A 182,890-nucleotide genomic window follows, 5' to 3' on the forward strand; every position below is an offset into this window, starting at 1 on the left:
TGATCCGGCGCAATGTGGGGCGCCGGAGGACAGAAGCCGGCCCGTCCGTGGCAAAATCAGAACTCGACGAATAGATCGGCCGAGCATCCCGCCTGGCCGGTCTTGATCCCGCCCGCGCTCTCGTCCATAAGCGCGCCGTCGTAGACTTTCGCCTCGCGCGGTTTCCAGCCGCACGATTGGCTCCGAAAAGTCCGCAACTTTTCGGAATCACGCTTATACGGCCCTCCACAAGCCATGAGGAAAACCATGTCCGCCTTCAAGCCACTCGTCTTCTCCGGTGTTCAGCCGACCGGCAATCTGCATCTCGGCAACTATCTCGGCGCTATCAAGAAATTCGTCGCCCTGCAGGATACGTCCGACTGCATCTATTGCGTTGTCGACCTGCATTCGCTGACCGCCCAGCTTGTCCATGACGACCTTGCCGACCAGACGCGGTCGATCACCGCGGCGTTCCTCGCCTCCGGCATCGACCCGAAGAAGCACATCGTCTTCAACCAGTCGCGGGTGATGCAGCACGCGGAGCTCGCCTGGATCTTCAATTGCGTGGCGCGCATAGGCTGGATGAACAAGATGACGCAGTTCAAGGACAAGGCCGGCAAGGACCGCGAGAACGCCTCGCTGGGCCTGCTTGCCTATCCCTCGCTGATGGCGGCCGACATCCTGCTTTATCGCGCCACCCATGTGCCGGTGGGCGAGGACCAGAAGCAGCACCTGGAACTGACACGCGACATCGCGCAGAAATTCAACAACGATTTCTCCGACCGCATCGCCGGTCTTGGCGTCGGCGTCGAGATGAGGATAGGCGAGGAGACGGTGAACGGCTATTTCCCGCTGACCGAGCCGGTCATCGGCGGGCCGGCAGCGCGCATCATGTCGCTGCGTGACGGCTCCAAGAAGATGTCGAAGTCGGACCCGTCGGACCTGTCGCGCATCAACCTGACCGACGATGCCGACGCCATCTCGAAGAAGATCCGCAAGGCCAAGACCGACCCGGAGGCCTTGCCGAGCGAGGTCGACGGGCTGGAAAGCCGGCCCGAGGCGGAGAACCTGGTCGGCATCTATGCCGGTCTCGCCGAGATGTCGAAGGCCGATGTGCTTAAGGAATTCGGCGGCCAGCAGTTCTCTGTGTTCAAGCCGGCGCTGGCCGATCTCGCGGTGGAGAGGCTGGCGCCGATCGCCACCGAGATGCGCCGCATCCAGGGCGACCGCGCCTATGTCGACGCCGTGCTGCGGGATGGCGGCGAACGCGCCGGCGTGCTCGCCGAAACGACGATGAAGACGGTGCGCGACATTATCGGGCTGCTGCAGGGCTGATCGCGGCGCCGTGCACTGCACAACACTGGCACAAGGCCGGCGGCTTGCCGCCGGTCAGCGGCGGTGGCAGATTGCGGCCGAAAAGACACCGAGTAGATAGACATGGTCTCCAAACGCCTCAGCCGCGAAGCCGGTCACCGCAGGAAATTCCTGACGATCATCGACGACACGCCGGAATGCGAGCGCGCCGTCGCCTACGCCTCGAAGCGGGCGCAGAGCACCAGCGGCACGCTGGTGCTGCTCTATGTCATCGTACCGGACGACTTCCAGCACTGGCTGGGGGTCGAGAAGATCATGCGCGAGGAGGCGAACGCCACGGCGCGCGCGGCGCTGGACGGCTACGCCAACAAGGTGCGGCAGAAGCTCGGCATCGAACCGGAGATGGTGGTGCGTGAGGGCAAACCGACGGAAGAGATCCACAAGCTGATCGAGGAAGACCAGGACATCGCCATCCTCGTGCTGGCGGCCGGCGCCGGCAAGGAAGGTCCAGGACCGCTGGTCGGCGCCGTGGCCGGCAAAGGCGCTGCCTTTCCGATCCCGGTGACCGTGGTGCCACAGAATTTGTCGGATGAGGAGATCGACAGCCTCGCCTGAAATGTATCGAGATTCGGGTGATGCCGGCCTGCAAATGGCGGCTTCCGGTGCTTCCGGTGCTCACGTACTTCAAGTACGCTCCGCTCCGGTTCTCGGAAACCATCATTTTCGACTCGGCCTGACCCGAATCTCGACGCACTTCACAGTGCTTGGCATGAGTCGCAAAAACATTCCGCCAGCCAGCCGTTCCGGCGATGCGTTTCGCTTGAATGTCCCGCCGATAGAGCCTATTTAGAACTATTCCAAACTAGTTGCCCAAACGGGCATGGAGACGGCCATGTTCATCCAGACCGAGTCGACGCCCAATCCGGCGACGCTGAAATTCCTGCCCGGCAAGGAAGTGCTCCTAGAAGGCACCGCCGATTTCCGCGATGCCGACAGTGCGGCCATTGCCTCGCCGCTGGCTGGGCGGCTGTTCGAAATTCCCGGCGTCACCGGCGTGTTCTTCGGCTACGATTTCATCACCGTGTCCAAGGACGGCCCGGACTGGCAGCATCTGAAGCCGGCGATCCTCGGTGCGATCATGGAGCATTTCATGTCCGGTGCGCCTGTCATGGCCAAGGCCGGCCCCGCCGCCGAGACCAGCCAGACCGGCGAATTCTACGACAAGGCCGACGAGGAACTCGTCATCACCATCAAGGAGCTGCTCGACACGCGGGTGCGCCCGGCGGTGGCGCAGGACGGCGGCGACATCACCTTCCGCGGCTTCGAGAACGGCACCGTGTTCCTGCACATGAAAGGCGCCTGCGCCGGTTGCCCGTCTTCGACGGCGACGCTGAAGCACGGCATCCAGAACCTGCTTCGCCATTTCGTGCCGGAAGTGCAGCAGGTCGAGCAGGTCTCTTAGACGGCAATTTCCCACCCATGGACAACAAAAAACCGGGCCGAATTGCCCGGTTTTCTGTTTGGGACGTCCGTTGTTGCCTAGACGGTCCGCGTATGAAAGGCGACTTCCAGTTTAACCACGATCTGCCGGAAAAGCGGACAGGCTTTCCGGGATCATGGTCTAAAGAACGATGACCTTGGCGCCGACCTCGGCGCGATTGTAGAGGTCGATGACGTCCTGGTTCATCAGCCGGATGCAGCCCGACGACATGGCCTTGCCGATCGAGTTCCATTCCGGGCTGCCGTGCAGGCGGTAGCCCATGTCACCGCCCTTGTTGAACAGGTACATAGCGCGCGCGCCGAGCGGGTTCTTCAGGCCCGGATCCATGCCGCCGGCGAACTTGGCGAGTTCGGGCTGGCGCTTGATCATCTGCGAAGGCGGCGTCCAGGTCGGCCATTCGCGCTTGATGGCGATATGGGCGGTGCCGTGCCATTCGAAGCCCTCGCGGCCGACGCCGATACCGTAGCGGATTGCCCGGCCATCGCCCTCGATGAAGTACAGGAACTTGTTCTGCGTATCGACGATGATGGTGCCGGGCTTTTCCTTGGAGTCGTAACTCACTTCCTGGCGATGGTACTTCGAGGGCACCTTCTCGATCGGGATACGTGGCAGCTGGTAACCGGCATCGGTCACCGCGCCATAGTCGTTGGAGAACATCTGCCCGCCGATGGTGCTGCAACCGGCAATAGCAGTGGACAGCGCCAATGCGGCGATTATTGCAAGCGACTTCATGCGCATGTGGTGATCCGGTGCCCCGCCCAAACTAGAGCGGCACGAGTCGGCCGCTTTCTCGCCATCATTCATGCTGGCATTTGCTTTGCTTGCCAAGCACACGATGCCTATATGCGGGGACTTACGTGCTGGTATGCGTATCACTATGGCATTTCGGCAACATACTTCACCGGATTGTGAAGGAAATTCAATGGGCCTGAATCGCAGGCCCGCGAAACTCGAGGATCCGTCATGAATGTCGGCGACGCCGCTCACCGCTCAGGCCTGCCGGCCAAGACCATCCGCTACTATGAGGAGATCGGCCTGATCGCGCCCGCGCGCGCCGCCAATGGCTATCGCGATTATACGAGTGACGATATCCACCGGCTGGCCTTCCTGCGCCGCGCGCGCAATCTCGGCTTTTCGATAGACGATTGTCGCCAGCTGATGGCGCTCTACAAGGATCGCGGTCGCGCCAGCCACGACGTGCGCGCAATCGCCGCCGCCCACGTCACCGCCATCGAGGAGAAGGTGCGCGAGCTGCAATCGATGCGCTCGACGCTGCAGAAGCTCGTTCACGCCTGCCATGGCGACGAGCGGCCGGACTGCCCGATTCTGGATGACATGGCGGGGGCGGCGTTGGCCGGCGGCAAACCCAACCGCGGGAGCGATAGACCACCTGTTGAAGACGGTGGCCTGGGCGAAGGCGGCGTTAGCCGCCTTGCCACGCGTTCGTGAAAGCCGCCAGCGTTGGTTCGTGTGGTATATTGCACGCTCTGATATGAGCGTAGGGTAAAAGCACTGCCGCTGGTCGCCGGCCGGCGACCCCAATGACCGGAGAGAGCGCATGACTCGCGACCAGATGCTCGCCCACCTTCGCGCCGCCGATGCGGTCGCCCGCGAGGCTGCCGCGCACGGCCACCATCCGTTCGGCGCGATGCTGGTCGGCTCCGACGACGCAATCCTCATGCGCCAAGGCAATATCGACACCATGCATCACGCCGAGACCGAACTTGCTCGGCGCGCGGCGGCAGCCTATCCGCCGGAGTTTCTCTGGACATGCACGCTGGTTTCGACCGGCGAGCCCTGCGCGATGTGCACCGGAACGCTCTACTGGGCGAATATCGGCCAGCTGGTCTATGGCTTCGAGGAGACCGAGCTTCTCGCGCTGACCGGCGACCATCCCGAAAATCCGACGATGAGCCTTTCCGCGCGAATTGTGCTCGGCTCTGGACAGAAGAAGATCGAGGTCCACGGCCCCTTCCCCGAAATTGAGGATGAACTTGTATCGGTGCACCGGGGGTTCTGGCAGCGGTAATGGTTCCCCACGTCCCGGGAAAGGTCAGAAAGAGCGAACCGAACACAGGCGCAATGTGGCCACTGCTACATGGACTCGAGCGGAAACGCCGCCCTTCGTTCGAATGACGCCAACCGGTCAACCCTGCGATATCCTGGTCAAAGCTGACGGCGAACTCCCAAATCCCCAAATTTGCCGCCGCCAGTCAGGCTCGGCGGTTTTGCCCGTATTGATGTCCCCCAAACCGCCGAGCCGCCCCGGTCAGCCGGCAAACTCCCTCCAGGTCTGTCAAATACATAATCGCCGTTAAAAACCGGGTTCAAACCGTGAACAAAATCTGGCATGGTGCCTGGCATGCCAATCATCTCGCCGATTCCCCTGAACCCTCTGATCGACGGTCGCCAGTCCGAGCGCGCCATGCTGGTGCGGCGGGGCGTGCAGCGGTTGCTGATGCAGATGGGCGCGCATGTGCTGCCCGAGTTGTCGCTGGCCACCGGCCGGCGCGCCGATCTCGTGGCGCTGACGCGGCAGGGCGATATCTGGATTATCGAGATCAAATCCTCGATCGAGGATTTTCGCGTCGACCGCAAATGGCCCGATTACCGGCTGCATTCCGACCGCTTTTTTTTCGCCACACATCCCGGCGTGCCGGCCGAAATCTTTCCCGAGGAATGCGGCTTCATTCTCTCCGACGGCTATGGCGCCGAGATTTTACGAGATGCGCCCGAGCACCGCATGGCGGCGGCGACGCGCAAGGCGCTGATGCTGCGCATCGCGCGCGCCGGCGCGGCGCGGCTGCTGGCGGCGGAACTGGCGGGTGTCGCGGTGCCGGTGCTGGAGGGGGAGAGCGAGTAATCGCAGCCCTGAAATTGACGCCCGCCAGATGCTCCAGCCCGGAACGGCTACTCCGCTTCTTCCTCGCCACCCACAGCCGGCGCCATCAGCAGCACCGCGGCGCCAAGAAGCGCGGCGATGAAGGAACCGGCAAGGATGCCGACCTTGACCGCGTCCTGTAGCGCCACGTCGTTGGCGAAGGCGAGCAGGCCGATGAACAGGCTCATGGTGAAGCCAATGCCGCACAGGAGCGAAATGCCGATCATGTGCCGCCAGCCGGCGTTGGCCGGCAGGTCGGCGAGGCCGAAGCGGATGGCGAGCGCGGAGGAGCCGAAGACGCCGACCAGCTTGCCGACGACGAGACCGGCTGCGACGCCCAGCGTGAGCGGCTCGATCAGGGCGCTAAAACTCAGGCCGGTGAGCGAAACGCCGGCATTGGCAAAGCCGAAGATAGGGATGACGATAAACGCCACCAGCTTGTGCAGGCCGTGCTCGAGCCGGTGCAGCGGCGAATGGTCAAGGTCGTGGCCGATGCCGGCCGAGCGTTCGAGCGGAATGGTCAGCGCAAGTGCCACGCCGGCCAGCGTGGCATGGACGCCGGACTTCAGCACCAGTACCCACAGGATGGCGCCAAGCACGAGATAGGGCACAAGGTTCATCACCCGCATACGGTTGAGCAGGACGAGCACGGCAATCACGGCGAAGGCCGCGCCGAGATAGGCCAGCGACAGGCCGCTGGTGTAGAATATGGCGATGATGATGACGGCGCCGAGGTCGTCGATGATGGCAAGCGCGGTCAGGAAGACCTTCAGCGAGGCCGGCACGCGGCTGCCGAGCAGCGACAGGACGCCGAGCGCGAAGGCGATGTCGGTGGCGGTCGGGATCGCCCAGCCGGACAGTGCGGCCGAATTGTTGCTGTTGACGGCGACATAGACCAGCGCCGGCACCACCATGCCGCCGGCCGCCGCGATGCCGGGCAGCACCCGGCGTGGCCAGGTCGAGAGCTGGCCGTCCAGCATCTCGCGCTTGATCTCCAGCCCGACGAGCAGGAAGAACACCGCCATCAGCCCGTCATTGACCCAGTGCGAGACGCTGAGCGGGCCGAGATAGGCGTGGAGAACCGAGAAGTAGGTCCCGGCGAGCGGCGAGTTGGCGACGATCAGGGCAAGGGCGGCGGCCACCATCAGGATGATGCCGCCGGCCGCCTCGCTGTCCAGGAACTCGCGGAAAACGGAAACCGGCCGTCGCTTCAAATCCTGCATGTCGCCTCCGTCATGCCGCCTGCCGGCGTGCGTCATTTGCAATGATGCGCAAAGTCCGGCCGCCGGGCAAGCATGGAACCCTTTTCAGCGCCTCGGAGACTGTTTCGAAGTTCGCTCTGACGAGTCATTCGACGGTGGTTTCGAGAACCGCGGCGAAGCGGACATTCGTCCGTGGGCAACGGAAGCGCAGAAAACGCCGCCAGATGGCCGCCAGAGCAGAATTTCCAAACAGTCTCTCAGCGCGGCGCGCGCTTGGCCAGGATCCGCTGCAGCGTGCGGCGATGCATGTTGAGCCGGCGTGCGGTCTCTGAAACGTTGCGCTCGCACATTTCGTAGACGCGCTGGATATGCTCCCAGCGCACGCGGTCGGCCGACATCGGGTTTTCCGGCGGCGCGGCGCGCTCGCCGGTGGTGCGGGTCAATGCCGCAAAGACATCGTCGGCGTCGGCGGGTTTCGACAGATAGTCGACGGCGCCGAGCTTCACCGCCGTCACCGCGGTGGCGATGTTGCCGTAACCGGTCAGGATGATGGTGCGGGAGTCCTCACGCTTCTCGCGGATGGCGGCGACGACATCGAGGCCGTTGCCGTCGCCCAGCCGCATGTCGACCACCGCATAGGCGGGCGGATTGGCGCGCGCCTTGCCCACGGCCTCCTCGACGCTCTCCGCCGTCTCGACCACGAAACCCCTGGTTTCCATGGCACGGGCCAGACGGGTCAGGAACGGCTTGTCGTCATCGACGATCAGAAGCGAGGTGTCCTCGCCTTCAACTATAGGCCCACTGTTCTCATCGCCTGTCATCGTCTCGAAAATTCCTGCTGCCTTATTTTTACGCAGATATAGTTTTGCGGGGCCATTGTCCAATTTACGCAGTGTCAAACATGGTGGCTGGGGCCGATTCCGGGTTCAGGAAGACGCTTCTCGGCCACGAAATCCGCACCACGGCCCCTTCGCCGAGGCCGCTCGAATTGCGAAAATCGAGCGTGGCGCCCGAACGTTCGAGCAATGTCTTGGCGATAAACAGGCCGAGCCCGAGGCCGCCTCCGGCTTCCGTGCCCTGGCGTGTCGACATGTAGGGTTCACCGATGCGGTCGATGATCTCGGGCGGGAAACCCGGGCCGTCATCGGTGATCGAGAAGGAGACCGTCGCCTCGTCCCAGCTCCAGCGCACGGTGACGCTCTTGCGGGCGAAATCGACCGCGTTCTCGACCAGATTGCCGAGACCATAGATGACGCCGGGATTGCGGCGCCCGACCGGCTCCGGCCCGGTCCGCTCGCCAGGGCGAAGCTTGATCGAGATGCCGAAGTCGCGATGCGGCGCCGTCACCTCCTCGACCAGCGAGGTCAGTGGCAGGCGGGACAGATGTGCCTCGCCCTCCGACGACAGGCTGGTCAGGCGCTTGAGGATTTCACGGCAGCGCTCGCTCTGAGAGCGCAGCAGCTTCACATCTTCCCCGTATTTCGGATCGCTGCCGAGCAACTTTTCCATCTCCTTGGCGACGAGCGTGATCGTGGCGAGCGGGGTGCCGAGTTCGTGCGCCGCCGCCGCCGCCAGCCCGTCGAGCGCGGAAAGGTGCTGTTCGCGCTGCAGCACCAGTTCCGTGGCGGCGAGCGCGTTGGCCAATAGCCGGGCTTCGGCGGCCACCCGGAAGGCGTACATGGCGGTGAAGGCGATGGAGGACAGCACCGCCATCCACATGCCGGCGACATAGATGAAGGGCATCACAAGGGGCGCGCCTTCGTACCAGGGCAGCGGCAGATGGCGAAAGACCAGCAAGGTCGCCGCGATCATCACCAGCCCGCCGAGGATGGCGGTGAGGCGAAGGGGCAGCGACGTCGCCGAAATGACGACGGGCACGGTCATCAGCAGCGAGAACGGATTGGTCAGGCCGCCGGTCATGTAGAGCAGGCCGGCAAGCTGCAGGCTATCGAAGACCAGGATGCCGAAGGCGGCGAACGGGGTGAGCCGGTGCGCGGCCGGAAAGCGAAAGGCCAGAAACAGGTTCATCCAGGCCGAACAGGCGATGAGGGCAAAACACAGACTGACCGGCAGCGGAAACTTCAGGCCGTAGGCGACGACGAGCACGGTCACGCTCTGGCCGACAATGGCCAGCCAGCGCAGCCGGATCAGCGTGTTGAGGCGCAGTCGCTGGCTTTGCTGGAAGTCGGGCGTGTTCAGGATGTTGATCATGGCCATGGATTACAGCCGCAAACCAGCAAAGGCTAGGTCCCGCGCGGCTTGGCGCGGGCGGTGGCGGCGGCGAGCAATGGGTTTTCCGGCCAGACATGCTTGGGATAGCGGCCGCGCATGTCGGCGCGCACATCGGTCCAGGAGCCGCGCCAGAAGCCAGGCAGGTCTCGCGTCGTCTGGATCGGCCGGTGCGCCGGCGACAACAGTTCAAGCGTCAAGGGGACGGTGCCGTTGGCGATCGACGGATGGCGGTCGAGGCCGAACAATTCTTGCACGCGCACCGCCAGAACCGGCCATTCGCCGTCATAGCGGATCGGCACATGGCTGCCCGACGGGGCATCGAAATGAGTCGGCGCCAGTGCTTCGATCTTGCGTTGCAGGTCATGCGGCACGAGCGACGCCAGCCCGGCCGCGACAGTTCCGGGATCGATGGCGGCCAGGGAGGCCGCACCGGACAGAAAAGGCAGCAGCCAGTCGTCGAGGCGCGCGATGAGCGCTTCATCCGACATGTCGGGCCAGGGCTCGCCCAAGCCCTTGTGCAGCCAGGACAGCCGGTGGCGCAGCGTCTGCGCCTCCTTGCTCCAGGTCAGAAGGGAAAGCCCATGCTCGCGCAGGGCCTCGATGATGGCGCGGTCGGCATCGGCGCCGGCCGGCGGCGGCAACATGCGTTCGGCGAGCGTGATGGCGCCAAGGCGCACGGTTTCGCGCACCCGCACGGCGCGCCTGTCGCGATCGAAACTCGTCTGCCGGCGCGTTTCGATCCTGCCGCCAAGTGCTGCCCGGATGTCCTCCTCACTGCTTGCCGCAGCCGCCGTAATGCGGGCATTCTGCGCCTTGCCCTGCAGGTCCGCGACGACCAGAAACGGCTCGCCCGCCAGCGGGTCGCCGGCGTCGAGCATGGCGCCGGAACCGTTGGCCAGCACGAAACGGCCGCGCTCGCCGCGCGCCTTGGCGACGCGATCCGGCCAGGCGTGGATGAGCAGGGTTCCGGCTGGAACAGCTCCGCTGGTCTTCGCACCGCCTACATGCCTGGCCAGGCGCTCGGCAAGCTGGCGCGCCGACGTGGCACGCGGCGATCTTTCCGTGCGAAAGCGCATCAGTCGCCGTTCGAGGTCGGCACCGTCACCGCCAAGGCCACGCTCGGTCAGCAGCACGGCAAGCATGGCCGCCTCACCACCATGACCGCTGCTGGCCGCCTCGGCGACCATATGCGCCAGCCGGACCGGCAGAGCGAGCTTGCGCATCGCAGCGCCGGCGTCCGTCAGCCGCCCTGCTTCATCGATGGCCCCAAGCGCCCGCAACAGCGCCCGTGCTTCATTGAGCGCGGGAGCCGGCGGCGGATCGAGGAAAGCAAGACTGACTGGATCAGCGACACCGAAGGCGGCGCAGTCGAGCAGCAGACCCGACAGGTCCGCCTCGAGGATTTCCGGGGGTGTGAAGGCGGGAAGTGCCGCCGTCTGCTCGGCACGCCATAGCCGGATAGCGACGCCCGCCTGCGTGCGGCCGGCGCGGCCGGCGCGCTGATCGGCGGAGGCCTTGCTGACGCGCACGGTTTCCAATCTGGTCAGTCCGCTGGCCGGCTCATAGCGCGGCAGCCGCGACAGGCCGGAATCGATGACGACGCGCACGCCGTCGATGGTGATGGAGGTCTCGGCGATGGAGGTCGCCAGCACCACCTTGCGGCGGCCTGGCGGCGCCGGCTTGATCGCCGCGTCCTGCGCCTTGCCGTCGAGCTGGCCATAGAGCGGCACGATATCGGTGTCGGCGCCGACCTTGCCGGCCAGCCGCTCGGCGGTGCGCTCGATCTCGCGCTGGCCGGGCAGGAAGGCAAGCACGCTGCCGCTCTCCTCGGCAAGGGCGGCGCGGATCGCCTTGGCCATGGCGTCCTCGATCGGGATGCCGGCCGGCCGCTCGTCGTATCTGACATCGACGGGGAAGGCGCGGCCCTCGCTTTCGATCACCGGCGCGCCCGACAGGAGTTTCGCGACCCGTGCGCCGTCGAGCGTTGCCGACATCACCAGCAGACGCAGATCCGGCCGCAGCGCGCCTTGCACATCGAGGGCAAGAGCGAGACCGAAATCGCCGTCGAGCGAGCGCTCGTGGAATTCGTCGAAGATGACCGCCGAAACGCCGGGCAGTTCAGGGTCGTCGAGGATCATGCGCGCCAGCACGCCCTCGGTGACGACCAGGATTTTCGTCCGCGCCGAGGTGCGGTTTTCCATGCGCATGGCGTAGCCGATGGTGGCGCCAGGCTCTTCCCCCAGCAACTCGGCCATGCGGCGCGCGGCGGCGCGGGCGGCGAGCCGGCGCGGTTCGAGCAAGACGATCTTGCCCGTGCCCAGCCAGGGCGCATCGAGCAGCGCCAACGGCACCAGCGTGGTCTTGCCGGCACCGGGTGGCGCGACCAGCACGGCGCTGTTGCCAGAGCCGAGCGCCTCGCTCAGCGCCGGCAGCACGGCGGATACCGGAAGTTCCGGCAAGGGTTTGGTCGTCATTACGCCCGCATATCAGCGGTCGCGGGCGCCGTGCAACTTTATCGCACCAGGCCTGGTTAGAGCCGTGCGCGGGAAAACGGATTCCAGCGCACCGTGCCCAGCCGCACTTCCTCGCGCACCATGGTCAGCAGGCCCGATCCGCCGACGACGGCGAGGCCGACAAGCGACAGCCAGTCCGGATATTCCTGGAAGAACAGCGCGCCGAGGATGACTGCCCAGACGATCTGCGAATAATGCGTCGGCGCAATCCGGTTGGCCGGAGCGTATTTGGCGGCCAGCAACTGCAGCAATTGTCCACAGGCGGTGAAGGCGCCCGCCATCACCAGCCATGCCAGCTGTTTTCCATCCGGGACGGTGAAGGAGGTCGCGGCGGCACCGATGCCGTTGAACAGCAGCCCATAGCCGATCAGCACGCCGAGCATGGTCGTGCGTTTTTCCTGCTGCGCCAGCGACCGCATCAGGATGACGTTGGTGGCGGCGAGGAAAGCGATGGTGAAAGCGGCAAGGTGACCAAGGTGCAGCTCGCGAAAGCCCGGCCTGACAACCAGCATGACGCCGGCAAAGCCGGCGACCACCGCCAGCCAGCGCCAGGGCCCGACCTTTTCCTTGAGGATCACGGTGGACAGAATGGTGACGCAGAGCGGCGCCAGAAAGATGAGCGCATAGGTCTCGGCCAGCGGAATGGTGGTGAAAGCATAGACGCTGAGCACGCCCGACGCGATGCCGGCCCAGGCCCGCGCCTGCACCGCCCAGGGACGTTTGGCACGCCAGAAATCACGCCAGCGCTCGTTGGCCGGCCGGCTGAAGAAGAGGAAGCAGCCGGCAAACAATGTCGAGAAGAAGCCGATCTCGAACACCGTGAATTGGCCGCCCAGGCTCTTGATAACGGCATCGCTGCCCGAATAGCTTGCATAGGCGATCAGGGCGAGCAGGATTCCGTTCGGCACGTTTTTCATTTCCGGGAGAGAAAGTTGAAAATACTGGCGCTCGGTGCCCATCCAGACGACATCGAGATCTTCATGTTCGGTACGATGGCCGCCTATGCCGCGCAAGGTGCAGAACTCACTTTTGCCGTGGCTACCGATGGTGCCAGGGGCGGCAACAGCGATCCCGCTGTGCTGGCTCGTGTCCGGCGCGAGGAGGCAATGGCCGCGGCCGCGCTGCTCGGGGCGGCAGCCCGCTTCCTCGACTTTCCCGATGGCGGGCTGGTGGCCGACGCCGCGCTGATCGATGCACTGAAAACACTGATCAGCGAGATCGGGCCGGACCTGGCGATCACGCACGCGCCCAACGACTATCATGCCGACCACCGCGCGCTGTCGGACGGCGTGCGCATCGCTGCTTCGTTCGGGGTTCCGGTGCTGCATGCCGATACGATGGGCGGCACCGGATTCTCGCCGACGCACTATGTCGATATTTCCGCCCATGCCGACATCAAGACCGAAGCGATCCGCATGCACCAGTCGCAGGACCCGGACCGCTTCGTTGACATTGCACTGACGCAGAACCTTTTTCGCTCGGGCCAGTGCAACGGCGCGCAAGGTTCGCTGGCCGAAGCTTTCCGCTTCGAGCCGACATTCCCCTTCGGCGACATCCGCGCGCTGCTGCCGCCGGCGCCACCGATCCGGACGGTGATGGTGAGCACCAAACGGGTCGACTGAACCCGCGGACGATCGGCCAGGGGTATCGCATTCCGCGCTCGTCCGCCTGATGCCCGGCGCTTTTCCCAACATTTTCAGAGACCGGCTTCAGCATGTTGCGGCGCAGCAACGAATTCGCTTGCCTTGTTTAGTAAAAATTGCATCACTAAACAAATTACTAAACATCCGCGACGCGACGACGCCGCCATGTTTGGGCCTCTGAGGAGAGAGGTTGAGGGATCTTGAGACCGTCATCCGGACGTGTTTCGCAAATGGGAGGAAGGCATGAAATCGAGCTTGAAACTGGCGTTGGGACTGACCTCGGCGATCGCAGCGTCGACAGCCGTCTCGAGTGCCGCGCACGCTGAAGACCTGACGCTATGCTGGGCCGCCTGGGACCCGGCCAACGCGCTGGTCGAACTGTCCAAGGATTTCACCAAGGAAACCGGCATCGGCATGAAATTCGAGTTCGTGCCGTGGACCAACTACGCCGATCGTTTCCTCAATGAGTTGAACTCGCATGGCAAGCTCTGCGACCTGATCATCGGCGACAGCCAATGGATCGGCGGCGCGGCCGAGAACGGCCATTACGTCAAGCTGAACGACTTCTTCGACAAGGAGAAGATCAGCATGGACGACTTCGTGCCGGCGACCGTCGTCGGCTATTCGGAATGGCCGAAGAACACGCCCAACTACTGGGCGCTGCCGGCCATGGGCGACGTCGTCGGCTGGACCTACCGCAAGGACTGGTTCTCCAAGCCCGAACTGCAGAAGGAATTCAAGGAGAAGTATGGCTGGGACCTCGGCCCGCCGGCCACTTTCGACCAGTTGAAGCAGATCGCCGAATTCTTCCAGAAGCGGCAGGTCGACGGCAAGACGGTCTATGGCGCCTCGATCTACACCGAGCGCGGCTCGGAAGGCATCACCATGGGCGCCATGGACGTGCTCTACAGCTATGGCTTCCAATACGAGAACCCGAAGAAGCCCTACGAGATGGAAGGCTTCGTCAATTCGCCAGACGCCGTCAAAGGCCTGGAATTCTACAAGGCGCTCTACGATTGCTGCACCCCTCCGGGCGCCTCGAACAGCTACATGGGCGAAGGCGTCGATGCCTTCAAATCCGGCCAGGTGGCGATGCACATGAACTTCGCCTTCACATGGCCGGGCCTGCAGAAGGACGAGAATGTCGGCGGCGACAAGATCGGCTATTTCGTCAATCCCAAGGGTCCCGGCGGCGCCCAGTTCGCCCAGCTCGGCGGCCAGGGTATCTCCGTGGTGTCCTATTCCGACAAGCAGGAATCGGCGCTGAAATACATCAAGTGGTTCGCCAACAAGGACGTCCAGGCCAAATGGTGGTCGCTCGGCGGTTATTCCTGCCTCAACGCGGTGGTCAAGGACCCGAAATTCCCGGCCAGCCAGCCCTATGCGCAAACCTTCCTCGACTCGATGGCGATCGTGAAGGACTTCTGGGCCGAGCCGAGCTACGCACCACTGCTGCAAGCCTCGCAGAAGCGCTTCCATGACTATGTCGTCGCCGGCCAGGGTTCGGCCAAGGATGCTCTCGACGGCCTGGTCAAGGACTGGACGCAGGTCTTCCAGGACGACGGCAAGATGTAGCCGCGACAACCGCAAGGCTCCTCCCGAGCCATGACGCCGCGTCCCGTGCCGCCCTTGGCACGGGACGCGGTTCAGATAAATTCCATGACAGAGACGAACGAAGTGACCGAAGCAGGACTGACCATGCTCAATCGGACCGCGGAGACCGTTGCCCGGGCGACCCCGGAACCGTTGGCCCGCAAGGTCCGGGGCATCAGCGACAAGGGCCTCGCCTGGCTGTTCATCTCGCCGACGATCCTGTTGCTGCTCGCCATCAACATCTTCCCGCTGTTCTGGGCGATCTACCTGTCGTTCACCAATTTTCGCGCGAACCGGCCAAACGAGGTGGTGAAGAACCTCGGCTTCGCCAATTACCAGCGCATCCTTGGCGACCAGGACATCTGGATCGCCATGCAGACGACGGCGCATTTCGTGTTCTGGACCATCCTCTTGCAGACGCTGATCGGCTTCACGCTGGCCTGGCTGATCGACCGCAAGTTTCGCGGCCACGCTTTCTGGACGACGCTGATCCTGGTGCCGATGATGCTGTCGCCGGCGGTGGTCGGTAATTTCTGGCGCTTCCTCTACGAGCCGCAGATCGGCCTGTTTTCCTATGTCATCTCGTTCGTGTCGGGCATTCCGCCGACAAGCATCCAGATGCTTTCCAACGTCTCGCTGGCGCCGTGGTCGATCATCATCGTCGATACCTGGATGTGGACGCCCTACGTGATGCTGATCTGCCTCGCGGGCCTGCGCTCGATCCCCGAATATATTTATGAAGCGGCCGAGGTCGACCGCGCCTCCAACTGGCGGCAGTTCTGGTCGATCACGCTGCCGATGGCGCTGCCCTTCATCATGCTGGCGGTGCTGTTTCGCGGCATCGAGAACTTCAAGATGTTCGACATGGTCAACCTGCTCACCGGCGGCGGGCCGGGCTCGACCACCGAAGTCGCCTCGATCACGCTGAAACGGCAGGCCTTCGAGAGCTGGCGTACCGGCTATTCCTCTGCCTTCGCCATCATCCTGTTCGTCGCGGTGTTCGGTCTCGCCAACATCTACGTCAAGGCGCTCAACAAGGTGAAGCAGAGATGAGCCTGACCACAGCCCATTCGGTCGTCGCGCCCTCGTCGAATTCGAAGCGCATCGCCGGCGCCATCATCATCGCCTACGCGTTGATCTCGATCGTGCCGCTCTTGTGGATCTTCGCCACCAGCTTCAAGACGCCGCCGGATTCGATCGCCTATCCGCCCAAGATCGTGTTCCAGCCGAGCATCGAGGGCTACTGCAACCTGTTCACGACGCGCACCAGGCAGACGCCTGAATATATCAACTCGCTCGGACCGGCGACGGGCTTCTGCGACGAGACCGTGCGCAAGCGCAACATGGTGATCGCCGGACCATCCAACTTCCTGCCGCGCTTCATCAATTCGCTGATCATCGCCTTCGGCTCGACCTTCTGCGCCGTCTTTCTCGGCACATTGTCGGCCTACGGCTTCTCGCGCTTCAAGGTGCCGCTCGCCGACGACCTTCTGTTCTTCATCCTGTCGACACGCTTCATGCCGCCGATCGCGGTCGCCATTCCCATCTACCTGATGTACCGCGAGCTTGGCCTGTCGGACACCGCCCTCGGCATGATCCTGCTCTACACGGCCGTCAACGTGTCGCTGGCGGTGTGGCTGCTCAAAGGCTTCATCGACGAGATCCCGCGCGAATATGAGGAGGCGGCGATGATCGACGGCTACACGCGACTGCAGGCCTTCTGGCGCACCGTGCTGCCGCAGGCGACCACCGGCATTGCCGCGACGGCGATTTTCTGCCTGATCTTCGCCTGGAACGAATACGCCTTCGCCGCCCTGCTGACTTCCGGCACGGCACAAACAGCGCCGCCCTTCATCCCGACCATCATAGGCGAAGGCGGCCAGGACTGGCCGGCCGTGGCGGCCGGCACGACGATCTTCCTGGTACCGATCCTGGTCTTCACCATCCTGCTCCGCAAGCAATTGCTGCGCGGCATCACCTTCGGTGCGGTGCGCAAATGATTAGTGTGGGAGTAAGTCGACCCCCACTCCGTCGAGCTTCGCTCGACACCTCTCTCCCGATCGGCGGGGTAGAGGAAGGGCGCGAACTTGATTCAGCCAGGCTCCCTTCCTCTCCCTCCGGAGGGGCGAGAGGTGGCGCGGCGGAGCAGCGACGGAGTGGGGGAACCACCGGGCAACCATCTCTCCCTTTGAACGGGGAAAAGGGAGGAAGCTACGCATGACGCGCCCCGCCATCTCCAGGAAATCGCGCTGGCCCCGCTGGGCCAGGCGCGGGCTGATGGAAAACATTGCCACGGCGCTGATCGCCATCGGCTTCCTGATGCTGTTCCAGCCCTTCGCGCTGTCGCTCTATACCTATTCCTTCATCACCATGCTCGCCGGCACCGTGATGTTCATCATCGTCTCGAAGTTCCCGGAATAATCATGGCCGAAATTCGCGTCCAACATCTGAGAAAGGCCTTCGGCGATTTCGTCGCCGTCCAGGATTCCAACTTCGTCGTCGAGGACGGCGAGTTCTTCGTCATGCTGGGGCCATCGGGCTGCGGCAAGACGACGACACTGAGAATGATCGCCGGGCTCGAACTGCCGACCGGCGGCCAGATCCTGCTCGGCGGCGACGACGTCACCATGCTCAGGGCCCGCGAGCGCGACATCGCCTTCGTCTTCCAGCTGTTCGCGCTCTATCCGCACATGAATGTGCGCAAAAACATCGGTTTTCCGCTCTTGGCGCAAGGCATGCCCTCGGCCGAGATCCGCACCCGCGTCGAGGAAACGGCGAAGCTTCTGCGCATCGACCATCTGCTCAACAAATCCGTATCCGGTCTTGCCGGCGGCGACCGCCAGCGCGTCGCGCTCGGCCGCGCCATCGTGAGGCGGCCGAAATGCTTCCTGATGGACGAGCCACTCGGCACGCTCGACACTGAATTCCGTGACCTAATGGTCCATGAGCTGCGCGAACTGCACAACCGCATCCACGCGACGACCGTGTACGTCACACATGACCAGATGGAAGCGATGTCGATGGCCGACAAGATCGCGGTGATGAACCACGGCGTCATCGAGCAGTTCGGCACGCCCCGCGAGATCTACGACCGCCCCGCTACCATGTTCGTGGCCGACTTCATCGGCTCGCCGCCGATGAATTTTTTGAAATTTGGCGGTGGACTCACAAAAGGCGCTAAGGAGGTGGTCGTCCAAGGGGCGACAGTGGCAGTGCCAGAGGTGCGCGAGGACGTAGCACCTGCCGACATGGCGCTCGGCATTCGCCCCGAACACATCCGCTTCGACGATGCATCCAAGCTGCGCGGCGCCATCTACGGCACCGAATATCTCGGCACCACCCAGATCGTCGCGGTGGAAACGGCGGACGGCATCATCAAGGCGCGGGTGCCGGCCGAAATCCGGCTCAATGCTGGCGACCATGTCGGCCTCACACTGAACGGCGCGCGGCTGTCGCTGTTCGAAAAAGGCTCCGGGCGCGCGGTGAGAACGGCAATCCACGACACAGCGTCGTTGGGGAGAGCGCAGCATGGCTGACGTGCACATCAAAGGCGTGACCAAAAGCTTCGGCGACCATGTCGCCGTCAGCGGGCTCGACCTGCATATATCGGACGGCGAATTCGTCGTGCTCTTGGGGCCGACCGGCGCCGGCAAGACGACCACACTGCGGCTGATTGCAGGGCTGGAACGGCCGGATGCAGGTACGATCGAGATCGGCGGCCACAATGCCACGACCCTGTCACCGGCCGAGCGCGACACAGCCTTCGTCTTCCAGCAATATTCGCTCTATCCGCATCTGTCGGTGTTCGACAATCTCGCCTTCCCACTGCGCTCGCCGGCGCGGAAAATACCGGAAGACCAAATCCGCCGCCGGGTCGAGGAGGTCGCGAAGATGGTGCGCATCCATCACAAGCTTTCCAACCGTTCGACCAAATTGTCGGGCGGCGAAATGCAGCGTGTCGCCATCGGCCGCGCGCTGGTGCGCAAGCCTTCCATCTACCTGATGGACGAGCCGCTGTCGTCGCTCGACGCCAAGCTGCGCGCGGATCTCAGGCTCGAATTGAAGCGCATCCAGTCCGAGCTCGGTGCCACCATGCTCTACGTCACGCACGACCAGATCGAGGCGATGACCATGGCCGATCGCATCGGCATCCTCGCCGACGGCGTGCTGGTACAGATCGGTTCACCACGAACCATTTATTCGGAACCGGCAAATCTGCATGTCGCTGCAAGGCTCGGCCAGCCGGCGATCAATCTTTTGCCGACGGGGCTACTTCCCGATGGCGGCGCGCCGGCCGGCACCAGGACAATCGGCGCGCGCACCGAGCACCTGGCGATCGAGAAGGCCGTGAATGGCCATGCTGATGGCGTCGTCGACTGGGTCGAGCATCTCGGCGACCAGAACCATCTGCACGTGACGGTGGGGCCGAAGAAGCTGGTGACGCTGACCGACCCCGACACCGATCTGGCGCAAGGCGACAAGGTGGTGATCCGCTACCGCTCGCCGCTCTATTTCGGCGCCGACGGACAACGATTGATGTGAGCGGCTTCGGCGCCCCCGCCAAGGCGACGCCGGCTTCCGATTGAGATTGCGAATACGGGACGAATTCGATGAAGCACTTTTTCAACCGCAGGGAAACGATCGTCACCGAGGCCCTGGACGGCCTGTTGCGCACCATTGGCTCAGGCGACCTCGCGCGCCTCGACGGGTATCCCGAGATCAAGGTCGTGCTGCGCGCCGATTGGGACAAGTCCAAGGTTGCCGTCGTCTCCGGCGGCGGCGCCGGGCACGAGCCGTCGCATGCCGGCTTCGTCGGCAAAGGCATGCTGACGGCGGCGGTCTCGGGCGAGATCTTCGCCTCGCCGAGCGTCGAAGCGGTGCTGGCGGCCATTCGCGCGGTCACCGGACCAGCCGGTTGCCTGCTGATCGTCAAGAACTACACCGGCGACCGGCTCAATTTCGGCCTCGCTGCCGAGAAGGCGCGCGCCGAAGGTTTTGCCGTCGAGATGGTGATCGTCGCCGACGACATCGCGCTGCCCGACATCGCCCAGCCGCGCGGCGTTGCCGGCACATTATTCGTGCACAAGATATCAGGCCACCTGTCGGAAGCCGGCAAGGACCTGGTATCCGTCGCGGCGGCCGCGCGTGCGGCGGCAAAGGATATCATCTCGCTCGGAATGTCGTTGTCGTCCTGCTCCATTCCCGGCCAGCCGCACGAGGACAGGTTTGGCGAAAACGATGGCGAGCTCGGCCTCGGCATCCACGGTGAGCCGGGCGTCGAGCGCATCGCGGTGCAGAGTGCCGACAAGCTGGTGGCTGTCATGGCGGAGCGCCTCGCGGGGCGGCTCGACACGAAGGCCGATCATGCCTTGCTGATCAACAATCTCGGCTCCGTGCCGCCGCTCGAAATGTCGCTGGTTGCCAATGCGGTGCTTGCCTCACCGCTGGCAAAGACAGTGAAGTTCACAACCGGTCCCGGATCGTTGATGACGGCACTCAACATGAACGGGTTCTCGCTGTCGCTGATCCGGCTCGATGCGGCACGCGAGGCCGCCTTGCTGGCGCCGGTCGCCCCGCACGCCTGGATGCCCGCCAAGCCGCTCGTTGCGCCCGCTGTCGTACCGATGGCGAAAGCAGCCGGACAAAGCGCGGCACACAGGGCCAGCCAGGATGCCGGCACCAGGCGCTTGATCGTCACGGTCTGCGAGAAGCTGATTTCGCTCGAAGCGGCATTGAACGGACTGGACGCCAAGGCGGGCGACGGCGACACCGGCTCGACGGTGGCGACCGGCGCACGAAGCGTTCTTGATCGGCTCGACACGCTGCCGCTTGCCGACCCCGCGGCGACCCTAGGTGCAGTGGGCGACATATTGAGCGCATCGATGGGCGGCTCCAGCGGGGTGCTGCTGTCGATCTTTTTCACGGCGGCCGGACGGGCCCTGGACGCTGGCGCCAGTGTGCCCAAGGCCCTGCTCGCCGGGCTTGAACGCATGACCTTCTACGGTGGCGCCAAACCCGGCGATCGCACCATGGTCGATGCGCTGGAGCCGGCCTTGAAGGCCCTCGACGGCAACGGCCTTGGCGACGCGGCGACAGCAGCCCGGCGCGGTGCGGAGGCCACCGCGGCCATGGAGAAGGCAAAAGCCGGGCGGTCCGCCTATGTCGGTGCCGGATTGCAGGGCGTGGTCGATCCGGGTGCTCATGCCGTGGCAGAGGTGTTCGCGGCCGCCGCCACACTGCTTGTCACGGCCTGACGCATGCACCAGTTGTCGAACGACCGCTCTTTCGCTACTGCCGGCAAGGTGCAAACCGGGAATTCGGGCGACATGACGGCGCTGGACCTTTCGAGGCTTATCACGGCCGCCGCGGATGCGATTGCCGCGCACGCCGAGGAACTGACCGCGCTCGACCAGGCGATCGGCGACGGCGACCACGGGCTGAACATGAAGCGCGGCTTCGACGCCGTACGGGCCGAGGCCGACGTGTTCGCCGCGAAGCCGTTGCCGGACGCCCTGAAGGCAATTGGCACCAAGCTGGTGATGACGGTGGGCGGCGCTTCCGGCCCGTTGTTCGGCACGCTGTTCATGGCGCTCGGCAAGGAGATTTCGGTTGAACCCGACCGCGCCGATCTGACGGCTGCCTTCGGCAAGGCGATCGAAGCGGTGGCCGCGCGCGGCAAGTCGCAGGTAGGACAAAAAACCATGCTCGATGTGCTGCGGCCGGTGCATGACGCCTTGGCCGGGGAAAGGACGGCGGCTGAAATAGCCAACGTCGCCGACGCCGCGGCCGAAGCCACCGTGCCTATGAAGGCACTGCGCGGCCGCGCCTCGTTCCTCGGAGACCGCTCGATCGGCCATATGGATGCCGGCGCGCGCTCGACCGCGCTGCTGGTGCGCACGCTGGCGCAAATCATCGGGGGCAAAGCATGAGCAATGTCGGGATTGTGATCGTGTCGCATTCGCCGCTGGTCGCCGAGGGCACGGCCGACATGGTACGCCAAATGGTCGGCGACGAGGTGCCGCTTGCATGGTGCGGCGGAAACGGCCATGGCGGGCTCGGCACCAATGTCGAGGCGATCATGGGCGCCATCGACAAGGCCTGGTCGGACGCCGGCGTCGCCATTCTTGTCGATCTCGGCGGCGCCGAGACCAATTCGGAAATGGCGGTGGAATTGATCGGCGAGCCGCGTGCGCACAAAATCATCGTCTGCAACGCGCCGATCGTCGAGGGCGCGGTGATGGCGGCGACCGAGGCATCCGGCGGCGCCTCGCTCCGGGAAGTGGTGGCGACGGCGCACGAATTGTCGCCGTCGTGAGCGAATGGGATTTTTGAACACATGTCCGCAACCGCCGAAGCGACCGTCCTGATCACCCACGATGTGGGCCTGCACGCGCGTCCTTCGGTGAAGTTCACCAAGCTCGCCAAGAGCTTTGCCGCCGAGGTGGAGATTGCACTCGCCGCCAACGGCCCATGGTTCGATGCAAAAAGCATCGTCAAGGTGATGGCGGCCAAGGCGCCGAAGGGCACGGTGCTGCACATCAGGGCCAATGGCGATGGTGCCGATGATGCTATCCGGGCGCTGGTCGAACTGGTGCAGCGCGATTTCGACGAGGACGCCGGCCATGTCCGCTCGGCTTGAGGCCGATCCGCGCCTGCGCTCACCCGCTGGGAACGCGTGCCATGCGTATTGAGGGTGTTCCTGCCTCGGCCGGCTATGCCGAGGGACCTCTGTTCGACCTCGGCCAGCCCGCGGGCATTTACGTTAGCAAGGCAAGCTCCGTCGAGGAGAGGACGTCCCTGCAGGCCGCGATCGGCAAGGCGGTGAACCGGCTCGTGGCCATGGTCGGAACCGCCGAGAAAGATGCGGCCGACATACTCGAATTCCACATCGCCATGCTGGAAGACGACGCGCTGAGCGGGCCGGCCTTCGCATCGATCGCTTCCGGAACACCCGCCGACACGGCCTGGCGGCAGGCGCTCGATGCCGAGATCGCCGGCTACGAGGCTTCGGACCAGGATTATTTCCGCGCCCGCGCCACGGACCTTCGGGATATCAGGGACCAGGTGCTGCGTGCCCTGACCGAGGACAGTGACCAAGCCGCGCCGTCCGGCGCCATCCTCTACGGCGAGGACATCGCGCCGACGCGCTTTCTCGAAACCGACTGGAGCCATGGCGGCGGCATCGCGCTGACGGCAGGCAGCACCGCCAGCCATGTCGCCATGCTGGCGCGCTCGCGTGGCGTGCCGATGGTCGTGGGCCTGCGCGAGCCGCTCACCGCCGTTGCCGACATGGCACTGCTCGACGCGGAGCACGGCAATATCGTCCTGGCGCCCTCGCCGGCCGAGATCGGCTCGTTCCGGCAGTCATCCTCTTCCTTCACCGCCGGCCAAGGTAAGGCACGGACTTTTCTGGCGCGGCCGGCCGTGACAAAAACCGGCACGACGGTGCGCGTACAGGTCAACATCGCCGACCCTAGGGATGTCGATGCCATCGACATCGCGACCTGCGACGGTGTCGGCCTGATGCGCACCGAATTCCTGTTCGGCAAGACGCTGCCGGATGAGGAGACGCAGTATCGTGCCTATCGCAAGGTGCTGGAATGGGCAGGCGAAAAGCCGGTGACGATCCGTACCGTCGATGCCGGCGGCGACAAGCCGGTGCCGGGCTTCACCGTCGAGGAAGGCAATCCATTTCTTGGCCTGCGCGGCATCAGGCTGTCGCTGGCCAGGCCCGAAATATTCCGGATTCAAATCAGGGCATTGCTGCGCGCCGCGCCACACGGCAATCTCAAAATCATGTTTCCGATGATCGCCACGTCAGCAGAGTACGAGAGCGCCGCCGCCCTGTTCGCCGAGGAGCGAGTAGCCCTTGCCGCGCGCGGCATCACGCAAAAAGTGCCGCCGCTCGGCATCATGGTCGAAGTGCCTTCGGTGGCCATCGCGCCGGAGGCGTTTACCGGCGTCGCCTTCCTGTCGATCGGTTCCAACGATCTGACGCAATATGTGATGGCGGCCGCGCGCGACAATGCCGCTGTGGCACACCTGAACTCAGTCCGTCATCCTGCGGTGTTGAGGCTGATCGCTTCGGTCGCGGCCTTTGGACGGGAGACCGGGATCGCCGTCAGCCTGTGCGGCGATGCCGGCGGCGACCCCGCCTCGATTCCCTCTCTGCTGGAAGCCGGTCTGCGCGATCTTTCCGTGGCGCCGGCGCAACTCGCCATGGCCAAGGCGGCCATAGCCGACGTTCCGGTCTAGGCATGGCCGACATCAAACCCGAACCCGGTTCCGAAGAAGCGATCCGCGCCTACAAGACGATCCTGTCGCAGGTTATCGACCAGCGGCCGTCCGGCATGCGCCAGCGGCTCGCCGATGCGCTTGGCAAGCACCGCAGCTTCGTCACGCAGATTTCGAGCCCGAGCTACTCGATTCCCATTCCGTCGAAACATCTGCCGGCCATCTTTTCCGTCTGCCATTTCAGCCAGGCCGAGCGGGACCAGTTTCTTGCCGCCTATCACCAGGCACATCCCGGGAAGATCTCGGTCGCCTCGGGCGCGCGCAAGACAAGGCACGTTTCGCTCATTGTGCCCGATTTCGGCGACGACAAGCAGAACGCGGCGCTCGACCGAGCGATCAACGAATTCATCCAGAAGGTCACCAGCATCACCGGCAAGAGCGGCTGAACGACCCTTGATGCTGGCTATTTCGGGAGGAGACGGCCGTGAAGAAATTCATGAACTCGGTGGACACGGTACTGACCGAGAGCCTTGACGGTTTCGCGGCCGCCCATGCCGACATCCTTGTGCTTGGCGAGGAGCACAAATTCATCCGCCGCAAGATACTCAAGCCGGGCAAGGTGGCGCTGATCTCCGGCGGCGGCTCCGGCCACGAGCCGCTGCATGGCGGCTTTGTCGGCCGTGGCATGCTGGACGCCGCCTGTCCCGGCCAGGTGTTCACCTCGCCGACACCGGATCAGATGCTGGCGGCCGCGCAAGCCGTCGACACCGGCGCCGGCTGCCTGTTCATCGTCAAGAACTACGAAGGCGACGTGATGAACTTCGAGATGGCGGCGGAGATGTCCGATGGCGTGCTGCAGGTCGTCACCAATGACGACGTCGCCGTCGAGAATTCGTCCTACACAACCGGGCGGCGCGGCGTGGCGGGCACGCTGGTGGTGGAAAAGATCGTTGGCGCCGCCGCCGAGCACGGGGTGGCGTTGCCGGCGTTGAAGGCGCTGGGTGACCGCGTCAACGACGCCACCCGCTCGATGGGCGTGGCATTGACCAGCGGCACCGTGCCGGCTGCCGGCAAACCGACCTTCGACATCGGCGAAGGCGAGATGGAATTCGGCGTCGGCATCCATGGCGAGCCCGGCCGCCGGCGCGACAGGCTGAAAAGCGCCGATGCAATTGTCGAAGAAATCTGCGCTGCGATCCTGGGCGATCTCGACGACAGGGCGAAAGGACCCGCGCTGCTGTTCGTCAACGGCTTCGGCGGCACGCCGCTGATGGAGCTCTATCTGATGTACAACAGCGCCCGCCGGATTTTCGAGCAACATGGCGTGACGGTTACCCGGTCGCTGGTCGGCACCTATGTCACCTCGCTCGACATGGCCGGCTGCTCGATCACGCTGAGCCTGCTCGACGACGAACTGACGGAATGGTGGGACGCACCTGTCCACACCGCCGCGCTGCGCTGGGGCGTGTAAGGCTGGCTTCAGCCGTGCTTTTCTGCGACCATTCCGGACAATCCACATAACGATGGATTTGTCCGGATCGATGCTGCCGTCTCTTACTCCAGCTGAAGAAAAACTGCTGCTGCGCTTCGCCGATCCGGAGGCTGTGGCGGTCGGGGAGAATTTATCGGCGAAGGCCCTGTCTGCCCTGCTCGACAATGTCGAATTCCACGGCGTCCTCCCGATCATGCTGCGCAAGCTTGGGGAGCGTGGCGATGCGCACCTGCCGTCGGATACTGGTTTGCGAGACAAACTCGACGACCTGCGCCAGAGGGCGACGATCGCCACCGGCCAGTCGATGCTGCTTCAGTACCATGGCGACCGCATCATGAAGGGAATGGCGGCGGAAGGCATTCCGGCGCGGATCGTCAAGGGGCCGGTCTTCGCACGAAAACTCTACCGCAATGTATCCGACCGGCCTTTCACCGACATCGACATCCTGGTCGAGCCCGCCGACCTTGCGCGGGCAAACCGGGTGATTGCGGCATGCGGCTTCGAGCTTGCCAGCAACGAGGCCGAATCTTACCGGCTGCAGGAATTCAAATGGCTGGAAAAGGAGAATTCCAGCCTGCTGGTCGAGTTGCATGGCGACCTTGTGCACGACACCGGCATGCGGCGGCGCCTGTCGCTGGGTTTTCGCGAGCTTGGCATCATCGATGGCGGCGCGACGGATACGCCGGCCGCCCTTCTGACGATCGCCATCGTGCATGCCGCCGGCGGCCACAAATTCCACCGTCTGCAGCTTTGCGTCGACGTGCTGCAAGGTGTGAGGGCGCTGCAATCCCCGGTTTCGGAAACCCGCCTGCTTGACGCCGCGCGCATGACCGGCATCGAACTCGAACTTGCGATCGTGCTCAACGTAACCGGGCGGCTGTTCGACGAACCGCATGCGCTGGCACTCGCCGGGCGAATAAAGCCCGACCTGTCGATCCGACTGGCCAAGAAGCTGATCACGACCAACACGCTGCTCAGGGTCAATTCCCGGGAGAAGATCGGCTCGCGGCTACGCCGCGATGCCTTTCGCTGGATCCAGCGGCTGGCCAAGGCCAGGCCATACGCCGCTTGAGCGGACCGTCAGTCCAGTGATGCCAACCTAGCGCTTATCAGCGCCGCCGCATCGGCCGGACGCACGCCTACTTCCAGGGTAAAGGTCGGCACCGACGACACCAGTCCGCGGATCGCCGCCAACCTGCGCTTCTGCAGCGGCAGCAGACCGGTCGCGCCGGTGCGGACATTGTCCATCGCCAGCGCCACCATCGCGTCGGTCCGGGTCATGGGCGCGAGCCGGGTCTCTTCGTCGCCGGATCGCGCAAGATGCAGGAGCGCTGCGACCGGACGGGCGGTCGGACTTTCGATTTTTACGATCCCACTCAGCTTTTCCAGCGAAACAGCCTGTTCGCCATTGCGGTCCCATGACAGACCGAGGCATGGCGCCATAAGCGGGATCATCCGCGCGGTCTTCTCATGGATCTTGACATGGCGCGGCAAACCCCAGGCGGCAGGCGTGGGGGAAGCGAGATTCAGGATCATGGCGTCGTCGGAGCACAGGCCGAATCCTTGCGTTGCCAAGGCCAGCGATGTGGTGGTCTTGCCGGTGCCGCTCGGGGCATGGACCAGCACGACGGCGTCGCGGCCCGGCAGCGTCAGCCCGGCCGTGTGCAGCATATGCTGGCCGCCTGCGTCCAGTGCTGCGTCCAACACCAGCATCGATGGCGTCCAGGCGGCCTTCGCACCAGGGCGAACCCGGAGTTCGGCCCAACCCTCCTCGTCATTGACGACAAGGGCCTGGCGTTCGGGAAAGACGAGATGGACCGTGCCGCCATCCGCGATCATCCGGCAGTAGCCGTCCTCCGGTATCTCGCCCTCGAAGACGAGCGATCCGCTGGGCGCTTCGTCCAGAACGTCCGCCTCTTTGATCTCGAGGCGAAAATCCGGCTCGACGGGACCTGTGACACGCAAGGTGCCCAGCATCCCGTCGAAATCCTGCCACAGGCCGGGGCGCTCGGCCGATATGCCGAGGATCTGGCCATTGAGGTCATAGAATACTGAAGGTCTGGTCAAGCGGAACGCACCTTCGTGGCGGCGGTGGCGGGGTGACGGTAGATCTCGACCATGCCGGGAAGGCTGTCACTGACCACCGGCTTGCCGTCCAGGCACACCCAGCAATGCGCCGCCAGCCGCGACGCTTGCAGCGACTTCGGATCGACGCCGAAACGCAGCTGCGGATCGAAACCGGCAAGGCGCAGGAAGCGATGGCCGAGCAAGCCCTCCCGCAAGCATCTGCGGTCACGCATCAGCCAGGGATGACGCACGGCACGGTTGACGCGGGCGACAATGTAGGGGGCAGGCAGGCCGCGATAGGGCGCCGGCGAGGCGAGCGGCGCCCATTTCAGCACGTCCTCGAAGCTGCGATTGGCAATGAGAATTGGCATCAGCCGCGCGCTTGCCCAGAGATGACAGCGGAACAAGGCGCGCAGGAGAGGACCGTCCACCATCAAGCGGTGCCTTCAGCCATCAAGCCTGGAGCAGCGAGAATGCCTTCCGAGACCAGATCGCTGGCCAGCGCCGCCATGTCCTCGTCAAGCGTGCCCTTGTCGATTTCGAACTCCTCGCAAAGCAGGCCGACGATCTGGCCGAGGCTGCGCGCGCCATCCACCTTGTCGAGAAAGGCTTCGGTCGTCCCGTTGCAGGTATAAAGCTGGCCGCTGCGCGCCAAAAGCACCACCGCGCCGTCGCCGACATGCTGAACCGAGGCATCGTCCGCCAGTCGCAGAACCGTTCCAGAGGCAATTTCCATAACGAACCCCAAAAGCCATGCAAAACCCGGAAATGAGATAGCGCGGTGGTGGGGCGCTGTCTATTGGCCGGCCGGGATGGCTCGCGTGGCTTTATTTTGCGGACATGCTCTCGTGAGGCCGCAACATCCATCCAGAGTCGAAAATCGTCCCAGAAATAGTCGCCGGAATGGCGCGCCAGGCAAGCATGCTGACCGGCGGCACCGTTGCTTTTCTTCCCTGAGGTAAGGTAAGAACTCCCCGGGTCTCGGGGAGATAGCGTATGCGTTACAATTGGGAGCGGGCTCCGACGACTTTCGAACGTCATCGAAAAGCTCTGGCGACAGCCATTTTGATCTTCGGCGGCGTCGGTCTCATGCTGGTGGCCTTGCCGATCTAGCGCGTCGACATTCGCCCAACGAATCCGGCTTGTTAGACGGCAACCGGCGGATTGTTCGGCGGGTTGTCCGGTCACCGCTATGAAGCGGCGATCGCACCCTTAAAAAAGCCCTGGCTGAAGCGCTGCACCAGCACGACGATCACCGCCGGCTTGCCGGCCGGTGTTCACGGGATCCGACAGGCTGTAGGAGGTCGGACGGTTCCTCGAGCCTGGCCTCGATCGACCATTGATGGCGCATGCGCTCACATCCTCCCGCTCGATATCGTTTCGACAGCGGGCATCTCGGTCAGGACAAGACCGGTTCAAGCGAAAATCAGGGAAGACAGCGCCGGAAAAAACAGCATAGGCTGTTTGCAAAGACGGCAAATGGTTTCCGGGAGAGTACGGATGGCTTCACGCTATCACGAGATCTATGACGGCTGGAAACGCGACCCGGAAAAATTCTGGGCCGACGCGGCCGGCGCCATCGACTGGTATTCGCCCTGGAACAGGGTGTTCGATGCCTCCGCCGGCGTCTACGGCCGCTGGTTCACTGGTGCGACCTGCAACACCTGCTACAATGCCCTTGACCGGCATGTCGCCGGCGGGCGGGCGGACCAGATCGCGCTGATTTACGACAGCGCCATCACCGGCACGGTGAAAAAGTTCACCTATGCCGAACTGAAGCGCGAGGTGGTGGCGCTGACCTCGGTTTTAAAGAACCGCGGCGTCGGCAAGGGTGACCGCGTCATCATCTACATGCCGATGGTGGCGGAAGCGGCCATCGCCATGCTCGCCTGCGCCCGCATCGGCGCAGTGCATTCGGTCGTGTTCGGCGGCTTTGCCTCGCATGAGCTTGCCACCCGCATTGACGACGCAAAACCGAAACTGATCATCTCGGCCTCGTGCGGCCTGGAGCCGGGGCGGGTCGTCGCCTACAAGCCGCTGCTCGACAAGGCGATCGAGATGTCCCGGCACAAGCCGGACGCCTGCCTGATCCTGCAGCGCGATCAGCTGCGCTGCGATTTGAAGGACCATTTCGACATCGACTATGCCGACGCCGTCGCTCGTGAGCGCGCAGCCGGCGCCAATGTCGACTGCGTGCCGGTGCTGGCCACCGACCCACTCTACATCATCTACACGTCAGGCACGACGGGCCAGCCCAAGGGCATCGTGCGGGACAATGGCGGCCACATGGTCGCGCTGAAATGGACGATGGAAAACGAGTTCGGCGTGAAGCCCGGGGAAGTGTTCTGGGCGGCGTCCGATGTCGGTTGGGTGGTCGGCCATTCCTACATCGTCTACGGCCCGCTGCTGCATGGCTGCACCAGCATCCTGTTCGAAGGCAAGCCGATCGGCACGCCCGACGCCGGCACCTACTGGCGCGTTATCGCGGAACATGGCGTGGTTGCGTTGTTCACCGCGCCGACTGCCTTCCGCGCCATCAAGGGGCAGGATCCCAAAGGCGAGTTCGTGCCGAAATACGATCTGTCGAAATTCCGCACCCTGTTCCTGGCCGGCGAACGCGCCGACCCCGAAACCATCAAATGGGCGGAGCAGAAGGTGAACGTGCCGGTGGTCGATCATTGGTGGCAGACCGAGACCGGATCGCCGATGACGATCAACCCCGCTGGGCTCGGCCTGTTGCCGGTGAAGTACGGCTCGCCCGGGGTACCGATGCCCGGCTACGATATCCGCGTGCTCGACGATGCCGGCCATGAGGTGCCGCGCGGCACGCTCGGCAATGTCGTGGTCAAGCTGCCGCTGCCCGCGGGCTGCCTGCCGACCCTGTGGAACGCCGATGCCCGCTTCCGCCAGGCCTATCTCGATGAGTTCCCCGGCTTCTACAAGACGGCCGATGCCGGCATGATCGACGAGGACGGGTATCTCTACGTGATGGCCCGCACCGACGATATCATCAACGTTGCCGGCCACCGATTGTCGACGGGCGCCATGGAAGAGGTGCTGGCCGCCCATCCCGATGTCGCCGAATGCGCCGTCGTCGGCATCGCCGATGCGATGAAGGGCCAGATTCCGCTCGGCTTCGTGGTGCTGAACGCCGGTGTCGCGCGCGACGGCGCCGCCATCGAGAAGGAGGTCGTCGCGCTGGTGCGCGAGCGCATCGGCCCGGTGGCCGCCTTCAAGACCGTGGTGACGATTAAGCGCCTGCCCAAGACGCGCTCGGGCAAGATCCTGCGCGGCACCATGCAGAAGATCGCCGACAAGGAAGCGTGGATGATGCCTGCAACCATCGACGACCCCGCCATCCTCGATGAGATCACCGCTGCCCTGACGGAGCGCGGAATCGGCGTCTAAGGAGCACTGCCGGGACCTGACTGGAGCTACCGTTGCGCGATGTTGCGACGCGGCGAACTTTGTGATGACCGCTGGGCGCAATCGTAGATTGTGCGATGCAACATTCCGCCCTACAGTTCCCGCGGGGGGCCATTCGATTGGATCGCATGGCTCAGAAAAAAATAACCTTTGGCGGTATCGACATCCTGCGGTTTCTCGCCGCCGTGCTGGTCATGGTCTATCACTACGGCTTCTGGGTGTGGGCCTATCCCGACGGCATCTCGGCGCAAGCGACTGGTGGCGTTCCGGCGCAGCCTGGGGTCGGCGCCTGGGTCGGGTCTGGCTGGGTCGGCGTCGAGATCTTCTTCGTCATCAGCGGTTTCGTCATTGCCTTCAGCGCCGAGAATTCGACGCCGCTGCGGTTTTTCGAGGCAAGGGTCAAAAGGCTGGCGCCGGCGGTCTGGATTTGTGCCCCGATCACCACGGCGCTGTTGCTGCTGATCGGCTTGAGCTGGCCGACCGATGCGGTGGTTCGGCTCGTGCGCACCGGCCTGTTCGCGCCTTATGGTCCCTGGGTGGACAGCGTCTACTGGACGCTCGGCATCGAAATCGCCTTCTACGCTATCGTCTGGATCCTGCTGCGGCTCGGCCGTTTCAACCTGATGGAAAGGGTTGCCATCGTCATCGGCATGGTCAGCACGCTGTTCTGGTGCCTTTATTATCCGCTCGGCTGGTCCGCCTTCGCCGAGACGCGGTGGCTGCAGCTCGTGCTGGTGCATCATGGCTCATTCTTCGCGGTCGGCGTGCTCATCTGGCTGATGCGGTTCAAGGCGGTGACGGCGTCTCGCCTTGGCTTCTGCCTGCTGTTCCTCGGCGGTGGGGTGCTGCAGATCGCCAGCTCCGTCGACGTCCATAGCATCAAAGTCGGAGCCGTGATGCCGTACGGGCCGCCAATCTTGATCTTCCTCGCGGCCATCGCGCTGATGGCGTGGTCGCTCACGCTTGATCTCAGATGGAGCGGCTGGCGCCGGATCGGCCTGATGACCTATCCGCTCTATCTGATCCACGACGTCATCGGCGCGGCGATGCTCGGCGCCATGGTGCGCTCCGGGCTGCCTTATCTCCTGTCGATGGCAATGGTCGGCGCGACCATGATCGCGGCAAGCTGGCTGGTGGCAACCGAGGCCGAACCGCGCATCCGGCTGCTGCTCGACCACACGCTTTTCCGTTACCGGCTGAAGGCGGCATAGCCTCGAGCTATACGCCGCTCCGCCTCATGTCCGGCCGCATGAACGGCGGCCGGACGGTGCGCAGGTTCAAGACATGATGGCAACGGCCTTATCTCAGACCGCCGCCTTCGAACGCACTTCCGACTTGTCGAGATAATAGCTCGAGTACTTGTCGAAGAATTTCTCCGACGCGCCGAACGACCCGTATTTGGCGAGCTTCTTCAGATCGACCTTGTTCAGCACCGCGCCGACGATCTTGTTGGCGACATAGGGTTCGGATTCCAGCATCGAACGCACCATGGCGCGCGGCGTGCGGCCCCATTCGGTGACGAGCACGAAGCCGTCGACCAGCGGCGCGAAGGCCTTGGCGTCGACCACCGGGCCAAGCGGCGGCAGATCGACGACGATGTATTCGAAGGTCTCCTTGGCGTTCTCGATGAAACGCCGCATGCCGGCCGAGGAGAGAAGCTCGCTGGTGTGCGAGAAATGCCCGCGCAGCACAGCCGGGATGATCGCCAGCTTGGTCTGCCTGTCGATCTTGCCGACGGACTGCCAGGTCTGGCCGCTCACCACCGCTTCCATCAAGCCTTGCTCGGCTTCCATGCCGAGGCTGCGGCTAAGGCCCGGATTGCGCAGATCGCCGTCGATGAGCAGCGTCCTGGAGCCATTGGCGGCGAGCAGCCCGGCGAGATTGGCCGCGACCGTCGACTTGCCTTCGCCGGGCAGGACCGAGATCACGCCGATGACGCGGCTGCCTTGCCCTTCCATCACCACATCGAAGGCGATCTTGGCGCTGCGCAGCGTTTCGGAGAACATTGATGCCGGAGCGTCGATGCTCACCCGCATCCGTGCGCGCCTTTCGATGGCGGCCGGCGATCTGGCGACCTTGAGATCGGGTTCGGCTGGCTTGTCTTCCTTGCTCGGTTTGCTGCCGATGGTCGGCAGGTAACCGAGGAATTTGAGGCCGACGCGGTCGCGGACCTCCTCGCCGGTCCTGAAGAACCGCTCGTTGAACTCGTTGAGGCCGCCGAAGCCGGCGCCCATCAGAACCCCGAGCACCAGCGAAAGGCCGAGCACGATGACGGTGCGCGGGCTCGAGGCGGCAAGCGGCGTCGACGCATCCGAGATGATGCGGATCTTGCCGACCGGGAAGGATTGCTGCTGCGCGGCTTCCTCGTAGCGTCCGAGGAACGTCTGGTAGAGCGTGGAGAGTGCCGTCGCCTTCTGATCGAGATCACGCAATTGGACCTGCGACTGGTTGTCGATCGAACTCTTGCCCTGCGCGGCGGCGACATTGGCCCTGAGCGCGGTCTCGCGCGCCAACGCCACCTCATACTCGTTGCGGTAGCTTTCGGTGAGCTGCTTCAGTTCGCCGAAGATTTGCGTCGAGATATCGGCCTTCTCCTTGGCGAGCGCCACCGCCTGCGGATGCTGCGGGCCGAAATTCGCCTCGACATCCTGCTGCCGTTTGGCGACCGTGAGGTAGCGGGTCTTCAACGCCGCAATGACCGAGCTGGCTGGCTGGTCGCTGGATATGGCGGCATCCTTGAAAGCGTTGTCCGAGCCGCTGTCGACGATCGACTTGTATTGCTGGTAACGGGCGCTGGCACGCGCGGTGTCGGCCTGCGCGACGATGAGCTGGGCGTTCAGGTCGGCGAGCTGCTTGTCGCTCATCAGCTGGCCGTCGCTGTTGGCGGACAGGCCGTGTTCGGCCCTGAATTTCTCGACCGCCAGGGATGCCTGCTGCGAGCTCTCGCGCAGCTCCGTCAACCGGCCCTGCAGCCAGACCGCCGCGCGCTCGGTGGCGTCGAAGCTGGCGTCGAGCTGGTCGGCGAGATAAGCGTCTGCATAGGCCTTGGTGATGGCCTTCGCCAATGCCGGATCCGTCGCCTGGTAGCCAAGCGCGATAACGTAGCTTCGCCCGACGCGATCCGCCCTGATCTCGTTCTGCAGCTTGAGGATGGCGTAGTCGCGGCGCGACGTGGCGATCAGCGCATCGCGCGCGGCGGGGTCGAGCTTGGTGATGTCGCCGACACCCGGCATGACCGGGCTGCTCGGACGAACATACTGGATCAGACCGCGGACCAGGCCAACGCCCTGGGCAAGGGCCGACTGGGGCGGGTTCATGAACGTGTCGTTCTGGTCGAGCTTGAGCTTGTCGACGACCACGGCGGCAAGCCGCGTCGAGGTCAGGATCTCGATCTGGCTCAGAATCGCGGAATCGGTCTGCATCGTCGTCGATGCCGCCGAGATGTCGTCGACGATCTTGTTCAGACCTTCATCGATCAACACGCTGGAAACCGACACGAATTTTGGCGGCGTGGTCTGCAGATAGAGCATGCCCAGGAAAAGGCCGATGATGGCGCACACGCCAACCACCTTGGCCTGCCGTGCGGCCATGCCAAGCAGCCGCTCGATGTCGATGAAGTCGTCGCCGTCTCCTGCTTCCGAATTCGGCAATGGCATCCTCTTGTCGAGAGGAAAATTGGCATAGTTCATCTTCGGTCCAATTCTGGCTTGTCTCGCTCGCAGGCCCCGGAGAGATCGGGAGCATTGGCAGGCGCGACACACGCTTGGTGCCGGACAGCGCGGAGCCGGCCGGCGCCTCCGCCGTCAGCCACCCGACAATACTCCCGAAAGATGGGCATTATGCGGCTTCTTCCTGGCGTTCATGCGTCCGGACGAACTCCCGGAGCATCTCGAAAACCGGACCCTTCATGTCGTCGCGCGCCAGCGCGAAGGCGATATTGGCCTGGATGAACCCTTCCTTGGACCCGCAGTCGAACATGCGCCCCTTGAAAGGCTGGGCAAAGAATGGCTGCTCCTGCGACAGGCGAACCATGGCGTCGGTCAGCTGGATCTCGTTGCCGGCGCCGCGCTGCTGGTTGCCCAGAAGCTGGAATATCTCGGGCTGCAGGATATAACGGCCATTGATGTAGAAATTCGACGGTGCGTTGGCCGGCGCCGGCTTTTCGATCATGGCCGTCACCTCGAAACCGCCGCCAATGTCGGCGCCACGGCCGACAATGCCATATTTGTTGGTCTCGGTGGGATCGCAACGCTCGACGGCGATGACGTTGCCGCCGGTCTGTGCATAGAGGTCGGTGATCTCGGCCAGGCATCCGCGCCCGCCGAAGGAGACCATGTCAGGCAAAAGCAGGGCAAAGGGCTCGTTGCCGATGACCTCGCGGGCGCACCAGACGGCATGGCCGAGGCCTTGCGGCGACTGCTGGCGGATGAAGGAGGTGGCGCCGGCCACCGGCAGCATGCTTTCGAGCGTCTCCAGCTGAGTCTTCTTGCCAGTTTGCTCCAGGGTTCCGATCAATTCCGGATGCAGGTCGAAATAGTCCTCTATGACCGCCTTGTTGCGGCCGGTGACGAAGACGATGTGCTCGATGCCGGCCTCGAAGGCCTCGTCCACCGCATATTGCACGACGGGCCTGTCGACGACGGGAAGCATTTCCTTCGGCATCGACTTGGTCGCCGGTAGGAACCGTGTTCCAAGCCCCGCCACCGGTATCACGGCCTTCCTGATTTTCTTCATCGCAAATTCCTTCTGAGGAGATCGACTACAGTCCATTCACAGGCCACGAAAAATCCCTCCATGTGCCTGCATCTTCACCTCCCCGCCCCGACGGCAAACTGTGCCGCTACTCTTCGCAACCGCACGGCGATCGGCATGCCCATATGCCTGACCGCCGCCGGGTCGCTGAGCGCCGTCCGGATCGCCTTGAGCGGGGACCGCGCCTTGATGTGCTGGACCATCGCCAGGAACGAGGCCGCCTTGCGCAGGCTGCGGCCGCGCCGGGCGAATGCCGCCTGCGCGGCCACGTCCATCGAATGGGTTTGAGCGAAAATCTCGTCGGCCTTGCGCATCGCCTCGACGTGATGAGGCTCGAGCACGCGCGAGATGGAGCCGCTGCGGATATGATAGGCATAGCCGATTTCAGGCTCCACCACGCATCTGCCGCCCATGGCCAGGGCTTCGGCAAACAGGATGTAGTCCTCGCCGATCCTCAGCTTCTCGTCATAGCGAAGCCGGTTTTCGTCAAGGAACCGGCGCAGGAAGATCGGCTTGAGATAGCCGAGATTGAACTTCGATTCGAAGACGATGTTGCCGGCGATGTAGGTCGCCAGCGAAATCTCGCGCAGGCCTTCCAGATACCGGCGCGGGAACATCGCGTCCTCGACCACGCCGTCCTCACGGACGACCTGGAGATTGTCGACGGCGATCTCGGCGCCCGCCTTTTCGGCGCGGCCGATCATGGCGGCGACGCGTCCGGGCAAGACGGCGTCGTCGGCATCGAGAACCGCTATCCACCTGCCGCGGGCGGCGTCGAGCCCGGCATTCCTGGCCCCTCCGGGGCCCCTGTTCTTTTCCAGCGCCACGACACGCACGACATGCTCGGGATAGGCCCTCGCCACATCGAGCGTGGCATCACGCGACTTGTCGTCGACGACGATGATCTCGAGGCTGACGCCCTTCTGGGCGATGGCGCTGGCGACCGCCCTATCAAGGGTTGCCTCGGCATTGTAGGCGGCGATCACAAAGGAAACATCGGGCACGGAGGAAATGTCAGGCTGCACGCTTGCCTCCTTCCCCTGGTGAAGGCTGGCCATAGAGGCGCAGTTCGCGGACACCGACAAGACCGCTGACAACGCCGACATGCATGATGCCGCGCAAGACACTGCGGTTCCTGCGTACCGGACTGGCTGCAACCGGAAGTGCTGCGGCGAAGCAAAAAGCGGCCTTTGCCGCGGCAAGGCCGGCCTGCTTTACTCGCGCGATGCCGCTGGCGCCGCGGCCCAGGAGATGGCCGTGAGTCTGGCCAACCCGGAAGCGGCGGCGGCTGAGCCAGTCGAATGCGGCCCTGGCCCTCGGCACCGCCTCGTCCACCCATGCCTCCGGCGCAAAGGCGATCCGGCCGCCTGCCTTGTGCATCTGGTCGAAGAATTCGGTGTCCTCGCCGCCGGTCTGGCCGCGCGCCAGGCTGAAGCGGCGGCCGCGCAAGCTGTCGGATGCCATGCGCAGCAGGACGTTGCAGGTGTAGCCGGTGCGGATTTCGCCGTGCACGCGGACCGGCAAGGTGGAATGGAAATCGCCGCGGCGCATCCATTCCGGCGCATCCGGACGATAGAGCGCGCGCACCGGGCCGAGAACCGCGGCGGCGCCGCTTTTGTCGGCCGTTGCCACCAGTTCGGCGAGCCAGTGGGCCGTAGCGGTCTCATCGTCGTCGATGAAGGCCAGGAAATCGGCCTCGCTGGCCTCGAGACAAGCGTTGCGAGCGATCGAGATGTTGCGGGCCGGGCAATGCCGGTAGCGGACCGGCAACTTCAATTCCTGCGACAGCACCGTCACCAGGTCCCTGGCGCTCGGCGTGTCGTCATTGTCGGCGACGATGACGCCGATCTCGAAGCCGTCAGGCATGGCCAGGGCGGCGAGCGAGCGCAGCGTGTCGGCCAGTTCCGGCCGCCGGAATGTGCACACGCCGATGTCGATGCTGCGATGCTTGACCTCAACCGCCATCACGCCGCCCTCCGCCGCGTGCCGAGGCCGAGAAGCTGCAGCCAGAAGCCGACGGACCAGCCGAAATGCATGACCATCGCCGAGACGCCGGCAAGCGCGATATCGGCATTGCGCTGGCTGATGGCCGCCACCAGGCCGTAGCCTAGGCACACCGCCACCCACAGCACCAGAGGCAGCGCCGCGATCCAGTGCAGGAAGGAGAAGGCCGCCAGCAGAACCACCGGGAAGACCGCCAGCGGCACCATCTGCCTGACCTTCGGGATCACACGATGTTTCAGCACATTCTTGGCGCGGCCGCGGCCATAGCCGAGATACTGGACATAAAGGCCGCGCAGCGAGGTCCGCGGATAATAGACCATCTGCGTCCTGCCGCTCATCCAGATCCTGTAGCCTGCCCGCCTCAGCCGATAGTCGAGTTCCGCATCCTCATTGTGACTGAACGTCTCGTCATAGCCGCCGACGGCCTGGAAGGCCGATATCCGCATCAGTGCGTGATGGCCGTGGTCGACCCACTCCCCGGCGGAGAGATGGCGATGCTTGGAGCCGCCGGTGCCGAGCTTGGAGTTCTGCGCCGCCGCCGCCGCTTTCTGCACCGTGCCGCTGCCGCTGGTCAGCATCGACACCACGACCGAATCCGCGCCGGTCGCCAACGCCTCCTCGACCAGTCGGTCGCAATAGTCGTCGGGATAGCCGCCATGGGCGTCGATGCGGATCAGATAGTGCGCACCCTCGCCGAATTTGGCCACCGCCAGGTTGATCGCGGCGCTCTGGATGCGCTTTTCGTTGTGAAGCAGGATGATGCGAGGGTCGTTCCTCTGGCGCTCGCCGACAATGGCCAGCGTGCCGTCGGTGCTGCCGCCATCGGCAACGACGATCCGCGCGCCAAGCCGTTCCGCCGCCGGGCAAAGCTGGTCGAGCAGCGCACCGATATGAGTCGCCTCGTCGAGACACGGGATCACGATCAGGGTGGAGGCAAGCGCTTGCGTCATCGGGCGATGTCCATCCTATGCCAGGGCCTCGGTCGCGAGCGGCCCGCGCACAGTGGTCAGGCCGCGCAGTTTTTCGACCAGGGCGCCGCAGTCGCTGCGATCGTAGCTCCACATCCTCGGATTGTGGGCCAGCACGCGCGCCTTCAGCCTGCCGAAGCGGTACTGTTCCATCCCGCCAAGCGCGGTTTCGAGCGCTTCGGGCGTGGCCTGCGGCAGCAAAACGCCGATCTCGCGCTGCCGCAGGAACCGTCCGGTCTCGGTGTTGTCCATCGAGATCGGCACCGCGCCGAAGCGGCAGCCTTCATAAAGGCGGTTGGGCAGCAGCCATTCGGAGTTCTGTCCCTCCTCGAAGAAATCGATCGCCCAGGAGAAATGGACGTCGTGATAGATCGCCGCCATGTCCTCCGGGTTGCGGTACGGCCCGCGAAACGACATGTAAGGTTCGGCATCGACGAAGGCATGGAAATCCGGGAACTCGGAAAGTGCCGGGCGGCCGCGCAGCACGATTTCGAACCGGCCTTCCATGTGACGCGTGAAACCGGCCAGCAGTTCGAGCGAGCGGCGGCACCGGAGCGCCCCGAACCAGCCGATCCGCCACGGCGGAGCGAGAGGTCCTTCCACCGCCTCGCGCTCGGCGGGCAGAATCGCCGCCGCCTCGAAATATTTGTTCTCGACCAGTTCCACCGGCGCCGCGACCTGGCGGAAAGGCTTGAAATAGTTGGCGATGAAGGCGGGCGAACTGGTCACCAGCAGCCGCACATCCCGCGCCAGATGACGCTCGGTGGCGCGCAGCGCCTTGCCCAGGACATCGTCGCGAAGCACCAGGCGGTGAATGTCGAGACATTCGTAGACGATCGGGACAGCGGCGCCGAAAGCCGACCGGGCGCGGCGGGCCAGCGCCAGCATCTCCAGGTTACGCGCGATGATGATGTCGGGCTTCGGCACGTCCCTGAGCTTCGAACCTATCGAAACCGCTGTTTTTGCCACCGCCGCCAGGCGCTGGGCGAATCGCCCGTCGCGCGTCGCGCCAAGGTCGATTGGCCGCAAGCCTTCGATGTCGGCAATCGGAGTGGCGGCGCGGCGGAAGCCCGCCAGGGTAACCCGGGCGCCACCTGTCCTGAGCATCGTGATCCGCCGGCGAACCGCCGGGTCGGAAACATCATGTACCAGGTACAAGACATGCAGCATGAAAACTCGACCGCTGTTTGACCCACCCAGGGGAAGCCTAGTACAGCTCTTGCTGCATCGCAACATTTTTGGCGCACCGTTCCACGTTTTCTGTTGCACTGCAAAATTATTGCCGTAGTTTGTGGTCGGCGGCGGTTGTGGATTTCGGGGCCCCGGAATCCGCGCAAAGATCAGGAATCCTGAATTTGGAAGCCAATCCATTCGATCCGCCGGAAGGCTCCCTGCGCAAATCGGTCGGCCGCGGTGCCGTCGTGACCGCAATGGCGCAATCGGTGCGGGTCGCCACGCAGATCATTTCCGTCATCGTGCTGTCGCGACTCCTGTCGCCGCAGGATTTCGGCGTCGTGGCCATGTGCGCGCCTGTGCTCGCCTTCATCGCCCTGTTCCAGGATTTCGGCCTGACCCAGGCGACCATCCAGAAATCGGGCATCCGGCATGAGGAGGTGAACTACCTCTTCTGGATCAATGTCGCCGTCAGCGCGGTCCTCGCCTGCGTGCTCGCGGGCGCGGCACCCCTGGTCGCAGCCTTCTATGGCGAGCCGCGCGTCGCCGGTCTGGTGGCGGCACTGGGATTGCAGATCCTGGCTTATGGCCTGGGAGCCCAGCATCTGGCGCTGCTGACCCGTCGCATGCAGTTCGGCCGCCTGGCAATCATCGACGTCGCCGGGGCCGTCGCGGGGCTGGCCGTCTCGATCGCCTGGACTTTCATCGACCGTTCCTACTGGGCGCTGTTTGCCGGCACGCTAACCGGCGCGGTGCTGCCGACGCTGTGCTACTGGGCCAGCTCGCGCTGGCGCCCAGGCATGCCGCGCAAGGTCGCCGGGATCAGCGAGCTGATCAATTTCGGTGCCGGGATCACCGGTTTCAATTTCGCCAATTTCTTCGCCCGCAATCTCGACAACGTGTTGATCGGCAAATACTGGGGCGAGGCCCAGCTCGGGCTCTACGACCGCGCCTACAAGCTGCTCCTGTTCCCGCTCAGCCAGATCACCAATCCGCTGTCGAAGGTGATGGTGCCGGCGCTGTCGCGGCTGAAGGACGAGCCGGACCGCTATCGCAGCGCCTATTTGCGCGTCATGCCGCTGATCCTTCTGGTGGCGCTGCCCGGCGTCGCCTTCGCCACCGCGATGTCGGATGTGCTGATCCCCTTCGTGCTCGGCGAGCAGTGGCGCGCCAGCGCCTCGATCTTCCTGGCGCTCGGCTTTGCCGGCCTGCTGCAGCCGCTCAACAATCCGGCTGGTTGGCTTTTCGTCAGCCAGGGCCGCTCCGGCGACTTCATGCGCTGGGGCATCATCACGGCGGCGACCTCGGTGCTTGCCTTCGCGCTCGGCCTGCCCTACGGCGCGCTCGGCGTGGCGGTCGCCTATGCGGTCAGCGAGTATCTGCGCACGCCCTTCCTATGGCTCTATGTCGGCAAGAGCGGACCGCTGCGAGCCACCCATGTGCTGCGCACGGCAACGCCGTTCGTACTTGGCGCGCATCTGGCGCTTGGGGCGGTCTGGCTGGTCAAGCCGATGCTGCCGCAGCAGCATGTCGTCGCCCTGGCAAGCGGCGCCATCCTGGCCTACACGATCACCATCGTCGTCGCGCTGGCCTTCGCCGTCGGCCGCGAAGCCTTGCGGGAGGCCTTGAAAATGCTGCCGGCAAGGGCGCCGGCGGCGACGCCGCGCGAGGCGCAATAATTTCGGCGCCTTTGTCGTCTATTCCATATCCCACCCAAGCATCAGGCCTGATCCATGCACTACCGATCGATCTCCGACATGAACGACGCCATCGTGAGCAACCTTCACCGGCTGCCACGCGATATCGACCTGGTGGTCGGCGTTCCCAGAAGCGGTGTGCTGGCGGCGACGCTGGTCAGTCTTGCCGCCAACATTCCGATGACCGACCTGGACTCCTTCCTCGAAGGCAGGGTCTACACGTCAGGCATCACCAAGCGCCGCGCGGCCCTTGACCGCAAGGTCTCGGACATGCGCAAGGTGCTGGTGATCGACGACAGCGTCGCCGGCGGCAATGCCATGCGCGACGCCCGTGCCCGCATCAAGGGCGCCGGTATCGAGGCTGACTACACCTTTGCCGCCGTCTTCGGCCTGGAGCCGGAGCACCAGGAGACCGATCTGGTGTTCGAGGTCGTGCCGCATCCGCGCATGTTCCAGTGGAACTTCATGCATCACAAATTCCTGGCGCAATGCTGTGTCGACATTGACGGGGTGCTGTGTCTCGATCCGACCGAGGCCGAGAACGACGACGGGCCGGCCTATGAAAAATTCCTCAGCGAGGCGCGGCCGCTTCATGCCGTGACCCACAAGATCGGCTGGCTGGTCACCAGCCGGCTCGAGAAATACCGTGCGTTGACGGAGGCGTGGCTGGCCAAGCACGAGATCAAGTACGACAAGCTGATCATGCTCGATCTGCCGAGCAAGGCGGAGCGCCAGCGGCTTGGCGCGCATGGCAGTTTCAAGGCCGATTTCTATCGCAAATCCGACGCCATCCTGTTCATCGAAAGCGAACATGCCCAGGCGCTGAGGATTGCCAAACTGTCGGGGAAACCGGTCCTGTGCGTCGAAACGCATATGGTCAGTTTTCCCGATGCGCTGTCGCTGCCAGCACTTGGCCAGGCCGCGCGAAACCTGCCGGCGAGGCTGCGCCAGGTCAACTCGCAGGAGGGCCGCAAGAGCGCCGCCAAGACCATTGCCCGCGCCCTGCTCGGTGCACGCGGCTATGAAACGCTGAAGAACAGGGTCAAGCGCCCAGCCTGATGCAGAACCGATCGGGTCGCTGCTTGGCTACGCGGCCTGGCGTGCGCGCTGCTGCACCGCTCTGTCCAGTATCGAGAAGAAGGTGACGAACTGACGGTCGGGGTCGAGTTCCGGCCGGCCGGCGAAGCCGCGCGCGAGGGCCGAGACCCGCTGATATTCCTTGTTGTCGTTCCACAAGAGCCTGACGGCCGCGACCCATTCGGCGAGCGGGGCATCATAGTCGAGCACCGTGCCGCCAGGGCCGACCGCTTCCGGCAAGCCACCGCGGCGCGAACCGACGACCGGAATGCCGCTGCAATGGGCTTCCGAGGCAACCCGCCCCCAGGCCTCCTCCCATTTGCTGGGCGCCAGCAGGATCCGGGTGCGGCCATAGACCGTCTTCATGTCACTGGTGCGGTTCTCCAGCGTGACATTGCCGAGCGGCGTGATCGTCTGTTCGATGCGTGCCCGGTGATCGTCCGCCAGCTTCCAGCTTTCGACGAACAGGAACGGGATTTCGGGGCACGCGGCGGCGATCCGCACCGCAAGCTCGAAGCCCTTTTCCTCATAAGGGTTGATCAGGGTGACGAACTGGCCTGAAGTCGGCGTGCTGTAGTGGGCCGGATTGATGGTCGGAGGGATCACCGCCGCCTCGATGCCGAACTCCCTGGCGTAGGTACGCGCGGTGAATTCGGAATTGGCGATATAAAGCGCCGAATGCAGGTCGCGCAGGTCGCCCCCAAGCTCGTGAAACTCGACGTTGCGGAGGTAGACGACCAGCGGCACGCCCCCGGCCTGCAACGCCTTGCCGAGTGGAACCGACTTGTGACACTGAACCACCGCCACATCCGGCTTGACCCTGTTGACGGCGAAGGCCGCCGCCTCCCACGGAAACCACGCCCGAATCACTGGGTAGCCGGGAAAACTGTCGACGACCGCCGGCTGGCGCAAAAGCTTCATCTTGGCACGCGCCTTGAAGCCGAAGACACCATCGCCAAACAGCGCGGCGAGCACCGCGGCCTCATGCCCATGCTCGATCAACTGCTCGGCCAGATGATGAGTGCTCGACTGGACGCCGCCGCTGAACTCCGGTGGGTAGCCATTGCCGCCTGCAAAGAGAACTTTCATGGTCCTGGCTCCTCGTCTATCGCGTTTCAATGCCCACGGCCGATGAACGGCAGCGTCAAGTGCAGCCTCACGCAGTCTTTGGCGGATCAAGCGTCGCGAACGGATTTGTGCATGGCTGCCATCCGGTGAACCGGATGGGATCACTAGGCGAACTGCGCGAGGCGTAGTCCGTCAACATGTGAAATTCGGCCACGACCCAGCGGTCGAAATGCCGGAGGTCGCGCTGCTTCCGCTTTGGCAACAACTTGCGTGCCTGGCCGAGCTTCACCGTCTCGAGCAAAGTGACGGCGTCGCCCAGTTTTTCGCTGGGAAACAGCCACGGATTGCGGTTGCGGAACTCCAGCACGAACTGCTGCAGGTGCTCGATGCGCATGTTCAACCCGCCGAGGTATTTTTCGAGCGTGACGCGAACCAGGTCCTCGTCCGAAAACGAAGACACCGCCGCGAAGGCCACGCCAGTCGATGCAACTCCACCAGCCATGATGGCCAAGACCGAGCGCCGTGAGATTTCCATCATGGGTTACCTCCTTCCCTTCCCGTCACGCCATCCGGCTCGCCGCGCGCAGGGACAAAGCTGCCGCGGTCAGGCTCGGGTTGGCGCAGGAGCAGCTTGGATAGGTGCTGGTGCCGACGACGACCAAGTTTCTCAACCGGTGATGGATCATGTTGCTGTCGATCACCGAATCAGCCGGGCCGGTGCCCATCCGCAATGTGCCCTGGACGTGCGATTCCGTTGGCCGGATGCCGCGGTCGAAGAGCCGTTCGACAGGCAACGGGGCAAGCAGTCCGGGCAATTTGTCCAGCGCCCGGGCCATGCCTTTGACGGCATAGTCCGACGGCGCCTTGAAGGAGACGAAGGCGTTGTCATCCTCGTCGAGGGTGACGAAATTCTCGTGATCGAGCAGGTTCTCGGTGACCACGACCAGCGGCAGCGCCTGGCGCAGCCGGCCCTTCTCTGCGCGCATCCCGTGCTGCCAGCGGTTCTCGAAATAGACGAGGGCCGCCGCGTGCTCGGACCGGTGCGGACCGTCATAGAGGCCGAAATTCAGGCCGGTGGTGATGGTGCTGCCGTCGAAATTGTCGACGCCGTCGAGATAGACCTCGAAATTCCAGCCATAGGATTCATGCAGGCCGCGCCCGACGAATTCATCGCCCAGGCCCGAGCGCAGCATGATCGCCGCGCTCTGGATGGCATTGGCGCCGAGAACGAAGAGGTCGCCGCTGACCTGATATTCCCTGCCCTCATGCACGAAGGCGACCGAACGGACCGTGCCGCCGACATGGTCGAGCCGCCGCACTTCGGAGCCGAGGCAGACCGAAACGTCGGGATGCTCGAAGACATGCATAAGGCCGTTATTGGCGGTGAACTTGGCATCGACCGGGCACAGCCAGCAGCGCAGATTGGCGCAGCAGGAGCTGCGTTGCGCGGTCGGCACGCGCGCCCGTGCCGTCGGCATGACGAAATGCTGTTCGGGCTGGGCCGCCTTCATCATCCTGTCCGGCGTCGACATGCGATGCGGTGGCTGCGGAAAGGGCTTCGAGCGCGGCAGCATCGCCGCCATGTCGGGATCGCCGGAGATCGACATGATGTCTTCGGCGTCGCAATAGAACGGCTCGACATCGTCGTAGCTGATCGGCCAGTCGTTGCCGACGCCGTAGGTGCTTTTCAGCCTGAAATCATTGGGGTGGAATCTTGGCGTCTGCGCGAACCAGCAATTGGTCCCGCCACCCAGCCCGATCGTGTAATTCCACGGCTTGTCGGAATTGGTGCTGTAGGTCGTCTCGTCGTCTATGTCGGTGTTGACGTTCTGGTCAAGCTGCCATTCATGCGTGTTGTGGCGACCCCACTCCAGAACCAGGATGCGCGCCTTACGCCGCCTGGCGAATTCATGCAGGAAGAAAGCCGAACCGAAGCCGGAACCGATCGCGACAACATCGAAATGATCTTTGGTGACTTGCTCGGGCTTTACGTCCAGCACCATCAGCTACAATTCCTTCTACGCCGGGCGTTTGGCCCGATCCTGCTTTCGGCTCTCCGCGCCCGATCTCATGCCGCCATTCTGCCGATCGAGTGATATTCGATGCCGTGGCGCGCCACGACCTTGGGATCGTAAAGGTTGCGGCCATCGAAGATGACCGGCGTGGTCAGCGCATCCTTCAGCGCATCGAAGGACGGTGCGCGAAAACTCTTCCATTCGGTGGCGATCAGCAGCGCATCGGCGCCGCGCAGGGCCGCCTCCTTGGTTCCACACAACAGCAGGTCGTCGCGCAGCCCGTAGATGGCCTGGCATTCCTGCATGGCCTCGGGGTCATAGGCCTGCACGGCCGCGCCGGCGTTCCAGAGCGCCTCCATCAGCACGCGCGCGGGCGCCTCGCGCATGTCGTCGGTGTTGGGCTTGAAGGCCAGGCCCCACAGCGCGAAGGTCTTGCCCTTGAGGTTACCCTTGAAATAGCGGTGCACCTTGTCGAACAGAACGGATTTCTGGTCATTGTTGCGCTCCTCGACGGCGCGCAGCAGCTTGGCGTCGTACTTGACGCCCTCGGCGGTCTTGATCAGGGCACGAACGTCCTTGGGAAAGCACGAGCCGCCATAGCCGAGACCCGGATAGATGAAGTGATAGCCGATGCGCGGGTCGCTGCCGATGCCCTGGCGCACTTCCTCGATGTCGGCGCCGAGTTGCTCGGCGAGGTTGGCCATCTCGTTCATGAAGCTGATCTTGGTCGCCAGCATGCAATTGGCGGCGTATTTCGTGAATTCGGCGCTGCGCACGTCCATCACGATCATCTTCTCGTGGTTGCGGTTGAAGGGCGCGTAGAGTTCGCGCATCACGGCCTCGGTGTCCTCGCTCGACGTGCCGACGATGATGCGGTCGGGCTTCATGCAGTCGGCGACCGCGGAGCCCTCCTTGAGGAATTCGGGATTGGAGGCGACGTCGAAGCTCAGATCCTCGCGGCCCCGCTTCTTCAGCGTCTCGGCGATCCTGGCCTTCACCTTTTCGCAGGTGCCGACCGGCACGGTCGACTTGCCGACGACGATCTTGGCGGTATCCATCTCGCGGCCGATGGTCTCGGCGACCGCCAGCACATATTTGAGGTCGGCCGAACCATCTTCGCCGGGCGGCGTGCCGACCGCGATCATCTGGATTTCGCCGTGCCTGACGGCTGCCGCCGCATCGGTGGTGAACTTGATGCGGCCGGCGGCGTGATTCTCCCTGACGATGGTTTCAAGACCCGGCTCGAAGATCGGAACGAGGCCCTGATTGAGCCGCTCCACCTTGTTTGCGTCGATATCGACGCAAACAACCTGGTGGCCAACCTCGGCAAGCACCGCCGCCTGCACCAAGCCGACATAGCCAATTCCAAACACCGTCAAGTTCATTCGGTTTCATTCCCATCCAGGGCAGCGGACCGCTTCTCGGCCCTGCCGGTTCAATTCGTCTTTCCCAGCTCTTTTACACTACACACCAGCGATTCCGGAAATTGGCAGGGCTGACCCAGCGCGGTGAACGCGACCCGCTCGACCTGCAGCGAAAGCTTGCGGCCCGGGTCCGCAAACGCTCCCATCCAGCCCTTCATGGTGTCGCTACCCCAAAGGCTGAAGAAGATCTTCTGCGCATGGCTGGGCAGCTTCGCGGGATCGGTGATGGTGTTCACCAGCTGGCCGTTGAGATACCAGCGCAGGCTATCTTTCTCCCAGACGAAGGCATAGTCGTTGAAGGCACTGTCGGTGCCGCCCGGCACGTCGACCAGCTTCTCGTTCTTGCCCTTGCCGGCGATATAGGCGTTGACCTGCACCTTGGAGGTGTCCTTGGTCAGGATCTCGAAGTCGATCTCGTCCCAGGGCTGCTTGTCGGATGGGCCGATATAGGAGAAGAACGCCGCGTTGAGGCCAGGGCCTGTGTCAGTCTTCATCCGCGCCTCATAGGTACCATAGCCGAAACGCTGCTTGGTCTGGATCTCGCCGCAGGCAAACTCGCGATCCTTGGTCTTCTGCTTCGCGAATCCGAGCGAAAGAACGCCATCGGAAAGCTTGACCAAGCCTTTCGACCAGGTGCAATTCTGATGGCTGCCGTTCGTCCAGCCGTCTGAAACGTACCAGCGCTCGTGGTCGAAATTCTTGAAATCGTCGACGAAAGAGGGCGCGGACTGGATATCCTGCGCATGAGACGGGGTTGCCGGCAGGCTGCCAAGAGCGACCAGCAGCAAAGCGACCGCCAGACCAGACCGCCGCCAGAAATGCAGGGCTGAAGGGGCGTCTATTGCTGTCGTGGACATGGTCTTTGGATCCGAATTCATGAGTGACTCACCTTTGCGCTGTGTCCCCAACCCAAAGTCGACGTTCGAACCGCTTCCAAACGGGCCAACCTTGACCTTTTCAATCACCCTCCCGACGTCCAGCCTTGCATCACCTTCGCCGTAACGGTCCCGCGCCGCCGCCTTCAATTTCGGCCGGCTCCCGCCTGCCTGGCGGGGTCGACCGCCGCCGGATCGGTGCTCGTATTCTCGTCGAAGACCACGTCCAGCGAATGACGGAGCTCGCGCATCCTACCGCCCTGGCGCGACAGCGCAGCGATGCGGCGCTCGCTGTTCAGGATCGACTGCGTCAACGCGCTGACTTCGGACGAGCGGCGATCGGAGGCGGAGCCGTTTTCCATGGCTTCGACCAGAAAGGCCGCGTTGGTCGCCTCCTTGCGGTAGCGGCTCTCCAAGCCGGTTTTCTCCGCCTCGATCTCGGCGGCGATCTGCTCGAACAGCTTCGCCAGCCGGTCCAGGCGCGCAACGTCGGTCTGCCTGTCGCGGGCCGGATCCCTTGATCTGAAGCCGAATATCGAGGCCATGAACTTAAATTCCCGTCATCGCCGGCTTCCTGGACCGGCTTTCAGGCCAGGCCACTGGCCGATCCCCGCAACCGGGGCTGAAAAGTCGTAACCGCGTCGCCCAACTCCTCTGACGAAGAGAGACTTCGCACCAGTCCGATCGGGGGCCAGTTCGGCTGGTTGTTTAATTTGTTGCACCGCAACATAGACTGCCATCCCCAGAGCCGCGAGGCAACCACCCAATTCGTAAACTCATAAATCCGATGGAAATGGTTGCGTGGCGGCCTCGCGGTCGGCAGGTAACACCGCGCCTTACCGTCCTTTGCCGGTACTGGTTCCAGCCATCAGGAAACGGAGCGGCGGCACGTGCTTGTTCCTGGAGACCAGGCCAACACTGCGAAACAGCGCCTCGATCTTGTCGGACGCCACGCCCTGGACGATGGGGACGAGGTTGGATTGGCTTGCGAAGGCGTAGGCCGCGGCAGAAGCCAGGCCCCGCTCGGCCTTCACGTCGAGGAAATTGCGCAGCCGGTATTTGTCGCGCACATGCCGCTCGTGCCGCCGTAGCACTGCTTTCGACCCTTCCGGCAGGCTGTCGATCGCCAGCAGCGCCAGATCGGCATCGGCCAGCCGCTTCAGATCCTGCGTCTTGTGGCGGCCGCTGAGTGAATCGGCGCGGACGATGGCGCCGTAGCCGCAGGAACGGATGACCTTGAACCGTGCCCCGTGGGCGACCGCTCGCGCGTAAAGCTCGTAGTCCTCGCCTAGCCGCAGGCTCTCGTCGTAGCGCAACCCGTGGCGGTCGAGAAAGGCACGGCTGATCACCGGCTTCAAGAAGCCGAGTTCGCCTCTTTGGACGCGGCGCCTGGAGATGTTGCCTTCCACGAATCCTTCGAAATCGAGGAATTCCGGATCGGCGGCAAAATCCGGGGCGACGATTTTGGTTGCATCGCCAGCCGCGTCATCCCTGATGAGCATGATGTTGTCGGCGGCGAAATCCCAATCGGCGCCGACAAACAGGTTGCGAAACCGGCCCTCGAGGAAGAAATCGTCGGCGTCCAGAATGCTGATGAACGGGGCTCGTGAACCGGCGATCGCCGCATTGCGGGCAAAAGAAGGGCCGCGATTGACGTCGAGGCGCATCACCGCAAGCCGGCCGCTGCCATCGTCGGCGGAGCGTGCGACCTCGGCCGTATTGTCCGTGGAGCCATCGTCGACGACGACGACCTCCCCGACTTCCGGTTCGCGCAACGCGGACGCGATGGCGACGGCGATCGTTCGCGCCGCGTTTTTGGCCGCGATGATCACGCAGACTTGGGATTTCGTCATCGACATGGAATTGCCTCTTGCACAGGTTCCGATCTGCCCTCGCCCTGTACGCGTTCGATATTCGCCGCCTTCACGGGCCGGCTGGCCGTTCGAAGATGCGGCGGCTGATGTCCGCCGACGCCGCCCAACCGGCCTCGGAAAGGTAACGGACCGGAGCCCGGCCGCACAATTCCCACAACACCGTGCGTCGCTGCGGCCAGCGCAGCGACGACAGCCATGGCGCGATGACCATGTTGAGCAGGTCTTCATTGCCGATGCGCGACAGGATCGGCTTGGCCCGCTCCGACAGAAGCGTGCCGGTGCCGCCGAGCAGCACATCGGCGGAACGCAGGCCGAGCAGCAGCGTGTCCTCCAGCCCCTGGCTCACCGCCGCATCGAGCACACGCTGCTGATCGGCGTGGCCGAGACGGCTGGCGCTGGCCCTGATATCGCAGACGTAGCCGGCGCAAGGCTCCCGGTTGAACAGTGCCTTGGCGACGCTGATGCAGGCCAGCATCAGCGTGTCGGCAGCCGACGTGAACGGGACTTCGGCGCCGGTGATCTCGACCAGCCGCTTTCGCCGCAGGAACCCGTCGGCATCGCGCGGACTGGGCGAGCCGGGCTGCTGAAGCCGGTAATGAAGGTCGACAGTGGATGATTTCGACCCATTGCCACGGATCATGTGCTGTTCGCCGAGGAAGCGGACCCACCAGACCGAACGCGACTTGCCCGATACTTCGTAGCCGATCGAGCGTAACGCTTCGCGTGCCTTCAAGAACCCGGCAGGCGAAACCAGAATATCGATATCGCCCGAGGGTTTCATGAAATGATCGTCGTAAAGCAGATGCTGCTGGAACGGCCCTTTCAGGAACACAAAATCAATCCGCCTGTCGAGCAGCGCCTCGTGAATGGCGATCGAATCCATCAGGCAGGCGGCGTTCATCGACACCGTCCTCCTGCGATAGGTTTCGAGCCACTGGAACAGTTCGGCCGGCCTCTCATGCGCCGGCGTACGCGACAGCGCCTTCAAGACGAAGGTACCGACCTTGTTCAACCTAGCGATATCAGTGACGACAGCGTCGGAAAGGCCCGGCGTCCACGTTTCACCGGCCGAGGCGGCCGGCCCCGCGAAATATAACCGTAAGCAGGCCCGCACATAAGCGATCTCGTCGGCGCAGTCGGTGGCGCGCAGTCTTTCATAGGAGCTTTCCGGCAAGGCCATTGAGCGCACAGTCTCCAAAAAGCGGTTTGCGCGAAGCGTATGCTGCAGCTGCTAAGCAAAGCATCGTCAAAAACGGCGGCGCCGTAAAGCCTTTCCTTTCGCAGTGCGAAATTTTACAACCATAGCGTTTGCCGGCTTCGCGGAAGGGGATGAGATGTATGGACGAATTCCTACCCTAGCGCAGCGCTTCGGCCGGGCCTTCGATGGATCAGCTGAAAGTTGAGTATCTTTCGGCGTTGTCCAATGGCAATGGCCAAGCATTGGCTTCCTCTTGTTTATGCAAAATCAATGGTTTACGGAATCTCCTGTGACGAGGGGCAATCACACCCGGCTTCATCTCGAAAGAGGTGGATTTCTTACACGCGGGGTGACGTCCGCAACCCATAATTGATTAACGACCGGTAAATCAGGCTTGACTCATAAATGTTGCTGTGCAGCTATTGCGATGCAGCATGAAAGTGCTGACGGCAATCGACAGGCCGTTTCCAGTCCTTATGGAGAGTAAAATGGAACAGAATGTTGAAAAGCATGAGTACGAAACGCCAAACCTGACAGTACATGGTTCAATCGAAACCATTACCCAAGGCGGTGGTGGCAGCACGGCAATCGACGCGTCGTTTCCCGCGCACACCCCGATTGGCGACCTGACGTTCTCCTGAGACCAGCCTGATTCTGGAGGAATGACGTTGGGCCTCCGGGATCGAAGACAATGAAATGGAGCCGGGGATGAAAATCCCCGACTTTCCATTGAACCTGATGACGCGTAGACCGTGTGTTGCAAACGAGGTTTTAGGATGAACTGGAACCCATCCGAGCACGATTGCGTAAAGGCCACCAAGGACGCCGTTGCTTGCGAATTCGGCGATGGCCTCGCGCTTCTCAACCTGAAGTCCAATATCTATTACAGCCTCAACGGTGTCGGCGCTTTCATCTGGGAATTGATCCAGGAACCCAAGCCGATCGCGGACATCCGCAGCGCCGTCCTCGCTCGCTACAATGTCGACGCCGAACGCTGCAAGGCCGACGTCGACGCATTGCTGAAAGGCCTGGCGGAAAACGGGCTTGCGAGGCTTGAGCGTGAGGCACTCGTCTAGGCAGGTGTCGCAGAAGGCCATGGTTGCGCGGCAAAGAGCCGTGACGCAGAGAAATCCCCGGCCGATGAAGCAGCGGCCTGGCAGGCGCAGCCTGGCCAGGATTTTGTCCTTGAGCGGCTCGGAAGCGCTTTTCCTGTGCCGGTGCCTGCTGGTGGTCACGACCGTCCGGCTCGGGCTGACATTGTTCTCCTACAACCGCGTCCGCGGGATGGTGACGCGGCTCAACGCGCACCAGTGTGCCAGCATGGGCGAGTTGCGGCTTGTCGCCTGGGGGGTTGCGGCCGCCGCACGGTTCGTTCCGGGCGCCACCTGCCTGACCCAGGCGCTGTCGGGCCAATACCTCCTCGCGCGCCAGGGCAATGCGTCGAACATCCGCATCGGCATCGAGCGCGGCACGGGCGAGCAATTGAAGGCGCATGCCTGGCTGGTCAGCGATGACCACATCGTGCTTGGCGGATCCGTCGATGGTTTCGCCCACCTGATCGACCACGGCAGCCGATGAGCGGCGTAGCCGGAATCCTGCTGCGACAAGGCCCCGCGCCGGCTGAAGCGGCGAGCGACATCCAGCAGATGCTGGCGCGCATACGCCATCGTGGTCCCGACGGAACCTCGTGGTGGCAGGACAGCGGCGTCGCGCTTGGCCATGCCTGGCTCAACACCACCGACGAAGCCGGCCCCGGCCCGCTGACCATGGCCGGCGGCAAGCTGGCCATCACCGCCGATTGCCGGCTCGATAACCGCGACGAGCTGCTCGCAAGGCTCGGCATCAGGGACAATTCAGTCGCCGATGCGGCGTTGCTGATGCGGGCCTATCTGCGCTGGGGTGAAACGTGCCCCGTGCATCTGCAAGGCGACTTCGCCTTCGCCATCTGGGATGCCGAGCGGCAGCTTTTGTTTTGCGCGCGAGACCATTTCGGGGTCAAGCCTTTCTACTACCACGCAGCGGAACGCCGCTTTGCCTTTGCCTCCGAGATCGGGCCAATGCTCGGCCTCGACGGGGTCGGTGCGCGCCTCAGCGAGCACCGGATTTCGGGGTTCCTGGCCGGGCTGCCCGATGACCCGCAGTCCACGCCCTACAGCGACATCTTCGCCCTGCCGGCGCGTCACAGCCTCACCGTCACCGCGCAACGTCTGGTGCTGCGCCGGTACTGGCAGATCGAACCATCGCAGCGAGCACCGCGGCCTGATGCCGCGGAGGAATTCGCCCATCTGTTCGCGCAATCGGTCCGCAACCGCATGCGAGGAAGTCCGTCGATCGGCGCGATGCTGAGCGGCGGCCTCGATTCATCCTCGATTGCCTGCGTGGCGGGATTGCAAAATGCGGCCGAGCGCAAGCCGAGGCTACCGACCTTCTCGCTCGTGTTCGAAAAGGGTTCGTCGATGGACGAGCGCCCGTTCATCGATGCCGTGCTCGATCAGCAGAAGGCCGATCCCACGTTCATCCCAGTCGGCAATTATGCACCCTTCGCTGAATTCGAACGGGTGCTGGAGGAACAGGAAGGCACGTTCCTGGCGCCGGGCCTGACGCTGACCCGCGGTATCTATCGGGCGGCTGGCGCCAAGGGCATCAAAGTGCTCCTCGACGGCCATGGCGGCGACGAGGTCGTTTCACAGGGACATGGCCATCTGCACGAGCTTGCCAATGGCGGCAGGTGGCTGGACCTTTGGCGCGAGGTCCGAAGCGCCTCCAACACCTATGGCGACAGCACGCTCGGCCTGTATTTCCAGTTCCTGACCATCTACGGGCCGGCCTGGCGGATCGCCAGGCTGAGACAGCTGGGGAACCGAGCCCTGAACAGGATGCGCAGGCCTGCCCGATCGAAGCGTGGCCGCAGCTGGCGCGACCTGATCAATCCGGACCTTGCCAGGCGAACCGAGCTCATCGACCGGTTCCATCGGGCTGGCTACATGCCGCCCGGCGTCCAAGCCAGCGACGCGCTCAGCCACCGCTGGATCCTGTCCAACGGCTATGTTCCGCACTCTTTCGAAGTTTTGGACAAGGCCGCCGCCAATTTCGGCGTCGAGCCGCGGTATCCCTTCTGGGACAAGCCGCTGGTGGAATTCTGCCTGGGGCTGCCGGGCGAGGAGAAGCTCCGTCATGGGTTTGGCCGCTACGTGCTGCGCCGGGCCATGGAAGGCATCCTGCCGGCGGCGGTACAGTGGCGGCGCGACAAGATCGATTTCACCGCCAATCTGGTCAACGGCATGGTGCGCAACCATCGCGACCTGCTGGAGCAGTTGCTGGTCGGCGATGCGGGTCGCATCGCACCCTATGTCAACCTGCCGGAAGTAAACGCCGCCTATGCGCGGCTGCTGCGCCAGCCGGACCAGGCGGCACCGCTCGATGTCCAGTATGTCTGGCGCTCGGCGTCGCTGTCGCTGTGGCTGCGGCAGGTCCAGCATGGCGGGAGCCCCGCATGATGTCTCGCCATGAGCCGTTCGCCGGCGATCTCGACCGTCTTCCCAACCGCGACAGGACAGCGGGAGAACGAAGTTACTACCGCGCCTACGGCCTGCTCATCGCGTCCGACGTGTGGCTGCCCGAACTGGAGCCGGCGGACCCGGCAACGGCCGACATCGAGATCGTCATCGGCCCGATCGATATGCCCGAGCCTTCGGCGAAGGCAGCGACCGTCTTCCGTTTCGAGCCTGGCCGGCAGTATCTGGCCTGGGAGGCCGTCGGCGCATTCCTGATCAGCGACGCCCGCCGCATCGATGTCCAGCCGGCGCCCGGCGTCGACGACGCCTTGCTTGCCTTCCCGTTGCTGGGGCCGGTGCTGGCGCTGCTGCTGCACCAGCGCGGCCTGCTGGTGCTGCATGCCAGCGCCATCGCGGTGGCCGGCAGGGGCGCCATCTTCATGGGCGACAAGGGCGCCGGCAAGTCGACGACGGCAAGCGCGCTGATCCGGGCCGGACACGACCTGCTCACCGATGACGTCGTGGCGCTCGATCTCACCAACCCGGACGAACCGATGATCGTTCCGGGATTTCCGCAGATCAAGCTTGCCGCCGATGCCGCGGCGGCAATCTCGCTTGGGCAAGCGCAAGTGCGACCGCAAGTGCATCCGGCAATCGAGAAGATGCAGCATCGCCTGCACGGCGCCTTCTCCGGCAACAGGGTGCCGGCGGCCAGGATTTACATCCTCGAGCGCGGCGAAGGGGCCGGGATCACCCTCCTGCCTCAAATCGCCGCCTTGCCAGCTATCATCAAATTCTCCTACGTGACGCGGTTTGGCCGCGCGGCGCTCTCCGGCGATTTCGCGGCGATGCATCTTCGCCACTGTTCAGCGATCGCTAACCATGTCGGCGTGTGCCGGCTGGACGTTCCGACGGGCATCGACAGGATCGGCGAGGCTGTGGCGCTGATCGAAAAGGAATTGGCTGGAGATGCCTAGGTCATCGGTCTTCAGCCTGTCGCTGTTTCGCGATGTCGCGGCATTCGGCGCGGTCATTGCCCGGATCGGCGGACGACGAACCTGGACGGCGCTGCTGTTCCTGATCCTCGGCAGCCTGACGGAAGGCGTTTCCATCCTGCTGCTGGTGCCGTTGCTGCACCTGGTCGGCCGTGCCGACCAGGATTTCGCGGTAAGGCTGCCCAATATCGAGTTTGTGCACTGGCTGGTGCCCGGCGGAACGCTGCAGCTGACGACGGTGCTTTGCGCGCTGGTCGGGCTTGTTGCCGTGCAGGCAGCCTTCAACCGCTTCAAGTCGGTGTACATGGCAAGGCTGCTCTTCGATTTCATCAACCGCTTGCGCATGAACCTGTTCGAGAGCATCGGCAAGGCGCGCTGGGGCGTGTTCACGCGCATGCGCGGCTCCGATCTCGACCATGCCCTGACCGGCGACATAGACCGTGTCCAAGGGGCGGCTTTTGCCCTGCTGATGCTGGTGCAGATCGCGGTGCTGCTGGCGGGCTATCTGGTGATTTCCATGTTCATCTCGCCGGTCATGACGGCGTTTGCCGTCGTCATCGGCATCGTCATGTTCATAGCGCTGCAGCCATTTCGCTCGCGAGCCACCGCCTTCGGCCGGATCCTGACGACCAATCGCCAGGACCAGTACCGCACGGTCTCGGAATTTCTCGGCGGCATCAAGGTGGCCAAGAGCCTGAACGTCGAGGCCAGCTATTTCGCGCAGCTGCAGGTCACGCTCGAAAAGATGAAGGCCGACAATATCGCCTATGTCCGCAACTCTTCGATCGGCACCGCCGTGTTCCAGGTGGCGAGCGTCGTGGGCTTGAGCGTCTTCATCTATGTGGCGTTGGTCCGCTTCCACCTGTCGCTGGCCGAGATCGTCGTGCTGCTCCTGGTCTTCATGCGCATCGCGCCGCGCTTCATGGACATGCAGACGCAGGCCCAGCAGGTGCTGATCAACCTGCCCGCCTATACGGCAATGCGCAACCTGCAGGCGCGTTTCGACGCCGAACGGGAGCCTGGCCACGTCGAATCCACGGATGCCCGCAAGCTGACCCTCGATACGGGGCTGAACATTCGCGACGTCTCCTTTGTCTATGACGACGGCGCCGGCAAGGCAGTGGTGAGCGACATCACCTTCGGCCTTCCGGCCGGCAAGGTCACGGCGCTCATCGGCCCGTCCGGGTCAGGCAAGAGCACGATCGCCGACATGCTGCTCGGGCTGCTCGAGCCGACCACCGGCAAGATCCTCGTCGACGGCGTCGAGCTCGATGCCGGCAATCGCCGCCGCTGGCGCGATCAGGTGGCCTATGTGCCGCAGGACGTGTTCCTGCTGCATGACACGATCGCGGCGAACCTGCGCCTTGCCGCGCCCCAGGCCAGCGAGGACGACTTGTGGAAGGCACTGCGCGCCGCTCACGCCGGCGATTTCGTGGACCGACTGGACCTGAGGCTGAATACCGTGGTCGGCGACCGCGGCGTGCGCCTCTCGGGTGGCGAGCGCCAGCGCATCGCGCTGGCACGCGCGTTGCTGCGCAAGCCGTCACTGCTCATCCTGGACGAGGCGACAAGCGCGCTCGACTGGCAGAACCAGTCGCTTATCGCCCGGTCGATCGACGGCCTGCGCGGCGCAATGACGATCCTGACCATCGCGCACCGGCCGTCGATGATCGCCTTCGCCGACTGGGTGGTGGCGATGGAGGATGGTCGTGTGGTGGAGGTCGGGCAATATCAGCGGTTGAAGGCGAAGCCGGGGAGCCGGCTATCCCGGATGCTGTCGGGAGAACAGTCGGAGACCGAACCCGCTGATGTGGCCTGAGGACGATGATGTCCCCGTGGATCTAATGCAGCCCCCGCCGGACGCTGCCCAGCTTCTCGCCCTCGGGCACTTCGGTGGAGTTTTGCTTTCTCTCGGCTTCGCGCAGCCTGTCGGCCGGCGTTGGCGCGCTCCTGGCGATCATGGCATAGACGACCGCGAAATAACCGGCCTGGATGACCACCGCGCAGATGATGACACGCAGCAGTGTCGTGCCAAGCGAAGCTCCACCCAGCCAGGACCAGGCGACGACGATCGCGAGCGCGAACAGCATCCCAACGATGAATTTTGGAAGCGACATACCCAACAGCCCATAAACCGGCTCGGGTATATCCAACGATAGCCCCACCCGAGCGCCGTCCCTTGTGATGCGGGCTTGTTAAACCACCCGCTCTCGACCGGTTGCTTCCGGCCTTTCAACCTGTCGCCACCGTGACAGGTATAATTTGCAATTCTATTAAGGCGAGCAGAAGGCGGCAAGGGCAACCGCACATATTTTTGATTGAGCTTACGCGTTCGACTCTGCCATGCTGCAACGCACCCGGCCGCATTTCACTCAACCTGCAGCCATTGTAAATCTGGAGTACAACCCGTAATATTAGATGGTATTTTAGGTGAATAGTCCAGAATATAGCATCGTCATTAAGGACTCGTATGCTCCGGATCCCGACAATGGGAACGCGCCGCCCACAAAACGCCCCAAAAACGTCTGAATTTTTTTATGCTTGCCCATTTATTGTCACAAATGTGCTAAACATTTCGAAATTTGTGCAGCGCGAGCTTATTATTTAGTCAATTCACGACGCGACTATTTCAGCGGCGTGGGAAATTGTGTGTTGCGCTGCAGCATTTTTTTGGTATCGTGCGGTAAACCATTCGTTCAACGCATGGAGTTTCCGTATGAGGGATATTGCCAAGTCGGCCACGGCGGGGTTTTCGCAGGCCGACACCGACTTTCCGCCGCCGATCGGCGGCCTCATCAAGCGGAGTTTCGACATCGTCGGTTCGCTGGCTGGACTGATCGCGCTCAGCCCGCTGTTCATCATGATAGCGCTGCTCGTCAAATTCTCCGATGGCGGATCGGTTTTCTATGGTCACCGCCGAATCGGGCGCGGCGGACGGCTCTTCTCCTGCCTCAAGTTCCGCACCATGGTTCCGGACGGCGACAAGGTGCTGGCAGCCTATCTCGCCACCAATCCAGAGGCCAATGCGGAATGGATAGCGACCCGCAAGCTGAAGAACGATCCACGCGTCACCCGCGTCGGAACGGTGCTGCGCAAGCTGAGCCTCGATGAATTGCCGCAGATCATCAACATCCTCCAGGGCGACATGAGCCTTGTCGGGCCTCGCCCGGTGGTCCGGGACGAACTGGAAATCTATGGCAGCGCGGCTGTCTATTATCTGAAGTCCCGGCCCGGCCTGACCGGCCTATGGCAGGTCAGCGGCCGCAACGACGTTTCCTATGACAGCCGCGTCGCGTTCGACCGCCACTATGTCGAGAACTGGTCGCTGTTCGAGGACGTTCGCATCATCATCAGAACAGTGCCGGCCGTCTGGATGTCGCGCGGCTCTTACTGATCGGCCGGCAGGATCAAGGTATCCGGCGGCAAGCTCATCGGGCGATGGGGCTAAAACGGATCGGAACGCTCAGTTGAAGATAGACATTTTCGAAGCCTTTGGCAGCGGCCCGTTTTCCGGCCGCTCGCGGCTCGTGGCGACCTGCCTTGCGATGTCGCTTGCTTTTCCCCAGATGGCCGCCGCCGACGATTACCGTCTGGGCTCCCAGGACAAGCTCACCATCCGCATCGCCGAATGGCAGACCGTCGAAAGCACGTTCCGCGACTGGTCGTCGGTCAATGGCCAATATACGATCGGCCCGGCAGGCACGCTGTCGGTGCCTTTCGTCGGCGAGTTGCCGGCGGCCGGCAAGACCACGGCGGAGGTCGCCGCGGCGATCGGCGAGGCGCTGCAGCACAAGCTCGCTTTATCGGACAAGCCTGAAGCCTCGGTCGAAATGGCGCAGTTCCGGCCCTTCTACATTTCGGGCGAGGTGCAGAATCCCGGGCAATTTCCCTTTGTGCCCGATCTTACGGTGCTGAAAGCGATCAGCGTCGCCGGAGGCATCAGGCGCAACGCCGACTACGGTCCCCAGCTCGGCAAGGACCTGGTCACCGCCAAGGGCAATTTCGATATCTCCGACGACCAGCGCGTTCGGCTGATCGTCAGGCGCGCCCGCATCGACGCCGATATGGCCGGCAAGACGAGTTTTGAGGCACCCAAGGAGGTCGAAGGCGATCCGCGGCTGCCGACCATCGTCGCCGACGAGATGACAATCCTTACCGCCGACCAGAAGGCGCTGAAGCTCAAGCTCGAGGCGCTCGACGATCTCAAGGGTGTGCTGCAGGCCGAAATCGAATCGCTGCAGAAGAAGATCGTCAACCAGCAGAAGCAGGTCGACCTAGCCCAGCAACAGCTGGCCAGCATCGGTCCGCTGGCCCAGAAGGGCCTGGTGGCCAATGCCCGGCTTCTGGATTCGCAGCAGTCCGTCACCGACCTGCAGGGCAAGATCCTGGACTACGAGACAGCCATCCTGACCGCCAAGCAGGCGATCAGCAAGGCGACGCAGGACGCCATCGACGCCCAGAACACCTTGAGTTCGAGCCTTGCCGCCGATCGCCAGCAGACCGAAGCCGACCTGAACGAGGCCGCGCTGAAGGTGAATATGCAAAAAGGCCTGATAGCCCAGGCCACGGATCCGGCGACGACGGCCGCCATCACCAACGACCAGCAACCTACCTTGCTCTATTCGCTGGTGCGCAATGTCGACGGCAAGACCAGCGAAATCGCCGCCAAGGAAGACACACCGGTACTGCCTGGCGATGTGATCAAGATCAAGCTGGCGCCGCTGGCCAGCCAGTAGAAACGCGGAAGATCGCGGGCTCGCCGCGTTCTATCCACAGCGCAAGACTTTGAGCCTCAGCCAAGCCTGCTTGGCGGAGGTTTTTGCTGATAGATTTTCAGCACCGGAAAATCAGAATGGCTGTTGACGCAATCCCGAACGGAACCGCTACGCGGTTTTCCCGCGATGGCTTTAGACTAGCGGACTCTCATCATTACTCGGCTGCCGCGGGACGGTGAGGCCAGGCTGCCTGTCCGGCCTTGGCATCCGCCGGCTCGAAAGCCGGTGACCATCGCGTGCGGGTGACCGGCAGCCTCGCCAGCTTGAAGAAGCTGAAATACATCAGGAATGAACCCATGATGTAGGGGTTGAGTATCTCGACCTCGACGAAGGAGCGGATGAGCAGCAGCACCATCACGCCGATCAGAACCACCGATTCGGCCTGCCATGTCTTGAAGACCACCGCGGCGATGTGGCCGAGGAGCGTGCGCAGCATGATCAGCGATATCAGCACCGCCCCGGTGAAGCCGAGTTCGACAAGGGCTTCGACATAGGTGTTGTGGAAATGGAAGCCGGTGCGGGTACTGATGTAGAATTCGTTCCACAGCCGCTCCGCCTCGGCAAAGCCCTGCACCCAATAGGCGGCATAGCCGACGCCAAGGATCGGCGATCGCATCGCGGCGTTCCAGCCCTGCTCCCACAGATAAGTCCGCCCGGTGAGCGTCGAATCCTTGCCGAAGATGCCAAGCACGAAGTCCATGAGCCCGAGATTGAGGGCGACGATGGCCACCACGACGATCATGCCGGCGCCGACCAGGAAGATCACCCGGCGGTAGCGTCGCGACAAAAGCTTGCTCATCGCAAGAAGCGCCACCAGCGCCAGAACCGCCGGTATCGAGGCCATCGAGGTGGCGGAATGCGAGACGACCAGCACATAGGCCGACAACAGCACGACCGGCACGGTCAACATGAAACTCAGCCGGCCACGCCGAAGGAAAGCAAGGAACACGACCGAGAAATAGATGCCGAGCGAGCCGACGAAGCCGATCTGGTTCTTGGAGGCGAAGGCGCCGACGAAATTATAGGTGCCGTCGAGGACGTCCTCGGAATAGGCGCCGACTTTCAGCGAATAGAGCAGGACGAAGAATATGCCGACCAGGGCGCCTATCGTCAGGGTGCGCACGCTGACGGTGCGTGCGGCGACATAGGCGCAGGCGATATGGGACAAGTACTGGACCGCCGTTCTGGCGGTGACGCCGGGCGCCTGCGACCAGAATATGGAAAAGCAGACATAGGCCGCGAAGAGCAGCGGCAGCCAGGCGCTGGACAGTTGCCGCAGGAAACGACGGTAGTCGACCAGGATAAGCGGAAGCCAGACGGCATAATAGGCCAGGATCAGCACCTGGCCGAAAATGACGGAATAGGAGAACGCCCAGATCGAAACGGCAACGGCAAAGCTGCCATAGACCGAATTCTTCTCGGGATCGACGAGCAGGGATTTGGGAATTTTCATCTCACGGTCCCGTCGACACGACCCAGGACCGGCAGGCCGCAAACCAGTCGGCATATCCGCAAACAGGGTCGTACAAGAAACGGGTCTCCATTGTGCAGTGCAATATAACCTATCGCACCCCGTGCTCAATGGCAAATCCGGTCACCTTGTCTTACAGCGCGGCGATCGCCGAGAGATCTCGGCCGTGGACGGGCCAATCGGTCATGTGCTCCGACTGCCCATCAGGAACGAGGCGCGTCCCTTGAGGTTTCCTTAGTCCATGCGCATGCCTATATCGGCCTCGCCGTGGTGGGTATGGTGGAAGCGCTGCGCGACCAACTCGAATGAACGGCGCCATAATCCGGCCGATTGGCCCAGACGATCCGGCCGCATGCCGGCTTGAACTCGGTCGGCGGTCACCTCACAGTCCCAGGACCGGCCAGCACGCGGGGCGCCTTCAGCCAACATGAACAGGGGGAACACATGCCAATGAATTTCGCGGGGCGCTTCTCAGGCCGGTCGGCGGTCATCACCGGGGGCGCCTCGGGCATCGGACTGGCGGTCGCGCAGAGGATCGTCGACGAAGGCGGGCGCGTCTGCGTCTGGGATCGCGATCCCGCACAGATCGAACAGGCGAAAGCCATTGTTCCCGGCCTGCGTGGAGTGACGTTGGACGTTGCGGATGCGGCAAGTGTGGAGGTCGCCGCACGATCGACGATCGACGCCTTCGGCGCGGTCGACATACTGGTCACCAGTGCGGCCATCACCGGCCCCAACATGACCACCTGGTCCTATTCGGTCGAGGACTGGCGTGGAGTCATCGACATCAACATCAACGGCGTCTTCTACTGCAACAAGGCGCTGGTGCCACACATGCTCGAGCGCAACTATGGCCGCATCGTCAACATTGCCTCGATCGCCGGCAAGGAAGGCAATCCCAACGCTTCCGCCTACAGCACCTCGAAGGCGGCGGTGATCGGCCTGACCAAGTCGCTCGGCAAGGAACTCGCCAAAACCAAGGTGACGGTCAATTGCGTGACGCCAGCCGCCGTGCGCACCGCGATCTTCAAGCAGATGAAGCAGGAGCACATCGATTTCATGCTCTCCAAGATACCGATGGCGCGGTTCGGCGAGGTCGAGGAAGTGGCGGCGCTGATCTCATGGATCGCCTCGGAGGAATGCTCGTTCACCACGGCCGCTGTGTTCGACGTCTCGGGCGGCCGCGCCACCTACTGATGCACTACAAATCCGCGTGAGCAGGCAACGATATGCCATCGCCGACGTATAGTCGGTGATGGAAGGTGTGGAAACGGCAAATATTTCAGACAGTTCCACGGGTGTGACCTTTCGCTGCGATCTCGGCGTTCAGGGAGAGGAATTCCCCCACTTCTGGGAACATACGGTCGGCAGCGGCCACGCGACGCTCGCCCTGCGCGCGGACTGGCAGGCACAGATGCGCCGGGCGCATGACGAACTCGGCTTTCGCCATGTCCGTTTTCACGGGCTGCTCGATGACGACATGGGCACGCTCATCGACCAGGACGACAAGCCGCTCTATTCGTTCTTCAATGCCGATCAGATCTTCGATTTCCTGCTGTCGATCGGCATGCGCCCCTTCGTCGAGCTGAGTTTCACGCCGACGATGCTGTCGTCGTCCGGAAAGATCGTCTTCCGTTATCGCGCCAATGTCAGCGCGCCGAAGGACTACGACCAGTGGTCGACGCTGATTTCGAAACTCGTCGCTCACTGGGTTGATCGCTACGGCCTCGACGAGGTGCGGCAATGGTTCTTCGAGGTCTGGAATGAACCCAATCTCGAGGCGTTCGGCAGCGGCAAACAGGAGGATTATTTCAAGCTGTATGCCTACACGGCAAGAGCAATCAAATCCGTTGACACGCATTTGAAGGTCGGCGGACCAGCCACAGCCGACAATGCCTGGATCGATGAGTTCATCGCTTACTGTGGCCAGAACGGCCTTCCCGCGGACTTCGTCAGCACGCACCATTATCCGACCGATGCCTTCGGCCAGCCTGGCGACGACACCGAAGCCCAGCTCTCGAAAAGCACGCGAAGCGTCCTGCGCGAGGAAGCGCGCACCGCGCGACGGCAGGCAGGCGACCGTCCGCTCTACTACACCGAATGGTGCACATCGTCGAACCCGCGCGATCCCATGCACGACGAGCCCTATGCCGCCGCCTTCATCGTCAAGACGATCATGGAGGCGAGAGGGCTGGTTCAGGGCTACAGCTACTGGACCTTTTCGGATATTTTCGAAGAGAATTATTTTCCATCCCTACCCTTTCATGGTGGTTTCGGCCTGATGAACCTTCACGGCGTAGCCAAACCGGCTTACCGTGCCTTCGAAATGCTGCATGGCCTTGGAACCGAAATCCTGTCGACTCAAGGCAATCATCCCACCGTCGACAGTTGGTGTGTGCGCGACGGAAATTCGTTGACCGTGCTGATTTCCAACTTCGCCTTGCCGCGGCATCCGGTCGCGAACGAGACCGTGCAGATTCAACTTGAGAATGCACGGCGGCCCGACATGGTAACCATCCGACGCGTCGATGCGGCAAATGCCAACCCCAAGGCGCTATGGGCGACGATGGGAAGTCCCGATTACCTGAGCCGAGCAATGGTAGAGCATTTGCATGCGGCCTCGGCGATGCCGAAACAGCCGCAAGCGATCGCCTTCAACGGTCATACCCTTCTGTTCGATGTCACCGTACCTGCGCAGGGCGTTGCTGCCATCAGGCTGGAGTTTTTATCGATTGCTTAGAGCAGATCCCGCCGCGCTGGCCGATGACGAACTGCTGGACCGCTGTCAACGCGCCGCGTTCGGCTATTTCCTGGAGAACGTGAACCCCGACAACGGGCTGGTCGCCGACACGTCGCGGCCCAATTCGCCGTGCAGCATCGCCGTCGTCGGTTTTGCTCTGTCCTGCTATCCGATCGGCGTCGAACGTGGCTGGATAACGCGTGATGCGGCCGCCTGCCTGACCCTTGCGGCGCTACGCTTTTTCCAGACCAGCACGCAAGGCAGCGGTCACGCTGTCACCGGTCACAAGGGTTTTTACTACCACTTTCTCGACATGCGGAGCGGCTTGCGCGTTTGGCGCTGCGAACTGTCGATGGTGGATACCGCCCTGCTGATCGCCGGCATGCTGGTGGCGAGCGCGTATTTTTCCGGCGACAATGACGACGAAGCCGAAATCCGCCTCCTGGCCGAGGCGCTCTACAGGCGCGTCGACTGGCGATGGGCGCAAGGCAGCAGCCCGACGCTCCGCCAGGGCTGGAAGCCGAGGAGCGGCTTTCTGCATTATGGCTGGGAAGGCTATAACGAGGCGACGATCCTCTATGTGCTGTCGATGGCTTCTCCGGACCGCCCGACCTCGGACGACAGCTACGAGGCCTGGACGGCGACCTATCAATGGGAAAACATCTACGGCCACGACGTGCTCTATGGCGGGCCGCTGTTCATGCACCAGTTCTCGCATGCCTGGATCGATTTCGCCGGCATCCGCGACGCTTTCATGCGGGAGAAGAATTCGGACTATTTCGAAAACAGCCGCCGCTCGACATACCTTCACCGCGACTACGCCCGGCACAACCCTTACGGATTTGACGGCTATGGCGAGAATTTGTGGGGCCTTTCGGCCGGAGACGGACCGGGCGGCTTCCGCGCCAGCGTGGAGCGGCGGACCCACCGGTTTTCCGGCTATGCCGCGCGCGGCGCGCCTTTCGGACCGGATGACGGGACAATCGCACCATGGTCCTATCCGGCGTCGCTGCCTTTCGCGCCGGACATTTGCCTGGCGGCGCTGCGTCACCTCGTCGATCGTTATCCGGAGGTTCTCGACGATTTCCGCCTGCCGAGCGGTTTCAACCCGACATTGGCCAACCGCCGCAAATTCGGCCGCAACGGCTGGGTCTCGGAAGGCCATTACGGGCTCGACCAGGGCATCGCGGTGATGATGATCGAAAACCACCGTTCCGGACTGATCTGGGGGCTGATGCGTTCCAATCCCCATATCCGTCGCGGCCTGGGCAAGGCGGGTTTCACCGGCGGATGGCTGTCGCGGCCGGTACCCGGAGGGCGCGATGTCGCGTGAACCGACGAGAGCCGCCGTCTTCCCTGTCGACAGCAACGACGTCGAACTGATCAGGGGCGCGCATCCCGCGCACTGGAAGAACCCGACCCCGAACGGCCCCTACAATCTCGTCGTCATCGGCGCCGGGCCGGCCGGGCTGACCGCCGCGCGTGACGCCGCGAGCCTTGGCGCGAAAGTCGCGCTAATCGAACGCGGGCTGATCGGTGGTGCCTGTGTCAATGTCGGCGGCATCCCGTCGAAGTCGATTATCCGCACGGCCAGGCTCTATGCCGATATGCGCGATGCCGAGAGCTTTGGCGGCGACCCGCCAGACCACCTTCGTGTCGACTTTCAACGGGCGATGACACGGATGCGGCAGATACGGCAGCGGATCAGCCGTGCCAATTCGTCCGTTTCCGTCGCAGCCGAGGGCATCGACCTCTATTTCGGCGAAGCGCGCTTCGCCGGACCGGACACCGTCGTGGTCGCGGACAGGACCCTGCATTTCAAGAAGGCATTGGTCGCGACGGGCGCGCATGCGAGCGGGCCCGCGATTCCGGGGCTTGCCGAGGCCGGTTATCTCGACAACGAGACCATGTACGACCTTACGCAATGCCCGCCGCGGCTCCTCGTCATCGGCGGCGGGCCGCTCGGCTGCGAGACGGCGCAGGCTTTCTGCCTGCTCGGCGCCAAGGTCATCCTGGCGCAGAGCGATCCGATGTTCCTGCCCGGCGAGGAGCGCGACGCCGCGCAGATCCTTTCGGATGCGCTGGCGCGCGAGGGGATCGAGGTGCGGCTGAACACCGAAGTGGTGGCGGTGCGGATGGAGGGCGAGAAGAAGGCCGCCGACCTGATGCGGGATGGCGACACGACGACGATTACGGTCGATGAGATCATCACTGGCGTCGGCCGTTCACCCAACGTCGATGGCCTGGGCCTCGATGAAGCCGGCGTGGCCTATGACGCCAGCGGCATCAAGGTCGACGATTATCTGCGATCCACCAACCCAAATGTCTACGCGGCGGGCGACGTCTGCCTCGAATACAAGTTCACCCACACCGCCGAGGCAACAGCGCGCATCGTCGTGCGCAATGCCCTGTTTCGCGGCCGCGAAAGGCTCAGCGAACTCGTTATCCCCTGGTGCACCTATACCGATCCGGAGATCGCCCATGTCGGTCTCTATCCCCTGGAGGCGCGGCGCAACGGCATTCCGGTCAAGACCTATACGGTCCTGATGCACGATGTCGCCCGCGCCGTGATGGACGGCGAAGAGGAAGGGTTCGTCAAGATCCACGTCAGGGAGGGATCCGACCGCATCCTGGGGGCGACGGTCGTCGCCAGCCATGCCGGCGAGATGATCAATGCCGTGACCCTCGCTATCCGTTCGGGCATGGGATTGCATGCGTTGGCCGATGTCATCCATCCCTTCCCGACACAGGCGCAAGGCATCAAGATGGCGGGCGACGCCTACCGACGGACACGGTTCACTTCATTGCGCAGGCGCCTGGCGGCCCGCTGGCTGGCCTGGTCCAGGCGATAAGCCTTTGCGCTCGGTCCCAGCCGGATCCGCATTGCGACCGATCCGCAAGGCAAGCGCGCCGGGCATCAGACTGTGATCCAGCGCTTGACGAAAGCACGGTTCGGCTAAACAAGTCGAAGCTGATTTCTGTGGCTGCGGGGGCCTCGTTAATGTCGTCCGAGAAAGAGCTTGCGCAACTCCTGGCGCGAAGCGTCGGGCGTCCGCCTTGAGCGCGCGGCCCGATGTCGACATGCCGGCGCGCGGCAGCGGGCGACGCGTGCTGATCGTGTGCCATGAGCCGGCGTTTCCGCCGACTTCCGGCGCGGATCTGCGCAACTATCGCAATGCCGTGGCGGCGGCCGCGTTCGGACCGGTCTGCCTGGCCTCGGTGCGGCCCAGGGCCATCGCCATGACCGCGCCCAATCCGCTGATCCGCACCGAGGCGCTGTCGATCGAGGGAGAGCCCCGGACGGCTTCCATCGGATGGTGGCGTATAAGGGAGGAGCATCGCGTTTCGCGCGCGGCCCTGGCGCGGCTGGAAGCACTGATCCTCGAATTCCGCCCTGACACCGTGGTGGTCGAGAGCATCGGCCTGTTCAAGCTGCTGCGGCCTTTGCGATCGCTGGCAAAGCAGCTCATCCTCGACATGCACAATGTCGAGTCCGACTTGTCCGCGCAGATGAAACGCGCCGAAGCGACCGCATCGCGCCTTTCCGTTGCCGCATCGGTGCCTGGCATCAGGCATCTCGAAAGAAAGGCGCTCGCCCTTGTCGACAGGGTCTGGGTCTGCTCGAACGAGGATCGCGAGAAGCTGATGCGCTTTGGCGGGCGCGCGATGCCCATCGATGTCGTTCCCAATGGGATTCCCAACGTCGAGGCGATTCCCGATGTGCTGCCCCCGGAACCGTCGGCCAATAGCGGCTTTCCGGTGATCCTTTTCATCGGTCATCTCGGCTATCCTCCAAACGTCGACGCCGCCGTGCGATTGGCCCGGACCATATTGCCCCGCATCCGCCAGGCCTTGCCCGACGCGAAGCTGGTTCTCGCCGGACGCGGCCCGGAACCGGCCGTGCTGGCCCTGCGCGGGTTGCCCGATGTCGAGCTCGTCGAAGATCCCGAAAGCGTGGGGCCGCTCCTGTCCAGCGCGCATCTCAGCATCATCCCGCTCAGGGCGGGCGGGGGCACGCGCATCAAGATTCTGGAGGCGATGGCTTGGGGGGTGCCGGTGATCGCGACACCGCTCGCGGCCGAGGGCCTGGGCCTGGTCGAGAACGACGAGGTGCTGCTGTCGGCCAGCGACGAAGGCCTGGCCGCCATGGCCGTCCAACTTTCACGCGACGCCGGGCGCCGGGCAAGGCAGCGCGTGCGCGCCAACCAGGCCGTATGGGCAAGGTTTGGCCCGCAGGCGATCCGCGATGCCGTCCGTGCCGGGCTTGTCCTGGACAATGACGGCGATGACGACCAACCATCTCCGATCACCCGATGAGCCGCCGATTATCCCACCGATCCACCAGACGTGGAAGACGGACAGCGTTCCCGAACGCTTCCAGCCTATGCCGAGAGCTGGAAGGGCCTTGGGGCCGCAATGTCCTACCGGTCCGTTCGCACACGCCACGCGGAGCCCGGTTGCCAGGGTCAGTCGTGCAGATCCCGCGCAATCGGCGGACCGACCGAAAATCCGGAGAACGTGACTTCGAAACCTTCACGCTGCGGCGAACAGCACATCAACCCGACATCGACCATCTTCGAGGTCGGGAAATAGGCGAGCCGCACCGGCTTCCAATGGCCGTCGGAAGCGTCCAAATACTGGACACGGACCGCCTCGCCGTGGCGGGTCAGGCGGATCCTGACGCCGTCAGGGCCGGCGGCAATGGCCACCAGCGACCAGTCAGAGGTGTCGTTGGTGACGACGACGGAGAAATAGGCAAGGCCATCGGTGTATTCGATGCCGGCCTTGATCCAGTGCGTTTCGCTCAGCCGGACCATCAGGCCGGCCTGATCGTAAAGCACCTCGTAGTCGCCCTTGACGGTCACTTCGGCGGTGAAATCGCCCTCGACCCGCCGATACAGGAAGTGGCCGTTGTCGCGCCAGAAGCCATAGAAGGTCTCACGCCAGAAATCGGTCTCCTTGCCGGTGCGCACGCGCACGCCATCACCTTCGATGGCATGATGCGGCGGCGGGTTGAGCCAGGTCAGGTCCTGCAATGTCATCCCTTTGCACCGGTCCGTTTCCAGAGGAGGCGACGGTCCGCCGGCGGTCGGCCGGCGCGCCAGGTTATCCCGCGAACGTATAGGCGGTCTTTACCGTGGTGTAGAACTCCATGGCATAGCGGCCCTGTTCGCGCGGACCGAAGCTCGAACCCTTGCGACCACCGAAAGGAACGTGGAAATCGACGCCCGCCGTCGGTAGGTTGACCATCACCATGCCGGCTTCGGAGTTGCGCTTGAAATGCGTGGCGTGCTTGAGGCTCGTGGTGCAGATGCCCGAGGTCAGGCCGAACGGCGTGTCGTTGGCAACGGCAAGCGCCTCGTCATAATCCTGGACGCGGATGACACTGGCGACGGGGCCGAAAATCTCCTCGCGCGAACTGCGCATGGCGTTGGTGGCCTCGGTCAGCAGCGCCGGCTTGAGATAGAAGCCCGGCGTCTTGCGGTCGAGCCGTTCGCCGCCGAAAGCGAGCGTGGCGCCTTCACTGACGCCGATGGCGATATAGTCCTCGTCCTGCTTGAGCTGGGTGGCGTCGACGACCGGGCCGATCTGTGTCTGCGCGTCGAGCGCGTCGCCGATCACCAGCTTCTCCATGCGCTCCTTGAGCGCGTCGACGAAACGGTCGTGGATGCCTTCGGTGACGATCAAACGCGACGAGGCCGTGCAGCGCTGGCCGGTCGAGAAGAAGGCGCCGTTCAGCGCGCAATCGACAGCCACCGCGAGATCGGCATCGTCGAGCACGACCAGCGGATTCTTGCCGCCCATTTCAAGCTGGAACTTGCGCATGTGCTCGACGCTTGCCGCCGCGACGCGCTTGCCGGTTCCCACCGAGCCTGTGAAGGAGATGGCGTTGACGTCGGGGCTGTCGAGCATCGCCTGGCCGACCACCGAGCCCTTGCCCATGACGAGGTTGAGCACGCCCTTGGGCAGGCCGGCGCGATGCAGGATGTCAACGATGGACCAGGCGCTTTCGGGAACGAGCTCGGCCGGTTTGAAGACGATGGTATTGCCGTGGGCCAGCGCTGGAGCGATCTTCCAGGCGGGGATGGCAATGGGGAAATTCCACGGTGTGATGATGCCGACCACGCCGACCGCTTCGCGCGTGATCTCGACGCCGACGCCCGGCCGCACGCTTGGCACCACCTCTCCCGACAGGCGCAATGTTTCGCCGGCAAAGAAATCGAATATCTGGGCGGCGCGGATGGTCTCGCCAATGCCCTCGGCCAGCGTCTTGCCTTCCTCACGCGCCAGATTGCGGCCGAGTTCGTCCTTGCGCGCCATGATCTCGTCGGCCGCCTTTTTCAGCACCGCATGGCGCGCCAGCGGACCGGAGCGGGACCACGCCGGAAACGCCGCCTTGGCCGCAGCTATCGCCTGGCCCGCCTGTTCGACCCCCGCCGAAGCATATTCGCCCACGACGTCGCCGGTATCCGAGGGGTTGATGTTGCGGGAGCCGGCATCGCCGACCCATTCACCATCGATGAGGTTCTTTCGAAACGCTGTCATGTCCTTGCCTTCCTGGCTGTTGGCCGCGCGGCGGCATCTGTCTGAAGTGGTATTTGCCAGACAATTGCCTTGCGGGAAAGCACGCACTGGGCCTGGAGACCGCGACAAAAATCCCCGGGCCTGCACTCACGCCTTCGCGGCAGCGGCGACGGAGCCGCATCGCCGAGCAATCCGGCTAACATGGGCGGGCAGCGCTCCGGGTCAAGGCCGGATCGCCTGTACAGGCATGTCCACAATCTTGATTTGCCTGGTGTGGCGTGTCATGCGTCGTCACGATGGCAGCAATCGAAACGACGATCCAGCGCGCCGGCGCCACCGGCAACGTCAAGGCTACCCGCGAAGACTGGCTGAAGCTGGCGCTTGAAACCCTGATCTCGGACGGCGTCGAACGCGTCCGTGTGCTGACGCTTGGCCAGCAACTCGATGTCTCGCGCTCGAGCTTCTACTGGTATTTCAAGAGCCGGCAGGATCTGCTCGACCAATTGCTGGACCACTGGCGGCAGACCAATACCCGATTCATCGTCGAGCGTGCCGCACGCCCTTCCACGACTGTCATTCGCGGGGTGATGAGCATTTTCGAATGCTGGGTGGACGAAAAGCTGTTCGATCCCCGGCTGGATTTCGCCATCCGGGCATGGGCTCGCCGCTCCCCCACCATCCGGCGTGCGCTCGACGAGGCCGACGAAGAACGCGTCACAGCCATCCGCGGCATGTTCTTGCGTCATGGCTATGAGGAGGAAGACGCGTTCGTTCGCGCTCGCGTGCTCTATTTCATGCAGATCGGCTACTATTCGCTCGAACTCAACGAGCCGATGAGCAGTCGCCTGCCGCATGTTGCCGCGTATCTGCGCAGCTTCACCGGCCAGGAGCCTTCGGCTGCGGATGTCGAGGATTTTTCGCGCTACGTCGCGAAAGCGGTCTCCGGCGGCCAATAGCCGAAGACTCCGAACTCGTGATCCCAATAGCGCTTCGACATGGAACGAGGAACAGGCGGCGATAGGATGGTAGGTTCCGGCTAAAGCGTAAACGACCAGAACAGGCAGGCCAGCGTGGCGGCGGCAAAGATCACGAAGAACAGGCTGCGCAGCAGCACGTTGCGGCGCAACTCGTTCATGACGAAGTGGCAACCGACGACCGCCACGGCAAACAGGAACCGCCAGTTCAACAACGCCAGAAGAGCGCTGCCCTGACCGAAGGCCCATCGGGCGAGCAGGCCGCCGACGATGGTGGCGAACAGCACGATGACAGTCCAGAAGATCGCATCGGCGGCATGGAGGAGGACGATACTGGCCGCGCGGATCGGCAGGATCATCATCAACAGCGCGCTGAAGAAAAAAATTGCCGCAAGCGGAATGAACGTTCCGGCGTCGGCGATGCCGTCGAGACGCTTGACGCCGATCGCCCCATAGGGATAGCCGTGACGGGCCACCGCAAGGCTCAGCGCCATGAGCAAGGCGGTCAAGACGGAGACGAGTGCGAAGGTCGTGAGGGCTTTGCTCATGGTGTTCCTGTCCCGAACGAATCAGACAGGAACCGGTGTAACCGATGGTCGTAAATTGCGCGTAAGCTTTCACCCGCCGCCGGCATCCGGAAGGGGATAACCGTCAGGGCAAAGCCACTCGGCGACGACCAGGTCGACCGCAGCCCGCGCCGCCCGCCTCCGGCAGATCAGCTCCAGGCGTGCAGCGGCGGATTCTCGCCGTTGAGGAAATATTTGCCGAGGATCGAATATTTCCAGCGCACCGGATCGTGCAGCGTGTGCGTGCGGGCGTTGCGCCAATGGCGATCGAGATTGTGCTCGGCCAGCGTCGAGCGCGTGCCGGCCAGTTCGAACAGCTTGTTCGTTGCCGCGATGGCGATTTCGGTCGACAGGATTTTTGCTTCCGCGGTAACGATCTGGGCATGCGCGACGGTTTCGGCTGTCGGCTCGGCCACCGCCTTGTCGATGGCATGGCCGGCCTTTTCCAGCAGCGCCTGCGCCGCGTGCAGGCGCAGCGTGAGGTCGCCGACAGCCTGGATGGTGTAGGGATCGTCCCAGGCATTGTCGAAGCCGCTGTCGATCCAGGCGCGGCTCCTGGTCCTGACAAAATGAACCGTCTCGTCGATCGCCGCCTGGGCGATCCCGGTGTCCACCGCCACCTGGATGATCTGGAAGATGGCGCCGTCGGCGGTCGGCTTGTCGTAGCCCTTGTAGCCCGGCACCAGATACGTCTTCGGCACCTTGACGTTGTCGATGATGACGGTGCCGGAGAGCGTCGTGCGCTGGCCGAAGCTCGACCAGTCGTCGATAACGGTCAGGCCGGGCGCGCCACGGTCGGCGATGGCATACCAGGCGCGACCTTCGTCATCGAGCGCCACGATCGGCACCAGATGGGCAAGCAGCGCGCCGGACGAATAGAATTTGCGGCCGTTGACGACGACATGGTCGCCGGCGTCGGTGAAGCGGGTCTCGAAATCGGCGGCGCGCTTCGAACCGAACTCGGAAAAGGCGTTGCCGAACCGGGTGCCCTTCAGCGCCTCGGTGAACAGCAGCTTCTGCTGTTCCACATCCGACACGGTGCGGATGGCCGCGATGACGCCGAGATGGTTCTGCGCGACCTGGCCGATTGAGGAATCGGCCGCCGAGATGATCTCGATCACCTTGACCAGCGTCGCATAGGACAGTTCCGGCCCGCCGAATTCCTTCGGCACATTGATCGACCACAGGCCGCTTTGGGAGAAGGCGTCGAGCTCGGCAACCGGCCAGATACGCTCGCGGTCGCGCGTGGACGCCCCCTTGACGAATTCGGCGGCGAGCGCATGGGCGATGGCGATCGCCTCCGCATCGTCCCTGATGATGTGTGCTGGTGCCGAGGGCCTTGCGACCGGCGGTACGGCGGCGGAAGCATGGTCTGTCTTGACGGTCGAGACGGTCATTTCATTGCTCCTTCAAATTTCGGTTCAGGCAACGGCGTGGAGACGGGATGGCTTGGCGGCGGGCGACGGCTGCTGGCCGAGATAGAGCGCCCTGATATCCTCGCGCTGGCGAAGATCGGCGGCCGCGCCGGACAGGACCGAGACGCCGTTTTCGAGCACAGTGGCGTGGTCGGCATAGCCAAGCGCGACCGCCGAGTTCTGCTCGGCGACCAGGATCGACAGACCGGTCTCGCGGTTGAGTTTTTTCAGCGTCTGAAAGATGTCTTGCACGATGAGCGGGGCAAGCCCCATCGAGGGCTCGTCGAGAACCAGCAGGCGCGGCCGCGACATCAGCGCGCGGCCGATGGCAGTCATCTGCTGTTCGCCACCGGAGGTGAGGCCGGACAATGTCCGGCGCTTTTCCCTGAGACGCGGAAAATAGGAATAAACCCGTTCGAGATCCGCGTTGATTTCGGCTCGGCGGCCGCTGCGGCCGATGCCGCCGGCGACCAGGTTTTCCTCGACGGTGAGGCTCTTGAAACAGTGACGGCCCTCCAGCACCTGGACCAGCCCGGCGCGTACGAGATCGCCCGGCTTGCGGCGCGAGACATCCGAGCCATCATAGCGGATGGAGCCGGCGTTGACCTGGCCGCGCTCTGCCGGCAGCAGGTTGGAGACGGCCTTCAACGTCGTGGTCTTGCCGGCGCCGTTGGCACCGAGCAGCGCCAGAATCCCACCCCGCCTGATCTCGAAGCTGACGCCATGCAGCGCCGTGATGGCGTTGATATAGGTGGCGTGGACCGCGTCCACGGCCAGGATGATGTCGTCGTTCGGCATGGCTGTTTCCGTGCTTTGCGGATGGGCCGGGCGCCGCGGATGGTGTCCACGGCACCCGGCCCGGAGATCAGTTGGTGGTCACGGCGTTGGCATCGTCGGCGGTGCGCAGCTTGATGCCCTTCTCGGCGGCATAGGCCGCGGCCGACTTCTCGATGATCGGCCGCAGCAGCGCCCAATCCGGCGCGATCCAGTCGGAAACGACGTTCCACTTCTTGCCGTCCCACTGCTGGAAGGTCACGTAGCCCTCGCCCTCGTGGTTATCCCAACTGACATTGATCGAGTGGAACAGGTCCTTGGCGCCGAGCGTCTCGACCTTGGCCGGGTCGAGCTTGAGGTGTTCGAAGCCCCAGCGGACTTCGTCGCCGGTCAGCGTGCGATGGCCGAACTTCTCCTGCGCGACGCGGATCGCCTCGACATTCAGGATGCCGTTGACGATGCCGAGATTGTGGTAGACAGAGCCGATGCGCGACTTGTCTTCGAGATTGCCCTTGCCGGCGCCGTAGACGGTCTTCACGATCTCCTGCACCACCGGATAGGTGTTGCCCGAGGCCTGGGTGGTGATGGCGGTGTAGCCCTTGGCGGCATCGCCGGCGGGGATGACGTCCTCTTCCGAATTCGACCAGACATTGCCGACGATGTGGTCGACGGGATAGCCGACCTTGACCGCCGTCTTCAGCGCCACCGGGTTCATCACGCCCCAGCCGCGCAGGACGACGAAATCAGGCTTGGCGCGGCGGATGGTCAGCCATTGCGACTGCTGTTCGTTGCCGGGATGCGGGACCTCGATCTGCTGCACGGTGAAGCCATATTTCTGCGCCAGCAAATCATATATCGGGATGGTCTCCTTGCCGTAGGGCGAGCCGTGATAGAGCACGACGATCTTCTTGCCCTTGAGCTTGTCGATGCCGCCTTCCTTGGCGGCGATATAGTTCACGATCCCTGACGTCTCGCTGTAGGGGTTGAGCAGCAGCGGGAAGACGTAAGGGAAGACGCGCCCGTCGGTGGAGTCGGTGCGGCCATGGTTGACCGTGATCAGCGGCACTTTGTCGGCGGTGATACGGTCGATCATCGCATAGGCGATGCCCACTGAGAGCGGGTTCCAGGCAGCGGCACCCGCATGGCTCTTCTGCCGCTCGTAGCATTCGACGCCGCGCTCGACCTCATACTGGGTCTCACACTCGTCCCAGGTCAGCTTGACGCCGTTGACGCCGCCGTCGCGGATGTTGATGAGGTTGAGATAATCGATGAAGCCGCCGAAGAAGCCGGTGCCGCCGGCCGCGTAGGGTCCGACGCGATAGCTCTGCAGCGGGAAATATTGTTCGTCGGCATGAGCTGATGGCAAGGCCACCGACACAATCATCGCCGCGGACAAAGCCGCCGCCTTGATGGTGCTGAGGAAGGTCATGGCTAGGTACTCCCGGTATGGGCCGTCTTTGGTCCGGCCTCTGGTTCATCTTCGAATAGGATTCTGGAGTGCGAGGGCTCAGGTCGATTGCCAAGCGAACAGGAGCCGTCTTCGGATCCTGTCCCACAGGGCCACCAGCCCGTCGGGTTCGAGGATCAGAAACAGGATGATGAGGACGCCGAGCACGATGCGCTGGCTCATGTCGAGCACGCCCGAATCGAAGACATCGCCAGGCAGGAAGCCGCCGAGGCGCGACAGTGCGAGCGGAAAGACCACGATCAGGGCGGCGCCGAAGAATGCGCCGCGGATCGAGGCGAGGCCGCCGATGATGATGATGAACATTATCTGGAACGAGCGGTCGAGATCGAAGCCATCCGGCTCGACGGTCCTGAGATAAGCGAACGCCCAGATGACACCGGCGACGCCTATGACGAAGGACGAGATGGCAAAGGCCAGAAGCTTGGTCTTCAAGACCGGGATGCCGATGATGCGGGCGGCGGTCTCGTTGTCGCGGATGGCGATGAAGTTTCGTCCCGTCTGCGACGATACCAGCCGATAGGCGAAGAAGGTCAGGATGACGACGATGGTCAGCGCAAAGAAATAGCGGCCGACGGGGCCATCGAGTGTGAAGCCTGAAAACGACAGCCTGGGCGCGTCGATGACGCCGGATGCAGAGTTGTTGGAAAACCAGCTGAACTTGGTCAGCGCCCATTGCACGAAGAACTGCGCGGCAAGCGTCGAAACCGCCAGATAAAAACCTTTCAGCCGCAGGCTCGGCAAGCCGAAGACGATGCCGATCGCGGCGGCCACGATGCCGGCGAGGAAAATGCTGCCGATCAGTGGCAGGCCTTCGACGCGCAGGTTGAAATTATAGGCGGCAAAGACGCCTGCCGCCATGAAAGCAGCGCTACCCAGCGAAACCTGGCCGGCATAGCCGGTCAGGATGTTGAGGCCGACACCGGCGAGGCTGAGTGCCAGGAACGGCAGCAGGATGGCCTCGAACAGGTAGCTCGAGCCGATCAGCGGCACGACGCCATAGGCGAAGGCGAGCAGGAGTACGGGGGCCACCCATTTCGGCAGCACCGTCACGGCGGAAAAGTCGCTTGCAATCGCGGCCATGGCTCAGACCCTTTCGACGAGCTTTTGGCCGAACAGGCCGGAAGGACGGATCAGGAGGAAGACAAGCGCGACGACATAGGCGAACCAGCTCTCGATGCCGCCGCCGAAATAATCGCCGATATAGACCTCGGCGAGCTTCTCGCTGGCGCCGATCAGGAGCCCGCCGACAATGGCGCCAAGAATGGAATCGAAGCCGCCAAGCACCAGCACCGGCAGCGCCTTGAGCACCACCAGCGACAGCGAGAACTGCACCCCTAGGCGGGCGCCCCAGAGCAGCCCGGCGACCAGCGCGACCAGGCCGGCCGCCGCCCAGACGGTGGCCCAGATCAGTGGCAGACGCAGGCCAACCGCGAGTGCGGCGAACTGGTCGTCGGCGACGGCGCGGAAGGCGAGGCCGATGCGGGTGTAGCGGAAGAACAGCGACAGCAGGAGAACCATGCCGGCCGCGACCACCGCCGCAAAAATATCGAACTGGCTGATCAGCACGCCGCCGACTTCCAGCGGCACATCCTCGATGCCGAGGTCAAGACCATGGACCTGCGTGCCCCAGATCAGTTGGGCGGCGCCCTCGATGATGTAGGACAGTCCAAGCGTCGCCATGAACAGGGTGATCGGCGGCTTGTTGGTTAGCGGCCTCAGCACCGTGCGCTCGATGGCGATGCCGATCGCCACCATGATGGCGAATGTTGCCACCAAGGCCAGTGCAAACGGAACACCGCGTTCGACAAGGCTGACGAAGGTAAGGGCGGCGAACAGCAGCATCGCGCCTTGGGCGAAGTTGAGCACGCCCGAGGTCTTGTAGATCAGCACGAAGCCGATCGCGACCAGCGAATACATGACGCCGGAGAGCAGCCCGCCGACGAGCACCTCGATGAAGAACTGATAGTCGAAGTCGGCGATCATATGCCCGCCCCGTCCTCATTGTCTGAGGCGACGCCCAGATAGGCATCGATGACGCGCTGGTCGTTGCGGACCTCGTCGGGTGTGCCGTCGGCGATCTTGCGGCCATGGTCGAGAACGGCGACCCGGTCGGACAGGCCCATGACGACGCCGACATCGTGTTCGATCAGGACGACGGTGGTGGCAAAGCGGTCACGCGCGGCGCGCACGAAAGCAGCCATTTCGCTTTTCTCACCTGATGTCATGCCGGCCATCGGTTCGTCGAGCAGCAGCAGGCGCGGCTCCGCGACCAGCGCCCGGGCGAGTTCGACCCGCTTCCGCAGCCCGTAGGGCAGCGTGCCGGCAAGACGATCGCGCACGGCGGTGAGGTCGAGAAATTCGAGAATCTGATCGGCGCGGCTGCGTGTCTCACGTCGCTCGCCGCGCGATCGTCCGATGCCGAGCACCTGGCCGGCGAAGTTGGAACGGACCTTGTAGGCAAGGCCGGTGGCGACATTGTCGAGGACGCTCAGTCCCTTGAACAAAGCAAGGTTCTGGAAAGTCCGGGCGACGCCGAGATGCGCCAGCCGCTGCGTCGGCACCTGCGCATAGTCGATTCCGGCAAGCTGGACCTGGCCGCGATCCGGCCGGTAGACACCGCTGATGACATTGATCAGCGAGCTCTTGCCGGCGCCGTTCGGGCCGATAATGGCGCGGATTTCACCTGATCGAACAGACAGATCGATGTCGGCCAGCGCGACGACGCCGCCGAACGACAGGCCGATGGCCTGGAGTGAAAGCATCGGAGATGTGGCCACCGCAGTGCCTGTTACCGGTGCGGTATGACCTTCGGACGGCTGCAGCGCCGAGGGCAGGCCGCGCGCGAAAACTTCCGGCGCATAGACCGAGGCTTCCATCACGCCTATGGCATAGCTGGGCAACGGCATTCCAATCGTCCTCGATTTCGCCCGCAGGCGCACGAATTCTCGATGCCGCCCGAAAAGATCGAGCGCGCTTGAAAACCTTCATTCGGGTGCTGGCCGGATTACCCGGCCAGCCTTGGAGAGATGACTATTCCGCTGCCAGCGAAGCCGCCTGCCCGGCATCCTCCAGCTCGCGAACGAGCGGGATGACATGCTTGCCGAAATACTCGACCTCTTCCTGGAAATGCAGGAAGCCGAGCAGGATGAGATCGGCGCCGGCGCTCTTCAAATCGACGATGCGCTCGGCAACCTGTCTCGGTGTGCCGATCAGGTTGGAGCGAAAACCGTCATTGTACTGGACGAGGTCGTCGAAGGAGGACTTCGCCCAATTGCCCTCGCCTTCCGGCGAGGCCTTGCCGGCGTTCTTGACCTCGTGGCCGAAGGCGTTGACCGCTTCCGGATTGGCCCTGGCGATGATCTCGGCAAGCACCGCCTTGGCCTCGTGCTCGGTCTCGCGCACAATGGCGAAGGCGTTGACGCCGACCTTGACGGAATGATTGCTGGCCTTTGCCTTGGTCTTGAGATCATCGACCTGTTTGGCGATTTCGGCCGGCGTGTTGCCGTTGGTGAAATACCAGTCGGAGACGCGTGATGCCATGTCGCGTGCCGCGCGCGACGAGCCGCCCTGGAATATCTCGGGCAGCGGCCGCGGCGGCTTCGGTTTCAGCGAGTATTCGTTGAAGCGGTAGAAGTCGCCTCGGAAGGTGAAGCTGTCTTCAGTCCATATACCGCGCAGCGCACGGATGAATTCCTCGGAGCGACGGTAGCGCTCATCATGGTCGAGCCAATGCTCACCGATGGCGTGGAATTCGCCACGGAACCAGCCGGAGACGAGATTGATGGCGACACGGCCGTTGGTCAGGTAGCTGATGGTGGCAATCTGCTTGGCCGCCAGCGCGGGATTCCAAGGGCCGGGCAGGATCGCGGCGATCACCTTCAGCGTCGTGGTGGCGGCCAGCAGGTCATGGCTGAATGCCACCGATTCATGCTGCTCGTCGGCGCCGTAGCCGGCGGTGAAACGGATCTGGCTCAGCGCGTAGTCGAAACCGGCCTTTTCGGCGATCTGTGCCAGCTTGCGGTTGTACTCGGCTGAATGGCTGGTGCGCTGCTCGATGTCGGAGATCACCAGGCCGCCCGAAACATTGGGCACCCAGTAGGCGAATTTGACCGCTTCGGTTCCTGCATGTGCCATGAATTGTCTCCCAGTCAGGCTGTTGATCGGTCCAGCCGCAGCCAGATGTCGGTATTTATTATGTTTATGGAATTTATATACAAAGGAGGATTTTCCGTTTTTGGCGCACTTGCGGGACGGAAATACCAATTTTGCCCAGCCATGCCGGCTTGCGGTTGTCAGCCCGCGACCGCAACGCCCCCGGCATTGGGGCCAACCGCTCCGCCTGAAGAAGATGTGTCGAGCAGCCCCGCGATCTCGGCCGAGACCCTTTGGGCATGCCGAGCGACCTCCGGCAGGCCCATGAGTTCGCCAAAGGTGCCTCGCGCCAGCGGACCGGCGACGAAAAGCCCGGCAACCGCCTTGTCATCGCCACCGACGGCGCGACTATCGAGGCCGGTCTCGATACCGAGCCCGTATGCGTCCGCCCTGATCAGACTGGCCTCAGTCAGGGAACGCAGCGCCGGATTTGACTGGAGCGCCTGCCCATGGGCCGGCCCTGTCGTGTTGATGACGGCATCGAAGCTTGCCGTCTCGATGTGCGTCTGTCCGCGCCGTTGGAAGCTGACCGCGAGGCTGTCGCCCTCGTCGTTCGACGCGACAAGCCGGGCTGCAATGGTGTCGAATGTGCCGGCGGTCTGGCGGCGGTCGAGCACGGAAGCCACCTGCGGTGCGATCCTGAAGCGATGCACGTCCCAAAACACGCGCAGCTGGCGGACCAGCCTTGCCCGCTCTGGCGGAGCGAGGGCGGACCACAGCACCGGCCCTTGCATGCGCAATTGGTCAAAGACCGACTGCCAGTTGACGTTGGCGGCTCGCGCCGCGGCCAGCGTGGCGCGAATGTTCTTCAGCAGGCCAAGTGCGGATGTGGCCGGCACCGACGCAAAGTCGCCGAAGGGCTCATGTCTGATATCCGGGTGGCCGCGCGAACGCAGTCCGCGGCGCGACAGCGCCAGGATGCGGCCGCGATGACCCCGGCGGTCAAGCTCGGCCACCATGTCGGCCGAGGTCAGTCCGGAGCCGACGATCAGGACCGACGCCTCCGGCCCGATCCCAGCGAGTGCCGACGGCGCGTAGGGATCGGCGACGAAGCCAGGTGCTCCAGCCAACAGGGCAAGTGCTGCCGGGATGGCCGGCAGAGGATGAGTCGCGGCGAGCACGACGATGTCGGCCGCGACAGGTCCCGCTAAGGTCTGTACGGTCCAGCCCGCCCTGTTGGCTCGAACTACCCGGGTGGCCTGAGCTTCGACATGACGGATAGCGCCCGAGTCGAGCCAAGGTGCGAGCTGCGCGGCGACATAGCGACCGAACACCCGCCGGCGCGGAAATACGTCGCCGTTCTTCCACAGCGCATCCGGGTCCCGCTCGATTTCGCCGCTGCCGGCCAGCCAGCGCGCAAAATGCTGCTGGTCTTCGGGAACCATGCTCATCCGGACGGCCGGGACGTTGACGCGGTGCGACGGCTCTTCGCTGGAATAGGCAAGACCGCCGCCGAGCGCGGAACGCGGTTCGATCACCGAGATCGACAGGCGCTCCGGCCCATGCGCCCGCGCAAGATGCCAAGCGACCGCCGCGCCGGAAAAACCACCGCCGATTATGGCGACGCGCGATCGGCGGACCGGAGGCAGCGCGTTCACGAGGCGCTGGCGAGCGACTTCGGCCGATGGTCACCGGCAATGGTCTCGCCGAACGGCCCGGTATTGACCGACGACCCGGCCGACTTGACCGGATGATCGGTCGGCAGTTTCGGCAGTACCAGTTCGCCGAAGCGATAGGCTTCCTCCAGATGCGGATAGCCGGACAGGATGAAGGTGTCGATGCCGAGGCGACGGTATTCATCGATGCGCTCGGCAATCGTATCCGGGTCGCCGACCAGTGCCGTTCCCGCACCGCCGCGCACCAGGCCGACGCCGGCCCATAGATTGGGCGCGATCTCGAGCTTGTCACGGTTGCCGCCATGCAGCGCGCTCATGCGCGCTTGGCCGACCGAATCCATGCGGCCGAACACTTTCTGCGCCGAAGCGATCGTCGCGTCGTCGAGCCGACTGATCAGGCTGTCGGCGGCGGCCCAGGCCCGTTCAGTGGTTTCACGGGCGATGACATGCAGACGAATGCCGAAGGAGAGTTTGCGGCCGGCCTTGTCGGCCAGTTCGCGCACGGCATCGAGCTTGCGTCCGACGTCGGCCGGGGGTTCGCCCCAGGTCAGATATTTGTCGATTTCCTGCGCCGCGACTGCCGATCCAGCATCCGATGAGCCACCGAAATAGAGCGGCGGATAGGGCGCCTGCACCGGCGGGAACAGCAACCTTCCGTCCTCGATGCGGAAATGCTTGCCCTGGTGCTCGACCGTCTCACCGCTCAGCACCCGTTTGTAGATCCGGAGGAATTCCTGCGTCACCTCATAGCGCTCGGCATGCGAGAGAAAGATCCCATCGCCCTTGTTTTCCAGCGGATCGCCGCCGGTGACGACATTGATCAGCAGGCGGCCGTTGGAGATGCGGTCGAGCGTGGCTGTCATGCGCGCGGCAAGCGTCGGCGACTGCAAGCCGGGCCGCACGGCGACGAGGAAACGCAGCCGCTCTGTCAGGGGCGCCAGCGCCGACGCAATCACCCAGGAATCCTCGCAGGCCCGGCCGGTCGGCAACAGCACGCCGTAATAGCCAAGTGTGTCGGCCGCTTTCGCCACTTGCGACAGATAGGGCAGATCGACGGCCCTGCCGCCCTCGGTCGTGCCGAGATAACGGCTGTCGCCATGCGTCGGCAGGAACCAGAGAACCTTGATGCGGTCAGGGACATCTTGGGTCATGCCTTGCCTCCTGTGGTTCGGTGGTAGCGGCCCGGCTCCGGCACGGTTGAGAGTAAACGCGGAAACGCTGGCATGGCGTGGTCCTGTGCAGGAAACAGATCGCCCATGCAGATTGCTTATTCTATAAATTCTGTAGAGTTTGTTTATTCTAAATCCGCGCACGCAATTGGAAATTCTTCCTCATGCCCGCCGCCTGCGAGCGGAGAGGGCCGGCTCGACCGCGTTGACGTTGTCCTTGCGCCGCCTTGGAAAGGGTTGGCGGCCTCCTTCCAGGCGTCGAGTGAATTGGCCACCCCCTCCATTGTCGACAGGGACGCCTCCGCATTGGGTGCATTCCAATTTACGTTCCAATATACTCCGATCATTTCTGGTGAACGAACGCTACGGATTTGCCATGGACCTTGACCCTTCGACCCTCAATCGGGCTTTGCCGTTGCGCGATCAGATCTATCAGAAGATCCGCAACCTGATCGTCGTCGGACAGATGAAGCCGGGGGAAGTGATCAACGAGGTGGCCATCGCCGAAGCGCTCGGCGTTTCGCGCACCCCGGTGCGGGAAGCGGTGAAGCGCATCAGCGACGAAGGCCTGGTCCATATCCTGGCGCAGACCGGCACCTATGTCGCGCCGATCAGCCGCGCCGACCTCGAGGAGGCCTACGTCATCCGGCGGGCGCTGGAAATGGAGAGCGCCAGGCGCGCGGCCGTCAAGCTCACGCCGGCATCCGCCGAATTGCTGGAGGACAATATGGCGGCGCACAAGCTCGCCATCGCGCGCGGCCGATATGCCACCGCGATCCAACTCGACGATGTCTTTCATCGCACCATCGCCGAAATCTGCGGCCTGCCGATGATCTGGCGAGCGGTCGACATCTCCAAGGCGCAGATGGACCGCGGCCGCTATCTCGCCATTCCAAAGCCCGGCTATGGCGAACAGACGATCGAGCAGCACGAGGCCATTCTCAAGGCCCTGAGGCGGCACGATGCCGAGGGCGCCGCACAAGCGATGGAACACCACCTCGAGACGTCGTTCCGCAACACGCTCGAAGTCGCCGCGGACCTTCTCGGCTGAAGCCTTCTCGGCGTCTGGCAGCGCTGCTGCTCCCGGGGACGCCTGACGGTCGATGCTCTTGGCCTTCCACGCAGGCGCAGTCGTTTGCCAAGCCCGCGCATGAAGCGTAAGATCAGCCATCGGCCGCCGTTTGTCCGGATGCAGCCGACAGTAAGAGGGTACATGCTCTTGCCCGATAGGGAGAAGAGCCATGCCTCAATCCACCTTTCGCAACCATGTTCTGAAAACCCTCACGCCTGAGGATTTCGGGCTTTTACGGCCGTCGATGCATCACGTCGAACTGGCCATCAAAGCCCGGCTGGAGATCGCGCATCAGCCGATCGAGCATGTCTATTTTCCCGAAACCGGTATCGCGTCGGTGGTCGCCGCCATGACCGGAGGGCGGCAAAGCGAAGTCGGCATCATCGGCCGCGACGGCATGACCGGGGTAGCGGTCGTTCTCGGCCAGGACCGATCTCCCAATGAAACCTATATTCAAGTCGCCAGCAACGGCTGGTGTCTGCCGGTTGAACGTCTGCGCATTGCGATTGCCGAGAGCCAGACCCTTCGCCCGTCGCTGCTTCGCTACGCCCACGCATTCCTGGTCCAGTCGTCGCGAACGGCGCTGGTCAATGGCCATTCGAAAATCGAGGAACGGCTCGCCCGCTGGTTGCTGATGGTCAACGATCGCGCTGAAGGAGATATCATCTACCTGACGCATGAATTTCTGGCGACCATGCTTGGCTCCAGGCGCCCGGGCGTTACCACCGCCCTCCAAATGCTCGAATATCGGGGGCTGGTTCATGCCAAGCGCGGCGAGATCACGATCGTCGACCGTACCGGAATGATAAAACTCACGGATGGTGCCTATGGCGAGGAGGAGCAACATCACTTCAGCGCAGGGGCTGACTGATTGTCTGGAACCGGACATAGGCTTGAAGACCACCGAAGTCCTGCCGTAAACCATGTTGGTCAGGGTTCAGGGAGGAATTCTCGATGACCAACTCTTTTCACTCCATCACGGTTGAAAGAGCCGCCGAAGCCTATGTTCTTTCCAGGGGCAAGGCACGCTTTCTCTCCGTTGCGCAGGCAATACGCGCCATCCGAACACTCATGCCCGCATGCAGGGCTACCGACCGCGAGTTGGAGGAGTTGCTGGCGACCGCATCCCTCGTTCACGGCGTACCCGTGGCCTTCGACACAAACCCAGCCGATGGCGTAGCGCCGCAGCTCCATTCGTAGGGGCGGAGATGCCTGCGCTCGCGCAGACCCCTACCCTGTCGGACGTTCGCCAAGCGATTGTCCGCTGCCTGATCGACACCGTCGACCGGCCGTGCATTTCGATATCCGAGGTGAGCCACGAGGTGAGGAGAATGTTCCCGCTTTGCGAACTCACGGATTGGGAACTTGGCGATCTCATTGCGCGAAGCGCGATCGACGCGGGATTTGCCGTCGAGTTCGGCGCTGACGTTCCGTGATCGCGCAAATCAGGGATCGCCAATGGTTGAACAGGTCGGAGATGTCCCGCCGAAACAAAGCGTTTCCTTGCCCTGGAAGGTAACTGGTGGAGCCAATCGGGATCGAACCGACGACCTCTTGAATGCCATTCAAGCGCTCTCCCAACTGAGCTATGGCCCCACTCCCGGCAGTCAGCCGGCGCCGTTTCCGGCGAGAGATCGGCGCGGGTTGGAAGACCGCGCCGTTAGTGCAGGCGGCTTCTAACCCCGCCATTCCCAGATATCAAGCCTTCATCGGCGGCTTTTTCTTCACAGGGCGTGAAAGCCGGCAAACGCTCACGTTCGAAGCCTTTGTCAGACTTCGTCGTCGTCGTCGCCGACGCCGATCATGTCGGAAACGTCGTCGTCTTCTTCCTCTTCGTCGGCAAGGAAGGTGTCATCCTCGTCGTCGCCGAGGTCGACGTCATCCTCGTCGTCACCGAGATCGGGAAGATCGTCGCTCTTGGCGTCGTCTTCCGCCTCTTCGAGCGAGACGACCTCGACGCCCTCTTCCTCCTCGGCGTCCACTTCCTTCTCGGCCACTTCCTCTTCCTCCTCGATGGCGGCGATCTTGCCTTCCTCGAAATAGGAGCGCGGATAGGTCTTGCCCGTATAGGGCGAGACGATCGGGTCTTTGTTCAGGTCGTAGAATTTCCGGCCCGTTTCCGGGTCGATGCGTTTTGTGCCAAGTTCGGTTTTTGCCACGGCAAGCCTCGTCGATAAAAGAGTGGTCCCCTTAACCACAGTTTGCAGCGCTGTCAAAGCGAAAAGCCGGCGTCACAAAACCAAGCACTGAAAGGCCTCGCGCCAAGTGACGAGCATGGGGATGACCATTTCGTCCCGCCGTGATACGAGACCGCCGCAACAAATGAAAAGCGTCGGCACGCCGGCAATCCGTCCAGGGAAATTCCATGTCTCACGCCGCCGCTGCCAAGCCGGCCACTGCCCGCAAGTCACCAGCCCTTTCCGGCACGGCCCGCGTGCCGGGCGACAAGTCGATCTCGCACCGCTCGTTCATGTTCGGCGGGCTCGCCTCCGGCGAAACTCGCATCACCGGCCTGCTCGAGGGCGAGGATGTGATGCGCACGGGCGCGGCCATGAAGGCGATGGGCGCGCATATCGAGAAACGCGGTGCCGAGTGGGTGATCCGCGGCACCGGCAACGGCGCGCTGCTGCAGCCGGAAGGTCCGCTCGATTTCGGCAATGCCGGCACTGGCTCGCGGCTGACCATGGGGCTCGTCGGCACCTACGACATGGAGACGACCTTCATCGGTGACGCCTCGCTGTCGGGCCGGCCGATGGGTCGCGTGCTCGAACCGCTGCGCCAGATGGGCGTGCAGGTGCTCAAAGCCACGCCCGGCGACCGCATGCCGATCACGCTGCATGGGCCGAAGCACGCCGCCCCGATCACCTACCGCGTGCCGATGGCCTCGGCGCAGGTGAAGTCGGCGGTGCTGCTGGCCGGGTTGAACACGCCAGGCATCACCACCGTCATCGAACCTGTCATGACGCGCGACCACACGGAAAAGATGCTCAAGGGATTTGGCGCCAACCTGTCGGTCGAGACCGACGAGCGCGGCGTGCGCCACATCTTCATCGAAGGCCAGGGCAAGCTGACCGGCCAGACCATCGCCGTGCCGGGCGACCCGTCCTCGGCCGGCTTCCCGCTGGTGGCGGCGCTGATCGTGCCGGGTTCGGACATCACGATCGAAAACGTGCTGATGAACCCGACCCGCACCGGGTTGCTTCTCACGCTGCAGGAAATGGGCGGCCAGATCGACATCTTGAACCCGCGCAATGCCGGCGGCGAGGATGTCGCGGACTTGCGCGTTCGTTACTCCGAGCTGAAAGGCGTCGCCGTGCCGCCCGAGCGGGCGCCGTCGATGATCGACGAATACCCGGTGCTGGCCGTTGCCGCCAGCTTCGCCGAGGGCGAGACGCTGATGCAGGGGCTGGAGGAACTGCGGGTGAAGGAATCCGACCGGCTGTCGGCGGTCGCCAACGGGCTGAAGCTCAACGGCGTCGACTGCACCGAGGGCGAAGCTTCGCTTGCCGTGCGCGGCAAACCAGGCGGCAGGGGATTGGGCGGCCACCCCAACGGCCGGGATACGACGGTGCAGACCCATCTCGACCACCGCATCGCCATGAGCTTTCTGGTGATGGGCCTGGCGACGGAAAAGCCTGTCACCATCGACGACCAGGCGATGATCGCGACGAGCTTTCCGGAGTTCATGGAACTGATGACGGGGCTGGGCGCGGAAATCGAGTGATAGTGGCAATCGCAAACCTTGGGGATTGGCTGGCGACATCCCGTGCTTCGTCATCCTGGGGCGAAGCAAGGAGCGCAGCGACGCGGCGCAGACCCCAGGATCCATGCCATGACCTCAACGCCCCGCAACGTTGCAAAATTCTGATCCGCAGCGTTCTTTGGCTGACGTCACGGCATGGATCCCAGGGTCTTCGCTCCGCTTCGCGTTCGCTACGCCCTAGGATGACGAAGTCGCGGGGGCCTATTTCCATGCGTGAGGCGTCTGCCCGCCAATGACCCACCCCTTCACCATCGCCATCGACGGACCGGCCGGCGCGGGCAAAGGCACGCTCGCCCGCCGTCTCGCCGATCACTACCGCCTCAACCTGCTCGACACCGGCCTGACCTATCGCGCCGTCGCCCATGCGCTGCTGCGGCTCGGCCTACCGCTCGACAATGTCTCGGCGGCAGAAACCGCCGCCCGCCAGGTCGATCTGGCAAAGCTCGACCGTGCGGTGCTGTCGGCGCATGCGGTTGGGGAGGCCGCCTCGAAGGTCGCGGTTTTCCCTACGGTGCGGCGCATCCTGGTCGAAAAGCAGCGCGACTTCGCAAGGACGCCGCCGGGCGCGGTGCTGGACGGGCGCGACATCGGCACGGTCGTGTGCCCCGACGCCGACATAAAACTCTATGTGACGGCAAGTGCCGAGGTGCGCGCGAAGCGCAGGCTGGCCGAGATCGAAAGCATCGGCGGCACCGCCGATTTCGCCGAAATCCTTGCCGATATCCAGCGTCGCGACGAGCGCGACATGGGCCGGGCGGACTCGCCGCTGAAGCCGGCGGCCGACGCGCACTTGCTTGATACCAGCGAAATGGCTATAGAAGCCGCGTTTCTCGCGGCCATGTCCGTCATCGACGACGTGCTGGCCAAGAGAAACAAGGCCTGATCCGGGTTTCATGCTGCTTCCGGTTGCCGGAGGCGAAGAAAATACCCATATCGGGCACGAACCAGCCTGCCAGCATTCTTCATGCGCCGGAATTGCCGCTTGAAAAGCGGCCCAGGGCTTTTGCAGCCCGGAACGCCGGCAGGCCAACGCAACGCTAACCCACGGCGCCCGCCCCGCGAAAGATGCGGGGTACTCCAGGAGAAACAATGTCTGCTGCAAATCCCACTCGCGATGATTTCGCGAGCCTGCTCGAAGAATCATTTACCACCGGTCATTCCGGCGAAGGCCAAGTCGTCAAGGGCACGATTCTGGCGATCGAAAAAGACATGGCCATCATCGATGTCGGCCTCAAGGTCGAAGGCCGTGTGCCGCTGAAGGAATTCGGCGTCAAGGGCAAGGACTCGACGCTCAAGGTCGGCGATACGGTCGAAGTCATGGTCGAGCGCATCGAAAATGCGCTGGGCGAGGCCGTGCTGTCGCGCGACAAGGCGCGCCGCGAGGAGAGCTGGGTCAAGCTCGAAGAGAAGTTCACCAAGGGCGAGCGCGTCGAAGGCGTCATCTTCAACCAGGTCAAGGGCGGCTTCACCGTCGACCTCGACGGCGCCGTGGCCTTCCTGCCGCGCAGCCAGGTCGATATTCGCCCGATCCGCGACGTCTCCCCGCTGATGCACAACCCGCAGCCCTTCGAGATCCTCAAGATGGATCGCCGCCGCGGCAACATCGTCGTGTCGCGCCGTACCGTGCTTGAGGAGAGCCGCGCCGAACAGCGTTCGGAAATCGTGCAGAACCTCGAGGAAGGCCAGGTTGTCGAAGGCGTCGTCAAGAACATCACCGATTACGGTGCGTTCGTCGACCTCGGCGGCATCGACGGCCTGCTGCATGTCACCGACATGGCATGGCGCCGCGTCAACCATCCGACCGAAATCCTCAACATCGGTCAGACGGTCAAGGTGCAGATCATCCGCATCAACCAGGAAACCCACCGCATCTCGCTCGGCATGAAGCAGCTCGAGAGCGATCCGTGGTCCGAGATCGGCACCAAGTTCCCGATCGGCAAGAAGATCAAGGGCACCGTCACCAACATCACCGACTACGGCGCGTTCGTCGAGCTGGAGCCGGGCATCGAGGGCCTCATCCACGTTTCTGAGATGTCGTGGACCAAGAAGAACGTGCATCCCGGCAAGATCCTGTCGACGACGCAGGAAGTCGACGTGGTGGTGCTGGAAGTCGATCCGGCCAAGCGCCGCATCTCGCTCGGCCTCAAGCAGACGCTCGAGAATCCGTGGCAGGCTTTCGCCTCGAGCCATCCGGTCGGCAGCCAGGTCGAGGGCGAGGTCAAGAACAAGACCGAGTTCGGCCTGTTCATCGGCCTCGAAGGCGACGTGGACGGCATGGTGCACCTGTCCGACCTCGACTGGACCCGTCCGGGCGAGCAGGTCATCGAAGAGTACAATCGCGGTGACATGGTCAAGGCGCAGGTGCTCGACGTCGACATCGACAAGGAGCGCATCTCACTCGGCATCAAGCAGCTGGCCAAGGACACGGTCGGCGAAGCCGCGACGTCAGGCGAACTGCGCAAGAACGCCGTCGTTACCTGCGAAGTCATCGGCGTCAAGGATGGCGGTCTGGAAGTGCGGCTGGTCGACAGCGGCATCGAGACCTTCATCAAGCGCTCCGACCTCAGCCGCGATCGCGACGAGCAGCGCCCCGAGCGCTTCACCGTCGGCCAGAAGGTCGACGCCCGCGTCATCGCCTTCGACAAGAAGACCCGCAAGCTGCAGGTCTCGATCAAGGCGCTGGAAATCGCCGAAGAGAAGGAAGCCGTCGCACAGTACGGCTCGACCGACTCCGGCGCTTCGCTGGGCGACATCCTGGGTGCCGCGCTGAAGAAGCAGGGCAACTAAGGATTAACCGCTTGCCGCACGATTTTCGTGCGGCTTGAACAAAGACCCCGCCGGAGCGATCCGGCGGGGTCTTTCTTTACGGCAAGATAAACTTCCTCGCGTATTTGGCAGTCATCCCGGGGAAGCTTTCCATGAGCAATGACGACGACAGGGCCGCAGCGCAATCTTCGTGGCTGCCGCGTCTTTATATGAGCGCACCGGCCCTTTTCTGCTTCAGCGGCATGGTGACGGTGATGATCGTCCTCTGGTCCCTGGGCTTCCGGCTCAATGCCGATGCGGACGACCTTCTCAAAATACACGAGATCCGCACCTTGCTCGTGACCGGGAATATCTTCGACCGGACAATGCCCGGCATTGCCCAGCCCGAGCCCTACATCTCGCACTGGCCATGGATCGTGGACCTGCCCTATGCCGCCTTTGCATGGCTGCTCGCGCCGTTCGCCGGTTTCGAGCCGGCGCTGATGGCAGCAAGCTTTGTCGTGCCGCTGCTCCTGTTTGTACCCGCGCTCTACTTCTACAACCGGCTGATTGTCGCGATGGGCTTTGCCTATCCGGCCATTGCATTGCCGTTGGCCTTGATCTTCGCCGCGCGCACCTTCTTCGAATACGCTCCGGGGCGGATCGACTATCACAATCTGCAGATATTGCTTCTGCTTGCCGCCCTGGTCCTGTTGCTGTCGCGGAATCGCCTTTCGCCCTTCGTCAACGGCTTGCTGACAGCCCTGGCAATCGCGATCAGCGCCGAGTTCGCACCGTTCTTCGCCCTGGTGATGGCCGTCTACGCCTTCGACTGGATCGCCGGCCGCGACGAGAGTGCGACAGGGATCACCGGCTTTGGAGTGGCCCTGGCGATCGGCGCGATCGGCCTGTTCGCCGCTACCGTCGCGCCCTCGGCCTATGCCGCGGTCAAATGCGATACCTATTCCGCGCCGCATTTGCTGGCGCTGACCGCCGCCGGGCTCTCATTCGCCGTCGTACCTCGGCTTGTCGGCACGCGTGGCGGCTGGGCAATGCGGGCCGCGCTTCTGCTGGTGTTCGCCGCCATCAGCCTGGTGGCGCTGGTGAAACTGTTTCCGCAATGCCTGGACGGCCCTTACGCGTCGATGGACGCCTATGTCCGCGACAACATGCTCAACAGAATTCTTCAGGAATTGAGCCTGTTTCGGCGCCCCGATTTCGTCCTGTCGTCCGGCTTTCCCAGCATGTTGCTGCTGTTCGCCGGCGCGCTCGCGCCGGTCGGCATCTGCACCGGGTCGCATGGCCGCAGCCGGCCTCTGGTCATACTGGCCCTGTTTTCGCTGCTCGGATTGGTGCTGGCGATCGACTATCTCCGCTACTTCCGCTATCTCCCGATTTTCTCCGGCATCGGCCTGATCTTCGTGCTGGAGAGCCTGCTGCCGCAAGGTTCGGGGCTGCGGCGCTACTTGAAATCTCCCGTGCCGGCGCCATCGCGCAAATACGCATTGATCCTGCCCGGTCTGGTTTTGTCCGGGGCCATGGCGCTGTACCATATGGCGGTCAGACCCTCCCAAGCGGCGATACCCGCCGCCGAATTCGCCGACAGTTGCGACCTCGATCATTTCGGAGCGCAACGGGGTTGGCCGTCGGGCGCCATCGTCCTTTCGCCACCGCTCATCGGATCGCATTTCGTCGCGCTGGCCGACGGCCCCAAGGTGGTGACGATCCCAAACCACCCTTCGGCCAAGGGCATCGAACGGAGCTACCGCTTTCTCGACCCCATGACCGCCGACCCGCGTGCGATTCTCGACGCGTCGAAGGCGACACATGTCGCGATCTGTGCCTGGCGAGGCGCGCCGTCGCCAGGTCTCGAAGCCGCCTACCCTTTCGCGGCGGCCCTGATGGAAGGCAAGCCGCCGGCTTGGTTGAGGGAGTGTCCCACGGACGCTTCATCGCCGCTGCGTATCTACAGCTACCGCAACGCCGATGGATCCGACGCCGGCTGCCCGGCTTCGACGCTCTCCGCTCAGGCCCTGCCGTAGAGCGGCACCAGCGTTCCGCTCATTGCCTGATTGGCCGGCGAGGCGAGATAGGCGATTGCCTCGGCCGCTGCTTCGAGGCTGACCCATTTGGTGAAATCGGCATCCGGCATGTCGGCGCGGTTGGCCGGCGTGTCGAGCGTCGATGGGGCCACCGCGTTGACCAGGATGCCCTGGGCCTTCAATTCTTCCGCCATCGCCACCGTCATGGCAGCGACCGCCGCCTTGCTGGCCGTATAGGCGACCATGCCGGCGCCGCGGCGCGGGTCGAGCCCGGCGCGTGCCGTGACATTGACGATGCGACCGGCGGTATCCGACGCCAGCATCGAGCGGATGGCGGCGCGGCTGCACAGGAAGGCGGTGCGGGCGTTGGTGTCCATCATCTCGGCAAACGACGCCGATTCGATCTTCTCCACCGGCGCCATGGCAAAGCCGCCGGCCAGATGGATCGATCCCCACAAGGCAGGAACCTGGCTATAGAACGCCTCGACCTTGGCGGGGTCCGAGAGATCGACATTGTGCGCCAGTTTGACATTGTCGTGCGTGGTGAAGGGGAAGTGCTGAGGTGCCGCGGCATGCGCGTTCGGCACGTGGCAGATCGCGCCCTGTTCCAGCAGTCTGCCGACCACCGCCCCACCGAGCGCGCCGGTTCCACCGGTCACAACGATGTGCCTGCCTTCAAGTGTTTCCGTCATCCTGGACCGCTCCTGTCATTTTTATGACTTTTGTCGTTGGTTTGCCGCGCCGACGCGAAGCGTCGCCCCTTTCAGTCGATCACTCAACCGATATCTCGACATGGCAGCCGTCACGTCTTTGCATGCGTCAGGGCATCGCCGAATAACGAAGCCGCCCGGAAGCGGATCAGGTCTTGCAAAAACCAAGCCGGCAAATGGTCCGCTTCCTGTCGGCAAGGACGGCCCGGATGTTTCAGACGACCGTGACTTCGATGACGCGCGGCAGCCCCGTTGCCCGGGCGTGCCTGAGCGCCTGTGGCAAGGCGTAGATGTCGGCCAGCCTTTCGGCACCAATGCCATAGGCTTCGGCAAGCTTGCAGAAATCCGGCGGCGCCGGCGACACGCCGACAGGTTCCACGCCGACATCGAGCATCGAGGTCTCGATCTCGCGATAGCCTCTGTTGTTCCAGACCACGAAGATGACGGGCGCTCCAGAATCGAGCGCCACCGCTATCTCCGGCAAGGTGAACTGGAAGCCCCCGTCGCCGGTCAGGCAGACAACCGGCGCATCGGGCACGGCAAGTGCCGCACCGATCGCCGCCGGCGGACCGTAGCCAAGCGCGCCAAAGCCGGTCGCGGCATTGAACCAGCCGCCGGGCCGGTCGTGGTCGTAATAGAGGTTGGCGGCGTAAATCGGCTGGGTCGAGTCGCCAACGATGATGGCACCGGGCAAAGCGTCGCGGATCATTTCCACGGCACGCACCTGCGCCGCATAGGCCGGACTCAACTCGGCAAAAGCGGCCTTTCGCGCCGCCGCGGCGCGGCCATGGCCATCTTCGCCAGCGCTGTGGGCGGGATCGATCGCCGCAAGCAGCGCCTCGATCGCCTCGGCGCAATCGGCCTGGATGGCGACCGTCACCGGACGCCGCGCAAGCTGGTCGGCGCCGATGTCGATACGGATCAGGTTCGAAGGCAGTACGAAGCCGCCGTCGCCATAGCCGTCATAGTCGGTCGGGCCGAATTCGGTACCGGCGGCGATCACCAGATCAGCCCCGGCCATGAGCGCGCGAACCGCCTTGAGGCTTGGGCTTGCCGGCACGCAAAGCGGATGGCCATGCATGAGACCGCGCGCGTTGGTGGTCTCGACAACCGGCGCGCCCAGCCTTTCGGCAAGGCGCCGCAGCGCCGCATCGGCTTTCTTGGCGCCGCCGCCTGCAAGGATGAGCGGGCGGCGTGCGGTGGCGACGAGTTCGGCAGCCCTGGCAATGGCGGCACGCTCTGGCGCCGGCGGCCCGGCATTGCTCAAGGCTGCCGACAATCCGTCCGCCGGCTTGACCATGATATCGGTCGGGATCTCTATATGCACAGGGCCGGGCCGAGACGAGGAAAACAGGGCGAAAGCCCGCGCCAGCGCACCGGGCAATTCGCTGGCCCCGGTCACGCGTAGCGACAACAGCGCTACCTTCTCCATCATGCCGCGCTGATCGGGCAATTCGTGCAGGAAGCCGAGCCCCTTGCCGAGCGTGTCGGTGGCGTTGACGCCGGAGATCACCAGCATCGGCACCGAATCGGCGCGCGCCTGGCCCATGGCGGTGATGGTGTTGGTCAGCCCCGGCCCGGTGATGACGAAGGCGACGCCCGGCCTGCCGCCGGCGCGCGCATAGCCGTCGGCCATGAAGCCGGCGCCCTGTTCGTGGCGCGGCGTGATGTGGCGAATCTTCGAGCGCGCAAGACCGCGATAGAGTTCGACCGTGTGGACGCCGGGAATGCCGAACACGGTGTCGACGCCATGCGCCTCGAGCAGCGAAATGAGCGCTTCGCCCACAGTGGTCATTGGTTTTCTCCCCTATCTCTTTGTTTCTACGCAATTCCCAAGGGGAAGCGCTGCGCGCTTTTCCCGGGAAAACCGCTTCTCATTTTTCCAGGAATTGCTCCAGCGGCGCGAGGCCGAGTTCGGACTCGACAGCCTTGATGCCAATCGCCGCCAATTCGCCGGGCGAGAACATCTCGCCGGCCAGGCAGCCTTCGATCCAGAGCCCGTCGATGATCGCGTTGATCGCGATGGCATGGTGGCGCAACTGGGTTGCGTCCGGCTTGTGCTGTTCGGCGGCGAGCACGTCGGCCACAACTGCTTCCACCTCGTTGCGAAAGCCAAGGTAGCCTTCGCGGTGGGCACGGGCCAGGGCGGGATCCGCACTGGCGCGGCCGATGAAGGTTGCCCAGAGCGAAAACACCCGCGCGTCGATGATCGGCGCATTGAGATTGGCGGTGATGAAAGCCGCAAGACGCTGGCGCGGCGAGGCATCATCCATGACCAATGCCGCCTTCGCCTGCTCGGTCATGCGGTCGACCAGCGCCGTATAGGCTTCCTGCAGCAATTCTTCCTTGCCCGGGAAATAATGCCGGATCAGCCCGGCGGTGACGCCGGCACGCAATGCGATGGTGCGCAGGCTGGCGCCTTGAAGGCCGTATTCCGCCACGCTGTCCAGAGTCGCCTCGATCAGATCCTGCCGCCGCCGCTCCTCGCCCTCGCGACGGAACTTACGGCGCCCATTCATTGGCGCAGGATCGGTCGCGTCAGGCATGTCGGCCCGCCTTCGCAGGCGATGCAGAGCGCGTCCGCCTCGAAGATCTCAACCGTGCATCCGGCGGCTTCCATGGCGGCCTTTGTCCTGGGAAAGCCCGCGACGGCAATGACCTTGAGCGGGCTGGTCGGCAGTACGTTGAGGCTGAGGCCGTTGGAAGCCGCGAACTCCTCGGCGTCGCCTTCGACCAGCCGGATGCCGCGTGCCTTCAGCGTCTGATAGAAAGGGGCCGGTAAAAGCGGTGAATAGACCAGCGCTAGGTCGTCGGCCAGCGGGCTGATAACCGACATCAGGTGCAGGCACGCCTCTTCGCCCTGCCACAGCGGCAGATCAAAGCCGTAGACGGAAATCCCCAGCGGCGACAGCAGGTTGGAAACCTGCTGGATGCCTTCCTGGTTGGAACGGACACCGCGCCCGATCGCCAGCGTGCGGGCGTCAACCCATACACAGTCGCCACCTTCGACCTGGCCAGGAGCCTCGACGCGACCAAGGATCGGAATGCCCAGCCTTCTGTAGGTTTCTTCATGCAGCGAAGGCTCCCTGGCGCGCAGCGGCTTGCCCATGGACAGGATCAGCGCACCGCGGTCGGTCATCAGCGAAGGGTCGTGCGTGAACACCGAATCCGAAAGTCCGTCGGCCTTGTCCTCGATCCATTCGATCTCGGCGCCGGACGCCGCCACCAGTTCAGCCAGGACTGCGTGCTGCGAGGCCGCTTTCGCCGGGTTGAATCCCGGACCATAGTGCCAGGCAGCCCGGTCGGCGTCGCGCATGGCGTTGGCCGCCGACCGCATCAGCACGCGCCGCAGCGGCGCCGCCATGGACTGAGATCCGAAAGCGCTCATCGATGCCCTTTTTTAAGCTGAAAAAAACCGAGAAAATTTCATGAGAGGTTATTTATACACTTGCACAACAAGGCCGCAAGTGCCGTAATGAGCGGGATTGACGGGCTCGCTCTGTTGGGTCCATGCTTGAGGTCTGGAGCGAGGCAGTACAGCGTATGTTGATTAGCCGGATAGACGTTCGACGAACCGCCGGCGGCGATATGGAGGTCATTTGGTGAGCGCTGTGGCAGCTGCCAAAGTCCCATCCGGCGAGGCGCAGGACGGCGCCGCAGAAGCCATCCATGTCGAGAACCTGCACAAGAAATTCGGTCAACTGCATGTGCTGAAGGGCGTATCGCTGTCGGCGCGCGACGGCGAGGTCATCGCCATCATCGGCGGCTCGGGCTCAGGCAAATCGACGCTGCTGCGCTGCATCAACTGCCTGGAAAACCCGACCAGCGGCATCATCCGGGTCAATGGCGAGGAGATCAAGCTCAAGGCGGACAGCCATGGCCATACGATTCCGGCCGACCGCAGGCAGATCGAACGCATCCGCTCCAAGCTCGGCATGGTGTTCCAGAACTTCAACCTGTGGAGCCATATGACGCTGATCGAAAACGTCATCGAGGTTCCCGTTCATGTGCTGGGCGTCAAGCGCGACCAGGCTGTCGCCCAGGCCGAAAAGCTGCTGGTGCGCGTCGGTCTGGCCGAGAAGCGCGACGTCTATCCGGCCTATCTCTCCGGCGGCCAGCAGCAGCGCGCCGCGATCGCTCGCGCCTTGGCCATCAATCCGCGCGTCATGCTGTTCGACGAACCGACCTCGGCGCTCGATCCCGAACTGGTCGGCGAAGTGCTGAAGGTGATTGGCGATCTGGCCCGTGAAGGCCGCACCATGGTGCTGGTCACCCACGAAATGAAATTCGCCCGCGAGGTCGCGACCCACGTCGTCTACCTCTACAACGGGTTGGTCGAGGAGGAAGGCCCGCCGGAGCAGATCTTCGGCGCGCCCAAGTCCGAAAGGCTAAAGCAGTTCATCCGCAACATCGGCTAGGGACAGGCCGGGACGGAAGAAAACCGGGAACCAACAACAAACTGGGAGTTCTGAAATGAAGACTGTTCTGAAGACATTCGCCGCGGCGCTGCTGCTCGGCGTCGCCGCCATGGGCGTGGCCAAGGCCGATCCGGTCAAGATCGGCGTCGCCGCCGAACCCTACGCGCCCTTCACCTCGCCAGATGCTTCGGGCAAATGGGTCGGCTGGGAGATCGACTTCATCGACGCCGTCTGCGCCGAAGAGAAGCTCGACTGCGTCATCACCCCTGTCGCCTGGGACGGCATCATCCCGGCACTGACTACCAAGAAGATCGACCTCATTGTCTCGTCGATGTCGATCACCGACGAACGCAAGAAGACCATCGACTTCTCCGACAAGTACTATAACACCCCGACCGCGATCATCGGCCCCAAGGACCAGAAGTTCGGCGCCACGCCCGACGATCTCAAGGGCAAGGTCCTCGGCGTCCAGGTGTCGACGGTGCATGCCGTCTACGCCAAGAAGCATTTCGGCCCCACCGCATCCGAGATCAAGGAATACCAGACGCAGGACGAAGCCAACAACGACCTCGCCGCGGGCCGCCTCGACGCGGTGCAGGCCGATTCCATCGCGCTCAAGGAGTTCCTCAAGACCGACCAGGGCAAGGCCTGCTGCGATCTCAAGGGCATGGTGGCCCCTGACGACGAGGTGCTCGGACCGGGCGTCGGCGCCGGCGTGCGCAAGGAAGACACCGCCCTGAAAGAGAAGATCAACGCCGGCATCAAGGCGATCCGCGCCAACGGCAAATATGACGAGATCTCGAAGAAATATTTCGATTTCGACATTTACGGCGGCGCCACGCAGTCGAACTGAGACCCTCGAATCGGCTGGAGGACAGGGCGCTGACGCCCTCGTCCTCCAGCCGGCCTGTCCACGCATGCTTGCCGCCGGCTGCTGGTGCCGGCGGACAGAGCCAGCAATCCGGGGGCGAAGCTGATCGAATCCTTTCTTCCGGCCTCCGCGGCCGGCATCGTCGAACTGCTCTCGCCGGCTCCCGTCGGCTGGGGCGGGACGCTCTTGCTCGGGCTCCTTCATTCGCTTGAGATCGCCGTCGGCGCCACCATCGTCGGCCTGCTGATTGGAACCTGCGGTGCCTATGGCAAGCTTTACGGCGGACCCGTGGTGCGCGACCTGTTCGCGGTCTACACCACCGTGGTGCGCGCCGTGCCGGAACTGGTGCTGATCCTGCTGCTCTACTATGCCGGCACCGACCTGATAAACCAGGTGCTGACGGCGATGGGTTACCAGCGTGTCGACATCAGCGGGCTGGTGGCCGGCATCGCCGTGCTCGGCTTCGTCCAGGGCGCCTATTCGACGGAAGTCATCCGCGGCGCGATCCTCGCTATCCCGCAGGGCCAGATCGAAGCCGCCCGCGCCTTCGGCATGTCTCCCGGCCTTCTGTTGCGGCGCATCACGCTGCCGGCGATGCTGCCTTTCGCCATTCCGGGCCTCGCCAATCTGTGGTTGATCGCCACCAAGGACACCGCGCTGCTGGCTGTCGTCGGCTTCTTCGAACTGACGCTGGCGACACGACAGGCGGCGGGTGTCACCAAGGCCTATCTGGTTTTCTTCCTCGCCGCCGGCGTGCTCTATCTCTGCGTGACGCTGGTTTCGAACCTCCTGCTCGGCCGCGCGGAGAAATGGGCGCGGCGCGGCATGCCTTCGATCAAGGAGGCACGCTGATGACCAGCGAAACGGTCATCATCGACACGGCGGCGCGCGCATCGCTCTGGCTGCAGCCGCATCGCATCGTGCTGATCCTGATTGCGCTGGGGCTGGTGGCGTCAGCCGCCTTCTTCATGCGCTGGGACTGGCTGCCGCAATATTGGGAAATGGGCCTGATGGGGATCTGGCGTGCCCTGTGGATCCTGGCCGTCACCTGTACGCTCGGCTTCATGATCGCCGTGCCCGTCGGGCTGGCGCAGGCGGCCGGCTCGATCTGGGTCGCGGCACCTGCGAAAGTCTTCTGCACCATCATCCGCGGCACGCCGCTGCTTCTGCAGCTATGGCTGCTCTATTACGGGCTGGGCTCGCTTTTCCCGCAATATCCATGGATCCGCGAATCCTGGATGTGGCCCTATCTCAGGCAGGCCTGGCCGTACGGCGTGCTGGCGCTGACCTTGTCCTTCGCCGGCTACGAGGGCGAAGTGATGCGCGGCGCCTTTGCCGGCGTGCCCAAGGGGCAGCTGGAAGCCGCCCGCGCCTTCGGCATGAGCCGATGGAAGATCTTCCGCCGGATCTGGCTGCCGCAAGCCTTCTACCGGGCGCTGCCGACGCTGACCGGCGAGACCGTGCTGCAGCTGAAATCGACGCCGCTGGTGGCAACCATCAGCGTGATCGACATCTTCGCCGTCTCGTCCAAGGTGCGGCAGGACACCTATCTCACCTACGAGCCCTTGCTGCTCCTGGCGTTGATCTATATGGCGATCACCGGCATTCTGGTCTTCGCCTTCAGCCGGATCGAGGCACGAATCCCGGTCAAGATCGGTTAGGTCCAAGTGGGTGGTGGGTAGGGATTGGTAAGTAGGAAGTGGCTGCCGCGCACTCCACAACTCACCACTCACCAACCCCTACTCACTACTCACTAAGGGCAATCGCCATGCAACTCAGTCTCGACCAGGCAAAAGGGCTGTGCCGGATGGCGGCACTTGGCGCCGGCGCCAACGAGGAAGCAGCGCAATCGCTCACCGCCTCGATCATCGCGGCCGAGGCAGAGGGACTTGCAGCCGTCGGGCTCACACATTTCATCGACTACCTCGAAGCGCTCGAGGCCGGACGCATCGACGGCAATGCCGATCCGGTGATCACCCGGCCGGCGCTGGCCATCTATCTCTCGGACGCACGCGGCGGGCTGGCGCATACCGGCTTCGACCGCACCATCGACGACCTCGCCAAGGCGGCAAGACTGTTCGGCGTCGCCATCTTCTCGCAGAAGAACGCCTACACCTGCGGGGCGCTCGGCTACTTCACCGGCCGGCTGGCCGCGCAGGGGCTGGTGTCCTTCGCCGCAACCAACGGTCCGGCCGTCCTGGCCGGCTCAGGCTCGGTCAAGCCGGTCTTTTGCACCAACCCGATGTCTTTCGCCGCCCCCGCCGCCGACGGCGCGCCGCTGGTCATCGACCAGTCGTCGAGCGCCACCGCCTTCGTCAACATCCGCAAGGCCGCCGAGGACGGCAAGAAGATCCCCGAAGGCTGGGCGCTGGACGCCAGCGGCAACCCGACCACCGATCCGGCGGCGGCCATGAAGGGCGCCATGCTCGCCTTCGGCGGCCAGCGCGGCGCCAACATCGCGCTGATGGTCGAAGTGCTGGCGGCCGGCCTGTCGGGCGCCAACTGGTCACTCGACGCGCCGTGGTTCAGCGGCGGCCCGGACAGCCCCGGGACCGGCCTGTTCGTGCTTGCCGTCGAGCCCAAGCTGCTCGACCCGGGTTTCGAGCAGCGCATGAAAGACCAGCTTGACCGGCTGCGGCGGCGCTTCGGCGTTCATGTGCCCGGCCGCGCCCGCGCCGAAGCGGCCGAAAAGGCGCAGGCGCGCGGCATCACCGCACCCAAGGCAGTGATCCAGCGCATCTCCGAATTCGCCGAACGCTACTCGGCCTGATTTCTTCTCCTTTCTTTGCAGACAGTTACTTGGCCGCCCCCGCCTGACACGCGGTTGTGCGCGTTTTTTTTCGCGCGCGTCCTGAACCTTTTTGAGCGCCCGGGCGACCAACGTTTGTCCAGGGCAAGGTGAGCTTGCCCGATCCAGACCGGGGAATAGCAAAATCAAATCGAAAGTCTGCTTCGCGTGAAAGGCATCGCCCTTCGCGTCCCGGAAACCCAACCTCAAATCAAGGGAAATTATCATGACCAACACCAAGACCACCATGCTGACCGCCGTCCTCCTGCTCGGTCCTTCATGGGCGCCACGCAGGCTGCCAATTTGAAGGCCGCACCGGTCAAGCCGGCCAACCCGGGCGTCATTACCGCGCCGGGTGGCGGCGCCACCGAGGACCACTACTGCAAGAACGGCCATGCGAAATTCGCCAACTGCAGCGCCGATTTCGTCGCCGCCTGCAAGAAGGTTGGTGGCACCATGTCGGATGTTCAGGGCTGGGGTGGGCGTACTTGCTTCACGCCCTCCTGATACCGTCTCAGGTCAGGCCGCTCGTCGGCCCCTGACACCTCATGGATGTCATCCGGGAAACCCCGCTTCGGCGGGGTTTCCTGCGTCTGTCGCTCGCAGGGCCAAGACATGATTGATGCGCTTGTCGCAGGAATACCGGGCCTTGCTTTTTCTTGGAATCGCGCGAAAAACAAGGATGACGCGACGACGCGTCACCCTTTGCCTTTGGCGCAAAACGGACTATGAAACGGCTCAGCCAAGCCATCTGGAACGCGCGCCGGAGCCCGCCATGACCGAAATCCTGCAGACCCCAAAGCTCGTCGTCGTCTTTGGCGGGTCAGGCTTTGTCGGCCGTCATGTCGTGCGGGCGCTGGCCAAGCGCGGTTATCGCATCAGGGTCGCCTGCCGGCGGCCCGACCTTGCCGGCCATTTGCAGCCGCTCGGCAATGTCGGCCAGATCCAGCCGGTGCAGGCCAATGTGCGCGTGCGCTGGTCGGTCGACCGCGCCGTGCAAGGTGCCGACCATGTCGTCAATCTCGTCGCCATCCTGCATGAGAGCGGCCGGCAGAAATTCTCCGCCGTGCACGAATTCGGTGCTCGCGCCATCGCCGAGGCGGCGCGCTCCGTCGGCGCCGGGCTCACCCATATTTCGGCGCTCGGCGCCGATCCGGATTCCGAATCGGATTATGCGCGCACCAAGGCGCTCGGTGAAAAGGCCGTGCTGGACACGATCGCCGATGCCGTGATCTTGCGGCCGTCGATCAATTTCGGGCCGGAGGACAGCTTCTTCAACCGGTTCGCGAATATGGCGCGTTATTCGCCGGTGCTGCCGCTGATCGGCGGCGGCCAGACCAAGTTCCAGCCGGTCTATGTCGGTGACGTGGCGGAGGCTGTCGCGCGTTCGGTCGACGGCAAGATCGATGGCGGCCAGGTTTACGAGCTCGGCGGCCCCAACGTGCTCACCTTCAAGGAGTGCATGCAGGAACTGCTCACGGTTATCGAGCGCAAGCGCCTGCTGGTGCCGGTGCCGTGGTGGATGGCAAACATCCAGGCCTCGATCCTCGGCCTGTTGCCCAATCCGCTGCTGACCAAGGACCAGGTGATGCAGTTGCGCGAGCACAACATCGTTTCGGACGAAGCCGCCAGGGCCAACCGGACACTGGCGGGACTCGGCATCCAGCCGCAATCGATCGCGACGATCCTGCCGAGCTACCTCTGGCGCTTCCGCGCCGCCGGCCAGTTCCAGCAGCGTAAGCCCGCGGTATAAGAAGCGTCGGCCCTCAGCGAGGGCGAGGCGTGACCCGCATCGGCAGACCGCCTTGCGGCTGCGTGGTCAATTTCTGCACCGGCCAGGGTTTTGTTTCAGCGGTCGCGTCGAAGCGGAAGCGTGACAAGAGGATGGCGAGCGCGATGATCGCCTCCTGCATGGCGAAGCTGGCGCCGATGCAGACGCGCGGGCCGGCGCCGAAGGGCAGATATTGGAAGCGGTCGATCTTTTCACGGTTTCCCGGATGGAAGCGTTCGGGCAGGAAGGCGTCGGGCCGGTCCCACAGCTTCCTGTGGCGGTGAACGACCCATGGCATCACCAGCACGGCGGCGTGCTTGGGGATATAAAGATCCTTCCACATTTCCGGAACGATCGGCTCGCGATTGATCGATGGCGCCGGCGGGTAGAGCCGAAGCGCCTCGTCGAAAGCGGCGCGTGTCAGCGGCATGGCGTCGAGCCACTTCGCCGGATCGGGCTCGCGCGCCAGCACCCGGTCGATCTCCTGTTCGACCCGGTCGCGCTCCCAGGGCGATTCGGCCAGGCAATAGAGCGTCCAGCCGAGCGCGCGCGCCGTGGTCTCGTGGCCGGCGCCGATGAAGGTGATGATGTTGTCCTCGACTTCCGGGCGCGTCAGTCCGTCGGGGCCTTCGGCCTTGAGCAGCAGCGTCAGGAAATCCTGCGGCACGGCATCGGGGTCGCGCCTGACCTTCTCTTCGCGCATCTTGACCGTGTCGGTCACGATCTTGCGGAAATAGGCCATGGTCTTGCGGCCGCGGATACGGGTCAGCCGCGGCAGCCAGTCGGGCGCGCGCAGCAGGTCGAGCGGATCCACGCGGCCCATGGTTTCGAACAGGCGGTCGATCTCGTTGGCGAAACTGCCGGGCTCGCCCGCGATCTCGCCGGAAAACAGCGTCTCGGCCAGGATGTCATAGGTGAGCAGCGTCATGTCATGGGCGATATCGGACGTGCCGCTGGCCTCGTAACGGGTGACGAACTCCAGCGTCCGTTTCAGCATCGGCTGGGCGAAGCCGAAAATGTGGCGTGGCGTGAACACCGGCGCCATTGCCTTGCGCGACCGCTTCCACACCTCGCCCTCGGCCGTCAGCAGGCCGTCGCGCAGGATCGGCCTCAGTATCTTCTGGCGCACCGTCGCCATCTTGTAGTTCTTGGCGTTGTCGACCAGCACATGGCGGATTAGGCCCGGATCATTGGCGATGACCAGCGGCCCACCAGCGCCCTTGGCAGAAATCCAGGGTTCGTTGTAGGTCGGCTCGCCCCAGAGTTCGAGCGGGTTGCGATAGACGATGCGGATCATTTCCAGCGTCGAAGGCGGCGACGTGCGCGGCTTCGGGGCGGGAGGAACGAATGGGGCGGGCTGCGTGTCCATGAAGTGCTCCGCTGTTCCCATCAATGTAGTGGCTGCCACCTCGGGCGTCCATGTCACCGAACGGCAACCGGACCCATGACGGCGGGAACGCCAGGGCGGACGGTCTGTTCATCCGATCGTGACCGTTCCTTCAGGATCCAACCTTGCCTGCTGGAACGCTCTGCCGTAGTGGCAGTCACCAACAGATACTGCCTGACAAAGGAGCCTGCCTTGAAGCACCAGTTGAACATCATCATCGGCAGCACGCGGCCCGGCCGCGCTGGCCCGGTTTTCGCCGAATGGCTGGAGACGTTCGTACGCGAACACGGAAAATTCGAGCCAGTGCTGACCGACATAGCCGCGTTCAACCTGCCGGTCCTGGATGAACCCCATCATCCAAGGCTCGGCAATTATCAGAACGACCACACCAAGGCCTGGTCGAAGGCGATGGATGCCGCTGACGCCTTCGTGTTCGTGGCGCCGGAATACAATTACTTCGCCGCACCCGCGATCATCAACGCGATCGACTATCTCGCCCGCGAATGGAAATACAAGCCCGCTGCGATCTTCAGTTATGGGGGTGTCTCCGGCGGCCTGCGCGCGGCACAGGCGCTGAAGCCGCTGCTGACCTCGGTCGGGATCATGCCTATCCCGGAAGGTGTCGCGCTGCCGCTGTACCAGAAACTGCTCGACGAGAACGGCGCCTTCGATGCCAGCGAGCAAGTGCGGGGCGGGACCAAGACCATGCTGGACGAACTGTTGCGCTGGAGCGAGGCGTTGAAACCGATGCGCGCCGCCTGAGAGAGCCGCCTCAGCGCGGCTTGCTTGCGCCATAAAGAGGTGGAATGGTCGGCAAACGACTGAGCCGGGGGGCGGTTCGACTGCGTTTGCTGTTTACCATGCTGCTGATGCTTGCGACCACCGCTATCGCGGCGGCCGAGCGGCACGTGGCCATTGGTCATGGCCAATGACGACTACCGGCTGGTCCGGCCGCTTGCCAACCCCGCCCAAGGCGGCGAAGCGATGGAAGCGGCGCTGAGGAAACTTGGTTTCGCTGGAGCTCGACCAGACGGGCCGGCTGGCGCCCAGGGACAAATCCACGGTCAAATATTTGCGCGGCCTCCTGGCTAAATTCAACGCCCGAAAAAAATAGCCGGCTGCCGGCTCGGCATTCGCGCCGGAAATGCCTGCAAACCTTGGAAAAACCGCCTTTAGCGCCTATATCTACCCCATATCAGAAGCGCGATTCGGGGCCGATTTTTCGCGCTGTAAAAGCGGCATCTAGACAACAGGTTTTCATGAGCGACCAGACCGAGAACACAAACGGCGCTGAAGCCGAATACGGCGCCGATTCCATCAAGGTTTTGAAGGGGTTGGACGCCGTCCGCAAGCGGCCGGGCATGTATATCGGCGATACCGATGACGGCTCGGGCCTGCATCACATGGTCTACGAAGTGGTCGACAACGCCATCGACGAGGCGCTGGCCGGCCATGCCGACCTGGTTTCGGTGACGCTCAATCCCGACGGTTCGGTGACGGTTATCGACAATGGCCGTGGCATTCCAACCGACATTCACCCCAGCGAAGGCATTTCGGCGGCCGAAGTGATCATGACGCAGCTGCATGCCGGCGGAAAGTTCGACCAGAACTCCTACAAGGTGTCTGGCGGTCTGCATGGCGTCGGCGTCTCGGTGGTCAACGCGCTGTCGGCCTGGCTGAAGCTCAAGATCCGCCGCAACGGCCAGGTCTTCGAGATGAGCTTTACCCACGGCAATGCCGATGCGCCGCTGAAGGCGATCGGCAGCTACGAGCAGGACAAGCGCCCAGGCACCAATGAGGGCCGCAGCGGCACCGAGGTCACCTTCTTTCCGTCGTCCGAGACCTTTACCATGGTCGAATTCGATTTCGGCACGCTGGAGCACCGGCTGCGCGAACTCGCCTTCCTGAACTCCGGCGTGCGCATCGTTCTGACAGACGCCCGTCATGCCGACGTCGTGAAGCATGAACTGCACTATGATGGCGGCCTGGAAGAGTTCGTCAAATATCTCGACCGGGTCAAGAAACCGCTGATCGGAAAGCCCATCTCCATCAGGGCCGAGCGTGACGGCATCACCGTGGAAGTGGCGATGTGGTGGAACGACAGTTACCACGAGAATGTGCTGGCCTTCACCAATAACATCCCGCAGCGCGATGGCGGCACCCATCTGGCCGGTTTTCGCGGCGCACTGACCCGCCAGATCACCGGCTATGGCGAATCTTCGGGGCTGACCAAGAAGGAAAAGGTCTCGCTGATCGGCGACGATTGCCGCGAGGGCCTGACGGCGGTGCTGTCGGTTAAGGTTCCCGATCCGAAATTCTCGTCGCAGACCAAGGACAAGCTGGTCTCGTCGGAGGTTCGTCCCGTGGTCGAGGGACTGGTCAACGAAGCGCTCGGCACGTGGCTCGAAGAGCATCCGACCGAGGGCAAGGTGGTCGTCGACAAGGTGATCCAGGCCGCGGCGGCGCGTGAAGCGGCGCGCAAGGCTCGCGACATCACCCGCAAGACCTCGCTGGGCGTCACCTCGCTGCCCGGCAAGCTGGCCGATTGCCAGGAACGCGATCCGGCGAAGTCCGAAATCTTCATCGTCGAGGGTGACTCGGCCGGCGGCTCCGCGAAGGGCGGCCGTTCGCGCCAAAACCAGGCAATCCTTCCCCTGCGCGGCAAGATCCTCAATGTCGAGCGGGCCCGCTTCGACCGCATGCTCTCTTCCGACATGATCGGCACGCTGATCACCGCGCTCGGCACCTCGATCGGCAAGGACGAATTCAACGCCGACAAGCTGCGCTACCACAAGATCATCCTGATGACCGACGCGGACGTCGACGGCGCCCATATCAGGACCTTGCTGCTCACTTTCTTCTTCCGGCAGATGCCCGAGCTGATCGAGCGCGGCCACCTCTACATCGCCCAGCCGCCGCTCTACAAGGTGACGCGCGGCAAGAGCTCGCAATACATCAAGAATGAGAGCGCCTTCGAAGAATTCCTGATCGATTCGGGGTTGGAGGAAGCGTCCCTTACGCTCGGCTCAGAGGAAGTGCGGACCGGACAGGATCTGCACGGCGCCGTCGCCGATGCGCTTGCCGTGCGCCAGCTCATCAACGGCTTGCACACGCGCTATAACCGCGACGTCGTCGAGCAGGCTGCGATCGCCGGCGGGCTCAATCCCGAAATCTTCGCCGATCTTGGCCGCGCCAACGCGATGGCGGAGCGGATCGCGCAACGCCTCGACATCATTGCCGAGGACACCGAGCGCGGCTGGACCGGCCGCATGTCGACCTCGAACGAGGGCATCGGCGGCTATGTCTTCGAACGCACCGTGCGCAGCGTCAAGGAATACGCCCATCTCGACATGGCGTTGATCAATTCCGCCGACGCACGCCAGCTCGATCGCTACGCGCAGCGCCTCAGCGAAGTCTACGGGACGCCGCCGGTGCTGCGCCGCAAGGAGGTGTCCGAAACAGTCTCGGGACCGCTGGCGCTGCTCAACGCGGTCTTTGCGACCGGCCGCAAGGGGCTGACCATGCAGCGCTACAAGGGTCTCGGCGAAATGAATGCCGAGCAGCTCTGGGAAACCACGCTCGACCCGAACGTGCGTTCGCTGCTGCAGGTCAAGGTCAACGATGCGACCGATGCCGACAGCCTGTTCTCGCGGCTGATGGGTGACGAGGTGGAGCCGCGGCGCGAGTTCATCCAGGACAATGCACTGTCGGTCGCCAACCTGGATATTTGAGGTTTCGCCAGCCTTTTTGACAGATTGGCATAGCTCGTGCCCGCGCCAATAATGAGGATGCGCCGGAACAGAAGGCCTTCGAAGACATTGTGACAGTGTCCATCACAATTTCTTTCAGGAGGCTTTTCATGGGACGCGGCATTCTACTCTGGTTGCTCGGCATTCCGATTCCGATCATCATCCTCATCATGCTGTTCGTACGGTAGGGGGCGTCGATGCAGTCCACCCTATCGGCTGTCGACGTATCCGCTTCCACGGAATCGTCCTCCACCGCCGTCAGCTGGGGACCGATCATCGCCGGCGCTTTCGCGGCCTCGACGTTGACCTTCATCCTCATGTTGCTCGGCTCAGGCCTTGGGCTCAGCATGGTTTCACCATGGTCGGGCTCTGGCGCGTCGATCACCACCTTCGCGGTTTCCACCGCCGTCTGGCTGGTGATCGTACAGTGGCTGTCCGCCGGTGTAGGCGGCTACCTTGCGGGCCGGTTGCGGACCAAATGGGTCGGCATCCACACCGACGAAGTGTATTTCCGTGACACCGCGCACGGCTTTCTCGCCTGGGCGCTGGCCACCTTGCTGGTCGCCGGCGTGCTTGGCTCGGCACTTTCCGCCGCGATTGGTTCAGGTGTACAGGCCGCGTCCACCGTGGCCTCGGGAGCCGCCATGGGTGCGTCGGCCGGGGCCTCGGCGAATGCCAGCGGTGCATCGACCGACAATGCGACCTCCTATCTGGTGGATTCCCTGTTCCGCCCGGCCGATCCGGCCAAGCTGGCCACCGCCAATCCTGCCGACGAAGCCGCCGCGGCCGGGCAGGCCTCGCGGATCCTGATCGCCGGCGCCGTCGCCGGCGAGGTTTCGGCGGAAGACAAGACCTATCTTGCGCAATTGGTCGCCGCGCGCACCGGCCTTTCCGAGGCTGATGCCAAGACGCGTGTCGACACGGTGCTGGCGAAGGCGCAGGACGCAAAGGTCAAGGCGAAGCAGGCGGCCGACACGGCAAGGAAAGCAAGCGCCACTTTCGCGCTTCTCGGCGCCTTGTCGCTGGTCATCGGCGCCTTCATCGCCAGTGCGGCCGCAGCGCTCGGCGGCAGGCAGCGCGATGAAGAGGAAGCGGTGTTCCTGACCAACGGCTGAAGGCAGCATCACGCCAAAATTACAGAGCCCGGCATCGACCGGGCTCTTTCTATTCGACGATCAAGACCGACCGGTCAGTGATCCATCGCCTTGACGATTTCCTCGGTCATCTTCTTGGCGTCGCCGAGCAGCATCATGGTGCCGTCCTTGTAGAACAGCGTGTTGTCGATGCCGGCATAGCCGGACCCGAGCGAGCGCTTGACGAACAGGCAGGTGCGGGCCTTGTCGACGTCGAGGATCGGCATGCCGTAGATGGGCGACGACTTGTCGTCGCGCGCGGACGGGTTGGTGACGTCGTTGGCGCCGATGACATAGGCGACGTCGGCCTGCGCGAATTCCGAGTTGATGTCCTCGAGCTCGAACACTTCGTCGTAAGGCACGTTGGCTTCGGCGAGCAGCACATTCATGTGGCCGGGCATGCGGCCCGCGACGGGGTGGATGGCGTATTTGACGTCGACGCCATTGGCCTTGAGCTTGTCGGCCATTTCACGCAGCGCGTGCTGCGCCTGGGCGACCGCCATGCCGTAACCCGGCACGATGATGACCTTCTGCGCGTTCATCATGAGGTAGGCGGCATCGTCGGCCGAACCCTGCTTGACGGTGCGCTCGATGCCGTCATCGGCCGCAGCGGCGGTTTCGCCGCCGAAGCCGCCGAGGATGACCGAGACGAAGCTCCGGTTCATGCCCTTGCACATGATGTAGGACAGGATCGCGCCGGACGAGCCGACCAGCGCGCCGGTGATGATCAGCGCCAGATTGCCGAGCGTGAAGCCAAGGGCGGCGGCCGCCCAGCCGGAATAGGAATTCAGCATCGAGACGACGACCGGCATGTCGGCGCCACCGATCGGGATGATCAGGAGCACGCCGAGCACCAGCGAGGCGGCAACGATCAGCCAGAACACGAGTTTCGATTCCGTGGTGACCAGCAGCACGATCAGCACGATCAGGGCCACGCCAAGGGCAGCGTTGATGACGTGACGGCCGCCGATCATGATCGGCTTGCCCGACATGCGGCCGTCGAGCTTCAGGAAGGCAATGACTGAGCCGGTGAAGGTGATGGCGCCGATGGCGACGCCAAGGCTCATCTCGACCAGCGCCTGGGCATGGATGTCGCCATCCGTGCCTATGCCGAAGCTTTCCGGCGCATAGATGGCCGCCGCCGCCACCATGACGGCGGCAAGGCCGACCAACGAATGGAAGGCGGCGACCAGCTGCGGCATCGAGGTCATGGCAATGCGCCTGGCCGTGACGGCGCCGACGCCACCGCCGATGGCGAGACCAAGCACGATCAGGCCGAAGCGGCCGGCGGACGGGGTTGCCAGCGCCAGCGTGGTGGCAATGGCGATGCCCATGCCGACCATGCCGTAGAGATTGCCCTGCCGGCTGGTGGTCGGATGCGAGAGGCCGCGCAACGCCATGATGAACAGGACGCCGGATACCAGATAGAGGAAGGAGGCGAGATTGACGGTCACGTCACTTGTCCTTCTTCTTGTACATGGCCAGCATGCGCTGGGTGACGAGGAAGCCGCCGAATATGTTGACCGAGACCAGCATCAGCGCGACGAAACCGAAGCCGGCGGCGACGCCGGAGGCCGCGATGCCGACGGCGAGCAGCGCACCGACGACGATGACCGACGAGATGGCGTTGGTGACGGCCATCAGCGGCGTGTGCAGTGCCGGGGTCACCGACCAGACGACGTAATAGCCGACGAAGATCGCCAGGATGAAGATGGCGAAACGGAAGACGAAGGGATCGATGGCCCCGCCCGAGAGCGCATGCGCGGCATCACCGGCCGCCTCTGCACCGCCTGGGGCATTGGCCAGGTTCTGCACCGCGAGCCGAACGGCAGCGCTTGCCTGGTCGAGCTGATCCAAGGCTTTCTGCAAGGTCTGGTCCATCACGCGGTCCCTTTCGGCTTCGGCGAGGGTGACTTGGATGCGGCGGTCTTCCCGGGCGCGGCCTTCCTGGGCGCGGCCGTGGCATCGGCGATCATGGTCGTGGCCGGGATCGCGGCCGGCTCGACATAAGGCTGCTGGTCGGCCTTGGCGAAGGCCGGATGAACGACCTTGCCGCCGTCGGTCAGCATGGTTGCCTTGACCAGATCGTCGTCGCGATTGATGGCAAGCGTCTTGGTCGTCTTGTCGACGAGCGTCTCGACGAAGGCGAACAGGTTCCTGGCATAAAGCAGCGAGGCGGATGCAGCGATGCGACCTGGCACGTTGAGATGACCGACGATCTTCACATTGTTGGCCGTGGTGACGATCTTGCCGGCCTCGGCGCCCTCGACATTGCCGCCACGCTCGACCGCGAGATCGACGAGCACCGAGCCCGGCTTCATCGAAGCGACCATCGCCGCCGACACCAGCTTCGGCGCCGGACGGCCGGGGATCAGCGCCGTGGTGATGACGATGTCCTGCTTGGCAATGTGTTCGGCGGTGAGCGCCGCCTGCTTGGCCTGGTACTCCTTAGACATTTCCTTGGCATAGCCGCCGGCGGTCTCGGCCGCCTTGAACTCCTCGTCCTCGACGGCGAGGAACTTCGCGCCGAGCGAGGCGACTTGTTCCTTGGCGGCGGGCCGAACGTCGGTGGCGGTGACGACGGCACCAAGACGGCGCGCGGTGGCGATCGCCTGCAGGCCGGCAACGCCGACGCCCATGATGAAAACCTTGGCGGCCGGCACCGTGCCAGCCGCTGTCATCATCATCGGCAGCGCCCGGTCGTATTCGGCGGCTCCGTCGATCACCGCCTGGTAGCCGGCAAGATTGGCCTGACTGGACAGGACGTCCATCGATTGCGCGCGGGTGATGCGCGGCATGAACTCCATCGAGAAGGCGGTGACGCCGGCTTTGGCCAAGGCCGCGACAGCCGCATCGTTGCCGTAGGGATCCATGATGGCGATCACCGCGGCGCCGGATTTGTAACTCTTCAGCTCGGCATCCGTTGGCCGGCGAACCTTCAGCACGACATCGGCATTGGCGACATCCGAGGCCTTGCCGATGACAGCACCCGTCTTGGCAAACTCTTCGTCGGGGATACGCGAGCGGGTGCCGGCTCCGGCTTCGACGATCACGTCGAAACCCAAGGCCGTCAGCCGCTTCACCGTATCGGGCGAAGCCGCGACACGCGGCTCGTTCGCGTCGAGCTCACGAGGGATGAAAACCGTCTGTCCCACCGCATGATCCTTTCGGACGGAACCTGTCTGCGCGAAGTGTCGACCGGGATATCCGGCGACGTCAACCGCAAGAGCGTTTTGGAAGGTCTATCGCAGAATGAAGGCGCCGACTGCCAGAATAAGCACGAACAGGATCAGCGCAGAGAAGAAGCCGCCCGCGAAGAAGCCGAAAGCCATCGCCAGGAGAAGCGCGCCGCAGAAGAGCGAGCCATATTTGGCCAGCGCCAGGAAGCCCGCATAGGTGCGGTCATGCTCGGCATAGTCCATCTTCGCGCCCAGTTCTACAGGACCGCTCGGCGTGTGCTCAGCCATAGGAATACCCCTTCGAAGACATCTTTCAGGCACATACCGAAAAGCTGGGCGCAGGGCAATGGCGCTATTGCCGCATCGCAGCCGACAACTCCCTCAAGGGAAAATTGAAACTGGCGGCCGATGCCCGCGGGATGGCTTTTGAGCGAGCCCCTGCCCAGCGTCTCAGCCAGCAAGGTGAGGAAAAAGCCCGAGCAGCCCAACGACAATCAGATAGAGCGCGACGATGTAGTTCAGGAGCCGCGGCATGATCAGGATCAGCACGCCGGCGATCAGCGAGATAAGCGGTGTGAGCGCGAGCGAGTGGATGGTCATGACCGTATTCCTTCCCACGAACAATGCGGCAGAAGCCCGGGGCGAAATGCCCGTTGGGCAGGATCGCGGCGACACTCGATGGCGATGCCGCTACCTATAACGGCGAAGCCGCGGGAAGGTTCAGATGCAAGGACGACGCCCGTTCAGGCAGCATCGCGGTAGTATTTCGCCGTCGGCACAATGGACAGCGGCGTCAGCCGGTTGATGGCCGGATTGGCGAACATCATTCGCTGTTCCACGGCTGTCGACTTAAAGAACGGGAACCGTTCGAGTGTCTGGCGCAAGTTTTCGCCGCACGGGATTTCGAACAGAGCGATCGGCGCGAGGACACCCGGAAACACCTTGCCCTCTGTCCTCTGAACGGCGTGGAAGATACGAGCATAGTAGGCGGAATGCTCGATCTTGATCGGCGTAAGCACTGCGGTGAGCCCAAAGTAAGAGGCGGCCACCATGCCAAGCCTGAGCGTCAGAAAAGGCAGCACTCCGGGCGCGGGCGCACTGTCGGCATCGGTTGCGAAACGAGTCCCGTCGATGAACGTCTCTCCGCGGGCAAGCCGCTCGGCCAATATTTCGGGATAGGCATCAACGGACGGCGAATGAGGGTGCTCTCTGGAAATGTAGTGAAGCCGTAACGTGCTGACCAGGTGTCCATCGAAATAGACGCCGAACCGATAGGAATTCGGCAGATTGTCCCAGCGATCCTCGAACATCCCGCTGGCGATCGGGCCGCACATGCCCGATTGCAGGTAGGATTGATAGCGAAGGCGGTAGATCGCCTCCAGATCCTCGCCTCCAGTGATGAGACGGTAGTCGACATGCTCCAGCAATTGCATGATCGACTGGTTCAGCGCCGACCCAGCATTGGAGCTGGCGCCAGCCCGCGCATCGTTCCTCGCAGCATCCATTCTCAAGTCCTCGTATCCGCCGTGAACAGGCTATTCGAGTTGAAATGAGACACAAGCCGAAAATTGGATCCCACTGGTTTACCACTTGTTAACCTTAACAGCTAGAAATCTATGGCTGCGGAGTGGTTGCTGAAGGGGCAGCCTGGACGTTCTAATCCAAGCCTTCATTCCTATGAAAGGCGCTGCAAACTCGGGCGCGAAAAGCACTGGAGCGTTCCGCTTTGACAGATGCGCCGATCCGGTCAAACCTTTTCGCTTCTTCAAAATCGGCCAAAACTACTGCGCGTCTTGGTTGGATTTGTTCGCCGCCGATAAAAATATTCTGGTTCGCACCAACCGCACGACCCAAGCACGCGCTTTATCAACTTCGATTGGCAGAATTTGCGACGAAAGCTAGCCGACTGTGCGCTTGGCGGCGAGACGCAGATCCGCGGCAAACGGCCAGGTGACGTTCGACATCGTCTCGATGCCCGACGCGCTGAGCGCCGCGCCGAACAGGAAGCCTTGGACAAGATCCGGCTTCACCGAATGCATGAGGACCTTAAGCTGCTCGAATGTTTCCACGCCTTCGATGGTGACGGTGAGCCCCAGGACACGGGTCAGGTCGACGACGCCCTTCAACAGCTCGAGCGAGCGCGGATTGTGGGTGACGTCCATCACGAACGACCGGTCGATCTTGATCTTGTCGAGCGGAAGCTTGTGGAGATAGCTCAGGCTTGAATAGCCGGTGCCGAAATCGTCGAGGGCGATGCGGACGCCAAGCTGCTTCAGTTCCTCGATATACTGGCGGGTCAGGGATTTGTCGTCGAGCAGCGCGGTTTCCGTGACTTCGATCTCCAGGCGGCTAGCATCGAGGCCGGAGTTAGCCAACGCATCGCGCACCTTTTGGATGACGTCGCGGCTGCGGAAATCCCTGGCCGAGAGATTGACCGAGACGCTGGTCTGGTCAGGCCATTTGGCGCATTCGGTGCAAGCTGCATGCAGCACAAAGGTGCTGATCTCGGAAATGATGCCCATCTCCTCGGCCAGCGGAATGAAGATGCCGGGCGAAATCGGTCCGAGATCGGGATGGTCCCAACGGCAGAGCGCCTCGCAGCTGGCGATGCGCATGGTGTTCATCGCCACGATGGGCTGGTAGACGACCCGCAGTTCCCTGCCTTCCACGGCACTGCGAAGATCCGCCTTCATCAGCTGGCGATTGCGGAATGCGGCATCCATCGCCGCCTCGAACAGCCGCCATCCGTTCTTGCCGAGTTCCTTGGCCTTGTAGAGCGCCAGGTCCGCCTTGACGATCATGGCGTCGACATCGGTTCCGCCGACCTTGGACAGTACCGCGCCGGCGCTGGCCTGGATCCGCAACCCGTGGCCCGCCACGTCGACCTCTCCCTGCAGCTCGGCGAAAATCTGGTCGAGCAGGCTCTCCAGATGGCTCTCGTCATCGATGCGGTCGAAGAACAGCATGAACTCGTCGCCACCGAAGCGGCTGACGGTAAGGCCTTGCCCGGCGATGGCCGCCAGCCGGTCGGCCACGGCGTAGATCAGCCCGTCGCCGACGGGATGGCCGAGCGTGTCGTTGACGCTCTTGAAATCGTCGAGGTCGATCACGGCGAGGCCGCACAGGCGATCGCGGTCGCCGGAGGCCATCAGCTCGCCGACCAGTTCATGGAAGTAGGCGCGGTTGGGGAGGCCGGTGAGATTGTCGTAGCGCGCCATGAAGCGGATCTTTTCCTCCGCTTCGACGCGCGCCGTGACATCCTCGAAGGTGATCACGCCGAGTTCCTGGCTGCCTTCGCGCGCGGAGAATTCGTAATGCTGGCCGTTGGCGAGCGAAACAAGAACCTTGCGGTCCCTGCCCTCGCGCAGCGCGCGCGTCAACTGCGCCTCGACGTAGCGGCAGTCCTTCGGCGCCAGCATGCCGCCGGCGACGCCGCGCATCAGAAGCCCGTGGATGGAGCGCCCGAGCAGCGCGTCGGCCGATTTCAGCGACATCAGGTGGGCGGCCTCGGCATTGGCGACCGCGACGCGCCCATCAGGGCCGAGCATGACCAGGCCGTGCGACATGGTGTTGAGCGCGCGGTCGAACTTGCGCGTTATGCTTTTCGCCTGCTTGTGGCCGATGACCGCCGAAAACAGCACATTGCGAACATGGTCGGCGCTGTTGATGGTAATGAACGTCATCGGGAAGATCATCAGACCGAGGACGACGGACGGGGCATCCAAACGCAGCAGGAGCGCTAGCGCCGCCGGACCGATGAAGGTTACAGAAAAAATCCGCACCATGCGCGGAGACCCGTAATTACGGGCGACAACCGTGACCAAGGTCGCCAGGGTCAGCGACATTGCCGCCAGTTCGGCGAATGGGTCGGGATACACATAGATCGACACGAAGCAAAGCGCACCCAATCCGAGGCCCTGCAAGCAGCCCTTGAGGATGTAACTGCGCTCCAATCGGTGTGCGTGTTCGACGTCGGCAATCACGCCGCCCGTCTTCAGGAAGCTGCGAATACCGAAATAACGCAGAAGGCTGATCGGCAGTAGAATAAAAGAAAAGGCCAGAAACAACGGATTTTGCGTGCGCAGATAAATCATGAATCCGAGGATCCAGTAGCACGCGCCACCGATCACCAACATGTGCGCGTTGTCGAACAACGACCGCACAAATTGGATATAGACATCCGCGGGGATGCTTTCGGTCTTTGTTTTGCCCATATGATCGGCCCAACGCTAAGCCTTGTCATGCCACAACCGCCTTAAGAAAGGCTTAGACAGAGGGCTTAAGCTACGGCTTCGGCCGACCCGCCTCGGCAAGAGGAACCTTGCAGCAGGCTTCAGGCATGGGTGGAGAAATCACTCAGCGGCACTGAGAACCGGTACCGGCATGGTTTGGGTCAGTCGCTGGAGCAGTCTGGAGCGCTCGCCCGCCGCCTTTTCGGCGCTTGCCTGCCGGACGTGGCCATAGCCGCGGATCAGCCCCGGGACCGAGACCAGGGCTACCGCGGCCTCGATCTTGCCCGGCGCCAGCGAACTGGCCACGAGCTGTAGATCGGCCTCGTACTGCGCCAGCAATTGCCGCTCCATGCGCCGCTCGGCGGTGTAGCCGAACAGGTCGAAGGCCGTGCCGCGCAGGCCCTTCATCGCGGCCAGCAGGCGAAAGCCTTTCATCATCCACGGGCCGAAGCTCGATTTCCTGGGTTTGCCGTCATTGCCGCGACGTCCCATGATCGGCGGGGCGAGATGGAATTCAAGTTTCTCGTAGCTCTGGAACTGCTTGCCAAGCGCGGCGGCGAAGGAGCCGTCGGTATAAAGCCGCGCAACCTCGTATTCGTCCTTGATCGCCATCAGCTTGAACAGGCTTTTGGCGGCGGCCTCGGTCACGGCGGTCGAACCCGGCACGGCCTTCGTTTCTGACCCTCGCAGCGTCGATATCCTGTCGGCGTAGCGCTTAGCGTAAGCAGCGTTCTGATAGGCCGTGAGGAAGGCGGCACGGCGGGCGATGATATCGTCGAGTGTCTCGGCGGCCGGAGCAGCCTTCCCGGCGATCGTCGGGCCGGGCTGGGCGATGAGGCCGCGCACGAAATCCGGCTGATGCGCGGCGCGGCGGCCCCAGCGGAAAGCAGCGATGTTCATCGCCACCGCTTCGCCATTCAATTCGATGGCCTTTTCGACGGCTTCGGCCGAGAGCGGCAGACCGCCGTACTGGAAGGCAAAGCCGAGCATGAACATGTTGGCGCCGAGCGAATTGCCGAACAGGGCTGTGGCGGTGCGGGTGGCGTCGAAGAAATGCGCCTTGTCGTCACCGGCCGCTGAGCGGATCGCCTTCTTCAGGCGCTCGATCGGCAGCGAGAAATCGGCCGATCGAGCAAATTCTCCCGGCATGATCTCGGCGGTGTTAGCGAGGAAGATTGTATGCCCCTCGCGCACCGCCGTCAGCACCTTCTTGGCGCCTGACACGACCAGATCGCAGCCGAGCACGAGGTCGGCCTTCCCCGCCGAAACGCGGATGGCATTGATGTCTTCCGGTGTGCGGGCGATGCGGACATGGGTGAACACCGAGCCACCCTTCTGGGCCAGGCCGGCCATGTCGATCATGCCGCAACCCTTGTTCTCCAGATGCGCCGCCATGCCGAGCACGGCACCGACGGTGACGACGCCGGTGCCGCCGACGCCGTCGATGATCGCCGCCCAGCCCTCGACGCCGAGCGGGAATTCGGCTGGCATCGGCACGCCTTCAAGCGGGTCGGTCCCGCCGGCCAGGCCCTCGGCCTTGCGGATCTTGGCACCGTGCACGGTGACGAAGGACGGGCAGAAACCGTTGACGCAGGAGAAATCCTTGTTGCAGCTCGACTGGTCGATCTTGCGCTTGCGGCCGAATTCGGTCTCGACCGGCTGGATCGAGACGCAGTTCGATTGCACGCCGCAATCGCCGCAGCCTTCGCAGACCAGTTCGTTGATAAATACCCGCTTGTCGGGATCGGGAAAGGTGCCGCGCTTGCGACGACGGCGCTTTTCGGCGGCGCAGGTCTGGTCGTAGAGCAGGATCGATACGCCCTTGACGTCGCGCAACTCGCGCTGGACGAGGTCGAGGTCGTCGCGGTGGTGGATAGTGGCGCCGGCCGGGAATTCGGCCTTCCCGGCATATTTGTCGGGTTCGTCGGTGACGATGGCGATGCGGTCGACGCCCTCTGCCCGCACCTGCCTGGCAATCATGTCCACCGTCAGCCCGCCCTCATGCGGCTGGCCCCCAGTCATGGCGACGGCGTCGTTGTAGAGGATCTTGTAGGTGATGTTGGCCTCGCTCGAGAGGGCGAAGCGGATCGCCAGCGTGCCGGAATGGTTGTAGGTGCCGTCGCCGAGATTCTGGAAGATGTGGTCGCGCCTGGAGAACGGCGCCTGGCCGACCCATTGCGCCCCCTCGCCGCCCATGGCGGTAAAGCCAACGGTGTTGCGATCCATCCACAGCGCCATGAAGTGACAGCCGATGCCGGCGGCGGCGATCGAGCCGTCCGGCACCTTGGTCGAGGAATTGTGCGGACAGCCCGAACAGAAGAAGGGTGTGCGCGAGCCGATGTCGGTGGCATCGGCCAGCATCGCCTGGAACTGAAGTAGCTTCGCGACCTTGGCCGAAATCTCTTCGGACGGGCCGATGGTCTTGAGGATTCTTTCGCCGAGCGCAATGGCGATCTCGTTGGGGTCGAGCGCCCCCTTGGCCGGAAACAGCCAGTCGCCGCGCTCGTCCTTCTTGCCGACGATGACCGGCTGCGAGGCCGTGCCATAAAGGCTTTCGCGCAGTTGCACCTCGATCAGCGAGCGTTTCTCCTCGACGACGACGATGGTGTCGAGACCGCGCGCGAAGTCGGCGATGTGCTGCAGGTCGAGCGGCCAGGGGCAGCCGACCTTGAACAGCCGCACGCCGATGCGGTTGGCGGCCGCCTCGTCGATGCCGATATCCTCCAGCGCCTGGCGGACATCGAGATAGCTCTTGCCCAGCGTGATGATGCCGAGTTTCGGATTGCGGCCGCCCGAATAGACGAGCCTGTTCAGCCCATTGGCATGGATGAAGGCGGAGGCCGCGGCACGCTTGTGTTCATGCAGCCGTTCTTCCTGGCCGAGCATGTCGATCTCGTGGCGGATGTTGAGGCCGCCCGGCGGCATGTCGAAATCCGGGACGACGATGTTCAACCGTTCGAGCGAGGCGTCGACCGAGGCCGTCGATTCGATGTTGTCCTTGACGCATTTGATCGCCGCCCAGGTGCCGGCGAAGCGCGACATGGCAAAGCCGTACAGGCCGTAGTCGATGATCTCCTGGACACCGGCCGGGTTGAGGATCGGCACCATGGTGTCGACGAAGAGGAATTCCGTGGCGTGCGCATTGGTCGAGGATTCGGCCATGTGGTCGTCACCCATGAGCGCAAGGACGCCGCCATGTCTGGACGAGCCGGCGAGATTGGCGTGGCGGAACACGTCGCCCGAACGATCGACGCCCGGCCCCTTGCCGTACCAGACCGAAAAGACGCCATCATGGGTGCCCTCGCCCGCCAGTTCCGTCTGCTGCGAGCCCCAGCAGGCGGTGGCGGCCAGCTCTTCGTTGAGGCCGGGCTGGAAAACGATGTCGGCCCCGGCGAGCTGCTTTTTCGCCTTCCACAGCTGCATGTCGAGGCCACCGAGCGGCGAGCCGCGATAGCCAGAGACGAAGCCTGCCGTGTTCAGGCCGGCGCGGCGGTCGCGCTCGCGCTGCATCAGGAGCATGCGAATGACCGCCTGCGCGCCGGACAGGAAGATGCGCTCCTTTCCAAGATCGAACTTGTCGTCGAGCGCGACATCATGCAGCGTCATCAGGCATTTCCTCTGCGAAGGCGGCGCGGGGCAGCAGCCAACGTCGGGATCGGATGACGCATCCTTTCTCCCCTTGCAAGACAGGTCAAACAAAATCGAAAGGACCGGCCAACGCGCGACAAACTGTTCGGCGGGCGCTGGACCACGCATCAAACGGTGCGTCACCAAGCGCGATGGCACACGAAAATTCAGCGGAAATCGAGGCCGTCGGAAGGTGTCAGCCGGCTTTCGAGCAGTCCGGCTTCGGCTCGCCCGGCAGCTTGCCGTCGGGATGGCCGGCGAGGTCGGGGTTGGCCGTGTAGAGCTGGTCGATGACCAGCGGCCGATCGGGCAGGATGGACTGGTCTTCCGTCGACATCAGCGTGGTGTCGATCTCCTGCAGGACCGCGCCATCGGCGCCCTTGATGCTGATGGCGATGGCATAGGGCTTGTTCCTGACGACGCAGGTCAGCGCCGGGCTTTCCAGGCTCACCTTATCGAGCTTCGGCCAGATCTTCTGCTCGACCACGAAGGGATCGCCACCGGCGGGGTTCTGGAAACTGGCAACCGCCACCTGACCCCCGCCCATCGGCCGCAAGGGTCTCAGCGTCACGACATAGGTCGCCCTGGCGAGGCGGTAGTTGAAGACGAATATCTTGCCGGAAACTTCGAACAGCTTGCCTCCACCGCCAGTATCCCGGCAAGCGGCAAGCGTCATCGCCGCAATCAGCGCCGCGCCAACAAGCGTCGAGCGGGAAAGAATTCTAGGCATTCCCGACCTCATTGGCCGCCATGCGGCGGCGATAGTGACGGCTTGCCTTCTGCCTGTTGCCGCACACCGCCATGTCGCACCAAAGGCGGCTGGAATTGCGGCTTCTGTCGACGAACAGCCAGGTGCAATTGGGACAGATCCTGAGCCTCGCGACGGTGTCGTCACGCAGCAGGGAAAGCGCCGAAACCGCCAGTGCCGCCTCGAAGGCGATCGGCGTCGCCGGATCGCCGAACGGCCGTCCCTGCGCCCCGATCTCGGTCCCGCTGGCGGCCAGGCCGTCGGCGCAGGACCGCAGGAATTCGGGCAAATCGGCGGTGGCGACCGCGCCTTTCGACACCGCGCCTCGAAACAGCTTATCGGTCGTCTCGCGGATCGACAGCACGACAGGCGCGATTGCCGCCGGCGAGGACACCGCCAGCCGCCTGTCGCCAAGCTCGGCGGCGCGAAAGCCGCTGGCCGCGTCGGCGAAGCGGGCGATTTCGGCCGGATCGTCGAAGCGGTCGAACGTGCGCTCCGGATCGCCGCGCAGCACGACGGTGTTCGCCGTGTCGAGCGCGAGCAGACCGCCGGTGAAGCGGTGAGGAGTCCAGGCAACTGTCATTCCGAAAATCTAACCTATAAATCGCGTTTGACAAGTTAGATCGACGATGCAAACCTCGGATGCGCAGGGTACCGTCGCCTTTGTCCGCGCTTGTCTATTCCCTCTTGGGCGGGATGCTTTCTGGTGTTGTCGAGCATGCTTTACTTCTTCCAGCAAGTGCTGAACGGGCTGCATTCGGGTGCGCTCTATGCGTTGCTCGCCTTCGGCTACGTGCTGACCAACGGCATTCTGCACCGCACCAACCTTGCCTATGGGGCGCTGTTTGCCTTTTGCGGCCAGGCGATGATCCTGAGTGTCGCCTTCGGCTACCAGGTGCTGTGGCTGACGCTGCTGGCTTCGGTGCTGTTCGGCGTCCTCACGGCGTTCCTCTATGCGGCGCTCATCAGCCACGTCCTGTCGCGCAGCGTTTTCGAGCCGTTGGCCGACCGCTCGCCCAACGCCATCGTGGTGACGACACTCGGCATCCTGCTCGTCCTGTCGGAAGCAAGCCGCATCGCCGCCGACACGCATGATCTGTGGCTGCCGCCGATGCTGGCCGAGCCCATCGTTTTCGCCGAACGCCCAGGATTCAAGGCGACGCTGACACTGATCCAGGTGCTCGACTGCGCCGTGGTCGTGGCGGCGGTCGCCCTCGCCACCTGGGTATTTGCCCGCTCAAACTTCGGCCGGTGCTGGCGCGCCGTCTCCGACGACCCCAGGGCCGCCGCGCTGTGCGGCGTCGACGTGCGCGGCGTGTTCCGGCGTGCCGTGCTGTTCGGCGGCTTCTGCGCCGCGCTGGCCGGGATCATGGCCAGCCTCTACTATGGCAATGTCAGCTTCGGTTCCGGCCTTGTCTACGGCCTGAAGATCCTGTTCGTGACGGCGGTCGGCGGTTATCTCTCGCCGCCAAAGGCGGCGCTGGGCGCGGCCGCTTTCGGCATGGCCGAATCACTGTGGGCCGGCTATTTCCCGGTCGAATGGCGCGACGCCTGGATGTATCTGTTCCTGGTTGCCATGCTGATCCTGATCGGCGCCGGTCGCGACACCGGCAAGGTCGTCTGATCCCGCCAGACTTTGGTTGCATGACGTTTCGTCAGGGCGCGGTTTTCCACCGTGCCGGGAGCGCCGATGGCCTGCATCCGTCCTCCCCTTGTTGACCAACCGGACCACGCACTGCATACGGTTGGGCCAGGCGGCGCGACGAAAGGGGCGATCGCGCGTCACCGCATCAGGGAGGAATGCATGGCAGGGCTTCTCGCTCTATCCAGAACGATCGATCGTATAAACGAGTTCATCGGCAAATCGGTATCCTGGCTGATCCTGCTGGCGATCCTGGTGAGTGCGGCCAACGCGGTCATTCGCAAGGTGTTCGACACCTCGTCCAACGCCTGGCTGGAGCTGCAATGGTACCTGTTCGGAGCCGCCTTCATGCTGGCCGCCGCCTACACGCTGAAACAGAACGAGCATATCCGCATCGATATCGTCTACGGCCTGTTTTCACGCCGCGTGCAGCACTGGATCGACCTCTTCGGCCACGTCTTTTTCCTGATGCCGTTCGTGACGCTGATGGTGTTCTATTTCGTGCCCTACGTGTCGCTGTCGTTTCACAGCGGCGAGATGTCGACCAACGCCGGCGGCCTGATCGTGTGGCCGGCCAAGGCGATCCTGCTGGTCGGCTTTTTCCTGCTCGCGCTGCAGGGCATTTCCGAGATCATCAAGAAGATCGCCATCATGCGCGGCGTCATTGAGGATCCCAACCCATTCATTTCCGTGCACGAACAGGCTGAACTCGAAGCCAAGGCGCTCGCCGAAGAGGTGCGTTCGTGATGGAGTTCATCGCCCAGAACATGGCGCCGATCATGTTCGCCTCGCTGATCCTGTTCATGCTGATCGGCTATCCCGTCGCCTTTTCGCTCGCCGCCAACGGCTTGATGTTCTTCTTCATCGGCGTGCTTCTGACGCCCTATTCGGGCGGCGCGATCAATCTCGCATGGCCGCTGCTCTATGCGCTGCCGGACAATTTCTACGGCAGCCGGGTGATGTCGAACGACACGCTGCTCGCGATCCCGTTCTTCACCTTCATGGGCATCGTGCTCGAACGATCGGGCATGGCGGAAGACCTGCTCGACACGATCGGCCAGTTGTTCGGGCCCGTCCGCGGAGGCCTCGCCTACGCGGTGATCTTCGTCGGCGCACTGTTGGCCGCGACCACAGGCGTGGTGGCGGCGTCCGTCATCGCCATGGGACTGATCTCGCTGCCGATCATGCTGCGCTATGGTTATGACCGCCGGGTGGCATCCGGTGTCATCGCTGCCTCGGGCACCCTCGCCCAGATCATTCCGCCGTCGCTGGTGCTGATCGTTCTCGCCGACCAGCTCGGCCGCTCTGTCGGCGACATGTATGCCGGCGCCCTGATCCCCGGCCTGGTGCTGACCGGCCTATACACGCTCTACATCGTGATCATGTCGATCGTCCGGCCAAAGTCGATGCCTGCCCTGCCGCTTGAGGCGCGGACGCTCGGCCATGGCGTGGTGTCGTTGCTGATCGCGTTGATAGCGGCCATTGCGATCGCCTATGCGGCCTACCGTTACCTGGTGCCCGCTCATGGCGACAACGCCGATATTCTCGGCGCGACGGTCGGCGTCATCTTCATCTACATCGTCGCGATCCTCGACCGCAGCCTGAACATCAACATGATGTCGCGGCTGGCGCAGCAGGTCGTGATCGTGCTGATCCCGCCGCTGGCGCTGATCTTCCTGGTGCTGGGCACCATCTTTCTCGGCATCGCCACCCCAACCGAGGGCGGCGCGATGGGCGCGGTCGGTGCGCTGGCGATGGCGGCAATGAAGGGCCGGCTGTCGATGGACGTGATCAAGCAGGCGCTGGCCTCGACGACGCGGCTGTCGTCCTTCGTGCTGTTCATCCTGATAGGCGCGCGGGTGTTCTCGCTGACCTTCTACGGCGTCAACGGCCAGATCTGGGTCGAGCATCTCTTGACCTCGCTGCCGGGCGGCGAAGTCGGCTTCCTGATCGGCGTCAACATGCTCGTCTTCTTCCTCGCCTTCTTCCTCGATTTCTTCGAACTGGCCTTCATCATCGTGCCGCTGCTGGCGCCGGCGGCCGACAAGCTCGGCATCGACCTGATCTGGTTCGGCGTGCTCCTGGGCGTCAACATGCAGACCAGCTTCATGCATCCACCATTCGGCTTCGCGCTGTTCTACCTGCGCTCTGTCGCCGCCCGCGTGCCCTATCTCGATCGCCTGACCGGCAAGCAGATCGCGCCTGTGACAACGGGCCAGATCTATTGGGGCGCGGTGCCATTCGTCTGCATCCAGGTGATCATGATCGGCTTGACCATCGCCTTCCCGCAAATGGTGATGCGCTACAAGGGCACGGCCGTCGATTCCGGCACGATCGACTACACGGTGCCCGGGGTGCCCAGCCTGTCGCCGCTCGGCGCGCCGGACGGTGGCGGCGCGCCTGCCAATGGCGGCGCCGCACCGACGGCGCCCGGCACGCCCGATCTGTCGCAGCCCCCGAATTTCGGCGATGCGCCGCCGGCCAAGCCGGCTGCACCCGCGCCGGACCTGTCGCAACCGCCGAGCTTCAATTGATGGAAACGATGCCATGAAAGCCGTGCGGTTGGAGGCAGTGGGCAGCATCTCGTTGCGCGAGATCGCCAAACCGGTCCCGGGCCCGGACGACCTCCTGGTGCGGATCGAAGCCTGCGGTGTCTGCGGCACCGACCGGCATCTTTTCCACGGCGAGTTCCCCTGCAGGCCGCCAGTGACACCCGGGCACGAATTCTCCGGCATCGTCGAGGCAACCGGCACCGCCGTCTCCGGCTTTGCCGTCGGCGACCGCGTCACCGGCGACCCCAACATCGCCTGCGGGCGCTGCGGCCATTGCCATGCCGGCCGCGTCAATTTGTGCGGCAATCTCACCGCCATCGGCATCCACCGCGACGGCGGCTTTGCCGACTATGTGGTGATGCCGCAGAAACAGGCCTTTGTCCTTCCCGCCGATCTGAAGCCAACTCATGGTGCTTTCTGCGAGCCGCTCGGCTGCTGCCTGCACGGCGTCGACCTTGCCGAGATCAAGCCAGGCAGCTCGGTGGTCGTGCTCGGCGGCGGCGTCATCGGCCTGCTCACCGTGCAACTGGCGCGGCTGGCCGGGGCCACCACCATCATCCTGTCGACACGGCAAGCGTCGCGGCGCGCGCTTGCCAGCGAACTCGGTGCGACGGCGACGGTCGATCCCGCCGCCACCGATGTGATCGAGGCCATCGCCGGTCCGGCCGGACTGATGCCCGGTGGCGCCGACGTGGTGTTCGAATGCGCCGGTGTGCGCGAGACCGTCGAGCAGTCGATGCGGCTGGCAAGGGCGGGCGGCACCGTCGTCATCGTCGGCGTGACGCCGCAAGGCATGAAGGTGGAATTCGAGCCTTTCGACCTGTTGTTCCGCGAACTCAAGGTAGTGGGCTCATTCCTCAATCCCTACACGCATCGCCGCGCCGCCGAGCTTATCGCGTCGGGCGTGATCGAGATCGATCAGTTGATCTCCAGGCAAGTCACGCTCGAAGAGGCGCCAGGGGTGATCGCCAATCCGCCGGCTCCGGGTGAAGTGAAGGTGCTGGTGGTACCAGCTATGGGCTGAGGTTCAGGCTTCGCGGCATTTGGCGATTGCCGTCGCCGTCGAGCAAAGAAAAGCCCCGGGGAACAAAAATGCCCCGAGGCTTTCGAAAAGCAAAGTACGATCGCCTACAGCTTGCCGTTGCGCTGCTGGACCATCATGAAGGTGTCGTAATTGTATTCGGCCACCTGCGCCCAGAGATAGTGCTCCTTGCGGAAGCCCTTGATCGATTCCCAGATCTTCTTGAACGGCGCGTTCGAGGCTTCCATTTCGGCGTAGACTTCGTTGGCCTTCTCGAAGCAGGCGGCCATGATCTCCTGGCTGAATGGGCGCAGTTTGGCGCCGCCGGCCACCAGCCGCTTCACCGCCGGGGGGTTCACATAGTCATATTTCTGCAGCATGTTGGCGTCCGCGGCCTGGGCGCACGTGCGCAGCAGCGACTTGTAGGTCGGCGAAAGCTCGTCGTATTTCGCCTTGTTGAACATCAGGTGGACGGTCGGGCCGCCTTCCCACCAGCCGGGATAGTAATAATAGGGCGCGACCTTGTAGAAGCCGAGCTTCTCGTCGTCATAGGGGCCGACCCATTCGGCGGCGTCGATGGTGCCTTTTTCCAGCGCCGGGTAGATGTCGCCGCCGGCGATCTGCTGCGGCACCACGCCGAGCTTCTGCACCACTTTGCCGGCAAAGCCGCCAATGCGCATCTTGAGGCCGGAGAGGTCGGCGACGGTGTTGATCTCCTTGCGGAACCAGCCGCCCATCTGCACGCCGGTGTTGCCGCCCGGCAGGCCGAACAGACCTTGCGTGGCGAGAAACTCATTGAACAGGTCGATGCCGCCGCCATGGTAGTGCCATGCATTCATGCCGCGCGCGTTGAGCGAAAAGGGCACCGCCGCACCCAGCGCCCATGTCGGGTCCTTGCCCCAGTAATAATATGCCACCGTGTGGCAGGCCTCGACCGTGCCGGCCGTGGTGGCATCGGCGGCCTGCAGGCCGGGAACAAGCTCGCCGGCGGCAAAGACCTGGATCTGGAAATTGCCGTCGGTGGCTTCCGACAGCATCTTGGAGAACACTTCGGCCCCGCCATAGATGGTGTCGAGCGACTTCGGGAAGGACGACGCCAATCGCCATGTCACCTTGGGGTTGGACTGGGCGATTGCCGGTGCGGCGAGCGTGGCCGCCGCCGCGGCTGCGCCGACGCCGGTGACGCCGGCCTTGCGGATAAATGAACGACGATCCATGCAGTTCCTCCCTTTTGGACCAACAAACCGACGTTCGGGAAATCCTCGGCTCCCGCATCGGTTCGCTCGAAACAATACACGGGCAAGGAGTCGAGTCCAGCACGCCGGCCGGATTTGATGGCGAAGCCATGCGACCCTGCAACTATAGTCTAACAGGCGGTTTCGTGGCCCATGCGACACGCTGAGACTTGGCTGGAAAAATGGCCGGGGATCGCTTATTTTAAAGGCAGGATATCCCTTGCCAGATGGAAGACAGACCCAAAATGCAGCAGCCGCTCGTCGCCATATCGACCGACGTCCGTCAGTTCGACAACTACACCTGGCATGCCGCCCCTCACCAATATCTGGAAGCAGCAATCGTAGGTGCCGGCGTTTTCCCACTGCTCGTGCCATCGTTCGGCGACCGGCTGGACTTCGACGAACTTCTGTCGTCGGTCGACGGCGTCATGCTGACGGGCTCGAAATCCAACGTCGACCCCTCGCTCTATGGCGGCGATGCCAGCGAAGCGAACGGCCCCTATGACACCGCGCGCGACGCCACGACGCTGCCGCTGATCCGCAAGGCGATCGAGCGCGGCGTGCCGCTGCTTGCCATCTGCCGCGGCATCCAGGAATTGAACGTGGCGCTCGGCGGCACACTGGGCACCGAGATCCAGGAGCGCGAGGGGTCGCTGGACCACCGTGCGGCGGTGAGCGACAAACAGGATGAGCGCTTCGCTATTCACCAGACCATTTCGATCAAGGCAGGCAGTTGCCTGGCCGGCGTGTTCGGCGCCGGCGACATCAAGGTCAATTCCTTGCATCGCCAGGCGATTGACCGGCTGGGATCGAAGCTCGAGATCGAGGCTGTCGCCACCGACGGCACGGTCGAAGCGGTTTCGGTCAAGGGTGCCCGCGCCTTCGCCGTCGGCGTCCAGTGGCATCCCGAATACTGGGTCAAGTCGGACAGCAATTCCGCCAAGATTTTTCGCGCTTTCGGCGATGCGGTGCGCCTGCATGCCGCCGCGAAAGCCGGCGCGCGGGCGGCGGCGGAGTAGTCAGTTTCCAGGTTTCAGGCCACCGTCTGATGCCAGCGACAGCAACGGCAGGGCCGGCGCGTAGGATTCGTAGCCATCGCCATCAGCCACGGCAAAGGTGACGATCGGATCGATGCCGTTGGCGCTGAAGGCAACGGTTCCGTCGTTTTGCTCGCGCCAGAATTTAGCCCGCTCGAGGCCCGGCAGGAGCCGTCGGCAATTCGGCGCCACCGTCAGCAGCGACAGGCCATCCGAGACCGAGGCGCCGCGCGTGACCGCGCATGCGCCTTCGTCGCCATTGGCAATCAGTCTGTAGGCATTGGAAGGCGTGGCCTCATTGGCAATGCTTTCCCCGCTGCCGTCATGAAACAGCTGAACGCCGCCAAACAGCGCGGCTGCACCGATCAATGCGAAAAGCGTTTTCATCATTCCTCATCCAGCACACAGGATGAAGAATGATTTCAAAGGGTTAAGCGGACGTTAATAAGTGTGGCAGTGCCACCGCTCAAGGGCGAGCCTTCACATGCGCCGTCTCGGGCACTGGTGTCAGCGGCCTGCGGTCGCTGAACCACGACACCAGATTGTCGACGCACAGATCGGCCATGGCGCGGCGTGTATGCTCCGAGGCCGAGCCGACATGCGGCAACAGAGAGGCGTTTGGTAAGTCGAGCAACGCCTTGGGGACATTCGGCTCGTCGGCGAAGACATCGAGCCCGGCGGCGGCGATGGTGCCGTCGGCGAGAGCGGCCGCAAGCGCCGCCTCGTCGACGGTGCTGCCGCGGCCGATGTTGACGAAGACGCCGTTCGCGCCGAGCGCCGACAGGATCTCGGCATTGACCGCTTTCTGTGTCGAAGCACCGCCGGGCGCCACCGAAATCAGCGTGTCGACTGCCTCGGCCAAGCCCTTCAGCGTGTCGTGGTATTGATAGGACAGGCCTTCGACCCGGCGTCGGTTGTGATAGGCGATCGGCAGGCTGAAGGCCTCCAGCCGCCGTGCAATGGCTTGTCCGATGCGGCCCATGCCGAAAATACCGACGCGGCGCGCGCGCAAGGTCAGCCGGCTCAGCGGATAGTTGCCCTTCTTCGCCCAGCTGCCGTCACGCAGCCAGGTTTCGGCACGCGGCAGGTCGCGCACCGTGTTGATCAGCAGCCCGATCGCGGTGTCGGCGACCTCTTCGGTCAGCACGTCGGGCGTGTTGGTGACCATGATGTTTTTCGCCGCCGCATGGCCGACATCGACCGAATCATAGCCGACGCCGAACGAGGCGATGAGTTCGAGCTTCGGCAACGCGTCCATCATCGCCGCACTGATGCCGGCAAAGGATGCGATGCCGCGCACCGTGCGGCGCATCTCGTCGGTGACCAGCGCGGGATCGGCGCGCTCGATGCCGATGCGATTGAACGTCTGGTCGATACGCGCGACGGCGTGGTCGCTGAAATCGGCCGGCACCAGAATGGCAACGGCTCCCAATTGTTCGGCCTTGGTCATGCACGCTCCACCGGCTTGCCGGTCGACTGGCGCACATGCAGTTCCGGCTTGATCAATTCCTGCGAGGGCCGCACCGTCTGCCCGTTGAGCTTGTCGAGCAGCGCACTGGCGGCGCGGCGGCCGACCTCGCGCTGGCCGTTCCAGACGGTGGTCAGCGCCGGCGTGGCTATCGCCGCCTCTTCGAGGTCATCATAGCCGGTGACGGAGATGTCGACGCCCGGCACAAGGCCGGCACGCGCAATGCCGTTCATCAGGCCGATGGCGACGAGGTCGTTCCAGCAGCAGGCCGCGGTCGGCCTGTCCTTCAGCGCCAGAAACTGCCCGGCGGCCTCGAAACCGGCCTGCTTGGTGCGCGGGCCTGATATGCGCCAGGACGGCCTGACGTCGAGTCCGGCTGCCTCCATGGCGTTCACATAGCCCTGGTAGCGATCGCGGCCGGTCGAGGTCTGGTCGGTGCCGCCGATCATGGCGATGCGCTTGTGGCCGAGCGAGATCAGATGGTTGGTGGCGAGGCCCGTGCCATAGGCATCGTCGCCGCGAAACACCGGCACGTCGGCGCCCTCGACGGTGCGTGCGATCAGCACCGCCGGCAGCCCATTCTCCTCGGCCATGACGATATCGGACGCCGGCGTGCCGATAGCCGGCGACATGATGACGCCATCGGCGCCGAGCTGCAGCAATGTATCGATGAAGGTGCGCTGTTTTTCGAGCTGATCGTAGTGATTGGACAGGATGAAGGTCTGTCGGCTGCGGTCGAGCTCACTCTCGATCGAGCGCAGAATCTCGGCGAAGAACGGGTTCATGATGTCGTGGACGACGACACCGACAATGCCCGAGCGCGAGGTGCGCAGGCTGGCGGCGCGGCGGTTGTAGATATAGCCGATGGCGCGCGCATGTTCCTTAATGCGGTCGCGCGTTGAGCCGGCAACCAGCGGGCTGTCGCGCAGTGCCAAGGATACGGTGGCCGTGGACACGCCGAGCGCATCCGCGATCGTCGACAGCTTGATCTTCTGTGCCAGCCTTTCGCTCCCCGTCGTTTTTTTAAACTGTTTAAGGGCGGCCTTATGCCATCGATCCGGGCCAAATCAAAGTTTTTTTGCCAGCGCCTCGGCCTCGACATCCGAGGCCGCACGGCTGCGCAGCCTGAGCCGATGTTCGCGATGGACGATGTAGAGGCCGCTGGCGACGATGATGGCGGCGCCGACCAGCGTCCAGCGGTCGGGGAACTGCTTGAAGACAAGCCAGCCCGAAATGATCATCCACACCATTTGCGAATAGGGATATGGCGCGAGCGCTGTGGTCGTCGCCAGCCGATAGGCTTGGACCAGCAACCAGTGGCCGACACCGCCGAACACGCCAAGCATGAGCAGCACGGACCAGTGCCAGCCATCATGCGGCAGGGAAAATGAAAACGGCAGCAAGGGCAGCAGCAGGACCGTCGGCGCCAACGCCGAGAACAAGATCAGGCTCTCCGGAGTCTCGGTCGCCGACATGCGGCGCGTCATGATGACATAGAAGCAGTTCGACAGCATCGAGCCGAGCGCGAAGAGATGTCCGATGCCGAAAACGCCGACACCGGGCCGCGTGATGATCAGGACCCCGGCGAAAGCGGCCAGAATAGCCAGCCAGCGCCGCCATCCGGCCCATTCGCCGAGCAGCGGCCCGGCAAGGGCGGTGATCACCATCGGCCCGAAGAAATAGATCGACGTCGTCTCGGCCAGTTGCAGGGAGCGCAGCGCCAGGACATTGAACATGGTCGAGCCGAACAGGAACGCGCCGCGCATCACATGCGCCGGCAGGTTGACCGGCCGAAATCGCCTCGGTTCGCGCCAGCCACGCAGCAGCGCTCCAACCAGCACGACATGCACGGCAAAGCGCACCCAGGCGACGATCAGGACGGAGACGCCGGCCAGGACGAGATATTTGCTGCTGGTGTCGAGGAAGGTGAAGAAGACATAGGTGGTCAGCATGCACAGGATCGCCACCGGCGGCGTCGCGCTTTCGACATGTCTTTGGGAAGGATTCACGTGCAGGCCGGGGAAAAGCTGGGCTGGAACCCCACCTTTGCGGGAATTGCGGCTTGCCGGCAAGCCAATTGTCGCCCGCAGCCGCGCCTAAGCTCGCTGGTACAACAACAGTCGGCGTCAGGCTTAGCCTTCGGGCGCTACGCGTGCATGCGGGCGTCCTTGGTTATCTTGTCGACCACCTTCTTCTCGGCGCGCAGCGCTATGCCGACCACCTTGGCATCTTCGGGCGCGAACTCGGCAAAGACGGCGCGGTTGGCGGCATCGAAGCCGGTCGAGAACATCTCCTCGACATAGAGCGAGGTGGTGACGCCGCGTTCCAGCGCACGCCGATGGATCGCACTCATCGTTGCCTGGTCGGCCGAGAGCACGATGACCGGCTGGATCGACAGGGGATTGTAGAGATTGCCGGTGCGGTCGCGATAGGGCTCGCCGATGATGTCGGGGAATTGCGCGACAATGCCGCTGGTCAGGAAGGCGGTGACGTTGAGTTTCTGCCAGACGGCCAGGTCTTGCCGCAGTACGATTGCAAATTTCGTATCGAACATGAGAAAACAAGCCATTCAAAGTTAGGCCCCGTGTAACGAGGCTGAAGGAGACGATGTCGTTCGATCTAGACCGCCAGGCCTTCGAGGGTCTTGGACGTTTGTGCGCGGATGCCGCTGAAAACTGCATCATCTCCGCTCGCGACCCCGTGGGGATGGAGCGCATCGAGGCGCGGTTTCACGGCAGCGCCTTCGATCCGCATCGCCACGACACCTACGCGATCGGGGTGACGCTGCGCGGCGTGCAGACCTTCCGCTATCGCGGCGCGGCACGGCTGAGCCTGCCCGGCCAGGTCATCGTGCTGCATCCGGACGAGTTGCACGATGGCGGCGCCGGCACGGAAGAAGGCCTGCGCTACAGGATGCTCTATCTTGAGCCGTCACTGATGCTCGACTGTCTCGGCGGCACGGCGCTGCCCTTCGTCAGGGACGGCGTGGTGACGGACGAGGCCTTCTGCGCGACCCTGCTGTCGGCGCTCGGGCCGTTGGAGCAGGAACTCGACGAGCTGTTCGTCGACGACTTCCTGGCGCGACTGATGCAAAGTCTGAACCGGCATGCCGGCAAGCCGGCAAAGCCAATAGCCGGGACGGCGTGGCGGGCGGCGACACTGGCGGGTGAGTATCTCACGGAAAACCTCGACCGGCCCGTGCGTTCGGGTGAGTTGGAAGCCGTCACGGGTCTCGACCGCTATGCCCTGTCGAGACATTTCCGCGCGGCCTTCTCGACCAGCCCGCATCGCTTCCTGGTAATGCGCCGGCTTCAGCGCGCGCGCAGGATGATCGCCGCCGGCGTGCCCTTGGCACAGATCGCGATCGAGGCCGGCTTCAGCGACCAGAGCCACTTCAACAGGCAATTCAAGAAAGCGTTCGGCATGACGCCGGGCCGTTGGTCGTCCTTGATCCACGGAAATACCGCGGCAGCCTGACGGCCGGAGAGATCAGTCATCCGACTCGGCGTCGTCATCGATCAGCACCAACTCCTCGTTGGAGAGGTTGGCCTCGATGCGGGCGAGCAGCTTGAACAGAGCCTTCTGGTCCTTCTTATCGAGACCCTTAAGCGCCTGCTTTTCGGTCTTCTTCACCGACTTCTCAATGGCGCGGATGGTTTCACGGCCGGTATCGGTGAGGAAGATATGGGCCTGGCGGGCATCGGAGTCCGACGCGCGTTTCTCCAGAAAACCCTGCGCCTGCAGCCGGTTGATGGTCTTGGTGATGGTCGGCGGACGCACGCCGAGACGCCCGGCGAGATTGCCCGGCGTCTGGCCGTCCTCACGGTCCAGCGCCAGCATGATCTGGTCCTGGCCGGCGTAAAAGCCATGCGCCAGGAGCCGTGCCGCCAGCGCGGTCCTTGCCAGCCTTGCCGCTGAATGCAGCCGGCTCATCGTTGCAGTCTTGTCCGCCTTGGCCATGGTCATCCCTCTTCGGCCGTACCGGTGCGCACAGCATAGACGCAGCCGGCCGGTTGGCAATCGACGATCGAAAAAGATTCCGGCATCCGAAACAGCTTTGCCGGCAAGCATTTGCGGTGTCCGCCGTGGTGATGCCAGATGTTTATTTCAGTTAGATGACAAACGAGTTTCGGGTGAAGGGAATTCGGAGCGACCGCTGCGTGAATGCGATCCGACGACCGGACAGCCCTGGCAAGAGGCCCGTTGATCATTCCGCCGCCGGGGACGGCGGCCGCTTCCGCGGCCATGATGGCGGGACAATCCCGGTCGGCAGCTTTGGCCCATGGTTTGCCCCGTGCAAAAGCCCGGCGCACATCCTATATGGAACCGACAATCCCTTTTCGCGGCCTGAATTTCAGGGCCTAGTCATTTCGAGGCAAGCCATGAGCGAAGCGCAGACACAGATTCCCGTAACCGTCCTCACCGGCTATCTCGGCGCCGGCAAGACGACGCTGCTCAACCGCATCCTGTCGGAAAACCACGGCAGGCGCTACGCCGTCATCGTCAACGAATTCGGCGAGATCGGCATCGACAACGACCTGATCGTGGAATCAGACGAGGAGATCTACGAGATGAATAATGGCTGCGTCTGCTGCACGGTGCGCGGCGACCTGATCCGTGTCGTCGAGGGCCTGATGCGGCGGCCCGGCCGCTTCGACGCCATCGTCGTCGAGACCACGGGTCTCGCCGATCCTGTGCCGGTGGCGCAGACCTTCTTCATGGACGACGACGTGCGCTCCAAGACCAAGCTCGATGCCGTGGTGGCCCTGGTCGACGCCAAGCACCTGCCGCTCAGGCTCAAGGATTCCAAGGAAGCCGAGGACCAGATCGCCTTCGCCGACGTCGTCGTGCTCAACAAGACCGACCTCGTCACCCCGGAAGAACTTGCCATGGTCGAGGCGACGATCCGCGCCATCAACCCTGCCGCCAAAATTCACCGCACGACGCGCGCCGGCGTCGCCCTGTCGGAAGTGCTCGACCGCGGCGCCTTCGACCTGTCCAGGGCGCTGGAGAACGATCCGCATTTCCTCGAAGCGCATGATGAACATGATCACCATGACCACGATCATGATCATCACGACCATGATCATCATCACCACGATGGGCACGACCACCACCATCACGCTCATCCGTCCGACATCCATGATGTGACGGTGCAGTCGGTGTCGCTGCGCGGCGGCGAGATGGACCCGAAGAAATTCTTCCCATGGATCGAGAAGGTCACCCAGATGGAAGGCCCTAACATCCTGCGGCTGAAAGGCATCATCGCGCTCAAGGGCGATGACGAGCGCTATGTCATCCAAGGCGTGCACATGATCATCGAGGGCGACCACCAGCGCGCCTGGAAGGACGGCGAAAAGCACGAAAGCCGGCTGGTGTTCATCGGACGCGAACTCGACGCTGAACGGCTGAAGAAGAGCTTTGACGCCTGCCAGGCCTAGGTTCAGCCACACGATTCAAAGCTTGAATTGTGCGATACGTACACATATCATGTGTACGTATCGCGATGAGGAATGACCATGCCTAGACCTGCGGACAACAAGACCGAGCGCTACCAAATCCGCATTCCCCCTTCGGAGAAGGCGATGATCGCGCGCGCCGCTGCGCTCTCGCACAAAGACATGGCAGACTTCATCCTCGATAAGATCGTGCCTGCGGCGCAGGCGGTGATTGATGCGGCTGAAGTGACGAAGGTGTCCGACCGCGACTTTAAGCGCATCCTGGACCTGCTGGAACACCCGCCAAAACCCAACGCCAGGCTCAAGGCGGCGATTGCGGCCTTGCCGGACACTTTGTGACTCTTCCGTCCTGGCACGAGGAGCCAATAGCAAAACGCCACGATCGAGCGTCCTTCGATTGTGGCGACCTGCAGATGAACGAATTTCTGCAGCGGTTCGCGCGACAGAGTCATGATCAGAATGCGGCCAAGACCTTCTGCGCGATCGGCGATACAGCTTCGGAACGTGTACTCGGTTTTTATACGATCGCGCCGTCCGCCGTCGCTCATGAAGCCGTTCCCGCAGCCCTGACGAGAGGCTTGGCACGACACGAAGTTTCCGGCTTCAAGCTTGGCCGTCTTGCCACCGATCGCACCGCCGCCGGGCAAGGCCTCGGAGGTCAGTTGCTTGCCGCGGCGGCATTGCGCTGCCTGCGGCTTGCGGGAGAAGGGGGCGGCATTCTGCTCATCATCGACGCCAAGAGCGAGCGGGCGGCAAAGTGGTATGCAAGCTACGGCGCCGAGCGTCTCACAGGATCGGATTTGACTCTGGTGATGCCGTTGGCAGCATTCGCTGCGGATCTACGAGCCAAGGGGCTGCTTTGACGCCTGCCCCTTCATCACTTGCCAATCCCGATGGTTGTCGGAACCGCAAACGTCGAGTAAGCCGCCTCTACAATTCTAATCCAGTCGAACAAAGATAACCCATGCCCACAGTTGCCCCGCTTGATCTCGAAGGCCATTGCGTCGCCGCCGTCTTCCTCGGCGACGTGCCGCATTTCGCGCTGGCCGATGGTGCTGTCCATCGGCTCGACAATGGCCACAAGACGGTGCAGGCCAATGACGGGCTGCTTGCCGCCTTCCATGACGCGGCCAACGACCGGCTGATCACCGGCGGCGAGGACGGCAAGGTTTTTGCCGTGAAAGCCGGCGGCGAGACCCAGGAGGTGGCGAACGCGGGAAAAAAATGGATCACCAGCGTTGCCGCCGGGCCGCAAGGAGCCATCGCCTATGCTACGGGCAAGACCGCCTTCGTGCGCTTCGCCGATGGCAAGACCCGGGAATTTGCCCATCCGCGCTCGGTCGAGGGGCTGGCCTTCTCGCCCAAGGGCATGCGCTTCGGCGTCGCCCGGTACAATGGCGCGACGCTGCATTTCCCCGCCGCCGAGGGCAAGCCAGTGGAACTGGAATGGGCGGGCGCGCACACCGGCATCACCTTCTCGCCGGACGGCGCCTTTCTGGTCACCACCATGCAGGAAAACGCCCTGCATGGCTGGAAGCTGGCCGACGGCAAGCACATGCGCATGAGCGGCTATCCCGGCAAGGTCAAGAGCCTGTCATGGAGCGTGAAAGGCAAGTGGCTGGCCAGTTCCGGCGCGCCGGCGGCGATCGTCTGGCCGTTTTCGGGCAAGGACGGCCCGATGGGTAAGGCGCCGCTGGAGCTCGGCACGCGCGGCAATGCCATGGTGACGGCGGTCGCCTGCCATCCGAGCCAGGACGTCGTCGCAGTCGGTTACGACGACGGCATGGTGATGGCCGTGCGCTTTTCCGACGCCAAGGAAGTGCTTTTGCGGCGACCGGGCAAGGGCGCCATCACCACGATGATGTGGGACAGGGAAGAACGCCGCGTCGCCTTCGGCAGCGCCGCCGGCGACTGTGGCGTCATCGACATCACGGCCTAGCCGGGATGGCCGATCACTCGGCCCCGCAGGAGACCTTGCCGGTCAGATCGACGGGCTTGCCGTCGCTTTCCTTGTCGGCCGTGCTGTCATAGACAGCGAGCTTGTAATGCCCGTCATAGACGCCCTCGTCGCTGGCCCTGGTCAGGATCGTCAATTCGACCGAACTGTAGATCTTGGCGACCTGCTGCTCGTGGTAGATGTTCAGCCGCAGTTCCTTGTCGTCGAGCCAATACTGGGTGAGGTTCGCATCCTCTAACACCGTCTTGCGCAATGGATCACCCGTGGGCCTTGCCTTGATTTCGAGGTCGCCGCGGAAATTGAAAGTCGGGCCGCCCATGCCCGTGGTGACGCCGGCATCAACCTGGAATTTGACCTGTGAATCATCGACGGTGCACCAGATACCGCCGGTCGCGAACGCCGTACCGGCCGACAGGAAGAGCATGGTCACGCAGATGATCGTCCGCATTCTTTCCCCCGCTTGTCGTTGCCGACAGCATTGGCGCCGACTTCGCAAGCGGGGTCAAGCGCCCGCCGCAGGCGACTGAGCCAATGCAGAACGGACGCACGGCCAATTGCCGTTGCGGAGGTGGATTGGGTAAGTAGGAATGAGCCAGAGGGATTTTCATGCACGGCAGCGATAGTTCAAAGACCATCGGCGGGATCAGCCGCGACCGCATCGCGCAATTGCGCGAGACGGAAGGGGCAGCCTTTCGCGAGGCGCGGCCGAGATCACAAACCAAGGTCGGCAACGGCCTGCCCGGCTTCTTCGGCGGCGTGCCGATGCACTGGATGAACGATTGGCCGACACCGTTTCCGATCCTGGTCGACAGCGCCCGAGGCGCCACGATCACCGACATGGACGGCAACAAGCTCGACGATTTCTGCCTCGGCGACACCGGTTCGATGTTTGGCCACTCGCCTCCACCGGTGGCGCGCGCCATTCGCCGCCAGGCCGGGCGCGGCCTGACCTATATGCTGCCTTCCGAGGATGCGCTGGCCATCGGGCCGCTGCTGCAGCAGCGCTTCGGCCTCCCGTTCTGGCAGATCGCGACCACGGCGACCGACGCCAATCGCTTTGCGCTGCGCGTCGCCCGCGCCGTCACCTCCAGGGAGAAGATCCTGGTCTTCAACGGCTGCTATCACGGCTCGGTGGACGAGACGATGGTGCGGCTGATCGACGGCAAGCCCGTCAACCGGCCGGGACTGGCGGGCGAATTCCGCGACCTGACCCGCACGGCCAAGGTCATCGAATTCAACGATGTCGCCGCTCTCGAGGCCGCATTGAAGGACAGGGACGTTGCCTGCGTCATCGCCGAGCCGGTGCTGACCAATTCCTGCATGGTACTTGCCGACCCTGGCTACCATGATGCGCTGCGAAAATTGACGCGTGAAGCCGGCACCCTGCTCTTGATCGACGAGACGCATACGATCTCGACCGGTCCCGGTGGTTACACCAGTAAATATGGGCTGGAGCCCGACTTGTTCGTGCTCGGCAAGCCGATTGCCGGCGGCGTGCCGGCAAGTGTCTGGGGCATGAGCGAGGAGGTCGCCTCGCGCTATGCCGACTATAACAGAACGAAAGAGCCGGGATATTCCGGCATGGGCACGACGCTGTCGGCCAACCCGCTGCAGTTCGCCGCCATGCGCGCCACGCTCGAGGAGGTGATGACGCAGGAGAATTATGACCGCATGGATCATCTGGCGCGGAGGCTCGATGCCGGGCTGACCGGCGTGATCGATCGTTACAATCTGCCCTGGCATGTCTCCCGCGTCGGGGCACGCGTCGAGTTCATCTGCGCGCCCGGCCCGCTGCGCAATGGTGCCGAGGCGGAAGTTGCGCATGCGCCGGAACTGGAGGCTGCCATCCATGTCGCATTGGTCAATCGCGGCGTGCTGATCGCACCGTTCCACAACATGATGCTGATCTCGCCGGCAACGTCAGGCACCCAGGTCAACCGGCTGATCGCCGCGTTCGGCGCGGTTGCGGCAAAGCTTGCGGCGTGAGACAAGCGCCCAAGCCAAATTTGAGTGCGATCATGACCTCACCTTCGGGTTCGACGCCCACCGAGGCGCAAGCCTTCCTCGACGCCCATCCCGAGATCGAGGCCTTCGATATCGTGCTGACCGACGCCAATGGTGTGGGGCGCGGCAAGATCGTGCGCAGGCATGAGCTGAAAAGCATTTTCGAGGGCGGCCGGCATATGCCGATCTCCATTCTCGGCCTCGACATCACCGGCGAGGATGTGCACGAAACCGGGCTGATCTGGGACAGCGGCGACGGCGACCTGAGGGCCTGGCCGATTCCGGGCACGCTGGTGCCGCTTTACGGCACGAAGCCACCGCGCGGCCAACTGCTGATGGCGATGTATCATCTCGACGGCCAGCCAATGTCGTCGGATCCGCGGCTGGCGCTTGCCCGGCAGGTCGGCATATTGGCGGCCAAGGGACTCTATCCCGCCGGTGCCTTCGAGCTCGAGTTTTTTCTGCTGGCCAATGAGCGCGACGCCGACGGCAAGGTGCAGCCGGCGCGCGCGGTGCTCGATGGCCGCGTCTCGGGCAAGACCGAAGTTTATTCAGTCGACCATCTGCACGGCATGGAGCCGTTGTTCTCCGACATCTACGCCGCCGCCAAGGCGCAAGGCATTCCGGCCGAGACGGTGATTTCCGAATATGCGCCCGGCCAGTACGAACTGACGCTGAATTACCGCAAGGACGTGATGCGGGCGGCCGACGATCTGGTCATGCTGAAGCGGCTGGTGCGGGCGCAGGCGCGCCGCCATGGTGTCACCGCCTGCTTCATGGCCAAGCCGATCGAGAAATATGCCGGCTCCGGTATGCATTTCCATGTCTCGCTGCAGGACAAGGACGGCCGAAACGTCTTTGCGGAAGCCGCCGGCGAGAGCTGGTCGCTGCCGCTGCTGCGTGGCCTCGGCGGGCTGATCCAGACCATGGCGGAATCAATGCTGGTGTTTGCGCCGCATGCCAATTCCTGGCGGCGCTTCGTCTCGCAATCCTATGCGCCGGTGGCGCCGAGCTGGGGCGTCAACAACCGCTCGGTAGCGTTGCGCGTGCCGGCCGGCGATGCAAAGAACCGGCGCATCGAGCATCGTCCATCAGGCGTCGACGCCAATCCGTATCTGATTGCCGCGACGGTGCTTGCCGGCATCGTCAAGGGCCTCGACGAAGGGCTCGATCCCGGCCCCGAAACGACCGGCAATGGCTATGAAGCGGCAATCACCCGCACGACGATGCCGGCCGATTGGCGGGCCGCCATCGAAGCGGCCAAGGCGTCCAGCTTCCTGAAGGGCGCGCTCGGCGAGGACCTGCACCGCACCTTTGTGGCGATCAAGCAGTCCGAGTACCTGCGCGTGGCGCGCACGGTAAGCGAGCTGGACTATCATCTCTATCTGCACGAAGTCTGATGCGGGAGACCGGCGGCGATCACTTTTTCGCCGTCACCATCAAATGAGATGGCGCATTGGCCTATTAGAACATATCATGAACAAATGAGCGCACTCCCTGTTCGTGAGAAACTGGCAATCCTGTCCGACGCCGCCAAATACGACGCCTCCTGCGCCTCATCGGGCGCGGCGAAGAAGGATTCTTTGAAATCCGGCGGCATCGGCTCCACCGAAGGCATGGGCATCTGCCATTCCTACGCACCGGACGGCCGCTGCATCTCGCTGCTGAAAATCCTGCTGACCAATTTCTGCATCTACGACTGCAGCTATTGCATCAACCGCTCGTCCTCGAATGTGCGGCGCGCCCGCTTCGGCATCGACGAGGTGGTGAAGCTGACCATGGATTTCTACCGGCGCAATTATGTCGAAGGGCTTTTCCTGTCCTCGGGCGTCATCCGTTCGCCTGACGAGACCATGGGCGAGATGGTCGAGGTGGCGCGGCGGCTGCGGCTGGATGAAAAATTCTCCGGCTATATCCATCTCAAAACCATCCCCGAGAGTTCGGCGGAACTGATCGAAAAAGCCGGGCTCTATGCCGACCGCCTGTCGATCAATGTCGAATTGCCCACCGACGAGGGCGTGAAGAAGCTGGCGCCGGAAAAGAGGCCGGAGACAATCCGGCTTTCCATGGCCAATTTGCGCCGGAAGATGGAGGAAAAAGCCGAGCCGACGTTGCGGACCAAAAAGCGAGAACGCTTCGCCCCGGGTGGCCAGTCGACGCAGATGATCATTGGCGCGGACAAGACCTCCGACGACGGCATCCTGCACGCCAGCGCCCGGCTTTATGGCAGCTACCATTTGCGGCGCGTCTATTACTCGGCCTTCAGTCCGATCCCCGATTCCTCGTCATCGCTGCCGCTGCGGAAGCCGCCGCTGATGCGCGAACACCGGCTCTACCAGGCCGACTGGCTGATGCGCTTCTACGGATTTTCGCAGCCTGAAATCCTGGCCGGCAGCAGCGATGGCATGCTCGATCTCGCCATCGATCCGAAACTTGCCTGGGCGCTGCGCAACCGGGGACGCTTCCCCGTCGACGTCAACCGCGCCGACCGCGAAGCGCTGTTGCGCGTGCCTGGCCTGGGAACCAAGGTGGTCGCGAAAATCCTCGAAACCCGCCGCTACCGGCGACTGCGGCTCGAGGATGTCGGCCGGCTCTGCCATTCGATCGCCAAGCTCAGGCCCTTCATCATCGCCGAAGGCTGGTCGCCAGGCGCGCTCACAGACAAGGCCGGACTGCGCGGCAAGATCGTGCAATCCTGCGAACAACTGGCGCTGTTTTGACGATGCGGCCGGCCGAGCTCGACCTCACCCGCCACACCGTATGGCTTGAAAGCCAGACCGATTTCGCCGGCTGGCGCGACGCGGCTCGGCGGCTGGCGTTGAATGAGGTCAGACCCGAGGACATCAGCTGGCATGTCGTAGCCGGTCTTGACCGGCCGCCAAGCGACTTGCCTGACGTGCCGCAGGGCGCTGAGCTCATTGTGCCACGCGATTTCATCGGCCACGCCGAGACCGCCTTCTGCCATTCCGATCCCGGACGTTTCGCCTTTCTCTACAGGCTGCTGTGGCGGCTGCGCACCGAGCCCAAATTGCTGGCGATCGCATCGGATCCCGACACCAAACGGCTTGAAACCATGGAAAAGGCAGTGCGGCGCGACAGCCACAAGATGCACGCCTTCGTCCGCTTCCGGAAGATCGGCGACGGCGAGGATGAACGCTATGTCGCCTGGTTCGAACCCGACCATTTCATCGTCGAGCGCAATGCGGATTTCTTCGTCAGGCGTTTTACCGGCATGCGCTGGACGATCCTGACGCCTTACGCGTCCGCCGATTGGGATGGCGAGAGGCTGGCGATCGGGCCGGGCGCGGCCAAGGGCGATGCGCCAGACAAGGACGATACCGAGACGCTGTGGAGGACTTATTTCGAGAACATCTTCAATCCGGCACGCCTCAAGGTGAAGGCCATGCAAAAGGAGATGCCGAAGAAATATTGGCGGAACCTTCCCGAGGCCTCGCTCATTCCTGACTTGATCGCAGGAGCGGACGAGGCCGCCAGGGATATGATTGCGAAGATGCCGACAACGCCCGCGCCGCACCACGCCAAGGTGCAGGCGAGGCACTGGCCTAAGCATGAGCCTACCGAAGCGCCTGATGACCGCGACGCGCACACGGTTTCCGAATTGCGCGAGGCCGCCAAGGGATGCCGCCGCTGTCCGCTTTGGCGCGATGCGACGCAGACCGTATTCGGCGAGGGGCCTGACAACGCCAAGGTGATTTTCGTCGGCGAACAGCCGGGCGACCAGGAAGACCTCGCCGGCCAGCCGTTCGTCGGCCCGGCGGGCAAGGTTTTCGATGCCATATTGGACGATGCCGGGGTCGACCGGCTGAAGGTCTACGTCACCAACGCGGTCAAGCACTTCAAATTCGAACCGCGCGGAAAACGCCGCATCCACTCCAAGCCGAATGTCGGCGAGGTTCAAGCCTGCCGCTGGTGGCTAGACCACGAATTTGACCTGATCAAGCCGAATCTCGCCGTGGCGCTCGGCGCCACGGCGGCGCTATCCCTGCTTGGCAAGGCGGTCCCGGTGACCAAGATGCGGGGCCAGGTGATCGAACGCGTGGATGGCTTGCGTGTCTTCCTCACCATCCATCCGTCCTTCATCCTGCGCATTCGGGATCACGCCGACAAAGAAGCCGAACGCGAGCGGTTTTTGCAGGATATGAAGCAGGTGAAGAAGCTGATGGCAGCTTGATCTGCCGGTTTAGCGAACGAGAATTGCCCTGAGATCATTCACGTTCGTGCCGGTCGGGCCGGGCACGAAGAGATCGCCAACGGCATTGAAGGCCGTCCAGGCATTGTTTCCGGCCAGCATCGCCTTGGCATCCACACCCGCCGCGCGCATGCGCGAAACGGTCGAGCCGTCGGCGAAGGCGCCGGCATTGTCTTCCGAGCCGTCGATGCCGTCAGTGTCGGCCGCCAGGGCGTGAATGCCTTCGATGCCATTGATGCCAATGGCGAACGCAAGCAGGAATTCCGAATTGCGGCCACCCTTGCCTTTGGCCCGCAGCGTGACGGTGGTCTCCCCGCCCGAGAGGATCAGAACCGGCTTTTGGAAAGGCCGGTTGCGCGTTGCCACTTCGCGGGCGATTGCCGCGTGGACGCCGCCGACCTCGCGTGCTTCGCCTTCGATGGCATCGGAGAGGATGACGGCTTCGATGCCTTGCCGCCTCGCTTCCACCGCTGCCGCTTCCAGCGACACGCCGGCCGATGCGATCAGATGCACCTCGTTGCGCGCAAAGCGCTGATCGCCGGGATCTGGTGCGTCGGCCGCCGGCGACTGGAGATGCGCCATCACCGCATCCGGTAGTTTCATGCCATAGGCTGATATCGAAGCCAGGGCATTCTCACGGCTGCCGACATCGGGAACGGTTGGGCCGGACGCGACAAGGGCCGGATTGTCGCCGGGGATGTCGGAAACCACCAGCGACACCACCTTGGCCGGCCAGGCCGCGGCAGCCAGCCGGCCGCCTTTGATGGTGGAGAGGTGTTTGCGGATGGTATTCATCGCCGCGATCGGCGCGCCGGAGGCAAGCAGCGCCTCGTTGACGGCGATCTCGTCGGCCAGCGTCAGGCCGGCGGCCGGAGACGGCAGCAGCGCCGAACCGCCGCCGGAAATCAGCGCCACGACCAGATCGTCCGCTGTCAGCCCTTGCACCTTCTCCAGCAGGCGCCGCGAGGCCTCGAGCCCGGCGGCGTCCGGCACCGGGTGCGCGGCCTCGATAATCTCGATGCGCTCGCATTTGGCGCCATAGCCGTAGCGGGTAACGACCAGGCCTTCGATCGTCCCATCCCAGACCTTCTCGAAGGCCGCCGCCATCTGCGCCGAGCCCTTGCCGGCACCGATGACGATGGTGCGGCCCTTCGGCTTTGCCGGCAAATGATCGCGAATGGTCTTTTCCGGATCGGCGGCCGCGACGGCGGCGTCGAAGATGGAGATGAGGAAGGATTTGGGATCGAGCACGGTCATCCTTGGCTGCCATCGGCGATTTGCGAATGGCCGCAAGGCTGGCTCCGCCCCTCATCCGCCTGCCGGCACCTTCTCCCCGTATAGTAACGGGGAGAAGGGAAGCGCTCCAGCGTTGGTACGCCCCTCTCCCCGTCTCTATACGGGGAGAGGGTGAGGGTGAGGGGCAGCGCTGACGTCACGATTTTTCTTCCGGCGGCAGAGCAAGCTTGCCTGCATCGATGGCCAGGTAATCGCACAGCGCATCGACCACCACGCCATGATCCTGGCGCTCAGGCAGGCCAGAGACCGCGATCACGCCGATAACACCGACGCCCTTGACCGCAACCGGAAAGCCGCCGCCGGCCAACACATAGTCAGCAATATCGAGCCCCTCGCCGATCTTGAAGGTGCGGTCGGGGCGCTGCTGCTCCAGCACCAGCCGGTAAGTGCTTCTGAGATAGCGCTTCACGACATTGATTTTGCGCCGCGCCCAGTCGGGATTGGAAGCATTCGAACCAGGCATCGCCGCATAGAACAGGGGCCGGTCCCACAGCCTGATATCGACTATAATCGGCAGGTTCTCTGCTGTTGCACGACGACGGATGGCCGAACCGATCTCGAAGGCGACAGCCTCGTCGAAGGCCGTGAAGACAAGCGTCTCTTCCTGTCTCTTGATCAGAGCGATGTCGTCAGCAACGGCCATGTTGTTCCCCTGTCAACTTCGCCGCACGCTTTGACCGATGGCTGCCGCCGGGTCAAGCGGGGAACACGCCGCAGTGCTAAATTGCGATGTCGCTCTTGGCGGGCCGCCCCGCGACATAGACCTCGCGCACGGCGCGGTCGTCTCCCAGCGTCTGCAGCAGGAACAATTCCTGCGCCAGCGTCTCGACCGTTTCCATCCTGAGCCGCATCGCCGGCGTCGCCCTGGCATCGAGCACGACGATGTCTGCATCGGTGCCATCCTCCAGCGTGCCGATCCTGTCCACTACCGACAGCGCCTCGGCGTTGCCGCGCGTGATCTGCCAGAAGGACTGGAACGGGTTGAGCTTCTCGCCATTGAGCGCGATCACCTTGTAGCCCTCGTCCATGGTACGCAGCATCGAATAGTTGGTGCCGCCGCCGACATCGGTGGCGGCCGCGATGCGCAATGGTTTGTCGCGGCGGCGAAAGCGCTGATAGTCGAACAGGCCGGAGCCGAGGAACAGGTTGGAGGTCGGGCAGAATACCGCCACCGAACCGCTGTCCGAAAGCGCGTCCGCCTCACGCTCCGACAAATGAATGCAATGGCCGAACAGGCTCTTTTTGCCAAGCAGCCCGTAATGTTCGTAAACATCGGTGTAGTCGCGCGACCAGGGGTAGAGCTGTTGCGTGAAGGCGATCTCGGCGTGGTTTTCCGACAGATGCGTCTGCATGTGCAGGTCGGGATGTTCGCGGCACAGCGCGCCGGCCATCTCCATCTGCTCCGGTGAGGAGGTGATGGCAAAGCGTGGCGTGATGGCATAAAGCTGGCGGCCCTTGCCGTGCCACTCGGCGATCAGCGCCTTGGTGTCGTCATAGCCGGATTGCGGCGTGTCGAGCACGCCTTCGGGCGCGTTGCGGTCCATCATCACCTTGCCGGCGATGTTGAGCATGTCGCGCGCGTGCGACTCGGCGAAGAACGCTTCCGCCGACGCCCTGTGCACCGAACAGTACGCGGCGACCGTCGTCGTGCCATGGCGCACCGTCTCATCAAGGAACAGGCGCGCGATGCGGCGGCCATGCTGCGCGTTGGCGAATTTTGCTTCTTCGGGAAAGGTGTAGGTGTTCAGCCAGTCTAGCAGTTCGGCGCCATAGGAAGCGATGATCTGCATCTGCGGGAAATGCACATGGGCATCGATGAAGCCCGGCAGCAACAGATGCGGCCGGTGATCGATCTTTTTCGTCCCCTCGCCAGCCTGTTTCTCGACATCGGCGTAGGCGCCCAACGCAACGATCCTGCCGTCGCTTATCAGCAGGCCGCCATCTTCCTCGTAGCGCCAGGCGGAGTAATCGTCGATGGTTTGCGGCCAGCGCACGAAGGACAGCGTGCGGCCGCGCAGAAGTGTCACGGTCATGCTTATTTCCCCGCGCCTTCGAACCAGGCGACCAGCAGGGCCCGTTCCTTGTTGGTGATCTCCGTGACATTGGCGGGCGGCATGGCGTGGCTGCGGCCTGCCTGCAGGTAAATCTCGCGGGCATGATCAGCAATGCCCGCGTCCGTATCCAGCATCACCCCCTTGGGCGCGTGGTAGATGCCCTCGTAGACCGGCTCCGCGGCATGGCACATCGAGCAGCGGCCAAGCACGGTGTCGCGCACCGCCGGGAAATGCGCCGAAGCGATATAGACTTGCGCCGAGGCGGAAACCTTGGGTTCACCGGTCAGCACCTTCGGCACGGTCGACAGCCAGATGATGATGAGGAACAGGACAAGGGCGCCCAGCCAGGTCCAGTGCGGGTTGCCGGCACGTTTGTGCACGCTGTTGAAATAGTGGCGGATCAAGACACCGATGATGAACACCAGCGAGGCGATGACCCAGTTGAACTGCGTCCCGAACGCCAGCGGATAGTGGTTCGACAGCATCAGGAACAGCACGGGGAGCGTCAGATAGTTGTTGTGGAGCGAACGCTGCTTGGCGATCTTGCCGTACTTCGGATCCGGCTTGCGTCCTGCGATGAGGTCGGCGACGACGATCTTCTGGTTCGGAATGATGACCATGAAGACATTGGCCGACATGATCGTCGCGGTGATGGCGCCAAGATGCAGGAAGGCGGCGCGGCCGGTGAACAGATGCGTCAGTCCCCAGGCGATGAACACCAGCACGCAATAGAGAACCAGCATCAGGCCGGTGTCGCTTTTGCCGAGCGGCGAGCGGCACAGGAGATCATAGACCACCCAGCCGACGCCGATCGTCGCCATCGACAGCAGGATGCCTATTGGCACCGACATCGGCAGCACATTGGGATCGATCAGGAACAGGTCCGCTCCGGCGTAATAAACCACGCACAGCATGGCGAAACCGGACAGCCAGGTGGCGTAGGATTCCCACTTAAACCAGGTCAGATGCTCGGGCATCTCGGCCGGCGCCACCAGATATTTCTGGATGTGGTAGAAGCCACCGCCGTGCACCTGCCATTCCTCGCCGAAGGCGCCGACGGGCATGCCTGGTCGCTGGCGCAGGCCCAGATCGAGCGCGACGAAATAGAAGGACGAGCCGATCCAGGCGATGCCGGTGACGACGTGCAGCCAGCGCACGGCGAAGCTCAGCCAGTCCCAGAAAATCGCGAAATCCATCATTGAAGTCGTCCCTGCCGATGACGCGACTTTAAGGTGTGGCGCGTAAACGGAAAGAGGCGAGGTGTGCGATGACTTTCAAAAAAAATTGGAAAATACTAGGTTGATCCCTGCAAACCGGCGAAGGTGCTCCGCATGGCCTATCTCGACAACATCGCCGTCTTCGTCCGCGTCGTCGAGCTCGGCAATCTGTCGGCGGCCGGGCGCGACATGCGCATTTCGCCGGCGGTCGCCTCGAACCGTATCAAGGAACTGGAGAAGCATCTCGGCGTCCGTTTGTTCAACCGCACGACACGGCAGTTGATGCCGACCGAGCACGGCACCGTGTTCTACTCGGGCGCGAAGCAGGTTCTGGAGGCGATTACCGAAGCGGAGGCGGCCGTCTCGGCACTGTCCGGCCAGCCGCGCGGCACCATCAAGGTGACGGCGCCGCTTGGGCTCGGCCGGCGCCTGGTGGCCTCGGGCATTCCCGATTTTCACGACAAATACCCTGATATCGAGGTGCGGCTCAGGCTCTCGGACCACAATGTCGACATCATGAAAGAGGGCATCGATGTCGCCTTCCGGCTCGGCATCATCGAGGACTCCAGCCTTCGGATGCGCGGCATCATGGAATGCGAACGTGTGTTGGTCGCCGCACCCAAATATCTTGAGGCACGCGGCGAGCCCATGGATCCGCAGGAATTGATCGGCAGGAAACATGACTGCCTGATGCTGCGCTATTCCGGCGCACGCGAATATGTCTGGACCTTGCAAACGCCGGCCGGCCAGCAAAAATTCGAAGTGCACGGGCCCTACGACACCGATGACGGCGACGTGCTGACCGGCTGGGCTCTGTCGGGACGCGGTATCATCAACAAGCCGCGCTTCGAGGTCGAGCCGTTCATCCGCGACCGGCGGCTGAAGGTCATTCTCGCCAGCACCCCGCCTACGCCGGTGCAATTCGCCGCCGTATATCCGCACAAGAAGCTGCAGGACCCCAAGGTGCGCCTGCTGCTCGACTTCATGGCGGAGCGCTGCCAGCGGCTGATCAAGGACATCCTGGCCGGGCGGTAGAACAGGCCGTCAAGTGACCGCCGGCTGGTCCATTCGCCAGGCTTGTCTTGCTGCAGGACGAACTTAGTTTCGTCCTGCGCGGTTTTGACCGGGCAATCCGCACCTTGGTCGAGGTACGAGCGAAGCCGATGGGTCATCGTTGCCGATTCCGAGGCGCCTCGACCCTCGCGCATGAGCCTATAATCTGGCGCGTCGCTTCGCGTCCCCTCGACGTCATCAGCCACGGCCGTGCCGGCTGGAACGCATCGCTGACCCAACCCGCGCGAGGCCACCAACTTCAGCAGGCCCGAAGGATTTTCGGACACGGTTTTTCGACGCTGCGCGGAGGAATTCACAGGCATCTGCAGGGCCTGTGGCAGGACGCGGATGCTCTACTGTTCGACAAGAGCGGCGGTCACGCTGCCTGAACATTTCGGCTTGAAACGGCCGGCTTAGCCGCGGCGCAAGTCTAAACTCGCCATCACCCTGTCATGGGGACGGTCGGAACTTGAGGCCGCCCTGTGCACGACTAGAGCCGTCATGATCTCGGCGGCCGCCAGTGCGGCGATCACCTGCGGGCGCTTGTCCTTGACGGCGTCGCCACCGATCGGCGAGACGAGCCCGCCAAATTCAGCCTCCGTGCCGTCCGCCGATTTCAGGAACCAGTTTCTGAATGTCGCCTTCTTGGTCTTCGAACCGATCATGCCGACATAGGCAGCGTCGCCGCGTCTCAGCGCCTCTGCGACGATCAGGAAATCGAGCGCGTGGTCATGGGTGAGGATGGCGAAGGCGGTGCCGGCCGGGGCGGCGCGAACCTCGGCTTCCGGCATCGGCGTTAGCCGCGTCTCGACGGTTTCCGGCATGCCTTCCAGCGCCTCGGCCCGCGTCTCGATGACGACACCGTGCACGGGAAGAAGCGCTACCGTAGACGCGAGCGCCTGGCCGACATGGCCGCCGCCGAAGATGTAGACGTGCGGCAGATGGGCTTCCTCGGCTTCCGCCGCCGCAACCAGTTCGGCGGCCAGCGCTGCATCGACCAGCCGGATCAGCACCTCGACGCGCCCGCCACAGCACTGGCCGATCTCCGGCCCAAGCGGCACATCGAGCGTGGCGCAGATTTCGTCGACTTCGATGCGGGTTCCCCTCCCCCTCGAGGGGAGGGTGGCGGCGAAGCCGCCGGGTGGGGTCGTTGCGGCAGTGCTCGACCCCCTTGCGGTGCCTCCTGCGAGGACCCCCTCTGGCCGCTTCGCGGCCATCTCCCCCTCGAGGGGGGAGATGAGCATCTGCCTGGCTCTGTCGATGGCCATGTATTCGAGCTGACCACCGCCGATCGTGCCAAAGATCGCCGCCGGCGAGACAAGCATGAAGGCGCCCTTCTCGCGCGGCGTCGAGCCCTTGGTACCGGCCACTTCGACCAGGGCAAGTCGCGCGGCGCTGCCGAGAAAGGTTTTCAGGCTTTGCACGTTCGAGTTCATGGTTCACGGTTCCCGAATGAAAAATATAGGCTTTTTCGGTTGGGATTGCACGTTTGCCGGCCTTCAGGCGCCCGCCTTGACCTCTTTCTTCAACCGTTCGATCGCCATCAGCACGCGTTCGGGGGTCGCCGGCGCGTCGAGGCGCGGGCAGATCTTGTGGTCGGCGACGCTGGCCACGGCATCCGACAGCGCATGCAGCACTGCCATGCCATGCGGCAGCGGTGGCTCGCCGACCGCCTTGGAGCGATGGATGGTCGGCTCATAGGCCTGCGACCAGTCGGTCAGCGCGACGTTGAAGATCTTCGGCCGATCCGAGGCCAGCGGGATCTTGTAGGTCGAGGGCGCATGGGTGCGCAGCCGGCCCTTGTCGTCCCACCACAGTTCCTCGGTGGTCAGCCAGCCCATGCCCTGGATGAAGCCGCCCTCGACCTGGCCGAGGTCGATGGCCCGGTTCAGCGAACGGCCGCAGTCGTGCAGGATATCGGCGCGCTCGACGACATACTCGCCGGTCAGCGTGTCGACCGACACTTCGGCGCAGGCCGCGCCATAGGCGTAGTAGTAGAAAGCATGGCCCTGGCCCTTGCCGCGGTCCCAGTGAATCTTAGGCGTCTTGTAGAAGCCGGCCGCGGAGAGCTGCACACGCGCGATGTAGGCCTGCTTGACCAAATCGTTGAAGCTGACTTCCTGGTTGCCGACGCGCACCCGGTTGGGCAGGAACACCACCTGGTCGACAGGTATCTGATATCTCTCGGCGGCGAAGTCGGTCAGCCGCTGGCGGATCTGGCGCGCCGCGTTCTGCGCCGCCATGCCGTTGAGGTCGGCGCCCGAGGACGCCGCCGTCGGCGCGGTGTTGGGCACCTTGGCGGTTGTGGTTGCGGTGATCTTCACGCGGTCGAGGTCGATCTGGAACTCCTCGGCCACGACCTGCGCCACCTTGAGGTGCAGGCCCTGCCCCATTTCGGTGCCGCCATGGTTCATGTGCACCGAACCATCGGCATAGACATGGACCAGCGCCCCGGCCTGGTTGGACTCGGTCTTGGTGAAGGAGATGCCAAACTTGACCGGCGTCAGCGCCAGGCCGAGCTTGACGAAGCGGCTGTTGGCGTTGAACGCGGAAATCTCGCGGCGGCGGCGCGCATAGCTGGCGCTCTCTTCCAGTTCCGCCACGATGCGCTGGATGATGCAGTCCTCGACCTTCTGGTGATAGGGCGTGACGCAGCGCGCGCCGATCGCCTCCATCGGGTCGTAGAAATTCAGCTTGCGGATTTCGAGCGAATCCTTGCCGACGGCGAAGGCGACCTCGTCGATGACCCGCTCGGCGCCGATCATGCCTTGCGGGCCGCCGAAGCCGCGGAAGGCGGTGTTGGAGACGGTGTTGGTGTAGAGCGGCGCCGACTTGGCCAACACCGCGGGATAGAAATACGCGTTGTCGCAGTGGAACAGCGCGCGGTCGCCGACCGGGCCGGACAGGTCGGCGGAAAAGCCGCAGCGCAAGGCATAGGTGAAGTCGACGCCGAGGATGTTGCCCTCGTCGTCGAAGCCGACTTCATAGTCGATGGCGAAATCGTGCCGCTTGCCGGTGGCGGTCATGTCCTCGTCGCGGTCGAGCCGGACCTTGACCGCCCGCTTCAGCTTCTTGGCGGCGATGGCGGCGATCGCGGCGCACTGGTTGGCCTGCGTTTCCTTGCCGCCGAAGCCGCCGCCCATGCGGCGCACCTCCACCGTCACCGCGTTGCTCGGCACGCCGAGCGTGTGGGCGACCAGATGCTGCGTCTCGCTTGGCCCTTGCGTCGAACAGTAGACGGTCACCTCGTCGTCCTCGCCGGGGATGGCGAGCGACACCTGGCCTTCGAGGTAGAAATGGTCCTGGCCGCCAAGCCACATGCGGTTCTTGACGCGGCGAGGGGCGGCCTCGATTGCGGCGGCCGCGTCGCCACGCTTCAGGATCAGCGGGGTGGTGACCTGCTTGTCCTTGGTCGGATCGAGGTCCCAGATGTCGATGACGGCGGGAAGCTCGTCATACTCGATCCCAGCCAGGCGCACGGCGCGACGCGCCGCCTCGCGCGTCTCGGCAATGACCGCGAAGATCGGCTGGCCGAAGAACTGCACCTTGCCTTCCGCCAGCACCGGATCGTCATGCATGTTGCTGGGCGAGACATCGTTCTCGCCCGGCACGTCGGCATAGGTCAGCACGTCGACGACGCCAGGGGCCGCGCGCACCGCCGAGAGATCGACGCTCTTCAGGACGCCATGCGCCACCTTGGACAGGCCAAGACCGACATGCAGCGTGCCGGCCGGCTCCGGCATGTCGTCGATATAGACCGCGCCGCCGCTGACATGCTTGTGGGCGGAATCGTGCCGCTGGTCGGTGGCGACGCCGCCGACTATCTTCTCGGCCTTGAGGTTTGATGGTGCGTGCTTGTTCATCAGGCCGCCTCGCTGCGTGATACCTGGAACGGCGCCTTGGTGCCGGTGGTTTCCACGTAAAAGCGCAACAGAAGGTTCTTCGCCGCCAAAGCTCGGTATTCGGCGGTTGCGCGCATATCGGTCAGCGGGGTGAAATCGCTGGCATAGCAGGCCATAGCCGCTTCCACCGTCACTTCGGTCCAGGCCTTGCCGAGCAGCGCCTTTTCGACAGAGGACGCCCGCTTCGGCGTTGCCGCCATGCCGCCATAGGCGATGCGGATATCGGCTACCGTGCCGTCCTTGGCCAAGGCCAGATAAAAGGCGCCAAGGGTCGCGCTGATGTCCTCGTCGCGGCGTTTGGTGACCTTGTAGACGGCGAACTTTGTCCCCTTTGCCGGCACCGGCACATGCACGGCCTCGACGAACTCGCCTGGCTGGCGGTCCTGCTTGCCATAGGCGATGAAGAAATCCTGCAACGGGATCGTGCGCCGTGTCTTGCCCCGGCGCAATGTCAGCCGTGCACCGAGCGCGATGAACGGTGGCGGCGTGTCGCCGATCGGCGAGCCGTTGGCGACGTTGCCGCCGATCGTGCCCATGTTGCGAACCTGTTCGCCGCCGATGCGGTCGAACAACGGCCCCAATGCCGGGATGCGTTTCGACAGCGTCGAAAAGGCTTCGGTGTAGGTGACGCCGGCGCCAATCGATATGACACCATTGTCTTCCGTGATGGTGCAAAGCCCCGGCAGATTGCCGATGAAGATCGCCGGCGAGATGTCGCGCATCTGCTTGGTCACCCACAGACCAACGTCGGTCGAACCGGCTACCACGGTGGCGGTCGGCTCTTTTTCGAAAACAGCCGCGAAATCGTCGGCATCGGCCGGCACAACCAGCCGCGTCCCGCCGGCGCCGATCTCGACCCTGGCGCCATCGTGCAACGCCTGCAGCCGTGTGGTGACGTCCCGGCGCTCCGCCGCCAAGGGGTCCTTCGCCACCTTGCCGTAGCTCGATATGGCGTGCGCGGCGCGCATGATCGCCTCATAGCCGGTGCAGCGGCAGAGATTGCCTTGCAAGGCTTTTTCGATGGCGGCGTCCGAAAGATCCGGTGACTTCATCCACAAGCCGTAGAGCGACATGACGAAACCCGGCGTGCAGAAGCCGCATTGCGAGCCATGGAAATCGACCATAGCCTGCTGGACCGGATGCAACTGGCCAGCTTCGCCGCGCAGGTGCTCGACCGTCACGACATGGGTGCCGTCGAGCGAGCCCAGAAAGCGAATGCAGGCATTGACGCTTTCATAGACCAGTCCGGTGGCCGAAAGTCTGCCGATCAGCACCGTGCAGGCGCCGCAATCGCCCTCGGCGCAGCCTTCCTTGGTGCCGCGCAGCGAACGGTCGAGCCGCAGCCAGTCGAGCAGGGTCGCGTCAGGCGCCACGGATGACAGCGCGACATCCCTGCCATTCAGAATGAAGCGGATTTCGCTGCGGATATTGACCTTGGCCATGCCTCAGCTCCCCCTGTAGGTGGAATAGCCGTATGGCGAGATCAGCAATGGTACATGATAGTGCAGCGCCTGCGCCATGCCGAAGCGGATCGGCACGCTGTCGAGGAAGGCCGGCTCGGGCAGCTTCGTTCCTTGGCCGCGCAGATAGTCGCCGGCCGCGAACACCAGTTCGTATTCGCCGATGCGGAAGTCGGCACCGGCCAGCAGCGGCGCATCGCAGCGGCCGTCGGCATTGGTGACGACCGTCTTCAGAAGCGTGCGGGCCAAACCCTCGAGACGGTAGAGCGCGATGGACAATCCAGCCGCCGGCCTGCCGGTCGCGGTATCCAGGACATGGGTCGTCAGACGCCCGCCATCGGCTTTCGCTGTCTCTGCCATTGGCCGCCTCCCATTTTCCAATACGAACAAATTGGCCGGTACAATCAAGCACTACTGATGAATTGTGCGCCAATTAAAGGCGATGCATAAGTCCCGGTCGAGCGGAGTGCGACAAAAACACTTTCAAAAATTTTGAGGGGAATGCGAGAAGCACCCTTTCGATATCCTGATCATACTTCCGGTGATGCCGGGCGCGGAGGGACGATGCGTTACACCAGGGACATGCGTGGCTACGGAGCCAATCCGCCGGATCCGAAATGGCCTGGCGGCGCGCATGTCGCCGTGCAGTTCGTCGTCAACTACGAAGAGGGCGGCGAGAACTGCGTGCTCCACGGCGACAAGGCTTCTGAAGCCTTCCTGTCCGAGATCGTCGGCGCGGCGCCCTGGGTGGGCCAGCGCCACTGGAACATGGAATCGATCTACGAGTATGGGGCGCGGGCCGGCTTCTGGCGGCTGCTGCGCCTGTTCAGCGAAGAGCAAGTGCCTGTCACCTGCTATGGCGTCGCCACGGCGCTCGCGCGCTCGCCCGACCAGGTCACGGCGATGCAGGAAGCCGGCTGGGAAATCGCCTCGCACGGGTTGAGGTGGATCGACTACCGCGACCACGACGCCGAGGACGAGCGCCGCGACCTCGAAGCGGCGATCAAGCTGCACTACGAGGTGACCGGCCAGCGCCCGACCGGCTGGTATACGGGCCGCACATCTATCAACACGGTGCGGCTGGTGGCAGAGGAAGGCGGCTTCGACTACGTCTCGGACACCTATGACGACGAACTGCCCTACTGGTTCGAGCATGAGGACGGCACGCAGCTCATCATCCCCTATACGCTCGACGCCAACGACATGCGCTTTGCCACACCGCAAGGCTTCAACTCGGGCGACCAGTTCTTTGCGTATTTGAAGGACAGTTTCGATACGCTCTATGCCGAGGGCAAGGCCGGCCGGCCGCGCATGATGAACATCGGCCTGCATTGCCGCCTGGTCGGGCGGCCGGGCCGGGTGGCGGCGCTGAAACGCTTCGTCGATTATGTCAAATCGCACGACAAGGTCTGGCTGGCGCGGCGTATCGACATCGCCAAGCACTGGCAGGAAAACCACCCCTATCAGCCGGCCGCGCTACGCCCCTCGAAGATGGAATTCGAGACGTTCGTTCACAGCTTCGGCGGCGTTTTCGAACATTCGCCCTGGATCGCCGAGCGGGCCTACGAGCTGGAGCTCGGCCCGGCGCACGACACGGCGGGCGGCCTCCACAATGCGCTTTGCCGCATCTTCCGTTCCGCCAGTGAGACCGAACGGCTCGGCGTGCTCAACGCCCATCCCGACCTCGCCGGCAAGCTGGCCAAGGCCAGGCGACTGACGGCGGAATCGACCAGGGAACAGGCTTCCGCCGGTCTCGACGCGCTGACAGACAAGGAACGCGAACTGTTCTCCAAGCTCAACGCCGCCTACGTCACCACCTTCGGCTTTCCCTTCATCATCGCGGTGAAAGGCAAGACAAAGGAGGAAATCCTCGCCGAATTCGAAGCCCGCATCGGCAACGGCCGCGGCGTCGAATTCGAAACCGCCTGCAAACAGGTCGAGCGCATCGCGCTGCTGCGCCTCAAGGACATGCTTCCACAATAGGTTTGAACCCATGGATACGATCAGGATGCCCGAGCGAACCTATTATGCCCCAAAGGGCGGCCATTCCGGCCAGAGCGAACTTCTGACCGGCCGCGCCGTCTTTACCGAGGCCTATGCGGTCATCCCCAAGGGCGTGATGCAGGACATCGTCACCAGCGCCCTGCCGTTCTGGGACAAGACCCGTGTCTGGATCCTGTCGCGGCCGCTGTCCGGCTTCGCCGAGACGTTTTCGCAATACATCGTCGAGGTCGCGCCAGGCGGCGGCAGCGAGCGGCCGGAGCCCGATGCCGGCGCCGAAGGCGCCCTGTTCGTGGTCGAGGGCGAACTGACGGTTCTGCTCGACGGCATGAAACATGTGTTGCGCCCCGGCGGTTTTGCCTTCCTGCCGCCGGCCAGCGGCTGGACAGTCCGCAACGAAGGCAAGGCGGCTGTCCGCTTCCACTGGATACGCAAGGCTTATGAGGCGGTCGACGGCCTCGAGATTCCGCAAGCCTTCTTCACCAACGAACAGGAGATCGCGCCGACGCCGATGCCCGGCACCGAGGGCCGCTGGGCAACGACGCGGTTCGTCGATCCCGCCGATCTGCGCCATGACATGCACATGACCATCGTCACGCTCGAGCCCGGCGCGGTCATTCCCTTCGCCGAGACGCATGTCATGGAACACGGGCTCTATGTGCTCGAAGGCAAGGCTGTCTATCGGCTCAACCAGGACTGGGTCGAGGTCGAGGCCGGCGACTATATGTGGCTGCGCGCCTTCTGCCCGCAGGCCTGCTATGCCGGCGGCCCCGGCAAATTCCGCTATCTGCTCTACAAGGACGTCAACCGGCACGCCAAGCTCGGCGGGGCCGGCATCGCGAAGCGGACGTCATGAGCCGCATTGTCGCGCGGCCGCTGACCCGTGAGGCCTTCGCCGAATTCGGCGATGTCATCGACATGGGCGGCGACAACCACTATCCGATCAATGGCGGCAAGGCCGAGCGCTACCATGACCTCGCCACCGCGCAAGCCACGGGGCCGAATGCGCGCGTGCTGATCTCGATGGTGCGCGGCACGCCCTATGACATGCCGCTGAAGCTGACCATGGTGGAGCGCCACCCCTTGGGCAGCCAGGCCTTCATACCGCTGTCGCCGCGTCCGTTCCTGGTCGTCGTCTGCCCTGACGGCAAGGACGGGCCTGGCGAGCCTCATGCCTTCGTCACCGCACCGGGGCAAGGCATCAACTACTTCCGCAATCTCTGGCACGGCGTGCTGACGCCGCTCGGAGAGCCTCAGGACTTTTTGATCGTCGACCGTGGCGGCGACGGCTCCAACCTCGAGGAATTCCACTTCTCGCACGCCTACGAAATCCACCTCCCCGACGAGAGCTTGTGATGACCGACATCTCGCTGATCGACCGCCTGCTCGACGTCATCGAGCACGATATCGTGCCGAAGACGGCAGAAGGCGTCGCCCACGGCAACAAGCTGTTCGGCGCGGCGATCCTGCGCAAGGACAACTATTCGCTGGTACTGGCCGAGACCAACAACGAGATGGAAAACCCGCTCTGGCATGGCGAGGTGCATTGCCTGAAGCGCTTTTACGAGATGCCCAGGGCCGAGCGCGTCGACACCAAGGACGCCATCTTTCTCGCCACACACGAGCCCTGCTCGCTCTGCCTGTCGGCGATCACCTGGGCCGGCTTTGACAACTTCTACTATTTGTTCAGCCACGAGGATTCGCGTGACAGTTTTGCCATCCCGCATGATCTCAAAATTCTGAAAGAGGTCTTCACCCTCGACCCCGGCGGCTACAATGCCGAGAACGCCTATTGGAAAAGTTTTTCGATCCGCAGGTTGGTGAGGGCGCTGGCCGGGGCCGAACGCCAGCGGCTGGAGGAGCGGATCGGGAAAATCTCGGCGCGCTACGACGAATTGTCGGGCGACTACCAGGCGAGCAAGGCTGAGAACGACATTCCGCTGAACTGAGCTTCCGTCTCAACAATCGCCGCTTGAGTTACCCCCTTTATGGGGGCATACTGGATCATGGATAAACGCAGACCCACTTACGATCTTGATGCAATCAAGACGACATTTGGGTCTGTCGACACGCTGGCGATCACAACGTCCGCACTGCGGGATGCTGTTGGGCTGGGCTTCGATCGCGCCGGTGTGATCGAGGTGACCGACAGCATGACGCGGAAGATGTTTGTGAAGTCGATGACGACTTTCGCGGAGCATCGAGTGTGACAGGATGTCTATCGCGTGCCAGCGCGTGACATCCTTCTCATGTGAAATTCCAGGCGGATCTCGTGACCGAATTCACGGTCATGTCATTCAAGGAGAAATGACCATGGCGACAAGGGAGAGCAGTGAAACGAATAGGATGGTCTCCCCCGAAACCGGAAAAACGTTGATGCGCGGAGTCCGTCCATTCACCGTGACCTATAAGGGCGAGAGCATGATCGTCGACCTGCCCGGCTACTATCCGCCATCGGATGGCGAGGGTGTGCATGTCGGCGACGATATGGCCGCCGTTGATGCCGCGCTGCGCGCGCTCAAGGAGAAGATCGACGGCGTGCCGGCCCCGTCAACCATCCGCCGCATGCGCACGAAGCTCAAGCTGTCGCAGCGCGAGGCCGGATCCTTGTTCAAGGTCGGCGAGAACGCCTTCGACAAGTATGAAAGAGGCTTGATCGAACCGAGTGGCCCGACCATTCAATTGATGACATTGCTGGAGAAACATCCCGAACTGCTCGACGAATTGCGATAGCGGCACAGGTCGCATATTTCGCTGCTCCAGTCGCGAATGGCGATTGAAAGTTCTCGTGCCGCGGAGCGTTATGCCTGCCATGAAAATCATCACCGAATTTCCCCGCAAGGTCGTCGAATTTCCCGATATGGGCATCGTCATGCCCGATGGCTGCCGGCTATCGGCTCGGGTGTGGATGCCAGAGGATGCGGGCGACGATCCGGTGCCTGCCATCCTCGAGCACCTGCCCTACCGCAAGCGCGACGGCACGATCTTTCGCGATCAGCTTACCCATCCCTATTTCGCCGGCCACGGCTACGCCTCGATCCGCGTCGACATGCGCGGCAATGGCGATTCCGAAGGGCTGATGGACGACGAATATTCCGAGCAGGAACTGCAGGACGCCTGCGATGTCATCGCCTGGGCGGCGGCCCAGCCCTGGTGCAACGGCAGTGTCGGCATGATGGGTATTTCCTGGGGCGGCTTCAACTGCCTGCAGGTGGCGGCCAAACAGCCGCCGGCGCTCAAGGCGGTGATCAGCCTGTGCTCGACCGTCGACCGCTATGCCGACGACATCCACTACAAGGGCGGCTGCCTTTTGAACGAGAATTTCGGCTGGGCCTCGACCATGCTTTCCTATTCGTCGCGGCCGCCGGATCCGCTGATTGCCGGCGATAACAGATGGCGCGACCTCTGGATGACCCGGCTGGAGAACCTGGCCTTCATGGCGCCGCTGTGGCTCAGCCACCAGCATCGCGACGCCTATTGGAAGCGCGGTTCGATTTGCGAGGATTTTTCGGCCGTCAAGGCGGCTGTGCTGTCGATCGGCGGCTGGCACGACGGCTACCGCAACACGATCTCGCACCTCGTCACCAACATCGAGGCACCGGTCAAGGGCATCGTCGGACCGTGGATCCACAAATACCCGCACTATGCCGGCCCCAAGCCAGCCATCGGCTTCCTCCAGGAAGCGCTGCGCTGGTGGGACCGCTGGCTGAAGGGCGCCGAGACCGGCGTCGAGGCCGATCCCGACTACCGCGCCTATGTGATGGACAGCGTGCGTCCCGCGCGCTGGCATCCGGAGCGGCCCGGCCGCTGGATAGCCGAGCAGGAGTGGCCATCGTCCAACATAACGATTGAAGCGCTCGAGCTCATGGCTCCGGGTGCAGGGCCTTCAACCGTCGCTTCGCCGCAAACCTGTGGGCTTGCCGGCGGCGAATACTTTCCGTTCACCTTCGGACCGGAACTGCCGGGCGATCAGCGTCCTGATGATGGGCTGTCGGCCTGTTTCGACCAGCCTGAGCTCACCAAACCGATCGAGATCGTCGGCGCGCCGGAGCTTGAGGTCCAGCTTGCCTCGGACCGGCCCCAGGCCAACATCGCGGTCCGGCTCTGCGACGTACATCCCGACGGCGCCTCGGAACTGATCTCCTATGGCGTGCTCAATCTGACGCACCGCAGCTCGCATGAATTCCCCGAGGCGCTGGTCCCCGGGGAGACGGTTTCGGTCCGTGTCGTGCTCGATCAATGCGCCTACCGCGTGCCGGCCGGCCATCGTCTGCGCGTCGCCGTTTCGACCGCCTACTGGCCCGCTATCTGGCCCTCGCCCGAGCCGGTACGACTGACCGTGTCGGCGGCCACGCTATCGGTGCCGTTGCGCCTGCTGGCAACAGGCGACGAAGCCGTTTTCGCCGAGCCGGAAGGTGCTACGCCGTGGGCGACCGAGACGGTTCGGCCCGCCAATTCCGAACGCCATGTCGATCGCGACGAAAAGACCGGGATTGTCACGCTGTCGATAACGGACGACTTCGGCGAAGTGCGCGATCTCGACCACGGACTGGTCAACGGCAGCATTGCCCGCGAAACCTGGACCATCCAACCTGACGATCCCCTGTCAGCCTCGGGAAAAACACACTGGACGCAGACCCTGTCGCGAAATGGATGGTCGGTCCGTACCGAGACATGGGCGCAGATGCGGTCGGACACGCAAAACTTCATCGTCAGCGCCCGAATCGAAGCCTATGAGGGCGAAAAACTCGTCTTCGAGCGCGATTTCGACGAAAAGGTCCCGCGTGCGCTTGTTTGAGCGTTGAAATCATTGATCCAAATGCGACGTGCGATTTACGCCACGGCATGTCGCATTCGGTCTTGCTTACCGCTTTCCCTTGCGGTCATTATTCCCTTTAACAAGAAGCAAGAAAATCGACCGCAGAGTCGAACCAACAGAGTGAGGAACTCAAATGTCAAATGAACTGGAATTCCTTAGCCGGCGCGTTGCGTCCGGCAAACTGAGCCGTCGTGATTTTCTCGGCCGGGCGGCAGCGCTCGGCATCGCCGCACCCTTCGCCAACGCGCTGCTTTCGAGCGCGGCGCGTGCAGCGGGTCCGGTCAAGGGCGGTACGCTGAAGGCCGGCCTGGTCGGCGGTGAATCCACCAACAGCCTCGACCCGGCGCTGATGATGACGCAGGTGCCGTTCGCCTTCGGCAAGTGCTGGGGCGAAATGATCGTCGAGCTGTCGCCGGAAGGCAAGCTCGAGAACCGCATCGCTGAAGACATCGGCTCGTCCAAGGACGCCAAGACCTGGACGCTGAAGATCCGCGACGGCGTCGAATTCCACAACGGCAAGACCGTGACCGCGGAGGACGTGGCCGCCACGCTGGAGCGCCATTCGGACGAGAAGTCGAAATCCGGCGCGCTCGGCTACATGAAGGGCATCGACACCATCAAGGCCAGCGGCAAGGAAGTGGTGCTGACGCTAAAGGAGGCCAATGCCGACCTTCCCTATTTGCTCAGCGACTATCACCTGATCGTTCAGCCCAATGGCGGCAAGGACAAGCCAGATGCCGGCATCTCGGCAGGGCCATACGTGGTTAAGACCAACGAGCCTGGCGTGCGCCATGGCGGCGAGCGCTTCGCCAATTACTGGCAGGGCGACAAGATGGGCCATGCCGACCAGATCGAGGTCATCGTCATCAATGACGCGACCGCCCGCACGGCAGCACTGCAGGGCGGCCAGGTCAACATGATCAACCGCGTCGAGCCGAAGATCGTCGACCTGATCAAGCGCGTGCCGGGCGTGACCATCCGCAACCACGCCGGTCCCGGCCACTACGTGTTCATCATGCATTGCAACACGGCGCCGTTCGACAACAACGACCTCAGGATGGCGCTGAAGCTGGCGATCGACCGCGAGGAGATGCTGACCAAGGTGCTGCGCGGCTACGGCTCGCTCGGCAACGACTTCCCGATCAACGCGTCCTATCCGCTGTTCAGTGAGATCGAGCAGCGCAAGTACGATCCCGACAAGGCCAAGTTCCACTACAAGAAATCAGGCCATGACGGCACCGTTCTGCTCAGGACCTCGGACGTGGCTTTCCCCGGCGCCGTCGATGCGTCCCAGTTGTTCCAGCAGAGCGCGGCCAAGGCCGGCATCAAGATCGAGCTCAAGCGAGAGCCCGGCGACGGCTACTGGAACGAGGTCTGGAACAAGCAGCCCTTCTGCGCCTCCTACTGGGGCGGCCGCTCGACGCAGGACCAGATGTATTCGACCGCCTATCTGTCGACGGCAGACTGGAACGACACGCGTTTCAAGCGCCCGGATTTCGACAAGATGGTGCTGGCGGCGCGCGCCGAACTCGACGAGGCCAAGCGCAAGCAGATGTACCATGACATGGCTGTCATGGTCCGCGACGACGGCGGCCTGATCCTGCCGATGTTCAACCAGTTCATCGACGCCACCGGCGCCAAGGTCGATGGCTGGGTGGATGATCCGCACCAGGAACTGATGAACGGCTACGCCCTGGCGAAGTGCTGGCTGCAGGCCTGAGTCCGGCTTTGCAGAGATGTCTTCACCCATCCTGAAACTCATTGCCCAGCGCATTGCGCTGGGCATCCTCCTTCTGTTGGCCATCTCGGTCCTGATCTTCGCCGGCACGCAGATTCTGCCAGGCGATGTCGCGCAAGCCATTCTGGGACAATCCGCGACGCCGGAATCGCTCGCCAATCTGCGCGAGCAGCTCGGGCTGAACGACCCCGCCTATGTCAGGTATTTCCACTGGCTCGGCGGCGTTTTGACCGGCGACCTCGGCACGGCGATGTCGAGCGGGCAGGATATCGCAACCTCGATCAAGTCGCGCCTGTGGAACACACTGTTCCTCGCCTTCTGGGCGGCGATCGTGGCCGTACCGCTGGCCATCATCCTGGGCCTGATCGCGGTGCGCTACCGCAATGGCTGGGTCGACAAGCTGATCTCCGGGCTGGCACTGGCCTCGACCTCCTTCCCCGAATTCTTCATCGGCTATGTGCTGGTCTATTTCTTCGCCGTGAAGTGGCAGATCTTTCCCGGCATCTCGACTGTCTACGAAGGCATGCCCTTCGGTGAGCGGATGCAGGCGATCGCGCTGCCGGCGACGGCGCTGACACTGGTGGTGCTCGCCCACATGATGCGCATGACGCGAGCGGCGATCCTCAATGTCATGCAGTCGGCCTATGTCGAGACGGCGGAACTGAAGGGCCTGTCGGCGTTCAACGTCATCCGCAAGCACGCCTTCCCCAATGCCATCGCGCCGATCATCAACGTCGTCATGCTCAACCTCGCCTATCTCATCGTCGGGGTCGTCGTGGTCGAGGTGATTTTCGTCTATCCCGGCATGGGACAATATCTCGTCGATCACGTCACCAAGCGTGACGTACCGGTGGTACAGGCCGTCGGCCTGATCTTCGCCGCCGTCTACATCAGTCTCAACATCATCGCGGACATAGCGGCGATCGTCGCCAATCCGCGTCTCCGCCATCCGAAATAGGGGGGCTGATATGCTCGATATCAAACGCATCCCCATCCCCGCGCTGATCGGCATCGTCCTGACGGCACTGTTCGTGCTGGCGGCGATCTTCGCGCCCTGGATCTCACCGCATGACAACGCCGAAATCGTCGGCGATGTCTGGGAGCCGATATCGGCGGCGCATTGGCTGGGCACCGACAATCTCGGCCGCGATTTGCTGTCCCGGATGATCTATGGCGCGCGCATCACCTTGTTTATCGCGGTGCTGGCCACCGCGCTGTCGTTCTCGCTCGGCGCCATACTTGGCTTTTCGGCGGCCGTGTTCGGCGGCTGGTTCGATACGATCCTGTCGCGCCTCGTCGATCTCCTGATGTCGATCCCGACACTGATCATGGGCCTGGTGGTGCTCTCAGTGCTGCCAACCAACCTGGTGACGCTGATCCTGGTGATGGGCATTCTCGACTCGACGCGCGTCTATCGCCTGTCGCGCGCGGTCGCCGTCGACATCAACGTCATGGACTATGTCGAGGCCGCCAAGCTGCGCGGCGAAGGCAGCGCCTGGATCATCTTCCGCGAAATCCTGCCCAATGCGCTGTCGCCGCTGATCTCCGAGCTCGGCCTGCGCTTCATCTATGCGGTGCTGTTCCTGTCGACGTTGTCCTTTCTCGGCCTCGGCGTGCAGCCGCCGGACGCCGACTGGGGCGGCATGGTGAAGGAGAACAAGGACGGCATCGTGTTCGGCATAGGCGCCGCGCTCATTCCCGCGGCCGCGATCGCAGCACTGGCGATCTCGGTCAATCTTGTGGCCGACTGGGTGCTGAACCGCACGACAAGCCTGAAGGGAGGACGCGGATGACGGCCGACGTGAAGGCAAAGTCCACCCCTCTGCTCGATATCCGCAATTTGCGCATCGAGGCGACGGTCTATCCGCCAGGTGAGGCGCCGAAGAATATCGTGCTCGTGCACGACGTCTCGCTGACGCTGGAGAAGGGCAAGGTGCTCGGCCTGATCGGCGAATCCGGAGCCGGCAAGTCGACCATCGGCCTGTCGTCCATGGGCTATGGCCGTGGCGGCGTGCGCATCACCGGTGGCGAGGTGCTGCTCAACGGCCGCGACATCCTGAAGGGCGGCAAGGAAGGTTTCCGCAAGCTGCGTGGCCGCGAGGTCTGCTATGTCGCGCAGTCGGCGGCGGCCGCTTTCAACCCGGCGCACAGGCTGATGGACCAGGTGGTGGAAGCCACGCTGCTGCACGGGACGGCGACACGGGCGGAGGCCGAGAAACGCGCGATCGCGCTGTTCAAGAAGCTCAGCCTGCCGAACCCGGAAGCCATCGGCGAACGCTTTCCGCACCAGGTGTCAGGCGGCCAGCTGCAGCGCGTCATGACGGCTATGGCGCTGTGCTCGGAGCCTGACCTGATCGTCTTCGACGAACCGACGACGGCACTCGACGTGACGACGCAGATCGACGTGCTGGCGGCGATCAAGGACGCCATCCGCGACACCCATGTGGCGGCGCTCTATATCACGCACGATTTGGCCGTCGTTGCCCAAGTCTCGGACGAGATCATGGTGCTGCGCCACGGCCGGCTGGTCGAATGGGGCGGCACCCGCCAGATCATCAAGGAACCGCGCCAGGAATACACCAACGCCCTGGTTTCGGTGCACGAGATCGAACATGCCGAGCAGAACCCCGGCACCACGCCGTTCCTGTCGGTCAAGAACGTCACCGCTGCCTATGGCGGCGGCCAGGTCAAGGTGCTGAAGAACGTCTCGGTCGATATCTACCCCGGCCAGACATTGGCCGTGGTTGGCGAATCCGGCTCCGGAAAATCGACGCTGGCGCGCGCCATAACCGGACTTTTGCCACCCGAGCAGGGCACCGTCACGTTCGACGGACGCCCGTTGGCCAACCGGCTTGCCGACCGGCCGAAGGAGGATTTGCGCCAGCTGCAGATGATCTATCAGATGGCCGACGTGGCGATGAACCCGCGCCAGACCGTCGGCACCATCATCGGCCGGCCGCTCGAATTCTATTTCGGCATGCGCGGCAAACAGCGCGATGCCCGCGTCGCCGAACTGCTCGACAAGATCGAAATGGGCAAGGGCTTTGTCGACCGTTACCCGGCCGAGCTTTCCGGCGGCCAGAAACAGCGTGTTTGCATCGCCCGCTCGCTCGCGGCAAAACCCAAGCTGATCATTTGTGACGAGGTGACCTCGGCGCTTGACCCCTTGGTGGCGCACGGCATCCTGAAGCTTCTGCTTGAACTGCAGAAGGAGGAGAACGTCGCCTATCTGTTCATCACCCACGATCTGGCGACGGTGAAGTCGATCGCCGATTCGATCGCTGTGATGTATCGCGGCGAGGTGGTGCGCTATGGTTCGAAGAGCAAGGTGCTGACGCCCCCCTTCGATGACTACACCGACCTTCTCTTGTCATCGGTCCCGGAGATGGAGATCGGCTGGCTGGAAAAGGCGATCAAGGGGCGGCGCATGGCCAGCGCCGGGAACTAGCGCAGTTCACGGTTTCACGGGAACGGTGAACTGCTCTATCTCTTTGTTTTTATGCAATTCCGGATGGAAAAACCGTTCACACTTTTCCTGGAATTGCTCTAGGCACCCAGCGATCCGCCAACCAGGGGAGATGGCGGCCGTCATCCGCATGCAACACTAGGGCGCCACACGTCCTTTGGACGGGCGCCACTGGTGCGGCGTTGTTTCAACAAGGGGTAGGACATGAAGACTGAACTCGATCATCTCGCCGATCTCGCTGGCCAGGGCCGGATATCGCGTCGCGACTTTCTTGGCCGCACCGCGGCGCTCGGCGTGTCCGCCGCGCTGGCAACGACGCTGGCCGGGAGGGCCTTCGCGCAGAGCCCGGTCAAGGGCGGCATCATCAAGGCCGGCCTGCAGGGCGGTGAATCGACCAACAGCCTCGACCCTGCCCTGAACCTCAGCCAGGTCACCTACAGTTTCAGCAAGCAGTGGGGCGAGTATCTTGCCCGGTTAACCCCAGACAACAAGCTGGTAAACCTGATCGCCGAAGACATCGGCGCTTCCAAGGACGCCAAGACGTGGACGATCAAGGTCCGTGACGGCATCGAATTCCACAATGGCAAGACGGTAAACGCCGAAGACGTTGCCGCCACCATCGAGCGCCATGCCGACGAGAAGTCGAAGTCGGGCGCGCTCGGTATCCTCAAGAACATCAAGGGCGTCAAGGCGAGCGGCAAGGAAGTGATCGTCACGCTCGGCGATGCAGACGCCGACTTCCCCTATCTGATGGCCGACTACCATCTCGTCATCCAGCCGAATGGCGGCAAGGACAACCCGAATGCCGGCATCAGCGCCGGTCCCTACAAGGTCACCGTCAACCAGCCGGGCGTGCGCCATGGCGGCGAACGCTTTGCCAACTACTGGCAGGGCGACAAGGCCGGCCATGCCGACCAGGTCGAGATCGTCGTCATCAACGACGCGACGGCGCGTCTCGCTGCCCTCCAGGGTGGTCAGGTCCACATGATCAACCGCGTCGAGCCGAAGGTTGTCGATCTGGTCAAGCGCATTGCCGGCGTAAGTATCGAGAACGTGTCTGGCAAGGGCTACTACCCGTTCAACATGTTCTGCGACACCGCACCCTTCGACAGCAACGATCTGCGTATGGCGCTCAAGCTCGCCATGGACCGCGAGGAAATGCTGGAGAAGATTCTGCGCGGCTACGGCTCGGTGGGCAACGACTTCCCGATCAACGAAGCCTACCCGCTGTTTACCGCCATCGAGCAGCGCAAATTCGATCCCGAAAAAGCCGCCGCCCTCTACAAGAAGTCGGGCCATAGCGGCTCGGTCCTGCTGCGTACCTCCGATGTCGCCTTCCCCGGCGCCGTCGACGCCGCCCAGCTCTATCAGCAGAGTGCGGCCAAAGCCGGGATCAAGATCGAGATCAAGCGCGAGCCCGGCGATGGCTACTGGTCCGAGGTGTGGAACAAGAAGCCCTTCTCGCTCTCCTATTGGGGCGGCCGCGCCACGCAAGACCAGATGTATTCCACCGGCTATGTCTCGACGGCCGACTGGAACGACACGCGCTTCAAGCGGCCGGAATTCGACAAGATGCTGTTCACCGCGCGCGGCGAACTCGACCAGGACAAGCGCAAGGCGATCTACCACGACATGGCGGTGATGATGCGCGATGAAGGCGGATTGATCGTGCCCTTCTTCAACCAGTTCATCGACGCGGCCGCCACCAACAAGATCAGCGGATGGATCAAGAACCCGATCGGCGAAATGATGGATGGGTACGCGCTGGGAGAATGCTGGCTGAACGCCTGACATCTGTCTCATATTGAAAAGCGCCGCGTGTCCGAACGACACGCGGCGCGCTCGTTTCAACAGACAAACGCATGGAGCAACCGGTGGCGATCCAATCCAAGCTTCTGCTGATCATCCTCGATGGCGTTCCCTACCGCAACTGGCGCCGGCTGATGGGCAATCTCGAGGGTTGGGTGCAATCGGGCGAGGCGCGGGTGTGGAAGATGCGCTCGGTGCTGCCGTCGACCTCGGCCTGCTGCTATGCCTCGATCCACACCGGCGTTTCGCCACAGGTGCACGGGATCCTGTCCAACGAAAACCGGTTTCGCGTCGGACAGCCCGATATCTTCTCGGAAGTCAGCAAGGCCGGCGGCAGGACCGGCGCGGTTACCCATTCCTACTGGTCTGAATTCTTCCGCTCCTACCCCTTCGACCTCGTCGAGGACATGGAATATGACGAGCCCGGCGGACCGATCACGCATGGCCGCTTCCACACCATGACCGGCTACAATCTCAAGAACCAGATGACGCCGAGCGATGTCGACCTGTTCGCGACGCTGACCATGCTCACCCAGCGCCACGGCATCGACTACGGCATCCTGCACACCTGCACGCTGGACTCGATGGGCCATCGCTTCGGTCACGACTGCCACGAGATGGACCATGCCTGCTACGCCATGGACGGCATGCTGGCGGCCTTCCTGCCGGGCTGGATCGAAGCCGGCTATGAGGTCATGGTCACCGCCGACCATGGCCAGACCGACCGCGGTCACCATGGCGGCCATGACGACGAGATGCAGGATTTCGCGCTGTATTATTTCGGACAAGGCAAAGGGCCGGAAGCCGACACGCTGCTCGACCAGTTGCAACTGGCGCCAACGGTGTTGAGCCGGCTGGGCGTGCCGGTGCCGGCGACGATGAAGGCGAAGGCTTTTCTCACCTGATCGGGCGGCTGGCGCCTCCCTCATCCGCCTGCTGGCACCTTCTCCCCGTAAACGGGGCGAAGGGATGCTCTGGCAACCGCCCCGCTCTTCGGTTAGCCTCCCAAAATTCCTTGGCGGAGGATGAACCTTTTTGGACCGATCGGCGACAGAGCAAACAGGAGCCAGGCGGCTCGACCGGCCATGACAGCGGCGACGGAGACCGATCGCGCGCTTGTCGACCGGGTCGCGAAGGGCGACCGGGCCGCCGTGCGGCTCCTGTTCATGCGTCACCACGCGCGGATCTACCGCTTCGTGGCGCGCCAGACGGGATCGGAAATGATGGCTGACGATATCGCCAACGAGGTGTTTCTCGAACTGTGGCGCCAGGCGCCGGGTTTCGAAGGGCGCTCCGAAGTCTCGACATGGCTGCTCGGCATCGCCCGCTTCAAGGCGCTATCGCTGCTGCGCAAGAAGAAGGAAGACTGGATCGACGACGAGGCCGCCGCCGCGGTGCCCGACAGCGCCGACACGCCCGAGGTCGTCACCTTGAAGGAGGATAAGGCCGCCGCCTTGCGCCGCCTGATTGACGCCCTGCCCGAGGAGCACCGCACGGTGATCGACCTCGCCTATTATCAGGGCCAGTCGGTGACCGAGATCGCCGAGGTGCTCGACATTCCGGTCGCGACCGTCAAGACCCGTATGTTCTACGCCCGCAAGAAACTCGGCGAAGCCCTGAAGGCCGCCGGTTACGACAGGGGGTGGCCATGAGCGCCGCTGAAAAGATGTCGCGCCGCGACGAAATGGAAACGCTGCTGCCGTTCTACCTGAACGGCTCGCTCGAAGGTTCGGATCTGGAAGCCGTCGAGGAATGGCTGGCCAACGATCCCTCGGCACTTGCCGCGCTTGGCGAGGCGGAAGCCGAGTTCTCCGGCACGGCGGCGGCCAATGAGGCGATCCGCCCGCCGGCCGATGCGCTCAGCCGCTTCGCCAAGGCGCTGGACGCGGAGGCCGGGCCTGCACGCAGGCCGGCAGGATCGTCCTGGCTGGCGCAGGCCTGGACCCGTTTCATGGCGGTGCCGGTCGGCGTCGCGTGGGCGGCGGCCGCGGTTCTGCTGGCCTTGATCGCCGTGCAGTCGCTGGTGCAGCCCGGCGGCAAGGGCGGCAATTTCGAGATCGCCGGCGCACAAGACGATCTGGCCAAATTGCCGTTTGCGCTGGTCAAGTTCAAGCCGGACGCCAGGATGGCCGACATTGCCGTCTTCCTCGACGCCAACAAGCTCAAGATCATCGGCGGACCGACCGCCGATGGCATCTTCAGGCTCGCCATTCCGGCGACGACAGCCGCCGACTACGAGAAGGCGCGCAGCCTTATTGCCGCCCAGCCTTTCGCCGAGACTGTGATCGAGGGAAGGAAACCTGTTGATGGCGGCTGAGGCGGTCATTCGATTTGCGGCTGTCCTTGCGGCGGCGATGACAATCGCCGCCGTGCCTGTGTCGGCGCAGACCAACGACGGCAATCCCGAGCGGGCCAAAATCGATTGCAGCAACGACGCCAATGCAATGGCGGCCGACTGCGTCAAGGACGGCGGCGCCACCAAAGGCGGGTCGGGTGCGGCCCAGGCCAGCGCCGTTTTTCTGCCCGCCTTGATCGTCGACCTTTTCCCCAATCCGGCCGCCCCTCCTGCACCGGTGCCGGCACCACGGCCGGAGCCCGCGACTTCCCCCGGGGGCAACCAGGCCGGCCCACCAGCCAGTGGACCGATCGTCTCGCCGACCGATCTCATCACCGTCCAGTCGCGGCGCGCCGTGACCGGGGAGTTCGTGCCGGACGAGGTGCTGGTGACGGTCGATGGCGATGCCGGTGCCGTGCAGCAGATCGCCGCTTCCTTCGGCCTAGAAGTACGCTCGCAGCGCCAGTCCCGGCTGCTTGGCGCCACTTTGGTGCGTTTCGGCATTCCCGATGGCCGCCCTGTCGGCGTGGTGCTGGCGCAGCTTGCCGCCGACGGCCGCACGCGGCGCCGCGAGCCCAACCACATCTACTCGCTGCAGCAGGCGGCCGGCATCGTCAACTATGCCTTCGACCGCATCGCGCTCGACGCCAAACAGGCCAGCGGCGAGAACGTGCGCGTCGCCGTCATCGATACCGGCATCGACGACAGCAATCCGGCGCTTGCCGGCGTCATCGCCGCGCAGTTCGACGCCATGCCCGACGTGCCGATCGAAAAGCGCGACCACGGCACTTCGATCGACGGTCTGATTGCCGGCGTCGGCCCGCTGGAAGGCATGGCGCCGGGCGCCAGGATCTACCATGCGCGCGCCTTCGAGGGCGGCAAGTCGACCATGGACGTCATTCTGTCGGCGCTCGACTGGGCGGCGGACCAGAATGTCAGCATCATCAATATGAGCTTCGTCGGACCGAAAAACGACCTGCTCGGCACCGCCTGCCGCAATGCACGGGCGCTTGGCATGGTGCTGGTGGCGGCGGCCGGCAATAACGGGCCGAAGGCGCCCTACGGCTATCCGGCCGCCTTTGACGGCGTCATCGCCGTGACGGCCACCGACGCCAAGGATGCGCTGATGCCGCAGGCCAATCGCGGCGCCTATGTGTTCATTTCCGCGCCCGGCGTCGAGATGGTGGCGCCGAGCGGCGCCGGCTCGGATGTCGTTACCGGCACGTCGTTCGCGGCCGCGATCGTCAGCGGCGCCATCGCCAACCTCATCCATGCCACGCCCGACCGCTCGGCCGACGACATCGAGAAGGCGCTTGCGGCGACCGCGAAGGATCTCGGGCTTAAGGGGCGCGACAATGATTTCGGCTACGGCCTGCTGGACATCAAGGCTGCAGGGACTGCGAAGGAATAGCCAGCGACGGCTCACGCGGCGCTTTGCCGGGACGAAGCAGGAACCAGAACGCGGCGATGTGCGTGATCATCAGCAGCGGCACGTAGATGATGGGGATCGCGTAGGTGGCTCCCAACTGCTCCGCGTGCTCGGGAAGGCCTTCCTGAACCGCGTGGTAATAGTCGACGACGAGGTCGGCCATTCCGACGAGATTAAAGGCGACGACGAACGACCAGAAGAGCAAGCGAACTCTGACCGTCAGCAATGCCAGCATGGCCAGCACCCCGGTGGCGAAGTCGCCATAGGCAGCGAACATGGCGAAGCCGGCAGGCAGATTGGGGCCGACGACGCCCGGAAGCAGGAACACGAGACCGAAGAAGCGGAAACTGTGCAGCGTGGCAATGGCGCGTTGCGCCGCCATCCGATCCATCGAGTCCAGCCATGGCAGGCCATATGCACCGAAGCAAAGCAGCCATGCGACATAGCCCAGGACGAGTTGGATCTGGAACAGCATCGGCGTTGACATCGGTTTCCTCGCAACAGGTGGTCATGCGGTCCCGCGCACTTCGGCCGTTAGCTAAGACTGCTTTCATAGTTCGGCCATCCGCTGTAATCAGAACAGCCTATGAAGCAGAGATACACAATCCGGCACGGTGCGTTGGACGGGGTCGAGGTGTTCCTGGCCGTCGCGCGGCATCGTAACTTCCGCCGTGCCGCGGCCGAACTGGCGGTAACGCCGTCCGCGGTAAGCCAGGCGGTGCGCGCGCTGGAAGTCCGCATCGGTGCGGCCCTGTTTGCCCGCACGACCCGAAGCGTCGGCCTGACCGAGGCTGGCCAGCGGTTCCTCGACCGCGCCGGACCTGCCTTCGAGGAGATCATGGCCGCAGGCGAGGTCGCCCGCGATGTCGGCCAGCGGCCGACCGGGCTTTTGCGACTGTCCGTGCCCCGCGCGGTCGTGCCGCTGATCCTGGAGCCTATGATCGCGTCGTTCTGCCGGGCCTATCCCGAGATCGAACTGGAGATCGCCGCCAGCGACGAGATGGTCGATCTCGCCGCCGGCGGATTCGATGCCGGCATCCGGCTGGGCCAGTTCATAGCGCCCGACATGATCGCGGTGCGGCTGACGCCGCCCTTCTCCTTCGTGGTCGTCGGCAGCCCGGACTATCTCGAGCGCCACGGCCAGCCCGAACAGATCACCGATCTGCGCCGCCACGCCTGCCTGCGCCTGCGCCGCGCGAACGGCGCCGTCGCACCCTGGTCCTTCACCGACGGCAACGGGGCGATCGAGGCGATCGTCTCGGGCCCGCTGATTGCGCATGACTATCCAACCTTGCTGGGGGCCGCGATCCAAGGCGTCGGCCTGGCGCAGACGCCTCGGCCTGTCGCCGACGGCGCAATAGAACAGGGGAAACTCAAACCGGTGCTGGAGGACTTTGCCGGCGCGACCCCGGGCGTCTTCCTCTATCATCCAGGCAAGCGTCAGGTCCTGCCGAAGCTGCGCGCCTTCATCGATCATCTTAAATCCGCGGGCTGAGACAACGGGCAGAGGCAGCGCAGAAGTCGTTCCAGCAATTGACCCTGCTGGCGAGTGGTCAGGCCGGCGCGCCGGCGACCGATCCCCTGACCACCAGGTCGACCGGCCAGACCTCGCCGCGCGCGCCCTCCTCCAGTCCCGATATCCGCGCCGCCAGCCGCTCGGCGATGCGTGCGCCGGCCAGCCGGATCGACGAGCGCGTCGTGGACAGCGGCACGGAAAAATTCTCCGGCTTCAGCCAGGGAAAAACGTCGTCATGGGCAATCAGCGAGACGTCGCCGGGAATGCTGAGGCCAAGGTCGCGCACCGCGCGCACGACGCCGAGCGCCATGATCAGGCTGGAACAGGCGATTGCCGTCGGCGCGTCGTCCTGTTCGAGCAGGCGCCGGGCGGCGCGATAGCCGTTCTCCTCGGTCATGACGAGCGAGCAGACATGGCGATCGTCCAATGCCAGGCCACTCGCGGCCAGCGCCCGGCGCAGGCCGCGCTCGCGGTGGATGGCAAAGGTCTCGCGGTCGTCGCCGTTGATCAGCGCCAGCCGCCGGTGGCCAAGCTGGACGAGCAGCCGCGCGGCTTCGTGGAAGGCGCCTTCATTGTCGATGTCGAGAAAGGGATAGTCGAAATTCAGGCCCTCGCTGCGGCCATGGACGATGAAAGGAATGCCGAGCGTGTTGACCAGCGCCACGCGCCTGTCCTGCGGCCTCGGCGAAGAGATGTAGACGGCATCGACCTGCCGGTTGGCGACGATGCGGCGGTAGGTCGTTTCCTGGTCATCGGCATCGGTCGGTGACAGGACAAGGTCGAGCTCGTGCGAGCGGGCATAGTCGCCAAGACCGGACAGGAATTCGACGAAATGGGGATCGATGTCGACGGCTGCACCCGTCGGCAGAACATAGCCGATCATTCCGGACTTACCCGTGGCCAGCCGGCGCGCACTCGGATTGGGGCGATAGCCGTGGCGCTTGGCTGCGTCCATGACACGCCTGCGGGTTTCCTCGTTGACTTCGGGATAGCCGTTCAGCGCCCGGCTTACCGTGGTCTGGGAAAGCGCCAGCATATGCGCGAGTTGCTTGAGGTTCACGAGAGGCCTCCCTGCCTCAAAGCGCTTTTAAATTGAATCGACCCAAACGCCACAAGGGCGTGGCCAACTCCACATGGACCATAAGCGTGCCGGGGCCCGGTTTGAAACGAAAATTGCTGCTGCAGTGCCGAAAAAGCATGTTGCGGTGCAAATTTTTGGACCCTGGCAGACGGCGACTAAATCGATTAGTTCCTGCTCCCCCTTGACACCCGTCCGATTCAGTGGCGAGATCAACAAAGCCAAAGCGCTTTGGAAGACTGTTCGAAAGGTTGCGGTTCCCTTGCGACTGAGTCACAGTCCTGCGGCGTCGGCGGGCGGAATGGAGGTTCCGTCCGGTGTGTATGACCCACTGGGAGGAATACCGATGAAGAAAATGCTTTTGCTGGGTGTTGCGTCTGCCGCATTCGCCCTGAGCGCGCCCGCGCATGCCGAACTGAAGTTCAAGCCGGGCGAGGACAAGCGCTTCAACTGGGCGAATTACGAGGACCTCAAGAAAGTCGACCTCAAGGGCGAGACCCTGACCATCTTCGGACCGTGGCGTGGCGAGGACGAGACGCTTGTCCGGTCGGTACTTGATTATTTCTCCGAAGCCACCGGCGCAGAGGTCAAATATTCCTCGTCCGAGAACTACGAGCAGCAGATCGTCATCGACACCCAGGCCGGCAGCCCGCCCAACATCGCCGTCCTGCCGCAGCCGGGCCTCATCCAGGACCTCGCTTCCAAGGGCGTGCTGACCCCGCTCGGCGACGACGTCGCAGCCTGGGTCAAGGAGAATTACGCCGCCGGCGACTCCTGGGCCAAGCTCGGCACTTACAACGGCAAGGACGGCAAGCCAGGCTTCTATGCCTTTCCCTACAAGATCGACGTGAAGGGGCTGGTCTGGTACTCGCCCGACAATTTCGAGGAAGCCGGCTACAAGGTGCCGAAGACGCAGGAAGAACTTGCCGAACTCGAGAAGAAGATCATCGCCGATGGCGGCAAGCCGTGGTGCATCGGGCTTGGTTCGGGCGGCGCGACGGGCTGGCCGGCGACCGACTGGGTCGAGGACATCATGCTGCGCACGCAGACTCCCGAAGTCTACGACAAGTGGGTGAAGAACGAGATTCCGTTCAACGACCCGGCCGTGGTCAACGCCATCGACATCTTCGGCAAGATCGCCACCGACGACAAGATGGTCGACGGCGGCGCCAAGGCGGTCGCGGCGACCGACTTCCGCGACAGCCCGAAGGGCCTCTTTACCGTACCGCCGAAGTGCTACATGCACCATCAGGCATCGTTCATCCCCTCCTTCTTCCCGGAGGGCGTGAAGCTTGGCCAGGATGCGGACTTCTTCCCCTACCCGCCCTACGGCTCCAAGCCGGAGCTCGGGACGCCGCTGGAAGTCGCCGGAACGCTGGTGATGATCACCAAGGATTCCAAGGCATCGCGCGAATTCATCAAGTTCCTGCAAATGCCGCTCGCGCATGAATTGTGGATGGCACAGAAGAGCTTCGTCACACCCTTCAAGGGGGCCAACAAGGACGCCTATGGCAGCGATGCGCTGAAGAAGCAGGGCGAGATCCTGGTCGGCGCCACGACCGTGCGCTTCGACGGCTCCGACCTGATGCCCGGCAAGGTCGGCGCCGGCTCGTTCTGGACTGGCATGATCGACCTGGTCGGCGGCAAGTCCGCCCAGGACGTCGCCACCGACATCCAGAAGAGCTGGGACGCCATCAAATAGGCCGCTCCGGCGCGACCTGATCTTTCCTCATCTTGCTACTGGATCCGGGCTACGGCCCGGATCCGACCGGCGGGGCACGCCGGAAGCTTCGCGTTTCGATTGTTCCGAATAACTGAAAGTCGGCGCATTGGTCGCCAGCATCGCTGGCCGGTCACGCGCAGGGAGAGGGACCCATGGCGGCTCAGATTTTCTCGGCAATATTCGTCATCATCATCGGCGTCGGCGGCTGCGTCGCCTATTTCTGGGGCGCCAACAAACTGCTTGACCTGATCTTCCCCGCGCGCGGGGTGTCCGGAACGGCCGCCGTCAACAATCTGCGCCGGCAGGGATTGGTGCGGCCCTGGTTGTTCGTGGGTCCGGCGCTGATCATCCTGACCATCTATCTGGTCTATCCGGTGATCGCGACGCTGTGGCTGTCCTTCTTCGATCGCGGCGGCACGAGTTTCGTGGGATTCGCCAACTATGAATGGGCGCTGCGCGATCCGGATCTGCGAAACGCCATCCGCAACAACATATTGTGGCTGGCGGTGGTGCCGGCGGCCTGCACCTTCCTCGGCCTGATCATCGCCGTGCTCACCGACAAAATATGGTGGGGAACGATCGCCAAGAGCCTGATCTTCCTGCCGCTGGCCATCTCCTTCGTCGGCGCCAGCGTGATCTGGAAGTTCATCTACGAGTATCGTGGCCAGGGCCAGATCCAGATCGGCCTGCTCAACGCCATCATCCAGTATTTCGGCGGCCAGCCGCAGGTCTGGATATCGCTGCCGTTCTGGAACAACTTCTTCCTGATGGTCATCCTGATCTGGATCCAGACCGGCTTCGCCATGGTCATCCTGTCCTCGGCGCTGCGCGGCATCCCCGAAGAAACACTGGAAGCCGCGGTCATAGACGGCGCCAATCCGTTCCAGATCTTCTGGAAGATCATGGTGCCGCAGATCTGGGGCACCATCGCGGTGGTATGGACCACCATCACCATCCTGGTGCTGAAAGTGTTCGACATCGTCCTGACCATGACCAACGGTCAATGGAACAGCCAGGTGCTGGCCAATCTGATGTTCGACTGGATGTTCCGCGGCGGCGGCGATTTCGGCCGCGGCGCGACCATAGCCATCATCATCATGATTGCCGTCATTCCGATCATGGTCTGGAACATCCGCCAGGCCAACAAAGAGACGGGAGGGCACTGAGATGGCCGTCGCGACCGGAAATTCCTTCGCCAGCCGTTTCGGCGTCCATATCGCAGTGCTCGTCTTCGTGGTGATCTGGACCATCCCGACGCTCGGCATCCTCGTCTCGTCGCTGCGCGACAAGGACCAGATCATCGCCTCGGGTTGGTGGAATTCCTTCGCCAGTTCCAGCCAGACGGAAGCCGGGCGACTGCCGGCCGCCTCCACACAGGTAGAAAAGGACGGCAAGTTCGTTCTCCAGGGCAACATCTTCGGCGACGGGGCCAAGCGCGCGATAAGCGCCTTCGGCGTCAAGGCGGCGGCACCGACGCAGTATCCTGCCGGCACATCAGCCGATCTAGGTGACGGCGTGACCCTCCAGATCAACGCCGACGGCAGCTTCGTCATGGCCTCGCCAAAGGCGTTCGAGGGCGACAGGGGCCAGCGCGTCTACTACGCTTCGTCGGCGCCGCCGAAATTCACCACCGACAATTATCAGACCGTGCTGTTTTCCGAAGGCATCGGCCGCTCCTTCATGAATTCGCTAACGGTCACCATCCCGGCGACCGTCATCCCGATCCTGATCGCGGCCTTTGCGGCTTACGCACTGGCCTGGATGCGCTTTCCAGGCCGCGCGCTCCTGATCGCCGTCGTCATCGGCCTGCTGGTGGTGCCGCTGCAGATGTCGCTCATTCCACTGCTGAAGCTCTACAATGGCGTCGGCACGTTCTTCGGCGTGCCGTCCAAGACCTACCTCGGCATCTGGCTGGCGCATACCGGCTTCGGACTGCCCTTTGCCATCTACCTCTTGCGAAGCTATATTGCCGGCCTGCCGCGCGAGATCATGGAATCGGCGCGCATCGACGGCGCCAGCGATTTCGAGATCTTCGTCAAGATCGTGCTGCCGCTGTCCTTCCCGGTGCTTGCCTCCTTCGCCATCTTCCAATTCCTGTGGGTATGGAACGATCTCCTGGTGGCAATGGTTTTCCTCGGAACGGCGCCCGATCAGATCGTGCTGACGGCCAAGCTCAATGCTCTGCTTGGCTCGCGTGGCGGTAACTGGGAGATCCTGACGACATCGGCCTTCATCACCATCATCGTGCCGCTGATCGTCTTCTTCTCGCTGCAGCGTTATTTCGTCCGCGGGCTGCTGGCCGGCTCGGTGAAAGGAGGTTGAGACCATGCAATCGGCTTTGAAGGCGACTGCGAAACCAGACCCCGCCATCGACCGCGACTGGTGGCGGGGCGCGGTGATCTACCAGATCTATCCGCGCAGCTATCAGGATTCCAATGGCGACGGCATCGGCGACCTCAAGGGCATCATCGGCAGGCTGCCCTACATTGCCGCCCTTGGCGCGGACGCCATCTGGATCTCGCCTTTCTTCAAATCGCCAATGAAGGATTTCGGCTATGACGTCTCGGATTATTGTGACGTCGACCCGATGTTCGGCACGCTGGCGGATTTCGATGCGCTGACGGCGGAGGCGCACCGACTGGGCCTCAAGGTGATGATCGACGAGGTGCTGTCGCATACCGCCGACATCCACCCCTGGTTCAAGGAAAGCCGCTCGAGCCGCACCAATCCCAAGGCCGACTGGTATGTCTGGGCGGATGCAAGACCCGATGGCACGCCGCCCAACAACTGGCTGTCGATCTTTGGCGGCTCGGCCTGGCAATGGGACACCAGCCGCCAGCAATACTACCTGCACAATTTCCTGGCCGAGCAGCCCGACCTCAATTTCCACAACCGCGAAGTCCAGGACGCGCTGCTCGACGTCACCCGCTTCTGGCTGGAGCGCGGCGTCGACGGCTTTCGCCTCGACACCATCAATTTTTACTTCCACAGCCAGGGGCTGGAAAACAACCCGCCGCTGCCGCCGGAACAGCGCAACGACCAGACGGCGCCGGCGGTCAATCCCTACAACTACCAGGACCATATCTACGACAAAAGCCGACCGGAAAACCTCGCCTTCCTCGAGCGCTTCCGCGCGCTGCTCGACGAGTACACGGCGACCGCAGCGGTCGGCGAAGTCGGCGATTCGCAACGCGGGCTGGACGTGGTCGCCGCCTATACCGCCGGCGGCAAGCGCGTGCACATGTGCTATTCCTTCGACTTCCTGGCGCCGGAAAAGATCAGTGCCGCCAAGGTCCGCTCGGTGCTGGAAGCTTTTGGCCGGGTGGCCAGCGATGGCTGGTCGTGCTGGGCGTTTTCAAACCACGACGTGATGCGACCGGCCTCGCGCTGGGCCGCCGACGAGGCGGACCCGTCGGCCTATCTCAAGGTCATCTCGGCATTGCTGATGTCGCTGCGCGGTTCGGTCTGCATCTACCAGGGCGAAGAACTCGGCCTCGGCGAGGCCGACCTGCGCTTCGAGGATCTGCAGGATCCCTACGGCATCCGTTTCTGGCCTGAATTCAAGGGCCGCGACGGCTGCCGCACGCCCATGGTGTGGGATGGCAATGCAAGGAATGGCGGCTTCTCCCAGGCAAAACCCTGGTTGCCGGTACCGGCCGAGCATCTGCCGCAGGCGGTCAACGTGCAGCAAGGCGACGAAACCTCCCTGCTTGAGCATTACCGGCGCTTTCTTTCTTTCCGCCGCGCCCATCCGGCGCTGGCCAAGGGGGACATCGCCTTCATCGAAAGCCAGGGCGACACCGTCGCCTTCACCCGCCGGTCGGGCAATGAGGAGATCGTCTGCGTCTTCAATCTGGGCGCAAGGCCGGCGAAGGTTGACCTCGGCAACCGAACCCTGCAACCTTTGCCGGGACACGGGTTCTCCGGGCAGGCGAGCACCGGGTCGGTCGAGCTCGGCGGCTATGGCGCCTGGTTCGGACGCATAGGCTGAAACATCCGAGGAATCACTGGAGGAAACCAATGGCCGATGTCAATTTGAGACAAGTGAAGAAGTCCTATGGCAATCTTAACATTCTCCACGGCATCGACCTCGACATCAAATCGGGCGAGTTCATCGTCTTCGTCGGCCCGTCGGGCTGCGGCAAGTCGACCTTGCTGCGCTCGATCGCCGGGCTCGAGGAAATCACGTCGGGTGAACTCAAGATCGACGGCCACGTGGTCAACGACGTGCCACCCTCGAAGCGCGGCATCGCCATGGTATTCCAGTCCTATGCCCTCTACCCGCACATGACCGTCTACGACAACATGGCCTTCTCGATGAAGATCGGTGGGGAAAGCAAGGCCGAGATCGACAAAAGGGTTCGGCAAGCCGCCGAGATCCTGCAGCTGACCAAATATCTCGACCGTCTGCCCAAGGCGATGTCGGGCGGCCAGCGGCAGCGCGTCGCCATCGGCCGCGCCATCGTGCGCAATCCGAAGGTGTTCCTGTTCGACGAACCGCTGTCGAACCTTGACGCCGCATTGCGCGTTGCGACGCGCATCGAGATCGCCAAGCTCAAGGAATCGATGCCCAACACGACCATGATCTACGTCACGCACGACCAGGTCGAGGCGATGACGCTGGCCGACCGCATCGTCGTGCTGAAGGACGGGCACATCGAGCAGGTCGGCACGCCCATGGAACTCTACAAGAACCCCGGCAACCTCTTCGTCGCCCAGTTCATCGGCTCGCCGGCCATGAACATCCTGCCGGCGACGGTCGACAAGACGGGCAATCCGACCATCGTCAGCCATGTCGGCGGCCGCAAGGCGACGGTGCCGATCGCGACACCTGCTTCGGCAAAGGGAGCGGCGGTCAGCTTCGGCGTACGGCCGGAAGATCTCGCGATCGCCAGCGGTGCGGATTATCTGTTCGAGGGGACCGTCGATTATCTCGAACAGCTTGGCGAGGTCCAGCTGGTCTATGTCGATATCGGCCGGGCCGACCTGCCGCTGGTGACCAAGCTGCCGGGCAATGTCGAGGTCAAGCGCGGCTCGACGCTGCGGCTGACCGCCAATGCCGGCGATCTCCATATCTTCGATGCGGATGGTCGCTCCTTTGCCCTCCACGAAGCTGAAGCAAAGGCAGCCTGAAGACGGCCGTCCGGTAAAGAACAAGAGCGGCGGGCCTGGCCCGCCGCTCTTCTTGTCTGCACAGGCTGGTTAGTTGTTGCCGAAGAGATTGCGATCGGCACCCTGATGGGCCGGCTTCTGCACGTCGCCGGACGAGTTGAGCAGCTTGTAGACAGGCGAATCGCTGTTGCGGATCGCACCTGTATGCGACGTATCGACATTGACAGTCGACGAAGCAGTGGGCTGGTTGACGCCGTTGGAGCCATAATTGTCGCTGCCGGCGAAGGCGCTGCCGGAGACGGCCAGAACGGCGGCGGCGGCAATGAGGATCTTGTTCATTTTAGGTACTCCTGAATTTTGGAAGTCCCGCGGACCGGCGGGCCAGAGCCCACCGGCCGTGGGATGGCCGTTAATGGCCGAAGAGGTTGCGGTCGCTGCCCTGCTGGACAGGCGCCGAGGTGGCCGGAGCCGACTTGCCGATCGACGCGGTATTCGAATTGTCGGTCGAAGCGGCAGCAGCCTGATTGGCGCCGTTGGAGCCATAGTTGTCGCTGCCGGCGAAAGCGCTGCCAGAAAGGGCCAGAACGGCGGCGGCAGCAATAAGGATCTTGTTCATGTTAGGTACTCCTGAATTTTGGAAGTCCGGCTGCCGGCGGGCCAGAGCCCACCGGCCGTGGGATGGCCGTTAATGGCCGAAGAGGTTGCGGTCGCTGCCCTGCTGGACAG

169 protein-coding genes, 1 tRNA gene and 1 pseudogene (1 of these 171 running past the window's edge) are annotated in these 182,890 nt (G+C 63.5%); 96 read left to right on the forward strand and 75 right to left on the reverse strand.

From position 1 onward, the window contains the following. The 4 genes from murJ to LB516_RS02605 form a co-directional block, all read left to right on the forward strand. Nucleotides 1-74 carry the end of a murein biosynthesis integral membrane protein MurJ gene (murJ, locus tag LB516_RS02590; RefSeq protein ID WP_224718859.1) on the forward strand. Its footprint begins 1,534 nt before the window's first position, so only the last 74 of its 1,608 coding nucleotides appear in the window; its start codon lies off the left edge, out of view; the stop codon is at nucleotides 72-74. A 172-nt stretch (nucleotides 75-246) separates the two neighbouring features. Continuing rightward, nucleotides 247-1,314 carry a tryptophan--tRNA ligase gene (gene trpS / locus LB516_RS02595; RefSeq protein ID WP_015314174.1) on the forward strand — a complete coding sequence of 356 codons (1,068 nt, stop codon included), beginning with the start codon at nucleotides 247-249 and terminating at the stop codon, nucleotides 1,312-1,314. Between the two features lie 102 nt (nucleotides 1,315-1,416). Further along, the gene (locus tag LB516_RS02600; RefSeq protein ID WP_010913128.1) at nucleotides 1,417-1,908 is read left to right on the forward strand and encodes a universal stress protein; all 492 of its coding nucleotides are present in this window, start codon (nucleotides 1,417-1,419) and stop codon (nucleotides 1,906-1,908) included. Nucleotides 1,909-2,185: 277 nt separating this feature from the next. Continuing rightward, entirely contained in the window at nucleotides 2,186-2,755 is a 570-nt protein-coding gene (locus LB516_RS02605; RefSeq protein WP_015314175.1) for a NifU family protein, read from the forward strand. Nucleotides 2,756-2,914: 159 nt separating this feature from the next. On the opposite strand, the gene LB516_RS02610 is transcribed toward LB516_RS02605, so the two are convergent. After that, a complete protein-coding gene (locus LB516_RS02610) occupies nucleotides 2,915-3,532 on the reverse strand; it encodes a L,D-transpeptidase (protein WP_224524262.1) in 618 nt (205 codons plus the stop codon). Nucleotides 3,533-3,757: 225 nt separating this feature from the next. Here LB516_RS02610 and cueR point away from each other — a divergent pair, with 225 nt between their 5' ends. The 3 genes from cueR to LB516_RS02625 all read left to right on the forward strand — a co-directional run bounded on the left by cueR (nucleotide 3,758) and on the right by LB516_RS02625 (nucleotide 5,657). Next, nucleotides 3,758-4,243, forward strand: a complete 486-nt coding sequence (cueR, locus tag LB516_RS02615) for a Cu(I)-responsive transcriptional regulator (protein WP_224682938.1) — start codon at nucleotides 3,758-3,760, stop codon at nucleotides 4,241-4,243. A 109-nt stretch (nucleotides 4,244-4,352) separates the two neighbouring features. Beyond that, nucleotides 4,353-4,823, forward strand: coding sequence for a nucleoside deaminase (locus LB516_RS02620; RefSeq protein ID WP_224718860.1), 471 nt, complete (start codon nucleotides 4,353-4,355; stop codon nucleotides 4,821-4,823). Nucleotides 4,824-5,156: 333 nt separating this feature from the next. Further along, the gene (locus tag LB516_RS02625; protein WP_181172924.1) at nucleotides 5,157-5,657 is read left to right on the forward strand and encodes an MmcB family DNA repair protein; all 501 of its coding nucleotides are present in this window, start codon (nucleotides 5,157-5,159) and stop codon (nucleotides 5,655-5,657) included. A 47-nt stretch (nucleotides 5,658-5,704) separates the two neighbouring features. On the opposite strand, the gene nhaA is transcribed toward LB516_RS02625, so the two are convergent. The 5 genes from nhaA to LB516_RS02650 form a co-directional block, all read right to left on the reverse strand. Continuing rightward, the gene (gene nhaA / locus LB516_RS02630) at nucleotides 5,705-6,898 is read right to left on the reverse strand and encodes a Na+/H+ antiporter NhaA (protein WP_224718861.1); all 1,194 of its coding nucleotides are present in this window, start codon (nucleotides 6,896-6,898) and stop codon (nucleotides 5,705-5,707) included. A gap of 236 nt (nucleotides 6,899-7,134) precedes the next feature. Further along, the gene (locus LB516_RS02635) at nucleotides 7,135-7,698 is read right to left on the reverse strand and encodes an ActR/PrrA/RegA family redox response regulator transcription factor (RefSeq protein WP_224718862.1); all 564 of its coding nucleotides are present in this window, start codon (nucleotides 7,696-7,698) and stop codon (nucleotides 7,135-7,137) included. A gap of 64 nt (nucleotides 7,699-7,762) precedes the next feature. Continuing rightward, nucleotides 7,763-9,094: an ActS/PrrB/RegB family redox-sensitive histidine kinase gene (locus LB516_RS02640; protein ID WP_224718863.1), complete on the reverse strand. Its 1,332-nt coding sequence runs from the start codon at nucleotides 9,092-9,094 to the stop codon at nucleotides 7,763-7,765. A 26-nt stretch (nucleotides 9,095-9,120) separates the two neighbouring features. Then, entirely contained in the window at nucleotides 9,121-11,583 is a 2,463-nt protein-coding gene (gene hrpB, locus LB516_RS02645) for an ATP-dependent helicase HrpB (protein WP_224718864.1), read from the reverse strand. A gap of 56 nt (nucleotides 11,584-11,639) precedes the next feature. Then, nucleotides 11,640-12,530 (reverse strand): DMT family transporter, encoded by an 891-nt coding sequence (locus LB516_RS02650; RefSeq protein WP_140786928.1) that lies wholly within the window; start codon nucleotides 12,528-12,530, stop codon nucleotides 11,640-11,642. A gap of 24 nt (nucleotides 12,531-12,554) precedes the next feature. Here LB516_RS02650 and LB516_RS02655 point away from each other — a divergent pair, with 24 nt between their 5' ends. From LB516_RS02655 to LB516_RS02725, 15 genes are all read left to right on the forward strand, one after another. Next, nucleotides 12,555-13,244 (forward strand): PIG-L deacetylase family protein, encoded by a 690-nt coding sequence (locus LB516_RS02655; protein WP_140660528.1) that lies wholly within the window; start codon nucleotides 12,555-12,557, stop codon nucleotides 13,242-13,244. 264 nt (nucleotides 13,245-13,508) lie between these two features. Continuing rightward, entirely contained in the window at nucleotides 13,509-14,840 is a 1,332-nt protein-coding gene (locus LB516_RS02660; RefSeq protein ID WP_015314190.1) for an ABC transporter substrate-binding protein, read from the forward strand. Nucleotides 14,841-14,963: 123 nt separating this feature from the next. Continuing rightward, on the forward strand, nucleotides 14,964-15,911 hold the full coding sequence (locus LB516_RS02665; RefSeq protein WP_041163577.1) for a carbohydrate ABC transporter permease: 948 nt from the start codon (nucleotides 14,964-14,966) through the stop codon (nucleotides 15,909-15,911). Next, nucleotides 15,908-16,858 carry a carbohydrate ABC transporter permease gene (locus LB516_RS02670; RefSeq protein WP_015314192.1) on the forward strand — a complete coding sequence of 317 codons (951 nt, stop codon included), beginning with the start codon at nucleotides 15,908-15,910 and terminating at the stop codon, nucleotides 16,856-16,858. The genes LB516_RS02665 and LB516_RS02670 overlap by 4 nt, the downstream gene beginning before the upstream one ends. 217 nt (nucleotides 16,859-17,075) lie before the next feature. Beyond that, on the forward strand, nucleotides 17,076-17,279 hold the full coding sequence (locus tag LB516_RS02675; RefSeq protein ID WP_224524238.1) for a hypothetical protein: 204 nt from the start codon (nucleotides 17,076-17,078) through the stop codon (nucleotides 17,277-17,279). 2 nt (nucleotides 17,280-17,281) lie between these two features. Next, on the forward strand, nucleotides 17,282-18,394 hold the full coding sequence (locus tag LB516_RS02680; protein ID WP_140614919.1) for an ABC transporter ATP-binding protein: 1,113 nt from the start codon (nucleotides 17,282-17,284) through the stop codon (nucleotides 18,392-18,394). After that, entirely contained in the window at nucleotides 18,387-19,400 is a 1,014-nt protein-coding gene (locus LB516_RS02685) for an ABC transporter ATP-binding protein (RefSeq protein WP_140614920.1), read from the forward strand. The genes LB516_RS02680 and LB516_RS02685 overlap by 8 nt, the downstream gene beginning before the upstream one ends. 68 nt (nucleotides 19,401-19,468) lie before the next feature. After that, entirely contained in the window at nucleotides 19,469-21,112 is a 1,644-nt protein-coding gene (locus LB516_RS02690; protein WP_224718865.1) for a dihydroxyacetone kinase subunit DhaK, read from the forward strand. A gap of 72 nt (nucleotides 21,113-21,184) precedes the next feature. Then, nucleotides 21,185-21,787, forward strand: a complete 603-nt coding sequence (gene dhaL / locus LB516_RS02695; protein ID WP_140614922.1) for a dihydroxyacetone kinase subunit DhaL — start codon at nucleotides 21,185-21,187, stop codon at nucleotides 21,785-21,787. After that, complete coding sequence (dhaM, locus tag LB516_RS02700) at nucleotides 21,784-22,173, forward strand: dihydroxyacetone kinase phosphoryl donor subunit DhaM (RefSeq protein WP_015314198.1); 390 nt, start codon at nucleotides 21,784-21,786, stop codon at nucleotides 22,171-22,173. Before dhaL ends, dhaM begins: the two co-directional genes overlap by 4 nt. Nucleotides 22,174-22,194: 21 nt before the next feature. After that, complete coding sequence (locus LB516_RS02705; RefSeq protein WP_015314199.1) at nucleotides 22,195-22,497, forward strand: HPr family phosphocarrier protein; 303 nt, start codon at nucleotides 22,195-22,197, stop codon at nucleotides 22,495-22,497. Nucleotides 22,498-22,538: 41 nt separating this feature from the next. Continuing rightward, the gene (gene ptsP, locus LB516_RS02710) at nucleotides 22,539-24,113 is read left to right on the forward strand and encodes a phosphoenolpyruvate--protein phosphotransferase (protein ID WP_224718866.1); all 1,575 of its coding nucleotides are present in this window, start codon (nucleotides 22,539-22,541) and stop codon (nucleotides 24,111-24,113) included. 2 nt (nucleotides 24,114-24,115) lie between these two features. Continuing rightward, on the forward strand, nucleotides 24,116-24,538 hold the full coding sequence (locus LB516_RS02715; protein ID WP_140660519.1) for a hypothetical protein: 423 nt from the start codon (nucleotides 24,116-24,118) through the stop codon (nucleotides 24,536-24,538). Nucleotides 24,539-24,576: 38 nt separating this feature from the next. Then, nucleotides 24,577-25,563 carry a dihydroxyacetone kinase subunit DhaK gene (dhaK, locus tag LB516_RS02720; RefSeq protein WP_224718867.1) on the forward strand — a complete coding sequence of 329 codons (987 nt, stop codon included), beginning with the start codon at nucleotides 24,577-24,579 and terminating at the stop codon, nucleotides 25,561-25,563. 70 nt (nucleotides 25,564-25,633) lie between these two features. After that, on the forward strand, nucleotides 25,634-26,656 hold the full coding sequence (locus LB516_RS02725; protein ID WP_181173981.1) for a nucleotidyltransferase family protein: 1,023 nt from the start codon (nucleotides 25,634-25,636) through the stop codon (nucleotides 26,654-26,656). An 8-nt stretch (nucleotides 26,657-26,664) separates the two neighbouring features. Here LB516_RS02725 and LB516_RS02730 read toward each other — a convergent pair whose 3' ends face one another. The 3 genes from LB516_RS02730 to LB516_RS02740 are packed head-to-tail and all read right to left on the reverse strand — an operon-like array spanning nucleotide 26,665 to nucleotide 28,387. Then, nucleotides 26,665-27,651, reverse strand: coding sequence for a serine kinase (locus LB516_RS02730; protein WP_224718868.1), 987 nt, complete (start codon nucleotides 27,649-27,651; stop codon nucleotides 26,665-26,667). Continuing rightward, on the reverse strand, nucleotides 27,648-28,085 hold the full coding sequence (locus tag LB516_RS02735) for a lasso peptide biosynthesis B2 protein (protein WP_140614927.1): 438 nt from the start codon (nucleotides 28,083-28,085) through the stop codon (nucleotides 27,648-27,650). The genes LB516_RS02730 and LB516_RS02735 overlap by 4 nt, the downstream gene beginning before the upstream one ends. Beyond that, nucleotides 28,085-28,387 carry a PqqD family protein gene (locus LB516_RS02740; RefSeq protein ID WP_015314206.1) on the reverse strand — a complete coding sequence of 101 codons (303 nt, stop codon included), beginning with the start codon at nucleotides 28,385-28,387 and terminating at the stop codon, nucleotides 28,085-28,087. Before LB516_RS02740 ends, LB516_RS02735 begins: the two co-directional genes overlap by 1 nt. Nucleotides 28,388-29,151: 764 nt before the next feature. Between LB516_RS02740 and LB516_RS02745 the strand changes: the two genes are divergently transcribed. After that, entirely contained in the window at nucleotides 29,152-31,059 is a 1,908-nt protein-coding gene (locus LB516_RS02745; RefSeq protein WP_224718869.1) for a propionyl-CoA synthetase, read from the forward strand. 146 nt (nucleotides 31,060-31,205) lie between these two features. Further along, the gene (locus LB516_RS02750; protein ID WP_224718870.1) at nucleotides 31,206-32,288 is read left to right on the forward strand and encodes an acyltransferase family protein; all 1,083 of its coding nucleotides are present in this window, start codon (nucleotides 31,206-31,208) and stop codon (nucleotides 32,286-32,288) included. 93 nt (nucleotides 32,289-32,381) lie between these two features. Here LB516_RS02750 and LB516_RS02755 read toward each other — a convergent pair whose 3' ends face one another. From LB516_RS02755 to LB516_RS02780, 6 genes are all read right to left on the reverse strand, one after another. Then, the gene (locus LB516_RS02755) at nucleotides 32,382-34,766 is read right to left on the reverse strand and encodes a polysaccharide biosynthesis tyrosine autokinase (protein WP_015314209.1); all 2,385 of its coding nucleotides are present in this window, start codon (nucleotides 34,764-34,766) and stop codon (nucleotides 32,382-32,384) included. 148 nt (nucleotides 34,767-34,914) lie between these two features. Continuing rightward, nucleotides 34,915-35,811, reverse strand: a complete 897-nt coding sequence (locus tag LB516_RS02760; RefSeq protein WP_140821594.1) for a UTP--glucose-1-phosphate uridylyltransferase — start codon at nucleotides 35,809-35,811, stop codon at nucleotides 34,915-34,917. A 74-nt stretch (nucleotides 35,812-35,885) separates the two neighbouring features. After that, nucleotides 35,886-36,854: a glycosyltransferase family 2 protein gene (locus tag LB516_RS02765; RefSeq protein ID WP_140614929.1), complete on the reverse strand. Its 969-nt coding sequence runs from the start codon at nucleotides 36,852-36,854 to the stop codon at nucleotides 35,886-35,888. Continuing rightward, the gene (locus LB516_RS02770) at nucleotides 36,844-37,794 is read right to left on the reverse strand and encodes a glycosyltransferase (protein WP_140614930.1); all 951 of its coding nucleotides are present in this window, start codon (nucleotides 37,792-37,794) and stop codon (nucleotides 36,844-36,846) included. Before LB516_RS02770 ends, LB516_RS02765 begins: the two co-directional genes overlap by 11 nt. Beyond that, a complete protein-coding gene (locus LB516_RS02775) occupies nucleotides 37,794-38,783 on the reverse strand; it encodes a glycosyltransferase family 2 protein (RefSeq protein WP_140791613.1) in 990 nt (329 codons plus the stop codon). The genes LB516_RS02770 and LB516_RS02775 overlap by 1 nt, the downstream gene beginning before the upstream one ends. A gap of 15 nt (nucleotides 38,784-38,798) precedes the next feature. Then, a complete protein-coding gene (locus LB516_RS02780; protein ID WP_224718871.1) occupies nucleotides 38,799-39,971 on the reverse strand; it encodes a glycosyl transferase family 1 in 1,173 nt (390 codons plus the stop codon). A 185-nt stretch (nucleotides 39,972-40,156) separates the two neighbouring features. Here LB516_RS02780 and LB516_RS02785 point away from each other — a divergent pair, with 185 nt between their 5' ends. Next, on the forward strand, nucleotides 40,157-41,653 hold the full coding sequence (locus tag LB516_RS02785; protein ID WP_224718872.1) for a lipopolysaccharide biosynthesis protein: 1,497 nt from the start codon (nucleotides 40,157-40,159) through the stop codon (nucleotides 41,651-41,653). Between the two features lie 54 nt (nucleotides 41,654-41,707). Continuing rightward, nucleotides 41,708-42,730 carry a phosphoribosyltransferase family protein gene (locus tag LB516_RS02790; RefSeq protein ID WP_318011803.1) on the forward strand — a complete coding sequence of 341 codons (1,023 nt, stop codon included), beginning with the start codon at nucleotides 41,708-41,710 and terminating at the stop codon, nucleotides 42,728-42,730. Nucleotides 42,731-42,757: 27 nt separating this feature from the next. On the opposite strand, the gene LB516_RS02795 is transcribed toward LB516_RS02790, so the two are convergent. The 8 genes from LB516_RS02795 to LB516_RS02830 form a co-directional block, all read right to left on the reverse strand. After that, entirely contained in the window at nucleotides 42,758-43,837 is a 1,080-nt protein-coding gene (locus LB516_RS02795) for a glycosyltransferase (protein WP_224718874.1), read from the reverse strand. A gap of 67 nt (nucleotides 43,838-43,904) precedes the next feature. Beyond that, nucleotides 43,905-44,354: a hypothetical protein gene (locus tag LB516_RS02800; RefSeq protein WP_224584332.1), complete on the reverse strand. Its 450-nt coding sequence runs from the start codon at nucleotides 44,352-44,354 to the stop codon at nucleotides 43,905-43,907. 22 nt (nucleotides 44,355-44,376) lie between these two features. After that, entirely contained in the window at nucleotides 44,377-45,819 is a 1,443-nt protein-coding gene (locus LB516_RS02805; protein ID WP_224718875.1) for a GMC oxidoreductase, read from the reverse strand. A gap of 65 nt (nucleotides 45,820-45,884) precedes the next feature. Then, nucleotides 45,885-47,216: a UDP-glucose dehydrogenase family protein gene (locus LB516_RS02810; protein ID WP_224718876.1), complete on the reverse strand. Its 1,332-nt coding sequence runs from the start codon at nucleotides 47,214-47,216 to the stop codon at nucleotides 45,885-45,887. Nucleotides 47,217-47,266: 50 nt separating this feature from the next. Then, a complete protein-coding gene (locus LB516_RS02815; RefSeq protein ID WP_224718932.1) occupies nucleotides 47,267-48,133 on the reverse strand; it encodes a family 16 glycosylhydrolase in 867 nt (288 codons plus the stop codon). A 143-nt stretch (nucleotides 48,134-48,276) separates the two neighbouring features. Next, the gene (locus LB516_RS02820) at nucleotides 48,277-48,675 is read right to left on the reverse strand and encodes a hypothetical protein (protein WP_140660027.1); all 399 of its coding nucleotides are present in this window, start codon (nucleotides 48,673-48,675) and stop codon (nucleotides 48,277-48,279) included. A gap of 291 nt (nucleotides 48,676-48,966) precedes the next feature. Beyond that, nucleotides 48,967-49,989, reverse strand: coding sequence for a glycosyltransferase family 2 protein (locus LB516_RS02825; RefSeq protein WP_015314223.1), 1,023 nt, complete (start codon nucleotides 49,987-49,989; stop codon nucleotides 48,967-48,969). A 64-nt stretch (nucleotides 49,990-50,053) separates the two neighbouring features. Next, entirely contained in the window at nucleotides 50,054-51,184 is a 1,131-nt protein-coding gene (locus LB516_RS02830; protein ID WP_140614938.1) for a nucleotidyltransferase family protein, read from the reverse strand. A gap of 506 nt (nucleotides 51,185-51,690) precedes the next feature. Between LB516_RS02830 and LB516_RS02835 the strand changes: the two genes are divergently transcribed. From LB516_RS02835 to LB516_RS02860, 6 genes are all read left to right on the forward strand, one after another. Further along, nucleotides 51,691-51,843, forward strand: a complete 153-nt coding sequence (locus LB516_RS02835) for a lasso peptide (protein ID WP_015314225.1) — start codon at nucleotides 51,691-51,693, stop codon at nucleotides 51,841-51,843. Between the two features lie 135 nt (nucleotides 51,844-51,978). Continuing rightward, the gene (locus tag LB516_RS02840; protein WP_224718877.1) at nucleotides 51,979-52,278 is read left to right on the forward strand and encodes a PqqD family protein; all 300 of its coding nucleotides are present in this window, start codon (nucleotides 51,979-51,981) and stop codon (nucleotides 52,276-52,278) included. 109 nt (nucleotides 52,279-52,387) lie between these two features. Beyond that, nucleotides 52,388-52,780: a lasso peptide biosynthesis B2 protein gene (locus LB516_RS02845; protein WP_224584338.1), complete on the forward strand. Its 393-nt coding sequence runs from the start codon at nucleotides 52,388-52,390 to the stop codon at nucleotides 52,778-52,780. After that, nucleotides 52,777-54,699 (forward strand): lasso peptide isopeptide bond-forming cyclase, encoded by a 1,923-nt coding sequence (locus LB516_RS02850; protein ID WP_224718878.1) that lies wholly within the window; start codon nucleotides 52,777-52,779, stop codon nucleotides 54,697-54,699. Before LB516_RS02845 ends, LB516_RS02850 begins: the two co-directional genes overlap by 4 nt. Then, entirely contained in the window at nucleotides 54,696-55,673 is a 978-nt protein-coding gene (locus tag LB516_RS02855) for a serine kinase (protein ID WP_224718879.1), read from the forward strand. The genes LB516_RS02850 and LB516_RS02855 overlap by 4 nt, the downstream gene beginning before the upstream one ends. Next, nucleotides 55,666-57,510, forward strand: a complete 1,845-nt coding sequence (locus tag LB516_RS02860; protein ID WP_140821610.1) for an ABC transporter ATP-binding protein — start codon at nucleotides 55,666-55,668, stop codon at nucleotides 57,508-57,510. Before LB516_RS02855 ends, LB516_RS02860 begins: the two co-directional genes overlap by 8 nt. Nucleotides 57,511-57,532: 22 nt before the next feature. Here the strand turns inward: LB516_RS02860 and LB516_RS02865 are convergent, their stop codons facing one another. Then, nucleotides 57,533-57,808: a hypothetical protein gene (locus tag LB516_RS02865; RefSeq protein ID WP_015314231.1), complete on the reverse strand. Its 276-nt coding sequence runs from the start codon at nucleotides 57,806-57,808 to the stop codon at nucleotides 57,533-57,535. Between the two features lie 599 nt (nucleotides 57,809-58,407). Between LB516_RS02865 and LB516_RS02870 the strand changes: the two genes are divergently transcribed. Beyond that, nucleotides 58,408-59,085 (forward strand): sugar transferase, encoded by a 678-nt coding sequence (locus LB516_RS02870; RefSeq protein ID WP_015314232.1) that lies wholly within the window; start codon nucleotides 58,408-58,410, stop codon nucleotides 59,083-59,085. A gap of 85 nt (nucleotides 59,086-59,170) precedes the next feature. After that, on the forward strand, nucleotides 59,171-60,427 hold the full coding sequence (locus tag LB516_RS02875) for a polysaccharide biosynthesis/export family protein (RefSeq protein ID WP_224718933.1): 1,257 nt from the start codon (nucleotides 59,171-59,173) through the stop codon (nucleotides 60,425-60,427). Nucleotides 60,428-60,620: 193 nt separating this feature from the next. Here LB516_RS02875 and LB516_RS02880 read toward each other — a convergent pair whose 3' ends face one another. After that, nucleotides 60,621-61,919 carry an O-antigen ligase family protein gene (locus LB516_RS02880; protein WP_140791599.1) on the reverse strand — a complete coding sequence of 433 codons (1,299 nt, stop codon included), beginning with the start codon at nucleotides 61,917-61,919 and terminating at the stop codon, nucleotides 60,621-60,623. Nucleotides 61,920-62,381: 462 nt separating this feature from the next. Between LB516_RS02880 and LB516_RS02885 the strand changes: the two genes are divergently transcribed. The 5 genes from LB516_RS02885 to LB516_RS02905 all read left to right on the forward strand — a co-directional run bounded on the left by LB516_RS02885 (nucleotide 62,382) and on the right by LB516_RS02905 (nucleotide 68,994). Next, nucleotides 62,382-63,134 (forward strand): SDR family NAD(P)-dependent oxidoreductase, encoded by a 753-nt coding sequence (locus tag LB516_RS02885; RefSeq protein WP_015314235.1) that lies wholly within the window; start codon nucleotides 62,382-62,384, stop codon nucleotides 63,132-63,134. 103 nt (nucleotides 63,135-63,237) lie between these two features. Continuing rightward, nucleotides 63,238-64,677, forward strand: coding sequence for a GH39 family glycosyl hydrolase (locus LB516_RS02890; protein WP_224718880.1), 1,440 nt, complete (start codon nucleotides 63,238-63,240; stop codon nucleotides 64,675-64,677). Beyond that, nucleotides 64,670-66,010 carry a glucoamylase family protein gene (locus LB516_RS02895; RefSeq protein WP_224718881.1) on the forward strand — a complete coding sequence of 447 codons (1,341 nt, stop codon included), beginning with the start codon at nucleotides 64,670-64,672 and terminating at the stop codon, nucleotides 66,008-66,010. Before LB516_RS02890 ends, LB516_RS02895 begins: the two co-directional genes overlap by 8 nt. Next, the gene (locus LB516_RS02900; protein ID WP_224593223.1) at nucleotides 66,000-67,529 is read left to right on the forward strand and encodes a mercuric reductase; all 1,530 of its coding nucleotides are present in this window, start codon (nucleotides 66,000-66,002) and stop codon (nucleotides 67,527-67,529) included. The genes LB516_RS02895 and LB516_RS02900 overlap by 11 nt, the downstream gene beginning before the upstream one ends. A gap of 205 nt (nucleotides 67,530-67,734) precedes the next feature. Further along, nucleotides 67,735-68,994, forward strand: a complete 1,260-nt coding sequence (locus LB516_RS02905; protein ID WP_224718882.1) for a glycosyltransferase family 4 protein — start codon at nucleotides 67,735-67,737, stop codon at nucleotides 68,992-68,994. A 149-nt stretch (nucleotides 68,995-69,143) separates the two neighbouring features. Here the strand turns inward: LB516_RS02905 and LB516_RS02910 are convergent, their stop codons facing one another. Continuing rightward, nucleotides 69,144-69,719: a DUF1349 domain-containing protein gene (locus tag LB516_RS02910; protein WP_140614951.1), complete on the reverse strand. Its 576-nt coding sequence runs from the start codon at nucleotides 69,717-69,719 to the stop codon at nucleotides 69,144-69,146. A gap of 64 nt (nucleotides 69,720-69,783) precedes the next feature. Beyond that, nucleotides 69,784-71,223: an aldehyde dehydrogenase family protein gene (locus LB516_RS02915; RefSeq protein WP_224718883.1), complete on the reverse strand. Its 1,440-nt coding sequence runs from the start codon at nucleotides 71,221-71,223 to the stop codon at nucleotides 69,784-69,786. A gap of 275 nt (nucleotides 71,224-71,498) precedes the next feature. On the opposite strand from LB516_RS02915, the gene LB516_RS02920 reads away from it, so the two are divergent. Beyond that, complete coding sequence (locus LB516_RS02920; protein WP_224718884.1) at nucleotides 71,499-72,158, forward strand: TetR/AcrR family transcriptional regulator; 660 nt, start codon at nucleotides 71,499-71,501, stop codon at nucleotides 72,156-72,158. A gap of 80 nt (nucleotides 72,159-72,238) precedes the next feature. Here the strand turns inward: LB516_RS02920 and LB516_RS02925 are convergent, their stop codons facing one another. The 10 genes from LB516_RS02925 to ssuD all read right to left on the reverse strand — a co-directional run bounded on the left by LB516_RS02925 (nucleotide 72,239) and on the right by ssuD (nucleotide 83,318). Further along, nucleotides 72,239-72,724: a hypothetical protein gene (locus tag LB516_RS02925; RefSeq protein WP_015314243.1), complete on the reverse strand. Its 486-nt coding sequence runs from the start codon at nucleotides 72,722-72,724 to the stop codon at nucleotides 72,239-72,241. 167 nt (nucleotides 72,725-72,891) lie between these two features. Further along, nucleotides 72,892-74,139 carry an SfnB family sulfur acquisition oxidoreductase gene (locus tag LB516_RS02930; RefSeq protein ID WP_140614959.1) on the reverse strand — a complete coding sequence of 416 codons (1,248 nt, stop codon included), beginning with the start codon at nucleotides 74,137-74,139 and terminating at the stop codon, nucleotides 72,892-72,894. A 24-nt stretch (nucleotides 74,140-74,163) separates the two neighbouring features. After that, entirely contained in the window at nucleotides 74,164-74,955 is a 792-nt protein-coding gene (locus tag LB516_RS02935) for an ABC transporter ATP-binding protein (RefSeq protein WP_140614961.1), read from the reverse strand. A 67-nt stretch (nucleotides 74,956-75,022) separates the two neighbouring features. Beyond that, entirely contained in the window at nucleotides 75,023-76,360 is a 1,338-nt protein-coding gene (locus tag LB516_RS02940) for an ABC transporter substrate-binding protein (protein WP_224718885.1), read from the reverse strand. A gap of 78 nt (nucleotides 76,361-76,438) precedes the next feature. Continuing rightward, entirely contained in the window at nucleotides 76,439-77,479 is a 1,041-nt protein-coding gene (locus LB516_RS02945) for a branched-chain amino acid ABC transporter permease (RefSeq protein ID WP_224718886.1), read from the reverse strand. A 3-nt stretch (nucleotides 77,480-77,482) separates the two neighbouring features. Continuing rightward, a complete protein-coding gene (locus LB516_RS02950; protein ID WP_015314248.1) occupies nucleotides 77,483-78,382 on the reverse strand; it encodes a branched-chain amino acid ABC transporter permease in 900 nt (299 codons plus the stop codon). Beyond that, nucleotides 78,379-79,305: an ABC transporter ATP-binding protein gene (locus LB516_RS02955; protein ID WP_015314249.1), complete on the reverse strand. Its 927-nt coding sequence runs from the start codon at nucleotides 79,303-79,305 to the stop codon at nucleotides 78,379-78,381. Before LB516_RS02955 ends, LB516_RS02950 begins: the two co-directional genes overlap by 4 nt. A 124-nt stretch (nucleotides 79,306-79,429) precedes the next feature. Continuing rightward, nucleotides 79,430-80,533, reverse strand: coding sequence for a dimethylsulfone monooxygenase SfnG (gene sfnG / locus LB516_RS02960; RefSeq protein ID WP_140614967.1), 1,104 nt, complete (start codon nucleotides 80,531-80,533; stop codon nucleotides 79,430-79,432). Nucleotides 80,534-80,691: 158 nt separating this feature from the next. Further along, nucleotides 80,692-82,149 (reverse strand): FAD/NAD(P)-binding protein, encoded by a 1,458-nt coding sequence (locus LB516_RS02965; RefSeq protein ID WP_224718887.1) that lies wholly within the window; start codon nucleotides 82,147-82,149, stop codon nucleotides 80,692-80,694. Next, complete coding sequence (gene ssuD / locus LB516_RS02970; RefSeq protein WP_224718888.1) at nucleotides 82,146-83,318, reverse strand: FMNH2-dependent alkanesulfonate monooxygenase; 1,173 nt, start codon at nucleotides 83,316-83,318, stop codon at nucleotides 82,146-82,148. The genes LB516_RS02965 and ssuD overlap by 4 nt, the downstream gene beginning before the upstream one ends. 394 nt (nucleotides 83,319-83,712) lie before the next feature. On the opposite strand from ssuD, the gene LB516_RS02975 reads away from it, so the two are divergent. From LB516_RS02975 to LB516_RS02990, 4 genes are all read left to right on the forward strand, one after another. Next, complete coding sequence (locus LB516_RS02975) at nucleotides 83,713-84,387, forward strand: GntR family transcriptional regulator (protein ID WP_224718889.1); 675 nt, start codon at nucleotides 83,713-83,715, stop codon at nucleotides 84,385-84,387. Between the two features lie 265 nt (nucleotides 84,388-84,652). Continuing rightward, entirely contained in the window at nucleotides 84,653-85,279 is a 627-nt protein-coding gene (locus LB516_RS02980) for a Crp/Fnr family transcriptional regulator (RefSeq protein WP_224718890.1), read from the forward strand. An 83-nt stretch (nucleotides 85,280-85,362) separates the two neighbouring features. Continuing rightward, complete coding sequence (locus LB516_RS02985; RefSeq protein ID WP_140660047.1) at nucleotides 85,363-85,608, forward strand: hypothetical protein; 246 nt, start codon at nucleotides 85,363-85,365, stop codon at nucleotides 85,606-85,608. 8 nt (nucleotides 85,609-85,616) lie between these two features. Next, nucleotides 85,617-85,844, forward strand: coding sequence for a hypothetical protein (locus tag LB516_RS02990; RefSeq protein WP_015314255.1), 228 nt, complete (start codon nucleotides 85,617-85,619; stop codon nucleotides 85,842-85,844). Between the two features lie 84 nt (nucleotides 85,845-85,928). On the opposite strand, the gene LB516_RS02995 is transcribed toward LB516_RS02990, so the two are convergent. Both LB516_RS02995 and LB516_RS03000 read right to left on the reverse strand, forming a co-directional pair. Next, nucleotides 85,929-86,004 (reverse strand) — tRNA-Ala (locus tag LB516_RS02995). Between the two features lie 173 nt (nucleotides 86,005-86,177). After that, nucleotides 86,178-86,567 carry a TIGR02300 family protein gene (locus LB516_RS03000; RefSeq protein WP_140614975.1) on the reverse strand — a complete coding sequence of 130 codons (390 nt, stop codon included), beginning with the start codon at nucleotides 86,565-86,567 and terminating at the stop codon, nucleotides 86,178-86,180. Nucleotides 86,568-86,773: 206 nt separating this feature from the next. Between LB516_RS03000 and aroA the strand changes: the two genes are divergently transcribed. From aroA to LB516_RS03020, 4 genes are all read left to right on the forward strand, one after another. Next, nucleotides 86,774-88,132, forward strand: coding sequence for a 3-phosphoshikimate 1-carboxyvinyltransferase (aroA, locus tag LB516_RS03005; protein ID WP_140714325.1), 1,359 nt, complete (start codon nucleotides 86,774-86,776; stop codon nucleotides 88,130-88,132). Nucleotides 88,133-88,403: 271 nt separating this feature from the next. Continuing rightward, nucleotides 88,404-89,054: a (d)CMP kinase gene (gene cmk / locus LB516_RS03010; RefSeq protein WP_140614979.1), complete on the forward strand. Its 651-nt coding sequence runs from the start codon at nucleotides 88,404-88,406 to the stop codon at nucleotides 89,052-89,054. A 206-nt stretch (nucleotides 89,055-89,260) separates the two neighbouring features. Next, nucleotides 89,261-90,958 carry a 30S ribosomal protein S1 gene (gene rpsA, locus LB516_RS03015; RefSeq protein ID WP_015314259.1) on the forward strand — a complete coding sequence of 566 codons (1,698 nt, stop codon included), beginning with the start codon at nucleotides 89,261-89,263 and terminating at the stop codon, nucleotides 90,956-90,958. A gap of 131 nt (nucleotides 90,959-91,089) precedes the next feature. Next, on the forward strand, nucleotides 91,090-92,958 hold the full coding sequence (locus LB516_RS03020) for a hypothetical protein (RefSeq protein WP_224718891.1): 1,869 nt from the start codon (nucleotides 91,090-91,092) through the stop codon (nucleotides 92,956-92,958). Here the strand turns inward: LB516_RS03020 and LB516_RS03025 are convergent. From LB516_RS03025 to LB516_RS03040, 4 genes are all read right to left on the reverse strand, one after another. Next, nucleotides 92,943-93,650: an SDR family NAD(P)-dependent oxidoreductase gene (locus LB516_RS03025; RefSeq protein ID WP_140614983.1), complete on the reverse strand. Its 708-nt coding sequence runs from the start codon at nucleotides 93,648-93,650 to the stop codon at nucleotides 92,943-92,945. The genes LB516_RS03020 and LB516_RS03025 overlap by 16 nt on opposite strands. Nucleotides 93,651-93,882: 232 nt before the next feature. Beyond that, nucleotides 93,883-95,463 (reverse strand): 5-guanidino-2-oxopentanoate decarboxylase, encoded by a 1,581-nt coding sequence (locus LB516_RS03030; RefSeq protein WP_224718892.1) that lies wholly within the window; start codon nucleotides 95,461-95,463, stop codon nucleotides 93,883-93,885. Between the two features lie 79 nt (nucleotides 95,464-95,542). Beyond that, nucleotides 95,543-96,214, reverse strand: a complete 672-nt coding sequence (locus LB516_RS03035) for a TetR family transcriptional regulator C-terminal domain-containing protein (protein WP_015314263.1) — start codon at nucleotides 96,212-96,214, stop codon at nucleotides 95,543-95,545. Next, nucleotides 96,184-97,056: a dimethylarginine dimethylaminohydrolase family protein gene (locus LB516_RS03040; protein WP_140614989.1), complete on the reverse strand. Its 873-nt coding sequence runs from the start codon at nucleotides 97,054-97,056 to the stop codon at nucleotides 96,184-96,186. The genes LB516_RS03035 and LB516_RS03040 overlap by 31 nt, the downstream gene beginning before the upstream one ends. A gap of 214 nt (nucleotides 97,057-97,270) precedes the next feature. Between LB516_RS03040 and LB516_RS03045 the strand changes: the two genes are divergently transcribed. The 7 genes from LB516_RS03045 to LB516_RS03075 all read left to right on the forward strand — a co-directional run bounded on the left by LB516_RS03045 (nucleotide 97,271) and on the right by LB516_RS03075 (nucleotide 103,498). Next, nucleotides 97,271-98,086 carry an ABC transporter ATP-binding protein gene (locus LB516_RS03045; RefSeq protein ID WP_015314265.1) on the forward strand — a complete coding sequence of 272 codons (816 nt, stop codon included), beginning with the start codon at nucleotides 97,271-97,273 and terminating at the stop codon, nucleotides 98,084-98,086. A gap of 55 nt (nucleotides 98,087-98,141) precedes the next feature. Further along, nucleotides 98,142-98,939, forward strand: a complete 798-nt coding sequence (locus LB516_RS03050) for a transporter substrate-binding domain-containing protein (RefSeq protein ID WP_140614991.1) — start codon at nucleotides 98,142-98,144, stop codon at nucleotides 98,937-98,939. A 204-nt stretch (nucleotides 98,940-99,143) separates the two neighbouring features. Next, complete coding sequence (locus LB516_RS03055) at nucleotides 99,144-99,809, forward strand: ABC transporter permease (RefSeq protein WP_041163582.1); 666 nt, start codon at nucleotides 99,144-99,146, stop codon at nucleotides 99,807-99,809. Next, nucleotides 99,809-100,618, forward strand: a complete 810-nt coding sequence (locus LB516_RS03060) for an ABC transporter permease (RefSeq protein ID WP_015314268.1) — start codon at nucleotides 99,809-99,811, stop codon at nucleotides 100,616-100,618. Before LB516_RS03055 ends, LB516_RS03060 begins: the two co-directional genes overlap by 1 nt. Nucleotides 100,619-100,725: 107 nt before the next feature. Continuing rightward, nucleotides 100,726-101,727, forward strand: a complete 1,002-nt coding sequence (locus LB516_RS03065) for an Ldh family oxidoreductase (RefSeq protein WP_015314269.1) — start codon at nucleotides 100,726-100,728, stop codon at nucleotides 101,725-101,727. A gap of 297 nt (nucleotides 101,728-102,024) precedes the next feature. Further along, the gene (locus LB516_RS03070; protein WP_224718893.1) at nucleotides 102,025-102,252 is read left to right on the forward strand and encodes a hypothetical protein; all 228 of its coding nucleotides are present in this window, start codon (nucleotides 102,025-102,027) and stop codon (nucleotides 102,250-102,252) included. A gap of 268 nt (nucleotides 102,253-102,520) precedes the next feature. Next, nucleotides 102,521-103,498, forward strand: a complete 978-nt coding sequence (locus LB516_RS03075) for a complex I NDUFA9 subunit family protein (protein WP_224718894.1) — start codon at nucleotides 102,521-102,523, stop codon at nucleotides 103,496-103,498. A 13-nt stretch (nucleotides 103,499-103,511) separates the two neighbouring features. Here LB516_RS03075 and LB516_RS03080 read toward each other — a convergent pair whose 3' ends face one another. Then, nucleotides 103,512-104,885: a cytochrome P450 gene (locus LB516_RS03080; RefSeq protein WP_224718895.1), complete on the reverse strand. Its 1,374-nt coding sequence runs from the start codon at nucleotides 104,883-104,885 to the stop codon at nucleotides 103,512-103,514. Nucleotides 104,886-105,095: 210 nt separating this feature from the next. Here LB516_RS03080 and LB516_RS03085 point away from each other — a divergent pair, with 210 nt between their 5' ends. From LB516_RS03085 to LB516_RS03095, 3 genes are all read left to right on the forward strand, one after another. Next, complete coding sequence (locus tag LB516_RS03085) at nucleotides 105,096-105,665, forward strand: NADPH-dependent FMN reductase (protein ID WP_140875731.1); 570 nt, start codon at nucleotides 105,096-105,098, stop codon at nucleotides 105,663-105,665. 497 nt (nucleotides 105,666-106,162) lie between these two features. Then, a complete protein-coding gene (gene gyrB / locus LB516_RS03090) occupies nucleotides 106,163-108,634 on the forward strand; it encodes a DNA topoisomerase (ATP-hydrolyzing) subunit B (protein ID WP_224718896.1) in 2,472 nt (823 codons plus the stop codon). A 215-nt stretch (nucleotides 108,635-108,849) separates the two neighbouring features. Continuing rightward, on the forward strand, nucleotides 108,850-109,767 hold the full coding sequence (locus tag LB516_RS03095; protein WP_015314275.1) for a membrane protein: 918 nt from the start codon (nucleotides 108,850-108,852) through the stop codon (nucleotides 109,765-109,767). Nucleotides 109,768-109,841: 74 nt separating this feature from the next. On the opposite strand, the gene LB516_RS03100 is transcribed toward LB516_RS03095, so the two are convergent. From LB516_RS03100 to LB516_RS03145, 10 genes are all read right to left on the reverse strand, one after another. After that, a complete protein-coding gene (locus tag LB516_RS03100) occupies nucleotides 109,842-111,239 on the reverse strand; it encodes an NAD(P)(+) transhydrogenase (Re/Si-specific) subunit beta (RefSeq protein WP_224718897.1) in 1,398 nt (465 codons plus the stop codon). A gap of 1 nt (nucleotide 111,240) precedes the next feature. Continuing rightward, entirely contained in the window at nucleotides 111,241-111,666 is a 426-nt protein-coding gene (locus LB516_RS03105; protein WP_015314277.1) for an NAD(P) transhydrogenase subunit alpha, read from the reverse strand. Then, a complete protein-coding gene (locus tag LB516_RS03110; RefSeq protein WP_224718898.1) occupies nucleotides 111,666-112,940 on the reverse strand; it encodes a Re/Si-specific NAD(P)(+) transhydrogenase subunit alpha in 1,275 nt (424 codons plus the stop codon). The genes LB516_RS03105 and LB516_RS03110 overlap by 1 nt, the downstream gene beginning before the upstream one ends. An 87-nt stretch (nucleotides 112,941-113,027) precedes the next feature. Continuing rightward, nucleotides 113,028-113,252, reverse strand: coding sequence for an aa3-type cytochrome c oxidase subunit IV (locus LB516_RS03115; protein WP_015314279.1), 225 nt, complete (start codon nucleotides 113,250-113,252; stop codon nucleotides 113,028-113,030). A gap of 162 nt (nucleotides 113,253-113,414) precedes the next feature. Next, nucleotides 113,415-113,564 carry a DUF3096 domain-containing protein gene (locus tag LB516_RS03120; RefSeq protein WP_015314280.1) on the reverse strand — a complete coding sequence of 50 codons (150 nt, stop codon included), beginning with the start codon at nucleotides 113,562-113,564 and terminating at the stop codon, nucleotides 113,415-113,417. 143 nt (nucleotides 113,565-113,707) lie between these two features. Continuing rightward, nucleotides 113,708-114,397 carry an N-acyl amino acid synthase FeeM domain-containing protein gene (locus tag LB516_RS03125; protein WP_224718899.1) on the reverse strand — a complete coding sequence of 230 codons (690 nt, stop codon included), beginning with the start codon at nucleotides 114,395-114,397 and terminating at the stop codon, nucleotides 113,708-113,710. Nucleotides 114,398-114,862: 465 nt separating this feature from the next. After that, complete coding sequence (locus LB516_RS03130; RefSeq protein WP_015314282.1) at nucleotides 114,863-117,178, reverse strand: putative bifunctional diguanylate cyclase/phosphodiesterase; 2,316 nt, start codon at nucleotides 117,176-117,178, stop codon at nucleotides 114,863-114,865. Between the two features lie 138 nt (nucleotides 117,179-117,316). Further along, nucleotides 117,317-120,952: an indolepyruvate ferredoxin oxidoreductase family protein gene (locus LB516_RS03135; RefSeq protein ID WP_263492357.1), complete on the reverse strand. Its 3,636-nt coding sequence runs from the start codon at nucleotides 120,950-120,952 to the stop codon at nucleotides 117,317-117,319. 67 nt (nucleotides 120,953-121,019) lie between these two features. Beyond that, on the reverse strand, nucleotides 121,020-121,553 hold the full coding sequence (locus LB516_RS03140) for a hypothetical protein (RefSeq protein WP_224718900.1): 534 nt from the start codon (nucleotides 121,551-121,553) through the stop codon (nucleotides 121,020-121,022). Next, entirely contained in the window at nucleotides 121,546-122,154 is a 609-nt protein-coding gene (locus LB516_RS03145) for a CGNR zinc finger domain-containing protein (RefSeq protein WP_224718901.1), read from the reverse strand. Before LB516_RS03145 ends, LB516_RS03140 begins: the two co-directional genes overlap by 8 nt. Before the next feature lie 135 nt (nucleotides 122,155-122,289). Between LB516_RS03145 and LB516_RS03150 the strand changes: the two genes are divergently transcribed. From LB516_RS03150 to LB516_RS03165, 4 genes are all read left to right on the forward strand, one after another. Continuing rightward, a complete protein-coding gene (locus LB516_RS03150) occupies nucleotides 122,290-123,195 on the forward strand; it encodes a branched-chain amino acid ABC transporter permease (RefSeq protein ID WP_224718935.1) in 906 nt (301 codons plus the stop codon). Nucleotides 123,196-123,375: 180 nt separating this feature from the next. Then, the gene (locus LB516_RS03155) at nucleotides 123,376-123,960 is read left to right on the forward strand and encodes a TRAP transporter small permease subunit (RefSeq protein ID WP_140821650.1); all 585 of its coding nucleotides are present in this window, start codon (nucleotides 123,376-123,378) and stop codon (nucleotides 123,958-123,960) included. Beyond that, entirely contained in the window at nucleotides 123,960-125,747 is a 1,788-nt protein-coding gene (locus LB516_RS03160; protein ID WP_140723494.1) for a TRAP transporter large permease subunit, read from the forward strand. Before LB516_RS03155 ends, LB516_RS03160 begins: the two co-directional genes overlap by 1 nt. A gap of 13 nt (nucleotides 125,748-125,760) precedes the next feature. After that, nucleotides 125,761-126,789: a zinc-dependent alcohol dehydrogenase family protein gene (locus LB516_RS03165; RefSeq protein WP_224641554.1), complete on the forward strand. Its 1,029-nt coding sequence runs from the start codon at nucleotides 125,761-125,763 to the stop codon at nucleotides 126,787-126,789. A 104-nt stretch (nucleotides 126,790-126,893) separates the two neighbouring features. On the opposite strand, the gene LB516_RS03170 is transcribed toward LB516_RS03165, so the two are convergent. Further along, a complete protein-coding gene (locus LB516_RS03170; protein ID WP_027142806.1) occupies nucleotides 126,894-128,003 on the reverse strand; it encodes a TRAP transporter substrate-binding protein in 1,110 nt (369 codons plus the stop codon). A 245-nt stretch (nucleotides 128,004-128,248) separates the two neighbouring features. Here LB516_RS03170 and LB516_RS03175 point away from each other — a divergent pair, with 245 nt between their 5' ends. Beyond that, nucleotides 128,249-129,040 carry a gamma-glutamyl-gamma-aminobutyrate hydrolase family protein gene (locus LB516_RS03175; protein ID WP_224718902.1) on the forward strand — a complete coding sequence of 264 codons (792 nt, stop codon included), beginning with the start codon at nucleotides 128,249-128,251 and terminating at the stop codon, nucleotides 129,038-129,040. Here LB516_RS03175 and LB516_RS03180 read toward each other — a convergent pair whose 3' ends face one another. The 5 genes from LB516_RS03180 to LB516_RS03200 form a co-directional block, all read right to left on the reverse strand. Beyond that, nucleotides 129,041-129,445 carry a hypothetical protein gene (locus LB516_RS03180; protein ID WP_224682981.1) on the reverse strand — a complete coding sequence of 135 codons (405 nt, stop codon included), beginning with the start codon at nucleotides 129,443-129,445 and terminating at the stop codon, nucleotides 129,041-129,043. It abuts the gene before it with no gap. A gap of 79 nt (nucleotides 129,446-129,524) precedes the next feature. Continuing rightward, nucleotides 129,525-130,508 carry a 2-hydroxyacid dehydrogenase gene (locus LB516_RS03185; protein ID WP_140875737.1) on the reverse strand — a complete coding sequence of 328 codons (984 nt, stop codon included), beginning with the start codon at nucleotides 130,506-130,508 and terminating at the stop codon, nucleotides 129,525-129,527. Continuing rightward, nucleotides 130,505-131,527 carry a LacI family DNA-binding transcriptional regulator gene (locus LB516_RS03190; protein ID WP_140788605.1) on the reverse strand — a complete coding sequence of 341 codons (1,023 nt, stop codon included), beginning with the start codon at nucleotides 131,525-131,527 and terminating at the stop codon, nucleotides 130,505-130,507. The genes LB516_RS03185 and LB516_RS03190 overlap by 4 nt, the downstream gene beginning before the upstream one ends. Before the next feature lie 66 nt (nucleotides 131,528-131,593). Continuing rightward, nucleotides 131,594-132,535, reverse strand: coding sequence for a DMT family transporter (locus tag LB516_RS03195; protein ID WP_015314295.1), 942 nt, complete (start codon nucleotides 132,533-132,535; stop codon nucleotides 131,594-131,596). A 137-nt stretch (nucleotides 132,536-132,672) separates the two neighbouring features. Beyond that, nucleotides 132,673-133,080 carry a DUF2000 family protein gene (locus LB516_RS03200; RefSeq protein WP_224524117.1) on the reverse strand — a complete coding sequence of 136 codons (408 nt, stop codon included), beginning with the start codon at nucleotides 133,078-133,080 and terminating at the stop codon, nucleotides 132,673-132,675. 53 nt (nucleotides 133,081-133,133) lie between these two features. Between LB516_RS03200 and LB516_RS03205 the strand changes: the two genes are divergently transcribed. Continuing rightward, on the forward strand, nucleotides 133,134-134,003 hold the full coding sequence (locus LB516_RS03205) for an AraC family transcriptional regulator (RefSeq protein ID WP_140714353.1): 870 nt from the start codon (nucleotides 133,134-133,136) through the stop codon (nucleotides 134,001-134,003). Nucleotides 134,004-134,015: 12 nt separating this feature from the next. On the opposite strand, the gene LB516_RS03210 is transcribed toward LB516_RS03205, so the two are convergent. Then, nucleotides 134,016-134,486, reverse strand: coding sequence for a MarR family winged helix-turn-helix transcriptional regulator (locus LB516_RS03210; RefSeq protein ID WP_015314298.1), 471 nt, complete (start codon nucleotides 134,484-134,486; stop codon nucleotides 134,016-134,018). 2 nt (nucleotides 134,487-134,488) lie between these two features. Continuing rightward, nucleotides 134,489-134,773: a hypothetical protein gene (locus tag LB516_RS03215; protein ID WP_140714357.1), complete on the reverse strand. Its 285-nt coding sequence runs from the start codon at nucleotides 134,771-134,773 to the stop codon at nucleotides 134,489-134,491. Nucleotides 134,774-134,908: 135 nt separating this feature from the next. On the opposite strand from LB516_RS03215, the gene LB516_RS03220 reads away from it, so the two are divergent. The 4 genes from LB516_RS03220 (at nucleotide 134,909) to LB516_RS03235 (ending at nucleotide 137,924) form a co-directional block, all read left to right on the forward strand. Further along, a complete protein-coding gene (locus LB516_RS03220; protein WP_140723405.1) occupies nucleotides 134,909-135,967 on the forward strand; it encodes a CobW family GTP-binding protein in 1,059 nt (352 codons plus the stop codon). A gap of 78 nt (nucleotides 135,968-136,045) precedes the next feature. After that, complete coding sequence (locus LB516_RS03225) at nucleotides 136,046-136,324, forward strand: DUF1778 domain-containing protein (RefSeq protein ID WP_015314300.1); 279 nt, start codon at nucleotides 136,046-136,048, stop codon at nucleotides 136,322-136,324. Continuing rightward, nucleotides 136,321-136,848 carry a GNAT family N-acetyltransferase gene (locus tag LB516_RS03230; protein WP_224718903.1) on the forward strand — a complete coding sequence of 176 codons (528 nt, stop codon included), beginning with the start codon at nucleotides 136,321-136,323 and terminating at the stop codon, nucleotides 136,846-136,848. The genes LB516_RS03225 and LB516_RS03230 overlap by 4 nt, the downstream gene beginning before the upstream one ends. 101 nt (nucleotides 136,849-136,949) lie before the next feature. Next, entirely contained in the window at nucleotides 136,950-137,924 is a 975-nt protein-coding gene (locus LB516_RS03235) for a WD40 repeat domain-containing protein (protein WP_015314302.1), read from the forward strand. A 13-nt stretch (nucleotides 137,925-137,937) separates the two neighbouring features. On the opposite strand, the gene LB516_RS03240 is transcribed toward LB516_RS03235, so the two are convergent. Next, a complete protein-coding gene (locus tag LB516_RS03240) occupies nucleotides 137,938-138,390 on the reverse strand; it encodes a hypothetical protein (RefSeq protein ID WP_140714361.1) in 453 nt (150 codons plus the stop codon). A gap of 158 nt (nucleotides 138,391-138,548) precedes the next feature. On the opposite strand from LB516_RS03240, the gene LB516_RS03245 reads away from it, so the two are divergent. The 4 genes from LB516_RS03245 to LB516_RS03260 all read left to right on the forward strand — a co-directional run bounded on the left by LB516_RS03245 (nucleotide 138,549) and on the right by LB516_RS03260 (nucleotide 144,138). Beyond that, nucleotides 138,549-139,928 (forward strand): aspartate aminotransferase family protein, encoded by a 1,380-nt coding sequence (locus LB516_RS03245; protein WP_140788594.1) that lies wholly within the window; start codon nucleotides 138,549-138,551, stop codon nucleotides 139,926-139,928. A gap of 32 nt (nucleotides 139,929-139,960) precedes the next feature. Beyond that, entirely contained in the window at nucleotides 139,961-141,346 is a 1,386-nt protein-coding gene (locus LB516_RS03250) for a glutamine synthetase family protein (RefSeq protein ID WP_140615036.1), read from the forward strand. 84 nt (nucleotides 141,347-141,430) lie between these two features. Further along, a complete protein-coding gene (locus tag LB516_RS03255; RefSeq protein ID WP_224718904.1) occupies nucleotides 141,431-142,666 on the forward strand; it encodes a putative DNA modification/repair radical SAM protein in 1,236 nt (411 codons plus the stop codon). A 2-nt stretch (nucleotides 142,667-142,668) separates the two neighbouring features. After that, on the forward strand, nucleotides 142,669-144,138 hold the full coding sequence (locus LB516_RS03260; protein ID WP_224718905.1) for a UdgX family uracil-DNA binding protein: 1,470 nt from the start codon (nucleotides 142,669-142,671) through the stop codon (nucleotides 144,136-144,138). Nucleotides 144,139-144,147: 9 nt separating this feature from the next. On the opposite strand, the gene LB516_RS03265 is transcribed toward LB516_RS03260, so the two are convergent. The 4 genes from LB516_RS03265 to LB516_RS03280 all read right to left on the reverse strand — a co-directional run bounded on the left by LB516_RS03265 (nucleotide 144,148) and on the right by LB516_RS03280 (nucleotide 148,705). Further along, nucleotides 144,148-145,413, reverse strand: a complete 1,266-nt coding sequence (locus LB516_RS03265; RefSeq protein ID WP_224524110.1) for a glycerate kinase — start codon at nucleotides 145,411-145,413, stop codon at nucleotides 144,148-144,150. A gap of 175 nt (nucleotides 145,414-145,588) precedes the next feature. Further along, nucleotides 145,589-146,095 (reverse strand): heme-degrading domain-containing protein, encoded by a 507-nt coding sequence (locus LB516_RS03270; protein WP_140714373.1) that lies wholly within the window; start codon nucleotides 146,093-146,095, stop codon nucleotides 145,589-145,591. Nucleotides 146,096-146,171: 76 nt separating this feature from the next. Continuing rightward, nucleotides 146,172-147,485 carry a guanine deaminase gene (gene guaD, locus LB516_RS03275; RefSeq protein WP_224718906.1) on the reverse strand — a complete coding sequence of 438 codons (1,314 nt, stop codon included), beginning with the start codon at nucleotides 147,483-147,485 and terminating at the stop codon, nucleotides 146,172-146,174. 2 nt (nucleotides 147,486-147,487) lie between these two features. Continuing rightward, nucleotides 147,488-148,705 (reverse strand): urate hydroxylase PuuD, encoded by a 1,218-nt coding sequence (locus LB516_RS03280; RefSeq protein ID WP_224718907.1) that lies wholly within the window; start codon nucleotides 148,703-148,705, stop codon nucleotides 147,488-147,490. Nucleotides 148,706-148,837: 132 nt separating this feature from the next. Here LB516_RS03280 and LB516_RS03285 point away from each other — a divergent pair, with 132 nt between their 5' ends. After that, a complete protein-coding gene (locus LB516_RS03285) occupies nucleotides 148,838-149,758 on the forward strand; it encodes a LysR family transcriptional regulator (RefSeq protein ID WP_140788588.1) in 921 nt (306 codons plus the stop codon). A gap of 155 nt (nucleotides 149,759-149,913) precedes the next feature. Next, nucleotides 149,914-150,153, forward strand: a pseudogene (locus LB516_RS03290) (nitrilotriacetate monooxygenase); the annotation flags it as partial. Nucleotides 150,154-150,189: 36 nt separating this feature from the next. On the opposite strand, the gene xdhC reads toward LB516_RS03290, so the two are convergent. From xdhC to uraH, 4 genes are all read right to left on the reverse strand, one after another. Further along, nucleotides 150,190-151,212, reverse strand: coding sequence for a xanthine dehydrogenase accessory protein XdhC (gene xdhC, locus LB516_RS03295; protein WP_224718908.1), 1,023 nt, complete (start codon nucleotides 151,210-151,212; stop codon nucleotides 150,190-150,192). A gap of 63 nt (nucleotides 151,213-151,275) precedes the next feature. Then, nucleotides 151,276-153,639: a xanthine dehydrogenase molybdopterin binding subunit gene (xdhB, locus tag LB516_RS03300; RefSeq protein ID WP_224718909.1), complete on the reverse strand. Its 2,364-nt coding sequence runs from the start codon at nucleotides 153,637-153,639 to the stop codon at nucleotides 151,276-151,278. Further along, nucleotides 153,639-155,120, reverse strand: coding sequence for a xanthine dehydrogenase small subunit (gene xdhA / locus LB516_RS03305; RefSeq protein WP_224718910.1), 1,482 nt, complete (start codon nucleotides 155,118-155,120; stop codon nucleotides 153,639-153,641). The genes xdhB and xdhA overlap by 1 nt, the downstream gene beginning before the upstream one ends. Nucleotides 155,121-155,123: 3 nt before the next feature. Then, nucleotides 155,124-155,498, reverse strand: a complete 375-nt coding sequence (gene uraH, locus LB516_RS03310) for a hydroxyisourate hydrolase (protein WP_224524087.1) — start codon at nucleotides 155,496-155,498, stop codon at nucleotides 155,124-155,126. 204 nt (nucleotides 155,499-155,702) lie between these two features. On the opposite strand from uraH, the gene puuE reads away from it, so the two are divergent. From puuE to LB516_RS03390, 16 genes are all read left to right on the forward strand, one after another. After that, nucleotides 155,703-157,121: an allantoinase PuuE gene (puuE, locus tag LB516_RS03315; protein ID WP_224718911.1), complete on the forward strand. Its 1,419-nt coding sequence runs from the start codon at nucleotides 155,703-155,705 to the stop codon at nucleotides 157,119-157,121. A 10-nt stretch (nucleotides 157,122-157,131) separates the two neighbouring features. Further along, on the forward strand, nucleotides 157,132-157,995 hold the full coding sequence (locus LB516_RS03320; protein ID WP_224643417.1) for a bifunctional allantoicase/(S)-ureidoglycine aminohydrolase: 864 nt from the start codon (nucleotides 157,132-157,134) through the stop codon (nucleotides 157,993-157,995). Next, a complete protein-coding gene (locus tag LB516_RS03325; protein WP_140723432.1) occupies nucleotides 157,992-158,495 on the forward strand; it encodes an ureidoglycolate lyase in 504 nt (167 codons plus the stop codon). Before LB516_RS03320 ends, LB516_RS03325 begins: the two co-directional genes overlap by 4 nt. Further along, entirely contained in the window at nucleotides 158,495-159,088 is a 594-nt protein-coding gene (locus LB516_RS03330; protein ID WP_140714386.1) for a nucleoside deaminase, read from the forward strand. The genes LB516_RS03325 and LB516_RS03330 overlap by 1 nt, the downstream gene beginning before the upstream one ends. Nucleotides 159,089-159,145: 57 nt before the next feature. After that, the gene (locus LB516_RS03335; RefSeq protein ID WP_224682995.1) at nucleotides 159,146-159,349 is read left to right on the forward strand and encodes a type II toxin-antitoxin system MqsR family toxin; all 204 of its coding nucleotides are present in this window, start codon (nucleotides 159,146-159,148) and stop codon (nucleotides 159,347-159,349) included. A gap of 166 nt (nucleotides 159,350-159,515) precedes the next feature. Beyond that, on the forward strand, nucleotides 159,516-159,872 hold the full coding sequence (locus LB516_RS03340; RefSeq protein ID WP_224718912.1) for a type II toxin-antitoxin system MqsA family antitoxin: 357 nt from the start codon (nucleotides 159,516-159,518) through the stop codon (nucleotides 159,870-159,872). 79 nt (nucleotides 159,873-159,951) lie between these two features. Further along, nucleotides 159,952-161,937, forward strand: a complete 1,986-nt coding sequence (locus LB516_RS03345; RefSeq protein WP_224682997.1) for a CocE/NonD family hydrolase — start codon at nucleotides 159,952-159,954, stop codon at nucleotides 161,935-161,937. A 154-nt stretch (nucleotides 161,938-162,091) separates the two neighbouring features. Continuing rightward, a complete protein-coding gene (locus tag LB516_RS03350; protein ID WP_015314325.1) occupies nucleotides 162,092-163,678 on the forward strand; it encodes an ABC transporter substrate-binding protein in 1,587 nt (528 codons plus the stop codon). A gap of 16 nt (nucleotides 163,679-163,694) precedes the next feature. Then, entirely contained in the window at nucleotides 163,695-164,654 is a 960-nt protein-coding gene (locus LB516_RS03355) for an ABC transporter permease (protein ID WP_015314326.1), read from the forward strand. A 10-nt stretch (nucleotides 164,655-164,664) separates the two neighbouring features. Beyond that, entirely contained in the window at nucleotides 164,665-165,489 is an 825-nt protein-coding gene (locus LB516_RS03360) for an ABC transporter permease (RefSeq protein ID WP_015314327.1), read from the forward strand. Further along, nucleotides 165,486-167,144, forward strand: coding sequence for an ABC transporter ATP-binding protein (locus tag LB516_RS03365; protein WP_140615074.1), 1,659 nt, complete (start codon nucleotides 165,486-165,488; stop codon nucleotides 167,142-167,144). Before LB516_RS03360 ends, LB516_RS03365 begins: the two co-directional genes overlap by 4 nt. A gap of 222 nt (nucleotides 167,145-167,366) precedes the next feature. Further along, on the forward strand, nucleotides 167,367-168,953 hold the full coding sequence (locus tag LB516_RS03370) for an ABC transporter substrate-binding protein (protein WP_224718913.1): 1,587 nt from the start codon (nucleotides 167,367-167,369) through the stop codon (nucleotides 168,951-168,953). A gap of 83 nt (nucleotides 168,954-169,036) precedes the next feature. After that, nucleotides 169,037-169,876 (forward strand): alkaline phosphatase family protein, encoded by an 840-nt coding sequence (locus LB516_RS03375; protein ID WP_224718914.1) that lies wholly within the window; start codon nucleotides 169,037-169,039, stop codon nucleotides 169,874-169,876. Between the two features lie 180 nt (nucleotides 169,877-170,056). Further along, nucleotides 170,057-170,623: a sigma-70 family RNA polymerase sigma factor gene (locus LB516_RS03380; RefSeq protein ID WP_224718915.1), complete on the forward strand. Its 567-nt coding sequence runs from the start codon at nucleotides 170,057-170,059 to the stop codon at nucleotides 170,621-170,623. After that, entirely contained in the window at nucleotides 170,620-171,288 is a 669-nt protein-coding gene (locus LB516_RS03385; protein WP_224718916.1) for an anti-sigma factor, read from the forward strand. The genes LB516_RS03380 and LB516_RS03385 overlap by 4 nt, the downstream gene beginning before the upstream one ends. Continuing rightward, complete coding sequence (locus LB516_RS03390) at nucleotides 171,278-172,717, forward strand: S8 family serine peptidase (RefSeq protein ID WP_224718917.1); 1,440 nt, start codon at nucleotides 171,278-171,280, stop codon at nucleotides 172,715-172,717. The genes LB516_RS03385 and LB516_RS03390 overlap by 11 nt, the downstream gene beginning before the upstream one ends. Here LB516_RS03390 and LB516_RS03395 read toward each other — a convergent pair. Further along, nucleotides 172,689-173,222 carry a hypothetical protein gene (locus LB516_RS03395; RefSeq protein WP_140875764.1) on the reverse strand — a complete coding sequence of 178 codons (534 nt, stop codon included), beginning with the start codon at nucleotides 173,220-173,222 and terminating at the stop codon, nucleotides 172,689-172,691. The two genes, LB516_RS03390 and LB516_RS03395, sit on opposite strands and share 29 nt — an antisense overlap. Nucleotides 173,223-173,321: 99 nt before the next feature. Here LB516_RS03395 and LB516_RS03400 point away from each other — a divergent pair, with 99 nt between their 5' ends. Then, entirely contained in the window at nucleotides 173,322-174,230 is a 909-nt protein-coding gene (locus LB516_RS03400; RefSeq protein ID WP_224622893.1) for a LysR family transcriptional regulator, read from the forward strand. A 58-nt stretch (nucleotides 174,231-174,288) separates the two neighbouring features. Here LB516_RS03400 and LB516_RS03405 read toward each other — a convergent pair whose 3' ends face one another. Then, nucleotides 174,289-175,311: a substrate-binding domain-containing protein gene (locus LB516_RS03405; RefSeq protein WP_140821701.1), complete on the reverse strand. Its 1,023-nt coding sequence runs from the start codon at nucleotides 175,309-175,311 to the stop codon at nucleotides 174,289-174,291. Between the two features lie 364 nt (nucleotides 175,312-175,675). Here LB516_RS03405 and LB516_RS03410 point away from each other — a divergent pair, with 364 nt between their 5' ends. From LB516_RS03410 to LB516_RS03430, 5 genes are all read left to right on the forward strand, one after another. Continuing rightward, entirely contained in the window at nucleotides 175,676-177,031 is a 1,356-nt protein-coding gene (locus LB516_RS03410) for an ABC transporter substrate-binding protein (RefSeq protein WP_140615090.1), read from the forward strand. A gap of 173 nt (nucleotides 177,032-177,204) precedes the next feature. Beyond that, nucleotides 177,205-178,218 (forward strand): carbohydrate ABC transporter permease, encoded by a 1,014-nt coding sequence (locus LB516_RS03415; protein WP_015314337.1) that lies wholly within the window; start codon nucleotides 177,205-177,207, stop codon nucleotides 178,216-178,218. Nucleotide 178,219: 1 nt separating this feature from the next. Beyond that, nucleotides 178,220-179,374, forward strand: a complete 1,155-nt coding sequence (locus LB516_RS03420) for a carbohydrate ABC transporter permease (RefSeq protein WP_015314338.1) — start codon at nucleotides 178,220-178,222, stop codon at nucleotides 179,372-179,374. A 4-nt stretch (nucleotides 179,375-179,378) separates the two neighbouring features. Next, nucleotides 179,379-181,043: an alpha-glucosidase gene (locus LB516_RS03425; protein WP_224524056.1), complete on the forward strand. Its 1,665-nt coding sequence runs from the start codon at nucleotides 179,379-179,381 to the stop codon at nucleotides 181,041-181,043. Between the two features lie 29 nt (nucleotides 181,044-181,072). Then, a complete protein-coding gene (locus LB516_RS03430) occupies nucleotides 181,073-182,185 on the forward strand; it encodes an ABC transporter ATP-binding protein (protein WP_015314340.1) in 1,113 nt (370 codons plus the stop codon). Nucleotides 182,186-182,254: 69 nt separating this feature from the next. Here LB516_RS03430 and LB516_RS03435 read toward each other — a convergent pair whose 3' ends face one another. Beyond that, entirely contained in the window at nucleotides 182,255-182,503 is a 249-nt protein-coding gene (locus LB516_RS03435; RefSeq protein WP_015314341.1) for a DUF680 domain-containing protein, read from the reverse strand. 70 nt (nucleotides 182,504-182,573) lie between these two features. Next, nucleotides 182,574-182,780, reverse strand: coding sequence for a DUF680 domain-containing protein (locus LB516_RS03440; protein WP_015314342.1), 207 nt, complete (start codon nucleotides 182,778-182,780; stop codon nucleotides 182,574-182,576). Nucleotides 182,781-182,890: the final 110 nt, after the last annotated feature.

This window comes from Mesorhizobium sp. CO1-1-7 (genome assembly GCF_020164885.1).
Lineage (GTDB): Bacteria > Pseudomonadota > Alphaproteobacteria > Rhizobiales > Rhizobiaceae > Mesorhizobium > Mesorhizobium australicum.

Coding starts and splice junctions, on each gene's coding strand:
- trpS (WP_015314174.1), top strand. CDS start 247: ATGTCCGCCTTCAAGCCACTCGTCTTCTCCGGTGTTCAGCCGACCGGC.
- LB516_RS02600 (WP_010913128.1), top strand. CDS start 1,417: ATGGTCTCCAAACGCCTCAGCCGCGAAGCCGGTCACCGCAGGAAATTC.
- LB516_RS02605 (WP_015314175.1), top strand. CDS start 2,186: ATGTTCATCCAGACCGAGTCGACGCCCAATCCGGCGACGCTGAAATTC.
- LB516_RS02610 (WP_224524262.1), bottom strand. CDS start 3,532: ATGCGCATGAAGTCGCTTGCAATAATCGCCGCATTGGCGCTGTCCACT.
- cueR (WP_224682938.1), top strand. CDS start 3,758: ATGAATGTCGGCGACGCCGCTCACCGCTCAGGCCTGCCGGCCAAGACC.
- LB516_RS02620 (WP_224718860.1), top strand. CDS start 4,353: ATGACTCGCGACCAGATGCTCGCCCACCTTCGCGCCGCCGATGCGGTC.
- LB516_RS02625 (WP_181172924.1), top strand. CDS start 5,157: ATGCCAATCATCTCGCCGATTCCCCTGAACCCTCTGATCGACGGTCGC.
- nhaA (WP_224718861.1), bottom strand. CDS start 6,898: ATGCAGGATTTGAAGCGACGGCCGGTTTCCGTTTTCCGCGAGTTCCTG.
- LB516_RS02635 (WP_224718862.1), bottom strand. CDS start 7,698: ATGACAGGCGATGAGAACAGTGGGCCTATAGTTGAAGGCGAGGACACC.
- LB516_RS02640 (WP_224718863.1), bottom strand. CDS start 9,094: ATGGCCATGATCAACATCCTGAACACGCCCGACTTCCAGCAAAGCCAG.
- hrpB (WP_224718864.1), bottom strand. CDS start 11,583: ATGACGACCAAACCCTTGCCGGAACTTCCGGTATCCGCCGTGCTGCCG.
- LB516_RS02660 (WP_015314190.1), top strand. CDS start 13,509: ATGAAATCGAGCTTGAAACTGGCGTTGGGACTGACCTCGGCGATCGCA.
- LB516_RS02665 (WP_041163577.1), top strand. CDS start 14,964: ATGCTCAATCGGACCGCGGAGACCGTTGCCCGGGCGACCCCGGAACCG.
- LB516_RS02670 (WP_015314192.1), top strand. CDS start 15,908: ATGAGCCTGACCACAGCCCATTCGGTCGTCGCGCCCTCGTCGAATTCG.
- LB516_RS02675 (WP_224524238.1), top strand. CDS start 17,076: ATGACGCGCCCCGCCATCTCCAGGAAATCGCGCTGGCCCCGCTGGGCC.
- LB516_RS02680 (WP_140614919.1), top strand. CDS start 17,282: ATGGCCGAAATTCGCGTCCAACATCTGAGAAAGGCCTTCGGCGATTTC.
- LB516_RS02685 (WP_140614920.1), top strand. CDS start 18,387: ATGGCTGACGTGCACATCAAAGGCGTGACCAAAAGCTTCGGCGACCAT.
- LB516_RS02690 (WP_224718865.1), top strand. CDS start 19,469: ATGAAGCACTTTTTCAACCGCAGGGAAACGATCGTCACCGAGGCCCTG.
- dhaL (WP_140614922.1), top strand. CDS start 21,185: ATGACGGCGCTGGACCTTTCGAGGCTTATCACGGCCGCCGCGGATGCG.
- dhaM (WP_015314198.1), top strand. CDS start 21,784: ATGAGCAATGTCGGGATTGTGATCGTGTCGCATTCGCCGCTGGTCGCC.
- LB516_RS02705 (WP_015314199.1), top strand. CDS start 22,195: ATGTCCGCAACCGCCGAAGCGACCGTCCTGATCACCCACGATGTGGGC.
- ptsP (WP_224718866.1), top strand. CDS start 22,539: ATGCGTATTGAGGGTGTTCCTGCCTCGGCCGGCTATGCCGAGGGACCT.
- LB516_RS02715 (WP_140660519.1), top strand. CDS start 24,116: ATGGCCGACATCAAACCCGAACCCGGTTCCGAAGAAGCGATCCGCGCC.
- LB516_RS02725 (WP_181173981.1), top strand. CDS start 25,634: ATGCTGCCGTCTCTTACTCCAGCTGAAGAAAAACTGCTGCTGCGCTTC.
- LB516_RS02735 (WP_140614927.1), bottom strand. CDS start 28,085: ATGGTGGACGGTCCTCTCCTGCGCGCCTTGTTCCGCTGTCATCTCTGG.
- LB516_RS02740 (WP_015314206.1), bottom strand. CDS start 28,387: ATGGAAATTGCCTCTGGAACGGTTCTGCGACTGGCGGACGATGCCTCG.
- LB516_RS02745 (WP_224718869.1), top strand. CDS start 29,152: ATGGCTTCACGCTATCACGAGATCTATGACGGCTGGAAACGCGACCCG.
- LB516_RS02750 (WP_224718870.1), top strand. CDS start 31,206: ATGGCTCAGAAAAAAATAACCTTTGGCGGTATCGACATCCTGCGGTTT.
- LB516_RS02755 (WP_015314209.1), bottom strand. CDS start 34,766: ATGAACTATGCCAATTTTCCTCTCGACAAGAGGATGCCATTGCCGAAT.
- LB516_RS02760 (WP_140821594.1), bottom strand. CDS start 35,811: ATGAAGAAAATCAGGAAGGCCGTGATACCGGTGGCGGGGCTTGGAACA.
- LB516_RS02770 (WP_140614930.1), bottom strand. CDS start 37,794: ATGGCGGTTGAGGTCAAGCATCGCAGCATCGACATCGGCGTGTGCACA.
- LB516_RS02775 (WP_140791613.1), bottom strand. CDS start 38,783: ATGACGCAAGCGCTTGCCTCCACCCTGATCGTGATCCCGTGTCTCGAC.
- LB516_RS02780 (WP_224718871.1), bottom strand. CDS start 39,971: ATGCTGCATGTCTTGTACCTGGTACATGATGTTTCCGACCCGGCGGTT.
- LB516_RS02790 (WP_318011803.1), top strand. CDS start 41,708: ATGCACTACCGATCGATCTCCGACATGAACGACGCCATCGTGAGCAAC.
- LB516_RS02795 (WP_224718874.1), bottom strand. CDS start 43,837: ATGAAAGTTCTCTTTGCAGGCGGCAATGGCTACCCACCGGAGTTCAGC.
- LB516_RS02800 (WP_224584332.1), bottom strand. CDS start 44,354: ATGATGGAAATCTCACGGCGCTCGGTCTTGGCCATCATGGCTGGTGGA.
- LB516_RS02805 (WP_224718875.1), bottom strand. CDS start 45,819: ATGGTGCTGGACGTAAAGCCCGAGCAAGTCACCAAAGATCATTTCGAT.
- LB516_RS02810 (WP_224718876.1), bottom strand. CDS start 47,216: ATGAACTTGACGGTGTTTGGAATTGGCTATGTCGGCTTGGTGCAGGCG.
- LB516_RS02815 (WP_224718932.1), bottom strand. CDS start 48,133: ATGAATTCGGATCCAAAGACCATGTCCACGACAGCAATAGACGCCCCT.
- LB516_RS02820 (WP_140660027.1), bottom strand. CDS start 48,675: ATGGCCTCGATATTCGGCTTCAGATCAAGGGATCCGGCCCGCGACAGG.
- LB516_RS02825 (WP_015314223.1), bottom strand. CDS start 49,989: ATGTCGATGACGAAATCCCAAGTCTGCGTGATCATCGCGGCCAAAAAC.
- LB516_RS02830 (WP_140614938.1), bottom strand. CDS start 51,184: ATGGCCTTGCCGGAAAGCTCCTATGAAAGACTGCGCGCCACCGACTGC.
- LB516_RS02835 (WP_015314225.1), top strand. CDS start 51,691: ATGGAACAGAATGTTGAAAAGCATGAGTACGAAACGCCAAACCTGACA.
- LB516_RS02840 (WP_224718877.1), top strand. CDS start 51,979: ATGAACTGGAACCCATCCGAGCACGATTGCGTAAAGGCCACCAAGGAC.
- LB516_RS02850 (WP_224718878.1), top strand. CDS start 52,777: ATGAGCGGCGTAGCCGGAATCCTGCTGCGACAAGGCCCCGCGCCGGCT.
- LB516_RS02855 (WP_224718879.1), top strand. CDS start 54,696: ATGATGTCTCGCCATGAGCCGTTCGCCGGCGATCTCGACCGTCTTCCC.
- LB516_RS02860 (WP_140821610.1), top strand. CDS start 55,666: ATGCCTAGGTCATCGGTCTTCAGCCTGTCGCTGTTTCGCGATGTCGCG.
- LB516_RS02865 (WP_015314231.1), bottom strand. CDS start 57,808: ATGTCGCTTCCAAAATTCATCGTTGGGATGCTGTTCGCGCTCGCGATC.
- LB516_RS02870 (WP_015314232.1), top strand. CDS start 58,408: ATGAGGGATATTGCCAAGTCGGCCACGGCGGGGTTTTCGCAGGCCGAC.
- LB516_RS02880 (WP_140791599.1), bottom strand. CDS start 61,919: ATGAAAATTCCCAAATCCCTGCTCGTCGATCCCGAGAAGAATTCGGTC.
- LB516_RS02885 (WP_015314235.1), top strand. CDS start 62,382: ATGCCAATGAATTTCGCGGGGCGCTTCTCAGGCCGGTCGGCGGTCATC.
- LB516_RS02900 (WP_224593223.1), top strand. CDS start 66,000: ATGTCGCGTGAACCGACGAGAGCCGCCGTCTTCCCTGTCGACAGCAAC.
- LB516_RS02910 (WP_140614951.1), bottom strand. CDS start 69,719: ATGACATTGCAGGACCTGACCTGGCTCAACCCGCCGCCGCATCATGCC.
- LB516_RS02915 (WP_224718883.1), bottom strand. CDS start 71,223: ATGACAGCGTTTCGAAAGAACCTCATCGATGGTGAATGGGTCGGCGAT.
- LB516_RS02920 (WP_224718884.1), top strand. CDS start 71,499: ATGGCAGCAATCGAAACGACGATCCAGCGCGCCGGCGCCACCGGCAAC.
- LB516_RS02925 (WP_015314243.1), bottom strand. CDS start 72,724: ATGAGCAAAGCCCTCACGACCTTCGCACTCGTCTCCGTCTTGACCGCC.
- LB516_RS02930 (WP_140614959.1), bottom strand. CDS start 74,139: ATGACCGTCTCGACCGTCAAGACAGACCATGCTTCCGCCGCCGTACCG.
- LB516_RS02935 (WP_140614961.1), bottom strand. CDS start 74,955: ATGCCGAACGACGACATCATCCTGGCCGTGGACGCGGTCCACGCCACC.
- LB516_RS02940 (WP_224718885.1), bottom strand. CDS start 76,360: ATGACCTTCCTCAGCACCATCAAGGCGGCGGCTTTGTCCGCGGCGATG.
- LB516_RS02945 (WP_224718886.1), bottom strand. CDS start 77,479: ATGGCCGCGATTGCAAGCGACTTTTCCGCCGTGACGGTGCTGCCGAAA.
- LB516_RS02950 (WP_015314248.1), bottom strand. CDS start 78,382: ATGATCGCCGACTTCGACTATCAGTTCTTCATCGAGGTGCTCGTCGGC.
- LB516_RS02955 (WP_015314249.1), bottom strand. CDS start 79,305: ATGCCGTTGCCCAGCTATGCCATAGGCGTGATGGAAGCCTCGGTCTAT.
- sfnG (WP_140614967.1), bottom strand. CDS start 80,533: ATGGCACATGCAGGAACCGAAGCGGTCAAATTCGCCTACTGGGTGCCC.
- ssuD (WP_224718888.1), bottom strand. CDS start 83,318: ATGACCCAAGATGTCCCTGACCGCATCAAGGTTCTCTGGTTCCTGCCG.
- LB516_RS02975 (WP_224718889.1), top strand. CDS start 83,713: ATGGACCTTGACCCTTCGACCCTCAATCGGGCTTTGCCGTTGCGCGAT.
- LB516_RS02980 (WP_224718890.1), top strand. CDS start 84,653: ATGCATCACGTCGAACTGGCCATCAAAGCCCGGCTGGAGATCGCGCAT.
- LB516_RS02985 (WP_140660047.1), top strand. CDS start 85,363: ATGACCAACTCTTTTCACTCCATCACGGTTGAAAGAGCCGCCGAAGCC.
- LB516_RS02990 (WP_015314255.1), top strand. CDS start 85,617: ATGCCTGCGCTCGCGCAGACCCCTACCCTGTCGGACGTTCGCCAAGCG.
- aroA (WP_140714325.1), top strand. CDS start 86,774: ATGTCTCACGCCGCCGCTGCCAAGCCGGCCACTGCCCGCAAGTCACCA.
- cmk (WP_140614979.1), top strand. CDS start 88,404: ATGACCCACCCCTTCACCATCGCCATCGACGGACCGGCCGGCGCGGGC.
- rpsA (WP_015314259.1), top strand. CDS start 89,261: ATGTCTGCTGCAAATCCCACTCGCGATGATTTCGCGAGCCTGCTCGAA.
- LB516_RS03020 (WP_224718891.1), top strand. CDS start 91,090: ATGAGCAATGACGACGACAGGGCCGCAGCGCAATCTTCGTGGCTGCCG.
- LB516_RS03025 (WP_140614983.1), bottom strand. CDS start 93,650: ATGACGGAAACACTTGAAGGCAGGCACATCGTTGTGACCGGTGGAACC.
- LB516_RS03030 (WP_224718892.1), bottom strand. CDS start 95,463: ATGACCACTGTGGGCGAAGCGCTCATTTCGCTGCTCGAGGCGCATGGC.
- LB516_RS03035 (WP_015314263.1), bottom strand. CDS start 96,214: ATGCCTGACGCGACCGATCCTGCGCCAATGAATGGGCGCCGTAAGTTC.
- LB516_RS03040 (WP_140614989.1), bottom strand. CDS start 97,056: ATGAGCGCTTTCGGATCTCAGTCCATGGCGGCGCCGCTGCGGCGCGTG.
- LB516_RS03050 (WP_140614991.1), top strand. CDS start 98,142: ATGAAGACTGTTCTGAAGACATTCGCCGCGGCGCTGCTGCTCGGCGTC.
- LB516_RS03060 (WP_015314268.1), top strand. CDS start 99,809: ATGACCAGCGAAACGGTCATCATCGACACGGCGGCGCGCGCATCGCTC.
- LB516_RS03065 (WP_015314269.1), top strand. CDS start 100,726: ATGCAACTCAGTCTCGACCAGGCAAAAGGGCTGTGCCGGATGGCGGCA.
- LB516_RS03070 (WP_224718893.1), top strand. CDS start 102,025: ATGGGCGCCACGCAGGCTGCCAATTTGAAGGCCGCACCGGTCAAGCCG.
- LB516_RS03075 (WP_224718894.1), top strand. CDS start 102,521: ATGACCGAAATCCTGCAGACCCCAAAGCTCGTCGTCGTCTTTGGCGGG.
- LB516_RS03080 (WP_224718895.1), bottom strand. CDS start 104,885: ATGGACACGCAGCCCGCCCCATTCGTTCCTCCCGCCCCGAAGCCGCGC.
- gyrB (WP_224718896.1), top strand. CDS start 106,163: ATGAGCGACCAGACCGAGAACACAAACGGCGCTGAAGCCGAATACGGC.
- LB516_RS03095 (WP_015314275.1), top strand. CDS start 108,850: ATGCAGTCCACCCTATCGGCTGTCGACGTATCCGCTTCCACGGAATCG.
- LB516_RS03105 (WP_015314277.1), bottom strand. CDS start 111,666: ATGGACCAGACCTTGCAGAAAGCCTTGGATCAGCTCGACCAGGCAAGC.
- LB516_RS03115 (WP_015314279.1), bottom strand. CDS start 113,252: ATGGCTGAGCACACGCCGAGCGGTCCTGTAGAACTGGGCGCGAAGATG.
- LB516_RS03120 (WP_015314280.1), bottom strand. CDS start 113,564: ATGACCATCCACTCGCTCGCGCTCACACCGCTTATCTCGCTGATCGCC.
- LB516_RS03125 (WP_224718899.1), bottom strand. CDS start 114,397: ATGCAATTGCTGGAGCATGTCGACTACCGTCTCATCACTGGAGGCGAG.
- LB516_RS03130 (WP_015314282.1), bottom strand. CDS start 117,178: ATGGGCAAAACAAAGACCGAAAGCATCCCCGCGGATGTCTATATCCAA.
- LB516_RS03135 (WP_263492357.1), bottom strand. CDS start 120,952: ATGCGTGGTCCAGCGCCCGCCGAACAGTTTGTCGCGCGTTGGCCGGTC.
- LB516_RS03140 (WP_224718900.1), bottom strand. CDS start 121,553: ATGCCTAGAATTCTTTCCCGCTCGACGCTTGTTGGCGCGGCGCTGATT.
- LB516_RS03145 (WP_224718901.1), bottom strand. CDS start 122,154: ATGACAGTTGCCTGGACTCCTCACCGCTTCACCGGCGGTCTGCTCGCG.
- LB516_RS03150 (WP_224718935.1), top strand. CDS start 122,290: ATGCTTTACTTCTTCCAGCAAGTGCTGAACGGGCTGCATTCGGGTGCG.
- LB516_RS03155 (WP_140821650.1), top strand. CDS start 123,376: ATGGCAGGGCTTCTCGCTCTATCCAGAACGATCGATCGTATAAACGAG.
- LB516_RS03160 (WP_140723494.1), top strand. CDS start 123,960: ATGGAGTTCATCGCCCAGAACATGGCGCCGATCATGTTCGCCTCGCTG.
- LB516_RS03165 (WP_224641554.1), top strand. CDS start 125,761: ATGAAAGCCGTGCGGTTGGAGGCAGTGGGCAGCATCTCGTTGCGCGAG.
- LB516_RS03170 (WP_027142806.1), bottom strand. CDS start 128,003: ATGGATCGTCGTTCATTTATCCGCAAGGCCGGCGTCACCGGCGTCGGC.
- LB516_RS03175 (WP_224718902.1), top strand. CDS start 128,249: ATGGAAGACAGACCCAAAATGCAGCAGCCGCTCGTCGCCATATCGACC.
- LB516_RS03180 (WP_224682981.1), bottom strand. CDS start 129,445: ATGAAAACGCTTTTCGCATTGATCGGTGCAGCCGCGCTGTTTGGCGGC.
- LB516_RS03185 (WP_140875737.1), bottom strand. CDS start 130,508: ATGACCAAGGCCGAACAATTGGGAGCCGTTGCCATTCTGGTGCCGGCC.
- LB516_RS03200 (WP_224524117.1), bottom strand. CDS start 133,080: ATGTTCGATACGAAATTTGCAATCGTACTGCGGCAAGACCTGGCCGTC.
- LB516_RS03205 (WP_140714353.1), top strand. CDS start 133,134: ATGTCGTTCGATCTAGACCGCCAGGCCTTCGAGGGTCTTGGACGTTTG.
- LB516_RS03210 (WP_015314298.1), bottom strand. CDS start 134,486: ATGGCCAAGGCGGACAAGACTGCAACGATGAGCCGGCTGCATTCAGCG.
- LB516_RS03215 (WP_140714357.1), bottom strand. CDS start 134,773: ATGGCCGCGGAAGCGGCCGCCGTCCCCGGCGGCGGAATGATCAACGGG.
- LB516_RS03220 (WP_140723405.1), top strand. CDS start 134,909: ATGAGCGAAGCGCAGACACAGATTCCCGTAACCGTCCTCACCGGCTAT.
- LB516_RS03225 (WP_015314300.1), top strand. CDS start 136,046: ATGCCTAGACCTGCGGACAACAAGACCGAGCGCTACCAAATCCGCATT.
- LB516_RS03235 (WP_015314302.1), top strand. CDS start 136,950: ATGCCCACAGTTGCCCCGCTTGATCTCGAAGGCCATTGCGTCGCCGCC.
- LB516_RS03240 (WP_140714361.1), bottom strand. CDS start 138,390: ATGCGGACGATCATCTGCGTGACCATGCTCTTCCTGTCGGCCGGTACG.
- LB516_RS03245 (WP_140788594.1), top strand. CDS start 138,549: ATGCACGGCAGCGATAGTTCAAAGACCATCGGCGGGATCAGCCGCGAC.
- LB516_RS03250 (WP_140615036.1), top strand. CDS start 139,961: ATGACCTCACCTTCGGGTTCGACGCCCACCGAGGCGCAAGCCTTCCTC.
- LB516_RS03255 (WP_224718904.1), top strand. CDS start 141,431: ATGAGCGCACTCCCTGTTCGTGAGAAACTGGCAATCCTGTCCGACGCC.
- LB516_RS03260 (WP_224718905.1), top strand. CDS start 142,669: ATGCGGCCGGCCGAGCTCGACCTCACCCGCCACACCGTATGGCTTGAA.
- LB516_RS03265 (WP_224524110.1), bottom strand. CDS start 145,413: ATGACCGTGCTCGATCCCAAATCCTTCCTCATCTCCATCTTCGACGCC.
- LB516_RS03270 (WP_140714373.1), bottom strand. CDS start 146,095: ATGGCCGTTGCTGACGACATCGCTCTGATCAAGAGACAGGAAGAGACG.
- guaD (WP_224718906.1), bottom strand. CDS start 147,485: ATGACCGTGACACTTCTGCGCGGCCGCACGCTGTCCTTCGTGCGCTGG.
- LB516_RS03280 (WP_224718907.1), bottom strand. CDS start 148,705: ATGATGGATTTCGCGATTTTCTGGGACTGGCTGAGCTTCGCCGTGCGC.
- LB516_RS03285 (WP_140788588.1), top strand. CDS start 148,838: ATGGCCTATCTCGACAACATCGCCGTCTTCGTCCGCGTCGTCGAGCTC.
- xdhC (WP_224718908.1), bottom strand. CDS start 151,212: ATGAACTCGAACGTGCAAAGCCTGAAAACCTTTCTCGGCAGCGCCGCG.
- xdhB (WP_224718909.1), bottom strand. CDS start 153,639: ATGAACAAGCACGCACCATCAAACCTCAAGGCCGAGAAGATAGTCGGC.
- xdhA (WP_224718910.1), bottom strand. CDS start 155,120: ATGGCCAAGGTCAATATCCGCAGCGAAATCCGCTTCATTCTGAATGGC.
- uraH (WP_224524087.1), bottom strand. CDS start 155,498: ATGGCAGAGACAGCGAAAGCCGATGGCGGGCGTCTGACGACCCATGTC.
- puuE (WP_224718911.1), top strand. CDS start 155,703: ATGCGTTACACCAGGGACATGCGTGGCTACGGAGCCAATCCGCCGGAT.
- LB516_RS03320 (WP_224643417.1), top strand. CDS start 157,132: ATGGATACGATCAGGATGCCCGAGCGAACCTATTATGCCCCAAAGGGC.
- LB516_RS03325 (WP_140723432.1), top strand. CDS start 157,992: ATGAGCCGCATTGTCGCGCGGCCGCTGACCCGTGAGGCCTTCGCCGAA.
- LB516_RS03330 (WP_140714386.1), top strand. CDS start 158,495: ATGACCGACATCTCGCTGATCGACCGCCTGCTCGACGTCATCGAGCAC.
- LB516_RS03335 (WP_224682995.1), top strand. CDS start 159,146: ATGGATAAACGCAGACCCACTTACGATCTTGATGCAATCAAGACGACA.
- LB516_RS03340 (WP_224718912.1), top strand. CDS start 159,516: ATGCGCGGAGTCCGTCCATTCACCGTGACCTATAAGGGCGAGAGCATG.
- LB516_RS03345 (WP_224682997.1), top strand. CDS start 159,952: ATGAAAATCATCACCGAATTTCCCCGCAAGGTCGTCGAATTTCCCGAT.
- LB516_RS03350 (WP_015314325.1), top strand. CDS start 162,092: ATGTCAAATGAACTGGAATTCCTTAGCCGGCGCGTTGCGTCCGGCAAA.
- LB516_RS03355 (WP_015314326.1), top strand. CDS start 163,695: ATGTCTTCACCCATCCTGAAACTCATTGCCCAGCGCATTGCGCTGGGC.
- LB516_RS03360 (WP_015314327.1), top strand. CDS start 164,665: ATGCTCGATATCAAACGCATCCCCATCCCCGCGCTGATCGGCATCGTC.
- LB516_RS03365 (WP_140615074.1), top strand. CDS start 165,486: ATGACGGCCGACGTGAAGGCAAAGTCCACCCCTCTGCTCGATATCCGC.
- LB516_RS03370 (WP_224718913.1), top strand. CDS start 167,367: ATGAAGACTGAACTCGATCATCTCGCCGATCTCGCTGGCCAGGGCCGG.
- LB516_RS03380 (WP_224718915.1), top strand. CDS start 170,057: ATGACAGCGGCGACGGAGACCGATCGCGCGCTTGTCGACCGGGTCGCG.
- LB516_RS03385 (WP_224718916.1), top strand. CDS start 170,620: ATGAGCGCCGCTGAAAAGATGTCGCGCCGCGACGAAATGGAAACGCTG.
- LB516_RS03390 (WP_224718917.1), top strand. CDS start 171,278: ATGGCGGCTGAGGCGGTCATTCGATTTGCGGCTGTCCTTGCGGCGGCG.
- LB516_RS03395 (WP_140875764.1), bottom strand. CDS start 173,222: ATGTCAACGCCGATGCTGTTCCAGATCCAACTCGTCCTGGGCTATGTC.
- LB516_RS03400 (WP_224622893.1), top strand. CDS start 173,322: ATGAAGCAGAGATACACAATCCGGCACGGTGCGTTGGACGGGGTCGAG.
- LB516_RS03410 (WP_140615090.1), top strand. CDS start 175,676: ATGAAGAAAATGCTTTTGCTGGGTGTTGCGTCTGCCGCATTCGCCCTG.
- LB516_RS03415 (WP_015314337.1), top strand. CDS start 177,205: ATGGCGGCTCAGATTTTCTCGGCAATATTCGTCATCATCATCGGCGTC.
- LB516_RS03420 (WP_015314338.1), top strand. CDS start 178,220: ATGGCCGTCGCGACCGGAAATTCCTTCGCCAGCCGTTTCGGCGTCCAT.
- LB516_RS03425 (WP_224524056.1), top strand. CDS start 179,379: ATGCAATCGGCTTTGAAGGCGACTGCGAAACCAGACCCCGCCATCGAC.
- LB516_RS03430 (WP_015314340.1), top strand. CDS start 181,073: ATGGCCGATGTCAATTTGAGACAAGTGAAGAAGTCCTATGGCAATCTT.
- LB516_RS03435 (WP_015314341.1), bottom strand. CDS start 182,503: ATGAACAAGATCCTCATTGCCGCCGCCGCCGTTCTGGCCGTCTCCGGC.
- LB516_RS03440 (WP_015314342.1), bottom strand. CDS start 182,780: ATGAACAAGATCCTTATTGCTGCCGCCGCCGTTCTGGCCCTTTCTGGC.